Annotated in this window: 148 protein-coding genes, 1 tRNA gene and 3 pseudogenes (2 of these 152 running past the window's edge); 54 read left to right on the top strand and 98 right to left on the bottom strand. The window is 71.6% G+C overall.

Features of this window, described 5'->3' with window-relative positions; translation table 11 throughout:
- The 10 genes from ABZ725_RS04725 to ABZ725_RS04680 form a co-directional block, all read right to left on the bottom strand.
- A protein-coding gene (locus tag ABZ725_RS04725) for a type I polyketide synthase (protein ID WP_358801285.1) crosses the window boundary here: on the bottom strand, positions 1–7,289 show its 5' portion. Its footprint begins 3,514 nt before the window's first position; only the first 7,289 of its 10,803 coding nucleotides appear in the window; its start codon is at positions 7,287–7,289; its stop codon lies beyond the left edge, outside the window.
- A 55-nt stretch (positions 7,290–7,344) separates the two neighbouring features.
- A complete protein-coding gene (locus ABZ725_RS04720; RefSeq protein WP_358801284.1) occupies positions 7,345–21,177 on the bottom strand; it encodes a type I polyketide synthase in 13,833 nt (4,610 codons plus the stop codon).
- A 145-nt stretch (positions 21,178–21,322) separates the two neighbouring features.
- Positions 21,323–33,118 (bottom strand): SDR family NAD(P)-dependent oxidoreductase, encoded by an 11,796-nt coding sequence (locus ABZ725_RS04715; protein WP_358801283.1) that lies wholly within the window; start codon positions 33,116–33,118, stop codon positions 21,323–21,325.
- Positions 33,119–33,123: 5 nt separating this feature from the next.
- Positions 33,124–47,394, bottom strand: a complete 14,271-nt coding sequence (locus ABZ725_RS04710; protein WP_358801282.1) for a type I polyketide synthase — start codon at positions 47,392–47,394, stop codon at positions 33,124–33,126.
- 22 nt (positions 47,395–47,416) lie between these two features.
- Positions 47,417–65,830: a type I polyketide synthase gene (locus tag ABZ725_RS04705; RefSeq protein WP_358801281.1), complete on the bottom strand. Its 18,414-nt coding sequence runs from the start codon at positions 65,828–65,830 to the stop codon at positions 47,417–47,419.
- 220 nt (positions 65,831–66,050) lie between these two features.
- A complete protein-coding gene (locus ABZ725_RS04700; protein ID WP_358801280.1) occupies positions 66,051–67,247 on the bottom strand; it encodes a cytochrome P450 in 1,197 nt (398 codons plus the stop codon).
- 426 nt (positions 67,248–67,673) lie between these two features.
- The gene (locus ABZ725_RS04695) at positions 67,674–68,870 is read right to left on the bottom strand and encodes a cytochrome P450 (protein ID WP_358801279.1); all 1,197 of its coding nucleotides are present in this window, start codon (positions 68,868–68,870) and stop codon (positions 67,674–67,676) included.
- A 244-nt stretch (positions 68,871–69,114) separates the two neighbouring features.
- A complete protein-coding gene (locus ABZ725_RS04690; RefSeq protein WP_358801383.1) occupies positions 69,115–71,862 on the bottom strand; it encodes a LuxR family transcriptional regulator in 2,748 nt (915 codons plus the stop codon).
- 141 nt (positions 71,863–72,003) lie between these two features.
- Positions 72,004–74,787, bottom strand: coding sequence for a LuxR C-terminal-related transcriptional regulator (locus ABZ725_RS04685; protein ID WP_358801278.1), 2,784 nt, complete (start codon positions 74,785–74,787; stop codon positions 72,004–72,006).
- A 280-nt stretch (positions 74,788–75,067) separates the two neighbouring features.
- The gene (locus tag ABZ725_RS04680) at positions 75,068–75,826 is read right to left on the bottom strand and encodes an alpha/beta fold hydrolase (protein ID WP_358801277.1); all 759 of its coding nucleotides are present in this window, start codon (positions 75,824–75,826) and stop codon (positions 75,068–75,070) included.
- 308 nt (positions 75,827–76,134) lie between these two features.
- Between ABZ725_RS04680 and ABZ725_RS04675 the strand changes: the two genes are divergently transcribed.
- From ABZ725_RS04675 to ABZ725_RS04665, 3 genes are read left to right on the top strand one after another with little or no spacing between them, the layout of a single operon-like run.
- Complete coding sequence (locus ABZ725_RS04675) at positions 76,135–77,007, top strand: metallophosphoesterase (RefSeq protein ID WP_358801276.1); 873 nt, start codon at positions 76,135–76,137, stop codon at positions 77,005–77,007.
- Complete coding sequence (locus ABZ725_RS04670) at positions 77,004–77,657, top strand: 4'-phosphopantetheinyl transferase superfamily protein (protein ID WP_358801275.1); 654 nt, start codon at positions 77,004–77,006, stop codon at positions 77,655–77,657. The genes ABZ725_RS04675 and ABZ725_RS04670 overlap by 4 nt, the downstream gene beginning before the upstream one ends.
- Positions 77,654–78,748 (top strand): methylmalonyl-CoA mutase family protein, encoded by a 1,095-nt coding sequence (locus tag ABZ725_RS04665; RefSeq protein WP_358801274.1) that lies wholly within the window; start codon positions 77,654–77,656, stop codon positions 78,746–78,748. Before ABZ725_RS04670 ends, ABZ725_RS04665 begins: the two co-directional genes overlap by 4 nt.
- A 12-nt stretch (positions 78,749–78,760) precedes the next feature.
- Here the strand turns inward: ABZ725_RS04665 and ABZ725_RS04660 are convergent, their stop codons facing one another.
- The 16 genes and pseudogenes from ABZ725_RS04660 to ABZ725_RS04585 all read right to left on the bottom strand — a co-directional run.
- Entirely contained in the window at positions 78,761–80,113 is a 1,353-nt protein-coding gene (locus ABZ725_RS04660; protein WP_358801273.1) for an MraY family glycosyltransferase, read from the bottom strand.
- A 194-nt stretch (positions 80,114–80,307) separates the two neighbouring features.
- On the bottom strand, positions 80,308–81,546 hold the full coding sequence (gene glyA, locus ABZ725_RS04655; RefSeq protein WP_358801272.1) for a serine hydroxymethyltransferase: 1,239 nt from the start codon (positions 81,544–81,546) through the stop codon (positions 80,308–80,310).
- A gap of 209 nt (positions 81,547–81,755) precedes the next feature.
- On the bottom strand, positions 81,756–82,433 hold the full coding sequence (locus tag ABZ725_RS04650) for a protein-tyrosine-phosphatase (RefSeq protein WP_358801271.1): 678 nt from the start codon (positions 82,431–82,433) through the stop codon (positions 81,756–81,758).
- On the bottom strand, positions 82,430–83,077 hold the full coding sequence (locus tag ABZ725_RS04645; protein WP_358801270.1) for an L-threonylcarbamoyladenylate synthase: 648 nt from the start codon (positions 83,075–83,077) through the stop codon (positions 82,430–82,432). The genes ABZ725_RS04650 and ABZ725_RS04645 overlap by 4 nt, the downstream gene beginning before the upstream one ends.
- Before the next feature lie 53 nt (positions 83,078–83,130).
- Positions 83,131–83,976 carry a peptide chain release factor N(5)-glutamine methyltransferase gene (gene prmC, locus ABZ725_RS04640; protein WP_358801269.1) on the bottom strand — a complete coding sequence of 282 codons (846 nt, stop codon included), beginning with the start codon at positions 83,974–83,976 and terminating at the stop codon, positions 83,131–83,133.
- A gap of 36 nt (positions 83,977–84,012) precedes the next feature.
- Positions 84,013–85,089: a peptide chain release factor 1 gene (gene prfA, locus ABZ725_RS04635; RefSeq protein ID WP_351903517.1), complete on the bottom strand. Its 1,077-nt coding sequence runs from the start codon at positions 85,087–85,089 to the stop codon at positions 84,013–84,015.
- A 105-nt stretch (positions 85,090–85,194) separates the two neighbouring features.
- Positions 85,195–85,419, bottom strand: a complete 225-nt coding sequence (gene rpmE / locus ABZ725_RS04630) for a 50S ribosomal protein L31 (protein ID WP_351903514.1) — start codon at positions 85,417–85,419, stop codon at positions 85,195–85,197.
- A gap of 161 nt (positions 85,420–85,580) precedes the next feature.
- Positions 85,581–86,720 (bottom strand): LCP family protein, encoded by a 1,140-nt coding sequence (locus ABZ725_RS04625; RefSeq protein ID WP_358801268.1) that lies wholly within the window; start codon positions 86,718–86,720, stop codon positions 85,581–85,583.
- A 169-nt stretch (positions 86,721–86,889) separates the two neighbouring features.
- The gene (locus ABZ725_RS04620; protein ID WP_358801267.1) at positions 86,890–88,641 is read right to left on the bottom strand and encodes a trypsin-like serine protease; all 1,752 of its coding nucleotides are present in this window, start codon (positions 88,639–88,641) and stop codon (positions 86,890–86,892) included.
- Between the two features lie 183 nt (positions 88,642–88,824).
- Positions 88,825–90,906 (bottom strand): transcription termination factor Rho, encoded by a 2,082-nt coding sequence (rho, locus tag ABZ725_RS04615; RefSeq protein WP_358801266.1) that lies wholly within the window; start codon positions 90,904–90,906, stop codon positions 88,825–88,827.
- A 406-nt stretch (positions 90,907–91,312) separates the two neighbouring features.
- A complete protein-coding gene (thrB, locus tag ABZ725_RS04610) occupies positions 91,313–92,242 on the bottom strand; it encodes a homoserine kinase (RefSeq protein ID WP_351903502.1) in 930 nt (309 codons plus the stop codon).
- A 304-nt stretch (positions 92,243–92,546) separates the two neighbouring features.
- Positions 92,547–93,605, bottom strand: a complete 1,059-nt coding sequence (thrC, locus tag ABZ725_RS04605) for a threonine synthase (RefSeq protein WP_358801265.1) — start codon at positions 93,603–93,605, stop codon at positions 92,547–92,549.
- Between the two features lie 6 nt (positions 93,606–93,611).
- The gene (locus tag ABZ725_RS04600; RefSeq protein WP_358801382.1) at positions 93,612–94,910 is read right to left on the bottom strand and encodes a homoserine dehydrogenase; all 1,299 of its coding nucleotides are present in this window, start codon (positions 94,908–94,910) and stop codon (positions 93,612–93,614) included.
- A 193-nt stretch (positions 94,911–95,103) separates the two neighbouring features.
- Positions 95,104–96,495 carry a diaminopimelate decarboxylase gene (gene lysA, locus ABZ725_RS04595; protein ID WP_358801264.1) on the bottom strand — a complete coding sequence of 464 codons (1,392 nt, stop codon included), beginning with the start codon at positions 96,493–96,495 and terminating at the stop codon, positions 95,104–95,106.
- Between the two features lie 50 nt (positions 96,496–96,545).
- Positions 96,546–97,751, bottom strand: a complete 1,206-nt coding sequence (nrtL, locus tag ABZ725_RS04590; RefSeq protein ID WP_358801263.1) for an ArgS-related anticodon-binding protein NrtL — start codon at positions 97,749–97,751, stop codon at positions 96,546–96,548.
- 488 nt (positions 97,752–98,239) lie between these two features.
- Positions 98,240–98,611 (bottom strand): annotated as a pseudogene (locus ABZ725_RS04585) (response regulator); the annotation flags it as partial.
- 170 nt (positions 98,612–98,781) lie between these two features.
- On the opposite strand from ABZ725_RS04585, the gene ABZ725_RS04580 reads away from it, so the two are divergent.
- A tRNA-Arg gene (locus tag ABZ725_RS04580) sits at positions 98,782–98,853 on the top strand.
- Between the two features lie 233 nt (positions 98,854–99,086).
- On the opposite strand, the gene ABZ725_RS04575 is transcribed toward ABZ725_RS04580, so the two are convergent.
- From ABZ725_RS04575 to ABZ725_RS04530, 10 genes are all read right to left on the bottom strand, one after another.
- Positions 99,087–100,493: a tyrosine-type recombinase/integrase gene (locus ABZ725_RS04575; RefSeq protein WP_358801262.1), complete on the bottom strand. Its 1,407-nt coding sequence runs from the start codon at positions 100,491–100,493 to the stop codon at positions 99,087–99,089.
- Complete coding sequence (locus ABZ725_RS04570) at positions 100,490–100,660, bottom strand: excisionase (protein WP_041669189.1); 171 nt, start codon at positions 100,658–100,660, stop codon at positions 100,490–100,492. Before ABZ725_RS04570 ends, ABZ725_RS04575 begins: the two co-directional genes overlap by 4 nt.
- On the bottom strand, positions 100,660–102,027 hold the full coding sequence (locus ABZ725_RS04565; RefSeq protein ID WP_358801261.1) for a replication initiator: 1,368 nt from the start codon (positions 102,025–102,027) through the stop codon (positions 100,660–100,662). Before ABZ725_RS04565 ends, ABZ725_RS04570 begins: the two co-directional genes overlap by 1 nt.
- A gap of 108 nt (positions 102,028–102,135) precedes the next feature.
- On the bottom strand, positions 102,136–102,435 hold the full coding sequence (locus tag ABZ725_RS04560) for a SpdD protein (RefSeq protein WP_358801260.1): 300 nt from the start codon (positions 102,433–102,435) through the stop codon (positions 102,136–102,138).
- A gap of 20 nt (positions 102,436–102,455) precedes the next feature.
- Positions 102,456–102,611: a hypothetical protein gene (locus ABZ725_RS04555; protein WP_358801259.1), complete on the bottom strand. Its 156-nt coding sequence runs from the start codon at positions 102,609–102,611 to the stop codon at positions 102,456–102,458.
- 16 nt (positions 102,612–102,627) lie between these two features.
- Entirely contained in the window at positions 102,628–102,810 is a 183-nt protein-coding gene (locus ABZ725_RS04550; RefSeq protein WP_358801258.1) for a mobile element transfer protein, read from the bottom strand.
- Positions 102,807–102,992 carry a hypothetical protein gene (locus ABZ725_RS04545; protein WP_358801257.1) on the bottom strand — a complete coding sequence of 62 codons (186 nt, stop codon included), beginning with the start codon at positions 102,990–102,992 and terminating at the stop codon, positions 102,807–102,809. Before ABZ725_RS04545 ends, ABZ725_RS04550 begins: the two co-directional genes overlap by 4 nt.
- A gap of 15 nt (positions 102,993–103,007) precedes the next feature.
- A complete protein-coding gene (locus ABZ725_RS04540; RefSeq protein ID WP_358801256.1) occupies positions 103,008–103,682 on the bottom strand; it encodes a DUF2637 domain-containing protein in 675 nt (224 codons plus the stop codon).
- A gap of 86 nt (positions 103,683–103,768) precedes the next feature.
- Entirely contained in the window at positions 103,769–105,136 is a 1,368-nt protein-coding gene (locus tag ABZ725_RS04535) for an FtsK/SpoIIIE domain-containing protein (RefSeq protein WP_358801255.1), read from the bottom strand.
- A gap of 5 nt (positions 105,137–105,141) precedes the next feature.
- Positions 105,142–105,489: a hypothetical protein gene (locus ABZ725_RS04530; protein ID WP_358801254.1), complete on the bottom strand. Its 348-nt coding sequence runs from the start codon at positions 105,487–105,489 to the stop codon at positions 105,142–105,144.
- Between the two features lie 416 nt (positions 105,490–105,905).
- Between ABZ725_RS04530 and ABZ725_RS04525 the strand changes: the two genes are divergently transcribed.
- Complete coding sequence (locus ABZ725_RS04525) at positions 105,906–106,775, top strand: nuclease (protein WP_358801253.1); 870 nt, start codon at positions 105,906–105,908, stop codon at positions 106,773–106,775.
- A 513-nt stretch (positions 106,776–107,288) separates the two neighbouring features.
- Positions 107,289–109,430: a hypothetical protein gene (locus tag ABZ725_RS04520; RefSeq protein ID WP_358801252.1), complete on the top strand. Its 2,142-nt coding sequence runs from the start codon at positions 107,289–107,291 to the stop codon at positions 109,428–109,430.
- Between the two features lie 64 nt (positions 109,431–109,494).
- Here ABZ725_RS04520 and ABZ725_RS04515 read toward each other — a convergent pair whose 3' ends face one another.
- The 7 genes from ABZ725_RS04515 to ABZ725_RS04485 all read right to left on the bottom strand — a co-directional run bounded on the left by ABZ725_RS04515 (position 109,495) and on the right by ABZ725_RS04485 (position 115,908).
- Positions 109,495–110,316 (bottom strand): integrase, encoded by an 822-nt coding sequence (locus tag ABZ725_RS04515; protein ID WP_358801251.1) that lies wholly within the window; start codon positions 110,314–110,316, stop codon positions 109,495–109,497.
- The gene (locus tag ABZ725_RS04510) at positions 110,313–111,164 is read right to left on the bottom strand and encodes a sigma factor-like helix-turn-helix DNA-binding protein (RefSeq protein WP_358801250.1); all 852 of its coding nucleotides are present in this window, start codon (positions 111,162–111,164) and stop codon (positions 110,313–110,315) included. Before ABZ725_RS04510 ends, ABZ725_RS04515 begins: the two co-directional genes overlap by 4 nt.
- Before the next feature lie 175 nt (positions 111,165–111,339).
- Positions 111,340–111,741, bottom strand: coding sequence for an ATP-binding protein (locus tag ABZ725_RS04505; RefSeq protein WP_358801249.1), 402 nt, complete (start codon positions 111,739–111,741; stop codon positions 111,340–111,342).
- A 96-nt stretch (positions 111,742–111,837) separates the two neighbouring features.
- Entirely contained in the window at positions 111,838–112,689 is an 852-nt protein-coding gene (locus tag ABZ725_RS04500; RefSeq protein WP_358801248.1) for a helix-turn-helix transcriptional regulator, read from the bottom strand.
- A 484-nt stretch (positions 112,690–113,173) separates the two neighbouring features.
- Positions 113,174–114,235: an XRE family transcriptional regulator gene (locus ABZ725_RS04495; protein WP_358801381.1), complete on the bottom strand. Its 1,062-nt coding sequence runs from the start codon at positions 114,233–114,235 to the stop codon at positions 113,174–113,176.
- A gap of 52 nt (positions 114,236–114,287) precedes the next feature.
- The gene (locus tag ABZ725_RS04490) at positions 114,288–114,923 is read right to left on the bottom strand and encodes a hypothetical protein (protein WP_358801247.1); all 636 of its coding nucleotides are present in this window, start codon (positions 114,921–114,923) and stop codon (positions 114,288–114,290) included.
- A gap of 556 nt (positions 114,924–115,479) precedes the next feature.
- A complete protein-coding gene (locus ABZ725_RS04485) occupies positions 115,480–115,908 on the bottom strand; it encodes an endonuclease domain-containing protein (RefSeq protein ID WP_358801380.1) in 429 nt (142 codons plus the stop codon).
- Positions 115,909–116,566: 658 nt separating this feature from the next.
- Here ABZ725_RS04485 and ABZ725_RS04480 point away from each other — a divergent pair.
- From ABZ725_RS04480 to ABZ725_RS04470, 3 genes are all read left to right on the top strand, one after another.
- On the top strand, positions 116,567–117,925 hold the full coding sequence (locus ABZ725_RS04480; RefSeq protein WP_358801246.1) for a hypothetical protein: 1,359 nt from the start codon (positions 116,567–116,569) through the stop codon (positions 117,923–117,925).
- A gap of 103 nt (positions 117,926–118,028) precedes the next feature.
- Positions 118,029–119,033, top strand: coding sequence for a hypothetical protein (locus ABZ725_RS04475; RefSeq protein WP_358801245.1), 1,005 nt, complete (start codon positions 118,029–118,031; stop codon positions 119,031–119,033).
- Positions 119,017–119,517: a hypothetical protein gene (locus tag ABZ725_RS04470; protein ID WP_358801244.1), complete on the top strand. Its 501-nt coding sequence runs from the start codon at positions 119,017–119,019 to the stop codon at positions 119,515–119,517. The genes ABZ725_RS04475 and ABZ725_RS04470 overlap by 17 nt, the downstream gene beginning before the upstream one ends.
- A gap of 314 nt (positions 119,518–119,831) precedes the next feature.
- On the opposite strand, the gene ABZ725_RS04465 is transcribed toward ABZ725_RS04470, so the two are convergent.
- The 3 genes from ABZ725_RS04465 to ABZ725_RS04455 form a co-directional block, all read right to left on the bottom strand.
- A complete protein-coding gene (locus ABZ725_RS04465; RefSeq protein ID WP_358801243.1) occupies positions 119,832–120,314 on the bottom strand; it encodes a lamin tail domain-containing protein in 483 nt (160 codons plus the stop codon).
- 423 nt (positions 120,315–120,737) lie between these two features.
- Positions 120,738–120,929: a hypothetical protein gene (locus tag ABZ725_RS04460; protein ID WP_358801242.1), complete on the bottom strand. Its 192-nt coding sequence runs from the start codon at positions 120,927–120,929 to the stop codon at positions 120,738–120,740.
- A gap of 28 nt (positions 120,930–120,957) precedes the next feature.
- A complete protein-coding gene (locus tag ABZ725_RS04455; RefSeq protein ID WP_358801241.1) occupies positions 120,958–121,656 on the bottom strand; it encodes an HNH endonuclease family protein in 699 nt (232 codons plus the stop codon).
- 257 nt (positions 121,657–121,913) lie between these two features.
- Between ABZ725_RS04455 and ABZ725_RS04450 the strand changes: the two genes are divergently transcribed.
- Entirely contained in the window at positions 121,914–122,489 is a 576-nt protein-coding gene (locus tag ABZ725_RS04450; protein WP_358801240.1) for a DUF6417 family protein, read from the top strand.
- Positions 122,490–122,862: 373 nt separating this feature from the next.
- On the opposite strand, the gene ABZ725_RS04445 is transcribed toward ABZ725_RS04450, so the two are convergent.
- Positions 122,863–123,258 carry a hypothetical protein gene (locus ABZ725_RS04445; protein ID WP_358801239.1) on the bottom strand — a complete coding sequence of 132 codons (396 nt, stop codon included), beginning with the start codon at positions 123,256–123,258 and terminating at the stop codon, positions 122,863–122,865.
- 438 nt (positions 123,259–123,696) lie between these two features.
- Here ABZ725_RS04445 and ABZ725_RS04440 point away from each other — a divergent pair, with 438 nt between their 5' ends.
- The gene (locus ABZ725_RS04440) at positions 123,697–124,203 is read left to right on the top strand and encodes a suppressor of fused domain protein (protein WP_358801238.1); all 507 of its coding nucleotides are present in this window, start codon (positions 123,697–123,699) and stop codon (positions 124,201–124,203) included.
- A gap of 185 nt (positions 124,204–124,388) precedes the next feature.
- Here ABZ725_RS04440 and ABZ725_RS04435 read toward each other — a convergent pair.
- A pseudogene (locus ABZ725_RS04435) lies at positions 124,389–124,622 on the bottom strand (replication initiator); the annotation flags it as partial.
- 157 nt (positions 124,623–124,779) lie between these two features.
- Here ABZ725_RS04435 and ABZ725_RS04430 point away from each other — a divergent pair.
- The 3 genes from ABZ725_RS04430 to ABZ725_RS04420 all read left to right on the top strand — a co-directional run bounded on the left by ABZ725_RS04430 (position 124,780) and on the right by ABZ725_RS04420 (position 132,023).
- Entirely contained in the window at positions 124,780–125,487 is a 708-nt protein-coding gene (locus ABZ725_RS04430; RefSeq protein ID WP_358801237.1) for a hypothetical protein, read from the top strand.
- A 198-nt stretch (positions 125,488–125,685) separates the two neighbouring features.
- Complete coding sequence (locus ABZ725_RS04425; protein WP_358801236.1) at positions 125,686–129,012, top strand: ABC transporter permease; 3,327 nt, start codon at positions 125,686–125,688, stop codon at positions 129,010–129,012.
- Positions 129,013–129,071: 59 nt separating this feature from the next.
- On the top strand, positions 129,072–132,023 hold the full coding sequence (locus tag ABZ725_RS04420) for a hypothetical protein (protein ID WP_358801235.1): 2,952 nt from the start codon (positions 129,072–129,074) through the stop codon (positions 132,021–132,023).
- A gap of 23 nt (positions 132,024–132,046) precedes the next feature.
- On the opposite strand, the gene ABZ725_RS04415 is transcribed toward ABZ725_RS04420, so the two are convergent.
- From ABZ725_RS04415 to ABZ725_RS04390, 6 genes are all read right to left on the bottom strand, one after another.
- The gene (locus ABZ725_RS04415; protein ID WP_358801379.1) at positions 132,047–133,060 is read right to left on the bottom strand and encodes an ABC transporter ATP-binding protein; all 1,014 of its coding nucleotides are present in this window, start codon (positions 133,058–133,060) and stop codon (positions 132,047–132,049) included.
- Between the two features lie 93 nt (positions 133,061–133,153).
- Positions 133,154–133,825, bottom strand: coding sequence for an ABC transporter ATP-binding protein (locus tag ABZ725_RS04410; protein WP_358801378.1), 672 nt, complete (start codon positions 133,823–133,825; stop codon positions 133,154–133,156).
- Between the two features lie 157 nt (positions 133,826–133,982).
- Positions 133,983–135,047, bottom strand: a complete 1,065-nt coding sequence (locus ABZ725_RS04405; RefSeq protein WP_358801234.1) for a LacI family DNA-binding transcriptional regulator — start codon at positions 135,045–135,047, stop codon at positions 133,983–133,985.
- 90 nt (positions 135,048–135,137) lie between these two features.
- The gene (locus ABZ725_RS04400) at positions 135,138–137,618 is read right to left on the bottom strand and encodes a beta-galactosidase (protein ID WP_358801233.1); all 2,481 of its coding nucleotides are present in this window, start codon (positions 137,616–137,618) and stop codon (positions 135,138–135,140) included.
- A gap of 55 nt (positions 137,619–137,673) precedes the next feature.
- Positions 137,674–139,461, bottom strand: a complete 1,788-nt coding sequence (locus ABZ725_RS04395; RefSeq protein ID WP_358801232.1) for a beta-galactosidase family protein — start codon at positions 139,459–139,461, stop codon at positions 137,674–137,676.
- Between the two features lie 258 nt (positions 139,462–139,719).
- A complete protein-coding gene (locus tag ABZ725_RS04390; RefSeq protein ID WP_358801377.1) occupies positions 139,720–140,904 on the bottom strand; it encodes an MFS transporter in 1,185 nt (394 codons plus the stop codon).
- Between the two features lie 384 nt (positions 140,905–141,288).
- On the opposite strand from ABZ725_RS04390, the gene ABZ725_RS04385 reads away from it, so the two are divergent.
- Positions 141,289–142,650 (top strand): acyltransferase, encoded by a 1,362-nt coding sequence (locus tag ABZ725_RS04385; protein ID WP_358801231.1) that lies wholly within the window; start codon positions 141,289–141,291, stop codon positions 142,648–142,650.
- A 134-nt stretch (positions 142,651–142,784) separates the two neighbouring features.
- Here ABZ725_RS04385 and ABZ725_RS04380 read toward each other — a convergent pair whose 3' ends face one another.
- Complete coding sequence (locus ABZ725_RS04380; RefSeq protein WP_358801230.1) at positions 142,785–143,819, bottom strand: Ku protein; 1,035 nt, start codon at positions 143,817–143,819, stop codon at positions 142,785–142,787.
- Positions 143,820–143,883: 64 nt separating this feature from the next.
- Here ABZ725_RS04380 and ligD point away from each other — a divergent pair, with 64 nt between their 5' ends.
- Complete coding sequence (gene ligD, locus ABZ725_RS04375; RefSeq protein WP_358801229.1) at positions 143,884–144,765, top strand: non-homologous end-joining DNA ligase; 882 nt, start codon at positions 143,884–143,886, stop codon at positions 144,763–144,765.
- Between the two features lie 146 nt (positions 144,766–144,911).
- Here the strand turns inward: ligD and ABZ725_RS04370 are convergent, their stop codons facing one another.
- Positions 144,912–145,715, bottom strand: coding sequence for a nuclease-related domain-containing protein (locus ABZ725_RS04370; RefSeq protein ID WP_358801228.1), 804 nt, complete (start codon positions 145,713–145,715; stop codon positions 144,912–144,914).
- A gap of 112 nt (positions 145,716–145,827) precedes the next feature.
- Here ABZ725_RS04370 and ABZ725_RS04365 point away from each other — a divergent pair, with 112 nt between their 5' ends.
- The 7 genes from ABZ725_RS04365 to ABZ725_RS04335 all read left to right on the top strand — a co-directional run bounded on the left by ABZ725_RS04365 (position 145,828) and on the right by ABZ725_RS04335 (position 153,322).
- Positions 145,828–146,337, top strand: coding sequence for a protein phosphatase (locus ABZ725_RS04365; RefSeq protein WP_351903435.1), 510 nt, complete (start codon positions 145,828–145,830; stop codon positions 146,335–146,337).
- Positions 146,338–146,433: 96 nt separating this feature from the next.
- Positions 146,434–147,183, top strand: coding sequence for a hypothetical protein (locus ABZ725_RS04360; RefSeq protein ID WP_358801227.1), 750 nt, complete (start codon positions 146,434–146,436; stop codon positions 147,181–147,183).
- Positions 147,180–148,487, top strand: a complete 1,308-nt coding sequence (locus tag ABZ725_RS04355; protein ID WP_358801226.1) for an ATP-binding protein — start codon at positions 147,180–147,182, stop codon at positions 148,485–148,487. Before ABZ725_RS04360 ends, ABZ725_RS04355 begins: the two co-directional genes overlap by 4 nt.
- A gap of 70 nt (positions 148,488–148,557) precedes the next feature.
- Positions 148,558–149,673, top strand: coding sequence for an SH3 domain-containing protein (locus ABZ725_RS04350; protein WP_358801225.1), 1,116 nt, complete (start codon positions 148,558–148,560; stop codon positions 149,671–149,673).
- Positions 149,674–149,726: 53 nt separating this feature from the next.
- A complete protein-coding gene (locus ABZ725_RS04345) occupies positions 149,727–151,211 on the top strand; it encodes an FtsW/RodA/SpoVE family cell cycle protein (protein ID WP_358801224.1) in 1,485 nt (494 codons plus the stop codon).
- Positions 151,208–152,665, top strand: coding sequence for a penicillin-binding protein 2 (locus ABZ725_RS04340; RefSeq protein WP_358801223.1), 1,458 nt, complete (start codon positions 151,208–151,210; stop codon positions 152,663–152,665). The genes ABZ725_RS04345 and ABZ725_RS04340 overlap by 4 nt, the downstream gene beginning before the upstream one ends.
- Positions 152,666–152,710: 45 nt before the next feature.
- Positions 152,711–153,322 carry a DUF3291 domain-containing protein gene (locus tag ABZ725_RS04335; RefSeq protein WP_358801222.1) on the top strand — a complete coding sequence of 204 codons (612 nt, stop codon included), beginning with the start codon at positions 152,711–152,713 and terminating at the stop codon, positions 153,320–153,322.
- A gap of 36 nt (positions 153,323–153,358) precedes the next feature.
- Here the strand turns inward: ABZ725_RS04335 and ABZ725_RS04330 are convergent, their stop codons facing one another.
- The gene (locus ABZ725_RS04330) at positions 153,359–153,673 is read right to left on the bottom strand and encodes a hypothetical protein (RefSeq protein WP_358801221.1); all 315 of its coding nucleotides are present in this window, start codon (positions 153,671–153,673) and stop codon (positions 153,359–153,361) included.
- On the bottom strand, positions 153,670–154,272 hold the full coding sequence (locus ABZ725_RS04325) for a Uma2 family endonuclease (RefSeq protein ID WP_358801220.1): 603 nt from the start codon (positions 154,270–154,272) through the stop codon (positions 153,670–153,672). Before ABZ725_RS04325 ends, ABZ725_RS04330 begins: the two co-directional genes overlap by 4 nt.
- 146 nt (positions 154,273–154,418) lie before the next feature.
- On the opposite strand from ABZ725_RS04325, the gene ABZ725_RS04320 reads away from it, so the two are divergent.
- From ABZ725_RS04320 to ABZ725_RS04305, 4 genes are all read left to right on the top strand, one after another.
- Positions 154,419–155,360: a diiron oxygenase gene (locus ABZ725_RS04320; RefSeq protein ID WP_358801219.1), complete on the top strand. Its 942-nt coding sequence runs from the start codon at positions 154,419–154,421 to the stop codon at positions 155,358–155,360.
- Positions 155,361–155,460: 100 nt separating this feature from the next.
- Complete coding sequence (locus ABZ725_RS04315; RefSeq protein ID WP_358801218.1) at positions 155,461–156,111, top strand: helix-turn-helix domain-containing protein; 651 nt, start codon at positions 155,461–155,463, stop codon at positions 156,109–156,111.
- A gap of 14 nt (positions 156,112–156,125) precedes the next feature.
- Positions 156,126–156,479, top strand: coding sequence for a hypothetical protein (locus ABZ725_RS04310; protein WP_358801217.1), 354 nt, complete (start codon positions 156,126–156,128; stop codon positions 156,477–156,479).
- 101 nt (positions 156,480–156,580) lie between these two features.
- A complete protein-coding gene (locus ABZ725_RS04305) occupies positions 156,581–157,723 on the top strand; it encodes a C40 family peptidase (RefSeq protein ID WP_358801216.1) in 1,143 nt (380 codons plus the stop codon).
- Here ABZ725_RS04305 and ABZ725_RS04300 read toward each other — a convergent pair.
- Genes ABZ725_RS04300 through ABZ725_RS04280 form a run of 5 tightly spaced genes read right to left on the bottom strand, consistent with a single transcriptional unit; the run spans position 157,672 to position 163,267 of the window.
- Entirely contained in the window at positions 157,672–158,925 is a 1,254-nt protein-coding gene (locus ABZ725_RS04300; RefSeq protein WP_358801215.1) for a styrene monooxygenase/indole monooxygenase family protein, read from the bottom strand. The two genes, ABZ725_RS04305 and ABZ725_RS04300, sit on opposite strands and share 52 nt — an antisense overlap.
- Before the next feature lie 14 nt (positions 158,926–158,939).
- A complete protein-coding gene (locus tag ABZ725_RS04295) occupies positions 158,940–159,584 on the bottom strand; it encodes an ATP/GTP-binding protein (RefSeq protein ID WP_358801214.1) in 645 nt (214 codons plus the stop codon).
- Positions 159,565–159,987 carry a DUF742 domain-containing protein gene (locus ABZ725_RS04290; protein ID WP_358801213.1) on the bottom strand — a complete coding sequence of 141 codons (423 nt, stop codon included), beginning with the start codon at positions 159,985–159,987 and terminating at the stop codon, positions 159,565–159,567. The genes ABZ725_RS04295 and ABZ725_RS04290 overlap by 20 nt, the downstream gene beginning before the upstream one ends.
- Positions 159,984–160,514: a roadblock/LC7 domain-containing protein gene (locus ABZ725_RS04285; protein ID WP_351903387.1), complete on the bottom strand. Its 531-nt coding sequence runs from the start codon at positions 160,512–160,514 to the stop codon at positions 159,984–159,986. The genes ABZ725_RS04290 and ABZ725_RS04285 overlap by 4 nt, the downstream gene beginning before the upstream one ends.
- Positions 160,511–163,267, bottom strand: a complete 2,757-nt coding sequence (locus ABZ725_RS04280; RefSeq protein ID WP_358801212.1) for a nitrate- and nitrite sensing domain-containing protein — start codon at positions 163,265–163,267, stop codon at positions 160,511–160,513. Before ABZ725_RS04280 ends, ABZ725_RS04285 begins: the two co-directional genes overlap by 4 nt.
- Before the next feature lie 369 nt (positions 163,268–163,636).
- Between ABZ725_RS04280 and ABZ725_RS04275 the strand changes: the two genes are divergently transcribed.
- Positions 163,637–164,428 carry a protein phosphatase 2C domain-containing protein gene (locus ABZ725_RS04275; RefSeq protein WP_358801211.1) on the top strand — a complete coding sequence of 264 codons (792 nt, stop codon included), beginning with the start codon at positions 163,637–163,639 and terminating at the stop codon, positions 164,426–164,428.
- 43 nt (positions 164,429–164,471) lie between these two features.
- Here the strand turns inward: ABZ725_RS04275 and ABZ725_RS04270 are convergent, their stop codons facing one another.
- Entirely contained in the window at positions 164,472–164,951 is a 480-nt protein-coding gene (locus ABZ725_RS04270; RefSeq protein WP_358801210.1) for a MarR family transcriptional regulator, read from the bottom strand.
- Positions 164,952–165,120: 169 nt separating this feature from the next.
- The gene (gene lon, locus ABZ725_RS04265; protein WP_358801209.1) at positions 165,121–167,535 is read right to left on the bottom strand and encodes an endopeptidase La; all 2,415 of its coding nucleotides are present in this window, start codon (positions 167,533–167,535) and stop codon (positions 165,121–165,123) included.
- Between the two features lie 402 nt (positions 167,536–167,937).
- Between lon and ABZ725_RS04260 the strand changes: the two genes are divergently transcribed.
- A complete protein-coding gene (locus ABZ725_RS04260) occupies positions 167,938–168,954 on the top strand; it encodes a DUF5954 family protein (RefSeq protein ID WP_358801208.1) in 1,017 nt (338 codons plus the stop codon).
- Here the strand turns inward: ABZ725_RS04260 and ABZ725_RS04255 are convergent.
- On the bottom strand, positions 168,951–169,697 hold the full coding sequence (locus tag ABZ725_RS04255; RefSeq protein WP_358801207.1) for a rhomboid-like protein: 747 nt from the start codon (positions 169,695–169,697) through the stop codon (positions 168,951–168,953). The two genes, ABZ725_RS04260 and ABZ725_RS04255, sit on opposite strands and share 4 nt — an antisense overlap.
- A 217-nt stretch (positions 169,698–169,914) precedes the next feature.
- Here ABZ725_RS04255 and ABZ725_RS04250 point away from each other — a divergent pair, with 217 nt between their 5' ends.
- The 4 genes from ABZ725_RS04250 to ABZ725_RS04235 all read left to right on the top strand — a co-directional run bounded on the left by ABZ725_RS04250 (position 169,915) and on the right by ABZ725_RS04235 (position 176,673).
- Positions 169,915–170,601, top strand: coding sequence for a spermidine synthase (locus tag ABZ725_RS04250; protein WP_358801206.1), 687 nt, complete (start codon positions 169,915–169,917; stop codon positions 170,599–170,601).
- 122 nt (positions 170,602–170,723) lie between these two features.
- On the top strand, positions 170,724–171,464 hold the full coding sequence (locus ABZ725_RS04245) for a response regulator transcription factor (protein WP_358801205.1): 741 nt from the start codon (positions 170,724–170,726) through the stop codon (positions 171,462–171,464).
- Positions 171,461–172,564 (top strand): ATP-binding protein, encoded by a 1,104-nt coding sequence (locus tag ABZ725_RS04240; protein WP_358801204.1) that lies wholly within the window; start codon positions 171,461–171,463, stop codon positions 172,562–172,564. Before ABZ725_RS04245 ends, ABZ725_RS04240 begins: the two co-directional genes overlap by 4 nt.
- 302 nt (positions 172,565–172,866) lie before the next feature.
- Positions 172,867–176,673 (top strand): multifunctional oxoglutarate decarboxylase/oxoglutarate dehydrogenase thiamine pyrophosphate-binding subunit/dihydrolipoyllysine-residue succinyltransferase subunit, encoded by a 3,807-nt coding sequence (locus ABZ725_RS04235; protein WP_358801203.1) that lies wholly within the window; start codon positions 172,867–172,869, stop codon positions 176,671–176,673.
- Positions 176,674–176,766: 93 nt separating this feature from the next.
- Here ABZ725_RS04235 and fxsT read toward each other — a convergent pair whose 3' ends face one another.
- From fxsT to ABZ725_RS04195, 8 genes are all read right to left on the bottom strand, one after another.
- Complete coding sequence (gene fxsT / locus ABZ725_RS04230; RefSeq protein WP_358801202.1) at positions 176,767–179,778, bottom strand: FxSxx-COOH system tetratricopeptide repeat protein; 3,012 nt, start codon at positions 179,776–179,778, stop codon at positions 176,767–176,769.
- Positions 179,779–179,908: 130 nt separating this feature from the next.
- On the bottom strand, positions 179,909–181,390 hold the full coding sequence (locus ABZ725_RS04225; protein WP_358801376.1) for an HEXXH motif-containing putative peptide modification protein: 1,482 nt from the start codon (positions 181,388–181,390) through the stop codon (positions 179,909–179,911).
- Positions 181,390–182,664, bottom strand: a complete 1,275-nt coding sequence (locus ABZ725_RS04220; protein ID WP_358801201.1) for an FxsB family cyclophane-forming radical SAM/SPASM peptide maturase — start codon at positions 182,662–182,664, stop codon at positions 181,390–181,392. Before ABZ725_RS04220 ends, ABZ725_RS04225 begins: the two co-directional genes overlap by 1 nt.
- 58 nt (positions 182,665–182,722) lie before the next feature.
- Positions 182,723–183,016 (bottom strand): FxSxx-COOH cyclophane-containing RiPP peptide, encoded by a 294-nt coding sequence (gene fxsA, locus ABZ725_RS04215; RefSeq protein WP_358801200.1) that lies wholly within the window; start codon positions 183,014–183,016, stop codon positions 182,723–182,725.
- A gap of 37 nt (positions 183,017–183,053) precedes the next feature.
- A complete protein-coding gene (locus tag ABZ725_RS04210) occupies positions 183,054–186,410 on the bottom strand; it encodes an SAV_2336 N-terminal domain-related protein (protein ID WP_358801199.1) in 3,357 nt (1,118 codons plus the stop codon).
- Between the two features lie 7 nt (positions 186,411–186,417).
- Entirely contained in the window at positions 186,418–187,440 is a 1,023-nt protein-coding gene (locus ABZ725_RS04205) for a MoxR family ATPase (protein WP_351903346.1), read from the bottom strand.
- Positions 187,441–187,548: 108 nt separating this feature from the next.
- Positions 187,549–189,819 (bottom strand): trypsin-like peptidase domain-containing protein, encoded by a 2,271-nt coding sequence (locus tag ABZ725_RS04200; protein WP_358801198.1) that lies wholly within the window; start codon positions 189,817–189,819, stop codon positions 187,549–187,551.
- 68 nt (positions 189,820–189,887) lie between these two features.
- Positions 189,888–190,445 (bottom strand): CU044_2847 family protein, encoded by a 558-nt coding sequence (locus ABZ725_RS04195; protein ID WP_351903341.1) that lies wholly within the window; start codon positions 190,443–190,445, stop codon positions 189,888–189,890.
- Positions 190,446–190,611: 166 nt separating this feature from the next.
- Between ABZ725_RS04195 and ABZ725_RS04190 the strand changes: the two genes are divergently transcribed.
- The gene (locus ABZ725_RS04190; RefSeq protein WP_358801197.1) at positions 190,612–190,794 is read left to right on the top strand and encodes a DUF6104 family protein; all 183 of its coding nucleotides are present in this window, start codon (positions 190,612–190,614) and stop codon (positions 190,792–190,794) included.
- Positions 190,795–190,938: 144 nt separating this feature from the next.
- On the opposite strand, the gene ABZ725_RS04185 is transcribed toward ABZ725_RS04190, so the two are convergent.
- Entirely contained in the window at positions 190,939–191,793 is an 855-nt protein-coding gene (locus tag ABZ725_RS04185) for a hypothetical protein (protein ID WP_358801196.1), read from the bottom strand.
- Positions 191,794–191,938: 145 nt separating this feature from the next.
- On the opposite strand from ABZ725_RS04185, the gene ABZ725_RS04180 reads away from it, so the two are divergent.
- Positions 191,939–193,006 (top strand): DUF4097 family beta strand repeat-containing protein, encoded by a 1,068-nt coding sequence (locus ABZ725_RS04180; RefSeq protein WP_358801195.1) that lies wholly within the window; start codon positions 191,939–191,941, stop codon positions 193,004–193,006.
- A gap of 1 nt (position 193,007) precedes the next feature.
- The gene (locus ABZ725_RS04175) at positions 193,008–194,210 is read left to right on the top strand and encodes a helix-turn-helix transcriptional regulator (protein ID WP_358801194.1); all 1,203 of its coding nucleotides are present in this window, start codon (positions 193,008–193,010) and stop codon (positions 194,208–194,210) included.
- Positions 194,211–194,218: 8 nt separating this feature from the next.
- Here the strand turns inward: ABZ725_RS04175 and ABZ725_RS04170 are convergent, their stop codons facing one another.
- The 4 genes from ABZ725_RS04170 to ABZ725_RS04155 form a co-directional block, all read right to left on the bottom strand.
- Positions 194,219–194,809 (bottom strand): Clp protease N-terminal domain-containing protein, encoded by a 591-nt coding sequence (locus ABZ725_RS04170; protein WP_358801193.1) that lies wholly within the window; start codon positions 194,807–194,809, stop codon positions 194,219–194,221.
- Complete coding sequence (locus ABZ725_RS04165) at positions 194,809–195,018, bottom strand: helix-turn-helix domain-containing protein (protein ID WP_358801192.1); 210 nt, start codon at positions 195,016–195,018, stop codon at positions 194,809–194,811. Before ABZ725_RS04165 ends, ABZ725_RS04170 begins: the two co-directional genes overlap by 1 nt.
- Before the next feature lie 68 nt (positions 195,019–195,086).
- Entirely contained in the window at positions 195,087–196,052 is a 966-nt protein-coding gene (locus tag ABZ725_RS04160) for a zinc-binding dehydrogenase (RefSeq protein WP_358801191.1), read from the bottom strand.
- A gap of 173 nt (positions 196,053–196,225) precedes the next feature.
- Positions 196,226–197,455 carry an NADP-dependent malic enzyme gene (locus tag ABZ725_RS04155; protein WP_358801190.1) on the bottom strand — a complete coding sequence of 410 codons (1,230 nt, stop codon included), beginning with the start codon at positions 197,453–197,455 and terminating at the stop codon, positions 196,226–196,228.
- A gap of 618 nt (positions 197,456–198,073) precedes the next feature.
- Here ABZ725_RS04155 and ABZ725_RS04150 point away from each other — a divergent pair.
- Genes ABZ725_RS04150 through ABZ725_RS04140 form a run of 3 tightly spaced genes read left to right on the top strand, consistent with a single transcriptional unit; the run spans position 198,074 to position 200,796 of the window.
- Positions 198,074–199,036: an ABC transporter substrate-binding protein gene (locus tag ABZ725_RS04150; RefSeq protein ID WP_358801189.1), complete on the top strand. Its 963-nt coding sequence runs from the start codon at positions 198,074–198,076 to the stop codon at positions 199,034–199,036.
- Positions 199,037–199,075: 39 nt separating this feature from the next.
- Positions 199,076–200,038 carry an amino acid ABC transporter permease gene (locus tag ABZ725_RS04145; RefSeq protein ID WP_358801188.1) on the top strand — a complete coding sequence of 321 codons (963 nt, stop codon included), beginning with the start codon at positions 199,076–199,078 and terminating at the stop codon, positions 200,036–200,038.
- Positions 200,035–200,796 (top strand): amino acid ABC transporter ATP-binding protein, encoded by a 762-nt coding sequence (locus tag ABZ725_RS04140; protein ID WP_358801187.1) that lies wholly within the window; start codon positions 200,035–200,037, stop codon positions 200,794–200,796. Before ABZ725_RS04145 ends, ABZ725_RS04140 begins: the two co-directional genes overlap by 4 nt.
- 64 nt (positions 200,797–200,860) lie before the next feature.
- Here the strand turns inward: ABZ725_RS04140 and ABZ725_RS04135 are convergent, their stop codons facing one another.
- A complete protein-coding gene (locus ABZ725_RS04135; protein WP_358801186.1) occupies positions 200,861–201,631 on the bottom strand; it encodes a class I SAM-dependent methyltransferase in 771 nt (256 codons plus the stop codon).
- Between the two features lie 100 nt (positions 201,632–201,731).
- Here ABZ725_RS04135 and ABZ725_RS04130 point away from each other — a divergent pair, with 100 nt between their 5' ends.
- Positions 201,732–202,370 carry a CGNR zinc finger domain-containing protein gene (locus tag ABZ725_RS04130; RefSeq protein WP_358801185.1) on the top strand — a complete coding sequence of 213 codons (639 nt, stop codon included), beginning with the start codon at positions 201,732–201,734 and terminating at the stop codon, positions 202,368–202,370.
- On the opposite strand, the gene sodX is transcribed toward ABZ725_RS04130, so the two are convergent.
- A complete protein-coding gene (sodX, locus tag ABZ725_RS04125) occupies positions 202,265–202,708 on the bottom strand; it encodes a nickel-type superoxide dismutase maturation protease (protein WP_358801184.1) in 444 nt (147 codons plus the stop codon). The genes ABZ725_RS04130 and sodX overlap by 106 nt on opposite strands.
- A gap of 144 nt (positions 202,709–202,852) precedes the next feature.
- Between sodX and sodN the strand changes: the two genes are divergently transcribed.
- Entirely contained in the window at positions 202,853–203,248 is a 396-nt protein-coding gene (sodN, locus tag ABZ725_RS04120; protein ID WP_010353595.1) for a superoxide dismutase, Ni, read from the top strand.
- A 198-nt stretch (positions 203,249–203,446) separates the two neighbouring features.
- Here the strand turns inward: sodN and ABZ725_RS04115 are convergent, their stop codons facing one another.
- The 5 genes and pseudogenes from ABZ725_RS04115 to ABZ725_RS04095 form a co-directional block, all read right to left on the bottom strand.
- Positions 203,447–204,148 (bottom strand): hypothetical protein, encoded by a 702-nt coding sequence (locus ABZ725_RS04115; RefSeq protein WP_358801183.1) that lies wholly within the window; start codon positions 204,146–204,148, stop codon positions 203,447–203,449.
- A gap of 115 nt (positions 204,149–204,263) precedes the next feature.
- Positions 204,264–205,067 carry a phosphatidate cytidylyltransferase gene (locus tag ABZ725_RS04110; protein WP_358801182.1) on the bottom strand — a complete coding sequence of 268 codons (804 nt, stop codon included), beginning with the start codon at positions 205,065–205,067 and terminating at the stop codon, positions 204,264–204,266.
- Positions 205,067–206,848, bottom strand: coding sequence for a histidinol-phosphate transaminase (locus ABZ725_RS04105; protein ID WP_358801181.1), 1,782 nt, complete (start codon positions 206,846–206,848; stop codon positions 205,067–205,069). Before ABZ725_RS04105 ends, ABZ725_RS04110 begins: the two co-directional genes overlap by 1 nt.
- Before the next feature lie 149 nt (positions 206,849–206,997).
- Entirely contained in the window at positions 206,998–207,912 is a 915-nt protein-coding gene (ppk2, locus tag ABZ725_RS04100) for a polyphosphate kinase 2 (RefSeq protein WP_351903584.1), read from the bottom strand.
- 32 nt (positions 207,913–207,944) lie between these two features.
- A pseudogene (locus ABZ725_RS04095) lies at positions 207,945–208,121 on the bottom strand (inorganic phosphate transporter); the annotation flags it as partial.
- Positions 208,122–208,247: 126 nt separating this feature from the next.
- Here ABZ725_RS04095 and ABZ725_RS04090 point away from each other — a divergent pair.
- Genes ABZ725_RS04090 through ABZ725_RS04080 form a run of 3 tightly spaced genes read left to right on the top strand, consistent with a single transcriptional unit; the run spans position 208,248 to position 209,901 of the window.
- Positions 208,248–208,649: a helix-turn-helix transcriptional regulator gene (locus tag ABZ725_RS04090; protein ID WP_351903292.1), complete on the top strand. Its 402-nt coding sequence runs from the start codon at positions 208,248–208,250 to the stop codon at positions 208,647–208,649.
- An 11-nt stretch (positions 208,650–208,660) separates the two neighbouring features.
- Complete coding sequence (locus tag ABZ725_RS04085; RefSeq protein WP_358801180.1) at positions 208,661–209,077, top strand: VOC family protein; 417 nt, start codon at positions 208,661–208,663, stop codon at positions 209,075–209,077.
- Positions 209,078–209,103: 26 nt separating this feature from the next.
- The gene (locus ABZ725_RS04080; protein WP_358801179.1) at positions 209,104–209,901 is read left to right on the top strand and encodes a VOC family protein; all 798 of its coding nucleotides are present in this window, start codon (positions 209,104–209,106) and stop codon (positions 209,899–209,901) included.
- A 3-nt stretch (positions 209,902–209,904) separates the two neighbouring features.
- Here ABZ725_RS04080 and ABZ725_RS04075 read toward each other — a convergent pair whose 3' ends face one another.
- The 3 genes from ABZ725_RS04075 to ABZ725_RS04065 are packed head-to-tail and all read right to left on the bottom strand — an operon-like array spanning position 209,905 to position 211,056.
- Positions 209,905–210,174 (bottom strand): hypothetical protein, encoded by a 270-nt coding sequence (locus ABZ725_RS04075; RefSeq protein WP_358801178.1) that lies wholly within the window; start codon positions 210,172–210,174, stop codon positions 209,905–209,907.
- A 43-nt stretch (positions 210,175–210,217) separates the two neighbouring features.
- Positions 210,218–210,415 (bottom strand): hypothetical protein, encoded by a 198-nt coding sequence (locus tag ABZ725_RS04070; protein WP_351903280.1) that lies wholly within the window; start codon positions 210,413–210,415, stop codon positions 210,218–210,220.
- A gap of 56 nt (positions 210,416–210,471) precedes the next feature.
- On the bottom strand, positions 210,472–211,056 hold the full coding sequence (locus tag ABZ725_RS04065) for a dihydrofolate reductase family protein (RefSeq protein WP_358801177.1): 585 nt from the start codon (positions 211,054–211,056) through the stop codon (positions 210,472–210,474).
- 129 nt (positions 211,057–211,185) lie between these two features.
- Between ABZ725_RS04065 and ABZ725_RS04060 the strand changes: the two genes are divergently transcribed.
- Positions 211,186–211,797 (top strand): TetR family transcriptional regulator, encoded by a 612-nt coding sequence (locus ABZ725_RS04060; RefSeq protein ID WP_358801176.1) that lies wholly within the window; start codon positions 211,186–211,188, stop codon positions 211,795–211,797.
- Positions 211,798–211,946: 149 nt separating this feature from the next.
- Here ABZ725_RS04060 and ABZ725_RS04055 read toward each other — a convergent pair whose 3' ends face one another.
- Complete coding sequence (locus ABZ725_RS04055) at positions 211,947–213,005, bottom strand: family 2 encapsulin nanocompartment cargo protein polyprenyl transferase (protein WP_358801375.1); 1,059 nt, start codon at positions 213,003–213,005, stop codon at positions 211,947–211,949.
- 56 nt (positions 213,006–213,061) lie between these two features.
- Entirely contained in the window at positions 213,062–214,468 is a 1,407-nt protein-coding gene (locus tag ABZ725_RS04050; protein WP_358801175.1) for a family 2B encapsulin nanocompartment shell protein, read from the bottom strand.
- A 170-nt stretch (positions 214,469–214,638) separates the two neighbouring features.
- On the opposite strand from ABZ725_RS04050, the gene ABZ725_RS04045 reads away from it, so the two are divergent.
- Positions 214,639–215,526, top strand: coding sequence for a pyridoxal-phosphate dependent enzyme (locus ABZ725_RS04045; RefSeq protein ID WP_358801174.1), 888 nt, complete (start codon positions 214,639–214,641; stop codon positions 215,524–215,526).
- A gap of 31 nt (positions 215,527–215,557) precedes the next feature.
- On the opposite strand, the gene ABZ725_RS04040 is transcribed toward ABZ725_RS04045, so the two are convergent.
- Positions 215,558–217,153, bottom strand: coding sequence for a Na+/H+ antiporter (locus ABZ725_RS04040; RefSeq protein WP_358801173.1), 1,596 nt, complete (start codon positions 217,151–217,153; stop codon positions 215,558–215,560).
- Positions 217,154–217,212: 59 nt separating this feature from the next.
- Here ABZ725_RS04040 and ABZ725_RS04035 point away from each other — a divergent pair, with 59 nt between their 5' ends.
- The 3 genes from ABZ725_RS04035 (at position 217,213) to ABZ725_RS04025 (ending at position 219,330) form a co-directional block, all read left to right on the top strand.
- Complete coding sequence (locus ABZ725_RS04035; protein ID WP_358801172.1) at positions 217,213–217,473, top strand: UBP-type zinc finger domain-containing protein; 261 nt, start codon at positions 217,213–217,215, stop codon at positions 217,471–217,473.
- A 307-nt stretch (positions 217,474–217,780) separates the two neighbouring features.
- Positions 217,781–218,194: an anti-sigma regulatory factor gene (locus ABZ725_RS04030; RefSeq protein ID WP_020130755.1), complete on the top strand. Its 414-nt coding sequence runs from the start codon at positions 217,781–217,783 to the stop codon at positions 218,192–218,194.
- Complete coding sequence (locus ABZ725_RS04025) at positions 218,191–219,330, top strand: RNA polymerase sigma factor SigF (RefSeq protein ID WP_358801171.1); 1,140 nt, start codon at positions 218,191–218,193, stop codon at positions 219,328–219,330. Before ABZ725_RS04030 ends, ABZ725_RS04025 begins: the two co-directional genes overlap by 4 nt.
- A 36-nt stretch (positions 219,331–219,366) precedes the next feature.
- Here ABZ725_RS04025 and ABZ725_RS04020 read toward each other — a convergent pair whose 3' ends face one another.
- On the bottom strand, positions 219,367–219,807 hold the full coding sequence (locus ABZ725_RS04020) for a hypothetical protein (RefSeq protein ID WP_358801170.1): 441 nt from the start codon (positions 219,805–219,807) through the stop codon (positions 219,367–219,369).
- 148 nt (positions 219,808–219,955) lie between these two features.
- On the opposite strand from ABZ725_RS04020, the gene ABZ725_RS04015 reads away from it, so the two are divergent.
- Positions 219,956–220,924, top strand: coding sequence for a diacylglycerol kinase family protein (locus tag ABZ725_RS04015; protein WP_351903578.1), 969 nt, complete (start codon positions 219,956–219,958; stop codon positions 220,922–220,924).
- Positions 220,925–221,245: 321 nt separating this feature from the next.
- Positions 221,246–221,503: a WhiB family transcriptional regulator gene (locus ABZ725_RS04010; RefSeq protein WP_006380970.1), complete on the top strand. Its 258-nt coding sequence runs from the start codon at positions 221,246–221,248 to the stop codon at positions 221,501–221,503.
- A gap of 208 nt (positions 221,504–221,711) precedes the next feature.
- Here the strand turns inward: ABZ725_RS04010 and ABZ725_RS04005 are convergent, their stop codons facing one another.
- Positions 221,712–223,187, bottom strand: coding sequence for a PAS domain-containing sensor histidine kinase (locus ABZ725_RS04005; protein ID WP_351903255.1), 1,476 nt, complete (start codon positions 223,185–223,187; stop codon positions 221,712–221,714).
- Between the two features lie 455 nt (positions 223,188–223,642).
- On the opposite strand from ABZ725_RS04005, the gene nagB reads away from it, so the two are divergent.
- Positions 223,643–224,428 carry a glucosamine-6-phosphate deaminase gene (gene nagB, locus ABZ725_RS04000; protein ID WP_351903252.1) on the top strand — a complete coding sequence of 262 codons (786 nt, stop codon included), beginning with the start codon at positions 223,643–223,645 and terminating at the stop codon, positions 224,426–224,428.
- 74 nt (positions 224,429–224,502) lie between these two features.
- On the opposite strand, the gene ABZ725_RS03995 is transcribed toward nagB, so the two are convergent.
- The 4 genes from ABZ725_RS03995 to ABZ725_RS03980 all read right to left on the bottom strand — a co-directional run bounded on the left by ABZ725_RS03995 (position 224,503) and on the right by ABZ725_RS03980 (position 229,215).
- Entirely contained in the window at positions 224,503–226,032 is a 1,530-nt protein-coding gene (locus ABZ725_RS03995) for a glycoside hydrolase family 3 protein (RefSeq protein WP_358801169.1), read from the bottom strand.
- A gap of 8 nt (positions 226,033–226,040) precedes the next feature.
- Positions 226,041–226,880, bottom strand: coding sequence for a carbohydrate ABC transporter permease (locus tag ABZ725_RS03990; protein ID WP_351903246.1), 840 nt, complete (start codon positions 226,878–226,880; stop codon positions 226,041–226,043).
- Positions 226,877–227,860 carry a sugar ABC transporter permease gene (locus ABZ725_RS03985; protein ID WP_358801168.1) on the bottom strand — a complete coding sequence of 328 codons (984 nt, stop codon included), beginning with the start codon at positions 227,858–227,860 and terminating at the stop codon, positions 226,877–226,879. Before ABZ725_RS03985 ends, ABZ725_RS03990 begins: the two co-directional genes overlap by 4 nt.
- 74 nt (positions 227,861–227,934) lie before the next feature.
- Entirely contained in the window at positions 227,935–229,215 is a 1,281-nt protein-coding gene (locus tag ABZ725_RS03980) for an extracellular solute-binding protein (RefSeq protein WP_358801167.1), read from the bottom strand.
- A gap of 342 nt (positions 229,216–229,557) precedes the next feature.
- Between ABZ725_RS03980 and ABZ725_RS03975 the strand changes: the two genes are divergently transcribed.
- Together ABZ725_RS03975 and ABZ725_RS03970 are read left to right on the top strand one after the other, a co-directional pair.
- Entirely contained in the window at positions 229,558–230,322 is a 765-nt protein-coding gene (locus tag ABZ725_RS03975) for a GntR family transcriptional regulator (protein ID WP_358801166.1), read from the top strand.
- A gap of 111 nt (positions 230,323–230,433) precedes the next feature.
- Positions 230,434–230,686, top strand: partial view of a DUF3311 domain-containing protein gene (locus ABZ725_RS03970; RefSeq protein WP_358801165.1) — the 5' portion only. The gene runs 14 nt beyond the window's last position; only the first 253 of its 267 coding nucleotides appear in the window; its start codon is at positions 230,434–230,436; the stop codon falls past the right edge of the window.

Here is a 230,686-nt window from a genome sequence, read left to right as displayed (position 1 = left end):
GTGAGCCCGAGGCTCGCGGGGTCGCCGCTGCCGGTCGCGAGCGAGTCCAGCCAGTAACGCTTGTGCTGGAAGGCGTACGTCGGCAGCTGGACCCGGCGTGCGCCGGTACCGGCGAACAGCGCGGGCCAGTCGGCCGAGGCGCCGGCCGCGTACATCCGGCCGAGGGCGCGGACGGCGCAGTCGGCCTCGGAACGTTCGCGCTGGAGGACGGGGACGCAGACGGCGTCGGTCCCGGTCCGGTCGAGGCTCTCCTCGGCCATCGCGGTCAACGCACCACCCGGACCCAACTCCAGGAACTTGTCCACACCCCGCCCGAGCACCGCCACGACCCCGTCGGCGAAACGCACCGCCTCACGAACATGCCGCACCCAGTACTCCGGCGTCGTCAGCTCCTCGCCCGCGATCCGCCCGGACAGGTTCGACACCACCGGAAGGCGCGGCGCACGGAACTCCACCGAGGCCAGCACCTCGGCGAACTCCGCCAGCATCGGCTCCATCCGCGCCGAGTGGAACGCATGACTCACCGTCAACCGCTTCGTCCGCCGCCCCTGCTCCGAGAGCGTCCGCGCGAGAGCAAGCACCGGCTCCTCGTCACCGGACAACACCAGCGAACGGGGCCCGTTCACCGCCGCCACCGACACACCCACCGGCAACTCCGGCAGCTCGTCCTCCGCCGCCTGGACGGCCACCATCGCACCGCCCGCCGGAAGCGCCTGCATCAACCGACCCCGCGCCGCCACCACCCGGCACGCATCCTCCAACGACCACACACCCGCCACATACGCCGCCGCCAGCTCACCGATCGAATGCCCCAACAGCACATCCGCCCGCACACCCCACGAACCCACCAACTCGAACAGCGCCACCTCCAACGCGAACAACCCCGCCTGCGTGAACACCGTCCGGTCCAACGCCTCCCCGTCCGAGAAGACGACCTCCTTCACCGGACGCTCCAACACCACATCCAGCCGCCCGCACACCTCATCGAAAGCAGCCGCGAACACCGGAAACGTCTCGTACAACTCCCGGCCCATACCGAGACGTTGGGAACCCTGACCGGAGAACAGGAACGCCGTCCCCCCCTCACCGACCGCCGCGCCCCCGGACAGCGCCTCCAACTGGCCCAGGAAATCGGCCTGTTCGCGCCCGACGAGGACCGCGCGGTGTTCCAGCCCCGCGCGCGAGGTGGCCAGCGAGAAGCCCACGTCCACCGGGCGCAGGTCGTGCGTGCGCAGATGCCCGGCCAGCCGCTCGGCCTGCTCACGCAGCGCCTCCGCCGACCGCGCGGACAGGGGCCAGGGCACCAGCCCCGAACCCGCACCCGGCGCCGACTCCTGCACGACCTCCGGCGCCTGCTCCAGAATCACGTGCGCGTTGGTCCCGCTGATCCCGAACGAGGACACCCCCGCCCGACGCGGACGGTCACCCTGCGGCCACTCCCGCGCCTCCGTCAGCAACTCCACCGCTCCGGCCGACCAGTCGACCTCGGACGTCGGCTCGTCCACGTGCAGCGTCTGCGGCAGCACACCGTGCCGCATCGCCAGCACCGACTTGATCACACCCGCCACACCGGCGGCGTACTGCGTGTGACCGATGTTGGACTTCACCGAGCCGAGCCACAGCGGCCGGTCGGCGGGGCGGTCCTGCCCGTAGGTCGCCAGCAGCGCCTGCGCCTCGATCGGGTCGCCCAGGGCGGTCCCCGTGCCGTGCGCCTCGACCATGTCGACGTCGGCCGCCGACAGACCGGCCGAGGCCAGGGCCTGGCGGATGACGCGTTGCTGCGACGGGCCGTTCGGCGCCGTCAGGCCGTTCGAGGCACCGTCGGAGTTCACCGCCGAGCCGCGCAGGACGGCCAGTACCTGACGTCCGTCGCGCACCGCGTCCGAGAGCCGCGCGACGGTCAGGATCCCGACGCCCTCGCCCCAGCCGGTGCCGTCGGCGCCGGCGGCGAACGCCTTGCAGCGGCCGTCTCCGGCCAGGCCGCCCTGCCGCGAGAACTCCACGAAGGCCCCGGGTGTGGCCATGACCGTCACACCGCCGACGAGGGCCAGGTCGCACTCGCCGCTCCGCAGCGCCTGCGCCGCCAGATGCAGTGTGACCAGCGACGACGAGCACGCCGTGTCCACCGTCAGGGCCGGGCCCTCCAGGCCCAGCGCGTAGGCGACCCGGCCCGACATGACGCTGCCCGAGGCGCCGGTGAGCGCGTAGCCGCCGCCTGCCTCGGCCGAGTTCATGAGCACCGTCGTGTATTCCTGCGGTGTGCCGCCGACGAAGACGCCGGTGCGGCTGCCGCGCAGGGCGACGGGGTCGTAGCCGGCGCGTTCCAGCGCCTCCCAGGAGGTCTCCAGGAGCAGCCGCTGCTGCGGATCCATCGCCAACGCCTCACGGGGCGAGATCCCGAAGAACGCCGCGTCGAACTCGCCCGCCTCCGCCAGGAAGGCGCCCTGCCGGGCTCCGCCGGACTCCTCGATGAAGGCGTTCATCGCCAGTCCGTGCCAGCCGCGGTCGGCGGGGAAGTCCGTCATCTCGTCGCGACCCTCGACGAGCAGCCGCCACAGGTCCTCGGGACCGCGTACCCCGCCGGGGAAGCGGCAGGCCATGCCCACGATCACGATCGGGTCGTCGTCCGTGGCCCGGAGCTCCGGCAGCGCGACTTCGGCGCCGCTGTCGAAGAGCTTCTCGTGCAGGTGTCCGGCGAGCCGGTGCGCGGTGGGGTAGTCGAAGACGATGGTGGCGGGCAGGCGCAGGCCGGTGACGGCGTTGAGCCGGTTGCGCAGCTCCATCGCGGTCAGGGAGTCGAATCCCAGGTCGCGGAACGGCTTGCCGGCCGTGATGTCGTCCGTCGTCGAGTGGGTGAGAACGGTCGCCGCTTCCGTGCGGACCAGTTCGAGGAGCCGGTCGTGCTGCTCGGGCGCGGTGAGTGCGGCCAGGGACTGCCGCAGGACGGAGTCGCCGACCGTCTCGTCGTCCGCGGGGTCGGCGCTGTCCTCGCTGAGCACACGGGCGACTTCGGGGATGTCCTCGATCAGCGGGCGGCGTCGGGCCATCGTGTACCCGGGGGCGAAACGGGCCCAGTCCATGTCGGTCACGGTCAGCGCGGTCTCGTCGTGCTCCAGCGCCTGCCGGAGCGCCTCGACGGCCAGCGCCGGATCCATCTGCCGGACCCCGCGGCGCTCCAGCTGTTCCGCGGTCCCGTCGGTCGCCATGCCGGTGTCCTTCCAGCCACCCCATGACACCGACGTCGCCGCCAGCCCACGCGCCCGGCGCTCCCGGGCGAGACCGTCCAGGTACGCGTTCGCCGCCGCGTACGCGCTGGTTCCGGCGCTCCCCCATACCGCGGCGCCGGAGGAGAAGAGGACGAACGCGTCCAGTTCCAGGCCGAGTTCGGCGGTGAGGTCGTCCAGGTGACGGGCGCCGAGGGTCTTGGCCGACAGCACCTTGTCGTAGTGCTCGGGGGTGGCCGCGCCGAGTTCCGCGTAACCGGACACACCCGCGGTGTGGAAGACGGCGGTGAGGGGGTGTTCGGCGAGCAGCTCCGCGAGCGCGTCCCGGTCGGTCACGTCGCAGGCGGCGACGGTGACTTCCGCGCCCAGTCCGCGGAGTTCTTCGGCCAGTTCGACCGCGCCCTCGGCCTGCTCACCACTGCGGCTGACCAGCAGCAGACGCTCGACGCCCTCCTTGGCCAGCCAGCGCGCCAGATGCCCGCCGACGCCACCGGTACCGCCGGTGATCAACACCGTGCCCGACGGACTCCACTGCCGCTGCGGCGTCGGGTTCGCGCCCAGCGGGGCACGGACCAGCCGACGTCCATAGACACCCGACGACCGAACGGCGACCTGGTCCTCGCCCTCACCGGCCGCCAACACGTTGACCAGCGAGGACGCCACCCGCCCGTCCCACACCTCGGGGACGTCCACCAGACCGCCCCAGCCACCAGGCTGCTCCAGCCCGACCACCTGGCCCAGCGCCCACACCTGCGTCTGCACCGCGGACACCGGATCGTCCGCACCCACCGCACCGGCGCCCCTGGTCAGCACCCACAGCGGCACCGCACTGTCGCCATGCGCCTGCACCAGCCGAACCGTCGACTCCAACGCCGAGTCCTCGTCCCAGGCCAGCAGGGACACCACACCCGACACGTCGGCGAGTGCCGCACCGTCGAGATCCTCCCGCACGGACACCTCCGCACCGGCCGCCTCCAGCGCCCCCCGGACCTCGTCGACCGGCGCGCCACCACCACGGCTCACCACCAGCCACGTCCCCGACAACCGCCCGGCCGAAGGGACCGTCACCGAACGCCACACCGTCCGGTAACGCCACGAGTCCAGCACCGACCGCTCCTGACGCCCCCGACGCCAAGCCGACAACGCCGGCACCACCGGCTCCCACACACCCGGCGCCGAACCGTCCACGAGCGCCGCGACACCCTCGGCGTCCACCCGCTCCACCGCACCCCAGAACGCCGCGTCCACCGGATCGACGGCGCCCTCCGCGCCGGGGGGCACCATCGTGTCCTCGATCCAGTAGTGCTGGTGCTGGAAGGCGTACGTCGGCAGATCCACCCGACGCGCACCGCTCCCCGCGTACAGCAGCGACCAGTCCACGGGCGCACCCGCCACATAGGCTTCCGCCAGCGACGTCAGGAGACGCGTCGCACCACCGTCGTCACGCCGCAACGACCCCACGGCCGCTCCAGCGCCGGACGCGCGCTCCAGCGTCTCCTGGATCGCCATCACCAGGACCGGGTGCGGGCTGGACTCCACGAAGACCTGGTGCTCCTGTTCGGCGAGCATCCGGATCACCGGCTCGAACAGCACCCGCTCCCGCAGATTCCGCACCCAGTACGCCGCGTCCAGACCGGCGGTGTCCATCCGCTCACCGGACACCGTGGAGTAGAAGGCCACGGACGACGACTGCGGCCGGATGTCGGCCAGCTCCGCCATCAGATCGGCGTTGAGGGCGTCCACCTGCGCGGAGTGCGAAGCGTAGTCCACCGCGATACGACGCGCCCGCACCCCGTCCGTCTCACACCCGGCGAGCAGCTCGTCCAGCGCCTCCGGCTCACCGGACACCACCACCGACGACGGCCCGTTGACCGCGGCGATCCCGACCCGGCCCTCGAACCGCGCCAGCCGCTCCTCCGCGTCGGCGACGGGAAGCGCCACCGACACCATCCCGCCCCTGCCGGACAGCTTCTCCAGCACCAGACGGGAGCGCACCGCCACCACCCGGGCACCGTCTTCGAGCGACAGCCCGCCCGCCACGCACGCCGCCGCCACCTCGCCCTGCGAATGACCCACCACCGCCGCCGGCTCCACACCGAACGACCGCCACACCCCCGCCAACGACACCATCACCGCCCACAACACCGGCTGCACCACATCCACCCGAGACCACAACGGATCATCCCCGCCCCGGAACACCACATCCCTCAACGACCAGTCCACAAACGGCGACAGCGCACGCTCACACGCCACCATCGACTCCCCGAACACCGGCGACGCATCCCACAACTCACGCCCCATCCCCACCCACTGCGAACCCTGGCCGGGGAAGACGAACACGGCACCCGTGCCGGCCTCGCCGGTACCGCGGACGAGGCCGGGCACGTCGAGTCCGTCGGCCAGGGCGGTCAGCGCAGCGGGCCGGTCCTGGCCCTCCTCGGTGAACAGCACCGCGCGGTGGGCGAGCGTGGAGCGGCTCGTCAGCAGGGAGTGGCCCACGTCCGCGGCCGCGAGTCCGGGGCGGGCGTCGAGGTGGGCCCGCAGCCGTGCGGCCTGTTCGCGCAGGGCGACCTCGGTGTTGCCGGAGATCAGCCAGGGCAGCGGGACGGGCCTGGTGGTGAGGGGAGGCTCCGTTCCGTCGTCCGGCTGCGCCTCAGCCGAATCCGGCTCGGGCTCGGGCGCCAGCTCCGGGGCCTGTTCGAGGATCACGTGTGCGTTGGTGCCGCTGATGCCGAACGACGACACGCCCGCTCGCCGGGGGCGTCCGGTGTCCGGCCAGTCCCGCGCCTCCGTCAGGAGTTCCACCGCGCCCGTGGACCACTCCACCTGGCTGCTCGGCTTGCCCACGTGCAGCGTCTTGGGCAGTACGCCGTGCTGCAGCGCCAGCACGCTCTTGATGACACCGGCGACACCGGAGACGGCCTGGGTGTGCGCGATGTTCGACTTCAACGAGCCGAGCCACAGCGGCCGGCCGTCGTGCCGGTCCTGGCCGTAGGTGTTGAGCAGGGCCTGCGCCTCGATCGGGTCGCCCAGGGTCGTGCCCGTGCCGTGCGCCTCGACCATGTCGACGTCCGCGAGGCCCAGCCCTGCGTTGGCGACCGCCTGCCGGATCACCCGCTGCTGCGCCGGACCGTTCGGCGCGCTCAGACCGTTCGACGCACCGTCCTGGTTCACCGCCGAGCCGCGGATCACCGCGAGGACCGGGTGGTCGTTGCGGCGCGCGTCGGCGAGGCGTTCCAGCAGGACGACGGCGACGCCCTCGCCCCAGCCGATGCCGTCGGCGTCGTCGGAGAAGGCCTTGCAGCGGCCGTCCGCCGCCAGGCCGCGCTGCCGGGCGAAGGTCACGAAGGCGGACGAGGTGGCCATCACGGCGACGCCGCCGGCCAGCGCCAGCGAGCAGTCGCCCTGCCGGAGCGACTGCGCGGCGGAGTGCAGCGCGACGAGGGAGGAGGAGCAGGCGGTGTCGATGGTGACGGCGGGGCCCTCCAGGCCCAGGACGTAGGAGACGCGGCCGGACATGATGCTCGCCGAGCCGCCGGTGATGGCGTATCCCTGGTCGGTCGGCGAGTTCATCAGCTTGACCGTGTGCTCGATGGCCGTGCCGCCGACGAAGACGCCGGTCCGGCTGCCCTGCAGCGAGTGCGGGTCGATCCCGGCCCGTTCCAGCGCCTCCCACGAGGTCTCCAGCAGCAGCCGTTGCTGGGGGTCCATGGTCAGGGCCTCACGGGGCGAGATCCCGAAGAAGCCGGCGTCGAAGTCGCCCGCCCCGTCCAGGAACGCGCCCTCTCGGGTGTACGTGGTGCCCGGCCGGTCGGGGTCGCTGTCGAAGAGCGAGGAGAGGTCCCAGCCCCGGTCGTCGGGGAAGCCGCTGACTCCGTCGGCGCCGTCCACCACCATCTGCCACAGCTGCTCCGGCGAGTCGACCCCGCCGGGCAGCCGGCAGGCCATGCCCACGATGGCGAGTGGTTCGCGCGCCCGGTCCTGGCTGTCCTTGAGCTGCTGACGGGTCTGCTGCAGTTCGGCCGTGACCCTGCGCAGATAGGTACGGAGTTTGTCCTCGGTCATCGTGAAACCCCACTCTGGAGCAGTTGAAAGCCCGGCAGATACCTGTTCAGCCTGTTCAGGACACGCCTAGGTCACGGTCGATGAAGTCGAAGATCTCGTCGTCCGTGGCGGCTTCGAGATCGGTGGCGCCGTCCTTCTCAGCGGTGCTGAGCTGGGCGATGAGGTCGCGAAGGTGGTCGGCGATGTCCTCGCGGGCCTGCGGATCCGGTGCGACGCTGTCGAGCGCCTCGCTGATCCGAGTCAGCTCCCGCCTGATGTCGAGAACGTCGGCGATCCCCGGCAGGCGGCCCTCCTGCGCGAGCTCCGTGAGCAGGAGATCGGTGATGCGCTGGGGGTTGGGGTGGTCGAAGACGAGGGTCGCGGGCAGTCGCAGACCGGTGGCCTTCGACAGCCGGTTGCGCAGCTCCATCGCCGTCAGCGAGTCGAAGCCCAGCTCCTTGAACGCCCGGCCCGGCGTGATCTCCGCCGTCGACCCGTGCGCCAGCACCTGCGCGGCCTCACCGCGCACCAGACCCAGCAGCAACGCCTGCTGCTCCGACTCCGCCAACCCGGCCAGCCGGCCGCGCAGATCGGCACCGGCCTCGGCCGCGTCCTCCGGAGCGTCCCCGAGGGTGTCGGCCTCGCGCAGGATCCGGGCGACTTCGGGGATGTCCTCGATCAGCGGGCGACGACGGGCCATCGTGTACCCCGGCGTGAACAGCGCCCAGTCCAGGTCGGCCACCGTCACCGACACCTCGTCCTGCTCCAGCGCCTGCCGCAACGCCCGAACGGCCGACTCCGGCTCCAGCAGACCCACACCGCGACGCGCCAACTGCTCGGCGTTCCCCTCGGCCGCCATCGCGGTGCCCTTCCAGCCACCCCACGACACCGACGAACCCGCCAGGCCACGCGCCCGACGCTCCCGGATCAGACCCTCCAGATAGCCGCCCGCAGCCGCGTTCGCGCCGTTGCCCGCACTCCCCCACACCGCGGCGCCCGTGGAGAACACCACGAACGCATCCAGCGACAGACCGGACGTCAGGTCGTCCAGGTGACGCGCACCCGTCACCCGGGCCCCCATCTGGTCCTCGAGACCGGCCGCGTCGAGTTCGGCCAAGGGGCCGTGGACGGCGATCCCGGCAGTGTGGAAGACGGCGCTGAGGGGGTGCTCGGCCGGGATCCCGGCGAGCAGTTCCGCGAGCGCCGTCCGGTCGGTCACGTCACACGCGGCGACGGCGACCTCCGCACCCAACCCGCGTAGTTCTTCCGCGAGTTCGGCATTCCCGCCGCTGCGGCTGACCAGCAGCAGACGCTCGGCGCCCTCCTCGGCCAGCCAGCGCGCGACCTGCCCGCCGACGCCGCCCGTGGCACCCGTGACCAGGACGGTTCCCCGCGGGTTCCACTCCCGTACCGGCGCCGCGTTCGCGCCCAGCGGGGCACGGACCAGCCGACGCCCGTAGACGCCCGACGAGCGCACGGCGACCTGGTCCTCGCCCTCGGCGGCCGCGAGCACGCCGGCCAGCGTGGACGCCACCCGCTCGTCCCACTCGGCCGGAACGTCCACCAGACCGCCCCAGCCGCCAGGCTGCTCCAGCCCCGCGATCTGGCCCAGCGCCCATACCTGCGTCTGCACCGCGGACACCGGATCGCCCTCATGCACCGCGGCGGCGCCCCGGGTCAGCACCCACAGCGGCACCGCACTGTCGCCATGGGCCTGAACCAGCCGCAGCGTCGACTGCACCGCGGACTCTTCGTCCCAGGCGAGCAGCGACACCACTCCCGACACGTCGGCGAGTGCCGCACCGTCGAGATCCTCCCGTACGGACACCTCCGCACCGGCCGCTTCGAGTGCCTGCCGCACCTCGTCGACCGGCGCGCCCGCCCCGGGACCGACGATCAGCCACGTCCCCGACAAGCGGGTGCCCGGGCGCAGGGCGTTCGCGCGCCAAGTGGTGCGGTAGCGCCACGAGTCGAGCGTCATCTGCTTGCGACGGCCCTTGCGCCAGGCCGACAGCGTGGGCAGCCAGGCCTCTGCCGCAGCGCCGGCATCGGAGACGTCGAGCACTCCGGCGAGATCGGACAGGTCCTCGCGCTCCACGGCGTCCCAGAACGCGGCCTCGGTGTCGTCCGCCGTCGCGTCCTGGATCTCACCTCCGACGGAGACACCCTCGAGCCAGTAGCGCTGGTGCTGGAAGGCGTACGTCGGCAGATCCACCCGACGCGCACCGCTCCCCGCATACAGCACCGACCAGTCCACCGGCGCACCCGCGACATAGGCCTCCGCCAACGACGTCAGGAAACGCTCCGCACCGCCGTCCTCCCGCCGCAACGAACCCACCACAGCGCCGGCCACGCTCTCCAGCGACTCCTGGATCGCCATCGCCAACACCGGATGCGGACTCGACTCGACGAAGACCGCACTGCCCCGATCCACCAGCGTCCGGATCACCGGCTCGAACAGCACCCGCTCCCGCAGATTCCGCACCCAGTACGCCGCGTCCAGCCCCGCGGTGTCCAACCGCTCACCCGACACCGTCGAGTAGAACGCCACGGACGACGACACCGGCCGGATGTCCGCCAGCTCGGCGAGGAGATCGCCGTTCAGCGCGTCCACCTGCGCGGAGTGCGAGGCGTAGTCGACGGCGATCCGACGCGCCCGCACCCCGTCCGCCTCGCACCCGGCGAGCAGCTCGTCCAACGCCTCCGGCTCACCCGACACCACCACCGACGACGGCCCGTTCACCGCCGCGATCCCGACCCGGCCCTCGAAGCGTGCGAGCCGCTCCTCAGCCTCCGCGACCGCAAGCGCCACCGACACCATCCCGCCCCTGCCGGACAACTTCTCCAGCACCAGACGCGACCGCACCGCCACCACCCGCGCACCGTCTTCGAGCGACAGCCCGCCCGCCACACACGCCGCAGCCACCTCGCCCTGGGAATGACCCACCACCGCCGCCGGCTCCACACCGAACGACCGCCACACCCCCGCCAACGACACCATCACCGCCCACAACACCGGCTGCACCACATCCACCCGAGACCACAACGGATCATCACCGTCCCGGAACACCACATCCCGCAACGACCACCCCACAAACGGCGACAGCGCACGCTCACACGCCACCATCGACTCCCCGAACACCGGCGACGCGTCCCACAACTCACGCCCCATCCCCACCCACTGCGAACCCTGGCCGGGGAAGACGAAGACAGCGCGGCTGTCGGCGGTGGCGGCGCCGGAGACGACGCCGGGGGCCGAGCCCTGGGCGGTGAGCCCGCGCAGACCGTCGAGCACGTCCGTCGCGTCGCGGCCGAGCACCACGGCTCGGTGTTCCAGGCCGGCCCGCGTGGTCGCCAAGGAGAACGCCACGTCGGTGAGATCGAGGCCGGGGTCGCGCTGCACCAGGCCGGACAGGCGCTCGGCCTGCCCGCGCAGGGCCGCGTTCGAGCGGCCGGAGATCACCCACGGGACCACCGGTGTCATGAGTGCGGGGGCCGTCGGGCGGTCGGTGTCGGGCCGGGCCGGGGGTTCCTCGGGCGCGGGCGCCTCTTCGATGATCACATGGGCGTTGGTGCCGCTGATCCCGAACGAGGACACGCCCGCACGCCGAGGACGTTCCGTCTGCGGCCACTCCCGTGCCTCGGTCAGCAGTTCCACCGCGCCCGCCGACCAGTCGACCTTGGGCGTCGGCTCGTCCACGTTCAGGGTCTTGGGCAGCACGCCGTTGCGCAGCGCGAGTACGGACTTGATGACGCCCGCGACGCCGGCGGCCGCGCCCGTGTGCCCGATGTTGGACTTGACGGAGCCCAGCCACAGCGGCCGGTCGGCCGGACGTTCCTGGCCGTAGGTGTTGAGCAGGGCCTGCGCCTCGATCGGGTCGCCCAGCGTGGTGCCCGTGCCGTGCGCCTCGACCATGTCGACGTCGGCGAGGGTCAGGCCGGCGTTGGCGACCGCCTGCCGGATCACCCGCTGCTGCGAGGGGCCGTTCGGGGCGCTCAGGCCGTTCGACGCGCCGTCCTGGTTGATCGCCGAACCGCGGATCACGGCCAGCACCTCGTGCCCGTTGCGACGCGCGTCCGACAGCCGTTCCAGGACGATCATGCCGACGCCCTCGCCCCAGCCGATGCCGTCCGCGGCGGCCGCGAAGGCCTTGGTGCGGCCGTCGGCCGACAGTCCGCCGAGCGTGTCGAACTCGGCGAACGCGCCGGGCGTGGCCATCAGACCGACGCCGCCGGTCAGCGCGAGACCGCACTCGCCGCCCCGCAGCGCCTGGGCGGCGAGGTGCAGGGCGACCAGCGAGGACGAGCACGCCGTGTCCACGCTGACGGCGGGCCCTTCCAGGCCCAGGGTGTAGGAGACCCGGCCCGACATCACACTGCCGGAGGAACTGGTGACGGCGTAGCCCTGGCTGGCGGGCGAGTTCATCAGCAGTGCGCCGTACTCGACGGCCGTGCCGCCGACGAAGACTCCGGTGTCGCTGCCGCGCAGCGACTTGGGGTCGATGCCGGTCCGCTCGACGGCCTCCCAGGCGATCTCCAGCAGCAGCCGCTGCTGCGGGTCCATGGTCACCGCCTCACGCGGCGAGATCCCGAAGAAGCCGGCGTCGAAGTCGCCCGCCTCGTGCAGGAAGCCGGCGGGGCGGAGGCTGGCGAGGTTCCACCGGTCCCAGCCTCGGTAGGACGGGAAGTCGGACAGCCCCTCCCTGTTCTCGGCCATCACCTGCCACAGGTCTTCCGGGGAAGCCACTCCGCCCGAGTAGCGGCACGCCATGCCGACGACGGCCAGCGGTTCGTCGGACGTCGTGCGTACGACGAGATCGGCCCGCACGGGGTCGGCACCGGCGCCGACGAGTTCGTCGCGCAGGTGGGCGGCGAGCTGTCGCGGGTTGGGGTAGTCGAAGACCAGGGTGGCGGGCAGGCGCAGCCCGGTGGCCGTGTTGAGGAGGTTGCGCAGCTCCATCGCGGTCAGCGAGTCGAAGCCGAGTTCCTTGAAGGGCCGTTCCGGTGTGATGTCGGCCGGCGAGGCGTGGGCCACGACACGGACGGCCTCACCTCGCACCAGGTCCAAGAGCACGTCGAGTTGCTCGGCGCCGCCGAGTCCCGCGAGCTCGGTCCGCAGGGCGGCGCCGGCCGAGTCGTCGGCGGGGCCGACGGCGGAGTCCTCGCGCAGGGCGCGGGCGACCTCGGGGATGTCCTCGATCAGCGGGCGGCGCCGGGCCATCGTGTATCCCGGCGTGAACAGCGCCCAGTCCATGTCGGTCACGGTCAGGGTGGTCTCGTCGTGCTCCAGCGCCTGCCGGAGCGCCTCGACGGCCAGCGCCGGGTCCATCGGCCGGACCCCGCGCCGCGCCAACTGCTGGGCGGTCTCCTCGGTCGCCATGCCGGTGTCCTTCCAGCCACCCCACGACACCGAGGTCGCCGCCAGACCACGCGCCCGGCGCTCCCGGGCGAGACCGTCCAGATAGGCGTTGGCCGCCGCGTACCCGCCGTTTCCGGCGCTTCCCCATATCGCGGCGCCTGAGGAGAAGAGGACGAACGCGTCGAGTTCCAGGCCGAGTTCGGCGGTCAGCTCGTCCAGGTGACGGGCGCCGAGGGTCTTCGCGGCCATCTGGGCTTCCAGGTCCGCGACGTCGAGCTCGCGTACGGGGCCGTAGCTCGCGATTCCGGCCGTGTGGAAGACGGAGGTCACGGGATGCGCGGCGAGCAACTCCGCCAGGGCGTTCCGGTCGGCCACGTCACAGGCGGCGATGGCGACCTCGGCCCCCGACTCGCGCAGTTCTTCGGCCAGTTCGGTCGCGCCCTCGGCCTGCTCACCGCTGCGGCTGACCAGCAGCAGCCGCTCGACGCCCTCCTTCGCGAGCCAGCGCGCCAGGTGCCCGCCGACGCCGCCGGTGCCGCCGGTGATCAGCGCTGTGCCCGAGGGGCTCCACGTCCGGGTCGGGGTCGTGGCGGTTCCCAGCGGGGCGCGGACGAGCCGACGCCCGTAGACGCCCGACGAACGCACCGCGACCTGGTCCTCGCCCTCCCCGGCCGCCAGCACAGCGGCCAGCGAGGACGCCACCCGCTCGTCCCACACCTCGGGGACGTCGACCAGACCGCCCCAGGCGGCGGGCTGCTCCAGGCCCACGATCTGACCCAGCGCCCAGACCTGCATCTGGACCGCGGACACCGGATCGTCCGCACCCACGGCGGCGGCGCCCCGCGTCAGCACCCACAGCGGAGCTTCCAGCTCCGCGTCCGCCAGAGCCTGGACCAACTCCACCGACGCGGCCGGCGCCCGCTCCTCGTCCCAGGCGAGCAGGGACACCACACCCGACACGTCCGCCGACGCGACCGCGTCCAGCTCCTCGCACACGGACACCTCCGCACCCGCCGCGACCAACGCCTCCCGGACCTCCTCGACCGGAGCGTCCGCGCCGCGTGCCACGACCAGCCACGTTCCCGACAGACGGCCCGTCGCAGGAACCGTCACCGAACGCCACACCGTCCGATAACGCCACGAGTCCAGCACCGACCGCTCCTGACGCCCCCGACGCCAAGCCGACAACGCCGGCACCACCGGCTCCCACGCCTCCACGTCGCCATCAGCGACCAACGCGGCCACACCCGCCGCATCCGCCCGCTCCACCGCACCCCAGAACGCCGCATCCACCGGATCGACGGCGCTCCCCGTACCCGGGGCGGAGGCGTCCTCCAGCCAGTAGCGCTGATGCTGGAAGGCGTAGGTGGGCAGCTCGACCGTGCGTGCGCCGGTGCCCGCGAACAGCGTCGACCAGTCGACCGGCGCACCCGCGACGTAGGCCTCGGCCAGCGAGGTCAGGAGACGATCCACGCCACCGTCGTCACGCCGCAGCGAACCCACGACAGCGCCGGACGCGCTCTCCACCGTCTCCTGGATCGCCATCGCCAACACCGGGTGCGGGCTGGACTCCACGAAGACCTGGTGCTCCTGTTCGGCGAGCATCCGGATCACCGGCTCGAACAGCACCCGCTCCCGCAGATTCCGCACCCAGTACGCCGCGTCCAGCCCCGCGGTGTCCAACCGCTCACCCGACACCGTCGAATAGAACGCCACCGACGACGACTGCGGCCGGATCTCGGCCAGCTCCGCCATCAGGTCCTCGTTGAGGGCGTCCACCTGCGCGGAGTGCGAGGCGTAGTCCACCGCGATACGACGCGCCCGCACCCCGTCCGTCTCACACCCGGCGAGCAGCTCGTCCAGCGCGTCCGGCTCACCGGACACCACCACCGACGACGGCCCGTTGACCGCGGCGATCCCGACCCGGCCCTCGAACCGCGCCAGCCGCTCCTCCGCCTCCACGACCGGAAGCGCCACCGACACCATCCCGCCCCTGCCGGACAGCTTCTCCAGCACCAGACGCGAACGCACCGCCACCACCCGCGCACCGTCTTCGAGCGACAGCCCGCCCGCCACGCACGCCGCCGCCACCTCGCCCTGCGAATGACCCACCACCGCCGCCGGCTCCACACCGAACGACCGCCACACCCCCGCCAACGACACCATCACCGCCCACAACACCGGCTGCACCACATCCACCCGAGACCACAACGGATCATCCCCGCCCCGGAACACCACATCCCGCAACGACCACCCCACAAACGGCGACAGCGCACGCTCACACGCCACCATCGACTCCCCGAACACCGGCGACGCATCCCACAACTCACGCCCCATCCCCACCCACTGCGAACCCTGGCCCGGGAACACGAACACGGCTCCGGCGTCGGTGGCCCGGCCCGTCACCACGCCTGCCCCCGAGGTGCCTTCGGCCACCGACCGCAGCCCCGCGAGCAGTTCCTCCCGGTCGCTCCCGAGGACCACGGCCCGCTGCTCGAACGCCGACCGCGTCCCCGCCAACGAGAACGCCACGTCCGCCGGGCTCAGTTCGGGCTGCTCGCCAAGACGTTCCAGCAGCTGCCGGGCCTGTGCCCGCAACGCCGTCTCACCGCGTCCGGAGACCACCCACGGCACCGGCCCGGAGACCTCGCCCCGATGGTCCGCCGACTCCGCCTTCGGGGCTTCCTCGATGATCATGTGCGCGTTGGTGCCACTGATCCCGAACGACGACACGGCCGCACGCCGCGGACGTCCCGTCTCCGGCCAGTCGCGCGCCTCCGTCAGGAGTTCCACCGCGCCCGCCGACCAGTCGACCTTCGGCGTCGGCTCGTCGACGTGCAGGGTCTTCGGCAACACCCCGTGCCGCAGGGCGAGTACGGACTTGATGACGCCCGCCACACCCGCCGCCGCGCCCGTGTGCCCGAAGTTGGACTTCACGGAGCCCAGCCAAATCGGCCGGTCGGCGGGGCGGTCCTGGCCGTAGGTGTTGAGCAGGGCCTGCGCCTCGATCGGGTCGCCCAGCGTGGTGCCCGTACCGTGCGCCTCCAGCATGTCGACGTCCGCGGCGGACAGGCCCGCGTTGGCTAGGGCCTGGCGGATCACCCGCTGCTGCGACGGACCGTTCGGCGCGCTCAGACCGTTCGACGCGCCGTCCTGGTTGATCGCCGAGCCGCGGACCACCGCCAGCACCTCGTGCCCGTTGCGGCGGGCGTCCGACAGGCGTTCCAGCACGACCATGCCGATGCCCTCGCCCCAGCCGGTGCCGTCCGCGGAGGCGGCGAAGGCCTTGCAGCGGCCGTCGCCGGCCATACCGCCCAAGGTGTCGAACCCGAGGAACGCGCCCGGCGTGGCCATGATGGTCACACCGCCCGCGATCGCCAGGTCGCACTCGCCGTTGTTCAGGGACTGCGCGGCCAGGTGCAGGGCGACCAGCGAGGACGAGCACGCCGTGTCCACCGTGACCGCGGGCCCCTCCAGACCCAGGACGTAGGAGACACGGCCGGACATCACACTGCCGAGCGCACCGGTCATGCCGTAGCCGCTGCCGGCCTCGGTCGAGCCCATCAGCACGGCGGGGTAGTCCTGTGGACCACCGCCGACGAAGACTCCGGTGGAGCTGTTCCTCAGCGACCAGGGGTCCATGCCGGCCCGCTCGACGGCCTCCCAGGACACCTCCAGCAGCAGCCGCTGCTGGGGGTCCATGGTCACCGCCTCACGCGGCGAGATCCCGAAGAAGCCGGCGTCGAACTCCCCGGCCTCGTGCAGGAATCCGGCCTGACCGGTCGCGGGCGCGCCCCAGCGGTCCCAGCCACGGTCGGTGGGGAAGTCCGACAGTTCGTCGCGGCCTTCGGCGATCAGCCGCCACAGATCCTCGGCGTTGCGAACGCCACCGGGGTAACGGCATGCCATACCGACGATCGCGAGCGGTTCGTCGTCCGTCGGCCGGGTCGCCGTCGCCACGGTGCCGGATCCCGGCAGACCGTCGACGAGCTCCGTGCGCAGCAGCGAAGCCAGTTGCTGCGGGTTGGGGTAGTCGAAGACGAGGGTCGCGGGCAGCAGGAGACCGGTGGCCTTCGACAGCCGGTTGCGCAGCTCCATCGCCGTCAGCGAGTCGAAGCCCAGCTCCTTGAACGCCCGGCCCGGCGTGATCTCCGCCGTCGACCCGTGCGCCAGCACCTGCGCGGCCTCACCGCGCACCAGACCCAGCAGCAACGCCTGCTGCTCCGACTCCGCCAACCCGGCCAGCCGGCCGCGCAGTCCCCTGCCCGCCGCGTCCTGGGCCGCATCGGTCTCGGTGGCCTCGCTCAGTGCCCGGGCGGCCTCGGGGATGTCCTCGATCAGCGGGCGACGACGGGCCATCGTGTACCCCGGCGTGAACAGCGCCCAGTCCATGTCGGCCACCGTCAGCACGCTCTCGTCGTGCTCCAGCGCCTGCCGCAACGCCCGAACCGCCGACTCCGGCTCCAGCAGACCCACACCGCGACGCGCCAACTGCTCCGCGGTCTCCCCCAACGCCATCGCCGTACCGCGCCAGCCACCCCACGACACTGCCGAACCCGCCAGACCACGCGCCCGACGGCCCCGGATCAGGCCCTCCAGGTAACCGCCCGCAGCCGCGTTCGCGCCGTTGCCGGCGCTCCCCCACACCGCGGCGCCCGTGGAGAACACCACGAACGCATCCAGCACCAAGCCCAGTTCACCGGTCACCTCGTCCAAGTGACGCGCACCCGTCACACGGGCGGAGAGCACCTCCGTGAAGTGCTCGGGGGTGGCGGTGCCGAGCTCCGCGTAGTCGGCCACACCTGCCGCATGGAAGATCGAGGTGACGGGATGCTCGGCGAGCAGCTCCGCGAGCGCCGTCCGGTCGGTCACGTCACAGGCGGCGACGGTGACCTCCGCGCCCAGTCCCCGGAGTTCTTCGGCCAGTTCGACCGCGCCCTCGGCCTGCTCACCACTGCGGCTGACCAGCAGCAGACGCTCGACGCCCTCCTTCGCCAGCCAGCGCGCCAGATGCCCGCCGACGCCGCCCGTGCCACCGGTGATCAACACCGTGCCCGACGGACTCCACTCCCGCACCGGCACCGGGCTCGCACCGAGCGGGGCACGAACCAGCCGACGCCCGTACACACCCGACGAGCGCACGGCGACCTGGTCCTCGCCCTCCCCGGCCGCCAACACGTTGACCAGCGAGGACGCCACCCGCCCGTCCCACGTCTGGGGAACGTCCACCAGACCGCCCCAGCCACCAGGCTGCTCCAGCCCGACCACCTGGCCCAGCGCCCACACCTGCGTCTGCACCGCGGACACCGGATCGTCCGCACCCACCGCACCGGCGCCCCTGGTCAGCACCCACAGCGGCACCGCACTGTCGCCATGCGCCTGCACCAGCCGAACCGTCGACTCCAACGCCGAGTCCTCGTCCCAGGCCAGCAGCGACACCACACCCGACACGTCCGCCGACACGACCGCGTCCAGCTCCTCGCACACGGACACCTCCGCGCCCGCCGCGACCAACGCCTCCCGGACCTCGTCGACCGGAGCGCCTGCACCGCGCGCCACGACCAGCCACGTCCCCGACAGACGGCCCGTCGCAGGGACAGTCACCGAACGCCACACCGTCCGATAACGCCACGAGTCCAGCACCGACCGCTCCTGACGCCCCCGACGCCAAGCCGACAACGCCGGCACCACCGGCTCCCACGCCTCCACGTCGCCATCGGCGACCAACGCGGCCACACCCGCCGCATCCGCCCGCTCCACCGCACCCCAGAACGCCGCATCCACCGGATCGAGGGAATCGCGCTGACCGGGCAGCGTGACATCGTCGAGCCAGTAGCGCTGGTGCTGGAAGGCGTACGTCGGCAGATCCACCCGCCGCGCACCACTGCCCGCGTACAGCAGCGACCAGTCCACGGGCGCACCCGCGACATAGGCCTCCGCCAGCGAGGTCAGGAGACGCGTCGCGCCACCGTTGTCACGCCGCAACGACCCGACCGCCACCACCGGCCGATCCGCAGCCTCACCGGTCTCCTGAACCGCCATCGCCAACACCGGATGCGGACTCGACTCGACGAAGACCGCACTGCCCCGGTCCACCAGCGTCCGGATCACCGGCTCGAACAGCACCCGCTCACGAAGGTTCCGCACCCAGTACGCAGCGTCCAGACCGGCGGTGTCCAACCGCTCACCCGACACCGTCGAATAGAACGCCACCGACGACGACTGCGGCCGGATCTCGGCCAGCTCGGCGAGAAGGTCGTCGTTGAGGGCGTCGACCTGCGCGGAGTGCGAGGCGTAGTCCACCGCGATCCGACGCGCACGGACGCCGTCCGACTCGCACCCGGCGAGCAGCTCGTCCAACGCGTCCGGCTCACCCGACACCACCACCGACGACGGCCCGTTCACCGCCGCCACCCCGACCCGGCCCTCGAAGCGCGCCAGCCGCTCCTCCGCCTCCGCGACCGGAAGCGCCACCGACACCATCCCGCCCCTGCCGGACAACTTCTCCAGCACCAGACGCGACCGCACCGCCACCACCCGCGCGCCGTCCTCCAACGACAGCCCGCCCGCCACACACGCAGCCGCCACCTCACCCTGCGAATGACCCACCACCGCCGCCGGCTCCACACCGAACGACCGCCACACCGCCGCCAACGACACCATCACCGCCCACAACACCGGCTGCACCACATCCACCCGAGACCACAACGGATCATCACCGTCCCGGAACACCACATCCCGCAACGACCAGTCCACATACGGACTCAGCGCCTGCCCGCACTCCTCCATCCGCGCCCCGAACACCGGCGACGCATCCCACAACTCACGCCCCATCCCCACCCACTGCGACCCCTGACCCGGAAACACGAACACCACACCGCCGTCGGCAGACGCCCGCCCGCTCACCACACCCGCCCCCGGCACCCCCTCCGCCACCGACCGCAACCCCGCCAGCAACTCCTCCCGGCCACCACCCAGCACCACCGCCCGCTGCTCGAACGCCGACCGCGTCCCCGCCAACGACACACCCACATCCACCGGGGACAGCTCAGCCGTGCGCGCCATGTGCGCGGTCAGTCGTGCGGCCTGTTCCCGCAGTGCCGCCTCGCCGCGTGCCGAGACCACCCACGGCACCGGGCCGCCCTCCAGCGCGGGACGCCCCTCGGCCCCCTGCCCCTCCATGGGCTCGGCTTCCGGGGCCTGTTCGAGGATGACGTGCGCGTTGGTGCCGCTGATGCCGAACGAGGACACGCCCGCTCGCCGGGGGCGTCCGGTGTCCGGCCACTCCCGCGCCTCCGTCAGGAGTTCCACCGCGCCCGCCGACCAGTCGACCTCGGGGGTCGGCTCGTCCACGTGCAGGGTCTTGGGCAGCACGCCGTGCTGGAGGGCGAGTACGGCCTTGATCACTCCGGAGATGCCGGCGGCGGCCTGGGTGTGGCCGATGTTCGACTTCAGGGTGCCGAGCCAGAGGGGTCGGCCGTCGTGCCGTTCCCGGCCGTAGGTGGCGAGGAGCGCTTCGGCCTCGATGGGGTCGCCGAGGGTGGTGCCGGTGCCGTGCGCCTCGACCATGTCGACGTCCGCGGCGGACAGGCCGGCGTTGGCCAGCGCCTGGCGGATCACCCGCTGCTGCGAGGGGCCGTTCGGGGCGCTCAGGCCGTTCGACGCGCCGTCCTGGTTCACCGCAGAGCCGCGGATCACTGCGAGGACGGGGTTGCCGTCGCGGCGGGCGTCGGACAGGCGCTGGAGGGCGAGGACGCCGGCGCCCTCGCCCCAGCCGGTGCCGTCCGCGGAGGCGGCGAAGGCCTTGCAGCGGCCGTCGCCGGCCGATCCGCCGGTCGCCGAGAACTCGGCGAAGATCGAGGGGGTGATGAGGACGAGCACGCCGCCGGCCAGGGCGAGGTCGCATTCGCCGGTGCGCAGTGACTTGATCGCGAGGTGCAGGGCGACGAGGGAGGAGGAGCACGCCGTGTCCACCGTGACGGCGGGGCCCTCCAGGCCGAGCACATAGGAGATGCGGCCGGACAGGACGCTGCCGGGGGCGCCGGTCAGCGCGTAGCCTCCCGCGCCCTCTGCCGAGTTCATCACCAGCGCGCCGTACTCCTGCGGGGCGCCGCCGACGAACACGCCGGTGCGGCTGCCCTTGAGCGTGCTCGGGGCGATGCCGGCGCGTTCCAGGGCCTCCCAGGAGGTCTCCAGCAACAGCCGCTGCTGCGGGTCCATGGCCATCGCCTCGCGCGGCGAGATCCGGAAGAAGGCGGGGTCGAAGTCGCCCGCGTCGTGGAGGAAGGCGCCGGTCTTGGCGGTGGGGACGTCCCAGTTCTCCCAGCCGCGGTCGACGGGGAAGCCCGACATGGCGTCGCGGCCCTCGGCGATGAGCTGCCACAGTCCCTCGGTGTCGCGGACGCCGCCGGGGTAGCGGCAGCCGATGCCCACGATGGCCAGGGGCTCCGACGAGGCCGCGCTGAGCCGCTGGTTCTGGGTGCGCAGCCGCTCGTTCTCCAGCAGCGAGGCCCGCAGCGCGTCGACGACCTCCGACATGGAACTGCTCATGCTCAACTCCCACTCACGTGATTCGTCAATGCGCAAGGACAGGCCTGTTTGCAGGCTATGGGGCCGGGAGCTGGATCCCGGCCCCAGATCAGGACCGCGAACACCCCTAAGTTCGGGGCCCGTCGGCCCGGGTAGGGGCCGTGTTTCAGGACAGGCCGAACTCGTCGCCGAGCAGGGTGACGAGCTCCTCGGCGCTCACCGAGTCGAGGTCGACGTCGTCGTCCTCGCGATCGGCGTCGGTGGCTTCCGCGGTCTCCTCCAGGGCCGCCAGGAGCACCCGTAGCCGGGTGGTCAGCGCTCCTCGGTCCTCAGCGGCGGGGGCCGTCGAGCGGAGCGCGGTCTCCAGTTCGCGCAGGGCGTCGAGGGCGGGGTCGGTGGCGGTGGCGGTGTCCAGTTCCATGCCGGTGAGCAGACGGGCGGCCAGCGCCCGGGGGTTGGGGTGGTCGAAGACGAGGGTCGCGGAGAGCCGTACGCCGGTGAGGGCGCTGAGCCGGTTGCGGAGGTCGACGGCCATCAGGGAGTCGAAGCCGAGGCTCTTGAACGCCTTGGTGACCGGTACCGCCTCCGCCGACGGCAGGGCGAGGACCGAGGCGACCTCGGTGCGGACGAGGTTCTCCAGGGCGCCGACCCGGTCGTCCGGGGACAGCGGGCGCAGCCGGTCGCGGAGCCCGGTGAGGCCGGCGCCGGGGTCGGTGCGGCGTCGGGGTGCGGGCGCCAGGCCGCGCAGGGCGGCGGGCAGGGCGGCGCGGTCGGTGGCGGACAGGCCGCCGGGTTCGAAGCGGAAGGGCAGCAGCACGGGTGCGCCGCTGGTGTGCGCCGCGTCGAAGAGGGCGAGTCCGTCGTCGGGGGTCAGGGGCAGCATGCCCGCGCGGGAGATGCGGCGCAGGTCGGCGGCGGCGAGCTGGGCGGTCATGCCGGCGCTGCTCTCCCAGGGGCCCCAGGCGAGCGAGAGGGCGGGCAGGCCGTCGGCCCGTCGGCGCAGGCACAGGGCGTCGAGGTAGGCGTTGGCGGCCGCGTAGGCGGACTGTCCGCCGCCGCCGAGGGCGCCGGCGAGGGAGGAGCAGACGACGAAGGCGCGCAGGCCGAGCGGGGCGGTGAGGTCGTGCAGGTTCGCCACGGCGTCGATCTTGGGGCGGAGCACCCGGTCGACCTGTTCGGCGGTGAGGGTGCCGAGCATGCCGTCGTCGACGACGCCGGCGGCGTGCACGACGGCCGTCAGGGGTGCGGTGGCCGGGATCCGGTCGAGTACGGCGGCCAGGGCTTCGCGGTCGGCGGCGTCGCAGGCGGCTGTGTGGACGTCGGCTCCCGACTCGGCGAGTTCGCTGCGGAGTTCGGCCATGCCGGGGGTCTCCTCGCCGCGGCGGCCGAGGAGCAGGAGGTGGCGTACGCCGTGTTCGGTGACCAGGTGGCGGGCGAGGAGTCCGCCGATCATTCCGCCTGCGCCGGTGATGAGGGTGGTGCCCTCGGTCGGCCAGGGGTCGGCCGGGGCGGCGCCGGTCGTGGCGGTCTCCTGGTCGGTGTGGCGGGCGAGGGCCGGGACGAGGGTCAGGTCGCCGCGGATCGCGAACTGGGCGGCCTCGGTGGTCTCGGTGCGGGCCAGGATCTGGGACCGGGTGAGGTCTTCGAGGGCGGTGTCGGGGTCCAGGTCGACCAGGACCAGGCGGTCGGGGTGTTCGAGTTGGGCGCTGCGGGCCAGGCCCCAGGTGGCGCTGTGGGCCAGGTCGCCGATGCCTTCGCCGGGCAGGGCCTCGACCGCGCCGCGGGTGCACAGCACGAGTCGGCTCTTGACGAAGTGCTCGTCCTCGACCCAGGTGCGCAGGGTGTCCAGGGCGGTGTGCACGGCGGTGCGGGCGGCCGTCGGGTCGACGGCGGCGGTGGTCGGGGCGCAGGCCAGGAGGACCTGGTCGGGGGCCGCGCCGCCGTCGGCGAGGTGCCGGCGCAGGGCGGCGAGGTCCGGGTAGTGGTCGATCTCGGGGTCCTGGGGGGCCTCGGGGCCGAGCAGGGCCCAGCGGACGGTCGGGGCGCCCGCGGTCTCCGGGCGGGTGGCGGGCGTCCAGTCCATGCGGAACAGGGAGGACGCGGCCGCGGACGAGCCGAGTTGGGCGCGGGAGACGGCGCGCAGGCTGAGGCCGCCGACGGAGACGAGGGGGCGTCCGTCGCCGTCCCAGAGGGTGGCGATGACCTCGTCGGCGCCGGGGCCCGCGGCGAGGCGGATCCGGCAGGCGGTGGCGCCGGGCGCGGGCACGGCGACGTCGCGCCAGGCGAACGGCAGGAACGGGCCGTTGCCGCGGTCGGCGGTGGGCAGGAAGGCGAGTGTGTGCAGGGCGGCGTCCAGCAGGGCGGGGTGGACGCCGAAAGCCGGGGCGTCGTCGGCCGCCTGCGCGGGCAGCGTGACCTCGGCGTAGACCTCGTCGCCGTGCCGCCAGGCGGCGGTCAGGCCCTGGAACACCGGCCCGTAGGCGGTGCCGGCGGCGGCCAGGTCCGCGTAGAACGCGTCGAGCGGGACGGGTTCGGCGCCCTGCGGCGGCCACAGGACCGGCGGGGCTTCGGGGTGGGCGACCGGACCGGCCGCCAGCCGGCCCTCGGCGTGCCGGGTCCAGTCGGCGGCTCCCGCGGGGCGGGAGTAGACGGCAACCGGCCGGTGGTCGTCGTCCGTGGTCTCGCCGACGACGACCTGGACGGTGACGCCGCCGTGCTCGGGCAGGATCAGCGGGCGGTGGACGACGAGTTCCTCCAGCTCGCCGGTGTCCAGGCGGCTGCCCGCCCAGAGGGCGAGTTCGAGGAAGCCGGTGCCGGGGAACAGGACGGCGTCCAGGATGCGGTGGTCGGCCAGCCAGGGCTGGGCGGCCAGGGAGAGTTCGCCGGTGAACAGGACGTCGCCGCCGGAGGCGGCGCTGACCATCGCGCCGAGCAGCGGGTGCCCGGTGTCGTCGAGGCCGGCGGCGGAGAGGTCGCCGCGGTCGGCGGTGGATTCGGCGGGCCAGTAGGGGGCCCGTTGGAAGGAGTAGGTGGGCAGGTCGGCCCAGCGGGCGTCGGCGTCGGCGAAGACGGCGTCCCAGTCGACGGTGACGCCGTGCACATGGGCGCGGGCCAGGGCGGTCAGCAGGGTGGCCGGTTCGGATCCGTCGCGGCGCAGGAGCGAGGTGCACACGCCGGCGGGGGCGGTGTCGAAGCAGTCCTCGGCCATCGTGGTGAGGGTGGCGTCCGGGCCCAGTTCCAGGAATCCGGTGACGCCCGCGTCCGCGAGGGCGGCGACGCCGTCGGCGAAGCGGACCGTGTGGCGGGCGTGCCGTACCCAGTACCGGGGGTCGGCGATCTCGTCGGCGCCGAGGACGGCTCCGGTGAGGTTGGAGACGACCGGAATGTGGGGCGCGGCGAAGTCCAGTCCGGCGACCAGTTCGCCGAACTCCGCGAGCATGGGTTCCATGAGCGGCGAGTGGAAGGCGTGGCTCACGTCGAGCCGCCGGATGCGGCGGCCCTCGGCGGTGAAGTGCGCGGCGAGCGCCTCCACGGCTTCGGTCGTGCCGGAGAACACCACCGAGCGGGGGCCGTTGACGGCGCCGAGGTCCACGCTGCCTGCGTGGTCGCCGAGCACCTCGGCGAGTGCGGCGAGCGCCTCCGTCTCCCCGGTCTGGACGGCGAGCATGGCGCCGCCGGCCGGGAGGGCCTGCATGAGCCGGCCGCGGGCGACGACGAGCCGGGCGGCGTCGGCGAGGTCCAGGGCGCCCGCCACATGGGCGGCGGCGATCTCGCCGACGGAGTGGCCGAGGACGTAGTCGGGGGTCACGCCCCAGGAGGCGAGCAGCCGGAACAGGGCCGTTTCCAGGGCGAACAGGGCGGGCTGGGTGAGTGCGGTGCGGTCGAGTTCGGCGGCCTCGGCGGTGAACACGGTGTCGCGCAGCGGCCGTCCGAGCAGCGGGTCCAGGTGGGCGCAGGCCTCGTCGAAGGCGCGGGCGAACGCGGGGAACGCCGCGTGCAGTTCGCGTCCCATGCCGGGTCGCTGGGAGCCCTGTCCGGCGAACAGCAGGGCGAGACCGCCCTCGCCCGCGGTGCCGTGCAGCAGCCCTTCGGGGGTGTGTCCGGCGGCGAGCCCGGCGAGCGCGGTGAGTGCCTGCGCCCGGTCGGTGACGGGCAGTGCGGCCCGGTGTTCGAGGGCGGCGCGCCGGGTGGCGAGCGCGTGGCCGATGTCGGTGACGGAGCCCTGCGGCCGGTCCTGCAGCCAGGTCAGGAGGGTCTCGGCCTGGGCGCGCAGGGCGGGTTCGTCGTGCCCGGACAGCAGCCACGGGGTGACGGGCAGGGGGGTCTGGTCGGTGGCGGCTGCGGGCTCGGGTTCGGCGGCCTGTTCGAGGATGACGTGGGCGTTGGTGCCGCTGACGCCGAAGGAGGACACCCCGGCCCGGCGGGGTCGGCCCGTGTCGGGCCAGGGACGGGTCTCGGTGAGCAGGTCGACGGCGCCCTCGCTCCAGTCGACGTGCGGGGTGGGCTCGTCGATGTGCAGGGTGCGGGGCAGCACGCCGTGCCGCAGGGCCTGCACGGTCTTGATGACTCCGCCGATGCCGGCGGCGGCCTGGCTGTGCCCGATGTTGGACTTCAGGGAGCCGAGCAGCAGCGGCCGCTCCGGGTCCCGGTCGCGTCCGTAGGCGGCGAGGATGGCCTGGGCCTCGATGGGGTCGCCGAGGGTGGTGCCGGTGCCGTGCGCCTCGACGGCGTCGACGTCGGCGGGGGTCAGCCCGGCCCGCTCCAGGGCCTGGCGGATGACGCGCTGCTGGGAGGGGCCGTTGGGCGCGGTGAGGCCGTTGGACGCGCCGTCCTGGTTGACGGCGCTGCCGCGGAGCACCGCGAGCACCTGGCGGCCGTGGCGGCGGGCGTCGGAGAGCCGTTCGAGGAGGACCATGCCGGTGCCCTCGGCCCAGCCGGTGCCGTCGGCGCCGGCCGCGAAGGCCTTGCAGCGGCCGTCGGGCGAGAGTCCGCCCTGCTTGGCGAAGTCGTCGAAGAGGAACGGGCTGGTCAGCACGGCGACGCCGCCGACGAGGGCGAGATCGCAGTCGCCGTCGCGCAGCGACTGGGCGGCGGTGTGCAGGGCGACCAGGGAGGAGGAGCAGGCCGTGTCCACCGTGACGGCGGGCCCCTCCAGGCCGAGCACATAGGCCACGCGGCCGGAGACCACGCTGGTGGCGGCGCCGGTCACGCCGTATCCGGCGAGGGCCTGTGAGCCGCGCCGGAACAGGCTGGTGTACCCGGAGGCGGCGGCGCCGACGAAGACGCCGGTACGGCTGCCGCGCAGGCGCGCGGGGGCGATGCCGGCGCGTTCGAGGGCTTCCCAGGAGGTCTCGAGCAGCAGCCGCTGCTGGGGGTCCATGGTGAGGGCCTCGCGGGGGGAGATGCCGAAGAACCCGGGGTCGAAGTCGGCGACCCGGTCGATGAATCCGCCCTGCTGGGGCACGGAGCCGTCGGCGGGCGCGGTGTCGCTCCAGCCGCGGTCGGCCGGGAAGCCGGCGATGGCGTCCCGTTCCTCCAGGCAGAGGTTCCAGAGGTCTTCCGGGGAGCTGACGCCGCCCGGGTAGCGGCAGGCCATGCCGACGATGACGAGGGGGTCGTCGTCGGTGCGGGCGACGGCGGCCGGGGTGGTGCGGGCGGCGGGGGCGGTCGTGGGCTCGTCGAGGCCGTCGAGGAGTTCGGCGGCGAGGAAGTCGGCGAGCTCGCCGGGGGTCGGGTGGTCGAAGACCACGGTGACGGGCAGCCGGAAGCCGACGGCGCCGGTGAGCCGGTTGCGGAACTCCACGGCGGTCAGCGAGTCGAAGCCGAGCTCGCGGAACGGCGCGGTGGAGCCGACGGCGTCCGGGTCGGCGTGCCCGAGGACGGTCGCCGCGTGCGAACGGACCAGCTGGAGCAGGATCCGCATCCGTTCGGTGCCGGTGAGCGGGATCAGCCGCTCGCGCAGCGAGCCGCTGTCGGCGTCCACGGAGCGGCGTCCGGTCCGGCGGGCCGCCGTGGGCACCAGCGCCCGCATGATGGGCGGGATGCGGCCGGTGGTCCCGGCGAGGGCGGCGGGGTTGAGCTTGGCGGGGACGAACTGGGCGCGGTCGGTGCGGCACGCCAGGTCGAACGCGGCGAGCCCTTCTTCGCTGGTCATGGGCACGATGCCGCCGCGGCTCAGGCGCTGCATGTCGCGGTCGTCGAGGTGGCCGGACATCTCGCTGCGCTGGGCCCAGAAGCCCCAGGCGAGGGAGAGTCCGGGCAGCCCCTGGGCGCGCCGGTGGGAGGCGAGGGCGTCGAGCATCACGTTGGCGGCCGCGTAGTTGGCCTGGCCGGGGGCGCCCATGGTGCCCGCCATGGACGAGAACAGCACGAAGGCGCCCAGGTCGCGGTCGCGGGTGAGTTCGTGCAGGTTGAGCGCGCCGGCCACCTTGGGGCGCAGCACCTCCCGGACGCGTTCGGCGGTCAGGGACTCGATGAGGCCGTCGTCCAGGGCGCCGGCGGTGTGCAGGACGGCGGTGAGCGGGCGGTCGGCGGGGATGTCCGCGAGCAGGGCGGCGAGTTGACCGCGGTCGGCGATGTCGCAGGCGGCGAGGGTGACCTGGGCGCCGGCCTCGGTGAGCTCCGCGGCGAGTTCGGCGGCGCCCGGGGCTTCGGGGCCGCGTCGGCTGGTGAGCAGCAGGCTGCGCACGCCGTGTTCGGTGACCAGGTGGCGGGCGAGGAGCGTGCCGATCATGCCGGTGCCGCCGGTGATCAGGACGGTGCCGTGGGCGGGGAACGGGTCGCCGGGGAGGGTGAGGACGGCCTTGCCGACGAGCGCGGCCTGGCTCAGCGCGCGGAAGGCGGCGCGGGCGTCGCGGATGTCCCAGGTGTTGAGGTGCGGGGGCCGCAGGACGCCGCTCTCGAACAGTTCGGTGAGGGTGGTCAGCATCTCGTGGATGCGGTCGAGCCCGGCCTCGGGCAGGTCGTACGCCTGGTAGGCGACGCCCGGGTGGGCGGCGGCGACGGCGGCGGGGTCGCGTTTGTCGGTCTTGCCCATCTCCAGGAAGCGTCCGCCGCGCGGCAGCAGCCTGAGGCCCGCGTCGACGAACTCCCCGGCCAGACAGTCGAGGACGATGTCCATGCCGTGGCCGTCGGTGGACTGCAGGAACCACTGCTCGAAGTCGAGGGTGCGCGAGTTGGCGATGTGCGCGCCGTCCAGGCCGTGGGCGCGCAGGGTGTCCCACTTGCCGGGGCTGGCCGTGGCGTAGACGTCGGCGCCGAGGTGGCGGGCGAGCTGGACGGCGGCGCTGCCGACGCCGCCGGCCCCGGCGTGCACGAGGACGTTCTGCCCGGGGCGCAGCCCGCCGAGGTCGACGAGTCCGTAGTACGCGGTCATATAGGCGACGGAGACCGACGCGGCCTCTTCGAACGTCCAGCCTTCGGGAATGCGGTGGACGGTGCGTTCGTCGGCGACGGTCACCGGGCCGAAGACCTCGGTGGACAGGCCGAACACCCGGTCGCCGACCCGGTGGTGGGTGACGTCCGCGCCGACGCCGGTGACGACGCCGGCGATCTCCCCGCCGATCCCGGTCAGTCCGGGCACCAGGTCGAGGGCGACGACGACGTCCTTGAAGTTGATGCCGGCGGCGCGGACGGCGATCCGTACCTGCCGGGGTTCGAGCGGGCCGAGCAGCTCCGGGCGGGCGACGGCCGTCAGGCCCTCGATGGTGCCGGGCCGGGTGTTCTCCAGCAGCCAGGCGCTCTCCCCGGCCGGCGGCAGGATGGTGCCGGCCGGGTCCCAGCGGGTCAGGCTCGGGCCGCGCGACACGCCTGCGCGCAGGGCGAGTTGCTCCTGCGGGGAGTCCAGCGCCGGGCCGAGCGCGGCGCTCGACTCGTCGGTGGTGTCGAGGTCGAGGAGGGCGAAGCGTCCGGGGTGCTCGTTCTGGGCGGAGCGCAGCAGGCCCCAGACGCCGGCCGCGGCGAGGTCGGTGACGTCCTCGCCGGGCGCGGTGGCGACCGCGCCGCGGGTGACCACGACGAGCCGGGCGTCGTCGAGCCGTTCGTCGGCGATCCAGGCCTGGAGCAGTGCCACGGCGTCGACGACCGGATCGCCGAGCCGTTCGACGGCCGGTGCGCCCGGGTCGCCGGCGACCGACAGCAGCGCGGTGACCGCGCCGGTGTCCGCGGCCACGAGCGCGGCGAGTTCGGCCACGTCGGCGACGCGCTCGGCGCCGGGCAGGGCGGCGGCGAGGCCGAGCGGGTCGGCGCCCAGCAGGACCCGCCGGGTCGCGGTCGTCGTCTCGTCCGTCCGCACGGTCTTCCAGTCGAGCAGGTGCAGGGTGTCGGTGCGGACGGTGTTCAGCGCGGCCTCGGTCATCCGGCGGACCACGAGGGAGTCGACCGAGACGACGGGGTCGCCGGCCTCGTCGGCGACGGTGAGCGTGAACTCGCTGTCGCCGCGCCGGGCGAGCCGTACCCGCAGCCGGGCGCAGCCGGTGGCGTGCAGCCGCACTCCGGCCCAGGAGAACGGCATGCCGACTCCGCCGCCGTCGTCGCCGTCCCAGGTGAACATGGAGTGCAGGGCGGCGTCGAAGAGGGCGGGGTGCAGGCCGAAGCGCTGCGCCGTGGAGTGCTGGTCGGCGGGCAGGGCCACCTCGGCGTAGATCTCGCCGTCGAGGTGCCACACCCGGCTCAGGCCGCGGAACTCGGGCCCGTACCGGTATCCGGCGGCGGCCATCCGGTCGTAGAGGCCGGCGATGTCCACGGCCTCGGCGCCCTCGGGCGGCCAGACACCGCCGAGGCCCTCGGGCGCCTCGGTCGTGTCGGCCGCATCGGGGGCGAGGAGGCCGGAGGCGTGCCGGGTCCAGACGGTGTCGGCGGTGGCGTCGTCGGGCCGGGAGTGGACGGAGATCTGGCGGGCGCCGGACTCGTCGGGCGCCTCGACGAGCGCCTGGACGACGACTCCTCCGGTGGCGGGCACGACGAGCGGGGTGTGCAGGGTGAGTTCCTCGATCCGCCCGCAGCCGACCTGGTCGCCGGCGAGGACGGCCAGCTCCACGAAGCCGGTGCCGGGAAAGATGATCCGGTCGGCGACGCCGTGTCCGGCCAGCCAGCGCTGGGCGGTCAGGGACAGCCGGCCGGTGAGGACCGCGCCGTCGCCGTCGGCCAGCCGGACCAGGGCGCCGAGCAGCGGGTGGTCGACCGAGGACAGGCCGACGGAGCCGACGTCGCCGGTGCGGTCGGCGGCCTCGGCCCAGTACCGGGTGCGCTGGAAGGCATAGGTGGGCAGTTCGACGGTGCGGGCGCCGGTGCCCGCGAACACCGCGGTCCAGTCGACGCGGACACCGCCGAGGTGCGCCTTGGCGAGCGAGGTCAGCATCCGGCCGAGGCCGCCCTCGTCACGGCGCAGGGACTCCACGACGACGCCGGGCGCGCCGGTGGCGTCGACGGTCTGCTCGACGCCCATGGCGAGCACCGGATGGGCGCTGCACTCGACGAACGCGCTGTGGCCGTCGTCGAGCAGGGCGCGGACGACCGGTTCGAAGAGGACGGGTCCGCGGGTGTTGTCGTACCAGTAGTCGGCGTCCATGGTCGCGGTGTCGATGAGACCGCCGGTCATCGTCGAGTACAGCGGCACGGTCCCGGAGCGAGGGCGCACGGGAGCCAGGAGCTCCAGCATCCGCTCGCGCAGCGGGTCGACGAGCGGGCAGTGCGACGGCACGGTGGCGGCGACGATCCTGGCGCGCACCTGTTCGCGGGTGCACTCGGCGACGAACTCCTCCAGCGCCTCGGAGTCCCCGGCGACGGCGACGATCCGGGGGCCGTTGACGCCGGCCACGGACAGCCGGTCCGCCCAGCGGGTCAGGCGCTCGCGGACCTCGTCGGCGGGCAGTGCCACGGAGGCCACGGCGCCCTTGCCGACGAGTGTGTCCGCCAGCAGTCGGCTGCGCAGGCAGATCACCCGGGCCGCGTCCGTCAGGCTGAGGCCGCCGGCCACGTGGGCGGCGGCGACCTCGCCCTGCGAGCCGCCGACGACGGCGTCGGGCTGCACGCCGTAGGACCGCCACAGCTCGGCCAGCGACACCATGACGGTGAACAGGACGGGCTGGATGACCTCGATGCGGTCCATGGAGGCGGCGCCGGGCTCGTCGCGCAGCACGTCGAGGAGGTTCCAGTCCACGAACTCCTCGATCGCCGACGCGCATTCGGCGGCCTTGGCCGCGAACACCGGGGAGGCGTCGAGGAGTTCGCGGGCCATGCCGGTCCACTGGGAGCCCTGACCGGGGAAGACGAAGACGACCTTGCCCTCGGCGGGGCTGCCGCGCAGCACGCCTTCGGCCGGGCGGTCGGCGGCGAGCGCGTCCAGGGCGTCGAGGAAGCCGTCCCGGTCGGCGGCGAGCACCGCGGCCCGGTGCTCCAGGCCGGTGCGGGTGGTGGCGAGGGAGAGCGCCACGTCGGCGTCGCTCGTCTCCGGCCGGGCCAGCAGGTGGGCGTGCAGGGCGCGGGCCTGGGCGCGCAGCGCGGGCTCGCCGCGCGCGGAGAGCACCCAGGGCAGCAGCGGAAGGGCGGCCGTCGCCGGTGCCTCGTCGTGCTCCTGCTCGGGGGCCTCTTCGAGGATGACGTGTGCGTTGGTGCCGCTGATGCCGAAGGCGGAGACGGCGGCCAGGCGGGGTGTGTCGGAGGCGGGCCAGTCGCGGGCCTCGTCGAGGAGTTCGACGGCGCCGGCCGACCAGTCGACGTTCGGGGTGGGCTCCCCGGCGTGCAGGGTCTTCGGCAGGACGCGGCGGCGCAGCGCCTGCACGGCCTTGATCACACCGCCGACGCCGGCCGCGGCCCCGCTGTGCCCGATGTTCGACTTCAGCGAGCCCAGCCACAGCGGCCGGTCGGCGGCCTTGGCCCGGCCGTAGGTGGCCAGCAGCGCGTCGGCCTCGATGGGGTCGCCGAGGCTGGTGCCGGTGCCGTGCGCCTCGAGCAGGTCCACCTCGCCCGGTGACACGCCCGCGTTGGCCAGCGCCTGCCGGATGACCCGCTGCTGGGAGGGGCCGTTGGGCGCGGTGAGGCCGTTGGAGGCGCCGTCCTGGTTGACGGCCGAGCCGCGCAGCACGGCGAGCACGCGGTGCCCGTGGCGGCGGGCGTCGGAGAGCCGCTCGACGGCGAGGACGCCGACGCCCTCGCTCCAGCCGGCGCCGTCGGCCGCCGCCGAGAACGCCTTGGAGCGGCCGTCGGGCGACAGCGCCCGCTGCGCGGACAGGGCGACGTGGACCGCCTCGGTGGACAGTGTGGTCGCGCCGCCGGCCAGGGCCAGGTCGCACTCGCCGCCCCGCAGGGCCTGGGCGGCCAGGTGCAGGGCCACCAGGGAGGAGGAGCAGGCGGTGTCGACGGTGACCGCGGGTCCCTCCAGGCCCAGGACGTAGGAGATCCGGCCGGACAGCACGCTGTTGGAGGTGCCGGTGCCGCCGTGGGCGTCCAGCCCGTCCCGGGAGGCGGCCAGCAGGGTGCCGTAGTCCTGCTGGTTGATTCCGGCGAACACTCCGGTGCGGCTGCCGCGCAGCGCCTGGATGTCGAGGCCGGCCTGTTCCAGCGCCTCCCAGGAGGTCTCCAGGAGCAGCCGCTGCTGGGGGTCCATGGCCTGGGCCTCGCGCGGGGAGATGCCGAAGAAGGCCGCGTCGAACGAGGCGATGTCGTCGACGAACCCGCCCTCGCGGGCGTAGCAGGCGCCCGGGTGGTCGGGGTCGGGGTGGTGCAGGGCGTCCAGGTCCCAGCCGCGGTCGGTGGGGAAGGGGCCGACGGCGTCGGTCCCGTCCGCCACCAGCCGCCACAGGTCCTCGGGCGAGGTCACCCCGCCGGGGTAGCGGCAGGCCATGCCGACGATCGCGATGGGCTCGGCGCTGCGGGACTCCAGTTCGGTGACGCGTCGGCGGGTTTTGTGCAGGTCCGCGCTGACCCGCTTGAGGTAGTCACGCAGCTGCTGCTCGTTGGCCATCGGGCTCAGTCCTCTCCGAGTTCCACGTTGATGAAGTCGAAAAGCTCTTCATCCGTGGCGGAATCGAGCTTGCTGGTGACGTCCGCTCCGTCGGCGTCGTCGGGGGCGCGCCCGTCGGTGCTCCAGGCGGCGGCCAGGGCGCGCAGCCGGGCGGCGATCTGTTCGCGGTCGGCGGCCTTGGCGGGCCCTCCCGCGAGCGCGGCCTCCAGGTGGTCGAGCTGGGCGAGCACCGGCAGCGGCGCCCCGGCGACGGATGCCAGCACCTTGCCTTCCAGGTGTTCGGCGAGCGCGGTCGCCGTGGGGTGGTCGAAGACCAGCGCGGCGGAGAGCCGGACGCCGGTCTCGGCGATCAGCGCGTTGCGCAGCTCGACCGCGGTGAGCGAGTCGAATCCCAGCTCCCGGAAGGGGAGTTTGGGGTCGACGGGCGTGTCGGCGGAGTAGTCGAGCACGGTGGCCACCTGCCGCTGGATCAGCTCGAGGAGCAGCTTGCGGCGTCCGCTCCCGGACTGTCCGGCCAGTTGCTGCGCGAAGGTCTCCCCGGTCCGCGCACCGGCCGCCGCGGCCCGTCGCAACGGCATGCGGACCAGTCCGCGGAACGCGGCGGGCAGGGTCGATCCGGCCGCCTTGCGGCGCAGTACGGCCGGGTCCAGGCCCATCGGGACGAGGGTGACGGCGTCGGACTGCCAGGCCGCGTCGAACAGTGCGAGGCCCTGGCGCGGGGTGAGCGCGAGGACTCCTGCCTGGGCCATCCGCCGTCGGTCGACGTCGGAGAGTCCGGCGGACATGCCGGCCGCGGTCTCCCACAGGCCCCAGGCGAGCGAGGTCGCCGGGAGGCCGACCGCCCGCCTGCGGTGGGCGAGGGCGTCCAGGAAGGCGTTGGCGGCCGCGTAGTTGGCCTGTCCGGCTCCGCCGAACGTGCCGACTCCGGAGGAGAAGAGCACGAAGTGGGTCAGTTCCAGTCCGGCGGTCAGTTCGTGCAGGTGCTGTGCCGCGTCGACCTTGGGCCGCAGCACGGTGTCGACCCGTTCGGGTGTGAGCGTGGTGAGCACGCCGTCGTCGACGACTCCGGCGATGTGCACGACGGCGGTCACCGGGTGCTCGGCCGGGACGTCGGCGAGGACGGCCGCGAGGGCCGCGCGGTCGGCGGTGTCGCAGGCGACGAGGTTCGCCTCGGCGCCGAACCCGGCGAGTTCCCGGAGCAGTTCGGCGGCGCGTGGGTCGTCCGGCCCCTTCCGGCTGAGCAGCAGCAGCCGACGGACGCCGTGGGCGCTCGCCAGATGCCGCACGATCTCGGTGCCGATGCCGCCGCTCGCGCCGGTGACCAGCACCGTGCCGGACGCGTCGGCCGGCGCGGCGCCGGACTCGGGTCGTTCCGTCACCCGGGCGAGCCGGGGGATGAGCAACCGGCCGTCGCGTACGGCGAGTTGGGGCTCGTCCTCGGCCAGGGCGGTGGCGACGGCCGCGGCCAGCAGGTCGGCGTCGGCGTCCCGGGTTCCGAGGTCGACCAGGACGAACCGGTCCGGGTTCTCCACCTGTGCGGACAGCAGCAGCCCACGGGCCGCCGCCTGCGCCGGGTCGACCGGGGTGGCGTCCCCGGTGGCGGTGGCCGCCCTGGTGACGAGGACGAACCTGGCGCCGGCCGATCGGCCGTCCGCGAGCAGTTCCTTGACCTGCTCCAGGGTGCGGTGCGCGGTGTGCCGTACGGACTCGACGGGGTCGCCGGGTTCGGTGTCCACGGACAGGACGACGAGGTCCACCGGGCGGTCGAGGGAGGCGAGGTTCTGGTGGGTCTCCACGTCGGCGCCCCGCTCGGCGAGGGCCTTGGCGAGGGCCTCCGCGGCGGTGCCCACCACGGCCCAGGTCGTGGCCGGTCCGGGGTCCGTGGCCGGCACGGGCGTCCAGGTCAGCCGGTAGAGCCCGGCGGCAGTGGTCGGGGTCGTGCGTTCGGCGGAGCCGACCCGGCGCACCCGGACCCGGTCCATCGTGAGCACCGGTTCGCCCGCCGGGTCCGACAGCAGCACGGTGACGGTGTCGGGGCCGGAGCGGGTCAGGTGGGCGCGCAGTTCGGTGGCGCCGGTGGCGTACCGGGTGACGCCGGCGAAGTGGACGGGTTCCCCGGCCGCCAGTTCGGCGATCAGATCGGTCAGTCCGGTCAGCAACTGCGGGTGCAGTCCGTGGCGGTCGGCGTCGGCCGCCTCCTGCTCGGTCAGTGCGAGCTCGGCGACCAGTTCGTCCTCGCCGCCGGCGGGATCCGGTGCGGACGTCGGCCGGGCGGCCGCCCGGCCGAGCACACCGGAGGCGATCCGGGTCCAGGACTCCTCACCCGTCTCACCGGAGCCGGCCCCCAGGTGGAGGGCGAAGTCGCGGTCGCCGTCGTCGTCCGGCGCCGTCACCACCAGTTGCAGCGGTGTCCGTGGGGCGCCGGAAACGGCGGTGTCGACGTCGAGTGCGGCGATCCGGTCGCAGCCGAGACCGCCGCCCGCCCACAGCACCAGGTCGAGGAGGTCGCCGACGCCGGCGCCGGTGTCGGGCAGGCTGCCGCCGAAGAGGTGGCCGCCCGTGTGGGGCAGCGGAACGGCCGCGGTGAGCAGCGGATGGCCGGTGCCCGCCAGCCCCGCGCCGGCCAGCGCCTCGGCGCCGCCGGTGGGTGCGTCGAGCCAGTACCGCCGGTGCTGGAAGGCGTAGGTGGGCAGGTCGACGCGGCGGGCTCCGGTGCCGTCGAAGCAGGCGGCCCAGTCGACGCGTCCGGTGCGCACGTGCAGCCTGCCGAGCGCGCTGAGCAGGGTCCTCACCTCGTCGCGGTCCCGGCGCTGGGCGGCGATGCCGGTGGCGCGGTCGGCGGCGGACTCCTCGGCCATGGCGGTCAGCACGCCGTGCGGGCCCAGTTCCAGGAAGGTCGTCACGCCGTCGTCGAGGAGGCTTCGCACCCCGTCCGCGAACCGCACCGGCTGCCGTACCTGCCGGACCCAGTACGCCGGGTCGCACAGCTGTCCGGGGGTGGCGGGCTCGCCGGTCAGGTTGGAGATGACGGTGAGCTCGGGCTCGGCGTAGGCGACGCCGGCCAGTTCGCGCTCGTACGCGGCGAGCATCGGCTCCATCAGGGGCGAGTGGAAGGCATGGCTCACGCTGAGCCGCTTGGTGCGCAGCCCGGCCTCGGCGAGCCGCGCCTCGGCGGCCGTGACGGCCTCCTCGGCGCCGGACAGCACGATCGCGGCCGGGCCGTTGACGGCGGCGACGGCGACCTCGGCGAAGGCGTCGCCGAGCAGCGCGGCCACCTCGTCCTCGGCGGCGGCGACGGACAGCATCGCGCCGCCCTCGGGCAGTTCCTGCATCAGCCGGGCCCGGGCGGCGATCACCCGGGCCGCGTCGGCGATCGACCAGACGCCGGCCACGTGCGCGGCGGCCAGTTCGCCGACCGAGTGACCGAGCACGGCGTCGGGCCGTACGCCCCAGTGCTCCAGCAGCCGGAACAGCGCCACCTCGAAGGCGAACAAGCCGGTCTGGGTGTAGAGGGTCCGGTCGATCGACTCGGCGTCGGACGTGCCGGGTTCGGCGAGGACGACCGTGCGCAGCGGGCGCGGCAGATGCCGGTCGAGCGCGTCGCACACCTCGTCGAAGGCGGCGGCGAAGACCGGGAACGCGGCGTACAGCTCCCGGCCCATGCCGGCCCGCTGGGCGCCCTGTCCGGTGAAGAGGAAGGCGAGCCCGCCGTCGGCGCGGTCCTCGGCGACGGCGTGCGCGGTCAGGTCGGCCAGGCTTCGGCGCAGTTCGTCCGGGTCGGCGGCGACGACGACCGCGGCGCGGTCCAGGACACCGCGGGTGGTGGCCAGGGAGTAGGCGAGGTCGGCGACCTCGGCTCCGCCCTCGTCCAGCACGGCGGCGAGCCGGGCGGCCTGCTCGGGCAGCGCCTCCCGGGTGCGGGCGGACAGCACGAGCGGCACGGGGAGGCCGGTCCCGGCCGGTGTCTCCGCCGGGGGCCGAACGGGCTCGGCGGGCTCGGCGGGCGCTTCCTCCAGGATGACGTGCGCGTTGGTGCCGCTGATGCCGAAGGCGGAGACCGCGGAGCGGCGGGGTGTGCCGGCGCTGTCCCAGGGCCGGGCCTCGACGAGGAGTTCCACCGCTCCCGAGGTCCAGTCGACGTGCGGGCTGGGGGCGTCGACGTGCAGGGTGCGCGGCAGCAGTTCGTGCCGCATGGCCTGCACCATCTTGATGACTCCGGCGACCCCGGCGGCGGCCTGGCTGTGCCCGATGTTGGACTTGACCGAGCCGAGCCAGAGCGGACGGCCGTCGGGGCGTTCCTGTCCGTAGGTGGCCAGCAGGGCCTGTGCCTCGATCGGGTCGCCGAGGGTGGTGCCGGTGCCGTGCGCCTCGACGGCGTCCACCTCGGCGGCGGACAGCCCGGCGTTGACCAGCGCCTGCCGGATGACGCGCTCCTGGGCGGGGCCGTTGGGCGCGGTGAGCCCGTTGGACGCGCCGTCCTGGTTCACGGCGCTGCCGCGGACCAGGGCCAGCACGGGGTGGCCGAGGCGGCGGGCGTCGGAGAGCCGCTCCACCAGCAGCACGCCGGCGCCCTCGCCGAGGGCGAACCCGTCCGCGGCGGCGGCGAACGGCTTGCAGCGGCCGTTCTCGGCGAGTCCGCGCTGCCTGCTGAAGGCCACGAAGGAGGTGGGGTCCGGCATGACGGTGGCGCCGCCCGCGACCGCCAGATCGCACTCGCCGTCGCGCAGCGCCTGCGCGGCCAGGTGCAGGGCCACCAGTGAGGAGGAGCAGGCCGTGTCCACGGTGAGCGCGGGGCCCTGGAGGCCGAGCGAGTAGGAGATCCGGCCGGAGGCGATGTTGGAGGAGGCGCTGACCAGGTAGCCCTCCATGCCGTCGGCGGCGCCGCGCAGTCGGGTGCCGTAGGCCTGGTCGGTCATCCCGACGTACACCCCGGTCCGGCTGCCGTGCAGCGACTTCGGGGCGATGCCCGCGCGCTCCAGTGCCTCCCAGGTGGTTTCCAGGAGCAGCCGGTGCTGCGGGTCCATGGCCTGGGCCTCGCGGGGCGAGATGCCGAAGAAGCCGGGGTCGAACAGGGCGGCGTCGTGCAGGAATCCGCCGTGGTCGACGTAGCTGGCGCCCTGCCGGTCGGGGTCGCTGTCGAGGAGCCGGTCGAGGTCCCAGCCCCGGTCGGCGGGGAACGCGGTGATCAGGTCCGTCTCGTCGCGGACGGCCTGCCAGAGGTCCTCGGCGGAGGCGATGTCGCCGGGGTAGCGGCAGGCCATGGCGACGATGGCGATCGGTTCGTCCTGGTCGACCCGTACGACGGTGGCCGGTTCGGCCCGCCGGTCGGTGCCGCCGGTGTCCAGCCCGCGGGCCAGGACCTGGGCCAGTTCGGCGATGGTCGGGTGGTCGAAGACGACGGTGGCCGGCAGTTTGAGGCCGGTGGCGGTGCTGAGCCGGTTGCGCAGTTCGACCGCGGTGAGCGAGTCGAAGCCCAGGTCCTTGAGCGGCCGGGCGGGGTCCACGGACTGCGCGTCGTCATGGCCGAGGACCGACGCCGCCTGCTCGCGCACCAGCTCGCGCAGTGCGGCCGAGCGCTTGGGGCCCGACAGTGCGGCCAGCCGCAGGGCGAGCGGCGGGGCCGCGGCGTCCGGTGCGGCGGCCTCCGTCTCCAGCCGGGCTTCGGGCAGTTCGTCCAGCAGCCGGCTGGGCCGTTCGAAGGTGAACTGCGGGGTGAACAGAGTCCAGTCGACGTCGACCAGCAGCATCGACGACTCGCCCTCCGCCAGCACCGCGGCGAGCGCGGAGACCGCGAGGTCCGGATCGACGAGCGGCAGGCCCTTGCGGGAGAGGGTGTCGAAGATCGGGTCGTCGGCCATGCCGCCGCCGGCCCAGGGCGCCCAGGCGAGGGACACGGTGTGCACGCCGGCCGCGCTGCGGGCCTCGGCCCGGGCGTCGAGCACCCCGTTGGCCGCGGCGTAGACGCCGTGGTTGCCGGCGCCCCAGGAGGCGCTGATGGAGGAGAAGTAGACGACGGCGTCGAGCTGGCCGGGGTCCAGGGCCGCTTCGAGGTTCGCGATGCCGGCCACCTTCGCGGCCATCGCCTCGGCCAGGTCGTCCAGGCCCGCCTCGACGAGCGGTCCGAGTCCGCCGGCGCCGGCCGTGTGCACGACGGCGCCGATCCGGTCCCCGGCGCGCTGGGCCTCGGCGACCATCGCGGCCACCTGCTCCGGGTCGGCGAGGTCGCAGGAGAGCAGGCTCACCCGGACGCCGAGCGCGCCCAGTTCGTCGGCGAGTTCGTCCGCGCCGGGCGCGAGGGCGCCGCGCCGGCTGGTGAGGACGAGGTGCTCGGCGCCCTCGCGGGCCAGCCATCGGGCGACCCGCCCGCCGAGCGCCCCGGTGCCGCCGGTGATCAGCACGGTGCCGTGCGGCCGCCAGCCCGCGGCGGGGCGGGGAGTGGCGTGCACCAGACGACGGCCGAACGCGCCGGAGGGGCGCAGGGCCACCTGGTCCTCGCCGTGCGAGCCGGTGAGGACCGCGGCGAGCCGGCCCGCCGTGGTGTCGTCGAAGGTGTCGGGCAGGTCGACGAGGCCGCCCCAGGTGTGCGGGGACTCGAGCGCGGCGACCCGGCCCAGGGCCCATACGGCCGCCTGCTCGGGGTGGGCGGGCGCGGCGTCGTCGTCGGTGGCGACGGCGCCGTGGGTCAGGCACCACAGCGGTGCGGTGACCGAGGCGTCGGCGAGCGCCCGCAGCAGGGCGAGGCTGAGTGCCGCTCCGGCGGGGACGACGGGCCGCTGCGGGTGCGGTGTTCCGTCGGTGGCGGTCAGGGAGAGCACTCCGGCCGGTTCGGCGTCGCCGAGTGCGGCGCGCACCGCGGTGGCCAGGGCGGTGTGGTCCGCCGCGGAGTCGACGCTCAGCACCACCAGTTCGTCCGCGAGTTCCCGCAGGGTCCGGGTGGCGGCGAGGGCGGCGGGGGCGTCCGCCGTGCCGTCCGGCGCGACCAGCAGCCAGGTGCCGGGCAGGGTGGGCGACGCGGGCTCGGGTTCGGGCAGCCGGTGCCAGGCGACGCGGTAGCGCCAGGAGTCGATGACGGCCTGTTCCCTGCGGCCGCGCCGCCAGGCGGACAGGGCCGGCACGACGGCGCGCAGCGGTTGTTCGTCGGACAGGCCGAGGGTGCCCGCGAGGGCGGGCAGGTCCTGCTGGTCGACGGCCTGCCAGAAACGCTCGTCCTGGGGGTCGGCAGCGGCGGACGGCCGGGGCGCCGGCCAGTAGCGGGTGCGCTGGAAGGGGTAGCGGGGCAGCTCCAGGGGCGGGCCGTCGACGGTGTCGAAGGCGGGTGTGAAGTCGACGGGGACACCGTGCGCCCACAGTTCGGCCAGCGCGGTGTGCAGGCGCCCGAGTCCGCCGTCGTCGCGGCGCAGGGTGCCGGTCACCACCGGGTCGGCGGCGGCGCGCTCCGCGGTCTCGGTGAGCGCGGCGCCGAGCACCGGGTGCGGGCTGACCTCGACGAACACGTCGTAGCCCTGTTCGACGAGGGCGGTGACGGACGGTTCGAGGAGCACCGGCTCGCGCAGGTTGCGGTACCAGTAGGCGGCGTCGAGGCCGGTGGTGTCCTGCCAGTCGGCGGTGACGGTGGAGAAGAAGGGGATGGCTGCGGGGCCGGGGCGGACCGGGCCGAGGGCGGCCAGGATCTCGTCCTCGATCCGTTCGACCTGCGCCGAGTGCGAGGCGTAGTCCACGTCGATCCGCCGGGCGCGGGCGCCCTCGGCGCGGGCGTGCGCCAGCAGTTCCTCCAGTGCGGCGGGCTCGCCGGAGAACACCACCGAGGAGGGGCCGTTCACGGCCGCCACGGAGATCCTGTCCTGCCAGCGGGGGAGCCACTGTTCGGCCTCGGCGAGCGGGACGCCGACGGAGACCATGCCGCCCTCGCCGACGAGCGCGAGCAGCGCCTTCGCGCGCAGGGCGACCACCCGGGCCGCGTCGTCCAGGGACAGCGCCCCGGCGACGCAGGCCGCGGCGATCTCACCCTGGGAGTGTCCGGCGACCGCGGCGGGCACCACCCCGTACGAGCGCCACAGCGCCGCCAGCGACACCATGACCGCGAACAGCACCGGCTGGACGACGTCGACCCGTTCCAGCGGTGTGCCCGAGCGGACGAGTTCGGTCACGGAGAAGCCGGTGTACGGCTCCAGGGCGCGGTCGCACTCGGCCCAGCGGGCGGCGAACTCCGGTGAGGCGTCGAGGAGTTCGGCGGCCATGCCGGGCCACTGCCCGCCTTGCCCGGGGAAGACGAGGACCGGGCCCCGGCCGGCCTGGCGGGCGGTGCCGGTGACGGCGCCGTCGGCGGGCCGCCCCGCCGCGACCGCGCGCAGCGCGTCGAGGAGCGCGCCGTGTTCCGTGCCCAGCACGACGGCCCGCTGCTCGAAGTCGGAACGGGAGGTGAGCAGGGCGTGCCCCACCTCGGCGACGGACGGTTCCCGCTCGGCGACCTGGACGGCGAGCCGCTCGGCCTGGGCGCGCAGCGCCTCCGGCGTCCGGGCGGACAGCAGCCACGGCACGGCGGTCCCGCCCCGCGCGGCGGCGGGGTCGGCGGCGGGCCGCTCCTCGGCCGGGGCGGCGGGGAGCGGTCCCTGTTCCAGCACGACGTGCGCGTTGGTGCCGCTGACGCCGAAGGCGGAGACGCCCGCGCGGCGGGGCCGGCCGGTCTCGGGCCAGGCGCGGTTGGCGGTGAGGAGTTCGACGCTGCCGGCCGTCCAGTCGACCTCGGGGGTCGGCTCGTCGACGTGCAGCGTCTGCGGCAGGACGCCGTTCCGCATGGCCTGCACCATCTTGATCACGCCGCCGACGCCGGCCGCCGCACCGCTGTGCCCGATGTTCGACTTCAGCGAGCCCAGCCACAGCGGCTGTTCCTCGGACCGGTCGCGTCCGTAGGTGGCCAGCAGGGCCTGTGCCTCGATCGGGTCGCCGAGCGTGGTGCCGGTGCCGTGCGCCTCCACGGCGTCGACGTCCGTGGCGGACAGTCCGGCGGTGGCCAGCGCCTGCCTGATCACCCGCTGCTGTGCGCCGCCGTTGGGCGCGGAGAGCCCGTTGGACGCGCCGTCGGAGTTGATGGCGCTGCCCCGGATCGTGGCCAGCACGCGATGCCCGTTGCGCTGGGCGTCGGAGAGCCGCTCCACCACCAGGACGCCCACGCCCTCGGACCAGTTGGTGCCGTCGGCGGTCGCGGCGAAGGCCTTGCAGCGGCCGTCCCGGGCCAGTCCGTTCTGCCGACCGAAGTCGACGAACGCGCCGGGCGTGGAGATGACGGAGACTCCGGTGGCGAGCGCGAGGTCGCACTCGCCCCGGTGCAGGGCGCCCACCGCCATGTGCAGGGCGACCAGCGACGAGGAGCACGCCGTGTCGACGGTGACCGCGGGACCGTGCAGGCCGAGGGCGTACGCGACGCGGCCGGAGATGACGCTGGCGGCGGTGCCGGTGCTCAGGTATCCCTCGGCCTCCGGCGCGCCGGCCAGGACCACGCCGTAGTCGGAGCCCGCGGCGCCGGCGAAGACCCCGGTGCGGCTGCCGCGCAGGGCGGCCGGGGCCAGCCCGGCGCCTTCCAGGGCTTCCCAGGACACTTCGAGCAGCAGCCGCTGCTGGGGGTCCATGGCGGTCGCCTCGCGGGGGGAGATGCCGAAGAAGGCCGCGTCGAAGTCGGCCGCGTCGGGCAGGAATCCGCCCTTCAGGGCGAGGTCCGGCTCGGAGCGGCGCAGGGCGGAGAGGTCCCAGCCCCGGTCGGCGGGGAAGTCGCCGACGCCGTCGCGCCCCGAGTGGACGAGGTCCCACAGGTCCTCGGGGTCGTGCACGCCACCGGGGTAGCGGCAGGCCATGCCGACGATGGCGATCGGGTCGTCGTGGTCGGCCGTGGGCGTGGCGGCGTCCTCGCTGCGCCGGATCCCGGACAGTTCGGCCAGCAGGTGTTCGGCGACCGCGGTCGCGGTGGGGTGGTCGAAGACGAGGGTGGCGGGCAGCCGCAGCCCGGTCTCGGCGGCGATCCGGTCCCGGAACCGTACGGCCGCGAGGGATTCGAAGCCGAGGTCGCGGAAGGTGCTCAGGGGGTCGACGGCGTCGGCGCCGGCGTGGCCGAGCACGGCGGCGGCCTGCGCCCGGACCATCTCCAGCAGCTGATGTGCGCGGTCCGCGGCCGGAGCCGGCATCACCTCGGCCGGCTCGGGCACGGGCAGCGCCCGGACCGCGGGCAGGTCGGCGACGAGCGGACGGGGCCCGCGGCCGGTGAGGACCGGGTGGAACAGCTCCCAGTCGACGTCCGCGACGGCGTGCACGGCCTCGTCGGCGTCGAGCGCGTCGGCGAGCGCGGCCAGCGCGAGCGGGGCGGGCAGCGGAAGCAGACCGGGGATCGGCGAGGTTCCGCGGCCAGAGGTGCTTGCCCAGGGGCCCCAGGCGACGCAGGCGCCGCTCCGGCCGGCGAGCCTGCGGCGGGCGGCGAGGGACTCCAGGGCCGCGTGCGCGAGGGTGTGGACGACGTCCTCGGTGCCGCCCCAGGTCCCGGCGACGGTGGACAGCAGGACGAACGCGTCGAGGTCCGTGTCGAGGAACAGCTCTTCGAGCCGGGCGACGGTGCGCAGCCGGTCCTGGACGGCGCGGGCGAGGTCGGCCGGGGCGAGGTCGTCGACCGTGGACGGGCCGGCCGGGTCGATGCCGCTGAGGTGGGCGACCGCGGTCACCGCGGCGGGGTCCACCGGTGCGCGCCCGGAGTCGGGGTCCCACTCGGTGAGGGTGCACGGGCAGCCCGCGGCGTCCAGCACGGCGGCGTCGGGGACGGACGCGCCGGGGCGGTGCGCGAGGACGAGTTCGCGGGCGCCGTCGGCGGACAGGTACCGCAGCAGCTCCGGGGTCACGCCCTCGATGTCGCCGGTGATCAGGGCGGTGCCCGCGGTGGGCTCCGTGCGGCGGCGGGGTCGCTGCGCGGGCAGCAGCTTGCGGGCGTACACCCCGGTGGGCCGTACGGCGAGTTCGTCGCTGTCGCCGGGCGCCGCGAGCACGGCCGCGAGCATCCGCAGGGTGCGGGCGTCGAGATCGGCGGGCAGGTCCAGGACGCCGGCGGAGTGCAGCAGGCGGCCGAGACCCCACAGGGGGGACTGGGCCGTGCCGGGGGCAGGTTCCGTGTCGACGGAGACCGCGCCCCTGGTCGCGTACCACAGCGGGGCGCGCACTCCGGCGTCGGCGAGGGCCTGCCACAGGGTCAGGGCCGTTTCGAGCGGGTCGCCGGACCGGGCGGGCAGCGCGAGGACGCCCGCGAGGGGCCGGTCGGCGGGCAGCACGACCCGGAGGCGTTCGGCGAGGGCGGTCCTGTCCTCGCCGGGACGGGCGGTGAGCAGGATCGTCCGCTCGCCGAGGGCTTCGGCCGTCTCGGGGCCGTCGGCGCCGTCGGGGGCGACGACCAGCCAGGGGCCGGCCGGGCGGGCGCCGGCGTCGAGGCCGGTGACCGGCGTCCAGCCGACGTGGAGGCGTACGCGTCCGGCCTCGTCGGCCCCTCCGTCGGTGCGCGGGGTCACGGGGGCGGCGGACAGCCAGTACTGCTCGCGCTGGAAGGCGTAGGTGGGCAGTTCGGCGCGGACGCCGCCGCGGGCGCCCACGGTCGCCGCCCAGTCGACGGGCACGCCGTGCACGTGCAGTTCGGCCAGCGCGGTCAGGAAGGTGTCCGCCTCGGGCCGCTCATGCTGAAGCGTGGGCACCAGCGCCACATCCCGGCCCGGGTCGCCGAGGCCTTCGCGGGCCATCGCGACGAGCGCGCCGCCGGGGCCCAGTTCGAGGCAGGCGCTGACCGACCGGGCGGCCAGCCAGCGGACGCCGTCGTGGAACCGCACGGTCTCGCGGACCTGCCGTGCCCAGTACTCGGGCCAGTCGGTCGTCTCGGGGTCGAGGGGGGCTCCGGTCAGGTTGGACACGAAGGGGATGCGCGGCCGATGGTGCTCCAGCCCCTCGGCGACCTGCCGCAGCGGCTCCAGCATCGGTTCCATGTGAACGGAGTGCGCGGCGTGGCTGATGGCGAGCCTGCGGGTCTTGCGCCCGCGTTCCTCGCAGAGCCCCACGACCCGTTCGACGGCGTCGGCGTCGCCGGAGACCACCACGGCACGGGGCCCGTTGATCACGGCGATGGTCGCCCGGTCGCCGACGTCGGCCTGCGCGATGAGCTCGGCCAGCTCGTCCTCGGAGGTCTCCACGGCGACCGTCGCGCCGTCGGTGCGCAGCGTCTGCAGGAGCCGGCCGCGGGCGGCGACGAGGGTGCAGGCGTCGTCCAGGGAGAGCACTCCGGCGCAGTGCGCCGCGGCGAGTTCGCCTGTGGAGTGCCCGAGGACGAAGTCGGGGGTGACGCCGGCCTGTTCGACGAGCCGGAACAGCGCCACCTCCAGCGCGAACACCACGGCGAGCGCGTATCCGCTCTGCCTGATCAGCGGCAGCCCGTCCACGACCCGCCCGTCGAGGATGTCGTCCAGCGGGTGGGCGAGCTGCGGGTCGAGCCGCTCGCGCACCTCGTCGAAGGCCCGGGCGAACACGGGGAACGCCTCGTACAGTTCGCGTCCGACGCCGGCCCGTTGCGCGCCCTGTCCGGTGAAGAGGAAGGCGACGGGCCCGGTCGGCGCGGTCCGGCCCCGTACGACGCGGGGGTGGGCCTGTCCGGCGCCGAGTCCCGCCAGGCCGGCGAGGAGTTCGTCCCGGTCGCCGCCGAGCACGACCGCGCGGTGGGCGAGCCGGGCGCGGCCGGCGGCGAGCGACCAGGCGACGTCCAGCGGCGCGTGTCCCGGCCGGTCGGCGAGGTGCCGGTGCAGCCGACGGGCCTGGGCGCGCAGCGCCTCCTCGCTCGCGGCCGACACCGGCCACGGGACGGGTGCGCTCGGGGACGGGTCGGCGGCCGGTTCGGGGGCGGGGTCGGCGGCGGGGTCGTGCTCGAGGACGACGTGCGCGTTGGTCCCGCTGACGCCGAAGGAGGAGACGGCCGCGCGGCGCGGCCGGCCGGTGCTCGGCCACTCCTGCTCCTCGGTCAGCAGCCGTACGGCGCCGGCCGACCAGTCGACCTGGGGCGTCGGTTCGTCGACGTGCAGGGTGCGCGGCAGCACTCCGTGCCGCATCGCCAGCACCATCTTGATGAGGCCCGCCATACCGGCCGCGGCCTGGGTGTGGCCGATGTTGGACTTGACGGAGCCGAGCCAGAGCGGCTCGGCGCCGACCCGGTCCTGGCCGTAGGTGGCCAGCAGGGCCTGCGCCTCGATGGGGTCGCCGAGCCGGGTTCCGGTGCCGTGTGCCTCGACCGCGTCGACCTGGCCGACGCTGAGCTGGGCGTCGTCGAGCGCCTTGCGGATGACGCGGCGCTGGGCGGGCCCGCTGGGCGCGGTCAGGCCGTTGGAGGCGCCGTCCTGGTTGACGGCGCTGCCGCGGATCGTCGCCAGGACGGGCAGACCCGCCTCGCGGGCGGCGGACAGGCGGTGCAGGAGGACGACGCCGACGCCCTCGCCCCAGCCGGTGCCGTCCGCGGCCGCGGCGAAGGCCTTGCAGCGGCCGTCGCCGGCCATGCCGCCCTGCTCGGCTATCTCGGCGAACAGCTGGGCCTCCGCCATCACCGCGGCGCCGCCGACCAGCGCGAAGGAGCACTCCCCCGAGCGCAGCGCGCGTACGGCGAGGTGCAGGGCGACCAGGGAGGAGGAGCAGGCGGTGTCGATGGTGATCGCGGGCCCCTGGAGGCCCAGCGAGTAGGCGATCCGGCCGGAGGCGACGCTGCTGGTGGTGCCGGTCAGCACCAGGCCCTTGACCTCGTCGAGCTCTTCGGCGCCGCGGGGGCCGTACTTCTGGTCGGCCATGCCGATGAACACGCCGCCGTCGGTGCCGCGCAGCGCGGTGGGGTCGAGGCCGGCCCGCTCCAGGGTCTCCCAGGAGGTCTCCAGCAGCAGCCGCTGCTGGGGGTCCATCGCCAGCGCCTCGCGGGGGGAGATGCCGAACAGCCCGGCGTCGAATCCGGCGGCGTCGCCGAGGAAGCCGCCGGCCCGGCGGAAGGAGCCGGTCAGGTGGTCGGTGCGCCAGCCGCGGTCGGTGGGCCACCCCGCGATGGCGTCGTCGCCGCCCCGGACGACCTCCCAGAGGTCCTCCGGGGAGACGATGCCGCCGGCGAAGCGGCAGCCCATGGAGACGACGGCGATCGGTTCGGCGGCGCCCGCCTCCAGCTCCTGCACCCGCTGCCGGGTCCGCTTCAGGTCCGCGGTGACCCGCTTGAGATATTCGACGAGCTTGTCGTCATCCGCCACTGTGCTCAACTCCGTATCCGTCCTAGGCAAGATCGCCGAATTCGCTGTCGATGAACGCGAGCACTTCCGCCCTGGAGGCCGAGGCGAGGGAGTCCTCCTCGCCGCCGCTCCGGGGGGCGTCGGCCTCGACGCGCCGCAGGATCCGGCGCAGCCGGGCGACGACCTCGCCGTGTGCCTCGGCGTCGGGTCCGAGCGCCTCGACGCCGGCCTCCAGCCGTTCGAGTTCGCCCATGACCTGGAGCACCGGGTCGTGCTCGGCGGGCGCGGCCAGCTCCAGCAGGTGCGCGGTGAGCGCGGCCGGGGTGGGGTGGTCGAAGACCAGGGTCGCGGGGACGGTCAGGGCGGTGGCCGTCCGCAGGTGGTTGCGGAGTTCGACAGCGGTGAGCGAGTCGAAGCCCAGCGACTTGAACGCCTGGTCGGGGTCGATGTCGTCGGCCGAGCCGTGGCCGAGGACGGCCGCGGTGTGCTCGCGCACCAGGTCCAGGACGAGCCGGTGGCGCTCGGCCGGGGACAGTCCGGCCAGCCGGTCGCCCAGGGCGGCCGTGCCGGGTGTGCCAGGTGCCGCCGCGGCGCCCGGCGTGCCGGTGGCCGCCGTCCGCCGGACCCGGACCAGGTCCCGCAGCACGGCCGGGACCGGCTGGTCCGCGTACCGGGCGCGCAGACCGGCCAGGTCGAGCCGGACGGGGGTCAGCGCGGGGAGCCGGCCGAGCCGCCCGGCGTCGAACAGGGCGAGGCCGTCGGCGGTGCTGAGCGGGGCGACGCCGGACCGGCTCATCCGCTGCCGGTCGCGTTCCTGGAGCCGTCCGGTCATGCCGCTGGCCTCGCCCCACAGCCCCCAGGCGAGGCTGGTGGCCGGCAGCCCGCGGGCGTGCCGGTGCTCGGCGAGTGCGTCGAGGAAGGCGTTGGCGGCGGCGTAGTTGCCCTGTCCCGCCGCGCCGAGCGTGGCCGAGGCGGAGGAGAACAGGACGAACATGCGGGGCGCGAGGTGCTCGGTGAGCCGGTGCAGGTTCCAGGCGCCCCGCACCTTCGGATGCAGGACGGCGGTGAGCCGGTCCCGGTCCAGCGCGGACACGACCCCGTCGTCGGTGACCCCGGCGGCGTGCACGACCCCGGCGAGCCGATGCCCGGCGGTGAGGGTCTCCAGCAGCCGCCGCACGGCGTCCTCGTCCCCGACGTCACAGGCCTCGACCCGGACGTCGGCGCCCGACTCGCGGACGTCGGCGCGCAGTTGACGCACCTCGGGCGTCTCCTCGCCGCGCCGCCCGGTGAGCGTGACGTGCCGCAGCCCGTGCTCGGTAACGAGGTGCCGGGCCAGCAGGGTGCCGAGGGTGCCGGTGCCGCCGGTGATCAGAACCGTCTCGCCGGGCTCGAAGGAGACCGTGGGGACGGTCAGCACCGCCTTGCCGGTGAGGGCGGCCTGGCTCAGCGCCCGGAAGGCGGCGGTGGCGTCCCGGACGTCCCAGGCGGTGACGGGCAGCGGGGTGAGCACGCCGGACTCGAAGAGCTCCGTGAGGTGGGCGAGGATCTCGGCGAGCCGGTCCGGGCCCGCCTCGCCCAGGTCGAAGGACCGGTAGCGCACGCCGGGATGGTCCGCGGCGATCCGCTCGGGGTCGCGCGGGTCGGTCTTGCCCATCTCGACGAACCGGCCGCCGCGCGGCAGCGACCGCAACGACGCGTCGACGAACTCCCCCGCGAGCGAGTTCAGCACGACGTCGACACCCGTGCCGCCGGTCGCCGCCCGCACCGACTCCTCGAAGTCCAGGGTCCGTGAGGAGGCGAGGTGCGCGCGGTCCAGGCCGCCGTCGAGCAGGGTGTCCCACTTGGGTTCGGAGGCGGTGCCGAACACCTCGGCCCCGAGGTGCCGGGCCACCTGGACGGCGGCCATGCCGACGCCGCCCGCCGCCGCGTGCACGAGCACCTTCTCGCCCGCGCCCAGCCCCGCCAGGTCCACCAGCCCGTAGTAGGCGGTGAGGAAGGCGACCGGGGTGGCGGCGGCGGTCTCGAACGTCCAGCCGTCGGGGATCCGCGTCAGGACCCGCCGGTCGGCCACCGCCACGGGCCCGAACGCCCCGGCGACCATGCCCATCACCCGGTCCCCGGGAGCCAGTCCGGCAACGCCCGGCCCGGTCTCCAGGACGACGCCGGCGCACTCGGTGCCGAGGTCCGCGTCGCCGGGGTACATGTCCAGGGCGATCAGGACGTCCCGGAAGTTCATTCCGGCGGCGCGTACGGCGATCCGCACCGTGCCGTCGGCGAGCGGCTCGGCGGCCTCGGGGCACGGCACCAGGGCGAGGTTGTCCAGGGCGCCCCGGCCGGTGCTGTCCAGCCGCCAGGGGCCGGGACCGGAGGGCACGGCCAGGGACCGCCCGAAGTCCGGACGCACCAGCCGCCGGACGTACGACACGCCCTGCCGTACGGCCGCTTCGGGCTCGCCGCTCCGTACGGCCGCCGCGATGCGCACCGGGTCCGGGACGGCGTCGTCGAGGTCCACGAGCGTGATCCGGTCGGGGTTCTCGGTCTGCGCCGAGCGCACCAGCCCTGCCACCGTGGACTGGTCGAGCCGCACCGACTCCGCGGTCCCCGCGGCGGCTGCGTACCGGGTGCCGATCACCAGCCGGCAGTCGGCCAGCCGGTCGTCGCGCAGCCACCGCTGGAGCAGATCGAGAGCCCACTCGGCGCTGCGCCGGGCCGCGTCGGCGGGGTCGGCGGGGTCGGCGGGGTCGGCGGGGTCGGCGGGGTCGGCGGGGTCGGCGGCGGGATCGTCCGCGGTGTCCTGCGGGCAGCGGGCGAGCACGATGCTGTCGTGCGCCTCCTCGCCGTCCGCGACGGCAGCAGCGAACGCCGCGAGATCCGGATGCCGCCGCCAGCCGAGACCGCCGTCGACGGGATCGCCGCCGAGCAGCACACAGGAGACGGACTCCAGAGCCGCCTCTCCTGCGTCCTCCAGCGGCGACCAGCGTGTGGTGAACAGGGCGTCGTCGAGCGCCGGGGCGCCGCCGCTGTCGCGCAGCCGCTCCGGCGAGACCGGACGCAGCACCAGCGAACCGATGGAGACCACCGGCCGGCCGGCCGCGTCGGCGGCGTGCAGGGTGACCGTGCCGTCCTCGGCCCCGACCCGGAGCCGGACCCGCAGCAGATCGGCGCCGACCGCGTGCACCCGCACCTCGCCCCAGGAGAACGGCAGCCGGGCCGAGCCCGGTTCGTCCGCGGCCCGGGCGGCGGGCCCCATCGCGTGCAGGGCCGCGTCCAGCAGAGCCGGGTGGACGGCGAACCCGCCCGCCTCCTCCGCGGGCAGCCGCACCTCGGCGAACACCTCCTCGCCGCGCCGCCAGGCCGACCGCAGGCCACGGAAGACCGGGCCATAGGCGAACCCGGCGTCGACGAGCCCCTCGTAGAAGCCGTCCAGGGCGACGGGTTCGGCCCCCTCGGCGGGCCAGACGCCGAAGTCCACGGGCGCGGGACCGACAAAGTCCTCGGTAGGGGCCAACAGCCCCTCCGCGTGCCGGGTCCAGCGCGCCTGCTCGTGCTGGTCGTCCGGCTGCGAGTAGACGGCGATCGCACGGCATCCGGCGCCGTCGGGCGCACCGAGCACCAGCCGCAGCCGCACGGCGGCGTTCTCGGCGAGCGCCAGCGGTGTGGCCAGGGTCAGTTCACGCAGCGTGCCGAACCCGACGCGGTCGCCCGCCCAGCAGGCCAGGTCCACGAACGCGGTCCCCGGCACCAGCACCGTGCCCAGCACCATGTGGTCGCCCAGCCAGGGATGCGTCGCCAGCGACACCCGGCCGGTGCACAGCACCTCGTCGCCCTCGGGCGCCGGCAGCCATGCCGTCAGCAGCGGATGCCCCGCCTCCGCCAGCCCGGCCGCCGCCAGATCCCCGGCGGCCACGACCGGCTGCGGCCAGAACCGCCGCCGCTGGAAGGCGTACGTCGGCAACTCGACCGTCCGCGCTCCCGTACCGGCGAACGTCGCCGCCCAGTCGACCTCGGCGCCCGCCACGGACACCGCCGCCAGCGCCTGCAACAGCGAGGCGTCCTCGGGGTGCCGGGCACGCAGGACGGGGACGCAGACGGCGTCGGCCCCGGTCCGGTCGAGGCTCTCCTCGGCCATCGCGGTCAACGCACCACCCGGACCCAACTCCAGGAACTTGTCCACACCCCGCCCCAGCACAGCCACCACACCATCCGCGAAACGCACCGCCTCACGAACATGCCGCACCCAGTACTCCGGCGTCGTCAGCTCCTCACCCGCGATCCGCCCGGACAGGTTCGACACCACCGGAAGGCGCGGCGCACGGAACTCCACCGAGGCCAGCACCTCGGCGAACTCCCCCAGCATCGGCTCCATCCGCGCCGAGTGGAACGCATGACTCACCGCCAGCCGCTTCGTCCGCCGCCCCTGCTCCGAGAGCGTCCGCGCGAGAGCAAGCACCGGCTCCTCGTCACCGGACAACACCAGCGAACGCGGCCCGTTCACCGCCGCCACCGACACACCCACCGGCAACTCCGGCAGCTCGTCCTCCGCCGCCTGGACGGCCACCATCGCACCGCCCGCCGGAAGCGCCTGCATCAACCGACCCCGCGCCGCCACCACCCGGCACGCATCCTCCAACGACCACACACCCGCCACATACGCCGCCGCCAGCTCACCGATCGAATGCCCCAACAGCACATCCGCCCGCACACCCCACGAACCCACCAACTCGAACAGCGCCACCTCCAACGCGAACAACCCCGCCTGCGTGAACACCGTCCGGTCCAACGCCTCCCCGTCCGAGAAGACGACCTCCTTCACCGGACGCTCCAACACCACATCCAGCCGCCCGCACACCTCATCGAAAGCAGCCGCGAACACCGGAAACGCCTCATACAACTCCCGGCCCATACCGAGACGTTGAGAACCCTGACCCGAGAACAGGAACGCCGTCCCACCCTCGGTGACCGTCGCGCCGCCGCCCACCGCGTCCAACTGGGCCAGGAAGTCGGCCTGTTCAGTCCCGACCAGGACCGCCCGGTACTCCAGCCCCGCACGCGCCGTCGCCAGCGAGAAACCCACGTCCACCGGACGCAGATCACGCTCCCGGACATGCGCGGCCAGCCGCCGCGCCTGCTCCCCCAGCGCCTCCGCCGACCGCGCCGACACCACCCACGGCACCAGCCCCGGCACATCGTCCGAAGGCTGCTCCTCAGGAACCTCCGGTGCCTGCTCCAGAATCACGTGCGCGTTGGTCCCGCTGATCCCGAAGGCCGAGACGCCCACCCGCCGGGGACGGTCGTCGGCCCGCGGCCACTCCCGGGCCTCGGCCAGTACCTCCACCGCGCCCGCCGACCAGTCCACCTCGGGCGTCGGCTCGTCCACGTGCAGCGTCTGCGGCAGCACACCGTGCCGCATCGCCAGCACCGACTTGATCACACCCGCCACACCGGCGGCCGCCTGCGTATGACCGATGTTCGACTTCACCGAGCCGAGCCACAACGGCCGCTCCCCCGAACGCTCCTGGCCGTACGTCGCCAGCAGCGCCTGCGCCTCGATCGGGTCGCCCAGCGCCGTGCCCGTGCCGTGCGCCTCCACCAAGTCGACGTCCGCGAGCGTCAGTCCGGCGCCCGCGACCGCCTGGCGGATGACGCGCTGTTGCGAGGGCCCGTTGGGTGCGGTGAGGCCGTTGGACGCGCCGTCGGAGTTCACGGCCGAGCCGCGCACCACCGCCAGCACCTGATGGCCTCGGCGTCGTGCCTCCGAGAGCCGGGTCAGCACCAGCACGCCGACGCCCTCGCCCCAGCCCGTGCCGTCGGCGCCGGCGGCGAAGGCCTTGCAGCGGCCGTCCGGCGCGAGGCCGCCCTGGCGGGCGAAGGCGCCGAAGGCGTCCGGGGTGGCCATCACGGCGACGCCGCCGACGAGGGCGAGGTCGCACTCGCCGCCGCGCAGCGCCTGCGCCGCCAGATGCAGGGCCACCAGCGAGGACGAACACGCCGTGTCCACCGTCAGCGCCGGGCCCTCCAGGCCCAGCGCGTAGGCGATCCGGCCGGACAGCACGCTGCCGACGGCTCCGGTGAGGGCGTAGTCCTGACCGGAGTCCAGGGTGGTGAGGAGGGTGCCGTAGTCGTGGGAGCCGGCTCCGACGAAGACTCCGGTGCGGCTGCCGCGCAGGGACAGGGCGTCCAGACCCGCCCGCTCCAGCGCCTCCCAGGAGGTCTCCAGCAGGAGCCGCTGCTGCGGGTCCATCGCGAGGGCCTCGCGGGGCGAGATCCCGAAGAACGCCGCGTCGAACTCCGCCGCGTCCGGGAGGAAGCCGCCGGTCCGGGAGAACGGCGCGTCGGGGGCGATGTCCCAGCCGCGGTCGGCGGGGAAGTCGCCGATGCCGTCCTTGCCGGCGGCGATCAGGTCCCAGAGCTTCTCGGGGGTGGTCGCCCCGCCGGGGTAGCGGCAGGCCATCGCGACCAGGACGACCGGGTCGTCGGTGAGCGGTACGAGGGCCGCGGAGGCGGAGGAGGCCGCGGAGTCCTCGGAGTCGCCGAGCAACAGGCTGCGCAGCCGGGCCGCGGCCGCCGCGGGTGTGGGGTGGTCGAAGACGAGGGTGGCGGGCAGCCGCAGGCCGGTCGCGGCGGTGAGCCGGTTGCGCAGTTCGACGGCGGTCAGCGAGTCGAAGCCCAGGTCCTTGAAGGGCTTCGCCGGCGCGACGGCCTCGGCGCCGGTGTGGCCGAGGGCGGCCGCCGCGGCCGTCCTGACCAGGTCCAGCAGTTCCCGGTCGCGTTCGGCGGCGGGCAGCCGGGCCAGCTTCGCGGCCAGGTCGGACCCGTCGGCGTCGGCCCGGTCCGCAACGGCGACGCGGTTGGCCTCGGGGATGTCGTCGAGCAGGGGGCGCGGGCGGGCCGCGGTGTAGGTCGCGGCGAAGCGCTCCCAGTCCATGTCGGTGACCGTGAGGGCGGTCTCGTCCTGGTCGAGGGCCTGCTGCAGAGCGTCGAGGGCCCGGTCCGGGTCCATCGAGCGCACTCCGCCGCGAGCGAGTTCGCGGGCCAGGGCTTCGTCGACCATGCCGCCGCCGGCCCAGCTGCCCCACGCCACCGACGTGGCGACGAGTCCGCGCCGGCGCCGGTCCGCGGCGAGCGCGTCGGCGTAGGCGTTGGCGGCGGCGTAGCCGCCCTGGCCGGCGCTGCCCCAGATCGCCGCGCCGGAGGAGAACAGGACGAAGGCGTCGAGGTCGTGGCCGGTGAGGAGTTCGTCGAGGTTGCGGGCGCCCACGGCCTTGGCGGCGACGACGTCGGCGAGTTCGGCGAGTCCGGTCTCGGCCAGCGGCGCGTTGCGGCTGACGCCCGCGGTGTGCACGACGGCGGTGACCGGGAAGCGGTCGGGCGCCGAGGCGAGCGCGGCGGCCAGTTGGTCGCGGTCGGCGACGTCACAGGCGACGATCGTCACCTCCGTGCCGGACGCGCGCAGTTCCTCGGCCAGTTCGGCGGCGCCGTCGGCGGCCGGACCGCTGCGGCTGGTCAGCAGCAGGTGTCCGGCGCCCGCGTCGGCCAGTCGGCGGGCGATCCGGGCGCCGAGGGCGCCGGTGCCGCCGGTGATCACGACGGTGCCGTCCGGGCGGGGCCGCCAGGGGCGTCGTCGTGCGGCCGACCGGTCCAGGGGTGCGCGGACCAGCCTGCGCACATAGAGGCCGGCGGGACGCAGGGCGTACTCCTGCTCGTCGGTGTCGTCGGTGAGCGCGGCCCGCAGCAGGCCGGCGGCGCGGTCGTCGGGGTCGGCGGGCAGATCGACGAGTCCGCCCCAGCGGGTGGGGTTCTCCAGGCCCGCCACCCGGCCGAGTCCCCAGAGTTGGGCCTGGTCGGGGGCGGTGACCTGGTCGGAACGGCCGATGCCCACAGCGCCCTGGGTGAGGCACCACAGGGGCGCGTCGACGTCGGCCTCGCGCAGTGCGGTCAGCAGCGTCACGGTGTCCGCGACGCCCACCGGTACGGCGGGGTGGTCCGGATGCGGCCGGTCGGCGAGCCCGAGCAGGGACACCACGCCCGTCCAGGCGATGTCCGCGGCGGCCCGGCGGAGGTCCGCCGGGGTCGTCACGGCCGCGTCGAGGGCGGTGGCCGCCCATCGGGCGACGGCCGCGTCGGGTTCGTCGGTCACCAGCAGCCAGTCGCCGGTCGGGGCGGCCGCGGCGGGCTGGGCGGCCGGGACGGCCGGGGTCCAGGAGACGCGGTAGCGCCAGCCGTCGACGAGCGCGGAGTCCTTGCTCCGGCGGCGCCAGTCGGACAGCGCGGGGACGAGTTCGCCCAGCGACCGCCCGTCGGGGAGGGCGAGTTCGGCGGCGACGGCGTCCAGGTCACCGCGGTCCACGGCCCGCCACAGCGGCGCGTCCTCCTCCGCCTGGCCGCCGTTCCCCGCCGGGGCGGGCTCGGGCCAGAACCGGACGCGCTGGAAGGCGTAGGTGGGCAACTCGAACGGGCGGACGCCGGTTGCGTCGGTGCCGCCGAGCACCGTCCGCCAGTCCACCGGAGCGCCCCGGACGAACGCCTCGGCCAGCGAGCGCAGGAACCGCTCGGGGCCGCCGTCGTCCCGGCGAAGGCTGCCGACGGCGGCGGCGGTCGGGCCGGTCTCGTCGACGGCGTCCTGCACGGCGGGGACGAGCACCGGGTGCGGGCTCATCTCCAGGAACACGTCGTGCCCCTGGGCGAGGAGCTGCTCGGTGACCGGCCCGAACAGGACGGGCCGGCGCAGGTTGCGGTACCAGTAGGCGGCGTCCAGGCCCGCGGTGTCGAACCGTTCGCCGGTCGTCGTGGAGTGGAACGGGATCCGGCCCGGGCGCGGCGCGATCCCGGCCGCCAGTTCGGTCAGCCGTGCCTCGATCAGCTCCACCTGGGCGGAGTGGGAGGCGTAGTCGACGGGGATGCGGCGGGCCCGCACGCCTGCCGTCTCACACTCGGCGAGGAGTTCGTCGAGCGCCTCGGGTTCGCCGGCGACGACGGTGGAGCGGCGGCTGTTCTCGGCGGCGACGGAGATCCGGCCGTCCCAGCGGCGGATCCGCTCGGCCGTGTCGGCGGGCGACAGCGCCACCGTCATCATGCCGCCCCGGCCGGAGAGTTCCTCGGCGATGAGCGTGCTGCGCAGGGCCACCAGCGCGGCGCCGTCCTCCAGGGACAGCCCGTCGGCCACGCAGGCGGCGGCGATCTCGCCCTGCGAGTGGCCGACCACGGCGGCCGGTTCGACGCCGCAGGACCGCCAGAGCCCGGCCAGCGACACGCTCACCGCCCAGGAGGCGGGCTGGAGCACGTCGACCCGGTCCAGGCCGGGCGCGCCGTCCGTCTGCCGGATGACCTCGGCGAGGGACCAGTCGGTCAGCGGGGCCAGCGCCTCGGCGCAGCGGTCCATCCACTGCGCGAACACCGGCGAGGACTCCCACAGCCGGGCGGCCATGCCGGCCCACTGCGCGCCCTGGCCGGGGAAGACGAAGACGACACGGCCCCGGGTGTCGGCGGCGCCGCGCACCACCCGCGGGTCCTCCGCCCCGCCGGCGAGCGCGGCGAGCCCCGCCGCGCGCTCCGCGGGTCCGTCGGCGAGCAGCACGGCCCGCTCCTGCCACAGCGCCCTGGTCGTCACCAGGGCCCGGCCGACCTCGTCCGGCGCGGCCTCGGGTGTCAGGGGGCGCAGCCGGTCGGCCTGGGCGGCCAGCGCCGGGCCGGAGCGCGCGGTCAGCACCCAGGGCAGCAGCGGGGAGTCGAGGAGGGGCGGCTGCTGCTGCTCGGCCGGGGGCGCCTCGACGGGGACGGGCCCGGGCGCCTGCTCCAGGATCACGTGGGCGTTGGTGCCGCTGACGCCGAACGCGGACACCCCGGCCCGGCGCGGCCGGTCCACGTCCGGCCAGGGCCGGTCGGCGGTGAGCAGTTCGACCGCGCCCTCGGACCAGTCGACCTCGGGGGTCGGCTGCGGGGCGTGCAGGGTCCGCGGCAACTGCCCGTGCCGCATCGCGAACAGCATCTTCAGCACGCCCGCCATGCCGGCCGCGGCCTGGGTGTGGCCGAGGTTCGACTTCACCGAGCCGAGCCACAGCGGCCGATCGGCGGACCGACCCTGCCCGTAGGTGGCCAGGAGCGCCTGCGCCTCGATCGGGTCGCCCAGCCGGGTCCCCGTGCCGTGCGCCTCGACGGCGTCCACCTCGGTCGGCGCGAAGCCCGCGTCGGCCAGCGCCTGACCGATGACCCGCTGCTGGGCGGGCCCGTTGGGCGCGCTGAGCCCGTTGGACGCGCCGTCCTGGTTGACGGCGGTGCCGCGCACGACGCCGAGGATGTCGTGTCCCAGGCGGCGGGCGTCGGAGAGCCGCTCCAGCAGGACGGTGCCGACGCCCTCGCCCCAGCCGGTGCCGTCGGCGTCGGGGCCGAAGGCCTTGCAGCGGCCGTCCACGGCGAGGCCGCGCTGCCGGGAGAACTCCAGGAAGATCTCCGGGCCGGACATCACGGTCACGCCGGAGGCCAGCGCCAGGTCGCACTCGCCCGCGCCCAGCGCCCGCACGGCCAGGTGCAGGGCGACCAGCGAGGAGGAGCAGGCCGTGTCGACGGTCATCGCGGGCCCTTCGAGCCCCAGGGTGTAGGCGATCCGGCCGGACAGCACGCTGGACGCCGTCCCGGTCAGGACATGGCCCTCGACGTCCGCGGAGCCCAGCAGGTCGGAGTAGCTCTCGCCGTTCGATCCGACGAACACGCCGGTGCGGCTGCCGGCGAGGGAGGACGGCACGATGTCCGCCCGCTCCAGCGCCTCCCAGGAGGTCTCGAGGAGCAGTCGCTGCTGCGGGTCCATCGCCAGCGCCTCACGCGGCGAGATCCCGAAGAAGTCGGCGTCGAACTCCGCCACGCCGTCGAGGAAGCCGCCCTCCCGGACGTAGCTGGTGCCGGGGTTGCCCGGTTCGGGGTGGTAGATGCGGTCGAGGTCCCAGCCCCGGTCCGCCGGGAAGGGGCCGATGGCGTCCCCGCCGTCGAGGACGAACCGCCAGAGCTCCTCGGGGGTCCGCACCCCGCCGGGGAACCGGCAGGCGGCCGACACGATCACGACCGGGTCGTCCTGGAGGCGCACGGCCGCCGCGCCCGTCCGCTGCCCGCCGCCCACGGCCCGGGGGCCTGCCAGCACCGCGGTCAGGTGCTCGACGAGCCTGCCGGGCGTGGGATGGTCGAAGATCAGACCGGTCGGCAGCCGCTTCCCGAGGGCTGCGGCGAGCCGGTTGCGGAACTCGACGCCGATCAGCGAGTCGAACCCGAGCGACCGGAAGGTCCGGTCCTCCGGCACCCGGTCGGCGCCCTGGAGCCCCAGCACGGCGGCCACCTCACCGCTCACCAACTCACCGAGAACCACCCGGAGTTCGTCACCGCTGAGCCCACTGAGCCCGTTGAGCGGGTCGGTCACGGGTACGGCGGCAGCGCGTTCGAGCTCCCGCTGCCGGGCCCGGCGCACCTCGGGGACCCCGGTGAGCAGCGGGCTCGGCCGCCCCGGCCCGAAGCCGGCCGCGAACCGCTCCCAGTCGACGTCGGCGACGGTCGCCGCGGGCTCGCCCTCGGCGACGACCCGCCCGAGGACGGCGAGGGCGGCGGCAGGGTCGAGCGGCGCCAGGCCGGTGCGGGCGAGCCGTTCCCGGGCCGCGTCCGTGTGGGCGGCCATGCCGCCGCCGGCCCAGGAACCCCAGGCGACAGCGGTCGCGGGCAGCCCGAGCCCGGCCCGGTGGACGGCCAGGGCGTCCAAGCAGGCGTTGGCCGCCGCGTAGTTGCCCTGTCCGGCCAGCCCCACCGAGCCCGCGAAGGACGAGAACAGCACGAAGACCGCCAGGTCCAGGTCCCGGGTGAGCTCGTGCAGGTTCCATGCCCCGGTCACCTTCGCCCCGGCGACCGCGGCGAACCGCTCGGGCGTGAGCGCGTCCAGCACCCCGTCGTCCAGCACCCCCGCGGCGTGCACGACACCGGTCAGCGGTCGGTCGGCGGGCAGCCCCGCGATCAGCGCCGCGAGGGCGTCCCGGTCGGCCACGTCACAGGCGGCGACGGTCACCTCCGTACCCGACGCGCGCAGCCGCGTGGTCAGTTCGGCGACGCCCGCCGCCTCGGGGCCGCGCCGGCTGGTCAGCAGCACGTGCCCGGCCCCGGCCTCGGCCAGCCACTGTGCGAGATGCGCGCCCAGGGCCCCCGTGCCGCCGGTCACCAGCACGGTGCCCTCGGCGGGCAGCCGCAGACCGGCGGTGCGGTCGTCGTCGGCGCGCGGCCGGACGGCGGCGGCCCGGCCCAGCCGACGGCCGAACAGCCCGGCGGCCCGCAGCGCCACCTGGTCCTCGTCCGTCCCGCCGGCGAGCACGGCGCACAGTCGGGCCCGCGCGACGTCGTCCAGCACGTCCGGCAGATCGACGAGACCGCCCCACCGCTCCGGATGCTCCAGCGCCGCGACCCGCCCCAGGCCCCACACCTGGGCCTGCGCCGGAGCCGACAGCACATCGGACGGACTCACCGACACCGCCCCGCGCGTCACACACCACAGCCGCGCGACGCCACCCAGATCGGTCAATGCCTGCAACAGGACGGCGGTGGCGGCGGCGCCCGAGGACGGCCCGCCGTCGAGCGCGAGCAGCGACAACACTCCCTGTGCGTCCGCGTCGAGCGCGGCCCGCAGCACGTCCGCGACCTCGCCGCGATCGGGCGCAGCGGGGTCGACCTCGACCGTCACGGGCAGCGCGCCGTGCTCCCGAAGGGCAGCCGTCACCTTCCGAGCGACCTCCTCGTGCTCTCCGCCCACGGGCACGACCACGGCCCAACCGCCGCTCAGGGAAGGCCGGAAACCGTCCGGCACGGACGCCCACTCGACGCGGTAGCGCAGCGGATCCCCGGCGGACGCGGACGCCGGCGCGGCCGGCTCGAGCCAGTAACGGCGACGCTGGAAGGCATAGGTGGGCAGTTCGACCCGGCGGGCCCCGTACGGGGCGAAGAACGCGGCCCAGTCCACGGCCAGTCCGGCGGCGTGGAGAGCGCCGACGGCGTTCACCGCGCTGCGGACTTCCGGCTGATCGCCCCGCAGCCCGGGAACGACGGCCACCCCGTGCTCCCGGCCCTGGTCGGCGAGGGTGTCGTGGGCGAGCGAGGTCAGGGTGCCGGCCGGTCCGAGTTCGAGGAAGCGCCGGACGCCTTCACCGTGGGCGGCGCCGATCCCGTCGGCGAAGCGGACCGCCTCCCGGACGTGCCGCACCCAGTACTCGGGGGTGGTCAGTTCCTCGCCCGCGATCCGCCCGGACAGGTTCGACACCACCCGGATGCGCGGCGCACGGAACTCCACCGAGGCCAGCACCTCGGCGAACTCCCCCAGCATCGGCTCCATCCGCGCCGAGTGGAACGCATGGCTGACGGCCAACCGCTTGGTCCGCCGCCCCTGCTCGGCGAGCGTCCGCGCGAGGGCGGCCACCGGCTCCTCGTCACCGGACAGCACCAGCGCACGCGGGCCGTTGACCGCCGCGAGGCACACCCCTGCGGGCAGCTCCGGCAGCTCCTCCGCCAAGGCTTCGACGGCGACCATCGCGCCGCCCGCCGGAAGCGCCTGCATCAGCCGCCCCCGGGCCGCGACGATCCGGCAGGCGTCCGCAGGCGACCACACACCGGCGACGTACGCGGCCGTCAGCTCGCCGATCGAATGCCCCAGCAGCACATCCGCCCGCACACCCCACGAACCCACCAGCTCGAACAGCGCCGCCTCCAGGGCGAACAACCCCGGCTGGGCCCACTCCGTCCGGTCCAGTTCCGCGCCGCCGCCGAACACCACATCCCGCAACGACCCGGGCAGCAGCCCGTCGAAGCCCGCGCAGATCTCGTCGAAGGCTGCGGCGAAGACGGGGTAGGTCTCGTACAACTCCCGTCCCATACCGGCACGTTGGGAGCCCTGCCCGGAGAACAGGAACGCCGTTCCGCCCTCACCGACCGCCGTACCGCCGGTCAGCTCCTCCAACTGATCCAGGAAGTCGGCCTGTTCAGTCCCGACCAGGACCGCCCGGTACTCCAGCCCCGCACGCGCCGTCGCCAGCGAGAAACCCACGTCCACCGGACTCAGATCACGCTCCCGGACATGCGCGGCCAGCCGCCGCGCCTGCTCCCCCAACGCCTCCGCCGACCGCGCCGACACCACCCAGGGCACCAGCCCCGGCACATCGTCCGAAGGCGCCGTCTCGGCGGCCTCCGGCGCCTGCTCCAGGATCACGTGCGCGTTGGTCCCGCTGATCCCGAACGAGGACACCCCCGCCCGACGCGGACGGTCACCCTGCGGCCACTCCCGCGCCTCCGTCAGCAGCTCCACCGCACCCGCCGACCAGTCCACCTCGGACGTCGGCTCGTCCACGTGCAGCGTCTGCGGCAGCACACCGTGCCGCATCGCCAGCACCGACTTGATCACACCCGCCACACCGGCGGCCGCCTGCGTATGACCGATGTTCGACTTCACCGAACCGAGCCACAACGGCCGCTCCCCCGACCGACCCTGCCCATACGTGGCCAGCAGCGCCTGCGCCTCGATCGGGTCACCCAGCGCCGTGCCCGTGCCGTGCGCCTCCACCGCGTCCACGTCGGCGGCGGACAGCCCGGCCGCAGCCAGTGCCTGCCGGATCACCCGCCGCTGCGCGGAACCGTTGGGCGCGGTGAGGCCGTTGGACGCGCCGTCGGAGTTCACGGCCGAGCCGCGCAGCACCGCCAGCACCGGCCGGCCGTCCCGTACGGCGTCCGAGAGCCGGGCGACGGCCAGCACGCCCACGCCCTCGCTCCAGCCCGTGCCGTCGGCGCCGGCGGCGAACGCCTTGCAGCGGCCGTCCGGGGCCAGACCGCCCTGGCGGGAGAACTCGGCGAACATGCCCGAGGTGGCCATCACGGTCACGCCGCCGACGAGGGCGAGGTCGCACTCGCCGCTCCGCAGCGCCTGCGCCGCCAGATGCAGGGCCACCAGCGAGGACGAACACGCCGTGTCCACCGTCAGCGCCGGGCCCTCCAGGCCCAGGGCGTAGGCGATCCGGCCGGACAGCACGCTGGGTGCCGTACCGGTCAGCACATGTCCGTCGGCGTCCGAGGGCTCGTGCAGGCGGGGGCCGTACTCCGAGGGGCTCGCGCCGACGAAGACTCCGGTGCGGCTGCCGCGCAGGGACAGGGCGTCCAGGCCCGCCCGCTCCAGCGCCTCCCAGGACGTCTCCAGCAGGAGCCGCTGCTGCGGGTCCATCGCCAGCGCCTCACGCGGCGAGATCCCGAAGAACCCGGCGTCGAACTCCGCCGCGTCCGCGAGGAAGCCGCCCTCTCCGGGGAAGTCCGCGGCGAGTTCCCACCCGCGGTCCACGGGCAGCGCGGAGACGGCGTCGCCGCCGCCGGACACGAACCGCCAGAGATCCTCGGGCGACCGGATCCCGCCGGGGAGACGGCACCCCATGCCGACGATCACGACGGGATCGTCATGAACGAGCGCAGGCGCCGCCGTCACGTCGTCGGTGTGCGGCAAGGTCCCGTCCGTCCGGAGCCTGCGGGCCAGGGCGTCCGGGGTCGGGTGGTCGAAGAGGAGGGTGGTGGGGACCCGGCGGCCGGTCGCCTCGGTGAGGCGTTCGCCGAGTTCGGCCAGCATCAGGGAGCTGAAGCCCAGTTCCTTGAACGGTGTGTGCGGGGCGACGTCGTCCGCGGAGGCGTGGCCGAGCACCAGGGCCGTGGCCCGCCGGACCAGTTCCGGCGTCGCCGGCCCGCGGACCGGCGATGCCGTCGGTCCGTCCGTCGCACCAAAGGACGACAGCCAGTGCCGACGCCGCTGGAAGGCGTACGTGGGCAGCGCCACGCGTCGGGCGTCGGCCCCGCCGGCCAGCCGCTCCCAGTCCATCGGAACGCCGCGGACGTACAGGGCGGCCAGCGCGGCGAGGGCCGCCGCCGGCTCGGTGCGGTCGCCGCCGCGCAGCAGGGGCACGGCAACGGTCGTGGCGCCTTGCAGACAGTCCCGTGCCATGGCCGACAGGACTCCGTCGGGGCCCAGTTCGAGGAGCGTGGTGACGCCCTGGTCCTCCAGGAGGCGGACGCCGTCCAGGAAGCGGACGGCGGCGCGGGCGTGCCGTACCCAGTAGGCGGGCGAGCGGGCTTCGTCGTCGGTGAGGAGGGCGCCCGTCTCGTTGGAGACGACCGGGATCCGGGGGGCGTGGAAGGTGAGGGCCTCGGCGACCTCGCGGAACTGCGCGAGCATCCCGTCCATGTGCGGGGAGTGGAAGGCGTGGCTGACCCGCAGCCGCTTGGTCTTGCGTCCCTGCTGCGCCCAGTGGGCGGCGACGGCGAGCACGGCGTCCTCGTCGCCCGCGATCACGGTGGAGAGCGGGCCGTTGAGGGCGGCCAGGGTCACCGACTCGGTGACGAACGGCGTCAGTTCGTCCTCGGTGGCCTGGATCGAGACCATCGCGCCGGTCTCCGGCTGTGCCTGCATCAGCCGGCCGCGGGCCGCGACCAGGGTGCAGGCGTCGGTGAGGGTGAGCACTCCGGCGACGTGTGCGGCGGCGATTTCGCCGACGGAGTGGCCGAGCAGCAGCCGCGGGGTCAGGCCGCAGTGCTCGGCGAGCCGGTAGAGGGCGACCTCGACGGCGAACAGCGCGGGCTGGGTGAACTCGGTGCGGTCCAGCAGGGCGGCCTCGGGCGAGCCTTCGGGCGCGAACAGCACGTCCCGCAGCGGCAGGCGCAGGTGCGGGTCGAGGGCCGCGCACACCTCGTCGAGGGCGGCGGCGTACTGCGTCGAGGTCCGGTACAGCTCGGCGGTCATGCCGGGCCGCTGGCTGCCCTGCCCGGTGAAGACGAAGGCGAGCGAGCCGTCGGTGACGGCGCCCTGCACGACGTCCGGGCCGGGCGTGCCGTCGGCGAGGCGGGCGAGTGCGGCCGACGCGTCGTCGGGCCCGTCCGCGAGCAGCACCGCGCGCCGGTCGAACGCGGTCCGGGCGACGGCGAGGGTGTGGGCGAGGTCGGTGAGCCGGAGGCCGGGGTGGGCGTCGAGGTGGGCCCGCAGCCGGCCGGCCTGCTCCCGCAGGGCCTGCTCGTCGCGGCCGGAGACGAGGAGGGGGACCGGTGTGCCGGCCGGGCGGATCCCGGGCTCGGCGGGATGCCCGGCGGCGGGCTGCTCGGCGGCGGGGCCGGTCCACTCGGTGAGGACCACATGGCAGTTGGTGCCGCCCATACCGAAGGAGCTGACGCCGACGACGAGTGGGGCGGACTCCTCCGACCGGGACTCCTCCGACCGGGGCTGCCCCGGCCAGGGCGCGAGTGCCGTGTTCACCCGCAGCCCGAGTTCGGCCAGCGGGATGTCCGGGTTGGGGGTGGCGAAGTTGAGGCTGGCGGGGATCTCCCGGTGGCGGACGCTCAGGACGCCCTTGAGGAATCCGGCGATGCCGGCGGCGCCCTCCAGGTGACCGATGTTGGTCTTCACCGAGCCGACCAGCAGCGGCCGTCCGGGCGGCCGGCCATGGCCGAGGACGGCGCCGAGCGCGGCGGCCTCGACCGGGTCGCCGACCGGGGTGCCGGTGCCGTGCAGCTCCACGTAGCCGACGGCGTCCGGGGAGATCCCGGCCCGTTCGTAGGCGGCGGTCAGCACCGCCTCCTGGCCGTCGCGGTCGGGCACGGTCAGGCCCTCGCCGCCGCCGTCGTTGTTCACCGCGCTGCCGGCCAGCACGCAGTGGACGTCGTCGCCGTCCGCGAGCGCGTCGGCCAGCGGTTTGAGGACGACGACACCGCCGCCCTCGCCGCGCACATAGCCGTTGGCGCGGGCGTCGAAGGCGTAGCAGCGGCCGTCCGGGGAGAGCGCGCCGAAGCGTTCCACGGTGACGGTGCTGTCCTCGGCGAGGATCAGGTTCACCCCGCCGGCCAGGGCCACGGAGCACTCGCCGCGGCGCAGGCTCTCGGCGGCCAGGTGGACGGCGACCAGCGACGAGGACTGGCCCGAGTCCACGGTGAAGCTCGGGCCGCGCAGGCCCAGCGTGTAGGAGACCCGGTTGGCGATGATGCCCCGGTTCAGGCCGGTCGACGTCTGCGGGGTGGCGGCGTCCGCGCCGGCGGCCCGCGACAGGGTGGCGTAGTCGTCGGCGACGGCGCCCATGAAGACGCCGGTGCTCGTGCCGTCGAGCCGGGCGGGGCGGACGCCGGCGTCCTCCAGCGCTTCCCAGGCCAGTTCCAGGACGAGCCGCTGCTGCGGATCCATCGCCGCGGCCTCGCGGGGCGAAATGCCGAAGAAGGCGGCGTCGAACCGGTCGACCGACTCCAGGAATCCGCCCCGGCGGGGTGCGTAGGGCCGGTCCGGGGCGGGGGCGCCGACGGCTTCCGTGCCCTTTCGCAGAAGTTCCCGGAACTCGTCCGGTCCGGCCGCGCCGGGGAGTCGGCACGCCATTCCCACTACGGCTATCGGCCAGGTGGATCGTGCCCGGAATTCAGCAGTGTCTGACTCGGATCCACCCGCCATGTGTTTCCCTTACCTCACTAGGAATACGCGAAGCGCGCTCAATGCGGCGTACAGCCCGCAGTTCATTCCGAATATCCGACCGCCCCGCCCCTAGCCTCAACCACTACCCGACCCCTTAGGCCGGGTAGGGGCCATGGCCGAAGGGGTCTCGTCCGGGCATGCCGGAGCGGCGGCGCACCGACCCGGCCGCACCGCCGCTCGCCCTTCCGGCACCGCCCGTTCACCAGGCGACCGGCAACTCCTCGACGCCGTAGAAGCCCACCCCGTCACGGAACCGCAGCTCCTCCACGGGGACCGTCAGCCGCAGCTCCGGCAGCCTGCGCAGCAGGGTCTCCAGGGCGATCTGGAGCTCGGCGCGGGCCAGTGACTGGCCGACGCACTGGTGGATGCCGAAGCCGAAGCTCAGATGGCTGCGGGCGTCGCGCGTCAGGTCCAGTTCCCCGCCGCCCGGGAAGACCGCTTCGTCGCGGTTGGCGACGGAGATCATGCACAGCACGCCGTCCCCGGCCTTGATGGTCTGTCCGCCGATCTCCACGTCCTCCAGGGCCACGCGTCCCACGCCGTTCTGCACGATCGTGAGGTAGCGCAGCAGCTCCTCCACGGCCCCCTTGATCAGTGCGGGGTCCTCGCGCAGCAGGGCCAGCTGGTCGGGGTTGCGCAGCAGGGCGAGCGTCGAGAGGGCGAGCATGCTGGACGTCGTCTCGTGACCGGCGAGCAGCAACAGCAGTGCGGTGCCGGCCACTTCGTCGGCGGCCAGTTCACCGCCGGTCAGCAGGTGGCTGATGAGCGCGTCGTCGGGCTCGCGCTCCTTGTCGGCCACGAGGCGGTTCATGTACTCCATGAGTTCGAGGCGGGCCTTCATCATCGCCTCGGGGCCCGCGTTGAAGTCGAGCATGACGTGGCTGCGTTCCATGAAGAACTCGTGATCGCCGTAGGGGACTCCGAGCAGCAGGCAGATGACCGCGGACGGCACGGGGAGCGCGAAGCGGGACACCAGGTCCGCGGAGGAGCCGTCGGCGGTCATCTCGTCCAGGACTTCGTCGACCATGCTCTGGATCCGGGGGCGCAGGGCCTCGACCGTCTTCGCCTTGAACTCCGCGGTCAGCATCCGGCGCCGGCGGATGTGCTCCTGGTCGTCGATCTCCGCGGTGGACTTGCGGGACTCGCTGACCATCTTGCGGAGTTCCTCGGACATGAGCGGGAAGTTCGGCAGCATGGCGTCCGAGCTGAAGCGCCGGTCGCCCAGCACCGCGTGCGCCGCCTCGTGGTGGGTGATCAGCCAGCATTCCGAACCGTTGGGCGTGCCGACCTTCACGGCCGGGCCCTGCTGCGCGGCCTTGCGGTAGTCCTGCGGCAGGTCGAAGGGGCAGCCCGCCTCACGGGGGGCCGGCACCATCAGGGGATGCGCGGATGTCATGGCAGGCTCTCCTCTTGTCGGTCTGCTACTGGTCGCGTACGAAGGGACACCACGGACCGGGGTCGACGGGCGTCGCCGAAGACGGCGGAGCGCCCCCGGGTGAGCGGCCTCGTGACATCCGGCCGCCGTGGACGCGACCGTCCCGACCGGGCGGCGATCGGCGCCGCGTCCCGAACGGACGGCCACGCTCCGCACCGGTCCCGGTGTCCACGGGCGTCCCGAGGCCGCCAGGCCCCCGCCACGCTCCCCGACTGTCCCGCCGCCCCACCCCTGTCCTCAACCACTACCAGACCCCTTAGCCGGGATCCGGCACACGCTCCGTCAGTTCACGCACCTGCCGGCCTTCGCGGGCGCAGGGGCCGAGACGGCCCGAGCGGCGGCTCACCGGTCAGGCGTGCCACCGCTCGGGCCGACGTCTACGCCCGTTCACCAGAGAATCGGCAGCTCCTCCACTGCGAAGGAGCCGAAGCCGTCGCGGAACCTCAACTCCTCCACGGGAACCGCCAGTCGCAGCTCCGGCAGTCTGCGCAGCAGGGTCTCCAGGGCGATCTGGAGCTCGGCGCGGGCCAGGGACTGACCGACGCACTGGCGGATCCCGAAGCCGAAGGTCAGGTGGCCGCGGGCGTCGCGCGTCAGGTCCAGTTCCTCTCCTCGTGGGAAGACCGCTTCATCCCGGTTCGCCAGGGAGATCATGCACAGCACGCCGTCCCCGGCCTTGATCGTCTGACCGCCGATCTCCACGTCCTCCAGGGCCACCCGCCCCACGCCGTTCTGCACGACTGTGACGTAGCGCAGCAGTTCCTCCACGGCGCCCTTGACCAGCCCGGGGTCCTCGCGCAGCAGGGCCAGCTGGTCGGGGTCGCCCAGCAGCGCCAGCGTCGACAGGGCGAGCGTGCCGGACATCGTCTCGTGGCCGGCGATCAGCAACAGCAGCGCGGTGCCCGCCACTTCGTCGGCGGCCAGTTCACCCCCGGTCAGCAGGTGGCTGATGAGCGCGTCGTCCGGCTCCCGCTGTTTGTCGGCCACGAGGCGGTTCATGTACTCCATGAGTTCGAGGCGGGCCTTCATCATCGCCTCGGGACCGGCCTTCAGGTCGAGCATGATGTGACTGCGGCCCATGAAGAACTCGCGGTCGCCGTAGGGGACGCCGAGCAGGAGACAGATGACCGCGGACGGCACCGGGACCGCGAAGCGGGACACCAGGTCGGCCGGACCGCCCTCGGCGATCATCTCCTCCAGGGTCTCGTCGACGATGCTCTGGATCCGGGGGCGCAGCGCCTCGACGTTCTTCGCCTTGAACTCCGCGGCCAGCATCCTCCGGCGCCGGACGGCTTCCTGGTCGTCGACCTCCGCGGTGGACTTGCGGGACTCCCCGATCATCTTGCGGAGTTCGTCGGACATGAGCGGGAAGTTCGCCAGCATGGGGTCCGAGCTGAAGCGCCGGTCCCCCAGCACCACGTGCGCCGCCGAGTGGTCCGTGATCAGCCAGCACTCCGAGCCGTCGGGGCTCCCGATCTTCACGGCCGGGCCCTGCTGCGCGGCCTGCCGGTAAGCCCGCGGCACGTCGAGGGGACAGCCGGCCTCACGGGGGGCCGGCACGGTCAGGGGGTACGGGGATGTCATGGACAGGGTCTCCTCTTGTCGGTCTTCCGCTGGTTGAGTACGAAGGGACCCGGGTGTCGGCGAAGACGGCGGGGCGACCCCCGGGTGAGCGGCCTCGTGACATCCGGCCGCCGTGGACGCGACCGTCCCGACCGGGCGGCGATCGGCGCCGCGTCCCGAACGGACGGCCACGCTCTCCGTCTGTCCGGCCGCCCCGGACCTGGCCGCAGCCGCTGTCCGAGTTCTCACGCCGCCGGCCGGGCGCCTATCCCGTGGCCGCGAGGTTCGTGCCGGCCAGGAGGTCGCCCAGGTCGGTGCGGTTGCGGACGCCGAGTTTGCGGTAGGCGCGGGTGAGGTGCTGTTCGACGGTGCTCTTGGTGATGAACAGCTTGCGGCCGATCTCCCGGTTGGAGTGCCCGAGGGCGGCCAGGGCCGTGACCCGCCGTTCCGCCGCCGTCAGGCTCGCCGAGCCCCGGTCCGCGTCGTCGAGGTCGTCGGACGCGACCGAGTCCTCCGGGATCTCGTCCTTGAAGAGCTTGCGGAACAGCGCGTGCCCGCCGCAGGCGTCGGCGACGTTCCTGGCGTGGCGTGCGGTCGTCCGCGCCTTCGCGGGCGCGCCGACCTCATGCAGGACCTGGCAGCGGTCGGCCAGGGCGCGGATGAGCTCCATGGGGTCCGAGCAGTTCTCCAGCAGGTTGACCGACTCGCGCAGCAGGGCGGGCCGTTGGCCGAGTTCGCTCGTGGCGGCCAGCAGTCGCAGGGAGACGCCCCGGGCCCGTGGGGTGGATCCGCCGGGCCGGGCCAGCTGTTCCCGGATCAGCGTGCGCGCCTGGCCGGTGCTGCCCAGGGCGAGGTGCGCTTCAGCCGCCGAGGTGCGCCAGGGCAGGAACGTGGGCACGTCCATGCCCCATTGCTTCGCGAGGTCGCCGCAGGTCAGGAAGTCGTCGAGGGCGGCGGCGGGTCGGTCGACGGCGAGATGGTAGTGGCCCCGGGCGTGTGTGTAGAGCAGTCCGTGGCGGGTCTGGAACATGCCTTCGGGCACGTCCTGGTTGAGCCAGGCCCCCGCCGCCCCGCTCATGCCGGACTCCGTGGCGGCCTGCACCAGGGTGGCCAGCGGAGAGCCGATCGCCACTCCCCAGCCGGACCGTGAGATGGCCGACAGGGCGCTGCGCGCGTGCTCCTGGGCGCTGTGCGGTGCGCCGTGCCGTAGCGCGATCTCGGCCCGCACGCCGGAGAGGATCGCCATCGAGGTGCCGGTGGAGCGGTCGCCGGCCTGGGTCAGCAGTGCGTCGCACCAGTGCAGCGCCCGGTCGGGGCGGCCCGCGTAGAGCAGCGCCAACAGCGCCGCTTCCAGGGCCTCGACGGCCGTCTCGCCGTACCGGCAGCCCCGCAGGATCTCCTCGGCCATGCCGATGCCGTGCTCGCCGGGCCCCTCGGTGAGGACCTGGCCGAGCACTTCGGAGGCGTACGCGGCGGGGCTCATCCGCCGGGGCTGCGGGGTGCGCGGCATCCCGAGGTCCGGGGCGCCCGGGTCCAGCGGCGGGCAGGTGTGCCGCAACCAGTGCCGGACGACGTGGAGTTCGGCTGCCGCGCCGGGTGCGCCCCGGCCGGCCTGCTCGGTGAGGGCGCGCAGACATTCCGCGGCCTGCGGGAACCGGTCCTGCCAGGCGAGATGCCGGACGATCCAGGCGGCGTCCGCGCTGCGCAGGCTGCCCTGTTCGAGCGCGTCGACGAGTTCGTCGAGCCAGGGGCCGACCAGCCGGGGGTCGATCTCCCAGCCGATCCGGGCCCGGGCCATGACGACGGCCGCGTGGTCGTGTTCGGTGGCGGCGTTCTGTCCGGCCAGCCGCAGACAGTCGAGGCTGAACTCGTTCTCGTCGTCCCGCATGGCCTGCTCCGCGGCGGTGAGCAGGGTGTGGCAGGCCCATGGCTCGACGACGGGGGCGGCGAGCAGATGGCGGGCCACGACGGTCGCGGGCGCGCCGTCGGCGTGCAGCAGTCCGGCGGCACGCCGGTGCAGTTCGGCCCGGGTCTCCACGTCGACGTGTGCCAGCAGGGCGCGGCCGACGACGGTGCCGCGCAGGGTTCCGCCGTCCAGCAGTCCGGCCGTGTCCATTGCGGTCATGACCCGGGCGACGGCGTCGGCGCCCCGGTCGACGAGACAGGCGACGAGGGAGGGGGTCGCCGACCCGCCGAGCACGGCGAACCCGCAGGCGACGTCGAAGAGGACGGGGTCGTCGCGGTAGGCCCAGGCGAGGGCCGCCTTGGCGAAGGCCACTCCGGTGGCGGGCTGGGCGGAGGCGGACTCCGGGTCCAGCCGGTGGGCGTCGCGGCGATCCGCGACGAGCGCCTGGACGAGGAGCGGGTTGCCGCCGCTGACGGCGTGGAAGTCCGCGGCCAGCCCTGCCGCCTCGGCGGCGGGCACCTGGGGCGCGATCACCCGGGCGACGCCGGCCCGGGACAGCGGCAGCAGTCCGAGCCGCCGGCACTGGGGCTGGCGCAGGAGTTCGGCCTGGAAGGACGGGGACAGCGAGTCCGGCCCGGTGGGTTCGGTGAGCACGATCGCCACGGGGGCGGTGCGCAGCCGGCGTACGAGGTGGAGCAGGAACCGCAGGGAGGCCGCGTCGGCGAACTGGGCGTCGTCGACGGCGATCACCACCGGCCCCTGCCGGAACTCCTGGCACAGGGCGTCGAACAGAGTGCTCGGGTCTGGGCCTGACCCGGTGTCGGCCGCGCCCCGGCCGAGCGCCCGCGCGAGCCGCGGTCCGGCGCTCAGACCGCCGTCCGGGGGGAAGAGCTGGTCGACGATGCCGTACTCGACGTCTCTCTCGGCGGACGATCCGGTGGCCGCGCACACCCGGGCGCCGGCTGCGGCGGCCCGGCGCAGGAACTCGTCGAGCAATGCCGTCCGGCCGACTCCGGGCCCCGCGTCGAGGAGAATGACACCGCCCTCGCCGCTCGTGGTCCGGGCCAGCATGTTCGTGAGCAACGCCATTTCCTCGGCCCGCTCCACCAGTTCCACTTTTTACCCCCGACTCGACTGATTGTTCGATCGATTCGAGGCTATCCGGAACCACCCTTCTCCCCAACCCCTATAAAATCCGAACCCCCCTAATGAAAGAACTCCCGAAAGGCTCGATCGGTAAAGGGGAAATCAAACCCGTACACCCGTCCGGACTTCTGACATCAATTCTTCACGTCCATTTATGTTCAGCTTTCGGTAAACACGCGTCAGATGCTGTTCCACCGTGCTCATCGTGATGTGCAGCCGGCCGGAGATCTCCCGGTTCGTGCAGCCGTCGGCGGCCAGGCTCGCCACCCGGCGCTCGGATTCGCTCAGATGCTCCCAGCCGGTGGACGGCCGGGACTCCCGGTCCCGGCTCCCACCGCCGCCCGCACTCTCGCCCTCGCCCTCGCCCTCGGTGAAGAGCCGTTGCACCGGCTCTTCCGTCGGGTCGTGCGAGCCGATCCGGTCCCGGGGCGGCTCCGCCCCGCAGCTCTTGGAGAGCAGTCGCGCCCGGCGCAGCGCCATCGCCGCCTGTCTGGTCTGTCGGGCCTGCCGGTAGGCGTCGGCCAGGTCGAACAGGGTGCGGCACAGTTCCAGCGGGTCGTCGGCCCGGTTCAGCTCCACCACGGCCCGGTTCAGCAGGGGGAGCCGGGCGCCGGGCTTCGCGGCGAGCGCCTGGAGGCGCAGCGAGATGCCCCGCACGCGCGGTGCGCCCTGCTGGACGAGCGCCAGCTGCTCGGTGGCCAGCCGCTGCCCCTGCTCCCGTTCGCCGAGGCGCAGCAGCACCTCGGCGATGTCGGTGCGCCACGGCAGCAGGGCGGGCCAGTCCGTGTCCCACCGCTCGGCGACCCGGCCCACCTCGTGGAAGTCCCGCAGGGCCGAGTCGTACTGACGGGTGGCCAGGTAGTACAGGCCGCGGGCGCGCAGATAGTGCAGCCAGTGGACGGTGTCCGGCAGGGACTCCGCCACCGGGCGGCTGAGCAGCCGGGCCGCCGCCGCGTGGTCGCCCCGGGCGATCTGGACGGTCACCAGGCGGGCGATCGCCGCCGCCTCCAGGGCCGAGGGGTACCGGTCCGGCAGCAGCGCCAGGCAGCGCTTCGCGTCCCGCTCGGCCTCGGCCAGACCGCCGCCGTGCAGGGCCGCCTCGGAGCGGACGGCGGCGAAGGCCGCCTCCCAGCCGGGTGCGTTGCGCGCCGCCGACTCCCGCAGAAAGGTGTCGCACCAGTGCAGGGCCCGCTCCACCGCGCCGAGCGCGAGCAGCGTCCAGATGGCGTCGACGACGAGGTCGAAGGTGGCGTCGGTCAGCTGGGTGATCTCCAGGATGCCCTCGGTGGCGGCGACGCGCTGGGACCGCTGGCCGGAGCGCGAGCCGCCGAGCCGGGCCGACCAGCCCCCCAGGTGCCAGGTCCGACGCCGCAGCCGGCCGTCGGGGACCTCGGCGATCCGGTCCCGGATCCTGGCCTCGTCGGTGGACTGCGGAGGCACGTGCCCCAGCAGGGTGCGCGCCTGCTCCAGCCGGCCGTGGGCCAGCAGCAGTTCGCCGAGCCCGCCCGCGTCCGAGGGGTCGAGCCGGCCGGTGCGCAGCACCCGCAGCGCGTCGTCGACATGGCGTTCGGCGTCGGTGACGCTGATCCGCCGGGCGACCGAGCCGAGCCTGATCTTGATCTCGGCGCGGGACAGCGGGTCCTCGCTGGCGGCGTGGGCCAGTTCGAGATAGGACACGGCACGGCCTGCCCGATCCTCCAGCAGCGCCTGTTCCGCGGCCTGTTCGAGCACCCCGACCGCCCAGGCGCCGTCGGCGTGTCCCGCCTTGCGGAGGTGTTCGGCCGCCACGGCGGGCGCGGCGCCGAAGGCGTGCAGCAGCCCCGCGGAGCGCTGGTGCAGTGCGAGCCGGTGCGAGGGTTCCAGGGAGTCCAGGACGGCGCTCTTGGCGGCCGGGTGCTGGAAGGACGTGCCGGACACGATGCCGGCGCCGCACAGGGCCTGGAGGTTCTCGGTGAGTTCGGCGGCCGACATGTCGAGCAGACGCGAGAGCAGGTCGTGGGTGTACGCCCGGCCGAGCACGGCCAGCCCGGCGGCGACCTCGCGCACCTTCTCGCCGCTGCGGTCCAGACAGGTGACGACGGCCTTGCCGTAGGCCTGCCCGGCCCTCGGCAGCACGACCACGGGGCCGTCGGCGGAGCTCTCGGCGTCCAGCCGGGTGTCCTCCAGCAGCGCGCGCAGCAGCAGCGGGTTGCCCCCGCTGATCGCGAAGCAGCGTTCGGCCAGGTCGGCGCCGGCGCCCGGGTACCCCTGTTCGGCGAGGAAGTCGCCGACGCCGCGCAGGTCGAGCTTGGAGAGTCGGATCCGGTCGAGGTTCGGCTGCCTGAGCAGCTCGGCGCCGAAGCCGGAGCCCGCCGGTCCGCCGACGAGCGGCCTGGTGAACGCCAGCAGCACCGGGACGTTGCAGCAGTGCCGGGCCAGGTGCAGCAGCTGGCGCAGGGAGTCGGCGTCGCCGTGGTGGACGTCGTCGACCGCCACCACAACGGGCTCGCGCCGGGCGAGCGAGCGGACCTCCGTGCAGAACATCCGCATCAGCTCGTACCAGCCGGCGTCCCGGCGGGTCTCGTCGCGGCGCTCGGCCGCGATCCGGCCCGCCGCGGCGTCACCCATCGTGTGGAATCGCCGCACCAGTTCGTCCGGGAAGGGGGCCCCGTTGACGAGGCTGTGGATCACGCTGAGAGGGTTGTCCCTCTCCTCCTCGATGGCCGTGGTGTGCAACACGGTCAGACCGAGTGACTCCACATGCCGTACCAGTTCCCCGAGAAGCTCGGTCTTGCCGCAGCCCGCCGACGCCTCGACGAGCACCGTCCGCGATCTACCGGTGGCCTGAACCGAAGAAAAGGCTGCGAGCAATCGGTATTTTTCCTGGGCTCGCCCATTCAGCACCATGAATTGTAAAACACCCCGTATCGATCAGAACAATTCAGAAGCCGTGGCGCATAGCGGGAGGAATTCCTTTCTTCGGCAGTTCACCTCTCCATAAACGCCAAAAATCCGTTACATTCAATCATCGGATCATCGAAAATGTCAACATGCGAAAATATTCGGACAGGTTTGGTCAAGATTAGGCCAACCGTCACGCATGCCTGGATGATCAGGAAAATGAAGATTGAATAAGAATGAAGTAAGAGGGGAAGTGAGAGATGGAAATACCCGGACCGGGAATTGGCTACGCCACAGCGGTGGAGGTCACGCGAGCGATCGCCTCGATGACCCGGGGCGCCTGCTCATTGAGGTAGAAATGCCCGCCGGGATAGCTCGCCAGCTCGAACCCGCTGCTCGTGTGATCCGCCCAGGCCGCCGCCTCGTCGCGACTGACCCGCGGATCGTCCACCCCGAAATGCGCCTGGATCGGCGCCGCCAGCCGCGCTCCGTCGGTGTGACGGTACGTCTCGGCCGCCTTGTAGTCGCTGCGAATGGCCGGGAGCACCATCCGCAGGATCTCCTCGTCCGCGAGCACCGCGGACTGCGTCCCGCTCAGCGCCTTGAGTTCGGCGATGATCTCGTCGTCGCTGCGCAGGTGAACGGTCTCGACACGGTGCCGGGACGGAGCGCGCCGGCCCGAGGCGAACAGCGCCAGGGGCACGATGCCCTCCTTCTCCAGCCGCACGCCCACCTCGAAGGCGAGACTGGCCCCCATGCTGTGGCCGAAAAGCACCAGCGGCCGGTCGGCCAGCGGCAGCAGTTCGGCCGTCACGGCGTCGGCCAGCTCGGAGATGTCGTCGATGCACGCCTCATGGCGGCGGTCCTGCCGCCCGGGGTACTGGACGGCGAGAACGTCGACCCCCGGGGCGAGGGCCTTGGAGACCGGAAAGAAGTACGAGGCGGATCCACCGGCGTGTGGGAGGCAGACGAGCCTGGTGGCCGCGGTCGGCGCCGGGTGGAACTGGCGGACCCACAGGTTCTCGTCAACGCGGTTGGCACTCACAATAGAACCTTTCGTGCTACAAGTGACCATCGGACTGCGACTCTTGGGCTCCGTCGTCTCGGTACCCATGCTTCGCGACCCCTTACTCCCCCCACAACCCCTAATCGGAGGCGCACCCCCCTACGCGACACGGGGGACCTGGGGCACCGTGGCCGCGACGCGAATTCCCTTTCGAGTCGTACCGGACAATATCGCCGAAGTCCGGTCGGGGTGAAGATTAGGGGTTTCGCCGGCCCGGGGCAGTGGCTCAGGCTGTGCCACGCAGCGCCGCCGCAGCATCGGCGGCCGGGGTCCGGGAAGGGGCAGGATTGAGCCAGGATCGACCACGCGGCCGGCTCCTCGCCATCAGCGACATCCACGTCCGCCACCAGCAGAACCGGGACATCGTCCAGAACCTGCGCCCCGACTCCGCCGACGACTGGCTGCTCGTCGCCGGCGACGTCGGCGAGAGCGTCGCCGACGTCGTCTGGGCCCTGTCCCTCCTCCGGGACCGGTTCGCCCAGGTCGTCTGGGCCCCCGGCAACCACGAGCTGTGGACCGCGCCCGGCGACCCCGACGAACTGCGCGGCGAGCTCAAGTACCGGCACCTGGTGGACCGTTGCCGCGAACTCGGCGTCGTCACCCCGGAGGACCCGTACCCCGTCTGGCACGGCGCGGGCGGCCCGGTGACCGTCGCCCCGCTCTTCCTCCTCTACGACTACAGCTTCCTGCCGCCGGGAGCCCGGTCGAAGAGCCACGCGCTGCGCCTCGCCGACGAGGCCGGGGTGATCTGCACCGACGAGTTCATGCTGCACCCGGACCCCTACCCGAGCCGCGAGGCCTGGTGCCGGGCCCGGCTCACGTCGACCCGCGCCCGGCTCGACGCGCTGCCCGACGACCGGCCCACCGTCCTGGTCAACCACTTCCCGCTCGTCCGCGAACCCACCCGCGTCCTGCGCCACCCCGAGTTCGCCCTGTGGTGCGGCACCGCGTCGACGGCGGACTGGCACCTCAGATACCGGGCCGCCGCGGTCGTCCACGGCCATCTGCACATCCCCCGGGTGATCCACTGCGACGGCGTGCCCCATCACGAGGTGTCCCTCGGCTATCCACGGGAATGGCAACGCCACCCACGGCGACGGGAGTGGCCGGTCGACGTCCTGGCGCCGACGCCGGCCCGGCTGGGCGGTGTGGGCGCGTGATCGAGCGGATCCTGCCGCCGCAGGTCGCGGCCCACGAGATGTTCGCCGACGCCCCCGTCGACGCCCTGCACCCGGAGGAGGCCGCGCTCGTCCGGGACGCCGTGGACGGCCGCCGCCGGGAGTTCGCCACCGGCCGGCACTGCGCGCACCGGGCGCTGGCTGCGCTCGGCGGCATCCGGCCGGCCCCGCTGCTCGCCACGCCCCGCGGCGCACCGCACTGGCCCGCCGGCGTCTGCGGGGCCATCACGCACTGCGCCGGCTATCGCGCCGCCGCCGTCGCCCGTACGCCCGCCGTCACGGCCGTGGGCATCGACGCGGAACCCGACCTGCCGCTCCCGGAGGGCGTCCTGGAGGTCATCGCACTCCCCGCCGAACAGGTGCAGGTCAAGGAGCACACGGCCCGGCACCCCGGCGTCAGCTGGGGAAAGCTGCTGTTCAGCGCCAAGGAGAGCGTCTACAAGGCATGGTTCCCGGCCACTGGGCTGCCCCTCGGATTCGAGGACGCGCTGATCGACGTCGACCCCCTGGGCGGCACCTTCCACGCCCGGGTCCTGCCCACGGCCCTACGCGCGGCGCACCCCGCCCTGCGCAACCTCCACGGCCGCTGGCTCGTGGCACAAGGGATCATCGTCACGACGATCGTGGCATGAGCGTCTCCGGCACCGCGGCCGAGGTCAACGCCGGGTTCCGGCAGCGGGTGGCCGACGGTGCCCGGACCGTGCCGGTCGTCTTCGACCTGCCCACGCGGGCCGGCCTCGACTCCGACGCACCCCAGGCCCACGGACTGGTCGGCCACTGCGGGGTGCCCGTCGACTCGATCGACGACATGCGGGTGCTGTTCGGCGGACTCCGGCTGGAGCGGATCTTCCCCACGCTGGCCGCCGACGTCTCGGCGGCCCCGCTGCTGCTCCTCTACCAGCTGGTCGCCGAGGAGCACGGCACCCCGGCCCGCCGGCTCACCGGGGCGGTCCGCAACGACGTCTTCCGCAGAATCCTCGACCGCGGACCCGACGGCCTCCCCCACCGACCGAAGCTGCGGCTGGCCATGAACGTGGTCGCCTACGGCCTGGCCGAGCTGCCGCGCTGGCAGTGCCTGTCGATCTGCGGCCACCAGCTGGCCGGACCGGACGCCGACCCGGCGCTCGAGGTCGCCCGCACCGTCGCGGGCGGCGTCGAGTACCTGCGCGCGGCGGCCACGGCGGGCCTGGACCCGCGCGCGGTGGCCCGCCGGCTCACCATCTGCCTCACCGCGGGTGCCACAGCCCGCGAGAGCCGGACGAAACTGCGCGCGGCCCGCACCGTCTGGACCCGCACGGCACACGACCACCTCACCCCGGGCCTGCCCACCCCGCGCCTGTACGTCCAACACCCCCGACACCGCTCGCCCGCTCCCGCGCTCCGCCCCCTCCCCAGAGCCCTCGACGCCGCGGCGCTGGCCGTACTGGACCGCATGCACCGACAGCACGGCACGCTCACCCTCCTCGGCCACGCCGTCCCGACCCGCCGCCGTATCCCCCGCCCGCACCCGGCCTCCCAGGCGTTACAGGCCGGCCAGGCCGAACGCCTGGCGAAACTGCGCGCCTGGCGCATCCAGTCCGCCGTGGACGAGGCCCTCCTACGCCTCCACCAGGCCGCCCGGGGCACCGACAACGTCCTCTACCCCATGAAGGACGCCCTGGCCGCGAGAGCCACCGTGGGCGAGGTCTGCACCACCCTGCACCGAGCCTGGTCCCCGCACTGACGGGAGCTGCCGCTATGCGCGCTCGCGCTCCTGGGTGCGCAGGCGGGCGGTGCGCTCCGACAGGGCCGTGCTGCCGTGCAGGGTGCGCGGGACGCCCGGCTCGCGGGCCGGGACCGTCTCCGCGACGCGCTCGGACGGGGCTGCCGACACGGCGACCGCGGCGGGGGCGGACACCAGGATCTCGCCCGGGGCGGCCGTCGGGCGCCGGTAGCGCGGCGGGACGAACGACTCGGCCCAGCGCGGCGCACGCGGCGTGAAGCGCGGCAGCAGGAGCAGCAGCAGCCCGATCGCGCTGAGGAACACCACACCGAGGACGATCCACATCGAGGCCGCGTTGACGGAGTAGGCGAGCGCGCCGAACCCGATCAGCGCCGACCAGAAGTACATGATCAGCACCGCACGGCTGTGCGAGTGGCCGATCTCCAGCAGCCGGTGGTGCAGATGCCCGCGGTCCGCCGCGAACGGCGACTGGCCGCGCCAGGTGCGGCGCACGATCGCCAGAACCAGGTCGGCGGCCGGGATCGCGATGATCGTCAGCGGCATCACCAGCGGGATGTAGACCGGCACCATCTGGTGGACGGCGTTGCGCTCGGACCCGGAGAACAGCTTCATCACATCGGGGTCGACCTGCCCCGTGATGGAGATCGCGCCCGCGGCCAGCACCAGCCCGATCAGCATCGAGCCCGAGTCGCCCATGAAGATCCGGGCGGGATGCATGTTGTGCGGCAGGAAGCCCAGGCACATGCCCATCAGAATCGCCGCGAACAGCGTCGCCGGAGCGGCGGCCTCGATGCCGTACGAATACCAGATGCGGTAGGCGTACATGAAGAACGCGGCCGACGCGATGCACACCATGCCCGCGGCGAGGCCGTCCAGACCGTCCACGAAGTTGACGGCGTTGATGGTGATGACGACCAGCGCCACCGTCAGCAGGGTGCCCTGCCACTGGGTCAGCGCGACCGTGCCGACCAGCGGGATGGGCAGCCACAGGATCGTCAGACCCTGCATGACCATGACGCCGGCGGCGATCATCTGGCCGCCCAGCTTGATCAGGGCGTCGATCTCGAACTTGTCGTCCAGGACGCCGATCAGCCAGATCAGCGCCGCCCCGGAAAGCAGGGCGCGCGGCTCGTTCGACTTCTCGAAGACCTCGTTGAGGTTGGTGAGATGGTCGGCGACCAGCAGACCGGCGCACAGGCCGAAGAACATCGCGATCCCGCCGAGGCGCGGAGTCGGTTCCCGGTGCACGTCACGGGCCCTGATCTCCGGCATCGCTCCGGCCACGATCGCGAACTTACGTACCGGCCCTGTCAGCAGATACGTCACCGCGGCCGTGATGCAGAGCGTCAGCAGGTATTCACGCACAGGCTTCCCCACAGGTCTCGCTGGCCATCTCAGTCCCACACCCTAGCGATCGACTCCTACTCGGCGCATATGTGTCGCATATGTGTGAGGACTTCCGGGTAGTGACGATGGTTTCACGTGAGGCTGTGAGAAGGAGCGCCAGGGGTGTGCACAGGGGTGTCCACGGGGCGCGCACGAGGTCCGTACGCCCCGGTTCAGCCCGGGTAGGGCGGGAACGCCAGGGTCAGCTCACGCACCTCCTCGCGGGCCTTCTTGCCCTCGATCTCGTCCCGCAGCACCCCCGCGAGCAGCGCCGCGACCCGCCTCATCTCCTCCTGCCCCATGCCTTGGGTGGTGACCGCCGCGGTGCCCAGGCGCAGCCCACGGACGTGCGCATGCGGCAGTGCGCAGCAGTCCAGCACCATCCCGGCGGCCGCGAGCAGCCCGCGCGCGGTGCGCCCGTCGACGCCGAGGGGCGCCGGGTCGGCGGTGATGAGATGGGTGTCGGTGCCGCCGGTCGTGACGACCAGCCCCGCCTCCTCCAGAGCGGCCGCCAGAACCCTCGCGTTGGCGACCACCTGATGGGCGTACACGGTGAACGCCGGTGTTGCCGCCTCGCCGAACGCGACCGCCTTCGCGGCGATGGTGTGCATCTGCGCGCCGCCCTGGGTGAACGGGAAGACGGCCCGGTCCACCCGCTCGGCGAGCTCGGCGCCGCACAGGATCATCCCGCCGCGCGGCCCGCGCAGCACCTTGTGCGTGGTGGCGCAGACGATGTCGGCGTACGGCACCGGGCTGGGCGCCGCTCCCCCGGCGACGAGCCCGATGGGGTGGGCGGCGTCGGCGATGAGATAGGCGCCGACCTCGTCGGCCACTTCCCGGAAGAAGGCGTAGTCGAGGTGGCGGGGGTAGGCGATGGACCCGCACACGATCGCCTTGGGCCGGTGGCTCCGGGCCAGCGTGCGGACCTGCTCGTGGTCGACGAGCCCGGTCTCGGCGTCCACCCCGTAGGGGACGAAGTCGAACCAGCGCCCGGAGAAGTTCGCCGGCGAGCCGTGGGTGAGATGGCCCCCGTAGGGCAGCCCCAGCGCGAGCACGGTGTCCCCGGGCCGCAGCAGGGCGGCGTAGGCGGCCAGCACCGCCGAGGAGCCCGAGTGGGCCTGGACGTTGGCGTGCTCGGCGCCGAACAGCGCCTTGGCGCGGTCCACGGCGATGCGCTCGGCGACGTCGACGATCTCGCAGCCGCCGTGGTGTCTGGCCCCCGGATACCCCTCCGCGTACTTGTTGGCGAGCGACGAGCCAAGCGCGGCCAGCACGGCGGGCGAGGTGAAGTTCTCGGCGGCGACCAGCTGCAGCGTCGTCGCCTGCCGCTCCCGTTCCCCGAGCAGGATCTCGGCCAGCTCGGGGTCCTGCCGGCGCAGGACATCGGCCTCGGGGACATGGGTGACCGACATGATGCGCTCCGGGCGTCGACGATGACGTACGTCCAATGTAGGCCCGGGGCGGAGGAGACGCGCGGTTGTCACCTCCGCGCGGGTACGCCCGTCGGCGTGACGACCGGGACCCGATCCCCGACGCGCCCCTCGCACCGCTCGGCCCTGCGGGCCTCACGGGCAGCGGGCCGCTGCGGCGGCCACCGTCCGCCGACTCCGTGCGGCCCTCGTCAAGCGCGCGCGGGTACGCCCGTCAGCGCCGTGACGACCGGGTCCAGGGCCTCGTGTATCTCGTCGCCGATCGAGCGGAAGAACGGGAGGGGCGCGCCGTAGGGGTCGTAGACCTCGTCCGCCTCCAGCGTGGGGGCCAGGAGCCACCCGCGTAGCGCCGCCGCGGCGCGCACCAGGGCGCGGGCGCGCATGACCACGCCCTCGTCCAGCGGCGGGAGCGTGGTGGGGTCGATGGCGTTCACCAGACGGGTGAACTCCTTCAGGGTGAAGGTGCGCAGGCCCGCCGAGTGGCCCATGGAGATGACCTGGGCGCGGTGGTCGCGGGTCGCCGTCAGGACCAGGTCGGCCATGATGACGTGCTCGTCGAGGAGCTCGCGGCCGGTGAAGCCGGTGGCGTCCGCGCCGAAGTCGGCCAGCACGGTCTCCGCGTTGGCCTCCATCGGCGCGCCCTCGTGGCCCCAGGTGCCCGCGCTCTCCACGATCAGCCCGCCGCCCAGCAGGCCGAGCCGCTGGGACACGAAATGCCGGGTCAGCCGCTCGGTGATGGGCGAGCGGCAGACGTTTCCGGTGCTGACGTGGAGGATGCGGAAGGTGTCGCGCGGAAACCCGAACGTCGTCGTCTGTTCCGCGGCGCGTTCCCCGTTGCCTATGCCACGCCCCGCGTCAGGGGCTGTCAATTCGCCACCTCGAGGTCGGGTACGACCTTCCGCAGCTCGTCCACGGTGATCGCGCCCTCACGCAGCAGCAGCGGCACCTCTCGGCTGACGTCGACGATCGAGGAGGGGACGTTGCCGGGGGTCGGGCCGCCGTCGAGGTAGACGGAGACGGAGTCGCCGAGCATCTCCTGCGCGTGGTCGCAGTTCTCCGGCGCGGGGTGACCGGTCAGGTTGGCGGAGGAGACCGCCATCGGGCCGACCTCCGTCAGCAGCTCGATGGCGACCGGGTGCAGTGGCATGCGCACGGCGACCGTGCCCCGGGTGTCCCCCAGGTCCCACTGCAGGGACGGCTGGTGCTTGGCGACGAGCGTCAGCGCGCCCGGCCAGAACGCGTCGACCAGCTCCCAGGCCAGCTCGGAGAAGTCCGTGACCAGGCCGTGCAGGGTGTTCGGGGAGCCGATCAGCACCGGAGTGGGCATGTTGCGGCCCCGCCCCTTGGCCGCGAGGAGGTCGACGACGGCCTCCGAGGAGAACGCGTCGGCGCCGATCCCGTACACCGTGTCGGTCGGCAGGACCACGAGCTCGCCACGACGGACGGCGGACGCGGCCTCGCGCAGACCGGTCACGCGGTCGGTCGCGTCGTTGGTGTCGTATCGCCGAGCCATTTAGCGGGCCTCCTCGTACACGTACTGCTGCGGGTCACAAGTGTGGGGCGCGCTCACGGCATCGCCCTGCGTGCGGTGGCGAAGCGCGGGCGCTTGTTGAGGTCGGGGTGGTCGGCCGCGTCGGCCCACCCCCGTTCCTCGGTGAAGATCCACGGCACCTGGCCGCCCTGGGTGTCGGCGTGCTCGATGACGACGACACCGCCCGGACGGAGCAGCCGGTGTGCGGTGCGTTCGATGCCCCGGATCAGGTCGAGGCCGTCCTCGCCGGAGAACAGGGCGAGTTCGGGGTCGTAGTCCCGCGCCTCGGGAGCGACGTACTCCCATTCGGTGAGCGGGATGTACGGGGGGTTGGAGACGACCAGGTCGACCTGGCCGTCGAGGTCGCGGAAGGCGTCCAGGGCGTCGCCCTGACGCAGGTCGACCCTGGACCCCTCCATGTTCTTGCGCGTCCAGCGCAGGGCGTCCTCGGACAGCTCCACGGCGTGCACAGCGGAGCGCGGGACCTCCTGGGCGAGGGCGAGCGCGATGGCGCCGCTGCCGGTGCACAGGTCGACGATCCGGGGCTCGACGACGTCCATGGCGCGTACGGCGTCTATGGCCCAGCCCACCACCGACTCGGTCTCGGGGCGTGGCACGAAGACTCCGGGGCCGACCTGGAGCTCCAGATACCGGAAGAAGGCCCGCCCGGTGATGTGCTGCAGCGGCTCACGCTGCTCACGCCGGGCGATGGTCTCCCAGTAGCGGGCGTCGAAGTCGGAGTCCTTGACGGAGTGGAGCTCACCGCGCTTCACGGCGTGCACGAACGCGGCGAGCTCCTCCGCGTCGTTGCGCGGCGAGGGCACGCCGGCGTCGGCCAGCCGCTGGGTGGCCTGGGCCACCTCTGCGAGCAGCAGGTTCACGCAAGTCCTCCGTGTCGTACTGGTGCGTGCGGTGCCTTACGCGGCTGCGAGCTTGGCGGCCGAGTCCGCGTCGACGCAGGCCTGGATCACCGCGTCGAGGTCGCCGTCCAGGACCTGGTCCAGGTTGTACGACTTGAAGCCCACGCGGTGGTCCGAGATGCGGTTCTCCGGGAAGTTGTACGTGCGGATCTTCTCGGAGCGGTCGACGGTGCGGACCTGGCTGCGACGGGCGTCCGCGGCCTCCCGCTCCGCTTCCTCCTGTGCCGCTGCGAGCAGCCTGGAGCGCAGGATACGCATCGCCTGCTCCTTGTTCTGCAGCTGGCTCTTCTCGTTCTGGCAGGAGGCGACGACTCCGGTGGGAATGTGCGTGATGCGCACCGCGGAGTCGGTCGTGTTGACGGACTGGCCGCCGGGACCGGAGGACCGGTACACGTCGATGCGGAGATCGTTCGCGTTGATCTCGACGTCGACCTCCTCGGCCTCGGGCGTGACGAGCACACCGGCGGCGGAGGTGTGGATCCGCCCCTGCGACTCGGTCGCCGGCACCCGCTGCACCCGGTGCACGCCGCCCTCGTACTTCAGCCGCGCCCACACGCCCTGTCCGGGCTCGGTGGCGCCCTGGCCGCCCTTGGTCTTCACCGCGACCTGGACGTCCTTGTAGCCGCCCAGCTCGGACTCGGTGGCGTCGATGATCTCGGTCTTCCACCCCACGCGCTCGGCGTACCGCAGATACATCCGCAGCAGATCCCCGGCGAACAGCGCCGACTCGTCACCGCCGGCGCCCGCCTTGACTTCGAGGATGACGTCCTTGTCGTCGTTGGGGTCCCGCGGGACGAGCAGCAGGCGCAGCTTCTCGGTGAGTTCCTCGCGCTGCTTCTCCAGCTCCTTGACCTCGGCCACGAAGTCGGGGTCGTCGGCGGCGAACTCGCGCGCGGTCTCGATGTCGTCGCCGGTCTGCTTCCAGGAGCGGTACGTGCCGACGATGGGGGTCAGCTCGGCGTAACGCTTGTTCAGCTTGCGCGCGTTGGCCTGGTCGGCGAAGACCGACGGATCGGCCAGCTTCTTCTCCAGGTCGGCGTGCTCACCGAGCAACTCCTCGACGGCCTCGAACATGGTGGGCTCCTAGACGTGCGTGGGGGAAGGGCGGGCGACCAAAAACGCCGGTCCCGGCGTGCCCCTGGGCGGGGACACGACCGTGGACCGGCGAAAAGGGGCTCGCTACTTCTTGGAGCCGGCGGAAGCCTTGCCGAAGCGGGCCTCGAAGCGGGCCACACGGCCACCGGTGTCGAGGATCTTCTGCTTGCCCGTGTAGAACGGGTGGCACTCGGAGCAGACGTCGGCGCGGATGGAACCGCTCTCGATCGTGCTGCGGGTGGTGAACGACGCGCCACAGGTGCAGCTGACCTGCGTCTCGACGTACTCGGGGTGGATGTCGCGCTTCAAGGTGTCTCCTAGTTTCGGGAGGGCGCCGGGTCGCTGTCGCGGGACACGACCAGCGTGAACCGGGGCCGACGTACCAGTCTGCCAGGACTGGCCGCATCCCCCAAAACCGGGGGTTGCCCTGATCTATTCCCCGCGGGCCGCCGGGGGCTTTTCGCGCGCCCCTACGACGACGTCACGACCCCCGCCGCCTCGCCGGTCGCGTTGCCCTCGGTCGCCGCCTTCGGGATCGGCAGATCGTTCTTCAGCGCCGCCCAGACCTGCTTCGCCTTCGCCTCGGCGACGATGACCCGGTTGGGGTTGGCCGGGTCGTACACGACCGGCATCGTCACCATGTTCATGTTCGCCGAGCTGATGCCCTTCAGACCGTTCGCGAAGGACATCAGGGAGTTCAGCGAGCCGAGGTCGGAGTCGGTCGTGACGGCCTTGGTCGCGGTGTTGGCGAGGTCGTACAGCTTCGTGCCGCTGGTGAACAGGCCGACGTGCTTGACCTGCTCGACCAGGGCCTTGATGAAGGCCTGCTGGAGCTGGATGCGGCCGAGGTCGGAGCCGTCGCCGACGCCGTGCCGGGTGCGGACCAGGCCGAGCGCCTGCTCGCCGGTGAGCGTGTGCGTGCCGGCCTTGAGGTTCAGATGGCTGTCGGGGTCGTCGATGGCCTTGGTCGTGGTGACCTCGACGCCGCCGAGTTCGTCGATGAGCTTCTCGAAGCCGGAGAAGTCGACTTCCAGGTAGTGGTCCATCCGGACGCCGCTGATCGACTCGACCGTCTTCACGGCGCAGGCGGCGCCGCCCGTGGAGTACGCCGAGTTGAACATGACGTCGGACGCGGCGTCGTGGGTGACGCCCTTGGTGTCCGTGCAGGCGGGGCGGTCGATGAGGGTGTCGCGGGGGATGGAGACCACACTGGCCTTCTTGTGGCCCTCGTACACGTGGATGATCATCGCGGTGTCGGAGCGGGCGCTGCCGTCGTCGGCGCCGCCGCCGAGCTTCTTGTTGGCGCCGGAGCGGGTGTCCGAGCCGAGGACGAGGATGTTCTCGGAGCCGTTGTCGACCTTGGTGGGCCGGTTGGTGCCCAGCGCCTGGTCGATGTCGACGCTCTTGATGTTCCCGTTGAGCTTGAAGTACAGGTAGCCCACACCGGTGCCGCCCAGTACGAGGATGCCCGCGGCGGTCCACGCGGCGATCAGCAGCCCCTTGTGTCTGCCTCGCTGCTTGCGGTGGCGCGGGCCGGTGCCGCCGGCCGCGCCGCTCGTCGTGCCGGCCTCACCCGGTATGCCGGGCTCCGGCGTGCTGTCGGCGGACATGTGCTCCTCTGTTCTCGTGCAACCTCACCATCGTCACTCCGCCAGGTCAGACGGGGAAACTCGGGACAGGGTTGCACAAACGCTCCGTGCCCGATCCGCTGCGGACCGGACACGGAGCGTTTCGCAAGTGGGCGTGGAGCACACCGCTCACCTGCGTCTTCGGCCTGACTCAGCCGAGAATGTCGTACTGCTTGAACGTTGTGCCGAGGGACAGCGCTGCGGAAAAGATCACATTTGTGGCGCCGCCGTTGCCCCGGTACAGGACCAGCTTGCCGGCGGGCGTGCGGGCCAGCAGGTCGGCCTTGCCGTCGCCGTTGACGTCGCCGACCGTGGCGAACGCGTTGTAGGTGGCGTTGCTCCAGGTCGCCACCTTGAGGCCGGGCGCGAAGGCGCCCGTGCCGGTGACGCCCCGACCTCGGAACAGGTAGACCGCGCCGCTGGTCTTGTTGCGGGCCAGCAGGTCGGCCTTGCCGTCGTTGTTGAAGTCGCCGTGGCCGCGCACGAAGTTGAAGCTGTTCCAGCCCGTGCCCGCCTTCGACACGGCGCCGAAGCTGCCGTTGCCCTTGCCCGGGTAGATCCACAGCACGCCGGCGGAGTCCACGGAGACCAGGTCGGGCAGGTAGTCGCCGGTGACGTCACCGGGGGCGACGATCGCCAGACGGGACTTCCAGTTGTCGCCGATGAGCTTGTTCGCCCAGGTTCCGCTGGCGGGCACGTAGTGCTTCCAGAAGACGTCCCCGTCGGACGTGCGGCGCACGATCAGGTCCTGGTAGCCGTCGCGGTCCAGGTCGGCCTGCACGATGAGGTTGTAGCCGCTCCAGGTGCCCCAGGACAGCCGCGCGGCCAGCGAGGTGCCCTTGGAGTCCAGCTCGTAGCCGATCTGGTTGCTGGAGTTGCGCGCGAACAGGTCCGCGTTGTGGTCACCGCTGAGATTGGTGTCGTCGATGCGCGGATAGACCGTGCCGACGTACGAGGTGACCTTGCTGAAGACGCTGTACGCACCGCTCTCGACGCAGTCCGTCACGCCCCAGGAGACGACGCCCACGATCCGGCCGCCGTAGACCAGCGGACCGCCGGAGTCGCCGTTGCAGGCGGAGTTGGTGCCCTCGTCGCTGCCGGTGGCGGGGTCGCCCGCGCACACCATGTGGCCCTTGACGAAGTCGGCGCCGTAGTAGTTCGCGCAGGTGTTGTCCGACTGGATCGGCAGCGTGGCCGTCTTCAGCGTGTCGGAGATGTCCTGGCTGGTGGAGCTGGTGCGGCCCCAGCCGTAGACCGTGGCCTTGGTGCCCGCGACGTACGACCCGGTGTTGGCCGACGTGATCATCGGGATCGGCGTGGCCTTGATCGGGTTCGGCAGGGTCAGCACGGCGATGTCGTTGTCCAGCGACGACGCGCTGTACGACCAGTGGTTCCACTGGAGCCACACGCCGCTGACGGTGCCGCCGTGCACATCGCCCTCGGACGGCAGCTGCGACGTGCCGGTGACGATCGCGCCGTTGGCCTTCCAGTCGTAGCCCTTGACGCAGTGCGCGGCGGTGAGGATCTTCGTCGGCGAGACGACCGCGCCGCCGCAGAAGAAGCCGATGTCGTCGCTGGTGTTGTCGGGGGTGCCGCGATCGTCCCCGTACCAGAGCTGCGCCATCCAGGGCGCCTTGGTGATCGTGGTGGTGGTGCCGCCGATGATCTTCGGGTCGATCGTGGTGGCGGCGCCTTCGCTCGCGCTCAGGGACGCCTTCGACGTCTTGCCCGCGATGTCGTCACCGGCCACGGCGATGTCGAGCCGCTTCTGCAGTTCCTTCGCCGACGGCGCGCTGGCCTTGGGCGTCGGCGGCGCCTCGGCCGCCTGCGCCGACGAGGTCAGCAGCGCACCGGCCACCGCGGCGGCGAGGCCGGCCGCGGCAACCGGCAGAACGATCCGCATCCGACGTCTGTGACGCCGTCCCCCGGACGTGGGTGTACCCACTCAAGTCCCCCCTAGGGATCTGAAAGTTCATGGTCGAAAACATGACCGAAGGCGAGATAGTACCCCGTCGTGGAACAGCGGAAAGGGCCGCCTCCCGAGAACGGGGAGCGACCCTTCCTTTCCAGCCTTTTCGGACCGTCGTCAGTCGTTGTTGCCCGACGTCGGCGTCGTCTTCTGGATCTGCATCAGGAACTCGATGTTCGACTTCGTCTGCTTCATCTTGTCGAGGAGCAGTTCGATCGCCTGCTGCTGGTCGAGCGCGTGCAGCACCCGGCGCAGCTTCCAGGTGACCGCCAGCTCCTCGTTGCCGAGCAGGATCTCTTCCTTACGGGTACCGGACGCGTCGACGTCCACCGCCGGGAAGATGCGCTTGTCGGCGAGCTTCCGGTCGAGCTTGAGCTCCGCGTTGCCGGTGCCCTTGAACTCCTCGAAGATGACCTCGTCCATGCGCGAGCCGGTGTCGACGAGCGCGGTGGCCAGGATGGTCAGCGAGCCGCCGTCCTCGATGTTGCGCGCGGCGCCGAAGAAGCGCTTCGGCGGGTACAGCGCGGTCGAGTCGACACCACCGGACAGGATGCGGCCGGAGGCCGGGGCGGCGAGGTTGTACGCACGGCCCAGACGCGTGATCGAGTCGAGCAGCACGACGACGTCGTGGCCCAGCTCCACCAGACGCTTGGCGCGCTCGATGGCGAGCTCGGCGACCGTGGTGTGGTCCTCGGCCGGGCGGTCGAAGGTCGAGGAGATGACCTCGCCCTTCACCGACCGCTGCATGTCGGTGACCTCTTCCGGACGCTCGTCGACCAGGACGACCATCAGGTGGCACTCGGGGTTGTTGTGCGTGATCGCGTTGGCGATCGCCTGCATGATCATGGTCTTGCCGGTCTTCGGCGGGGCCACGATCAGACCGCGCTGGCCCTTGCCGATGGGCGCGACGAGGTCGATGATGCGGGTCGTCAGCACACCCGGGTCGGTCTCCAGGCGGAGCCGGTCCTGCGGGTACAGCGGCGTCAGCTTGTTGAACTCCGGGCGGCCACGGCCCTGTTCGGGCGCCATGCCGTTGACGGAGTCCAGCCGGACCAGCGCGTTGAACTTCTCGCGGCGCTCGCCCTCCTTGGGCTGACGGACCGCGCCCGTGACGTGGTCGCCCTTGCGCAGACCGCTCTTGCGGACCTGGGCGAGGGAGACGTACACGTCGTTGGGGCCCGGCAGGTAGCCCGACGTACGGATGAAGGCGTAGTTGTCGAGGATGTCCAGGATGCCCGCGACGGGGATCAGGACGTCGTCGTCGGTGAGCTGCGGCTCGGCCGTGCCGATCTCGTCACGCCCACGACGGCCGCGGCGGTCGCGGTAACGGCCACGCCGGCCACGCCGGCCGCCGTCGAAGTCGTCGTCGTCCTGCGGCCCGTTGTCGCGCTGCTGACGGTCCTGGCGGTCCTGGCGGCCACCGCTCTGCTGCGAGCCCTGCTGCTGGCCGCCGCGCTGCGGCTGACCGCCCTGCTGGTCCTCGCTCTTGCGGCGGTCGCCACGCTCACCGCGGTCGGTGCGCTCGGTGCGCTCGGTGCGCTCGGTGCGCTCGCCGCGGTCGCGGCCACGCTCACGGCGGTCGCGGCGGCGGCCGTCGCCACCGTCGACGTCGTTCTTGGCGTCGCCCTGCGGCTGCGCGGGAGCCTCGGTCTGCACCGCGGCGGGCGTCTCGGCCTTCGGGGCGCTCTTCGCCTCGGCGACGACCGTCTCGGGGCTGCCCGCCTCGGCGGTGGCGCGGCGGCGACGGCGCTCGGCGGGGGCTTCGTTCCCGCCGGCCGGCTGGCCGGGAATCTCGATCTGCTGCTGGGCCACGGCCTTCTCGGCGGGGGCCTCGGCCGGAGCGGCTTCCGCCTTCTTCTCGGCGGCATCGCCCGTACGGCTCTTCGAGGTGGCGCGGCGCTTGGGCTTGGTCTCGGCGACCTCCCCGGCGGGGGCGGCAGCCGCCTTGGAGGCCGCGGAGCCCCCTCCCGCCTGCGCCTCCTTGATGACCTCGATCAGCTGGCTCTTGCGCATACGCGCCGTGCCCTTGATGCCGAGGCCCGATGCGACCTGCTGCAGCTCGGCCAGCACCATGCCCTCGAGGCCGGTACCGCGGCGCCGCCGGGAGCCGGCACCGCTGGCAGGCGCGGAGGCGTCCGTGGCGGGCGCGGCAGCGGTCTCCTCGACACGTGCGCCCATCAGATCGGTGGTGTCGCTCACGAAGGGTCCTTCCCTGGAGCGGACGTCGGCCTGTCTGGCTCGGCGACCGGTTGTGCTGTCCGACTTCGGTCCTTGCTGTGGCGAAGCCGGGGCGGTTGTCCGCCGGAGCGGCGGAAGAGTTTTCTGGTGATGGCGCTTCCTCGACGAGCCGTGACACCCAGTGTCACGTGGCGTGGTCGCACCGATTCCGGAGCGTGCCCCGTGGACCGCTCAGCGTCGTTGCACGGCGTACTGCCCAGGTACGACATACGGAACGCAGTGCGGCTTGGGGAGCTCCCGGAAGAATGTCTGTCCCTGACGGGGACACGAAGCACCTCGCCATGGTGGGGTCGGGTGCAGACTTGAGGTTAACACTACCGGATCCAACAAACATTCCCCCTCTCGAAATCCGGCAACCGTGCGCTTGTTAAATGTCGCCGGAGGGTGCAAGAGGCAGCACGCACGCCCCCTGCAAGTCCATGGCCAGGCGGTTCGCGGCCCAGTCCGCACCGGCCGAGGCCTCGACCTTGTCGGCCGTGGCCGCGTCGGTCAGCGCCATCACCGTGGGTCCCGCACCGGAAATCACTGCGGGAATCCCGTCGGCGCGCAGCCGCTCCACGAGCGCCGCGCTCTCCGGCATCGCCGGCGCGCGGTACTCCTGGTGCAGCCGGTCCTCGGTGGCGGGCAACAGCAGTTCGGGGCGCCGGGTGAGGGCCTCGACGAGCAGCGCGGCCCGGCCCGCGTTGGCGGCGGCGTCGACGTGCGGAACGGAGCGCGGGAGCAGTCCGCGCGCGGTCTCGGTGAGAACCGGCTTCCCGGGCACGAAAACCACCGGAACGATGGAATCGGCAGGGTCCATCCTGATCGCCCGCGCGGCGCCCGACTCCATCCAGGACAGGGTGAACCCGCCCAGCAGACAGGCCGCGACGTTGTCCGGGTGCCCCTCGATCTCGGTGGCGAGTTCGAGCAGCGCGGCGTCGTCGAGCCTGCTCTCGCCGCCTATGGTCACCGCGCGCGCGGCGACGATGCCGGCGCAGATCGCGGCGGAGGAGGAGCCGAGGCCCCGGCCGTGCGGGATGCGGTTGGCGCAGACGATCTCCAGGCCGCGCGGCTGGCCGCCCAGGACGTCGAACGCGGTGCGCAGGGAGCGGACGAGGAGATGCTTCTCGTCACGCGGCAGCGTCTCGCTGCCCTCCCCCGCGATGTCGATGTGCAGCCCGGAGTCGGCCACCCGGACGACGACGTCGTCGTAGAGCCCCAGCCCCAGGCCGAAGGCGTCGAAGCCCGGGCCGAGGTTGGCGCTGGTGGCGGGGACGCGCACCCGGACGGGGGCGGCGCGGAAGGCGGGACCGGCCATCTCGCGATGACTCTCCTTGAGCTGCGGGACTGTCGAATGACATTCGATGCGTATGGGAGAACCCTGGGACCGCGACGGCTACGGGCGACGGCCACTGGCTGGCGGCGACGCGGCACTGCGGCATATGCGGCGGGCGGGTTCAGTACAGCCTATCGAAGGAAGGTTCTGCGGCGACATAGGGCGCACAGGAGGCGCACGATGCGTGTCGCAAGCCCCCTGTGCACCCCCGTTGCGGAAAGCCCCCGGCGGGTCGCCTTCGAAAGTCGGAAGGTCGCCCGTCGGGGACTCGTCACGCCCGGGTCGCTCAGGCGAGGCCGAGACGCTGGGCCGCCGTGACCGCGTCGACCGGGACGGTGACCGGCTGCGGGGCGCCGGCGACGGCCCAGTCCGGGTCCTTCAGACCGTTTCCGGTGACCGTGCAGACGATCCGCTGCCCCGGGTCGACCTTGCCCTGCTCGGCGGCCTTCAGCAGACCGGCCACGGACGCGGCGGACGCGGGCTCCACGAAGACGCCCTCCTGAGCGGCCAACAGCCGGTAGGCGCGCAGGATCTCACGGTCCGTCACCTCGTCGATGAAGCCGCCGGACTCCTCCTGCGCCGCCAGCGCGAACTTCCAGGAGGCGGGGTTGCCGATGCGGATCGCGGTGGCGATGGTCGACGGGTCCTTGACGATCTCGCCGCGCACGATCGGGGCGCTGCCGGACGCCTGGAAACCCCACATCCGGGGCGTCTGCGCCGCGATGCCGTCGGCGGCGTACTCCTGGTAGCCCTTCCAGTACGCGGTGATGTTGCCCGCGTTGCCGACCGGCAGCACATGGATGTCGGGGGCGTTCCCGAGCATGTCCACGATCTCGAACGCGGCCGTCTTCTGGCCCTCGATCCGCACCGGGTTGACCGAATTGACCAGCGCCACCGGGTAGTTGTCGCTCAGCTCACGGGCCAGCGTGAGGCAGTCGTCGAAGTTGCCGTCGACCTGGAGGATCTTCGCGCCGTGCACGAGCGCCTGCCCCATCTTGCCGAGCGCGATCTTGCCGCGCGGCACGAGGACGGCCGAGACCATGCCCGCGCGCACCGCGTAGGCGGCGGCGGAGGCAGACGTGTTGCCCGTAGAGGCACAGATGACGGCCTGCGCGCCCTCCTCCTTGGCCCGCGTGATCGCCATGGTCATGCCGCGGTCCTTGAAGGACCCGGTGGGGTTGGCGCCCTCCACCTTGAGGTGGACCTCGCAGCCCGTGCGCTCGGAGAGCACCTGCGCGGGCACGAGGGGCGTGCCGCCCTCACGGAGCGTCACGACCGGCGTGCTGTCGGATACCGGCAGCCGGTCCCGGTACTCCTCGATGATTCCGCGCCACTGGTGGGTCATTGCTGGTTACTCTCCTTCAACCCGCATGATGCTGGCGACACCCCGCACGGTGTCGAGCTTGCGCAGCGCCTCGACGGTCCCGGTCAGGGAGGCGTCGGACGCGCGATGGGTGACGACGACGAGAGAGGCCTCGCCACCGCCGTCTTGGCGTCCCTGCTGCCGCACGGTATCGATCGACACCCCGTGCTCGGCGAAGACGGTGGCCACCTGGGCGAGAACGCCCGGTTTGTCCGCGACGTCAAGGCTGATGTGGTAGCGGGTGACGACATCGCCCATCGGCGACACCGGCAGGGCGGCATACGCCGACTCGCCGGGCCCCGTCGCCCCGCTGAGCCGGTTGCGGCAGACGGCGACGAGGTCGCCGAGCACGGCGGAGGCGGTGGGAGAACCGCCGGCGCCGGGACCGTAGAACATGAGCTGCCCGGCCGCGTCCGACTCGACGAACACGGCGTTGTAGGCACCGCGGACGGAGGCGAGCGGGTGGGTCAGCGGGATCATCGCCGGGTGCACGCGCGCGGTGACGGAGCCCCCGTCGGCCGCCCGCTCGCAGATGGCGAGCAGCTTGATGGTGCAGCCCATCGCCCGCGCCGAGGCGAAGTCGGAGGCGGTGACCTCGGTCATGCCCTCGCGGTAGACGTCGTCGAGGCGCACGCGCGTGTGGAAGGCGATGCCGGCGAGGATGGCGGCCTTGGCGGCGGCGTCGAAGGCCTCCACGTCGGCGGTCGGATCGGCCTCGGCGTACCCCAGGGCGGTGGCCTCGTCGAGGGCCTCCTGATACCCGGCGCCCGTGCTGTCCATCTTGTCGAGGATGAAGTTGGTGGTGCCGTTGACGATCCCGAGCACCCGGTTCACCTTGTCCCCGGCGAGGGACTCGCGCAGCGGCCGGATCAGCGGAATGGCGCCGGCGACGGCGGCCTCGTAATAGAGGTCCTCGCCGTGCTCCTCGGCGGCGGCGTGCAGCGCGGCGCCGTCCTGGGCGAGCAGCGCCTTGTTCGCGGAGACGACGGAGGCGCCGTACTCGAAGGCGGTGGTGATGAGCGTACGAGCGGGCTCGATGCCGCCGATGACCTCGACGACGACGTCGATGTCGCCGCGCTTGACGAGTGCGGTGGCGTCGGTGGTGACGAGGGAGGGGTCGATGCCGTCCCGGACCTTGGAGGGCCGCCGCACGGCGACGCCCGCCAGTTCCACGGGGGCGCCGATCCTCGCGGCGAGGTCGTCGGCGTGCGTCGTCATGATGCGCGCCACCTCTGAGCCGACCACTCCACAGCCCAGCAGCGCCACCTTCAGCGGACGCGTACGCATCATCCGACCTCGTTTCCTCATACCGTCTACGGTTGTTTCCGGTTGACCCAGTCTCACCCACCGGACCGGAGTTTCTATCCCCGGTCCGGATCGTGAGACATCTATTTCATTTTCGCAGGGGCGACAGACAGAAGATTCTCCGCCCGCGCTTTCCGTTTCTTTTTGTTTCCGGTGCGATGGCTCAGCGGCAGACTCAGCCGACGTCGAGCCGCAGCAGATCCTCCTCGGTCTCCCGCCGCACGACGACCCGCGAGGCCCCCTCGTGCACGGCGACGACGGGCGGCCGCAGCACATGGTTGTAGTTGCTGGCCATGGACCGGCAGTAGGCGCCGGTGGCGGGCACGGCGATGAGATCACCGGGCGCCAGGTCGGAGGGCAGGAACGCATCCTTGACCACGATGTCCCCACTCTCACAGTGCTTGCCGACGACCCGGCTGAGCATGGGCGCGGCATCGCTGGTCCGGGAGACGAGCGCGACGCTGTACTCGGCGTCGTACAGCGCGGTGCGGATGTTGTCCGACATACCGCCGTCGACGGAGACGTACGTCCGCAGCCCGTCGAGGGGCTTGATGGTGCCGACCTCGTAGAGGGTGAAGGCGGTCGGCCCGACGATGGCCCGCCCGGGCTCGACGGAGATGCGCGGCGTCCGCAGCCGGGCGGCCTCACACTCCCGGGTGACGATCTCGGTGAGCGCCTTGGCGATCTCGTGCGGCTCCCGCGGATCGTCGTCACTCGTGTAGGCGATCCCGAGCCCACCGCCGAGGTCGATCTCGGGCAGCTCGACCCCGTGCTCGTCGCGGACGTCCTTCAGCAGCCCGACCACCCGGTGCGCGGCGACCTCGAACCCCGACATGTCGAAGATCTGCGATCCGATGTGGGAGTGGATCCCGACCAGCTCGAGCCCGTCGAGCTGAAGAGCGCGCCGCACGGCCTCGGCAGCCTGCCCGCCGGCGAGCGGAATCCCGAACTTCTGATCCTCGTGGGCGGTGGCGATGAACTCGTGCGTGTGCGCCTCGACCCCGACGGTGATCCGAATCTGAACCCGCTGCCGCTTCCCGAGCTCCTGCGCGATGTGCGCGACCCGGACGATCTCCTGGAAAGAGTCGAGGACGATACGCCCGACACCGGCGTCGATGGCCCGCCGGATCTCGTCGCCGGACTTGTTGTTGCCGTGGAAGGCGATGCGATCGGCGGGCATCCCGGCGGAGAGGGCGGTGGTCAGCTCCCCACCGCTGCACACATCGAGGTTGAGCCCCTCTTCGTGCAGCCATCGCACGACGGCCCGGGACAGGAACGCCTTGCCGGCGTAGAAGACGTCGGCGTCGGCCCCGAAGGCGGTACGCCAGGCGCGGGCCCGGTCGCGGAAGTCGGCCTCGTCGAGGATGTAGGCCGGGGTGCCGTGCTGCTCGGCGAGGCTGAGGACGTCGACCCCGCCGACGGTCACGACACCGTCGGCGTTGCGGGCGACGGTCTGCGCCCAGACCTTCGCGTCGAGGGTGTTGAGATCGGCGGGCGGAGCGGAGTAGTGCCCTTCGGGAAGGACATCGGCGTGGCGGGGCCCGGCGGGGTGGGCGGATCGGCTCATCTGGGCGTGCTCTTTCAGAAGTCTCTGAGAGGTCAGAGAGGTCAGAGATGTCAGAGGTGGTCGGGTGCGTCGATGCCGAGCAGGGACAGGCCGCCGGCCAGCACCACCCCGGCAGCTTCGGCAAGCGCAAGCCGGGCACGGTGGGCGGCCGAGGGTTTCTCCTCACCACGGGGAAGCACCTCGGGGAGGAGGGGGAGGGCGGCGTCGGCGACAGCGAGGAGATGACGGGTGAGACGGGAGGGAGCGGAGGGGTCGAGGCCGAGGCCGAGGCCGAGGCCGGGACCGGAGGTCACGGCGGGGACTTCGGGGACGGCGGGAACGTCGGGGACTTCGGGGACGGCGGGAACGTCGGGGACTTCGGGGACGGCGGTCGCGAGGACGCGGGGGTAGTCGGCGAGAAAGGCGACGAGGTCACGTCCGTACGCGGGGGCGAGGCCGGGGTCGGTGTCGGGGCCGCGGGCGAGGTCGGGACCGAGGTCTGGGCCGGGAGCGAGGTCGGGGCCAGGACCAGGTCCGGCGACGAACCCGAGGTCGGCGGCGTTGCGTCGCACGGCCCGGATACGGGCGTGGGCGTAGCGGACCCGGAAGAGAGGGTTGCTCTCTCGCTGGACCAGGTGGTCGGCGGTGATCCGGGGCCGATCATGCGGGGCAGGATGGAGCAGCGCCCACCGAGCGGCATCGAGCCCGAGAAACGCGGGATCCTCAGGAGCGGGGACGGCCAGAAGGGGGGTGCCTCCTTCACGTCCATGCCCGAGCCCCTGCAGGACTCCATGCCGGACTCCGTTCCGGACCTCGTGCCGGACGTCGACACGACCGCCCTGCGCCCCGATGATCCGCGCGAGCACATCGGCGAGAACCTCGGCCCGCACCTCGTAAGGCACCCGCACCTCGAACACCTGCCCGGCGAGACGATCGCTGTGCCCGTACCGCACTCCCTCGCTCCGGACCCGCCGGACGAGGTCGGAGACGGCAGAACCGTCAAGGCTGATGTTGAGGAACCCCGGCCCGGTGATCTCGACCCCGGTGACGCCTTCGGCCCGCGCAAGATACGACCGCAGCACCTCGGCAACCCGCAACGGGGGCTGCCCGGCGGACCGGGCGAGCTGCAGGGCGATGCCGGTCGCGTAGTCCCCACGCCCTCCGGCCCCCGGCGGCCCGACCACGGCCCGCACCGGAACGGCCACGCTGAGCTCCCCGTCGTCAACAGCACAACGCACCGCGCGCAGCACGGTCCGAGACAGCTCGACGGGGGTCACGGCACAAGCGTATGGGAGGAGGGGGGTGGGTACGCGAGCCGGTTTGGGGAGGGTCCGGGATACGGACGGAGAATCGAATCAAATCCACCCGAACAAGACAACCGCGTCATGCGCCACGCAGCACACACGACTCACCGACAGCCACGACCCCTGAGCGGGCCCGGCAGACAGACACCGCCGCCACGACACCTTACGTGGGCCCGGCAGACACCGCCGTCACGACACCTGACGCAGGTCGACGGACGGCGGCGACGCTACTCGGCGGCCGAGGGCCCGCCGCTCACCCCGTTGCCTTTCCCCGCCCCCACACCTTCGCCCACACCTTGGCCCACACCTTCGCCCGCCCCAAGACCGTTCCCAAGCCCCAACCCGCCTCCGCGTCCGAGCCCGAGTCCGAGCCCAACACCCAACCCAAGATCCAACCCGGCCGCACCCCCACTCCCCTCCCCGCCTTCACCCCTCTCCCCTTCACTCCCTCTCGCTCCCGCTCTCTCCATCAACGTCCTGACGACAGAGATGAGTTCGTTGGGCTCGAAGGGCTTGGCAAGGAAAGCGTCGACGCCGACGTCGAGGCCGGCCTCGACCTCGTACTGCGTACAGGCGCTGATGATGACAAGGGGAAGATCACGCGTCCGCGGATCGGCACGCAACCGAGCGGCGGTCCGCAGCCCGTCCAGCCGGGGCATGACGACATCGAGGGTCACAAGATCGGGCCGCACCTGATGAACGACATCCAGACACTCGGCACCATCGGACGCGGTCACGACCTCGAGGCCCTCCAGCTCGAGATTGACCCTGATCAGCTGCCGAATGACCTTGTTGTCGTCCACAACAAGCACCCGGCCCGACGCGCCTGACACAACTCGAGAGTAGGTCGGGACCGGCCACCGCGTCCGGGTTTTCCCCACTTCCACCCCGTGCGGGCGACCCACACACCCTCATCCACCCCACAGAAACCCGTTCATGAACACCCTGAACGAGCTGGTAGTGTTCTACCCGTCGCCGCGAGCAACACCCTCCCGGCCGATACGCCCCCGTAGCTCAGGGGATAGAGCAACGGCCTCCGGAGCCGTGTGCGCAGGTTCGAATCCTGCCGGGGGCACCTTGGATTAGGTGCCCAAAGACCCCGCCACCAGCGCTTTCGCTGAGGACGGGGTCTTGGCGTATGTGCAGCCGTGTGCCGCTCGGAGCGACCGTATGTCGGAGTACGCGGCCTATTCGCGGCCAGGCCGCAGGGCAGAAAACCGCAGGTAGACCCCGGGAAACGACGAGACCCCTGGACCGAAGTCCAGGGGCCATCATGCCGCAGGTGCGCGTGTCGGAGGTGTGTCGGGATCAGGGCCCGTCGCCGTGCTTGTCCTCCTGGCCGCCGTCCTCCCCAAGGAGTTCGGCGATCCGGCGGTTGGCGACGTCCTGCCGACCGTCGAGGCACTTCGCATACCGGCTCAGCAGCACCTCGACGCTGTTGCCCGCCCGCTCCGCAACCTCGGTGGGGTCAACGCCAGCATTGAGCCAGGACGACAGCGCCGCGTGCCGCAGGTCGTACGGTCTAGCCGCCAGCGGCGAGGCCGCCTGTTCGGGCGTGAGCGCCAGGTGCCGTGCCTCGTCCCAGACGCGCCAGTACGTCGTCGAGGCGACCACTCCCCCGCGTTCGTTGGCGAACAGCCGGCCGTCCTTGGCTGTGCCGAACTCTGCAATGTGCGCATGGAGCATCCCCACCAGGCGGGGTGGGACAGGGACGATGCGCGTCTCGTTCGCCGGTCGGTTTTTCAAGCCGCGGTCGTCGTGAACGGCGCCGGTACCGGTCCAGCGCTTACCGACGGTGGGCCGGCTCTTCTCCAGGATCAGCGAGCCCCATCCGCTGTCCGGCAGCGTGCAGTCCTGGCGGCGCAGCGCCACCGCTTCGGCCGGACGCAGACCACCGAAGTACATGCAAGCGAACAGCGCGACGAGACGACGTCCGCGAGCCCGGCTGTAGCCGCCCACGTACGAGACCGCAGCCAGGAGCTCCCCGGCCTGGCGAGGGTTCACGACGACTCGGCGGTCCACTTCCTTGGTCACCTTGGGCGGCTTCCACTTCACGAGCGTGACCGGGTTCTCGGGGAGCTCCCCCAGCTCGACGGCATAGGCGAGCGCGTTGAAGAGGACGGCCCGCTTGCGCCGTACGGTCTCGGCGGCAGCCGTGGCCCCGGACAGCGTGAGCTTGAGGGAGTCGAGGACGCGCCGGATGTCCGCAGGGTTCTTGAGTGTCGCCAGCGGCAGCGACGCTTTGGCCACCCAGTGGAGGGCATTGGCGATGTCGACGGGCGGGGGTTCCTCGATTGCGCCCTGGACGACGAAGGCCCAGCCACGCAGGGCACGTCGAAGCACATCATCAGTCGGCCGGCCCGGCCGGTCGTCGAGCAGTTGCGTCGTGACGAGCGTCATCGTCTCGTTGGCGCTGTCTCGGGAGTTCGGCGCCGCGTGCGGCCACTTCATGGCGATGTACGCCCGGGCGAAGTCGTACCAAGTGAGGGACGGTTTGACCGTTGCCATCGAGTCCGGCAGACCGGTTTCCGAGTCGAATGCCTCCCCGTTCTGAACGGCCCTGAGCAGTTGCGCGCGGAAGTTGTCGGCAAGTGCCTTGGTTCGGAAGGTCTCGGAGAATGGGAGTGTGCTGGCGACCTTCCAGCGCACCTCATACGAAGCCTTCTTTGTCGGCCTCTTGCGAATACTCCAGATCCGCACGTCGTAGGACTTCACGCCGCCTCCCCGAGTCCGTGGAGCCACGAGGTGAAGTCACTGCGCCAGAAACGGAGTTCACCGTTCGGAAGCTTGATCGCTTCCGGAGCCTGCCCCAGTTCGCGCCAGCGATAGAAAGTGCGGCGGGAGACTCCGCCCAGCTCGGCGAGGATCTGCGGGACGGTCATCAGTTCGTCTCGTCGGCGGTCCACGACGTGTCTCCTTCCGTCGTGTCGGAGGCGGGCCGCCGTGAAGTGGCAAGCCAGGATTCGGCGGCGGTCAGCCCGGTACCGGCGAAGCGCCAGTGAGAGAGGACAAGGACGGTGTCCGGGTCCGGGAGGGGGTGGCCGGCCTGGGCCGCGCGTTCGCGGGTGAGCGTTTCGTTGTGGTCGGCCCGTTCCTGGCGGAGGGCTCCGAGGGTGACCGAGTAGGCGCGTGACTTGGTGGAGAAGTGGCCACGGAACCCGAGCATGTGAGCCCACTTGCGCAGGCGCAGGGCTTCGAGTTCGGGGCGTGCGCCCAGGTGCCAGCACGTGAGGATCATCTGCCGGGCGTGGTCGGTGACGTCGGTGCCGATGAGGTCGATGACGGGGTTGCGGATCGGGCGGTCGAGGGTGCCCGTCGCGCTCTCCGCACCTTTGGTGGCGTACTTGGCGATGTATGCGGCGACGGCCCGGCTGGTCAGGTCGGTGGGTCCGGTGAAGTCGGCCGAGCGGATGGGGCGGATATCGAGCTGTTCACCGAAGCAGAAGGCGAACGCGCGACCGTCGAGGACCGGCCCGGATGCCTCAGCGAGCCGGGCCGCCGAGCGGATCGCGTCGCTGAGGAGCTCTGTCGTGGCCCAGGCGGGAGGGGCTTCCTCGGCACCGTCCGGACCGTCCAGCCGGATCACAGCGTGAAAGTGGACGGCCCCACGCCGCTGATACTCGGCGACCTTGGCGTACGACACCTTGAGGCAGTCGCGCAGCGCCGATCGGCCGATGCCTGCTCGGGAGGCGAGCTGTTGACGCAGGTAGGTGGTGAACCGAGCCCAGAGAGCACCGGCGTGCGCGTTCCAGAGAACGGCCGCCCGGTAGTCGTAGCGCTCCGGGTCCAAGGGCGTGCCGAGGGCGGGGTCGTCGTCCGGGTGGCTGCGTCCGCAGCGGCAGCGACCGCCGCCGGGCCTGTTGTGGACGGGACCGAAGGACGGGGCGGTGAAGGTGGCGAAGACGCGGGGGTGTCCAGCGACGTCCGGACCAATGCCCTTGCCGCCGCTCAGGCCGGCCGTGACGAGGTGGAAAGTGTCCTTGCGGTAGACCTCGGCGCATGCGGCGCACCGGGTGGCCCGGCGGTTGTTGCAGCGGATGAGGAGCTGTCCGGCCGGAAGGCCGCGGTCGAGGAGCTCACGGACGATCTCGCCGGTTGCGGCGTGGACGTCGAGGCGGTGCCCCTCCATCCGTACGGGCCGCTCGCAGCCGCCGAGACGCTGGATCTGGTGTGCGTAGGTGCTCAGGTCGCCGTACTGGGCGAGTGCTGCCAGTTGGCGGATGGCTCCGGCGGGAGCCTCGGGGCGCATGTGCGGGTTCCTCCTCGGAGGGGCGGGAGTTTGGGACGGAGGCCCCGGCCTGCCTTGTCGAGGGGGCTAGACAGTGTGGGCAAGCCGAGGCCGGCGGAACGGGAGAGGTCAGCGGCTCTTGAGCATGGAGCGGATGACGACCGCGCAGACGGCCACGGAGGTGGCGGTGATGGCGACCGCGAGGAGCATGGAGACCAGGACCGCGCCGACGACCAGGACGGCGGCGCTGCCACCGGCGACGAGGGCGAGCGTGCTCCCGGGGGTGAGCTGAACGGCCGGCCGGTGGGAGACCGGGGCGGACGGAACCGGGGCGGGGGCCGAGACGTAGTGCACCGGGTTGTAGGCGGTCGGGGTCGTGGTGGTGTGCATCGGAGCGGTGTCCTGCGGCGGGTACTTCGGGGTGAACACGAGGGCGGTCCCTTCTGCGGTCAGTCGAGGAGCGTGGCGACGGCGGGGGCGAGGACGCTGTGAGCGATGAGGTAGCCGCCCAGGAGCAGCAGCGCGACCAGCCACCACGGCGGGCGGGCGAGCTGGATGCCGAGGAAGGCGACGACGAGCACGGCGAACCAGAGCGGGACGGTCATGGCGTTGATCTCCTTCTCAGGCCTTGCAGCGATGGGTGCGGGCGGCGAGTTCGGCGGCGGCGCGGCTGTCGTACTCGGCGGAGAAGTCGCAGCGCGGAGCCGTGCAGGCGGCAAGGTGTCGGTTACGGCCGCGGGCGATGAAGGAGGCGACCTGGACGGGGCCAATGCGTCGGACGTTGCGGAACCTGGGGTTGGTCATCGGGGTGCGTCCTCTCCGGTGAAGTCGTGGGCGTGGTCGGTGAGCCACTGCCTGATCTCGGGGAATTCGTCGTCGGTGGCCTGGTGGAACGCGGCTTGCGCAACGGCGACGGCTTCGACGAGCCGATTGCGGCGGGTCAGTTCTGCGGCGTACTCCAGGGCGGAGCGGATGGCGGGGCGCATCGCGTGCGTCTCCTTTCAGAGGTGGGCGGCGACGGAGGGCGTCATGGACGCGGGCAGGCCGAGCCGGGATCGGACGGTGTCGGGGTCGGCCGGTTGGCCGGTGGCGGTCCGGTGTTCCTCGGCCAGGGCCCGGACACGGTCGACGAGGACGGGCGGCAGGGAGACGGCGGGAACAGTGGGCGCCGGGGCGGGGGCGGTAATCGGTTCGGTAGTGGGTTCCGGGTCGGTGGACGGTTCCGGGAGCGCGTCACGCTGTGGCTCCTCGACGGCGACCGGGGCGGTGGGCGTCTCCGTCTCCGTAGGTGCCTCTGGCGTGCGGGGCGAGTGCGCAAGGAGCGTTCCGCCGAAGAAGGCGACGGCGGGCCAGCCGGCCACCACGACGCGGAGCGACGCGGGAACGTCGTCCAGGTCGAGGAGCCCTGCGGTCGCAACGTTCGCGCCGAGGGAGGCAGCAAGGGCAACCAGGAACCACAACCTCGGTCCCCCAGCGGGTTGTCCGGCGCGCTGCGCTTCCCGCATCCGACGCCATGCGGCGACCAACAGCAGGTCGACGCTGATGGGATAGGCCCACGCCTTCCAGCCGCCCTGTCCAGCCGCCTCAGCAAGGTCGTGCAGGTGCGAGAAGGACAGGGCACCCGCGATGACGGCCTGGACGATCACGGCGTCCACACGGGCCAGTTGGGCACGCATCGGCTCGGCTTCCTTCCGGTTCGAGGCATGGGAGGGGTAGGGACTTGGCGCGAGACGGTCACGCCGACCGTGGGGAAGGGGTGCGGCTACTCGGTCACCGGGCGGGCGGTGGGTGCGGCAGCGGCGGGAGAGGCAGACCCTGCGGACTCGACGGCGACGATGGGCCGGAAGGAGTCGAGGCGGGGCAGTTCCGGCACGAGGGCGGAGGTTGCGCGGCAGATGGCCGCCGCTTCGTCGAGGGTGAGGTGGGGTGAGCGGGCGCGGGACCAGCCGCCGGAGGAGTCGCCGACGATCGCGACGCCGGGCCGTTCGGCCGGGATGGAGGTGGCAGCGAGCGCCGCTTCTGGGGAGATGTCGGCGAGCGCCATGTTCGCCGAGGACTCGTCGTTGACGCGGTGGCAGATGCGGCCGGTGAGCTGGGCGCGGAGCATGGTCGCGCCCTTGCCGAGTTCGGAGCCGAAGCGCTGCCCGCACACTTCGAGGTAGATGCCGGCCGCGCGGCCGAGCTGGGCGATACGGATGAGCTTGGTGACCATCGCGTCGCGTCGCTTCTCGTCGTCCCGGCTTGCGGCGAGGAAGAGTTCCGCGACCTCGTCTACGACGACCACGACCGGCACCGGCCGCACCGCGTCCGGCAGCCCCCACACGTCCGAGGTGAGGACGGCATCCGCACCCGCCCCGGACCGGAGACCGATGAGCCGGAACCGTGCCTCCATCTCTTCCAGCAGGACGTCGAGGAGCTCGTTGGCACGGTCGGAGGTGTCAGCGAGTGCCGACAACCGGGGTGCGAACGGCGCGAGTTCGACGCCCCACTTGCAGTCGATCCCGACGAGGACGACCCGTTGCCGGGCCAGGCCGCACAGCAGGTTCCGCAGGTACACGGACTTGCCGGACTGCGTTGCGCCGAGGATGAGTTCATGAGGCACGGCGCGGAAGTCCCGCACGTGCCACCGCCCGTCATCGCGAAGCGCCATGGGCAGGGTGAGCGGGCCGCTCCTCTGCCGCCGCCTGGCGGGCCTCACGTCGGCAAGCACGTCCCAGCCGATCAGCCGCAGTTCGAGCCAGCCCGGCTTGGTCGGCCGGATGTGCACGGCGTGCGCGGCCCAGGCATGCCGCAGCCGGTCAGCCGACGCGATGAAGTCCTCCGGAGCCTGCCCGGTCGCCATGCGCAGCCGCATCACGAGACCGGACCCGGTCGGCAGCGGAAACGACCGGCGAGGCGGTACGGGTGCCGCCTCCCGCCCGATCACCCGGGCCGTGGCCCGACGGACGGCCGATGCCGGAACCGTCAGGCCACAGGCGTCCATCGTGGCCCGGTATGTGGTGAGCACGCGCAGCGCCACGAACGGATAGCCCACGAGCCACCAGAACGCCACCGGCAGACGACGACGGAGAACCAGCAGCGCGGCCACGGCCAGCAGGCATAGCACCAGCGCCCAGAGGGTGTCGGTCATGGCGATCAGCCCTGCACCGGCGCCGGCGCGTTGACCATGACCGCGTCCGCCCGGTAGGCGATGCCATGACGCATACGCCCACCGAACTCGCTCTCCCAGGGCCGGGCGATGAGGCCGGACATGATGACCGGAGCACCCATCACCAGGCCCTCACCGATGCCCGGCTCGGGGACGGTCACCTTGATCATGTCCGAACCGCCCGCCGCGATGAACACCAGCTCCAGCACCATGAGCCGCTGGTTGGTCACCGGGTCCACGGCGACCTCACCGGTCTGACGGTCCTTCACCTTGATCTCAGGCAGCTTGGTGACGAGCAGCGTCGCGGCCGAGACGTCTACGGGGATGACACGCATTTCTTGAACCTCACTTGGTCGGCGACGCGTTCAGTCCGCGTCACTTAGGTCTGGATACCCCCCTAGACAACGCAGGGAGGGGCCCGCCCTAACTGTCTAGGGGGGTTGACGACTACGTTAGACCGACGCTCCGTCAACTGTCTAGGGGGGTAAACGGAGATGGGCTACGGCACGCCGATGCGCTGTCATCGTGCCCCTCGGGCGCAGCCGTGGCCCTGTGGCGTCGTGGACTACGCACGCTATGCCCCAGAAGGACTGACGCTCCCCCGTATCTACTAACAACGGCTTCTCAGCAACTGGCACTGAACCTGTACACCGATTGCATGGCTTTCGCACCCATCTGGATCTGTGGTCGTGCAGGGCAACGTTAGGCGGGCCACGGTGAGGTCAGCACGGGACCACCGAGGAGAGCCGCCATGCCAATGCTGCTGATCAAGGGCACCTACAAGATCGTCGGGGCAAGTCCCGACGGAGACTCCGTCCGCTTCTACGCCCACACTCCCGATGAGTGGGACCTGCTGGGCGGGCGGCGGGTACGGCGCAACCGCAATGGCGGTGCCCAACTCCGACTTGACGGGATCGACACGCTGGAGACCCACTATCGCCCGCCCGGGGGTCACGAGCTGCACCAGCCCGCCCCTTTCGCCGGGAAGGCCGCCAATGAGTTGCTCTCATGGCTGGGTTTCGACAGGGTGCAGCGCAACGCCAACGGCATCGTTACGAGCAGCAGCCCCGAAGCCATGCCCGGCTACATCCTGACCCGCAGTGCTGACGTCCACGGGCGCTGCGTAGCGCTCGCCGGCCGCGGCGGTGACGCTCCAGGGAACAGCGGCACGCTCATCAACGTCACCACCGACCATCTGCGCCAAACAGCCAACCACCATCAGCTCACCCAGGGTCTGGCATACCCCACCTTCTACCGGAAGCTCTTCGTCGACCTGCGTGATGAGCTAACGGCAGCGGCCCAGAAGGCCCGAGAGGCCGACGAAGGTCTATGGCCGAAGGACCAAACCGGGACTGGGGCAAAAGTTGATGGAATGTCTACGTTGACCGACACAGCGGTACTGCTGCCCAAGCTGTTCCGCCGCCTAGTGGACTACCTCCAGCTCAACGATGGTGACGCCTCTCTCAACGGCTTCCGCAGCTACATCGAGCAGCGGGACGACCGACTGTTCATCCTCTCCACCGGACAGTGGACCGGACTCGACACCATCGTCGAGGTCACCAACGGCAACACGGTACGACTGACCCACCCGCCCGAAGACCTCGTCTTCGACGAGAAGTAGCCGATTCAGCCTGTGCATCTCCACGAGGCTGACCAGCGCAAGCCAGCCGCTTTCGCGCCCCGGCAGAACTCTGGCGGGGCCGTGGGGCGGTCGAGCCCGCCTGCGAGAGGGTGCAGCCACCACAGGCACGGGACTGAAGGGCCGATTTCTGCTGCATCTAATTCCTCCGACGCACAGAGCACCTAGCCCACCGAAACGTCGACATCACCGCTACCCAAAGCTTCAATTGTGTAGGCGCGCGGACCGAATTCACAGCCCCAGACACGGCAATAAATCACCCATTCACTTAACGAAAATATGTCGAATTATCTCCTGGAATCGCTATGCGGACAGGAAATAAACACCCGAGGTGAGCTGATGTCGAGCGGAGATCTACCAGGTGACCCGTACCAGTGGAACGAGCCCGAACTTCAACTTTACAGAGACGCATTGACGGGAAAGCAAACATCGTTCGGGAATGGAGACCCATGTTCCGGTGAAGGATGGGGGCCCGAGCGAACCATTCGGGCGGCCGTGGTACGCCACCTGCTCACGGACCCAAAGCTCGCATCACAAATCGTTCGACTCCGCCTGAAGGGTGCCAAGATCGCAGGAAAACTAGACCTAGAGGCCTGCAATCTCAATGGCACTCTAGAATTGACCAGCTGCCATTCCTCCGAAATCATCAATCTGGAGCAGGCAGTCGCCCCTGCTGTCTATCTGGACTCTTGCTGCCTAGCTGGAATCAACGCAGGTCAGCTCCACACTACGAACAATTTTAACCTTGTCGACACCACCTGCTCCTTCGTTAACTTGACAGGTGCCCGCATCGATGGGCAGTTGGATCTGAAGCGGTCTGTTATTACCGGGTCGAATCAGACGCACGCCAGCTCTCTAGGTTTGAACGCAATCACTGTCGGTTCTTACATGACCCTCAAAGGGATCACTGTCACCGGTACCGTCAACCTCGCGGGGGCGCTGATCGGCGGCCAACTCACCATGCGGCAAGCCACGCTCAAATGCCATGGAGGTTGCGCCCTGCGAGGGCTCGAACTGGAAACTCGGGCGGACGCTTACTTCGATCAAGGCTTCTCAGTTGACGGCTCAGTAGACCTCACTGGCTCGGTGATCGGAGGATCTCTAACATTCAATCGCGCAATGATTCATCATCCTGGCAGAGAACCAGCATTGGACCTGGCCCGGGTCACAGTGAAACAGAATATGTACTGCGAAGATGGGTTCACTGTCGAAGGCCTGGTCATGCTGGCCGGGGCCACCATTAATGGGAATCTGCTGGCCAAGGGAGGTCAGTTCCTCCACCGATCTGACACCGCAATTGACGCTACTGGAATCCAGGTCCGCAACGTTGTTCTGGGCACTGAACCGTCTGACCACGATGCAAACAGAAACGGATTTAGAGCCGAGGGAACCGTCTCCTTGGCGGATGCGGTGATCAACGGAACCCTCAACTGCCAGGGCGGATCGATCACGCACCCCCGCCCCAACAAGGAGGCACTCAATGCCCAAGGCGCAAAGATCACTCGTGACCTCCTACTCAATGATGGCTTCAATGCGTCTGGCCTCGTGGCGCTGACTGCCACAGAGATCGGCGGCCAAGCGATCTGGTCTGGTGGCTCTTTTGAAAATCCTGGCCGAGTGGCGATCTCTGCTCGTCAGCTCACCGCGCGCACCAGCCTACTGCTCCAAGGAAATTTCCTAGCCCACGGCAGAGTTGACTTGTCTGGTGCCACTATTGGCGGACCTCTCACCGTGGGCGGGAAGATTTACGCGCCGGAAGAGGAAGCCTTGATTCTGGACAGCGTGACGGCTGCCCGAGATGTCGAATTTGAAAAGGACATGCTAATCGAAGGGTCGCTCTGCATGCGAGCTGCAACCATCGCCTCCAACCTAAAAATCATCAAACCGAACTTGAGTCGCGGAAATGAAGGCGTAGCTCTCATTCTTGAAGGAACGAATGTTGGCGGCACGCTTACCCTCAAGTCGGGCACCCCCGTTTCCGGTCGCATCGACCTGCGGCAAGCCAAAGTCGCATTCCTGAACGATGACCCGAACTTCTGGCCAAAGAACGCTACTCTGCTAGATGGATTTACCTATGGATCGCTGTCGAATTTCAATTCCCCTAAACTCGAATCGCGGATCGATTGGCTGCATTTGAAAGACGGCTATTCCGCACAGCCATATCAACAACTTGCCTCCGTATATAAGGCGGCCGGACGTGATGATTTTGCTCGTGACGTTCTCTACGCTGGGCAGAAAAGAAGGCCGCGACCGCGCCTTGTCGAGAAAGCCTGGTCATGGCTGCTGCGCCTTACTGTGGGCTACGGATATCATCCGGCGCGAGTACTCTATACTGTACTCCTGCTGGAAATTTTCGGTTGCGTCTACTTCTCAATTTGGCGCGACGGCCTCAAACCGAGCTCATCTCTATTGTCGGCATACAACAACGACGCAAACGACGCTAGAGATCACCTGCAACCAGCTCTTTACACTCTCGACCTGTTGCTCCCCGTAGTTACTCTCGGGCAGCGAGCTCTGTGGATCCCCCAAGGCCACATTAGTTGGGTGGTTACTTTCCTAATGACTGTGGGGTGGGTGCTAGGGGGCATCCTGGTCTATGGAATCAGTTCGGCTTACCAACGACGGTCCGCCGGCTGACTGAGGGGTTGATCCCGGTGAACTGTGATTCAAGTCCATGACAGTGCCGGGCGGTTGCAACGTTCTACGGAAGCAGCCAGTGGAGGACAGTGGCGTCATCCTGGGCCTTGCCACGTGGCCAGCGATAGCCTTCGGGGTCGTCAGCCTCAGCTTCGCGCACGCGGCGGATCAGCTCATCGGGCCCAGACGAGCCAAGGACGGCCAACGTCTCTCGCCAGGTGGTGAGTTCGAAACGATCGACGAGTCGCGTGGCACCGTCGCTCAGCAGTGTTACGGATCCCAGCGACTCCAGCCGTACCGCCCCGGTCAGGGCGTGTTCGGCTGCTCTCGGGTCAGGCCCGGCGATCCAGAAGCCGCCCGTCCGATTGCGGTGGCCCGTGAGGGCGTCGCGGTACTCGGCCAGGGCGGTTGCGTGTTCCGGCGAACCGGTGGGCAAAGCGTCGACCGCCCCGCGAAGCCGCTTACCGATGTCGTCCAAGCGCCGGTCAGTGAAGACGGTCGCCTCTCCCTCGTTCCTCTCCAGGAGAAGGGACGAGTCCCCGAGTACGAGGTACTCCAGAGCTCTCGCACCGGCCCGGACGGCGACGACCGTACTGGTCGGACTGGCCCGATACGTCAGGTCACAACAGTCCTCGTGCAGAGAACGGACGGCCGTGATCGCGTCTGCCAGGCAGTCGGCCATCAGCCGGGCGGGGTGCGCTGTGATGGTGCTCAGCAGCAGCCCGCCCAGCGTGGCGGAAAACCAGGCGACGCCATGCGTGCACCCGGTTTCCGCCCCGGCGACTCCCGCGCCGTCCAAGAGCACGGCAGCTCCAGGCGCGGCGGCGGCGAAGTCCTCGTTCTCCCGGCCCGGTACAGCGGGCAGCGAGGCGAGGGCGACCCTCACGCCGACGTCTCCTCGTCGTGCCGGTAGAGGGGGGTGAGCAGCTCGACGGACTGCGGCTCACTGGTCTCCGGGTCGTACTCGACGCCGACCAGCGTGGAGAAACGATGGTCGCCCACCTGTCCCCAGAGCGCATTGAGGTCGGAGGCGAGCAGCTGCACGACGCCGAGGGAGCCCTGCGTATGGATGCCGGCGATGGCGAGCAGTGAGCCGTTGCCGTCGGGGCGCGGCAGCCTGCCGACGTAGCCGACGTCGTAGGAGCGGGCGGGATCGCTGTCCTGTCCCGATCGGTAGACGGTGCCGGTTCGCCGGTCGACGACCGTCCACGGTCCGTCTTCCGCCTGCTCCCAGTGCAGTACGGGATCCTGCCCGTAGGTGTCCCACATCTGCTGGGACATGCGCGGGCCGCAGACGACGACCAGGCCGTCACGGTTGAGGTCGAGGTCCCCGCTCACCGGCACGTGTTCCGAGGTGACGTCGAGCCCGTAGGACCGCGCGAGGTCTTCCAGCCGCTTGCCGGAACTGACGTCGTCCACGGCAACGACCGTGCGCCCGCGTTCGTCGTCCCGTCGCAGCGGGGTCGCGACGGTGACCGCACCCCGTCCGAGGAAGGCACCTTCGGGCGCCGGTCCGGTGTGGCGGATCTGGTGGATTCGCCCGCGGCTCAGGCCGGCCTTCTCGGCGATCTGCGCGTACGAAAGCCCTTGCGCATGAAGGTCCTGAACGACGCGCCGTCGGAGCCGGGCGAGTTCGGTCACCTCTTGCTGCGCATCGGCCAACCGAGTCGTGACCTCCCGCAGGAGCAGATACGGATCATTGATCGCCGTGATCCGCTGCAACTCGTCCGACATGACCACACCTCCTAGAAGTACCCAGGAGTCTAGGGCCCTAGACGGTATGGGCGGGAGACGCCGCCCGGAACGAACTCCGATCACATAGAACCTGGCTCTGCGCCGAGGCACACCCCGGGGGCTCACCCTCCACTGTCCACAAGGCGACCGCGCGCCACCGCCAGGTGGGACCCCATCACGCACTCACCCGCGCCAGGTCGGCCCAGACGCAGCGCCCACCAGCGGGCCGGTCCTGTACGCCCCAGTCCTTGGCACAGGCCGCGATCATCATCAGCCCGCGTCCGCCTTCTTCCACCGGACTGCGCACACTACGGACCTGAGGTTCGTCGTCGCCGCCCTGGTCGATCACCTGAATGCGCACCAGGTCATCGCCGAAACCGACGACCACGAGAAACCACCCGCGATACCAGCCGCTCCGCGAGTGCCGGATGGCATTGGCCGCCAGCTCGCCGACGACCAGGACGGCGTCGTCGACCAGGTCCGAGCCCTCGTCCTCCAGCAGGGCGCGGACGAAGTGACGGGCCTCCGCCACCTGCCAGGCCAGGCCGGGAAACATGCGGCACCAACTTTTGAGCATGGGAACACTCCTCCTCGTCTAGGGGGCTAGACGGCATAGCGAGCAGAGTATTCCCATGCGTAACTCATGGGCCAGGCATCTTGAGGAATTATTCCTCTAACGAGTGGTGGAGTCCTCCAACTCCTGGAACTCCCGCATCACGCGGAACAGCATCTCCCGCAACTCGATCCCGAAGATCGCAGCTTCTTCGAAGCGGGCGAAGGTCTCCTCGTACGCCGTGACCTCGGCGGAGTCGTCCAGGACCCGCTCGCCCCGGAAGGACTCGACGACGACCGCCCGCCGGTCGCACAAGGTGAACCCGTGCCGAGGCATGACCGGCACCCGCCGCCGCCACGGAATGACCCCGATGCGCACGGTGCTCAGACTGTCGACGGCCAGCAGCCGGTCGAACTGGGCAAGCATCAGCGCAGGGTTCCCCGGCCAGGTCCTCAACACGGCCTCCGTCAGCACGAACACCGACTCCCGCCCCGGCTCGTACAAGAGGCTCTGCCGCTCCACGCGGGCGGCGACAGCACGGCCGACGGCCTCAGGGGTCGTGCTGGGCGCGCTCTCGAAGACGTGCCGGGCGTACTCCGCGCTCTGAAGCATGGCCGGCAAGGCGACGCACTGAAACGAGCGCACCAACCGAGCGGACCGGACCGCTTCGTTGAGAGTCGTCCCCGCCGGCAGCTCGTCGTCGGGTACTTCGACGGTGTCCGGCGCAGCTTCCACGGCGACCAGGAGGTCACGCACCTCGCGGGTGGTCGACTCATCGAGGCCGAGAGCGCGGGACAAGCGGCCCAGTACGTCAGCACTGGGGACCATGCGCCCGTTCTCGACCTTGGACACGGTCGGTTGCCCCACGTCAGCCCGCTGAGCCAACACAGCACCCGTCAGCCCGGCTTCTGCACGAAGTCCCCGAAGGCGTGCCCCGAGCGCCTTCATGCGCTGCTGCCGCTCACTCCCCATACCCAGGGTTGTACACCACGACTCACCCGAGACCGGGCCCGAGAGCCTAGATGATCAACAACAGCCCGACATGATTCAAACTTTCTCTACTGGATCAAGGCCCGCGCACGGCGCGGGCGCGCGCCGCCTCTGCGGCGCGGCCTGCCTCCTGTCTGCGCCCCGGCTGGCCGCGCCCGGCGGCGCGCTCGGCGGCTGCGGGCATGCAGGGGGAGACACCCTCTGTGGCTGGGGCGGTCGGCTCCACGGCTTTAGGCAGCCACTTTGGGGCGAGCCTCTAAGATCATGGCCCCAACGTCGTGCTTTACGGGCAGGTCCACAGACTGCCCGACTCGCCTTGAGCTTACGGGGCCATGATCACTCGCCCCAAAGCAGCTCCAGCCCAAAGCCGCTCCGCAGACCTTCGTTTTTGTCGCGCGCAAGGACGAAACGCACTCTGGATGCACGCCCCGGGGGAATCTAGCAGATGCCGGCCGAGCCTGATCGTCTACTTCAGCAAACGAAGCCCTGGCCGACCGGAGGCCACGAATTCTCGCCCGCCCTCCAGCGCTACGGGAACCAATCCAAAAACGTAGTCATTCAGCTCGTCTGGGAAAACGTCGATTGCTTCAGCGATTTCCTTCACAGTGACGCCTTGAGGTCGAAGCGCCTCAAACGCCTTTGCCAAGAGCTGCGAAGATTCTCGGTTGATCCCTCCAGGCTCCGACCGCCTGTAGCCCATCTGGGAGAGCTGCTTGGCAACCGTCCGATATGCCCAATCTGTCAGTAGGTTCATTTCATGCAGGCGATAAGTCAACGCCATGGCCGCAACGCCCCACTTCCTCTTGGCGCTGAGAATGCGATCCGTAGAGGCGTTTACAAGGACCTGTGCAAGAATGCCCGCTCGTGGCATGAGGAAACTCGATGCGAACCGTTGGGCTTCCTGTTCAGATTCAATCCCGTGAGGAATCCTGTGCTCTGCGTGCAGGATTAGATGGCCAAGCTCATGGGCTGCGTCGAAACGTCCGCGCTCACCACTCTTCTGCGTATTAAGGAAGATGTAGGGAGTTCCCTTGTGTACCGTAGAAAAGGCGTCTACATCCCGGCAGTCTGAGGGTAGAGAAAAGACTCGAACTCCGCGCGATTCCAAGAGATGGATTAGGTTGGGGATGGGGGCCTCCCCTAGTCCCCAGCGGGCGCGAAGTTGTTCAGCGGCTTCTTCCGGGGTTAGGTGAGGAAATGTCGGGACGTCTGGCCTGGGCAGCCTGAAGCGCTCCTCCAGCCAGCCGTTTAGCAGCGTGGCTACGGATCCACAACTCAATGCTGCATCGCGGTCAAGGGCGCTCATCTTTGATGGTGCACGGAAGCTCACAGCGTCAGGTTGCAGATCATCTATGGGCTCTGCATTCAGAAACGACTCAGGCACGCGGAGTGCAGAGGCGAGCGAGAAGAGCGATTCCGGCGAGGGCGTCTTATGTCCGTTCTCGAATGCCGTTAGGCTTCTGACCGAGATTCCGGATGCCCGTGCGAGGCTAGCCAGCGTCATGCGCCTACGCTTGCGCGCCAGCACCAACCTGGACGGCGTGAACACTCTCCTCAGCTCCCATCTGCAACCCAGCCTGCTATCCCGTGAATTCAACCATCACGTCAGGCCCCTCGTCGTCACCGGGGTCGTCAAGCTTCGACAGATCGAAGCCGGGCCCTTCCATCGGCGGCATCTGGAAGAAGATCCGCTCATCCCAGGTGTCCACGTAGCCCCCGTTCATCTTCACGGGGTGTGACAGCTCTGCCGAAAGTCCCGACTGATCATTCTTGTAGAGAAGGTACCAGGTCCATATGTCGTCCAAGTCGCTGCGAGGCTCAAGCGCTTCTGCCCCGAAAAGAGACAACTGCCCATTGCGCTCTACGAGTTTGGCCGTTGCGGGCCCTTTGGGGTTCTTTGTGCTGACGAAAGCGTCAGGCACCCCGACGCCTCCGGATCCGCTCGTGGCCGTGATGGCAAACCGGCCGTCGGGGTGGACGGCGCGAAGGATGTGATTTCGGCTGGCGGGAGTCCAGCCCGCAGGCGCAAGGCGCTCTCGCAGGTAGCGATTGCAGCGCGACCAGAACATGTAGCCCGGCATGCCGGGCGCGTCGAACTCCGTGCACGTACGTACATCTGCGACCGCAGCAGCGAGAGCGAACTGCAGGTCTTCTGCGGTCAGATCCAGATCCGCCAGCCTGCGGCCAGCGTCGGACCCGAAGTAGGACACGCTCAAGGCGCCCTCCACTTCCTTGTGGTTGGTTCCAAGAATCGTACCTCACGTGAGGGAGAATTTTTGGAACGCAGCTAGGGTCGCATGTTTGTTCGAACTTCGCTAGACGTCTGGTGATGGTGTCGGTGTGAACCTCCGGGCTGTCCCTGGGCCGTCCGAAGCCGACCAACGCTGACAGTCAGCACCCACGGGTGACCACCCCCACCCCACTCTGGCCTGGGGCCCCGCGGATGATCTGCCACACTGGACGTTTTATGCCTGCACCCGGAGAACTGAGTTGACGCGCGCTGGTCCCGCCCCGGGGGCCCGCACCAGGTGAGTGTCTAACTGCGTGACAACGCCGACGAACAACGGCGGACGAGCGCGGACGTCTGCGGACCATCAGCGCAGGTAAGGGCCACACCAGCCCAAGGCAAAGCCCTCGCTCAAGTTGCTTCGGGACGAAGACGGCACGGGTTCAAATCTGCGGTTCTGACTCCACCTACCGCGGGGATTCAGGTGACTGCGCCGACCCGCCTCAGCTTCCCTGCCTACTGCTGCAGGAACGATTACACCCGACCTAAGCGCCTCGGGCTCGTAGCATCCGGATCGCCGTTGCCGAGACATCCACTATCTCTTCAAGCACCTCTGTAGGAACCGTGCCACCAGACTGCTGTGCTTCCAATAGGGCTGCTACCGCAGTTCGATGACGAGTAGAAAGGGTCTCAGCCCCGTCGTGCGCGGCGCCACTCCGCATCCACGTCGATCGGTACGGAATTGTCAGGCCGAGAATCTTCGTTGGATGGCGCTGACGGTACCCAACATAGCGAAGACTCCGAATCAAAAGACGTCCCTCAGTTGTGTTGCAACCCTTGCAGAGAAGGCCGCGGACGAGACCAGTGGCGTGATCGTGATCAGTGAGCAATCGGTCAATTCTATTCACCCCACGATTACTCACTAGCCGCCCACAAATCGCGCATCGCCGATTGTGCCATTCCAGAAGAAGCATCTCTGCCATCTCGGCTCTCGCGACAAGGTCAGTCGTGAAGGAGTCTGATGAGTACCAAGTCACCTTCTCTCGCATCAAGGGAGTCACACGCCACCCCCAACACGCTGGAGGCTGCTGCTGTGTTGTAGCGGGACGTCGGCTCGTCATGTCTCGGAGGGTAGAGCACAGCACTGACAGAGCTGCCGGCTGAAGCCTTCAAGACGAGGTCGGCTGGGCTCCACGGTTACGGACTCTCGTGCGCATAGCACCCCGGTTAGTGGCCGCGGGCCAACGTGCCAGACACTTCAGAGGCACTGCCCGCATCACAGTTGCACCGCTGGTGACATCTACCACTGACATCAACGAGGGCGGGTGCCAGCGGCGTCCGGCATACCGTTCACGCACCAGCTACCCAGGGCGGGCATGGCTGTTGGTGCTAGCTGTTGGGACCCCAATGCGGTGCTCACGAACGAGCGCCCTCCCGGGCCGTCCTCAGGCCGTGAAAGGGCGCTCAATGGTGACCAACGTCGCCAGGCGCCGACAGCTCGGCAGCAGGTCAGAGCGTTGATCGAGAAGGCGGCCACAGGTCACGGCCGCAGCTGGTCAGTTGTGGCTGGGCAGTGTCAGACCCCTGCCTTAGAGTGCTCCCACTTGTCTGTTCCGGAGCTCTGGGGGGCCTGTGGCTGCGTGGCTTTTGACCTGTAACCCGAAGGGTGTCTTCGACCTTCCGCGCTTCCGTGATGAAGGAAACGAGCTCACCTCGTGGACGATCTCTCAACACACACGGGACGTTGCAGCCAACGATCAGTTCGTCTTGTGGATGTCAGGCACAAACGCCGGCATCATTGCTCACGGTCACTTCACTGGCGAAGCTGCGCACGGTAGGCCTGACAGTGCTTACTGGCTGACCGACCCGGGAGAGCGAGACTACGTGCCACTGGAGGTCGACCATTGGCTAGACCGGCGCATTCCCAAAAGCCAACTCGCCGCCGACGCCCGGATGTCTGACGCCACCATCCTCACGATGCCAGGAGGTCGGAACCCTCATCGGCTGGACCACTCTCAGTGGGCGGCGATCCGCGAGGCCCTCGAAGCAGCAAAGGGAGAAGATCCGGACTGGGACCTCAACCCAGGTGACGAGATCCGCCGTGTCGAACTGCACGCGTACTACGGAGGAAGCTCTCAGAACGGGATCAGCCCGTCAGGTACATCGAACAACATCCTTATCTTCACCGCAGCTAGCTCGGGCCACCAGCACGGCTACTTCGACACCTGGAACGAGGACGGCACGTTCCACTACACCGGCGAAGGACAGACCGGTGACCAGAGGATGGTTCGAGGTAACAAGGCGATCCTTGAGCACCGCGAGACCGGCAAACGGTTGCGCCTCTTCGATGGCGCCCGCGGAACGGTGCGGTACCTCGGAGAATGGGCGCTGGACGCTGGGCAGCCCTACTCGGAAGACGAGGCGCCAGCCTCTGGAGGTGGCGCCCTCCGCAAGGTCATTCGCTTCCACCTTGTACCTGTGCGAGCCACCATCAACGCACCGGAGGTCGAGATCGGCCAGGCCTACGTAGCTCCGGACGAAGCCGTCATACCCACGCCCGCAGCGCCGAGTGCACCTGATCCAGATCTGGTGGGACGAAACCTGTCGACGCACCGAAGGCTGCAGAACGAGCTCGCGGTGCAAGCGCAGAGTCGGGGCTTCACTGCGCTATCCCCTGACGTATCCGATCCTGACTTCGACCTGGCCTGGCGAGATGCGGAAGGCCGGCTGACTGTCTGTGAGGTCAAGTCGTTGACACTCGCTAACGAAGCCCGCCAGCTTCGTGTGGGGCTTGGTCAGGTCCTCGACTACCAAGATCAGCTCAGCGACCGTGCCCCTACCGTGTCGGCAGTTCTGTGGGTCGAACGGGAACCGTCCGAACGGCGGTGGATCACCTTGTGCCAGCGAGTCGGTGTGACGCTCGCCTGGCCCAGCCAGGAGGACTCGGCCTTCCACGGTGACGGAAGCTGGTCCGCTGCCGGCGCCCACTGACCATCGGGGGGCAACCCCGATCGCTGCGTTGCGTGCCCATCCTCGAGAGAGTCAACTCACCGCAGATGTGGGAAGATCTGATACTCACCAGGGGAGGTGCCGAGTGGCGAAGTACACGCTCGCAAGTTACGCAGTGAGGATTCGCAGGAGTCGAGAAACAGATTACCTGCCACTCGATGACTTTGATCGATGCGGGGGAGATCTCCTCAAGGAATTTTACGGTTTTCTACTAGGCCTCAAAGAACGCCCCTACGAGATCACCAGCAAAGAACGATCTCTGGAGTGCCAGGAGATCCACAAAGAGAAACGCTCACTTAACTTCAAGCTGGGATATGGGAGCTACGGAGCGCAATCTCGAATCCGGGACAGAAATTCAGGCCAGGTCATCTTCCAAAAGGAAGAGGATCACATTGATCTCACCGACCTGCGCAACTTTCTGATCGTTCCGCGCAATTCCTCTTCTGGTCTATTGTTTACCGAGCGCTTCCAAGGAAATGGCGTAATTGCAGCCCTATCCGAAGCATTCAAGAAGGCCTTCGCAGCTAAGCATTCAGGCTACACCCTAGAGATCAACAATATGACCTCCGAAGCCGCTTTCGGAACGTATCTTGCCAGCGGCGAAATCAAGGCCATCCGCCTCGTTCGACAAGCCATCCCACATGACGTTGCAGAAGTGCTCGGGATGGGGAGCACAGAACGTGATCTCGGATCTATCGAGGTAGTGATGCGACCACCACGTCTCGGCGCCTTCGGAAAGCAGAAAATCGAGTCAGCATTCTCCGGCGACACAGACGTATCCAGCATGCTCGAGTGGCGCGGCGTCGAGTATCGCGAGATGAAGGTTGTAGTAAAGATCGCCGGTTCAATGCGCACCCTGTCAGTATCGTCCGGCACAACTCCCGCCATGCTCTACGACCTTGATTCCGAAATCCAGCGGGATGGGCTCCCCGAAATGACGGACTCGTGGGTGTATTCGAAAGCCCGAGATCTAGCGGAAGACATTGCCCAGACCATGGGCATGAGTATTGAAGCAATGCGTCGAGAGTTCGATTGGCCAGAGCTTTGGGATCGCTATCGACTGGAGGTGCCAGTTGATCCGCATGATTGATCTAGTACCGATCATCAAGGATCATTTCCAAACTCTACGAAGCCACGCCACTAACCAAATCATGTGGGGGGAGGTCGTATTTTTCTTCGGCGCACCTGCATTGCTAGGTACGCTCGGCGCCTTCTTGGATTGGAAGGTAAAGGGAGTCGGCAACATCCTGGCCGCATTCGCCATCTTGGCCGGACTTCTCTTCAACCTTCTGGTACTGCTTTTCGATGTGGCAGCGAAGGCGGCTCAGTCTGGCGGGCTAGGCGCCCAGAACACTCGCCTAAAACTGGCAAAACAGCTGCAAGCGAATGTCACGTATGCCCTCCTCATCGCTCTGGCGGCTTCAGGCATTTTGGGGGTGGCGTCAGGTATGGGCATGGAACAGATCAACCGTTGGCTGAGCAGCGTCCTCGTGGTGCTTCTAACCCACTTCCTCTTGACGCTCTTCATGATCATGCGTCGAATCCGCTCAGCTTTTCTTCAATCCCTCACGTGAACCGTATTCCATGCCCAGCCACAACCGGGCTGGAATAACGCAGCGTGGGTGCACGCTAGCGCCATTCCCTGGCCGACGGTGGATTAGCTATTAGAGCACCTCGGGGTCCGACCAACGGCCAGGCACCACGCTGTCTCCTGTGGACAATCCGTTGGCGTGCGTCGCAGGTTCCAAACCCCTGGTCCGGTCGGGGGCAAAGCGTCAGCTCAGTCTGCAAGGGCATGCAAAGCGGCGCACCGCCCCGGAAGAAGGGGTGATGCGCCGGTGAATGCTGTGTCGGTCACGCCGCCGCGTGGCCGATGTCCGTCAGGCGGTCAGTGGTGGTTGCGGCCGCGGTGGTGGCCCCAGGACTCGTCGTCGACGAAGCGGCCGCGGTCGTTGCGCAGGGTCGCGGTGTCGTGGTCGTTGTTCCACACATACCGGCGGCTGTCCTGGTAGAGGTCGGTGCGGGTGTCGCGGCCGTCGCCGGTGTGGATGCGGACGGTGGCGCGGCCGGCCAGGCGGTAGTTGTCGAAGGTGTAGGTGTGGCCGGACTCGTCTTCCAGGGTCCAGCCGTCGAGGTTCACGCTCTGGCGGGTGGTGTTGGTCAGTTCCACCCACTCCTTGTTGAGCGAGCGGTTGGAGCGGTCGTCACGGCCGGGCGAGTCGTACTGAACGTCCGAGATCTTGACCTTCGGGCCCTGCGGGCGGGCGTGGTCGGCCGCGGACGCCGGCAGCGCCACGAGCGAGACCAGGGCGCCGGCCGCGAGCGCGGCGGCGGCCAGACGGCGGGCAGTGACGGAAGTGGATGCGGACAAGAGTCCCCCTCGTGGTGCGAGCACCTTCCCGACAGGCGGTCCAAGCGGCCGCTGCGGGAGTGGGTGCGGTGTGCGGGTAGCGGCTAGTTGGCCGCTCACACACTCTGTCCGTCTCGTGGAGGAGATGGGGCGGAAACATGGGCTGTGTTACTTGTTGCCCATATTCCTGTGCCTCTCAGCTGCAAGCTCCATGTATGCCACTCATGCACCGTGTTGACGGCGGATCAGGCGAAGTGGCCGCGCGGGAGTGGGGTCGTGGGCCTTCTTCGCCACGCTGCGCCACCCTGCCGGGAGGGGATCCGTCACCCGAAAGTGAGTAACAGCCGCCTGCTTCTCGAAGACGGCCAAACATGAAGAACCCCGCCGCCGATCCGTCGGGGCGGGGTGTTGTTCGGCTTGGGCTGGGTCGCAGGCGTGATCGGGTCAGCGCGTCGAGATGCGGTAGTCGTCCACGGACGGCGTCCACGCGGAGATGACCGGCGCGAAAGGCTCTTCCCAGGCAGGAGGAACCGCGTCGCTCCTGCCTGTCTGTGCAGCCGGCCCTTCGCCGGCGGTGCGTGCTTGGTCGATGCGGCGCAGTGCGCGTTGGCGGATCAGGCGCAGGCGGTGGGTCATGGTCGCTTCCTGTCGTGCTGCCTCGGGTTCAGCGGGCGAGGGTGACGGTGATGGGCTGGTCGGGGCATTCGGCGAGGCGCTGGGCGAGGGCGGTCTGCTCGGCCGGGTCGATCGTGAGGCGGTAGCGGGTCTTGTCGGCAACCCAGTCGGTGACGTACTGGCACCAGTAGCCGGCATACGGGGGCATCCAGGTGGAGGGATCCTGGTCGGCCTTGGACCGGTTGGAGGCCGCGGAGACGGCGATGAGGGCGCGGGCGTCGTCGAGGTCGTTGGCGTAGTACTCGCGTTCCTTCGCCGTCCATGCGGAGGCACCGGAGTCCCAGGCTTCCGCGAGCGGCACCAGGTGGTCGACGTCCAGGCCGCGCGCGGCATCGAAGTACCGGTTGTCGTACGCCGAGTACCACAGGCCGCCGGTGAGGGTGCAGCTCGCGCCGACCTCGGGGTCGGTGACCGCCTCGGCCAGGAGGACTTCGGCGCGAGTGTTGCAGCCGTCCCTGTCCGCGTCCGTCCAGTGCTTGAACTTCTCACGGCTGTAGCCGGTCCGGCTTTCGTCCTGCACGACCAGCGCGTCCAGGGCCTCCAGGACAGGCAGGGTGACCGTGTCGCCCGGCGCCCACCGCACCGGCGCGGGTGCCGTAGAGGCAGCGTGCGCATTGGCGGGACTGATCAGCGCGGCAAGCGCGGTCAGCAGGGCGGCGGCCACGCGCCCGGCGCGGATGATGTGCACGATGGAATCCCCTCGGAGATCACGAATGGCTTGTGATCTTCGTAGTGGTCGCCTCGGCGCCCTCGCCACACACCAGCCGGGGGTTCACCCGCACGGCAAGTAAGTCACACGATCGCACGACGTACCGCGGCAAAGCCTGCGACGTCCCACGGCTTGCGGCACCCTCGTGTAGGACCCGCGGACCGTCGACGGCGTATCTGATCGTGAGCCAGTCCGCGGCCGCTCCGCCGATCGGACGACGAAGGGACGGGGCAGCCGTGCGGCCGGACAAGACGCTCGAAGTGATCGAGACCGTACGGGCCGCGGAAGAGGCGGCCGAGCACAGCTGGGGCCTCGACTCCGACCTGGAGCCGCTGCGCCTAGCGGCACGCAAGCTTGCCGACCACGGCCTGTTGCAGACCGCCGACCGCGAAACACGTGCGGAACTCTCGGCATGGGAGGGCCGTCCCGTGCGCTGGGCCGTCCGCGTCTCGACCGCCGGCCACGACCTGCTCCTCTACCACCGCGTCCGGCCCCTTCCCACTCCCGTCGTACCCGGACCTGGGCAGCGGCTGGTGGAACTACTGCCATCACAGATGACAGCGCTGCGCCTGTTCGTCAGCCTGGCCGACCAGTTGAGAACCCCACTGGCAGAGGGACTTGCCGCGCAGACACGCACGGCCGTCCACGACGCGGGCGCGGGCCGGTGGCGGCTGTCTCTCACTACGGAGCAAATGGAATCGATGGCGTACGGGTTCTGGCTGCACAAAATGACCGGATCCTCCGGGGAAGCCAACCGCTTCAGCCGTGCCTATGGCGTCCTGCACCAACCTGATAGACAGCCCGATAGCTAAAGCGGCGCTCAGCCAGCCGTGGCCTATCCGTGGACTCGTCCTGCCCGATCCGCTACGTACACGGCTGTGACCTGCTGCGTTACCTGGGAGCCAAGAGGCCTCCGGAGCCGTGTGCGCAGGTTCGAATCCTGCCGGGGGCACCTTCAATTAGGTGCCCAAAGACCCCGTCACCAGCGGAAACGCTGAGTACGGGGTCTTCGCGTATGTGCAGGCGGATGCCGCTCGGAGCGGCTGTATGTCGGGTGCTGTGGACTATGCGTGGACTGGGCTCAGGGCCAGGATCCGCAGGTCAGGCCCAGAAACGACGAAGCCCCCGGACTGGCAGTCCAGGGGCCATCATGCCGCAGGTGCGTGTGTCGGAGGTGTGTCGGGATCAGGTCCCGTCGCCGGGCTCGTCTTGCTGCTGCCAGGCCCGGGGCCAGTTACCAGAAGGCGGAGGCGGTCCCGCGATGTCCAGGTCCCGTCGTGCGAGGGCATAGAAGGCGTCACGCGCTCGGCTCACCTGCTGCACGGCTCTGATCCATCCCGCGTGATCATCCTTCAGGCCGCGGGCGTACAACTCAACGTTCCAAACCGCTTCATGCCACTTACGAGCCGCCCCGATCGTTTCTGCGTCTCCGATCAGCAGGACAGATTCCCACTCGGCCGCACGCCGCGCTTCGTTCTCCGCGAGCTGCGCCATGCCCGGTTCGGGGTCCAGCGGGTCCAGTGCATGCGCAAACCCTCTTGCAGCACCCATGCGCTGCGCCACGCTCAGCTGCTGCTTCAAGGTATTGGCGTAGGACGCATACGCTTCCAGCCTTTTTGCGTCCCACCGCTCGGCTCTGCCTCGTCGCCACCGGCTCCGCTCCGCGATGTTCGTCGCTACGTAGGAACTCGCTGCTCCAACTACGACACCCAGCAAAGCTGGCACCTGCTCCCACAACGCCAATTCCCCCTATGCCTGGCGCTATCAGTGGGGACACAGTGTCGTACTCCGGGGCTTCCGGCTAGGTCGCCGCCTACGGGCTGCGTTGTTACCGGTGTAACGCTGGTGAGGCCGCATGCTAAGTGTCGGGTGGCGGACGGGGCCGCAGCTCCACGGCGCTGTGTAAGCAGTCAGGGGCCGTCGATCGCGGTCTGGGATGATCGCGCGGTGAGTGATGCAAGGCTGCTGGCCGCAGAGGCCGTTGAGTCACACGTCCGGGCGTTCTTCGTGGGGCATGCCGTGGAGCCCGTCGACTACGACCTCGGGCCGGAACGGCGAGCGGTAGTGCCCCATCTGCGAGTTCTCGTTGTGGAGCCCGGCCCCCGCAGCGACAGCTGGGCCTATGTGACCGCCGGGTGTTGGGCCTCGATGGAGAAGCAAGGTCGCGGCCTTGAGTTCGTCATGACCGCACACGTCCGCGACCAGCGGTTCATCGAGCTCATGGCGATGATTGCCTACTACCACTGCGGAGGGCATCAACTCGACCTGGAGCACAGCATGCCGATCGGTGAACCATGGGTGCCAGGGTCGACCTGCGCCCATCTGCTGATCAGCCTGCCCTACCTCCACGGCCCCGACCTTGAACACTGCCCGCTGCCCCGGGGACACGCCCGCATCCTGTGGACCCTGCCGGTGACCACCGCCGAGATCGAATTCCGCCAGCGACACGGGCACGAGGCATTGGAACGGCTCTTCGACGAGGCAGAGATCATCCCCACAGATCCCTTCAGAGCATCGGTTGCCTGAGCTCCAAATTTCCGGCGGTCACCGCTCGGGATGTCAACCCGTACCTTGAACCGTTCCGGGTTCGGTAGGGACTCCGGAGTGTCCCGAGTTGGGTGGAGTCGAGTTGCTTGGTTTCAGGCTACTGGCGGGGTGCGGAGTTCGTACTCCACCGGGCTGAGCATGCCCAGGGCGGAGTGCCTGCGCTGCCGGTTGTGAACGGGGCCGAAGGACGGGACGGTGAAGGTGGCGAAGACGCGGGGGTGTTCGGCGACGGTCGGGCCGATTCCCTTGTCGCCGCTCAGGCCGGCCGTGACGAGGTGGAAGGTGTCCTTGCGGTAGACCTCGGCGCACGCGGCGCACCGGGTGGCCCGACGGTTGTTGCAGCGGATGAGGAACTGCCCGGCCGCACGGTCGACGACTTCATGGACGATCTCGCCAGTTGTCAACTGTCTAGGGGGTATACGTGCCAGTCTCGGTGTCCGCTGACGCATGGAGGTACGCCTCGGTGGCGAGCCAACCGGGAGTCAAGTCGGCTATTGGGACCAACCGTCTGCGCGGGTGCGCCGGAAGGCGCTTCGCGTTCACCACCATGAGCGGATGAACCTGCCGCGCGGTGACCAGGAAGTTCTCCCGTTCGACGACGTCCAGGCCGAGATCGGGAAGCGCCTCGACGATGTCGCCAAGATCCTTGCTGGCGCCCTGGTCACGGTGGCCGGCGTCATGACCGCACTGGGGTTGACGAGCGATGTCGTGTTCGTCGCGCTCAACAACGAGTCGTGGCCGATTTACGTGGCCGCGCTCAGCGCCATCCTCGCCATCGTCTGCAGCATCGTCGCCCTGCTCATCCATCCGACCCGGCAGGGCAACGTGTGGGAGACCGTCGTCCTGGGGCTCGGCGTCGTCTTCTACATGGTGGCCTTGAGCGTGGCGGTCGTCGGCGCGGCCCAGGCGGCGGGTGGGAGCGGGCGCCCGACGCTTACCGACGTCAAGTTCCAGGGGCAGGGATCCGATCAGAAGCTGAGCTTCGGCGTCCACTCGGACGGCGTTGAGCGGTGGGCGAGCGTCAACGTGTACGTCACCGCCGTCGACGCAGAACAGAAGGATCTACCCGGAACGGGGAACCTCTACGAGGTCAGCCTCAGACCCGACGACAAGGGCGAGATCGACCACCAGATCAGCATGCCGCTCCCGATTCCACGGAATGCCTGGGGAATTCTGATCATCGCCACGAATGCCGTGGGAAACGACCACTGTGGGGGACGGTCCTCTCAGGGCCCCTCATGCGCGGTGATCAAGCTCTCCTGACCGCGCGAAGACAGGTCGAGGGTCACAACAACGGCAGCAACCGGGTCACTTCGTCCTCGCGGGCTCACCGCCCACCGGACCGTCCATGCCTTGACGTGTAGCCGGCCGCGTTCAGGCGGTTTTTTGTGTTGTCGAGGGGCGCCTGGTAGGACTGTGGCGCGCTGTTGCCGTCACATGTTCGATTCTGCGGGGGTTCATGTGGTCGCCACGGCCTTCACCTCTTCGTCGCGGCGGCTTCCCGTCGTTGCCAGGCGGGCCGCCCAGCACGGGCTGGTGCTGGGCGCTGTCGCGGTGACCGTGCTGCTGTGTGCAACGGCGCTGGCCGCGCTCACGGCGCTGGCGGGGAGTTCGGTGCAGGCCGGGGCCGTGCGGCGGTTGGCTGCCGACGTCGACGCGCAGGTGAGCGTCCACGCGTCCTTCCGGGCCGGGGGCATGGCCGCCGCCGATCGGGGTGTACGGGACGCCGGTGAGCGGGTGTTCGCCGGGGTGCCGCAGCGGACCTATGTGGGGCTGCTGGGCACGTCGCCGGTCTCGGTGACGGGGATCGACGGAGTCGTGGGCCCGCCACGCGGCCCCGGGGGCAGCGGGCTGCACCCGGTCGCGGTGCAGGACGGGGGCAGGTTCGGGCAGTTGATCGCCGGGCGGTGGCCCGCCGGCACGGCCGACGCCCCGGCCGACGCGTTCACCTCGCTGCCCGATGTCCGGGTCGCCACCGGTTCCACCGCCCCGGTCGACACGGCGGTGCCCGAAACGCTGGCCAGGCGCCTGGACGTCACGGCCGGTTCCACCCTGCAGGTGCAGGACGCCTTCAGCCGCGCCATGACGCTGCGGATCACCGGTGTCTTCCGGGCGACCGGTGCCGTCGGGTTCTGGCCCGCGATGGCCGGCGACCTGACCCGGGGGGAGGCCGCCGGCCAGGACCTGCTGGTGGTCTCGGCGTCGGCCCTCAACGGCAGCGCCGTCCTGAACGGGCATCTGACGGCCCATTGGAGTGTGCAGCCCGACCTCTCCCGTCTCGACGCGGGGAGCCTCGCCGCGCTGAACGACCGAGTGCGTGCCTTCGCCGGCAGCCAGAGCCGCGTGTCGGTGTTCTTGGGGCGGCCGCCGTCGCTGGACGACCTGAGGGTGGTCTCCGGTCTGCCGGGCGCGATCGACGATCTGACGGTGCCGATGGTCGCGGCCCGGTCCTCCCTGTACCTGCCGAGCGTGCTGCTGGCGGTCCTCGCCCTGGCCACCCTGGTGCTGGCCGCTCGTCAGTTGACCGTGCGGCGCAGCGGTGAGCTGGCCCTCCAACAGGCCAGAGGCGCCGGCACCCCGCGGTTGCTGCGCGGAGCGGCGGCCGAGTGGGCGCTCACCGGCGTCCCGGCCGCCGTCGCCGCGCCCTTCCTGGCCGGGCTGCTGCACCCCGGCAGCCGGGGCGCCGGCGCGTGGGCCGCGGTGGGTCTGACCCTGCTGGTGCATGCCGCAGCGGTGCTGCTGCCCGTGCTGCCGTCGACGCCGGCGCGGCCGGCCCGCGGCGCACGGGCCGCCGCCGCGCAGCGCCTGGGCGCCGACCTGGCGCTGCTGGCCGTCGCGGCCCTGGGATATCTGGAGCTGCGGCGGCACCGCTCGCTGATCGCCGACGTGGGCACCGGCAGCGCGTCCGCGGACCCGGTGCTGGTCCTGGTGCCGGCCCTGGTGGCCGGTGCCGCCGCGCTCCTGCTGCTGCGGCTGCTGCCGCTGACCTCCCTGCTGCTGGACGCGTTCGGCCGGCGCAGCCGGGGCCTGGTCCTCTCGCTGGCGGGCTGGCAGTTGAGCCGGCGGGCCGCCCGCAACGCGGGGCCGGTGGTGCTGATGTGCCTGGCCATGGCGGTGAGCGCCTTCGCCACCACCGCGCTGGCCTGTCTGGGCGGCCTGGCGTCCGAGGAGGCCGCGTTCACCGTCGGCGCGGACGTACGGATCTCCCCGTCCGCGGACGCCGGCTACCCCTCCTCGGTACTGGGCGCCGCCTATCGCGCGCTGCCGGCGGTGACCGCCGTGACACCGGTGACGCAGTCGACGGTGAACCTGCCCGGCGGCGCCACCGAAGGCCTGGTCGGCACGGTCGGCGGGCCCGCTCCCCGCACCCCGTCACCCGTCGTCCCCGGGATACCGCTTCCCGGGCGTCCGACCGCGCTGCTGCTGGACGAGCGGCTGCGCAGCGACGGCAGCCGGGCAGCGCCGAGCCTGGAACTGACCGTGCAGGACGCGTCCGGCCTCGTCAGTGTCGTGGCGGCCCGGTTACCCCCCGCCGATGGAGCAAGGCACACCGTCGTGATCCCGCTCGACGTGCCGCAGAGCGGCGGCCACCCGCGGACGTATCCGCTGACGGTGACCGCCGTCGACGTGCTGCCGCAGCCGGACGTGCGTCCCGCGCGGCTGGATCTGGAACTGCTCCGGGTCGGCGCGCGCGGCACCACAGGCACGGACACGGACACCTGGATCACCCGGCTGCCCGGCGGGCAGGTCTGGGCCGACGGCACAGCCCACGCCGCCGACTCCACCGCGGGGGCCTGCAACGGAAAACCGGCCGGCGGCTACGGTCTCGGCGCCCCCGGGGTGTGCTCGATCGCTCCCGGCGGCTCCGAGGTGCTCCGGACCACCGTCAGTACCGGTATCAGGGCCTCCCAGGCCGTCGAAGACGTCTTCGGCGACCTGGCCGACAGCGACTACGACACCCGGCCCGGCAGCCAGGTGCGACTCGTGGCGGGCCCGGCCGGCAAGCCGGCACCGCTTCCGGTGCGCGCCGACGCCTCGACGCTGCGCGACGCGCGCCTGAGCGTGGGCAGCACCACCACACTCGGTCTGGGCGGCGGCCGGGTCACCGCCCGGATCGTGGGCCGGGTCGACTCGCTGCCCGGACTGGGCCGCGGGCAGGGACATCTGATCGCCGATCAGCGCCAACTCGCCGCCGCCCTGACGCTGGCCGGTGTCGACCAGCAGGATCCCGCGTTCTGGTGGATCGGCAGCACCGACAGCGCGCGCACGGCCGCCGCCGTCGAGGCGCAGCCCGCGCTGGGCCGCGTCGCCACCACGGCGCGCACCGCCGCGGCCCTGCAGGCCGACCCGTTCCGCAGCGGGCTGCGCCGGGTGCTGGAACTGGTCCGGTACCTGGCCCCCTGTTTCGCGGTCATCGCCTTCACCGTGCACGCGGTGGTCTCCACCCGGCAGCGCCGCAAGGAGTTCGCCCTGCTGCGGGCGATCGGCGTCCGCTCCCGGAGCCTGTCCGCGCTGCTGGGCGCCGAGCAACTGAGTCTGGCGCTGTTCGCGGTGGTCCCGGGGGCGCTGATGGGCATGGCCCTGGCATCGGCGGTGCTGCCGCTGGTCACCGTGGACGACAGCGGACAGGCCCCCTATCCGCCGCTGCCGCTGGTCATACCCTGGGGCACCGTGGCGCTGACCGCGGTGGCGACCGCCGTGGCCATCAGCGCGGTCGTGCTGGCGCTGGCCCGACTGCTGGCCCGGGTGGACCTGGTACGCGTGTTGCGAGCGGGGGAAGACCGTTGAGCCGGGCGAACGGGCAGGACCACGGACAGGACCACGGACAGGACCGGGGAGCGCGGACGGTGGCCCGATCCGTGGGCACGGGCACGGGCGCGGGCACGGGCACGGTGGTGACGCGGCGGTTGATCCGCAAGGAGGCCCGCGGCGACCTGGCGCTGCTGGCCTGCCTGGCGGTGCTGGTTCTGGTGGTGACGGCGCTGTGCGCCTGGGCTCCCGTCCTCGCGGGCCGCCAGGAGGACCGGGCCCTGCGTCAGCGCGTCGACGCAGCTCAGGCCCAGGCGCCCCTGATCAGCCTGAGCACCACACCGTCGGTCTTCAACACCTCGCCGCCCGCCGTGGACATGGCCGCCCTGCTGGGCGCCGGCCGCACCCTCACCGAGCAGCTCAGCGGCCCCGCCGCGCGGCAACTGTCCTTCGCCGGCGGCGGCAGCTACGACTACAACCCGGCGTCCCTGATCTCACCGCAGCCACCGCAACCACCACAGTCACCGTGGCCGGCGATCGCCGGCACCCAGCTGACAGTGAGCCATCTGCCGTCCGCGCGGGCCCATCTGCAGTACGTCAGCGGCCGCGCGCCGGCCGACCACACGCCGCCGGGCACCGCGCCCCAGCTCGGGTTGTCGCAGGCCACCGCGCAGGCGCTGGGCGTCCGGGCCGGCAGCCGGCTGACCCTCGAGTTCGCCAAGACGCCCGGAGTGCAGAACGCACCGCCGCGCGCGGAGCTGCTGGTGAGCGGGGTCTACCGCGCCACGGCCGCGGCCGACGACTTCTGGACCGGCCGGGAGACGCTCGACCAGCCGTCGCGCTACCCGGCGGAGCGCTCCGCCGGCACGGTGCTCGCCGTCCGCGGCCTCGTCGGCCTCGACGCCGCCGACCGGCTGGCCGGCGCCGGGGTGGGCGGCCCGCGGGTGACCTGGCAGCTGCGCGCCGACCTGTCCGGGGCGGCGCTCGACCGGGCCCGCGCACTGACCGGGCCGCTGTCCCACTACAGCGCGGACCTGAGCGCCGCCCTGTGCCAGGGCAGCGACTGGGTCACCGGCGACACCAGCTGCCGGGTCGGCGGCCAGGCCACCCAGTCCCTGCTGGTGACCGACTCCCTGACGCCGCTGCTCGCCGCGTTCACCGCTCAGGACCAGCAGGCCCGGGCGCTGGCGACGTACGCCGTCGACGCGCTCGCCGCGGTCGCGCTGGCCACCGTCGCCGTCGCCGTACGACTGCTGCTGCGCCGACGGCAGGCGCATCTGCGGCTGCAGCGTGCGCGGGGCGCGTCCACCGTGCGGCTGGTGCTGCTGCGCTGCGCCGTGGTCTGGCCGGTGGTCCTGATCGCCGCCCTGCTCGGCTGGGCGGCCGGACTGATCGGCGCTCCCACCGGCACGTCCGGATCGCCGCAACCGGTGCCCGCCGCCCTCGCTGCCGCGGTGGTGATGCTGACGGTGCCGCTGATGACCTGGCTCGCGGTCCGCGAGCCGCGCAGGCCCGGCCGACTGCGGCGCTCGCGCCGGAACACCGCCGCCGGCCGGCGCGTGGTCCTGGAGCTGACGGTGCTGCTCGCGGCGGCGGCGGGCGTGGTCGCGCTGCGCTCACAGGGCCCCGACGGGATTCTGGGCGCGGTGCCGGTGCTGGTGGCGTTGGCCGTCGTGCTGATCCTGCTACGGATCTACCCGCTCGTGTTGCGCCTGGTGCTGCGGCAGACCCGGCGCGGGCGGGGAGCGGTGGGCTTCATCGGGGCAGCCCGGGCCGCCCATGACGCCCCGGCGACCGGGCTGGCCCTGTTCGTCCTGGTCCTGACCCTGGGCACGGCCGTGTTCGGCGGCCTCGTGCAACGTACGATCGGCGACGGTCTGGCCACGGGTGCGGCCTGGACCACCGGCGCCGACGCAAGCGCGACCGTGGCCGGGACCGTAGCCCCCACGGGGGCCGTGACCTCCGCCGGGACCGGAGCCGCCCCGGGGGCCGCAGCCTCCGCGGGGACCGCGGCCGCCGCGCCGGGGGACGGCGCCGCCACCACCGGAATTCGGACCGCCGTCCAGCATCTGCGCACCCTCGACCTGGTGGGACAGGCCGACGGCGCGGTGATCTCCCGGGTCGCCGTGATCACCGTCGACCCCCGGCAACTGGCCGCCATCGCCCCGAAGTCGCCGCTGGCCGACACCCTGCTGTCCGGGCCGGCCACCGAGACGGGGACCACGGCCGACGCCGGCGCCCCGCTGCCGTCCTTCCTCTCGCCCGACCTGCGGGCGACAGAGCGCACCGGCGGTTTCACCGCCACCGTGGTGACCCAGGGACAGCCGCCGCTGAACCTGGACTTCGAGCCGGTCGGCACCCTCACCGCCGCGGAACTGCGCGACCCCCTCCTAGGGCCGGTCACGGCGCAGATCGCCGCCGGGACGCCGATGCTGATCACCACCACCGCCGCCGAGCACCTGATGCCCCAGCAGCCCTCGGGAAGCACCGTCCTGCTCCTCGAAGCCGACGGTCCCGCCACCGCCGAGCCCGCAGTACTGCGGGCTGCGGCGGCCAAGGCGCTCGGGCCGCCGGCCCGGATCCGCGTCCGCTCCGAGACGCTGAGCACCCTGCGCACGGACGGCCTGACACAGGGCCTCGGCACGATCTACACCGCCGGCTCGATCCTGGCCGCGCTGTCCGGCCTGCTCGCGCTCGCCCTGGAACTGACCCTCACCTCCCACGAGCGCAGGCGCACCACCTCGTTCCTGCGCACGCTCGGACTCGGCGGCAGGGAGGCCGGGGCGGTGCACTTCCTGCAACTGCTGCCGCTGGCGGTGGCATCGGCGGTGGGCGGCACGCTGCTCGGGCTGCTCGAACCGCGGCTCATGGCGGGGACGCTGGATCTGCGGCAGTTCACCGGCGGCCCGACCCAACCGGCGCTGCGGACCGACTACTCGCTCACCCTCGCCCTCGTCGTCGGCGTGACCGCGCTGATCCTGGCCGCCGCGGCCACCGAGACCGTCCTCGCCCGCCGACGCCGCCTGGGGGGCGAACTACGCCGTATGTGAACGGCCGTGCCCGCGAGGCCTGTTCAGCGCGTCCGGCCGCCCCGCGCCGTGCCCTCCGCCTCCTGTGCGTCCTCCGCGTCCTGCACGTCCTGCGCGTCCTCCGCATCGGACTTCGCCCGCCGCGCGGCCTCGTCGGGCCATACGCCGATGTGATCGCTCTCCAGGGCCAGCCGCACCCGCTTGCGCAGGTGCAGGCGCTCGGTGAACTCGCCCGGCAACTGGAGCCGACCGCTGGCGTCCAGGACCGCGTACTCCTCGGCGGTGAGCACCTCGACGCCGTCCTCGCCGGTGGCGACCCGGCGCAGCACCTCGGTCGAGGTACGGCCGTTGCGGATCCGTACGGTGCGCTGGACCTGCTCGGACACCAGCGCGTCGTGGGTGACCACGACCACGGTGACGCCCAGGTCCTCGTTGGCCCGGCGCAGTGCGGCGAAGACCTCGTCGCTGGTGGCGGTGTCGAGTTCGCCGGTGGGCTCGTCGGCGAACAGCACCCGGGGCTCGTTGGCGTTGGCTACGGCGACGGCGACCCGCTGCTGCTCGCCGCCGGAGAGGGTGTCGGGGGTGCGGTCCCGGCAGTGGCCGACGGACAGCAGGTCGAGCAGTTCCTCGGCCCGGGCCCGGCGCTGAGAGCGCTTGATCCCGGTGTACGTCATCGGAAGCATCACGTTCTCGGCCGCCGAGAGGTAGGGCAGCAGGTTGCGGGAGGTCTGCTGCCAGACGAAGCCCACGGTGCCGCGCCGGTAGTCGAGCCGCTCGCGGCGCTTCATCGTCAGCAGGTCGTGTCCGGCGACCTGGGCGGCTCCCGCGGTGGGCACGTCCTGGCCGGAGAGTATGCCCAGCAGCGTGGACTTGCCGGAGCCGGAGGCACCGACCACGGCGATCATCTCGCCCTCGGCCACCGTCAGGTCGAGGCCCTGGAGGGCCTGCACTTCGACGCCCTCGCTCTGGTAGATCCGCACCAGGTTCTCGCAGACGACGAGCCCCTCCTCGCGTTGCGGGGCTGCGGCCGCGGCGGCCCGCCGCCGCAGCTCGTCCAAGTCCGGTGCCCCGGTGGGCTGTTCGTGAACTGCCACGCGGTCCCCTGAGGAAGTGAGGAGGTAAGGAGGGTGAGGAGGTGAGGTCTGCACCGATCAGATGTCCTCGACGATGCGGCCGTCGCGGAGTTCGAGCACGCGGTCGGCCAACGCGAGGAGTTGCGTGTCGTGGGTGGCGACGAGGGCGGTGACGGATTCGCTGCGGACGACGGCGCGCAGCAGGTCCATCACGGTGAGACCGGTGTCGGCGTCGAGCTGGCCGGTGGGCTCGTCGGCGATGATCAGGGCCGGGTTGTTGGCGAGCGCACGGGCGATCGCGACCCGCTGCTGCTGGCCGCCGGACAGCTCGCCGGGACGCTGGTCGGCGTGGCCGGAGAGACCGACCAGGGAGAGGAGAAGGTCGACGCGGGCTTCGCGGTCGCGGGCGGGGACCTTCCGCAGGCGCAGCGGGACCCCCACGTTCTCGGCAGCGGTCAGAATCGGGATGAGGCCGAAGGACTGGAAGACGAAGCCGATGCGGTCGCGGCGCAGCGCCAGCAGGTCGTCGTCGCCGAGGCCGGCCAGCTCGATGCCGTCCAGGACGATCCGGCCGCCGTCCGGGGTGTCGAGGCCGCCGACCAGGTTGAGCACGGTGGTCTTGCCGGAGCCGGAACGACCTCTGAGGGCGACGAGTTCGCCGCGCGGCACGTTGAAGGAGACACCGCGCAGGGCGTGGACGGCGGTGTCGCCGCTGCCGTAGGTGCGGCGCAGGTCCTCGACCACCACCATGTCGCCGACCGGCGTCCCGACGTCCGGCGTCCCGACGTCCGCCACAGCGCCGTGACCGCCGGCCCGCTCGCTCATGCTTCCTCCCCCGCGCCCCGCCCCGGATCGGCCGAGGCGGTCCCGCATCCGCACCGTACGGTACGCCGGACCTCCGCCGTGGTCAGCGGGGGGCTGTGGTGCTGTCTCGGAGGCGTAGTTCCACCGGGACGACCGTGAGGTGGGGGGCGGTGGGCTGTGGGGCGGCGTCTATGTGGTTCAGGAGGATGCGGAGGGCGATGGTGCCGATGTCGGTGAAGTCCGTGCGGATCGTGGTCAGTGGCGGGAGGAAGTGGGCGGCTTCCGGGATGTCGTCGTAGCCGACCACGCTGACGTCGTCGGGGACATGACGGCCCGCCTCGTGCAGGGCGCGGAGGACGCCCAGCGCCATCTGGTCGTTGGAGACGAAGATCGCGGTGATGGTCGGGTCCTTCGCCAGCTCGCGGCCCAGGTCGTAGCCGGAGTCGGCGCTCCAGTCGCCGATCAGGGGGGTGTGCACCTCGGCTCCGGCTGCCCGGAGAGTGGCCTGCCAGCTGTCGGATCTGCGGTCCGCGGAGGTCCAGCCCTTCGGGCCCGCTACGTGTCGGACCGTGGGGTGGCCGAGGGAGAGGAGGTGCTCCGTCGCCATGCGGGCGCCGGTGACGGCGTCCGAGGTGACCATGGGGGTGCCGTCGCCCAGGTCGTTGTCCATGACGACCAGGGGGGTGTCCAGGTGGGCCTCGGCGAGGGCTCGGGCCACTCTGACCTGGGGGGCGATCGCGATCACGCCGTCCGCGCCCTCCGCCGAGAGTCGGTCCGCCGCGCGTACGACGGTGTCCCGGTCCGCGGTGTCCAGGGCGATCGAGCTGACCAGGTAACCCGCCTCCTGCGCCGCCGTGTTGATCGCCGTCAGCGTCGAGGCGGGGCCGTAGCGGGCCGCGTCGAACGAGATCACGCCGAGCATCCGGGTACGGCCGCTGGCCAGCGAGCGCGCGCTGCTGCTGGGGCGGTAGCCGAGTGTGCGCATCGCCGCCCGGACCGCTTCCCGGGTCTCCGCGCGGACGGCCGGGTGGTCGTTGAGCACCCGGGAGACCGTCTGCTTGGAGACGCCGGCCAGCTTCGCGACGTCGTCCATCACCGGGCGCGCGCCCGCGAAGTTGCGACGGCTGCGTCCCTTGGTCGCCGGGCCGTCAGCGGCGCCTGGGGTCATGGTGGGGGCTCTTCTTCCTTCGGCCTGGTCTGTGGAACCACAGGTACTACGGGAAATACAGGAACCACAGGATAGGCCGGAGGGGTGGGGTCAGCGCGTGGTCAGGCTCCAGGTGTGAGGGGTGATCCATTCGGCTCGGTGTATCTCGGCGGCGGTGGGTGGTGGTGGGGTTACGGGGAGATGGATCCGTGCGTCTGCGGCCAGGGGGAGGATCTTGATCGTCAGGGGGCCGCCGGGTGGTAGTCGGTTGAGCGCTATGTCCCAGGGGGCGCCTGTGAAGAACTGGTCTGCCACCAGCTCTTCTCCCACGTAGGCGCGGGCCACGTCTCCGGTCCAGTGCAGACGCAGGAGGGTGGTGGCGGTGTCTGTTGTGGCTGTGGTGGCGGTGGCGGCGGTGGCGGCGGTGGCTTGGGACTGCGGTATGTCCACTCGGTAGACCGCCGCCGTCTTGTCGTAGTGCTCGTTGTCGGGGGCGCTTGCCCTGCCCAGTACGCCTGTCCTGGGGGTGGGGGGTGGGCCTGCCTTGCGGAGCTGCGTGAGGGTGGGGGTAGGGGCAGGGGTGGAGAGAGCAGGGGGGTTCTTGTCCGGGGTGAGCGTGTAGCGGGTCAGGGCTCCGTCCTGGCTTTCCCTGAGCGTGGCTCCCAGTGCCTTCGGGGGGTGCTGCGGGGATGGGAGTACGGAGAGGGAGGCTGTGGGGGGTGTGCGGTGCCTGGGGTGTGTGGTTCGGGCTTGGATTCTGGTTTCTTCCTTGTCGAAGACCACGCCTTCGGGGCAGAGCACGAGGCGTTCCGCGCCCCAGGCCTCGCCTCGGTAGGCGGTTCGGGCCGTGGTCGCGTCCAGGACGAGCAGAGCGACCCTGACGCCTTCGCCGGTCTCCACTTCGACCAAGGCGTCCGTGCCCGGGACCAGGCCCGTGATCAGGATTCGGTCGCCGTCGGTGACCGGGGCCGGTCGGCCGGACGGGGTGGTCACCCTCGTCACCGTCCTTGCGTCCAGGGCCAGTTCGGGGTCGATGCCGTCCGTCGCCGCCAGGACGAGGACCGTGCGGCCGTCGTTGTCCTTGACCTTGCAGACCGGCTGCGCCGTGGCCCAGTCGAGGCGGAGGTCCGCCACGTCCAGGCGCAGGGGCCAGCAGAAGTAGGCGCCTGCGGGGACGGTGACGGGGGTGCTGGGGAGGGTGAGCGACGGGGCGTCGGGGAACGCGACCGTGAAGCTCGTGTCCGGGTGGTCCGGGAGGGGTTCGTGCGGCTGGTGGTTGGTGACGAAGAGGAAGCCTGAGGCGCTGCCGTCGGTGCGGACCGCCCAGCGCAGGGTCTCGCGGTCGTGCTGGTCTCGTGGGCCGTCGGCGGGGAGCACCGACTGCATGGGGGCGATCGTCTCGCCGAAATCTGCCAACAAGAGGTGCTGTAGGCGGAGTTCGTCGTACGACGGGCGGTACTGGCCGTGTTCGCCGAGCGGGGCCTGGAAGTCGTACGTCAGGACGGGGAGGTCGTTGGGGTAGCCGGTGGCGTGGGACTCCTGGAGGGTCGTCCGCTCCCCCGTCGGGTTGGTGCCGCCGTGGAACATGTAGTAGCCCTGCCAGACCGAGCCGCAGCCGATCTTCGTGAGGGCGAGTGCGCCGATGTCGGCGGCGTCCACGCGCGGGCGGCGGTGGTAGGCGACCGCCATTCCGCCGCCCAACTCGCATGTCGCCCAGGGGAACTTGGCCGCGTAGGCGTTCTGGGCCCCGGGGTCGGCGCCGCGTACGGTCGTCGGGCGCAGGTCGGCGCCGATGCCCTCGTCGTCGCGCTGGTGGGTGTAGAAGAAGTGCTTGCGGCAGGTGTCGGGCCAGCCGCCGTCGGCCTCGGTCCAGAAGGCCTCGGAGTAGCCGCCGTAGAGCGGGAGCAGTTCGTCGTCCGGGAGTTGGACTCCTCCCCAGGCCGTCGAGGTCCACAGGGGTGCGGTCAAGCCGGCCTCCTGGGCCATGCGCTTCAGGGTGCGGAGGTGGCCGGGGCGGTCGTAGAGCTCGTTCTCGATCTGGATCGCGACGATCGGGCCGCCGTTCGCTCGGTCCAGGTGGTGGAGTTGCGCCGCGATCGCCTGAAACCAAGGGCGGACGGCGGCCAGGTACGCCGGGTCGTCGGTGCGGGTGGCGGTCGTGCGGGCCAGGACCCAGTCGGGGAGGCCGCCGTTTCGGACCTCGGCGTGTGACCACGGGCCTATGCGGGGGATGAAGTCGAGGCCGTGGCGGGCGCAGAGCTGGGCGAAGCGGCGGAGGTCTCGGTCGCCGTCGAAGCGGATCCGGCTCTCTGTCTCCTCGTGGTGGATCCAGATGATGTACGAGGCGACGGCCGTGATCCCGCCCGCCTTCATCTTCAGCAGTTCCTCCTCCCAGTTCTGGGCCGGGTAGCGGGAGTAGTGGAATTCGCCCGAGACCGGGAACCAGGGGCGTCCGCCTTGGGTCAGGCAATCGCTGGTCACCTCTATGGGGGCGGGGGCGGTGGGGGCGTCGGGGAAGGGGAGGTGGCCTCGGAGTGGGGGTGGGGGTGCGGTGGGCGCAGGAGTGGGGATGCGGAGGTGGTGGTGCGGCATCGGGGCCTCTCCGGGGCGGGGGCGATGGGCGTTGCGGGGGTGCTTGTGCTTGGTGTCAGGGGCCCATCGGGCCCAGGTCAGGGGTGTCGGTCAGGTGGGCCTGGGGTGTGGTGGTGCCGTGGAGTTCCAGGAGGACCAGGTCGTTGGCGCCGGGGCGGAGGACCGGGGCCGGGACGTAGAGGGTGCGCTGGGGGCCTCGGTTCCAGTAGCGGCCCAGGTGGAAGCCGTTGATCCAGGCCTGGCCCTTCGTCCAGCCCGGGAGGGAGAGGAAGGTGTCGGCGGGGGTCTGCACTTCGAACGTGCCGTGGTGGAAGGCGGGTTCTGAGCAGATCGGCTCGGACTTGGTGAACGAGGCCGGGTCCGGGGTGGTCTCCAGGGGCAGCGCGTGGCAGTCCCAGCCCTGCACGGGCCTTCCGTTGAGGGTCACCGGGCCCAGCAGGCCCTTCGGGACGCCTATGCGGGGGCCGTAGTTGACCCGGCCCATGTTCTCCACGAGTACCTCGAGGACGGCGTCGGCGCGGGGGACGTGGACGGGCAGGGTCTCGTCGTAGCGCTCGCGCTCCAGGACGCCGACGGGGGCGCCGTCCAGGAAGACCTGGGCTCGGTCCCCTACTCCGCCGGCGAAGTGGAGGAGGCCGGGTCCGGGGGTGGGGGCCGTTGTCCGGTACAGGGTGTAGCCGGCGCGTTGGCTCATCTCGTCGGCGGTGACGGGGTCCTTGGCGTGGACCGGGGTCCGAGCCAGGGGGAGGAGAGGGGTGTACGTCGTCAACTCGACTGTTGTCAGGGGGAGTTTGGGGGACGGGAGCGGGGTCGGCTCTTCCGGGAGCTGGGTGTGGCGGGCCAGCACCTCGCGGAAGGCGTGGTACTTCGGGCCCGGGTCGCCGCTCTCCGTCAGCGGGGCGTCGTAGTCGTAGGACGTGATGGTGGGGACGTAGGCGTGGTGGTGGTTGGCGCCGTTGGTGTAACCGAAGTTGGTGCCGCCGTGGAACATGTAGATGTTGACCGACGCGCCCGCGGAGAGGAGTCGGTCCAGGTCGGCGGCTGCGTTTTCGGCGTCCCTGCCGTGGTGCGGTCCGCCCCAGTGGTCGAACCAGCCGATCCAGAACTCCGAGCACATGAGCGGGCCTTCGGGCTGTGCCTCGCGAAGGCGCTTGAGGGACTCGTCCACGCGGCTGCCGAACGTGCCGGTGGCGAGGACGCCGGGCAGGGTGCCGTTCTTCAGGTGGTCGCCGGCGGTCTGGTCGCAGGTGAAGAGGAGTTCCTCGATGCCTCGTTCGCGGAAGGCGCGCTCCAGGTGCTTGAGGTAGTCGGTGTCGTCGCCGTAGGCGCCGTACTCGTTCTCCACCTGTACGGCGATGACCGGGCCGCCGGCTGCCGCCATGTAGGGGAGGAGCGGGGGGAGGAGGAGGTCCAGGTAGCGGTCGATGATGTCCGTGAAGCGGGGGTCGCTGGAGCGCAGTCGGATGTCGGGGTCGGTGGTGAGCCAGTGGGGCAGGCCGCCGCCGTCCCACTCGGCGCAGATGAAGGGGCCGGGGCGCAGGAGGACGTGCAGGCCCTCTGCGGCGGCCAGGCGGAGGAAGCGGGGAAGGTCGAGGAGGCCTTCCAGGTCCAGGGTGCCGGGTTCGGGCTGGTGGAGGTTCCAGGGGATGTACGTCTCCACCGTGTTCAGGCCCATGAGGCGGGCCTTGCGGAGGCGGTCGGTCCACTGGTCGGGGTGGACTCGGAAGTAGTGCAGGGCGCCGGAGAGGATGCGGAAGGGGGTGCCGTGGAGGAGGAAGCCGTCGGGGGTTGTGGTGAGGGCGGGGTCGGGGGCTTGGGTGGGGTTGGGGGCCTGGGTGGGCATGTGGGTTCCTTCGGTGTCGTGTGCGGGTGGGTTGGGGGTGCCGTGCGCCGGCCCTGCGGTGGGTGGGTCGGGGTCGTGGCGGTGCGGCGAGCCCGTCGCGTGTTGGGCGTACTGCTGCCTGCTGCCTGCTGCCACAGTGGGACTTGGCTGTGACGCGCTGAGCGACGGGCTGCGCCGCACCGCCACGACCCACTCCCGTGGACGGGCGACCGCGGCTGCGTCGGGGTCCCGATGCTCCGGCGGGTGGTGGCGCCGGGCTTACGGGGTCTTCGTGCGGGTTGCTCTTGTCAGCCAGACGGTGGCTGCCAGGCAGGTTGCCGAGGCTGCGGCCAGGAGCAGGGGGACGGCTCTGACGCCCGACCACTCGATGACCTTGCCGAGTGCTGGGCCCGCCGCCACTCCGCCCAGCATGGACGCGGCGATGACCAGCGCACCGGCGCGGCGGGCTCGGGGGGCCGCCCGGGTGAGCCACGGGAGTCCGGTGGGGAAGATCGGTGCGATGAAGAGGCCCACCCCGGCGTAGGCGTAGGGGGCCAGGCTCGGTACGGCCGCCAGCAGGAGGCAGACGGTCATGCCGGCGCAGGAGACCGTGATGATGGCCTGAGCCGAGAAGCGCAGGGCGATCGGGGCCACCAGGAAGCGGCCCACGGTCATCATCAGCCAGTAGACGGAGGTCGCGGTGGCCGCTACGCCCGCGCCGTAGCCGACGGTCTCCAGGTGTGTGGGCTCCCAGCCGCCCACGCCGGCCTCGATGGCGACATGGAGGACGTAGAGCGTGACGAAGACGGTGAGGACGGAGCGCAGGGCGCCGTTGGCGGGTGTGGCCTTCTCGGTGGGGGTGCCCTTCTCGGTGGGGGTGGTGGTGTGCGGGGGGTGGTCGCGTACTCCTCGCAGACAGAGGAGCAGGGGCAGGTTGGCCAGTGCGAAGGCGGTGAAAATGGCGGGGTAGTGCTCCGCGCCCACGGTTCCGATCAGGGCCGGGCCCAGGATCGCGCCGATGCCGAAGTGGGCGTTGAGGATGTTGAGCATCGCGGTGGAACGGTGTCCGAAGCCGACCGCGAAGAGCTGGTTGAGGCCGTAGTCGATGCCGCCGAAACCGAGGCCTGCGAGGAAGGCCGCGGTGAGGGCGAGGGGCCAGTTCGGGGCCAGCGCGAAGCCTGCGGCTCCGCCCGCCATGAGGAGGTAGGAGGTCCCGAGGATGCGTCGGTTGCCGGTTCGGCCGTAGCGGCGGTCGAAGAGAAGGACTCCGGCCACACCGCCCACGAAGTGGGCGCTCAGGCCTAGTCCGGCAGTTGAGGGTGAGAGCCCGAACTCCTCACGGAGGGCGGGGATCGACGGGCCGTAGAGGGCCTGGAGTGCGCCGATCAGTACGAAGCCGACGCAGGAGGCGGCTACCGCGAGCGGGGAGAAGACCCGGTCGGCGCCGACGGTTGTGTGGGGCAGGGGTGCGGTGACCGGAGCGCGCTGTGCCGTGGGGTGGTCGGTCACGCGGACTCCAGGACAGACGGCCCACTGCGGTGTGGGGTGCGGTGTGGTGCTTCCGACGAGAATTGATGTTACCGGTAACATTCAGGGCGACGTCAAGATGTTTTGCAGGGGTTGGGGCAGGGACTGAGAAGGGGCGGCCGGCGAGTCGTCCTCTCCGGGGTGGGCGGCCTTGAGGTGCTCAGCGGCTGTGGAGCCAGGCGCCGGGCTCTGCGTCGCTGACCAGTGCCAGGAGGGTGAACGCCGCCGGGGAGCGCGTCGACTGTGTCGGGGCGGGCACGGGTTGGTTGCGACAAAGGGTTTTCCGTGTACGGGAGTTGGGAGGGGCGGAACCATTCGGGCATGAACCGTGACCGGTACGTCGACTTTCTGCGGGCGTGGGCGATCCTGCTCGTCGTGCTGGGCCACTGGCTGATCACCGGGCTGGTCAGGCGGCAGAGCGGGGAGATCGACGCGCCCGAGCTGCTGGCGACCGTGCCCTGGACGCAGTGGCTGACCCTGGGGTTTCAGATCATGCCGCTGTTCTTCCTGGCCGGGGGGTATGCCGCCGGGGGGTCCTGGGCGCGGGCCCGGGCGGTCGGTGGGACCGCTGCGGGGTGGGTGGGGCAGCGGGCGGTGCGGTTGTTGTTGCCCACGGCGGCGTACAGCGGGCTCGTGCTGCTTGCCGTCGGGGTGTCCTCCGGGCTCGGCGTGGATCCCGCCACCCTTGCGCTGGTCGGGTGGGCGATGGCCATGCAGTTCTGGTTCCTGCCGGTGTATCTGCTGCTCAGCGCCCTTACTCCGGCGATGTACGCCCTGCACGAGCGGTGGGGGGTGCGCGTACCCGTGGGGATGGGCGTCCTCGGGTTCGGCATCGGCGTGCTCGTTGCGGCTGCGGACTCGCCGCGTTCCGGAGGCGTCGAAGTCGTCGGGGCGCTCAACTACCTGCTCGTGTGGGGTGTCGTCTATCAGCTCGGGTTCTGCTGGCGGGACGGGCTGTCGGGCACTCGTGGGCGGACGGCGCCGGCTGCCATGGCGGTGGCGGGTGCCGGCGTGTTCGTCGCGCTGGTCGGGCCCGGACCGTTTCCCGTCAGTCTGATCCTGGTGACCGGGCAGGAGCTGAGCAACACCAACCCGCCGTCGGCGGCCATGCTGGCGTGGGCCGTGGCGCAGGTCGGGGTCGCCCTGCTGGTCGCGCCGGTCGTGCGGCGGGTGTTGGAGCGGACCCGGGTGGCACGGGCGGTGCGGGTGCTGGGGGCGGGCAGCATGGCGCTCTATCTGTGGCACATGCTGCCGGTGCTGATCGTCGCCGCCGCGTTCTATCTGACGGGACTCGCTCCCGAACCCGACTACGGCTCCGTGGCCTGGTGGGCTCTGCGGGTGCCGTGGCTGGTGGTGCTGGCGGGCGTGCTGGTGGGGGTTCTGCGTGCGCTGCGGCCGGTGGAGCGGGGGGTGGTCGCGCTGGAGATGCGTGTGCGGCCCTGCTCGAAGGCTCGCGGGGCCGACTCCTGGCGGATCTGGGCCGGGCTCGGTGTGAGTGTCTGGGCGCTGACGTATTTCGCTGGGCACGGGTTCGCGTACGGGGGCGCGTTTCCGGTCTGGCCTGCGGTGGGGCTGGGCGTGGGCACGGCGCTGCTGGCCTTCCCGGGACGGGGTGATGCCCGTGGGCAGGGCGGCGGGGAGGGGGATCTGGAAGGGCGTGGGGAGTTTGAGGAGGCTGCCTGATCTGGGGGCTGTCGGTCGGGAGAGGGGCGCCGCACCGCCAGGGCGCGCCACACCGCCGGGGCACGCCACACCGCCGGGGCACGCGTCACGCCCGGGGCACGCGTCACGCCCAGGGTGCGCGCCTGGTGAAGTGGTCAGGCCGTGCGTTTGCGGGCTGTTGTCTTTTTTGACGCCGTCCGCTTCTCCGACGCCGACGTTGTCGTTGCCTTCTTCGCTGTCGTCTTCTTTGTGGCTGTCTTCTTGGCGGCCGTGGTCTTCGTTCCGGTCGTGCTCTTCGTCGCTGTCGTCTTCTTCGCCGTCGACGTCGACTTCTTGCCGTCCGTCCGTTTGGGTGCCGTGCGGGCCGACTTGCGTGGGGGTAGGCGGGTGACCTCTGCCTGCTCCGGTTTCTCGCCCCTCGACTCCTTCGCCGCCCGGACGCTCTTCTCCAGGGCCGCCATCAGGTCCAGCACCTTGCCGCTGGACGGCGGGGTCGGGGCCTCGCGGGGTGTCTCGCCGGCCGCCTTCGCCGCGACCACTTCCTCGACGGCCTCGCGGTACTCGTCGTGCAGGTCCTCCAGGTCGACCTCGCCGAGGGTGTCCATCAGGGCGTCCGCCAGGTCGAGTTCCTTGTCGCGGACGGTGACCGAGGTGTCCGGGGCGACGCCTTCCGGTGCGCGGACCTCGTCCGGCCAGAGCAGTCCGTGCATGGCGATCGCGTCGCCGACCACGCGGAGCATGCCCAGGCGTTCACGGCCGCGCAGCGCGTACTTCGTGATCGCCACCTTGTTGCTGCGCTTGAGGGCCTCCCGGAGCAGCGTGTACGGCTTCGCCGCCGGGGCGCCGCCCGCCTGGAGGTAGTAGGAGGCGTCCATCTGGAGCGGGTCGATGCGGTCGGCCGGGACGAACGCCACGATCTCGATCGTCTTCGCGGTCGGGATCGGCAGCTGGGCCAGGTCCTCGTCGGTGATCGGGATGATCGTGCCGTCCGCGTCCTCGTACCCCTTGCCGATCTCCGCGGAGCTCACCTCGCGCTCCTCCAGCTCGCAGACCTTGCGGTAGCGGATGCGGCCGCCGTCCTCCGTGTGGATCTGGCGGAAGGAGATGGAGTGGCTCTCGGTGGCGTTCACCAGCTTGATCGGGATGCTGACCAAACCGAAGGAGATGGCGCCGTTCCAGATGGATCTCACGTGCAGCGCCCTCCCGGGTTTCCGTTTTCGGATGATTCCCACCGTTTTGTGTGATTCTCATCTTATGACGCCGATCACCGAGGTGGAGGGCAGGCGGCTCGCGCTCAGCAACCTGGAGAAGGTGCTGTATCCGGCGACCGGCTTCACCAAGGGCGAGGTGCTGCACTACTACGCGACCGTCGCCGACGTCCTGCTCCCCCATCTGCGCGACCGGCCGCTGTCCTGGCTGCGCTATCCGGACGGGCCCGACGGGCAGGTCTTCTTCGCCAAGAACGTGCCGCCGGGGACGCCCGAGTGGGTCACCACCGCCGAGGTGCCGCGGTCGGAGGGGCCGGCCCGGATGGTGCTCGTGCAGGATCTGGCGAGCCTGGTGTGGGCGGCGAACCTCGTCACCGAGTTCCATACGCCCCAGTGGGTGATTCAGGATCCGGACGTCGCCGACCGGCTCGTCTTCGACCTCGACCCCGGGGCGCCCGCCACCGTCGTCGAGTGCTGCGAGGTCGCGATGTGGCTTCGGGATCGGCTGGCGGAGGACGGCATCGAGGCCTACCCGAAGACCTCGGGGGCGAAGGGGTTGCATCTGTTGGCGGCGGTGCGCGGGGCGTCGTCCGAACGGGTCACGGAGTACGCCAAGCGGCTGGCCGTGGAGGCGGAGCGGGCTGTTCCGCGGCTGGTCGTGCACCGGATGACGCGGAGTCTGCGGCCGGGGAAGGTGTTCGTGGACTGGAGTCAGAACGCGGCGCGCAAGACGACGGCCACGCCGTACACGTTGCGGGCGCGGGCGGAGCCGAGTGTGTCGGCGCCGGTGGGGTGGGAGGAGGTCGAGGGGTGCGGGGATGTGGCGGCGTTGACTTTTCTGGCATCGGATGTCGCTGCGCGGGTTCGGGAGCGGGGGGATCTGCTTGCGCCGTTGTTGGAGGTGGGGCGGGCGGGGGGTGTGCCGTGAGGGGGGTGCGCAGGCGCAGGTTTTTCTCGCCCCCGCCGCCCCTTCCCGTCCCGTCCCTGGGGGCTGCGCCCCCAGACCCCCCTTTCGGCCTGGACGGCCTCGTCCTCAAGCGCCGGACGGGCGGAAAGAGCTGAAAGACAGGTGCCTCATACCCTTGCCCATGTCTCCCTGTCCCTCGCCATCGCGTGCAGTGCCTCCACGTCCGCCGGCTTGAGGACGGCGCCCGGGTGGGTCAGGTCGGTGAGGGTGGTGTCGGTGACGATGCGGACGGTTCGGGGTGGGGTCTTGAAGGAGACGTCCGTCGGGGCGACCAGGGCCAGGACCGGGTGGACCTCGGCTGTCAGGGCGTAGGAGGCGCGGTCGGCGTCCGCGCGGACCCGGCGCAGGACGGGTTCCGGGTCTCGGCGGCCCACGGCGACCACGGGGTCGGCGATGCGGACCCGCTGCTTGCGGGCGTACAGCGCGTGGATCGCGAACAGTCCGGCCGGGCCGATCGCCAGATGGTGGACGCGGTCTCCGCCCGGGAGGGGGAGCGAGTGGAGTGTGCGCCAGCCGGCGCCCTCCAGGCGGTCCAGGGCCTCGCCGATCGCCTGTTCCGCCGTGAGGGCTCGTCGGCGCGGGTCGGTCCTGAGGCGGTGGGCGGGGCCCGGGTCGCGGTCCAGGTCGACGATGAGGGCCTCGCCGGGGCGGTTGGGGGCCAGGTCGTCGTCCGGGTGGAGGGAGAGACGGGCCAGCTCCGCGGGGGTGGGGACCGGGGGCGGGCCGACCGTGACCGGGCCGGTGATGAAGGGGCCGAGGGCTTCGAGGACGTCCTCTCTGCGGTCGTCCCCGATGAGGTTGATCCTGGCCGCCTCACGGTCGTACCAGGCGATGTTCCTGCCGTCGGTGAGGCAGACGTAGAGCCGCTCCTGGCCATGTCGCCAGGTCGGTATGACGCGCAGTCCGTTCATGCGGCAATCACCCCTTGACCAAGGGAACAGGAGGGGTGCTCCCGGGGCAAGAAGGCGGTTACCTTCGGGAGGAGTTGGGCAGGCCCTAGGCAGCGCGTTTGGGGAGGCGCCGTTGCGGACCCGCAGGAAGCAACCCGACGTACCGGCTCCGGAGCGTCCGTGGAGCGAGATCGTGCCCGGTCTGTGGATGGGCGGGCACGAGTTCCGGGGGCCGTCCGGGGAACTGGAGCTCGCCGTGGTCCGAGGTGAGTTCGACGTCGTCCAGACGCTGACCCGGGCCAGGCAGGGGCACGGGCCCGATACCGGCGTGGAACATCATGTGTGGCCGATTCCGGACGGGCCGCTGGACGGGACCCAGCTCGCCGGGGTGATCCGGCTGGCGCAGGCCGCGGCCGACGCGATGGACGAGGGGCGGGTGGTCCTCGTGCGGTGCTACAGCGGATACAACCGGTCGGGGCTGGTCGTCGCCCATGCGCTGGTGCGCCAGGGGCATTCGGCCGAGGCGGCGATCCGGCTGATACGGTCACGGCGCTCGCCGTGGGCCCTGCACAACGAGTTGTTCGTGGAGTACCTGCGGGCGGGACTGCCGACGGCCAGACTGCTGGAGGAACTGGCCGAGTAATCGTTTCATCGCGGTCGGTACGTAAAACGGACTTCCCTACGAATATGGTGTACGGGCCCGGCATCGTCGTCGCCGCAGAGGAGTCACAGGAGTCCCGTGTTCCGCAGTCGTCCCACCCGTTCCGCGTTCGCCGCCGTCGGCTTCGTTCTGCTGGCCTCGGTCCTGGCGGGCTGCGGGGACGCCGGGGAGCTGAAAGGCGCGGGCTCGACGCCGACCGCGATCAGCCCGGACCGGCTCTGGCCGGATCTGACCCCCGCCGCCAGTCCGGCCTTCGACATCGGCGAGGTGGAGACCCAGGTCGTGAAGGGCGTCACCGTGCCGGACGGCGACATCCGCAAGGTGGACCCGGTCGCGGTCGTGCGCGCGGAGATCGCCGCCGCCCCGGGCGACTACAGCGAGGGCGCGTACGACGAGACGGCCCGCCGGATGGCCGACTGCGGCAAGAGCGGCACGGAAGGGGCCAGGTGTCCCGTCCTCAAGGCGTACTACCGCGACCTCACCGGTGACGGCCGGGAGGACATGACGCTGGGCTTCCGGCAGTTGCCCGGCAATCTGACCGCCGTCCGCGTGTACACCGCCCGCGGCGACAGACTCTTGCAGGTCATGTCCTACGAGGACGCCGTGAGCGGGGTCGAGCTGGCCGGGCGATCCGTGATCATCCGCGCCCCGTCGGAAGTCGCCGGCTACGAGTACCGGCTCCAGTGGACCTGGGATCAGCAACAGCAGGCCATGCTGCTCACCCATGACGAGATGCTGCGCACCGGCGGCGGTCGGAAGCACTCCCCGCAGCCGTCCACGTCACCCTCGTCACTCTCATCCCCGTCTGCCTCCGCGAGCGGCCGATGAGGCTCGCGCTTCCCTCGTGGGCCGGCACGCTCGCCGCGAAGGCCGCCGCCTTCATCACCGTGATGTGCTGCGCGCTGGCCGCCCTGCTCGGCGTCCTGGTGCATGTGTCGGTGACCAACCAGACCGTCGGCCAGGCCCGCGACCTCGCACTCTCCCGGCTGACGGACGCGACGACGGCGTTCGAGGCGGGCGACACGCTCGACCGGGGCGCGAGCCTCGATCCGGCGGGACTGCCCAGCTCGCTGCGCTCGCTGGCGGTGGCCGGGGAGCGCGGCACGATGGTCGCCGACAACCAGGGGCGCCCCACCATGTGGGCGGCGGGCCCCGCCGACGGCGAGCGCGCCCTCGCGGTCGCCGTCGACTACTCGCAGAGCGCCCGCACCATCGAGGCCCTCGACACCGCGATCCTGTGGTCGTCGGCGCTGGCGATCGGGGCGACGCTGCTGGTCGGCGCCCTCGCGGTGACCCGGGTGACCCGTCGGCTGCACACCACCGCGCAGGTGGCCAGGCGGATCACCGCCGGCGACCTGGACGCGCGCGTGGACGACCCCCGCGCCAAGGATCCGGGCCGGCCTCAGGACGAGGTGGGCGCCGTCGCCGTCGCGCTGGACTCCATGGCGTCCTCGCTGCAGGGCAAGCTGCTGAGCGAGCAGCGGTTCACCGCCGATGTGGCGCACGAGCTGCGCACGCCGCTGACCGGGCTGCACGCGGCGGCCGAACTGCTGCCGCCGGGACGGCCGACGGAGCTGGTGCGCGACCGGGTGGCGGCGCTGCGCACGCTCACCGAGGACCTGCTGGAGATCTCCCGGCTGGACACCGGGCGCGAGCGGCTGGAGCTGGACGCCGAGGAACTGGGCGCGCTGGCGGTGCGGGTGGTACGGGTGGTGGAGGCATCCGGCGTATCGGGGGCCGCCGTGACGACCGGCGCCGAGGTCAGGGTCGTCCGGGACGCGCGCGTGGAGACCGATCGGCGGCGCCTCGAACGGGTGCTGGGGAACCTGCTCGCCAACGCGCACCGGCACGGGCGGTCGCCCGTCGTGCTGACGGTGGACGGTCCCGTGGTCACCGTGCGGGACCACGGGGACGGCTATCCGGAGTACCTCGTGACGCACGGGCCGCAGCGGTTCCGCACCGAGGGCGGGGCGAAGGGGCACGGGCTCGGGCTGACGATCGCGGTCGGCCAGGCGGAGGTGCTGGGCGCTCGGCTGACGTTCACGAACGCGCCGGACGGCGGTGCGGTGGCCACGCTGACGCTCCCTCAGACGCCTCCTGCCGCGAGCGTCCTCCCCGATGGCGCAGCGTGACGGGCGACACGCGCGAACCGCTCCTAATCTGGCGATTAGTCAGCTTCGCCCTCTTCATGGAGGTATCGCCATGTCCGCCACATCCCTGCGCTCCCCCCTCACCCGCCTCGCCATAGTCACCGCAGCCGGCGCCCTCGCGGCCACCGCGGCCGTCTCCCCGGCCCTCGCCGACGACGGGGACGGCACCACCGGCAGCGGCAGCGGCACCGCCGCCCAGCAGAGCGGCTCATACAACTGGCAGAGCCAGGGAGGCGGCGGCCAGACCGGCCAGACCGGCCAGAGCAATCAAACCGGGCAGGGCAACCAGAGCGGCCAAGGTAACCAGGCAGGCCAAGGTAACCAGGCAGGCCAAGGCACCCAGACCGGCCAGACGGGCCAGGGCAACCAGACGGGCCAGAGCACTCAGACCGGCCAGGGAACACAGACCGGCCAAGGCAACCAGGCAGGCCAGGGCAACCAGACGGGTCAGGGCACTCAGACCGGCCAAGGCAACCAGACGGGCCAGACCGGCCAGAGCAACCAGAACGGCCAAGGCACCCAAGCCGGGCAGGCCAACCAGAACGGCCAGGGCGCACAGACCGGCCAGACCGGCCAAGGCAATCAGACAGGCCAGGGAACGCAAACCGGCCAGGGCAACCAGAGTGGCCAGGGAACACAGACCGGACAGGGCAACCAGACGGGCCAGAGCAACCAGGCAGGCCAGGGCAACCAGACCGGCCAAGCCAACCAGAGTGGGCAGACCGGGCAGGCCGGGAACTGGCAGGCCGGGGGTGGCAATGACTCGCAGTCCAGTGGCGGGAACAACTGGCAGTCCAGCAGTGGCGGCGACTGGCAGTCCAGCGGTGGCGGCGACTGGGAGTCCGGCGACGGCGGCGACTGGGGGTCAGGGGGCGACGGTGACTGGCAGTCCGGCGATGGTGGCGATTGGGGGTCCGACGGCCAGAACGACTCCCGTAGCTACCGCGGGCGCGTGAGCGCGAACGAGTTGCTGCTGCGCAGCAGGCCGACCCGCGCCAGCCAGGTGATCCGCGTCGCGTATCGCGGCGAGATCGTCTCGATCTTCTGCAAGACCTCCGGTCAGAACGTCCAGGGCAACTCCCTCTGGTACCTCCTCACGGACGGCACCTGGGCCTGGGGCGCGGCGCGCTACATCGACAACATCGGGGCGGCGCCGCGCTGGTGCTGACACGCAAACACTTCCAAGGCTCACAAGGAGCCACATTTGGGTAAGTTCCGGACATGACGAAAGTGGGAGCCGGAACAGGCCCCGGAGTCGGACCCGAGACCGGGACCGGAACCGGGACCACTGTTGCGGCGGCAGACGCGCCCGCACCCGCGGTGCGCCTCCTCCGGCGCCGTGGCGTCGAACTCGCCCTCATCGTCCTGGCCGTCCTGCTCTCCGTGTACGGGTACTGCGCGGTCGGCCTCGCGAAGAACGGCACCGTCCCGCCCGGCGCCGCCGGTTACGGCGCCGGGCTCGGCGTGCTCGCGCTGCTGGCGCATCTCACGGTGCGGCTGCGCGCCCCCTGCGCCGATCCGCTCCTCCTCCCCATCGCCGTGCTGCTCAACGGGATCGGTCTGGTGCTGATCTACCGGCTCGACCTGGAGACGCCGGGCGACCGGGCGGCGCCCACGCAACTGGTGTGGTCGACGGTCGGGGTGGCCCTGTTCATCGTGGTCGTCGCCGCGCTGCGCGACCACCGCGTGCTGCAGCGGTACGCGTACGTGTGTGTGGTCGCCGCGCTCGCTCTCCTCACCCTCCCGATCCTCTTCCCGGCCGTGAACGGGGCCCGTATCTGGATCCGGATCGCCGGCTTCTCCATCCAGCCGGGTGAGTTCGCGAAGGTGCTGCTCGCGGTGTTCTTCGCCGCGTACCTCGCCGCCAACCGCACGGCGCTGGCGTACTCGGGCCGCCGGATCTGGCGCTTCTCGCGCATGCAACTGCCCACCGGACGCGTCCTCGGTCCGATCGTCGCGATCTGGCTGCTGAGCGTCGGCGTGCTGGTCCTGGAGCGGGACCTCGGCACGTCCCTGCTCTTCTTCGGGCTGTTCGTCGTGATGCTCTACGTCGCCACCGGCCGCACCGGCTGGATCGCCGTCGGTCTGCTGCTCGCCTCGCTGGGCGCGGTCGCCGTCGGCCGGCTGGAGCCGCATGTGCACAGCAGGGTCGAGGACTGGCTGCACCCGTTCGCGTCGATCGAGGCCGGTGAGGGACCCAACCAGCTCGCGCAGTCGCTGTTCTCCTTCGCGGCGGGCGGGGTGTTCGGCACCGGGTTGGGGCTCGGCCACTCCATCCTCATCGGCTTCGCCGCGAAGTCGGACTTCATCCTGGCGACGGCGGGCGAGGAACTGGGCCTGGCGGGGCTGTCGGCGCTCTTCCTCCTCTACGGGCTGCTGGTGGAGCGCGGCTACCGGGTGGGCCTGTCCCTGCGGGATCCCTTCGGACGGCTGCTGGCGACGGGCCTCGCCTCGATCGTGGCGCTCCAGGTGTTCGTGATCGCGGGCGGGGTGACCGGTCTGATCCCGCTGACCGGCATGGCGATGCCGTTCCTGGCGCAGGGCGGCTCGTCGGTCGTCACCAACTGGGCGATCGTCGCGCTGCTGATCCGGGTGAGCGATTCGGCGAGACGGCCGCACATGGAGGGATCCATGGAGTCGTCCACGGAATCGTCCGACGATCCTCATCATGAACCCTTCGACAAGAACCTCCGGAGGCCCGCGTGACCCGGCACATCCGGCACGCCGCCGTCTTCTGCGCCCTGCTGCTGGTGGCGCTCCTGGTCAACGCCGCGCGCGTCCAGGTCGTCCGGTCCGCGAGCTACGACGACAATCCGGCCAACCGGCGTGACTCCATCGCCCGTTACGCCCAGCCGCGCGGCGACATCCTGGTCGACGACGACCCGGTCACCGGGTCCCGGGACACCGGGGAGCAGCTGCGCTACGAGCGCACGTACCTCGACGGGCCGCTGTACGCGCCGGTGACCGGTTTCGCCTCGCAGGTATACGGGACGACGTTCCTGGAGCACGCCGGGGACGATGTGCTCTCCGGGTCGGATCCGGCGCTCTCGCCGTTCCCGCTGTGGAACGACGTCACGCACGGCCGGCCCCCCGGCGGCAACGTGGTGACGACGCTGAACCGGCATGCCCAGTGGGCCGCCTACGAGGGGCTGGGCGGGCGCAAGGGCGCGGTGGCGGCGGTGGAACCGGCGACGGGGCGGGTGCTGGCGCTGGTGTCCAGTCCGTCGTACGACCCGGCCGTGCTGTCCGGGAACGACGCGGGGGCGGAGCGGGCCTGGGCGCGGCTCAACGGCGATCCGGACAAGCCGATGCTGAACCGGGCGGTGCGGCAGACGTATCCGCCCGGGTCGACGTTCAAGGTGGTCACCGCGGCGGCGGCGCTGGACGCGGGGGTGATCACGGACCTCGACGCGGCGACCCGCTCCCCCGCCCCCTACCGGCTGCCCGGCACGACGACGAGCTTGACCAACGAGGGCGACGGCTGCGAGGACGCTCCGCTGCGGGAGGCCTTCCAGTGGTCGTGCAACACGGTGTTCGCGAAGCTCGGCGTGGACACGGGGCTGGCCCGGATGACCCGGACGGCGCAGGCGTTCGGCTTCAACGACGTGGACGTGCGGATCCCGTTCTCCGTCGCGCCGAGCACCTTCGACACCTCGCTCGACAAGGCGCAGTTGGCGCTGTCCTCCATCGGCCAGTACAACACCCGGGCGACCCCGCTGCAGATGGCGATGGTGTCGGCGGCGGTGGCGGACGGGGGGCTGGTGCGCACGCCGTATCTGGTGGAGCGGACGACGCGGAAGGGCGGGGCGACGGTGGCCACGGCCGGTTCCCGTCCCGTCCGCCAGGCGATGTACCCCTCGACGGCGCGGCGGCTGCGCGAGCTGATGGAGGACGTGGTGCGGGAGGGCACCGGCACCAACGCGGCGATCCCCGGCGCGATCGTCGGCGGCAAGACCGGGACCGCCCAGCACGGCGTCGGCAACGCCGGGACGCCGTACGCCTGGTTCGTCTCCTGGGCGCAGGGCGAGCGGGACATGGAGCCGAGGGTCGCGGTCGCGGTGGTGGTGGAGGACGGGTCGGCGCGCCGCGGGGACATCACCGGGGGCGGGATGGCGGCGCCGATCGCCCGGGCGGTGATGGAGGCGGTGCTCAATTCGTGAGACGGGGGCTTCCGGGACCGTACAGGAGCGTTCTACGGTTCGCCCATGACTGATGCCAGCGCCGAATTCGTCCCGGAAGCCGCCTCTGAGACCGCCTCTGCATCTGCTCCCGACCCTGTTTCCCACTCTGCTCCCGACCCTGTTTCCCACTCCGTTCCCGAGGCCGCTTTCGAGCTCGCGCAGGTCAATATCTCGCGCCTCAAGTTCCCTTTGGACTCCCCCGAGTTGAAGCCCTTCGTGGACGCCCTCGATGCGGTCAACGCCGATGCCGACACGGCGGACGGATTCGCGTGGCGGCTGCAGTCCGAGGAGGGCAACGCGACGGACATCAGCTTCTTCGGCGACGAGTGGCTGATCGTCAACATGTCGGTGTGGAGGGACGCGAACGCCCTGACCACATACATGTACCAGGGCGGGCACCGCCAGATCATGTCCCGCCGACGGGAGTTCTTCGAGCGGGTGTCGGAGTCGATGACGACCCTGTGGTGGGTACCGGCCGGTCACCGTCCGACGGTCGCGGAGGCCGAGTCCCGCCTGCTCCATCTGCGCACCAACGGCCCGACCCCGTACGCCTTCACCCTGCGCACCTCGTTCCCGCCGCAGGGCGCGGAGCCGGTCGCCCTGACGATCCCGGAGGACCTGGGCTGCTCGGTCTGAGGATCCGAGGAGCTGAGGAGCTGAGGAGCTGAGGGGCTAGGGGAGCCTCAGCCGGAAGAGGGCGGCCGGGCCGGTCGACTCGGCGGGTCGCGGCCTGTTGTGGCCGCACTCGATCTCGTTGCCGTCCGTGTCCCCGACGTAGGCGGACACCTCGGAGTGCACCGTCACCGTGCCCGGCGCGTGCTCGACCTCGAGGATCTCGTCGCCGGCCGGTTCGAGCGTCCAGACCACGAAGGTCTCCCCGGGCAGCAGCCAGTGGTCACTGCCGTACGGCTCGAGGACGAGCTCCAGCAACTCCGCGCCGGAGTTACAGACGCGGAGGGCGGCTATCGGGGGCTGGTCGGCGGTCACCGGTGACGGCGGTTGATGTCGGTGAGATCGATCTCGATCAGGAAGGGAACGGCCACGTTGAGCTGATCATGGTAGATCCCGGTCGGAACGTACGTGTTGGTGGCCGGGTCGCGTTCGTAGACGTAGACGACCGGCAGGCCGTCGTTCTCCTCGACTCGCCAGTAGTGGGGGACGCCGGCCGTGGCATACTTCCGCGGCTTGACTTCCCGGTCACGGTCCACCGAGTCGTCCGAGACAACCTCGATTGCAAGGACGACGTCCTTGGGCTCGAGCCAGGTCTGCCGGGGTCCGGTGTCAGCCTCCGAGCGGAACACCAGAACATCCGGTTCCGGCCGGTTGCGCTTGTCCAGCTTGATGGTCACCTCGCGGATGACGTCCAAGTCGCCGGGGACCTGGACCAGCAAGGCGTGCTCCAACAGACGCATGGTTCGCGTGTGAAAGAACGTCTGCGGACTCACAAGAACCAGACTCCCGTCGATCAGCTCCGTGTGCGGAGGCAGGTTCGGGAGCCGGTCAAGGTCATCCGCCGTCCAGCCGTCAGCCGGCGGGCGGGGCCACTCGTAGTCCTCATCCAGCCCGTACTCGCGTGCGGCGCTCATGATTACTCCCATGCGGTGGAGCCTGGCAGACACTGTCAGCGTACCCAGCCGGAACGCCCGTTCGCCGCTCCGCCGAGTGATCACGGGACGCAGAGTTGACGCGCAAGGGATTGACGCCCTTGCTGACAAGCAGTCTCATAAGAGCCATGACGACGACCCTCACCGATGCCGACGCGCTGGAAGGGCTGCGGGACGCGCTGGGCCTGCTCAAGGACCGGGAGCAGGTGGCCGAACGGCTGCTCGCGTCCTCCGCCAAGCACTCCTTCGACCCGGACGAGGAGCTGGACTGGGACGCCCCCTTCGAGGACGGCAAGTGGTTCTGGCCGCCGGAGCTGGTGTCGCTGTACGACACGCCGATATGGCGGCGGATGAGCGAGGAGCAGCGGATCCTGCTGTCCCGGCACGAGGCCGCCGCGCTCGCCTCGCTGGGGATCTGGTTCGAGATCATCCTCATGCAGCTGCTCGTGCGGCACATCTACGACAAGGCGGCGACGAGCGCGCATGTGCGCTACGCGCTGACCGAGATCGAGGACGAGTGCCGGCACTCGAAGATGTTCGCCCGGCTGATCACCCGCGGCGAGACGCCCTGGTATCCGGTGAGCCGCGCCCACCAGAACCTGGGCCGCCTGTTCAAGACGATCTCCACCACCCCCGGCTCCTTCACCGCGACCCTGCTCGGCGAGGAGGTCCTCGACTGGATGCAGCGGCTGACCTTCCCCGACGAGCGGGTCCAGCCGCTGGTCCGGGGCGTCACCCGGATCCATGTCGTGGAGGAGGCCCGGCACGTGCGCTACGCCCGTGAGGAGCTGCGCCGCCAGATGGTGACCGCGCCCCGGTGGTCCCAGGAGTTCACGAGGGTCACGTCGGGTGAGTTCGCGCGGGTGTTCTCGGTGGCGTTCGTGAATCCGGAGGTCTACACGAACGTCGGACTGGACCGGCGCGAGGCGATCGCGCAGGTGCAGGCGAGCGGGCACCGGCGGGAGGTCATGCAGTCGGGAGCGAAGCGGCTGACGGACTTCCTGGACGACATCGGCGTGCTGCGCGGAGCGGGACGGCGGCTGTGGCGGTCGTCGGGGCTGCTTGCCTAGGACCTGGGGCTGCTTGCCCAGGACTCGGGGCTCATCGCATAGGACTCGGGGCTGCTTGCACAGGACAACGAACCCGGGGCCACCGGACTACGCTGCAACCATGTCCCCCGCCGCCCCCGCCTACCGTCGGCTCAGCGTCGAGGAGCGCCGCAGTCAGCTGCTCGACGCCGCGCTCTCGCTGTTCGCCCACCGCGTCCCCGAGGACGTCTCGCTGGACGACGTGGCGGAGGCCGCCGGGGTGTCCCGGCCGCTGGTCTACCGGTACTTCCCCGGCGGCAAGCAGCAGCTCTACGAGGCCGCGCTGCGCTCCGCCGCCGAGGAGCTGCGGCACTGTTTCGGCGAGCCCGGGGAAGGCCCGCTGCTCCCCCGGCTGGCCCGCGCCCTCGACCGCTACCTCACGTTCGTCGGCCGTCACGACGCCGGCTTCAGCGCCCTGCTCCAGGGCGGCAGCGTCGTCGAGACGTCCCGGACGACCGCCATCGTGGACGGTGTCCGACGGGCCGCCGCCGAGCACATCTACAGCCATCTGGGGGTCGCCGATCCCGGGCCGCGGCTGCGGATGACCGTGCGGATGTGGATCACCGCGGTCGAGGCGGCCTCCCTGATCTGGCTCGACGAGGACAAGCAGCCGCCCGCCGACGAGCTGCGGGACTGGCTGGTCGACCAGTTCGTCGCCGCCCTGACGGTGACCGCGGCCCGGGACGCGCAGACCGCTGAGCTCGTCCGGGGTGCGCCGGCCGCGCAGACCTGATCGACACTGGTGGCGTGAAGAGCGAAGACACCCCCTTCGAGGGCGGGCCCATGGACGGCCGGGTGCTGTCCGTGCTGCTGGGCCCCACCGGCCATCCGCCGAAGACGTACCGCATCCCCGTCCCCGACGCGGCCGGCGGACCGCCCACCGTCCTGGTCTACCGGCGCGCGCCCCGCGGCCACAGCAAGAAGCTCGGACTGCCGCAGGGCTGGAAGTACGAGTTCGACCCCGAGGGGAAGCGGAACACCGGCCGCCTGCGCTGGCCCTGGTCCAAACCGGACGCCACCCCCGGCGCCACACCCGACACGGCCCCCGGCGCCGCGCCCGACGCCACGCCGGGGCGACGGCGGGACGACGCCGACGAGTGACCTGGTTGCGCCGAACCGCGCACTCGGCGCGCGGGCCGCGCACCCGCGCCTGATGCTCGCCCTGCGGGATGGAGGGGCCACCCCGCAGCGGAGGTGATGACGTGTCAGAAAGACTGCTGCGTCTGGTCTGTACGGTCGGGGCGGCGGCGCTCGCCGCACAGGCCGTCCTGGCTCCCGGGCTCGCCCTGGCCGTGCCGGAGCCGCCGGGGCCCGGCGAGCGGACCGTGGCCGAGCTGCTGACGGATCTTCAGCAGCTGTACCGGGAGGCGGAACGTTCCACCGAGGCCTACAACGCCACCGAGGAGCGGCTGAAGCGGCGGCGGGCCGAGACGCGGCGGCTGGACGCCGAGCTGGCGAAGGCCCGGCTCTCCCTGCAGGACAGCCGGGGAGCGGTCGGCCGGCTGGCCCGCCAGCAGTACCAGGGCAGCACCGGCACCGACGTCTCCTCCTATGTACGGCTGCTGCTCGCCCGCGATCCGCAGCACGCCCTCGACCAGGGGCATGTGATCGGCCGGTTGGCGCGCTCCCGGGCCGAGACGGTCGGACGGCTGGAGAGCGGCGAGCGCAGGGCCGACGGGCTGGCGCGCGCGGCCCGCGCCGCCCTCGACGACCAGCTCACCCTCGCGGAACGCAGGAAGAAGGAGCGCGACGCCGTCGGCCGGCGTCTGGACGACGTCGAGGAACTCCTGGCCTCGCTCACCGCCGACCAGCTCGCCGCCCTCGCCGCATTGGAGAAGAAGGGGGTCGCCCAGGCGCAGGAGGCGCTGCTGGCGTCCGGCGCGATCGGCGAGGACGGCAAGCCGCGCAAGCCGTCGAAGGAGGGCGGGCGGGCCGTGCGGTACGCCCTGCGGCAGATCGGCAAGCCGTACGAGTGGGGCGCGGAGGGCCCGCGGACGTACGACTGCTCGGGCCTGACGTCCGAGGCGTGGGGGCACGCCGGGACGGCGATCCCCCGGACCAGCGAGGAGCAGTGGGCCCGGCTGCCGCGGATCCCGCTGACGGAGCTGCGCCCCGGCGACCTGGTGATCTACTTCCCCGAGGCCACGCATGTGGCGATGTACCTGGGCGAGGGCAAGGTGGTCCAGGCGCCGAGAACCGGGGAGAAGGTCAAGATCTCCCCGATCGCGTCCTTCCCGGTGCTGGGAGCCGTACGCCCGGACAGCCCGGACAGCCGGGAGAGGCCGGCGAGGCCCTACGCCCCCGCGACCTCCGCCAGGAAGGCGCCCGTCCTGTCCGGCTCGTAGAAGAAGTTCTCGAGGTCGGCCGGGTCGTCGAAGGCATTGACGAATCGGTTCGCCACCGGCGGCAGCTGCCCGGCCGCGCCCAGCAGGTTCACCACGTGCTCCGGCGGCGGCGCCAGCATGGCGTTGGTCCACTTGGTGACGTGCTGGGCGGTGTCCCAGTAGCGGTCGAAGGTCGCCCGCATCCACTCCTCGTCGAACTCCTTCTCACCGCGCTCCAGGATCGAGGCGAGATAGGCGGCCGCGCACTTGGAGGCGGAGTTCGAGCCCTGACCGGTGATCGGGTCGTTGGCCACGACGACGTCCGCGACGCCCAGCACCAGGCCGCCGCCCGGCAGCCGGCCGATGGGGTTGCGGACCGTGGGCGCGTAGCGGCCGGCCAACGTGCCGCCCGCGTCGGTCAGTTCGACGTTCGTCGCGCGCGCGTACTCCCACGGCGTGAACTTCTCCATGAGTTCCAGGGTCAGGGAGAGGTGCTTCGCCGGGTCCTTGACGCCGTTGAAGACGTCCAGCGGGCCGCCGGGTATGCCCTCCCAGAAGAGGATGTCGGCGCGGCCCGAGGTGGTGAGCGTCGGCATGATGAAGAGCTCGCCGACGCCCGGGACGAGGTTGCAGCGGACGGCCTCCATGTCCGGGTGCTCGGGGCGCGGGCCCAGACCGTGGACGTAGGAGACGGCGAGGGCGCGCTGCGGCTCGGCGTACGGGGAGCGCTCGGGGTCGCGGGCGAACATCGACACCAGTTCGCCCTTGCCGGCCGAGACCAGGACGAGGTCGTAGGCGCGGGAGAAGTAGTCGAGGTCGGAGACGGCCGCGCCGTGGATGACGAGCTGGCCGCCGCGCTGGGCGAAGGTCTCCATCCAGCCGGCCATCTTCACCCGCTGGTCGACGGACTGCGCGTAGCCGTCGAGGGCGCCGACCCAGTCGATCACGCGCTGGGTCGGGCCCGGGTCGTGCGAGCCGGGCGCCGCGAGCGAGATGCCGACTCCGGCGATCTTCGGGGCCTGGGACTCCCAGAAGTTCAGCTGGAGATCGCGCTCGTGCTGCAGCGCCGTGTGGAACATGCACTGCGTCGACATGACCCGTCCGGCGCGGATCTCGTCCGCCGTCCGGTTGGACATCAGGGTGACCTCGTACCCGTGCGACTGGAGGCCGAGGGCGAGCTGGAGACCGGACTGGCCGGCTCCGACGACGAGTATCTTCCGCATGCGGGGAACGTCTCCTACTCGGGGGTTTCGTCGAGCGCGTGGCCCACCAGGGCCAAGAGGGTCTCGATCACCGAGATCCGGCGCCGCGCATCCATGATCATGACAGGTATGTGCGCGGGGATGGTGAGCGCCTCCCGCACGTCGTGCGGCTCGAACCGCTCGCTGTCGTCGAAGTGGTTGACGCCGACGACGTACGGCAGCCCGCAGCTCTCGAAGTAGTCCAGCGCGGGGAAGCAGTCCTTCAGCCGGCGGGTGTCGGCGAGGACGACCGCGCCGATCGCGCCGCGCACCAGGTCGTCCCACATGAACCAGAACCGCTGCTGGCCCGGCGTGCCGAACAGGTAGAGCACGAGGTCGTCGTCGAGCGTGAGGCGGCCGTAGTCCATGGCGACCGTGGTGGTGATCTTCTCGGGCGTGCCGGTGAGGTCGTCGGTCTCCTCGCTGGCCTCGGTCATCAGCGCCTCCGTCTGGAGGGGCTCGATCTCCGAGACGGTGCCGACGAGGGTGGTCTTGCCGACGCCGAAGCCGCCCGCCACCACGATCTTCGTCGCGATGGGGGCACGGGTCCGGTCCAGCTGCCAGGGCTGCAGGGGCTCGTCGGGTTCGACGGGTGGGGTGACGCCAAAGGAGGAGGCGGCGTCAGAGACGACGGAGTCCACTCAGCACCCTTTCCAGCAGAGCGCGGTCGGGACGGCCCGTACCGTGAGCGGTACCGGTGCCGTACACACGGATCTTTCCCTGGTCCGCGAGGTCGCTGAGGAGCACCCGGACCACGCCGAGCGGCATCTTCAGCAGCGCGGCGATCTCGGCCACCGTGCGCATCCGGCGGCACAGTTCGACGATGGCCCGAAGCTCCGGCATGACCGCCGACCTCAGCGAGCCGTTGGTCAGTTCCCTGCGCTCCTCGGGGGCTTCGAGCGCCGCCACGAAGGTCTCCACGAGCAGGACGTGCCCGAACCGGGTACGGCCCCCGGTGAGCGAGTAGGGGCGCACCCGGGCGGGCTTGCGGTCGCCGCCGCGGACGGGGAGCTGCTGCCTGGCGTTCTCGGGGCGCGTACTCATCGGACGCTCCCGGCCGACTCCGACTCGGGTTCGGACCCCGACTCGGCGGCCTCCAGGGATTTCCTCAGCTCGCTGCGGAGCTCCGGGGTCAGGACGTGTCCGGCGCGGCCCACGAAGAGGGCCATGTGGTACGCCACCACGCTCATGTCGCAGTCGGCGGAGCCGTGCACACCGAGGAGCGAGCCGTCGCTGATCGACATGACGAAGAGGCTGCCCTCCGCCATCGCGATCATGGTGTGCTTCACCCCGCCGAACGCCATGAGCTTGGCGGCGCCGATGGTGAGGCTGCCGATGCCGGAGACGATGGTCGCGAGGTCGGCGGAGGAGCCGCGCGGGCCGGAAGGTTTCGTCTCACGGGCCTGACGTGCCTCGTCGTTGCGGCCTGGGTCCGAGGACAGCAGGAGCAGACCGTCGGAGGAGACGACCGCGACGGACTGGATGCCGGGCACTTCCTCCACGAGGTTCGTCAACAGCCAGTGCAGGTTTCGGGCTTCACTGCTCAGTCCGAAGGTACTGGGCGCGGTCAACTGCTTGCCTCCTCGACTGTGCCCCCCGTGTCATCTTCGGCGTGTGCGTGTGCTTCTTGAGCTCTGTGGGATGCCTGATGCGCCTGAGCTGAGGGGACCTTGTTCTGGCCCGTCCGTTCGGCGATTTCCGCTTCCACATCGCGGTAGCCGGCCTGCGCCCCCTGACGGAATCCGCCCAGACGGCGGCGGAGGGCGTCCGCGTCGACGGAACCGGTCCGCTGGCGCGGGGCTTGGGCGGGTGCGGTGATCTTGGGGGTGCGCTTGGGGAGGCCCTTGTCGGTGACGGGTTCCACGGTTGCGTCCGGTGCGTCCGTGACGTCCAGGACGTCCGGGACACGGCTGTGCTCGGCGCTGCTGTGGTCACCGCTTTCTTCGGGTTCGCGTTCGGGCGCCGGTTGCGGGGTCGGCGCCGACTCCGGTTGCGGGGTCGGCAGCAGGAGTTCCATCGTCGTCTCGGCTGCCGTCTCCGGGGCCCGTACCGGGGTCGGTTCCGGGGTCGGTTCCGCAGTCTCCGCCTGTCGTGCCGCCTTCTCCGCCAGGGCGATCAGCGGGTCCGTGGACTTGGCACGGCCCGGCAGGACGTTGGAGTTGGCCTCCGCGTCGGCGCCGGGCAGGGTGAAGGTCTGGTGGGCGGCCGAGGCCGGGGTCGCCGAGGGGATCGCGGCGGTCGGGGCCGCTGCCAGGAGCGGGGTCGGCAGGACGACGACCGCGGCCACCCCGCCCTGCTTCTGCTCGCGAAGACGCACCCGCACCCCGTGCCGGTGGGCGAGCCGGGCCACCACGTACAGGCCGAGGCCGAGACCCTCCTCGCCCTCCTGGTCGTAGGGCGTCTCGGGGTCGAACTCGGCGAGACGGGCGTTGAGCCGGCCCATCCGCTCCTCGGTCATGCCGATGCCCTCGTCCTGGACGGAGAGCATGACCTCGCCGCTCTCCAGGAGCCAGCCGGAGACCTCGACGGGCAGGTCCGGCGGGGAGAACGAGGTGGCGTTCTCCATGAGTTCGGCCAGCAGATGACTCAGGTCGTCCGCGGCGAAGCCGGCCACGTGCGCGTGCGGGGGCAGCGCGGAGATCCGTACGCGCTCATAGCGCTCGATCTCGCTGACCGCCGCGCGGACCACGTCCACCAGCGGGATCGGGCCCGCGTGCTGCTGGACGTGTTCGGTGCCGGCCAGGACCAGCAGGTTCTCGCTGTGGCGGCGCATGACCGTGGCGAAGTGGTCGAGCTTGAAGAGCGTGGCCAGCCGGTCGGGGTCCTGCTCGCGCTCCTCCAGGCCCTCGATGACGGCGAGTTGGCGCTCGACCAGGCCGAGGGTGCGCAGGGCGAGGTTGACGAAGGTGCTGCTGATGCTGTCGCGCAGGCCGTCCAGCTGGGTGGCCGAGTCGGTGAGTTCGGCGCGCAGCTCCTCGCGGGCGTCGGCCATCCGCTGGCGCTGCCCGACCAGGTGCTTGCGGTCGGACTCCAGGGTGGTGACGCGTTCGTGGAGGGCGACGGCGTGCTGGTGCAGGGCGTTGACGGAGCGGACGACCTGGGCGAACTCGTCGTTGCGGCCGGTGAACCTGACCGGTTCCTCGGCCGCCGGGTTCTCGGCCTCCGCGAGCCGCGCCGAGCCCCGGCGCAGCACGGACAGCGGGCGGGTGAGGCTGCGCGCCATGCCGGTGGCGACGACGACGGCCAGCAGCATCAGCGCGCCGAGGAGGGTGACGCGCAGCTCCAGGTCGGTGACGTCGTCGTCCCGCAACTGGGCGAGGTCTTCGGTGCGCTTGCCGTAGAGGGAGGACTCGACGCCGCGCATCAGGTCGACCCGCGCGGAGAGCGCGGCGTCCAGTTTCTTGACGCTGGTGTCGAGGTCGGCGCCGCTGAGTTCCGGCTGGTCGGTGAGGGACGCGAGGTACGCCTCGGCGGCGTCGACGTCGCCGCCGGTGACCGTGGAGTCGTAGGAGGCCACCGCTTCCTGCGGTGCGCCCTCCCGGAAGTCCGCGAGGGCCGCGTCGGAGCGCAGCCGGGCCTGCTGCGCGGCGGCGGTGAGGGCGTCGCGCAGCTTGGTGTCGGCGCTGGAGGAGACCTTCTCGGTGGTCGAGCGGCCGGTGAGGGGGTCGTACTCGGTCTCGACCCGGGTCGGCACGTTCAGCGCGGAGAGGAGCAGGCCCCGGGCCGCGGAGGCCTGTTGGACGGCGGTGTCGAGCTCGGCGAGGGCGTATGCGCCGGAGCCCGCGCGGGGCGGCATCTGCTCGGCGAGCCGGTCGACGAGGACGTGGAGGGCGGTGATGGCCCGGGAGTAGGCCTCGTGCGCCTGGAGTGCCGAGCTCTTGCCGGTGAGGGCCGCCTGCCGCACGGTCGGGACGGAGCCGAGGGCCTCGCGCAGCGCGGCGGAGACCTCCGTCTCGGTGGTCAGCTCGCGCACCTGCCGGTCCACCCGGGCGCTGCCCTCGGCGGTGGGCGCCTTGGACTTCGCCCGGCCGGCCGCCACATAGGTGGTGACCTCGTCGCGCTCGTCCGCGAGGGACTGGGCGAGGGCGAGGGCGTCCTGGGTCTGTTCGGCCAGGGTGACCAGGTCCTGGGCGTCCTTCAACTGGCCGGAGGCGGCCAGGATCGAGGGGGCGCCGGCCCCGGCGATCGCGGCGGCCACGACGGCCACCCCGACGATCAGCCGGTTGCGTACGTGGGTCGGACGGCCCTTGCCGACAGGGGTGCGCTCCGCGCCCCCCTCGGAGGCCGTCTGCCTGCCTGTACGCCGAGGCCGCGTCTTCTGCACCGGTGCTCGCATTCCTGACTCGTGTACCCATGGGCCGGATGTGACGCTCCGTCAACTGGCGCGTACGTCCGGTACGGCTCCCGACCCTCCCAGTGCCGGTGGGCAGGGGCCGCGCATCGCTTGCCCCGCCACCCGAAGGAGTGAACATCGGAGGGGAGTTGGCGGGCAAGTTCCTCTGGCGTGCGCAGCGGCCTTGTGCGGCAGGCCGGTTGGACGTGGGCGGCGGGCTTTGACAGTATTCGCCGCCACGTCTTCCCGGAGTGCTGCATTCCCGCCCAAAACACCCGTCTGACCTGCGGCGGTGCAACCGTTCGGCGAGCGATGCCAGCCTTTTGCGAAGACTGTGAGGGGGTCGTGCAGACTGGCCGAATGCGTACGGAACTTGTGTCGGAGGCCGGTGATCGGGCGCGCCCCAACGAGGACTTCGCGGGTGTCGGGCTTTCCGCCTCCGGACAGGGCGGTTCGCTCGTCGTCCTGGACGGAGTGACGCCGCCGAAGGGCGACACGGGCTGTCTGCATTCGGTCCCCTGGTTCACCGCGCGACTGGGCGGCGCTCTGACCGAACTGACCGTTTCACTCATGGATGTTCCGCTGGCCGAGGCGCTTGCCCTCGCCATCGCGCGTACTGCTGAGGCCCATGCCGCAACCTGTGACCTTTCTCACCCACGCACCCCTCAGGCCACTGTGGTTCTCGCGCGCTGGTCGCCGGAGCTCGTCGAGTACCTGGTGCTGTGCGACGCGACGCTGCTGCTGGTGTCCCCGGACGGCACGGTCGTCCCCGTCCACGACGACCGACTGGCCCGGCTGCCGCGCGAGCTGCTGAGGAGCGCCGAGGTCGTCGACGGCACGCTCCGCAACAAGGAGGGCGGGTTCTTCACGGCCGCGGCCGACCCCTCGGTGGCCGCCCGGGCGGTGACCGGAACCCTGCCGCGCGCGGCGGTCCGCTCCCTGGCCGCCCTGTCGGACGGGGCCACCCGCTGGACGGAGCTCTTCCGGGAGGGCGACTGGGCGGACCTGCTCGCCGTGGTCCGCGCGGAGGGGGCCCGGTCGCTGGTGGAACGGGTCCGGGCGCTGGAACGGGCCGACGACGCCGCCGGGCGGGCCTTCCTGGGCCGGGCGAAGACCCACGACGACGCGACGGTGGTGTGCGTGGAGCCGTAGGCCACGGGCCGCCGCCGGTCACTTCTCCCTTTTACTTCTCCATCTACTTCTCCATGCCCCGGTTCAGCTGGTTCAGCAGGCGGGCCAGCTCGGAGACCTCGGCGCGGTCCCAGTCGGAGAAGTGGCTGACGTACCGCTCACGGCGGGCCTCGCGGACCCGGCGCACCCGGGTGCGGCCCTCCTCGGTGAGGTCGACCAGCCAGGCACGGCCGTCCGCCGGGTCCGGTTCGCGGGCGACCAGGCCGAGCTCTTCCAGGGCGCGCAGCTGGCGGGACATGGTGGCCTTGCCGACGCCGATGTAGGCGGCGAGCTCCGTGGCGCGCTGGCGGCCGCACTCCTCCAGCCGGACGAGGAGCCCGTAGGCGGCGGACTCCAGGTCAGGATGGACCTCGCGGGCCATCTCGCCCTGGTTGGCGCGGGCACGGCGCAGCAGCACCGTGAGCTCCCGTTCCAGGGAGAGGAACTCCCGGTCGCCCTGCTCCACACCACGCGACGACGTCTCGCCGTCTGTGTCCTCGTGCACGTCAGCACCCCTGATCTCGCCGCCTCGCCGCCATCGGCGCAGCTCCTCAAGTATTTCGCAGGCACGGACCGGCGGCGCTTCCCAGGGCGCGCGGCGGGTGCGGTTCGGGTACGGCGAGGGCCCGGGTCTCCCTCAGGGAACCCGGGCCCCGCCCCTCCCACGGCGTCCGTCACGCCGCCACGGGAACCTCCGGCCTCGCGCCGTTGGCGGCGGGCGCGAGCGCCAGCTCGAGGACCTGGCGGACGTCGGTGACGGCGTGGACGTCGAGCTTGTCCAGCACCTCCGCCGGGACGTCGTCCAGATCGGGCTCGTTGCGCTTGGGGATGACGACGGTGGTGACGCCGGCCCGGTGCGCGGCGAGCAGCTTCTGCTTCACGCCGCCGATGGGCAGCACCCGGCCGGTCAGCGAGACCTCGCCGGTCATCGCCACGTCGGTGCGGACGAGCCGGCCGGACAGCAGGGACGCGAGGGCGGTCGTCATGGTGACGCCGGCGCTCGGGCCGTCCTTGGGGACCGCGCCCGCCGGGAAGTGGATGTGCACGCCCCGGTCCTTGAGGTCGCCCACCGGCAGTTCCAGTTCGGCGCCGTGGCTGCGCAGGAAGCTGAGCGCGATCTGCGCCGACTCCTTCATCACGTCGCCGAGCTGACCGGTCAGGGTCAGACCCGCCCCGCCCGTCTCCGGGTCGGCCAGCGACGCCTCGACGAAGAGGACGTCACCGCCCGCGCCGGTCACCGCGAGACCGGTCGCGACTCCGGGCACGGCGGTGCGGCGCTCGGCCGGGTCCTGGGCGGACTCGGGCACGTGGTGCGGCCGGCCGATCAGGGCGCGCAGGTCCTCGTCCCGGACGGTGAACGGCAGCTTCCGCTCGCCCAGTTCGTGCTGGGCCGCGACCTTGCGCAGCAGCCGGGCGATGGACCGCTCCAGGGTGCGCACGCCCGCCTCGCGGGTGTACTCGCCGGCGAGCTTGCGCAGCGCGCTCTCGTCGAGCGCCACCTCGTCCTTGTCCAGGCCCGCCCGCTCCAGCTGGCGCGGGAGCAGGTGGTCGCGGGCGATGACGACCTTCTCGTCCTCGGTGTAGCCGTCGAGGCGGACCAGCTCCATGCGGTCGAGCAGGGCCTCCGGGATGGCTTCGAGCACGTTGGCGGTGGCCAGGAAGACCACGTCCGACAGGTCGAGCTCGACCTCCAGGTAGTGGTCCCGGAAGGTGTGGTTCTGGGCCGGGTCGAGGACCTCCAGCAGGGCGGCCGCCGGGTCGCCCCGGAAGTCGGAGCCCACCTTGTCGATCTCGTCGAGCAGGACCACCGGGTTCAGCGACCCGGCCTCCTTGATCGCCCGCACGATCCGGCCGGGCAGCGCGCCGACGTAGGTGCGGCGGTGGCCGCGGATCTCGGCCTCGTCCCGGACGCCGCCGAGGGCGACGCGGACGAACTTGCGGCCCATGGCGTGGGCGACGGACTCGCCGAGGCTGGTCTTGCCGACGCCGGGCGGGCCGACGAGTGCGAGCACTGCGCCGCCGCGCCGGCCGCCCACGACACCGAGGCCGCGTTCGCCGCGTCGCTTGCGCACGGCCAGGTACTCGGTGATGCGCTCCTTCACGTCGTCCAGACCGGCGTGCTCGGCGTCGAGGACGGCGCGGGCGCCCTGGATGTCGTAGCGGTCCTCGGTCCGTTCGTTCCACGGCAGTTCGAGGACGGTGTCCAGCCAGGTGCGGATCCAGGAGCCCTCGGGCGACTGGTCGCTGGACCGCTCCAGCTTGTCGACCTCCTTGAGGGCGGCCTCGCGGACCTTCTCGGGCAGGTCGGCGGCCTCGACGCGGGCACGGTAGTCGTCCGACTCCTCGCCCTCCTGCTCGCCGTTGAGCTCGCGCAGCTCCTTGCGGACGGCATCGAGCTGACGGCGCAGCAGGAACTCGCGCTGCTGCTTGTCGACGCCCTCCTGGACGTCCTTGGCGATGGTCTCGGCGACGTCCTGCTCGGCGAGGTGCTCGCGCAGTTGCTGGGTGGCGAGCTTCAGCCGGGCCACCGCGTCGGCGGTCTCCAGCAGCTCGACCTTCTGTTCGGTGGTCAGGAACGGCGAGTAGCCGGAGTTGTCGGCGAGCGCGGAGACGTCGTCGATGGCCTGGACGCGGTCGACGACCTGCCAGGCGCCGCGCTTGCGCAGCCATGCGGTGGCGAGTGCCTTGTACTCCTTGACGAGTTCGGCGACCTGGCCGGGCAGCGGCTCGGGCACGCTTTCGTCGATCCTCGTCCCCTCGACCCACAGCGCGGCGCCGGGGCCGGTGGTGCCGGCGCCGATCTGCACCCGGCCGCGGCCGCGGATCAGCGCGCCCGGGTCGCCGTCGGCGAGGCGGCCGACCTGTTCGACGGTGCCGAGCACACCCGTGCTCGCGTACGTGCCGTCGATGCGCGGCACCAGCAGCACGCGGGGCTTCCCGCCCGCGGAACGGGCGGCGGCCTGGGCGGCCTCGACGGCGGCGCGTACGTCGGTGTCGTTGAGGTCCAGTGGAACCACCATGCCGGGGAGCACGACCTCGTCATCGAGAGGCAGCACGGGCAGGGTGAGCTGTACGGACGTCGATGCCATGATCTCCCCTTAGGCAGTCAAGTTGAGCTATGCCGACTCAATGCAGCTGAGCCCCTGAATGTTCCCCGCGGGGCCGACCGTTCGCTGTGGGCGATCACAAGGGGTCCGGCGCCTCGTCGCGCGCACGCTCCGGCGCACGGCGGGTCGCACAGGGCGCGAGCACCGGCGTACCGGGGGCCACACCGGAGGGGCCGACGGCGTACGGGTCGCCGGGCCGGCCCGTCGAGGCGCCGCTGACCAGCGCGGAGCCCGGCGGAAGCACACGCGGGTGACGTCCGGCGGCCGAGAGGGCGCACCCTGCGGTGCCGCACGACGGGGCACGCCCCTCACGCCCCCTCCCCGTACCCCGCTCACTTCCGGCATTCGCCCCGAAGCGTCCCCTCCCCCGACCACAATGCGCATATGACCGATGACTGGAAGCGACGTCTCGACGCCCTCCACGCCGAGTTGGTCCGCCGCGACGACCCCGTCGCCTGGGTGACGGAGGCGGACGCCGTCGAGGCCTCCCGGCGTTATCCGCACATCGCGCTGCGCGGGCCCGTCTTCGGCATCGCCGCGCGCGACCCGGCCGCCGGGCAGCGCTGGCGGCTGCTGAAACCGATGGTGGACGGCATGCCCCAGCAGGCCCGGGACGGGCTCAACTCGCATCTGTGGTTCAAGGCGAAGGACGGCGCCGGCGATCCGGCGGCCCGGCGTGAGCTGCTGGCGGCCGTGGCCGTGCTGGAGCGGGCGCCGGCCGACGAGGTGGAGGCGCTGGGCGTGCGCTACCGGGTGGTGCGCGGCGACGAGTTCGCCCGCACCGGCGACGACGGCCTGGAGCCGCCCCGGCCCACCGATCCGGAGACCACGGCCCCGTCCTGGGAGGACCAGAGCGCCGCCCCGTCACCCGATGTGGGCTTCGTCCTCGACCCCGGCCGGGACGAGGGCCCGATGGCGGGCGCCCTGCGGCTGGGTCTGCGCGACTTCACCTACACGGGGTCCCGGTTCCCGGCCGACGTGCGCGCGGACTCGGCGCGGGCGACCAGGACGCACCCGGACGTGGTCCGGCTGCCCGTCGGCTTCTCGGTGGCCGAACGCGACGACTCGGGCTGGACCCCGTGCGGGTCGCTCGCGGCGACCCCGCACGAGGCGCGCCGCACGCTGTACGAGGGGATGTCCCGCGTGTGGGCGATGCTGTACCGCTTCGACGAGCGGAAGAAGGCCCTGTACGCGCGGGCCGCGGAGGCGTTCAGGAACGCGGGCCGGGCCGACGAGGCGCGCGTGGAGGACCGGCTGTTCCGGATCTGCCGTGTCGAGCGGATGGTCCGCCTCGGCCCGGACGGCCCCGAGCCGCCCCGCCCGTCGGACGTCGACGAGTACGGCCCCATGAAGCTCCACCCGACCCTGCACGAGGACGGCACGGTCCAGTTCGAGGATTAGGCGGCCTGCCGGAGGCCCGGTGCGGGCTCGGCCCAGCGGCGGACCCAGGGCCAGGTGGCGATGCCTATCGTCAGGGCGATCAGATGGCCCCAGTTCGTCAGCGGGTCGGTGAAGGCGATCAGGTCCTGGAGCAGCATCCCGCCGAAGGCGGCGAGCAGGGGCCAGCGCAGCCATGGTGCGAGCAGCCCGGCGAGGGCGCCGACGCTCGCGGCGACGCCGAAGCTGATGCCGTAGTCGAGGCGGTGCAGCGAACTGTCGGGCAGTCGGCCCACCAGCACGGCCAGACCGACCGGGACCTCGGTCGCGAGGGTGGCCAGGACGTGCCCGAGCAGGAAGACGAGCGCCGTGCGGGCCCCGCCGATGCGCCGTTCCAGCAGGGTGAGGACGACCAGGAAGCTGAGCGTGAAGAGCGAGGCGAAGCCGCCCGCCACCCACAGCGCGCTGCCCACCAGCACCAGCACCGGGGTCTGCACCAGGTGCGCCACGTCGGTGCTGAAGCCTTGGTGCAGGGTGTAGACGAGGGTGGGGTCCAGCCGCTCGGTGACGTACGAGGTGAGGGCGAGGACGGCCGCGTAGGCCAGGGTGAAGGGCACCGGGAGCCGAAAGCGCGGTGGAGAGTCCGCCGCGGCGGGCGGCTCGGCGGGCGGCTCGGCGGGGTGCGGAGCGCGCTGGCCCGGGATGCCGTCCAGCAGTGCGGAGACTTCTGGCAGGGGCGGGCCCGTGGGGGCGACCGTGCGTTCCACCGTGAGGCGCTCCTTCCGTTTCACCCCACCTTTCGGGTCGCGGCTGACCGCTGTCTGTGACGGGGGCCACGTCGAAGCCGATTCACAGGAAGCTCTGAGGCTTCTCCCTGCTGATTCCTGGCCGCTCAGAGCCCGTTCCGAACAGGTGTGCGTCAACCTCACTCGCCACACACGGAATTCCCTCAACAAACCGTCAGAGTGCTGCCAGGATGGACCGATGCCCATCCCGTACGACATCCCCGACGCGCCGCAGGTACTGGACCGTCGCGAGGGCCCCTACGGTGAGGTAGTGCTGCGCCGGCACGGGGAGTTGCTCCAGATCATCGCCAACGGCTGCTTCCTGATGGACACCTCGGACGGCCGCTCGGAACGCCTGCTGGTCGACGCGGCACGGGACGCGCTGGACGACCGTCCGGCCCCGGACCTGCTGATCGGCGGCCTCGGCGTCGGCTTCTCGCTCGCGCACGCCGCCGCCGACCCCCGTTGGGGCGAGGTCACGGTCGTGGAGCGCGAGCGCGCCGTCATCGACTGGCACCTCGACGGCCCGTTGGCCGCGCTCTCCGGACCGGCGCTCGCCGACCCCCGTACGAAGATCGTCGAAACGGACCTCCTCGACTACGTCAATGAGACATGCGACACGTTCGACGCGGTGTGCCTGGACATCGACAACGGGCCCGGCTGGACCGTCACCGAGGGCAACGACAGCCTCTACTCGGCGGCCGGACTCGCAAGCTGCGCACGGGTGTTGAGACCCGGTGGAGTACTGGCCGTGTGGTCGGCCCAGCCCTCTCCGGAATTCGAGGGAACCATGGGGAATGCCGGGTTCCAACAGGTGCGTACCGAAGAGATCCAGGTTGCCCGAGGAGTGCCGGACGTGGTGCACCTCGCCGTCCGACCTGGATAGCAAACCCGCGGTGACTCCCCGTACGCTGCACCCCTGACGCCGATCATTCATGCGTCAACCGCAGTCATGCGCAGACAAGGGATCACCCCACTGGTTCCGGAAAGCACACTCAGGGGCGGGCGATGGAGCAGACACACACCGCACACAACACCACGGCGACGGCGACGCCGGGAGCGCAGCGGCGCGTCCTGGTGGTGGAGGACGACCCGACGATCGTCGACGCCATCGCGGCCCGCCTGCGCGCCGAGGGATTCCTCGTGCAAACGGCGGGGGACGGCCCGGCGGCCGTCGACACCGCCGAGGCCTGGCAGCCCGATCTGCTGATCCTCGACATCATGCTGCCCGGCTTCGACGGTCTGGAGGTCTGCCGTCGTGTGCAGGCCGCCCGTCCGGTGCCGGTGCTGATGCTCACCGCGCGCGACGACGAGACCGACATGCTGGTCGGGCTCGGCGTGGGCGCCGACGACTACATGACCAAGCCGTTCTCGATGCGGGAGCTGGCGGCACGCGTGCACGTACTGCTGCGCCGGGTGGAGCGGGCCGCGATCGCTGCGACGACCCCGCGCAGCGGGATCCTGCGGCTCGGCGAGCTGGAGATCGACCACGCGCAGCGCCGGGTGCGGGTGCGCTCGGAGGACGTGCACCTCACGCCCACCGAGTTCGACCTGCTGGTCTGCCTGGCGAACACCCCGCGCGCGGTGCTCTCCCGTGAGCAGCTCCTCGCCGAGGTCTGGGACTGGGCGGACGCCTCCGGCACCCGCACCGTCGACAGCCACATCAAGGCGCTGCGGCGGAAGATCGGCGCCGAGCGGATCCGCACGGTGCACGGTGTGGGCTACGCGTTGGAGACCCCGACGCCATGAGTTCCGGGCCGGACGGACCGAGAAGCCCCGGGGAGCCCTGGGGCCGCGTACGCCCGTTCTCGATCAAGACCAAGCTGGGCGCGCTGGTCGTGATCTCGGTGCTGATCACCACCGGTCTGTCGATGATCGCGGTGCACACCAAGACGGAGCTGCGCTTCATCACGGTCTTCTCGATGATCGCCACACTGTTGATCACGCAGTTCGTGGCGCATTCGCTCACCTCGCCGCTGGACGAGATGAACACGGTGGCCCGGTCCATCTCGCACGGCGACTACACCCGCCGGGTGCGCGAGAACCGCCGTGACGAGCTGGGCGACCTGGCCCAGACGATCAACGTCATGGCGGACGAGCTGGAGGCGCAGGACCGGCAGCGCAAGGAGCTGGTGGCCAACGTCTCGCACGAGCTGCGCACGCCCATCGCGGGCCTGCGCGCCGTCCTGGAGAACGTGGTCGACGGCATCGCCGAGGCCGACACCGAGACGATGCGCACGGCGCTGAAGCAGACGGAGCGGCTCGGGCGGCTGGTGGAGACCCTGCTGGACCTGTCCCGCCTCGACAACGGCGTCGTCCCGCTGCGCAGGCGGCGCTTCGAGGTGTGGCCGTATCTGTCCGGCGTGCTGAAGGAGGCCAACATGGTCGCCTCGGCGCGGGCCACCATGGGCTCGGGCGGCAACCACACGCGCACGGACGTCCATCTGCACCTGGACGTCTCCCCGCCGGAGCTGACCGCGCTCGCGGACCCGGAGCGCATCCACCAGGTCGTCGCCAACCTGATCGACAACGCCGTCAAGCACAGCCCACCGCACGGACGGGTGACGGTGAAGGCGCGGCGCGGGCCGCAGCCGGAGTCGCTGGCGCTGGAGGTCCTGGACGAGGGGCCCGGCATTCCGCGCTCGGAGTGGCACCGCGTGTTCGAGCGGTTCAACCGGGGAGCCGTCCGCCGGCCGCACGGCCCGGGCAGCGACGGCGGCACGGGCCTCGGGCTCGCGATCGCCCGCTGGGCGGTCGATCTTCACGGCGGCCGGATCGGAGTGGCCGAATCCGAGCGGGGTTGCCGGATTCTTATCACCCTTCCGGGAGAGTCTTCCGTCCCAAGTTGACGTAAAGTTCGAACCGGAGCCACAAGATCCACGGGCGTTCGCGCAGTCGGACACGTGTGATCAGGCAGAGGACCGGCCCAGGTCGGCACGGGTTCGCACGTCTGGCGTGCGCGACCTGCATCAACCCTTCCCTTTTACAGCGCAACCGCGCTTGTTTCCCGCCATTTCCGGCCGCGAAACGCGCTTTCCGATGTGACTTACGCGACGATGGCCCGGCTCGACCTGACCTTCACCCTCCCGGGGGCGTAGCCTTTATTCCCGCTGTCCATAACCTTGTGAAGCGGAAGAGGGCGGTTGCCGCCGTGTCGCCACAGTCCCCCAGTAACGCATCGAGCATCTCGACCGACGCAGACCAAGCGGGCAAGAATCCCGCGGCCGCGTTCGGACCGAACGAGTGGCTCGTCGACGAGATCTATCAGCAGTACCTCCAGGACCCGAACTCGGTAGACCGTGCCTGGTGGGACTTCTTCGCCGACTACAAGCCGGGGGCTGCTGCTCCCTCGGCTCCGGCGGGTACTGCGGCCGCGGGGGCCGCAGCGACCACCAGCACGCCCCCGGCGCCCGCCGCCCCGGCTGCTGCGGCCCCGGCCGCGCCCGCCGCTCCGGCTCCGGCTCCCGCGCCGGCCGCCGTGCCGAAGCCCGCGGCCGCCCCGGCGGCTGCTGCGGCTCCGGCTCCGGTGAAGGCGGCCCCGGCCGCCGCGAAGCCCGCGCCCGCCGCTGCGGCTCCCGCAGCGCCCGAGGGCCCGGAGTTCGTGACGCTGCGCGGCCCGTCCGCCGCGGTCGCCAAGAACATGAACGCCTCGCTGGAGCTGCCCACGGCCACGTCCGTGCGCGCGGTCCCGGTGAAGCTGCTGTTCGACAACCGCATCGTCATCAACAACCACCTCAAGCGGGCCCGGGGCGGGAAGATCTCCTTCACGCACCTGATCGGCTTCGCGATGGTGCAGGCCATCAAGGCCATGCCGTCGATGAACTGGCACTACGCGGAGAAGGACGGGAAGCCCACCCTCGTCAAGCCGCCGCACGTCAACTTCGGCCTGGCCATCGACCTGGTGAAGGCCAACGGCGACCGCCAGCTCGTCGTCGCCGGCATCAAGAAGGCCGAGACGCTGAACTTCTTCGAGTTCTGGCAGGCCTACGAGGACATCGTCCGCCGCGCCCGCGACGGCAAGCTGACGATGGACGACTTCACCGGCGTCACCGTCTCGCTGACGAACCCCGGCGGCCTCGGCACCGTCCACTCCGTGCCGCGTCTGATGCCCGGCCAGTCGGTCATCATGGGCGTCGGCTCGATGGACTACCCCGCGGAGTTCCAGGGCACCAGCCAGGACACCCTGAACAAGCTCGGCATCGCGAAGGTCATGACGCTCACGTCGACCTACGACCACCGGGTCATCCAGGGCGCCGCCTCCGGCGAGTTCCTGCGGATCGTCGCGAACTACCTGCTCGGCGAGAGCGGCTTCTACGACGAGATCTTCGAGGCGCTGCGCATCCCCTACGAGCCGGTCCGCTGGCTCAAGGACATCGACGCCAGCCACGACGACGACGTCACCAAGGCCGCGCGCGTCTTCGAGCTGATCCACTCCTACCGGGTCCGCGGCCATGTCATGGCCGACACCGACCCGCTGGAGTACCGCCAGCGCAAGCACCCCGACCTCGACATCACCGAGCACGGCCTCACCCTGTGGGACCTGGAGCGCGAGTTCGCGGTCGGCGGCTTCTCGGGCAAGTCCCTGATGAAGCTGCGCGACATCCTCGGCGTGCTGCGCGACTCGTACTGCCGCACCACCGGCGTCGAGTTCATGCACATCCAGGACCCGAAGCAGCGCCGCTGGATCCAGGACCGCATCGAGCGCCCGCACAGCAAGCCGGAGCGCGAGGAGCAGCTGCGCATCCTGCGCCGGCTGAACGCGGCGGAGGCCTTCGAGACCTTCCTGCAGACGAAGTACGTCGGCCAGAAGCGGTTCTCCCTGGAGGGCGGCGAGTCCGTCATCCCGCTGCTGGACGCCGTCCTCGACAGCGCCGCCGAGTCCCGCCTGGACGAGGTCGTCATCGGCATGGCCCACCGCGGCCGGCTGAACGTGCTGGCGAACATCGTCGGCAAGTCGTACGCGCAGATCTTCCGCGAGTTCGAGGGCAACCTCGACCCGAAGTCGATGCACGGCTCCGGCGACGTGAAGTACCACCTGGGCGCCGAGGGCACCTTCACCGGCCTCGACGGCGAGCAGATCAAGGTCTCGCTGGCCGCGAACCCGTCCCACCTGGAGACGGTCGACCCGATCATCGAGGGCATCAGCCGCGCCAAGCAGGACATCATCAACAAGGGCGGCACGGACTTCACCGTCCTGCCGGTCGCCCTGCACGGCGACGCGGCCTTCGCGGGCCAGGGCGTGGTGGCCGAGACCCTGAACATGTCGCAGCTGCGCGGCTACCGCACCGGCGGCACGGTCCACATCGTCATCAACAACCAGGTCGGCTTCACGGCGGCTCCCGAGTCGTCGCGTTCCTCGATGTACGCCACGGACGTGGCCCGCATGATCGAGGCCCCGATCTTCCACGTGAACGGCGACGACCCGGAGGCCGTCGTGCGCGTCGCGCGCCTGGCCTTCGAGTTCCGTCAGGCGTTCAACAAGGACGTGGTGATCGACCTCATCTGCTACCGCCGCCGCGGTCACAACGAGTCGGACAACCCGGCCTTCACCCAGCCGCTGATGTACGACCTGATCGACAAGAAGCGCTCGGTGCGCAAGCTCTACACCGAGTCCCTCATCGGTCGCGGCGACATCACCCTGGAAGAGGCCGAGCAGGCCCTGCAGGACTACCAGGGCCAGTTGGAGAAGGTCTTCACCGAGGTCCGCGAGGCCATCACCTCGCAGCCGGCCACGGGCGCGGTCTCCGACCCGCACGCGGAGTTCCCGGTCGCCGTGAACACCGCGATCTCCACGGAGACCGTGAAGCGGATCGCCGAGTCCCAGGTCAACATCCCCGACTACTTCCACGTCCACCCGCGTCTGCTGCCGCAGCTGCAGCGCCGGGCGTCGATGGTCGAGGACGGCACGATCGACTGGGGCATGGGCGAGACCCTCGCCGTCGGCTCGCTGCTGCTCGAGGGCACCCCGGTCCGGCTGTCCGGCCAGGACTCCCAGCGCGGCACGTTCGGCCAGCGTCACGCGGTCCTCATCGACCGTGAGACGGGCGAGGAGCACACCCCGCTCCAGTACCTCGCCGAGGACCAGGCGCGCTACAACGTCTACAACTCCCTGCTCTCCGAGTACGCGGTCATGGGCTTCGAGTACGGCTACTCGCTGGCCCGTCCCGACGCGCTCGTGATGTGGGAGGCGCAGTTCGGCGACTTCGTCAACGGCGCGCAGACGGTCGTCGACGAGTACATCTCGGCCGCCGAGCAGAAGTGGGGCCAGACGAGCGGTGTGACGCTGCTCCTCCCCCACGGCTACGAGGGCCAGGGCCCGGACCACTCCTCGGCCCGCGTCGAGCGGTTCCTGCAGCTCTGCGCCCAGAACAACATGACGGTCGCGATGCCGACGCTCCCGTCGAACTACTTCCACCTCCTGCGGTGGCAGGTGCACAACCCGCACCACAAGCCGCTGGTCGTCTTCACCCCGAAGTCGATGCTGCGCCTCAAGGCCGCCGCGTCGAAGGCGGAGGAGTTCACCACGGGCCAGTTCCGCCCGGTCATCGGCGACGCCTCGGTCGACCCGAACGCGGTCAAGAAGGTCGTCTTCTGCACCGGCAAGGTCTACTACGACCTGGAAGGCGAGCGGCAGAAGCGCGGGGTCACGGACACGGCGATCATCCGCCTCGAGCGGCTGTACCCGCTGCCCGGCGCGGAGGTCCAGGCCGAGGTCAACAAGTTCCCGAACGCCGAGAAGTACATCTGGGCGCAGGAGGAGCCGGCCAACCAGGGCGCGTGGCCGTTCATCGCGCTGAACCTGATCGACCACCTGGACCTCGCGGTCGGCGCGGACGTCCCGCACGGCGAGCGGCTGCGGCGCATCTCGCGCCCGCACGGTTCGTCCCCGGCGGTCGGTTCCGCGAAGCGGCACCAGGCGGAGCAGGAGCAGCTGGTGACCGAGGTGTTCGAGGCCTGAGCCTCGCCGCCCGCTGAACGCGCTTGACGTTGAAGGGCCCGCCCCCGGAGGTTTCCGGGGGCGGGCCCTTCAGCGTGGGAGCCGGGTCGTCGCTCAGGTCGTCTGCGGTTCGAAGTCCCAGTACGGCCGGTTGCGGGAGCGGGCCGAGATGGTGTGGACGTGCTGCTTGCCCAGGGTCGCCTCCAGGTCGGAGAGGGCCTCCTGCTCGACCTTCTCCGCCTGCCGGCGGTCCCGCAGTCCGCGCAGGTCGGCCGCGTGCGCGATGCGGGCGGAGAGGGTGAGCGGGTGGGTGCGTCCCAGCAGCTCGGTGGCCAGGGCCACGGTGTCCCGGCTGAGGGCGGCCGCGCTCTCGGTGTCTCCGACGAGGTTGCGCAGGGCCGAGGCGTTGAGGGCGCACCCCAGGGTCCAGGGGTGGCTCTCCCCGACCGCCTCCGTCATGGCGGCCAGCGCCTGCTCGATGAGGACGTGGGCGTGTTCCCGCTCCCCCACGTTGCGCAGGATGAGCGCCTGGTTGGCGCGGGCTCCGGCGACGAAGGGATGGGCGTCGGCGAGCATCACCTCGTAGCGGGCGACGACGGCCTCGCTGAGCTCCCGGGCCTGGTCGATGTCGCCGTGCTCCCGGGCGAAGCAGCTCTGGGCGCAGGCGAACATGAGGGTCCACGGATGGGTCTCGCCCATGACCCGCTCGCCGCTCTCCAGGACGGTGGTGAAGAGTTCGCCCGCCTTCGCGCGGTCACCGTTGCGGTAGTGGCACAGCGCGAGGTTGTACTCGGCCTTCAGGGTCTGCGGGTTGCTGTCGCCCATGACGATGCGGTTGTCGCGGACGCTCTGCGTCTGGATCGACTCGGCCTCGGTGTACCGGCCCAGCAGGCGCAGGTCGATGGAGTAGGAGATCTGGGAGTCGAGGGTCCACGGGTGACGCCCCTTCAGCACCAGCCGCCGTGACTCCATGACCTGCCGGTCGATGGCCAGGGCCTCCTGGTAGGTGCCGAGCAGGCGCAGCGAGACGGCGACGTTGTTGCGCGCGTTCAGGGTGCGTGAGTCCTGCTCGCCGAGGAGTTCGTGGTAGGCCAGCTGGATCCAGCGGGACAGTTCGAGCGCCTCGTCGTAGCGGCCGAGACCGCGCAGGTCGGCGGCCAGGCCGCTGGCGGCGCGCAAGTGCTCCAGGTCCTGCGGTCCGCGTTCCTCCCGCAGCTGCTCGACGGTCGCGCGGTTGATGGCCTCGGTGCGCGTGTACTCGCCGCCGGCCCGTAGCACGTTGACGTAGTGGAAGGTCAGTTCCCAGAGCCTCGGGTGGCTCTCGCCGAGCACCGAGGGCCATGCCTCTATGGCCCGCTCGCCGAGCTTGATGCCGGCCGTGTACTCGCCGGAGAAGTACATGTAGCGCAGACAGTTGAGCACCATGCCCTGGACGCCGGGGTCCGTGCTCTTGAGGACGTCCGCGTACTTCAGGTGCGGCACGATCTCGGCGTACCGCTGCCACAGGCTGGTGTCGGTGGGCCGGCGTGGATCGGCCGCGGCCAGGGCCCGCCGTACGACGTCGACGAACTCGGCCCGGTCGGCGTCCGGCATGTCCTTCTGGACGATCTGGTGGACCATGCGGTGCAGATAGAGGGACTCGCCGGTGGAGGCCCCCTCGTCGCCGAGGGTCTCATGGGACTCCAGGCGCACCACGGAGTACTGGCGCAGCTGGCTGATCGCCTTGTTCCACAGCAGGGGATCGTTGAGCAGTCCGGCGATCTGTTCGGGCAGATCGCCGCTCGGCATCTCCTTGAGGAGGCGTACCGGGATGAAGCCGGGCGCGAAGAAGGTGCACAGCCTGAGGAGGTCCACGGACTCGGGGACGGTCTCGCGGAGCTTGTTCAGCAGTATCGACCAGGCGGTCTGGAAGGCGAGCGGGAAGTCCGCCGAGACCTTCACGACGTCCTGGTCGATGCCGCCTTCGAGCAGCCCGATGTACTCCTGGACCGACAGGTCGGAGTCGTTGAGCCAGCCCGCCGTCTGGTCCAGCAGCAGCGGGAGGTCCTCCAGCGCGTCCGCGAGCTGGTCGGCCTCCGCCTCGGTGAGCCGCGGGGCGCGGCGGCGGATGAACGCCACCGACTCGAAACGGTCGTACACCGGCACCTCCAGGAGCATGCTGTTGTGCTCGCTCCACTCGGGGTTGCGCGAAGTGATGATCACGTGCCCGGGGCCGGTGGGGACGAGGTCCCAGATCTGGTCGGGCTCGTCCGCGCCGTCCAGGATCAGCAGCCAGCGTGCGAAGGGGTCGCCCCGGCGCAGGGAGTCGCGTACGGCGCGCAGCCGCTCGCCGTACTCCTGTCCGGTGCGCAGGCCGAGTTTGGGGGCGAGTTCGGCCAGCAGCCGTCGGTAGGTGACCCGTTTCTCGGCGTTGACCCACCACACGACGTCGTACTCGGAGCCGAAGCGGTAGACGTATTCGGCGGCGAGCTGTGTCTTGCCCACACCGGACATGCCGTGGAAGGTCACCACGCCCGCGCCCGGCGCCGCGCCCTGCAGCTGGTGGTAGGCGTCGTTGAGGATCGACTCGCGGCCGGTGAAGCGGGTGTTGCGGCGCGGTACCCCGCCCCACACCTCGGGCATGGACGCGGGGAAGCGCGGGGAGCGCCGCTCGACCTCCATGGGCTCCGGGAGCGGTCCGGCGGCCAGGCCGAGCCGCTCCACCAGGCGGCGCTCGGCCTCGTCGGCCCCGACGTTGATCAGTTCGACCGGGGCCAGCACGGCGGCGGCGGTCGGCACGGACGCCGTGGTGACGGAGACGCCCGCGAACCGGGACGGATCGGGGGCGACGACCTCGCCGAGGGCGGCGTTCCACTCCTCGCGGGTGCGCGGCCCCAGTTGGAAGTACCACTCACTGACCACGACGAGGATCCGGCCCTCGGCCAGTTTGAGATGGCGCAGCAGGTCCGCGAGCGGGACCTCCGCCGGGGAGTCCCACCGCTGGAACACCACACGCAGACCCCGGCGCTCCAGCCGGTCCCCGATCCAGGCCGCCCAGGCGCGGTTGAACCCGGCGAAGCTGATCGTGACGGTCTGTTTCGCCGCCTCCCCCACGGTCGTCCCGACCGGCGTACGAGCTCCAGACATGCAGCGGCCTCCAGCGCGTAGTCCACAAAAATCCTAGAACCTCGGCGCATCGCTGGTAAGTGTGACGGGCCCGCGAACGACACCTCGGCGCGACGATCTTTCCGCAGTGGGGGGCTCGACGCGGGTATCTTCACTCATTCAGCCGTGGCGGGGACGGAGTCCGACGCTGCGTCCACAACGTTCGCGCGGCCTTCAGATACGCCTGGGCACGGGCCGTGTGGCCGCGGGGGGCGGGATGCGCGTCCATGCCCTCGTAGGCGGCGGCCATCGCGTCGACGAAACGCCGTCCCCGGACGGTGAGATGCGGTGCTCCGACGAGCGCGGGCAGCGCGGCCCCGACCTGGGCGCGGTAGCGGGCGTGCTGGGCCCAGGCCGACTCCCGGTGCGCGGGGTCCGCGGTGAGGGCGCGGCGTTGGAAGAAGTCAGCGAGCCCGAGGTGCGCGTAGGCGCCCTGCAGCAGTCCGTCGAACGGGCGGGGGTCCGGGCGCCAGGGCGCGAAGTACCGGGCGTCCGGACCTGCCTGATGGAGCGTCGTCATATCGCTGAGGGCCGCCAGTTTGGCGTGTTGCAGCTCATGGACGAGCGTCGCGGCGAAGGCCACCGGGGAGGGCGGGGTGCTGCACAGCAGGGCGCCGAACGCGTCGCGCCGTGTCGCGCTGCAGCCGCCGCTTCCGTCCGCGTCCGGCGGCATCTCCAGGGGGACGAGGCAGCGCAGCAGCGCCCGTGCCTCCGTCACTCGGCGCTCGCCGCCCGTGCGCAGGGCGGCGGCCGTGCCGGACCAGGCCTGCAGCCACCGTTTGCGTTCCGGGTCGTCCAGGGTCGTCGGCGCGCTCAGCGCCCGGTGGCGGGGGTCGCCCCGCGCGGTGCGGAACGGGTCGAGGTCGTCCAGGGGCATGGGGGCGGCCTCGGGCACCAGGCCGGGCAGCGCGTAGGCGGGCGTCCAGGCGAGCGCGCCGGACCACGCGCCGAACCCGCGCTCCAGGAACACGATCACGTCCGGGGCGTCGGGCTGCCGGAGCGTGACCCGGCCTCGGGCGTAGGCCGCCCGGACCGGGACGTCGCCGGACGTGGCCGTGTGCAGGGTGCCGAGGGAGGGCAGGTTGAGCTGTCCGTCGTGGGCGGTCAGTTCGGCGGTGAAGGGGATCTTGGCGCGTGCGGCGGCCACGGCGGCGAGGGCGCTGAAGTGGGCGAGGGCGCGCCGGAGTTCCCGCTCGCCGTCCCGGGCGGGCGCTCGCCCCGCCGGGTCCAGGCCACGCAGGGCGCTCAGCGCCCACGGTCCGGTGAGCGGGTGCAGCAGCCGGGCGCGCGCGAAGCGGTCGGCGAGGCCGCCGGTGGCGCCGGTGGCCCCGGTTGTGCCGGCTGCGCCGGGGGCGGGGCGGCCGACCGGCGTGGTCCGGTCCGCCTCGGCCAGCAGCGCCCAGTCGTCCCGCAGCCGCGACTTCTCGCCGGTGGAGCAGACGGCCCGGTCGGCCGCCTGAGCCGCGTCGAGCACGGCACGCAGCAGAAGCAGCCGCCGGGTGTCCTGGTCGCGGACCAGAAGCGCGAGGGTGTCCGCGCCGCCCTCGGACCTGCCGAGTTCGGCGAGGGCCCGGTCCCAGATCGCCGGGAGAATCACGGGGCGCCCCCTTCGCGGGTGGATCCGGGCAAGGCCATGGCCGCGGTGGTGGCCGCGGCGGTCGCGGTGGCCGTGGCCGTGGCCGTGGCGGTGGCCGTGGCCGTGGCCGTGGCGGTGACGGTGGCCGTGGCCGTGGCCGTGGCGGTGGCGGTGGCGTCGGCGAGCCGGGCGGACACATGGCGGATGAAGCGCTGGAGGTCCGCGCAGTACACGGAGGGATTGCGGAAGCCGTGCCCCGCCCGGTAGCGGTGGGCGTAGTGACCGCCTCCGCACACCGAGAGCAGCGGACAGGCCCGGCACTGCCCGGCGAGGGCCGCCGCGCCCGCCTGCCGGGCGACCACCCCCGGGTGCCGCAGGGCCTCGTCGAAACCGTGCCGGAAGACGTCCAGGCCGGTGTGGGCCGCTCCGTCGTAGGCCGATTTCAGGGCGTCCACCTGTTCGATCGAACCGTCCGTCTCGACCACCACGGCGTCGAAGGCCTCGAGCCCCAGCGTCTCCGTGATCGCCGGGAGCCCCAGGAGCAGCGCGATGCACTCCTCGAAGAGCCGCACGCGCGTCTCCCGCCGCCCGGCCTCCCACCAGCGGTCGAAGACGGCGCACAGCCAGTCGCCGTACACCGTCCCCGGGCCGCCGCGGTGGGGCGGCGGAGCGGACCAGTTCCCGTGCGGGAGCAGCAGGTCGAGAGCGGGCGGGCGCAGGGCGAGCAGCGACTCGTACGTCTCGTGCGGGTCCTGTGTGACGTCGATGACGGCCAGGATTCCGGCGTACGACTCCGGGAAGCGCTCGGCGACCAGGCGCGCTCCGCGTGCGGCGGCGGACCAGGAGGGGCGTCCGGCGTGGTCGACGCGCCGGGCGTTGTGGGCGGGGAGGCCTCCGTCGAGGCTGATGCCGACGCCGATCCGGTGCCGGGCCAGGGTCGCGAGGCGCTTCTCGGTCAGCAGGGTGGCGTTGGTCTGGACGACGGCGCGGACCGTGCAGCCGGCCGGGACCCGCTCGCGGACCAGGGCGGTGAACCGGCCGAGCGTCTCGGCGCCCGCCAGCAGCGGCTCGCCGCCGTGCAGGATCAGCGAGAGGGCGGTCAGGCCGTGGCTGCGGGCGTGTTCGGCGATGCGGTCGGCGGTGCGGTCCAGCACCTCGGGCGACGTGGCGGCGGGGCGGTCTCGCCAGGTGTCGTCGGGGCCTTCGTAGAGGTAGCAGTACCGGCAGGCGAGGTTGCAGCGGCCGTGGACCTTGACGATGAACTGCCGGAACGGCACACGCTGTCCGGACACATCAGCACCCCCGTGTGTCGATGTCGAGTCAGGCTTGTGGAGGGTCGGCCCGACGGGATCAGAACGAGCTGTTCCAGCCCCAGAGCATCTCGCTCGGCCGCCTGGCCCGCTCGCGCAGATCGGCCAACACCTCCTGGAGCAAGGGGTTTTGGATCGTCCCCAGCTCGGCGAGGCTCAGCTCCGTCAGATCCGGCAGGTCCGTCAGATCCGGAGAGTCCGTGAGTTCCGGCCGGTCTGTGAGACCCGGCAGGTCTGTGAGATCCGGCCGGTCCGTGAGATCCGGCCGGTCTGTGAGATCCGGCAGGGCCTCCACGCGCTCCGTGGCGTCCGTCGGCCCGACATGTGCGTCCATTGCGTTCCCCTCTCGCCCTCTCGCCGCGCCGGCGCGTTCAGCCCAGCTCGGCCAGCCGCCGCGCCGTCTGCTCCGCCGTCGGCTCGCCCGTGCCCAGATGGTCGTCCGGCAGCCTCGACCACTCCGCGCGGGCGAGGCGGTAGGCCTCGCGTGCGGCACGCGGTCGGGCGGCCGCTTCATAGGACCTACCCCGCCAGTGGTGCGCCTGAGCGCACAGTTCGACGGCCTCATGGCGGCGACGGTCGGTTTCGGCCACCCCCTCCGCCTCCCGGGCCGCCTCGGCCGCGTCGCGGAAGGCGTCGACCGCGAGGTCGAGGCGGGCCGGGCGGCGCAGGCTGCGGTAGGCCTCGAACTGGACCTGGCCGAGGTCGAGTCGGCAGCGTGCGGCCAGCAGCGGGTCCTCCGCGTCCGCCGCCGCGAGGCCGAAAAGGTGCTCGGCCTCCCGCAGGTCGACGCGGTCCCCGCGGGCCCGGTAGCGCAGCATCAGCGCGCGGCCGAGCAGCAGCAGCCGGTGGGCGACCTGGGCGCTGCCCGCCGGGGTCTCCATCCGGCAGTCCCGCAGGACGCGGATCGCCCGGGAGAGGGTGCCCTGCGCCCGTGCCCCGGACTGCAGTCCGGCCAGCCGCAGCAGCGCCTCGCCCCACTCGGCGAGGACGTCGGCGTGCGCGGGCGCGTCGCGTGACATGCGCTGGGCGGCCTGCGCGAAGTGGTCCGCGGCCGTCTCCAGCTCCGCCGGCTCGCCCGACTCGGCGTAGCGGGCCAGGGCGATCCGCCCGGCGCGCGCCAGCACAGCCGCCCGCCGGCCCTGTTCGCGCACCAGGGCGAGGGCCTCGTCGACCCGGGTCTGGGCGTCGTCCAGGGGGCCGCCGGCCTGTAGCAGCGCGTCGACCAGGTCGAGCAGGATCCGTACACGCGCGCGTACCGACTCGGCGGTGGACGGCTGCTCGGCCGTGTCCAGGGCGTTGCGCAGCGACTGCGCGCCCTGCTCGGCGTAGAGCCGGGCCTGGACGGCGTCGGCGGTGGCGCCGGACAGCCGCAGCAGGATCCGCCCGTGCTCCAGGGGGAGTTCGGGTGGGCGCAGCCGGCGGTCGGGCCAGACGTCGGCGAAGGCCTCCAGCATGCCGACGGCGCCCTGGAGCAGCGCGCTGTCCCCGCCGAGCCGCCACTGCGCCTCCAGGGCGCGCACCCGCTCCAGGGTGAGTTTCAGCGCCTGGTTCTCGTCCAGGCCGGGCGCCGCGCAGGCCACGGCGTACTCGCGGTCGGCGCGGCGCAGCAGGTCGAGGGCGCCGGTCCGGTCGCCGCGGCGCCTGCGGTCGGTCGCCGCCGCGTGCAACACCCGGGCGAGGACGGCCCGTTCGTGCAGTCGGCGTGGATGCGCGGTGGCCCGCTCCGCGGCCGCCTCCGCCTCCTGGAGCAGGTCGTCGCCGCCCTGCACCTCCCACAGGCGCAGCGTGCAGTGCGCGTACTCCGCCCACAGCTCGGGGTCCGCGCCGGTGGGCCGCTCGCGTTCGGTGGCGCCGCGCAGCAGCTGCACCGCGTCGATGACGTCCTGGATCATGCCCTCGTTGTCGAAGCGTTCGATCAGGATGCGGGCCCTGCGCACCGCCTGGTGCGTCGGCCGGTCCGCGGGCTGCCCCGGGCCGCCGCGCCCGCCGTGGGTCTCGAACTGCTCGGGCAGCGGCATGAACCGGCGCAGGACCCGGGCCGCGACCTCGGCGAAGGGCTGCGGCACGGGCGCTTCGTCGCCGTTGCCGCCGTTGTCCCCGTGGTCGCCGTTGCCCGGGGGGCGGGCGGTGGGTGTGTAGGGGCGGCCGGCGCCGCCGTCGCCGAGCTGGGCCAGGGCGAGGGCCGGGAAGTTGGGGCCGCCCTTGCCGAAGCGCTGCTCGATGTACTCCGAACAGTGCTTGAGCACCAGCATGGCCTCGTCGCGGCCGAGCCGGGACAGCAGGGCGTCGCGGACGTCCGGCTCGATGCGGTACCACTGGGCGCCGTCGTCGGCGTACTCCGCCGATTCCGTGGCGCGGGTGAGGAGGCCGCCGACCAGTACCTCGGCGAGTTCGGACGGGCCCGAGTCGGGCAGCATCGTGCGCTGGACGAGCTGCATCACCGGCAGGCACAGGGGCGCGGCGGCCAGGTAGACGGCGAGCCGGGCGGCGGCCGCGGAGGCGGTGGAGCTGAACCTGCTGACCCGTTCGAACGGGGTGCGTCGCCGGTCCGCGCGCGCGGTCGGGGCGGGCGGCTGGTCGGCGCGCACCCAGCCCACGGTGCCCGGCACGGGCCCGGCGCCGGCCCCGGACAGCAGCCTGGCCCAGGCGCCCAGGGCGACCGGCTCGGGCGGCAGCACCGGCACGGGCAGAGCGCCGCGACGGGCCTCCACGGGGACGCCGGCGGGGGTGCGGACGCGCAGTGCGGAGGCTCCGCCGAGCGTCTCGCCGCGGCTCAACTCGCAGTTGACCACGGGCAGTCGGGTGCGGTTCCACAGGCGCTGCGGCAGCGGCTGGAGCACGGCGACCGGGCCCTGCCGGGAGAGGTGGTGCAGCAGCCGGTGCGCCTGGCCGCTGCGCCACAGCGGGCCCGCGCAGTCGCTGACGAAGAGCACGATCCGGCGGCCGGTGGGGTCGCTGAGCCGGTCCGTGGAGTGCAGCGGCGCCGCGAACGTGTCGGGGCTGCGGCTGACGGCGGGCTCGCCGTCCGGGCCCTGGTGCAGATGGCTGACCTGGATGTCGGAGAAGGCCCCCAACTGACCGAAAACCTGCTGCAGTTCGACGAACAGCCGATCCCACACGCGCATCGACGACGAGGCGTCCAGGACCAGTTGCAGCCGGGCGTCCCGCCGGGTGACGGCGCGGTGGACGGGCAGGATCAGACCGCCCGCCTGCGCGCTGCGCTCCGCCGTCGCGGTCTCGTCGAGCACGGTGCGCAGCGGCGGCGCCGGGCTCCGGTAGCGCTGCAACCGGCGTAATGCGCGCTGGAGTTCGAGTGGGGCGGGCAGCGCGGGGGCGGCTGGTACGCCGACCGGCAGCGCGGCGGCCCGGCCCGCGCCGCGGGCCCGCGGGAGCCCGTCCTGGGGCATCGGGTAGAGGTTCACGCGCCCGTCGGCCGCCACGTCCTGCGGGGGCCGCTCCGGCCGCCCGGTCCGCTCCCCCGCCTCCCGGCCGCCCGTGTCCCGGTCGTGCCTCCCGGTGTGCCGGAGTCCGGCGGGCCCGCCGGTCGCGGTGTGCGGCTCCTCCGGCTCCGCCGCCTCCACCGGCCGGGTCCACCGCGCCAGCCAGAGCGCGTCGCACAGCTGCGGGACGTCGGGATCGAGCCCGACCTCCCGCAACCGCACGACGAGTTCGGCGAGCGGATCGCCGTCGGACGGTACGGGGCCGTGGCGGGCCGCTGCGTCGGGCATCAGGCCCTCACCTCGGGCGGTCGAGTCGCTGGATGAGCAGGTCTGCCAGGCGGTCACGACTGGGCGGCGCGGCCGCGTCGGTGAGGTAGATCGCGTTCAACAGCTGGTCCGCCGCGAGGAGTTCACTGCGCGACCGCTCCAGGAACCGGGTGATCAGATCGTCCCCCGCACGCGCCGCCTCGTCCCCCAGATGGGCGCGGACGAACGTGGCCAGCCGGTTGTGGTCGGGGCGCCCCAGCTCCAGGTGGATGCAGCGGCGCATCAGCGGGGCCGGGAAGTCCCGCTCCCCGTTGCTGGTGAGCACCACGAAGGGGAAGGCGCGGCAGCGGACCCGGCCGTCGCGCACCCGGACCTTCACGCCGTCGGCGGTCAGCACCTCCGCCTCGCCGTCCGGCAGCCGGTCGGCGATCCGCTCCAGCTCGGGGATCGCGAACTCGCCCTCCTCCAGGACGTTCAGCAGGTCGTTGGGCAGGTCGATGTCGCTCTTGTCCAGCTCGTCGATGAGCAGCACGCGCGGGGTGTCGGAGGGCAGCAGCGCGGTGCCGAGCGGCCCCAGCCGGATGTAGCTGCCGATGCCCTCGACCGCGCCCGGCGTGCCCGCCGCCGACCCGAACCCGCCCTGTGCGGCGATCTGCACGTCCTGCAGCCTGGCGATCGCGTCGTAGTGGTAGAGCCCGTCCTGGAGCGCGGACCTGCTGACTATGGACCAGCGCAGCACATTGCCGAGGCCGAGTTCGTACGCCACCGAGTGGGCGAGCGTGCTCTTGCCCGCGCCGGGACTGCCCGTGACGAGCAGCGGACGGCGCAGATAGAGCGCCGCGTTGATCATCTCCAGCTCCTCGGCGCCCGGCCGGTGCAGTTCGGCCAGATGCCGGTGCGCGCCGAGCCTGCGGTCCTCGGATCCGTCGCCGGAGCCCGCCGCGTCACGGCTGGTGAAGTCCCGCCACGGGGGCGGATCGGGCAGCCGCTCGATCCCGTCGTGCGGTTCGCCGGCGCCTCGGTAGATGAGCCACTCACTGGATTCGGTCATGATCCGGTCCTCGTCACTCGTCCACCGCCGCGGCCGTCCGAACGTGCATCACGTTATCCATCCTGCGGGTGCCTGGTAAGGGGCCGACCGGCCCGCGCGCGGGTGGGCTCAAGGGGCCTCCAGCAGGTCGCCGGTTCCGGGGAGGGGCTGGTGGGGATCGTCGTACAACAGGGCGACCCCGTCCGCCCAGAAGGACTCGGTGCGGCCCGCGCGCAGTCGCATCCGAAGATCGTGCACGGCCTCGGGAAGGGCCTGCGCGCTGGGCGGTTCGGCGATCTCGTCGATCGTGCCGCGGTGGAACTCCCCGCACACGTCGTCGGGCTGTCCGCGCCGGCGCCGCCACAGGGCCACGCCGTAGCCCCCGAGCACGATCCGCGCGAGCGCCGCCGCGTCGTCCTCGAAGCGGAGGTCGCCGTACCGGCAGAGCACCGGGACGGTGCCGTGCGACAGGGCGCGCAACTGCTCCACGGTCGGCACGGGTTTGCGCAACCCCTCGTCGCAGTCGAGGACTTCGGCCCGCGCGCGGTGTGCGTGCAGCCAGCGCCAGCGGGCCCGGCGCTCCTCGTCCACGTCGCCGGAGTCGTCGGTGCCGTACGGGTCGTCGTAGCGACCGGTGTCGAACGCGCCGAACGCCTCGTCGGGCAGCCGGTCACGGTCCGCGCAGCGCACGACGACCGGCCGCAGGGTGCCCAACGACTCCGTCTCGGGCGGCAGTCGCCAGATGTCCACCTCCAGGCCGAGCAGCGCGTGGGGCAGCGCCACCTGCAGCAGCGCGGGCCTGCCGGGCTCGTCGCAGTGCCGGAAGGCCTCCGCGAGCGGACCGGCCAGATGGGCGGGCAGCTCGGCCAGGGGCGTGCGCTCGGCCTCGTGCAGCCGGACCGCGTCCCCACCGGGCGTGGACACGGAGACCGACCAGTCGCAGCGGTCCGGTTCCCAGCCGCGCTGCACGAGTTCGAGCAGCGCGGAGGGCCGGGCCACGCTGCCGACGGCACGGGCGCCGGCACGCGCGTGTGCGTCGGATCCGCCGCGCCGGTGCGGCTTGCGCCCGTCGAGGCCGGGCGTCCGGTCGGCGTCGACGGCCGTCCGGTCGACGCGGCCGGTGCGGCCGGTCGGCGCGTGGGCGCCGCCGGGGGCCGGGCGGTGGGAGCCGGGGGCCGGACGGGTCCCGGAGAAGGTGTCGGGGGTCTCGGGGGTGTCGTGGTGCGGGCGTCGGTGCGCTTCGCGCTCGACCTCGTCCCGTCGGCGGAGGCGCTCGATGCGCTGCTCGGCGAGACCGGACCGGTAGCGGGCGCTCAGCCGCTGCGCGGCCTGCCACACCCAGACCCACAGCGCCTTCTCGGCATCCGGGGTGCTGGGCACGAGGAACGGGCGCGGAGCGGACATCGCCCGCATCGCGTAGTCGAGCACCAGCTCCAGCGCCCCGTCGTCACTCGCGCTCTCGTACAGCGCCCCGAGGCCGTCGCGCCAGCCGCGCGGAGCGGGCAGCGGGGTGGGCGCCTCGAAGTCCGGCAGGGAGTCGAGGATGTCCAGCAGACCGCGGGTGCTCTCGGGCGGCGGGAGTTCGGCGAGCCGGCCTAGCAGCTGGATCCGCTCGTCCGGGCTGAGGGTGCGGCCCGGACGGGCGCCGAGCCGGCCCTGCACATCGGTCCATGTCTGGCGGCGGGAGGCCGGGTGGCGCTGCCGGTCGCGGTGGTAGCGGTCGTGGGCGTGGAAGACGGCCTGGTAGAGGTCGCTGTGCTCGGCGGACACCTCCTCCACGGGGACCCGCAGGGTGCGCAGCTGCTCGATCCCGGTGGACGTGCCGCCGGGCCGGTGGTCCGAGCGCGCCTTCAGCACGCCGATCACCTCACCGCGCGCGGGGTCGATCACCGGGCCGCCCGAGACGCCGTACGGCAGATCGTTGTCGCCCAGCCGCATCTGCACGTCCGAGGACCAGCCGCCGATCGTTCCCTGCACGGTGAGGGTGCCGTCCAGGACCTGTAGGCGCCCCTCGTTCTCGGTCCAGCCGGCGTACAGCACCCGGCCCTCGCCGTAGTAGGCGGCCGGACGTTCGGAGACGTAGACGCACTCGTGGTCGTCCACGGGTTCGGTCAGCTGGACGAGGGCCAGGTCCGGGGCCGGCCAGTTGCCGGCCGCGGGCACGGCCTGTTCGGCGCGGTCGGGGAGGGTCGCCACCACCCTGCCGGGTGCGGTCGAGACTCCCCGCCCGGGAGCCGTCTCATACACCACCGCGACCTCGCCCCCCTCCCCGCCGCAGGCCACATGTGCGCAGGTCAGAACCCAGTTCGGGGCGACAAAGAAGCCGCTTCCGAGGAACGTGCCGGGCTCCTCCAGGGCATACCCGACGACCGGGCGATGAATGCGCACGGTGGCCGCCACGACGAGTCCACGCAGTGCACGGCGGGCCGCATCGAACGCGTTCGATGCGCCCGGGGCGTGCCCGCCCGTCACGCTCCGCCCCCGCCGAGGGTGCCGTCGCCGCCCCCGTGCATCGGCGCGCCGGGGGACGCGCCCGCGCGCCGCGCCGCGCCCGCGTCGGACGATGAGCCGTCACGCGCGCGTGGCGCCGTGGAGGACGATCCGTCGCGCGCGCGTGGCGCGGTGGCCGCGTGCGGGTCGGCGGCCGGGGACGGTGCGTCGAGGTCCGGTGGTCCGCTGTTCCAGGTGAGGGTGACCGTGATGCCGGCCTTGGCCTCGCCGTCGGCGAGCAGGCCCACGACCTTCCCGGCCTTGGCGGTCAGCTCGATGCCGAACTCGACGCTCACCTCGTCGGGCCGCACCGCGCGCAGTGGTTCCGCCAGCGACCGCGCGACCCCCGTGACGAGCGCGTGCAGACTCTCCACGCTCGCCTCCACCCGCTCGGTGAACCCGGTGTCGCTGTACGACAGCCGCCCGGCCGGCGCGGCCGGCGCGGACAACTCCTCGGCCCCCGAGATCCGGGCCCACACCGGCGTTCCGTCCGGCAGCGCGATACGCGCTACCCGCGTCACGTCCTCAGCGCTCATTGCACTCCCCCGCTTCACCAGTCCCCCTGGTCCCGCCCGTGCGTACGCCTATCCTTTTCCTGTCCCCTCCCCACCGGAGAGCGGAACCTTTCCCCTTCACAGGAACAAAGGTCCTTCCCCCGAGGGAGGATCCCTATCCCTGCGACCCACCCACGGAGCACGATCCATGTACTTCACCGATCGCGGAATCGAGGAACTCGAGAAGCGCCGCGGCGAGCAGGAGGTCACCTTCGAGTGGCTCGCCGAGCAGCTGCGGACGTTCGTCGACCTGAACCCGGACTTCGAGGTGCCGGTGGAGCGCCTGGCGACCTGGCTGGCACGCCTGGACGACGACGAGGACGACGAGTAGGCCCACGAGGGCGCCGAGGACGACGAAGACGCCGAACGGATCGCTCCGGGCGGCGAGCAGGCTGTTCCGGAGCGCGTGCAGGTCGTTTCCGGGCGGCGAGCAGGCCGTTCCGGAGCGCGAAGAGGCCGTCGTTCCGGGCGGCGATCAGTCGCGGGGGCGGACCAGTTCGTACGACAGTCCGAGCGCACCGTGGGCCAGGAGCAGCGCGCCCGCCGCGATCCAGCCCGCGCTGCGCCGGTGCGCGCCCCAGGCCGTGAGGGGAAGTCCGGCCGCCACCTGGGCGAGGGCGAGTGCACGCGCGCGTGGGCTGCCCGACCAGGGCAGCCAGGGGCCCAGGGGACTGTGCTCGACCCTGTCCTCCACGGCGTCGAGTTCGACGCGGAGCGTCTCCCGCCAGCCCAGCCAGGCGATCTGCCGGACGTCCGGCCGGGCGCGGGCGACTTCGTGCAGCCGGTCGGCGGACGCGCCGGGAACGAGGCCGACGGGCAGCGCGAGGCCCGTGCGGGCGAGGACCGCGACCAGAGCGCGTACGCGCGCGTGGGCGTCGGCTCCGCCGTCCGGCCGCGTCAGCCGTTCCAGGGACTCCATGTCGTGTACGGGGTCCAGGCCGAGACGGGCGGCGAAGGTACGCATGGCCTCGTCCTCGCCGGCCGGGGTGCCGTCGGCCAGCCAGACGTAGCCGACGGGACGGCGGAAGCCGGCGGCGAGGGTGAATCCGGCGCGGTCGGCGTCCCACCACAGCGCGAGCACCGGCCAGGGGGCGCCGACGGCGAGGGCGGTGGCCCAGCCGGTGAGGACGCGGTCCACGGGTTCGTCGCCGCGCTGCCACAACCCTCCCTCGGGCACCAGGACGCTCCACTCACCCCCGGCCTCACCGGCCCCGGTGAGCAGCATGCGGGCGCGCAGAAGATGGGCGGCGGGGGCGACGGACTCGGGTCCCGCCCGGCAGAGCAGCAGGGCGCCACCGCGTTCCCCGGCTTCCTCGTCATCGCTCGACATGATCACACGCTAGGTCAGTTCGTCACCTTTGGGCGGGAGTGATCACCAGAACGGGTGTCTTGACTTTCGACGGCCGCGATATATCGTGTTTTACGTGAGACGCGATATGGCGTGTCGTGTCGCAGTCGAGGAGGAGGTCCGCACCATGTCCGAGTGGTCCGTCGCCGAGCCGAGGAAGCTCTCTTTCGACGAGCCCGTGCACGAACTGCACGTGCGCATCGTCGACGGCACTGTGAACGTGGTGGGTACGGACGAAGGTTCCGCCCGCCTGGAAGTCTCCCGGATCGAGGGACCGCCCCTGGTGGTGAGCCACCGCGACGGGAACCTGACGGTGGCGTACGAGGACCTGCCCTGGAAGGGCTTCCTCAAGTGGCTCGACCGCAAGGGCTGGCGGCGCAGCGCCGTCGTCTCGCTCGCCGTGCCGGCCGGCACCCGGGTGGAGGTGGGCGTGGTGAGCGCCGGGGCGGTGGTCTCGGGCATCGACGGCCGCGCCGAGGTGAAGGGGGTCAACGGCGACACGACCCTGGTCGGGCTCGCGGGCCCGGTGCGCGCGGACACCGTCTCCGGGAACGTGGAGGCCCAGGCCCTCACCGGTGACCTGCGCTTCAACTCCGTCTCCGGGGATCTGACCGTCGTCGAGGCCGGCTCCTCCGTGAAGGCGGACTCCGTGAGCGGGTCGATGATCGTCGACCTCGACCCCACGAGCCGCCCCACGAACATCGACCTGACCAGCGTCTCGGGCGAGATCGCCATCCGGCTGCCCCACCCGGCGGACGCACGGGTGGAGGCGAACACCGCGAGCGGCTCGGTCTCCAACGCCTTCGAGGATCTCCGGGTCAGCGGCCAGTGGGGCGCCAAGCGGATCACCGGCCGCCTGGGAGCGGGCACCGGCCGCCTGAAGGCGACGACGGTCTCCGGCTCGATCGCCCTGCTACGGCGACCTCCGGCGGACGAGGCGGGAAGCGAGGCGCGCAACGAGACCTGGGAAGCGACACCGGCCACGACACCGGCCCCGGAACCGACTTCGGCCCCGACGTCAGCCCCGGCATCGACATCTGCTTCGGCATCGGCCTCGGTCCCCGCAGCCGGACCGGAGGGTGAAGCGCGATCCGGCCCGCACTCCGACTCGGGGGACAATGCCGTTTCCGGCCCGGGCGGCGACCGCTCCTGCGACGACCCGGCCGACAGCACGACCGACAAGAAGGTGCTCTGACATGCCTCCCGTCTTCGCCCACGGCCGTCTCCGCCTCTACCTGCTGAAACTGTTGGACGAAGCACCGCGCCACGGCTACGAGGTGATCCGCCTCCTCGAAGAACGCTTCCAGGGGCTGTACGCACCCTCGGCAGGCACGGTGTACCCCCGGCTGGCCAAGCTGGAGGCCGAGGGTCTGGTCACCCACACCACCGAGGGCGGCCGCAAGGTGTACGCCATCACCGACGCGGGCCGGGCCGAACTGGCGGACCGCAGCGGCGAACTGGTCGACCTGGAGCTGGAGATCGGCGAGTCGGTGGCCGAGCTGGCCGCGGAGATACGGGCCGACGTGCGCGGCGCGGCGGGCGATCTGCGCCGCGAGATGCGAGCGGCGGCCTCGGAGGCCCGCAGGGGCGTCGGGGCGAGCTCCGCAGAACACGGCGGGCACAAGGAACACGACGAGCACGGCGACTCCGCGGAGTACGGAGAGTACGGCGACAAGGAGGCCTGGCGCGCCGCCAAGGAGGAGATGCGCCGCGCCAAGCAGGAGTGGAAGGAACAGGCCCGCCGGGCGAAGGACGAGAGCCGCCGCGCGCGGGACGAAGCGCAGCGGGCCCGCCGCCAGGCCAAGGAGGCACAGGAGCGGGCCCGGACACAGGCCCAGGAAGAGGTGCAGCGCATCGCGCGCCGGGTCCAGGAACAGGTCCAGGACCACTTCACCCGTGGCGACTGGCCGACCGGCGTCCGGGAGGGCCTGACCGAACTCGCCAAGGAGTTCGGGGAGTTCGGCAAGGACTTCGGAAGGGAGTACGGCAAGGACTTCGGCTTCGGCCGCCCCGGCACGACAGGACCGACGACGCCGACGGACTCCTCGACGGCCTCCGGCTCCTCGACGGCCTCCGGCTCCTCGACGACCTCCGGCTCGGCGACGCCCACGGACTCCGCGACGACCGCGGGCTCCGCCACGCCCTCGGCGACCGAGCGTCCGGAGTACTCCCGCACCCCGGAGGACTTCCCGGCCGAGTACGAGCCGACCTGGGCGCACGAGGACTCCGGCGGCGACCCGGCCCGTGACCTGGACCGCCTGCTCGACCGCTTCCGGGACGACATCCGGGACGCGGCGCGCGACCACGGCGTCACCGGCGACCAGCTCCGTGAGGCCCGCCGCCATCTGTCGACGGCGGCGGCGCACATCGGAGTGATACTCCGCGCCCCGAGGCCCTGACGGCTCCCTCAGCCGGCCTTGGCCTCGCCTTCCCGACCATGGCCGTACAGCACCCGGGTGAGGGCCGTGTAGGTGACGCCGTGGTCGGCGAGGATCTCGGCGGGGGCGCCGCGGCGGCTGGCGAGGGCGAGCAGCATGTGCTCGTCGCCGATGGACCGTTCGCGGCGGCTGAGGGCGATGCGCAGGGTGTCGGTGAGCAGCTCCTTGGCCCCGCGGCCGAAGGGCCGCCCGCCGAAGAGACGCCCGCCGGAACCGCCCCGCCCGCCGTTGCCCTCCGCCGCCAACGCGCCTTCCCCGTGGGCTTCTTCGACCCGCGAGACGATCTCCGAGACATCGATGCCCAGCCCCGAGAGGGCGTCCGTGTCGGCGCGGGAGAGGCCGCCCCGGCGGCGGACCTCGCCGAGATCCCGCACGAGTCCCTCGCGCCGGCCCGGCGGCAGCCCGAGCGAGGCCAGCGCGAACGAGCCTCGGCTGCCCTCGCGGTCGAGGAGGGCGAGCAGCACATGGGTCTCCTCGACCCGCTCGGCCCCCGCCCGTTCGGCATGCACCACCGCCGCCTGGACCACGGCTCGGGCGTCCTTCGTGAACCGCTCGAACATCACTGCCTCCCGTACTTCTTGTGCACGGCCTGCCTGCTGACCCCGAGTTCCGCGGCGATCTCCTGCCACGACCAGCCCTGATGGCGCGCACTGCGCACCTGCACCGACTCCAGCTGCTCCAGCAACCGGCGCAGTGCGGCGACGGCGCGCAGTCCGACCCGTGGATCGCGGTCGCCGGCGCGCTCGGCGAGATCCGTTGCTTCGGTCATGGCGTCAACTTACATTGACACGAGCGGCAGTGTCAATCAAAGTTGACAACCTTGGCGTCCTGTCCTCGTCAGGAGCAGGTGAGCACGATCTTGCCGAACTGGTCGCCGGACGCGAGCCGTTCGAAGCCCTCACGGGCCCGGTCGAGCGGGAGCACCTCGTCGATGACGGGGCGAACGCCCGTGGCGGCGCAGAAGGAGAGCAGGTCCTCCAGCTCGTCCTTGGTGCCCATGGTGGAGCCGACGACCTTCAGCTCCAGGAAGAAGATCCGGGTGAGCTCGGCGTGCGAGGGCCGGTCGCCGCTCGTGGCGCCGGAGATGACGAGCGTGCCGCCGGGGCGCAGCGACTTCACCGAGTGGGACCAGGTGGCCGCGCCGACGGTCTCGATCACCGCGTCCACCCGCTGCGGCAGCCGGGCGCCCGGCTCCACCGCCTCGACGGCGCCGAGCTCCAGCGCCCGCTTGCGCTTGGCCTCGTCGCGGCTGGTGGCGAAGACCCGCAGGCCGGCCGCCTTGCCCAGCACGATGGCCGCCGTGGCGACACCGCCTCCCGCGCCCTGGACGAGGACGGAGTCACCGGGCCGCACACCCGCGTTGGTGAAGAGCATCCGGTACGCCGTCAGCCAGGCCGTGGGCAGACAGGCGGCCTCCTCGAAGGAGAGCTCCTTGGGCTTGGGCAGGATGTTCCAGGTCGGCACGGCGACCTGCTCGGCGAAGGTGCCCTGGTAGCGCTCGGTGAGGATGGAGCGGGGCTCGTCGGGTCCGACCCCGTGCCCGGTCTGCCCGATCACGGAGTGCAGGACGACCTCGTTGCCGTCCGCGTCGACCCCGGCGGCGTCGCAGCCGAGGATCATCGGCAGCCGGCCCTCCGGGAGGCCGACGCCTCGCAGCGACCAGAGATCGTGATGGTTGAGGGAGGCGGCCCGGACATCGACGGTGCTCCAGCCGGGCCGGATCTCGGGGGCCGGACGCTCCCCCAACTCCAGGCCGGAAAGCGGCTGGTCGCGGTCGATTCGGGCGGCGTAGACGGCGAACATGACGTCGACGATAGGGGCGGGGAGGGACGGGCGAAACCGGGGGCGACTGTGAGACATGCCCTCTTGCGGAAACAGCCCGTCCGGGGGCGCCCCCGACGCAGCTCACCCGAACAGGCGGGCATGCGGGCAAAGGAATGGCCCCGCCCTGACGGGCGGGGCCATTCAGCCGAACGTCACCGGCGGGCGACGCCCTCCGCACGAGCGGCCGCGGCGACCGCCGCGGTCACCGCGGGAGCGACCCGCTCGTCGAACGGCGACGGAATGACGTAGTCCGCCGCGAGGTCGTCGCCGACGACCCCGGCCAGCGCCTCCGCGGCCGCAAGCTTCATGCCGTCGGTGATCCGGGACGCCCGCACCTGCAGCGCACCGGCGAAGATGCCCGGGAACGCCAGCACGTTGTTGATCTGGTTCGGGAAGTCCGACCGCCCGGTGGCGACGACCGCCGCGTACTTGTGGGCGACGTCCGGATGCACCTCGGGGGTCGGGTTGGCCATGGCGAAGACGAACGCGCCCTTCGCCATCGAGGCCACCGCCTCCTCCGGGACCGTGCCGCCGGAGACGCCGATGAACACGTCGGCACCGGCCAGCGCGTCCTCCAGCGAACCGCTCAGCCCGGCCTTGTTGGTGATCTCGGCCAGCTCGCGCTTGACGTCGGTGAGGTCCTCGCGGTCCGCCGAGACGATGCCCTTGCGGTCGGTGACCGCGACGTCCCCGATACCGGCCCCGACCAGCATCTTGGCGATGGCGACACCGGCCGCGCCGGCGCCCGAGATGACCGCCCGCAGCTCGCCGAGGTCCCGCCCGCTCAGCTTCGCCGCGTTGCGCAGCGCCGCCAGCGACACGATCGCGGTGCCGTGCTGGTCGTCATGGAAGACCGGGATGTCGAGCGCGTCCTGGAGCCGGCGCTCGATCTCGAAGCACCGCGGCGCCGAAATGTCCTCGAGGTTCACTCCGCCGAACGAGGGTGCGAGGCGCACCACCGTCTCCACGATCTCGTCCACGTCCGTGCAGGCGAGCGCGATCGGAACCGCGTCCACACCGCCGAACTGCTTGAACAGAATCGCCTTGCCTTCCATCACCGGAAGGGAGGCCTCCGGGCCGATGTCCCCGAGCCCGAGCACGGCCGTGCCGTCGGTCACGACGGCGACGACGGACGACTTCCACGTGTAGTCGTTGACCAGATCCGGCTGCTCCGCGATCGCGGTGCACACCCGCGCCACACCGGGCGTGTAGGCGAGGGACAGGTCGTCCTTGTCACGGACGGGAACGGTGGCCTGCACGGCCATCTTGCCGCCACGGTGCAGCGCGAACACCGGGTCGAACGAGTCGAGGGGCTCCGCACCGCCCTCCTGGCCCGATCCGTCGGCGCTCTTGCTGCGAGGATTGACGATCTCCGCTGCCACTGTGTCTTACCCCTTAGGTCTTCATTGGCTTGAGGGTGGCCACTCCTGATTGAGAAGTGGGCGGGCATCGCGCGGGCCCCAGAGGTGATGCGACGGGCGCCTGCGCGTCGGGCGCGCCGCACACGCGCCCTGAGCCCCGGATGAGGGGTGTAAAAAACCTTCTTACCGGACGGAGACCACAGCCGACGAGTCGATTCGTGCAAGGTCACATCCCGCGACCTGTGGACCTTCGACAGTGGTCACCGGGAGTGACATGCGTCATGCGCGAAGACTCGCCAAGGTCCTGAAATCGCTTGACACGGACTCAGATGGAGTCAAGTCAAGGAACGGAGCGCACGGCAAGTGATCACATCACAAGATGAACCGAAGATCTTCCGGCCGGAACGGGGGATTCCCGCAGATGGTCCGGCTCCGTCCGGTCGTGATGTACCGGACTGATGGGGTTCGGGGGTCGCCCGTTATCCGATTTTGACATGGGTGGGCCCCTGATTGGCGTAGTCCGAATGGCAAGATGCCGTAATCACACGAGGTCGCGACACCCAAAGGTGTGTGTTCTCGTCGACCCATCGGCATTGTCGACCCATCGGCATCTCCATCCATCCGCCGGAGGAACCCACCATGACCGCAAGCATCACCCGACGCACGACCGCCGCGCGCACCCGCCTGGCAGCGGTCGGATCCCTCGCGGTCGCGGGCGCCTTGCTGCTCACCGCCTGCGGCGACCAGACCGAGGGCGGCGGCAGCTCCTCCGAGTCCTCGGGCAGCGCCAACGCGGCGCCGCTCTTCTCCAAGCTGCCGGCCGACATCCAGAAGGCGGGCGTCATCAAGGTCGGCACCAACGCCGAGTACGCCCCCATGGAGTCGGTCGAGGGCGGCAAGATCGTGGGCGTCGACCCCGACATCGCCGCCGCGCTCGGCAAGCAGCTCGGCGTCGACTTCCAGTTCACCTCGGGCGGCTTCGACACCCTGATCACCGCGGTCAACACCGGCCGCTACGACGTCGCCATGTCGTCGATCACGGACAACAAGCAGCGCCAGGAAGGCCTGGACGACAGCGGCAAGAAGCTCGGCGAGGGCGTCGACTTCGTCGACTACTTCACCGCGGGCACCGCCATCTACGTCCAGAAGGGCAACCCCAAGGGCATCAAGACGATGGACGACCTCTGCGGTCAGACCGTCGCCGTGCAGCGGGGCACCACCTACGAAGAGGCCCTGCAGGCGCAGTCCAAGACATGCACCGAGGGCGGCAAGAAGGCGCTCAAGATCGAGTCCTTCGAGAACGACACCGAGGCCCAGACCCGCGTGAAGTCCGGCGGCGCCGTGGCCGGCGTCAACGACTACCCGGTCGCCGTGGACATGGCCCGCAAGGCCGGCGGCGGCAACACCTTCGAGGTCCTCGACGAGCAGTACGAGGCCGCTCCGTTCGGCATCGTCGTGGACAAGAAGAACACCCAGCTGCGCGACGCCCTGAAGGAGGCCGTCGACGCGATCATCAAGGACGGCTCGTACCAGAAGGTGCTGGAGAAGTGGGGCGCCGAGAGCGGCGCGATCAAGGCCGCCGCGGTCAACGGCGGCAAGTGATCCACCCGCACCTCTCCTCGCCTTCGAAGGGCACTCCCCATGACTGACAAGCTCGAGAAGTCCTCCGCGGGCGCACCACCGGAGGACACCCCTCCGGTCGCGAAGGACTCGGCGTTCTCCGGCCCGCCGGAGGCCATCAAGGCCATCCCGGTGCGCCACTGGGGCCGCTGGGTCAGCGCCGTGGTCGTCATCGCGCTGCTGGCGCTGCTGGTCAACGCCTTCGCCAACGGTGACATCCAGTGGGACACGGTCGGCGACCAGCTGTTCAACTCGACGGTCGTCGCGGGCGCCGGACGCACCCTGCTGATCAGCGTCCTGTCCATGGTGCTCGGCGTCGTCCTGGGCGTCGTCCTGGCCGTGATGCGGCTGTCGAAGAACCCGGTGACCAGCACCGTCGCGTGGCTGTACATCTGGTTCTTCCGCGGCACCCCGGTGTATGTGCAGCTGCTGATGTGGTTCAACCTGGCGCTGATCTTCCCCGTCCTGAACCTCGGTCCGATCTACAAGGACGAGATGACGGACGTCATGACGCCGTTCATGTGCGCCCTGCTCGGCCTCGGTCTGAACGAGGCGGCCTACATGGCGGAGATCTGCCGGGCCGGTCTGCTGGCCGTCGACGAGGGCCAGACGGAGGCCGCGCACGCGCTCGGCATGAGCCACGGCAGGACGCTGCGCCGGATCGTCATCCCGCAGGCGATGCGGGTGATCGTGCCGCCGACCGGCAACGAGTTCATCAACATGCTGAAGACGTCGTCGCTGGTGTACGTGGTGACGTACAACGAGCTGCTGCGTTCGACCTCGGTGATCGGCTCGTCGTCGTTCGCCGTGATGGAGCTGCTCTTCGTCGCCTCCATCTGGTACCTGGTGATGACCAGCGTCTTCAGCGTCTTCCAGTACTACCTGGAGCGCTACTACGCCCGCGGCAGCAGCCACAGCCTGCCGCCCACGGTCTTCCAGAAGATCAGGGCGAACCTGTTCGGATCCTCGAGGAGCAAGGCATGACCGCGATGGTGAAGGCCGAGGGCGTCCACAAGTCCTTCGGCGCGGTCGAGGTCCTCAAGGGCATCGACCTGGAGGTCAAGAACGGTGAGGTGTTCTGCCTCATCGGCCCGTCCGGCTCCGGCAAGTCGACCTTCCTGAGGTGCATCAACCACCTGGAGAAGATCAACGCCGGCCGCCTGTACGTCGACGGGGAGCTGGTCGGCTATCGCCAGAAGGGCGACAAGCTGTACGAGCTCAAGGACAGCGAGGTCGCGCGCAAGCGCCGGGACATCGGCATGGTGTTCCAGCGGTTCAACCTGTTCCCGCACATGACGGCGCTGGACAACGTCATCGAGGCCCCGGTCCAGGTCAAGGGCGCGAGCAAGGCCCAGGCGCGGGAGCGCGCGAAGGAGCTCCTGGACCGCGTCGGCCTCGCCGACAAGGCCGGGAACTACCCCTCGCAGCTCTCCGGCGGCCAGCAGCAGCGCGTGGCCATCGCCCGGGCGCTGGCCATGGACCCGAAGCTGATGCTGTTCGACGAGCCGACCTCGGCCCTCGACCCGGAGCTGGTCGGCGACGTCCTCGACGTCATGCGCGACCTCGCCGAGTCCGGCATGACGATGGTCGTCGTCACCCACGAGATGGGCTTCGCCCGCGAGGTCGGCGACAGCCTGGTCTTCATGGACGGCGGCGTGGTCGTCGAATCCGGCAACCCGCGCGAGGTCCTGACCAACCCGCAGCACGAGCGGACGCAGGCGTTCCTGTCCAAGGTGCTGTAACCCGGCAACGGGAAGGGGCGGTACGGAGTTCCCGTACCGCCCCTTCCGCGTCCTGGCGATCAGGTCACTTCACGGCCAGCACCAGCGTGTCCGACGGCGAGCACCACACCGCCCGGGCCTCGCCGAAGCCCTTCTCCCTCAGCACGCGCGCGTGCCAGGCGGCGGAGGGCGTGTCCCCGTCCGCATGCTCGCCGTAGATCTCGAAACGGCGGGCGGTGGGCGCGGCGAGGACGGGATCCCGACCGGCCAGCTGCCACCACTGGGCCCAGTCGAGCGCTCCGTCCGCCTTGGCCTGATCCATGCGGGCGAGCCGCAGCGCCCGCTCCGCCGCGTTGATCCTGGGCGTCGTGTCGTCGATCATGTGGTCCGCGTTCATGAAGACACCGCCGTCGCGGACGAGTTCCGCGACCGATCCGTAGAGGGCGGCGAGGGGTTCGCTGTGCAGCCAGTGCAGGGCCGTGGCGGTCAGGACGGCGTCGTACGAGTCGTACGGCAGCGCCGTCGCCCAGTCCGGGTCCTTGAGGTCGGCGGTGACGAAGGCGACCCGGTCGTCGCCCTCGAAGGTCCCCTCGGCGATGGCGAGGAGCGCCGGATCGAGGTCGACGCCGGTGCTGGTGGCGCCGGGGAGGCGGGCGAGCAGCCGGGCGGTGACGGTCCCGGTCCCACAGGCGAGGTCGAGCACCCGCGGCTCCGGGCCGACGACGGCCTCCACCATGTCGATCATGACCCGGAGGCGTTCCTCGCGGTCGGGCATGTACCACTCCTGCTGGCGGTCCCAGCTTCGCTGCCAGGCAGCCCAGTCGGTACTGGTCGTGGCCGTCTGCGCGTCCGTCATCGCAACCCTCCACCGCGTATGTCCCGTAATACCCTGGAAGTACGAACGGCCGTTACTCCGCCCGCACCCCGACACTAGAGCGCCCCCGTAAGGACTACAAGTGGAACTGGCCTATTACTCGGACTATGCCGTGCGTCTCGTGAACAGCGAGGAGCCGGCCCGGACCAAGGACGCGCTGACCTCGGTCGAGGCCGTGCGCGCCCTGTTCGGCGTCAACCAGTCGGCGGGCCGTCGGGCCACCGACGCGGACGTCACCCGGTTCCGCTCGGTCCGGGCCCGCCTGCGCGCGGTGTTCGAGGCGGCCGACGCCGGCGACGAGACCCTCGCCGTCGACCTGCTGAACTCCCTCCTCCTGGAGTTCCCGGTGAGCCCGCAGATCTCCGGCCACGACTTCCGCGACGACGACGGCCGCCCGCTGTGGCACATGCACCTGGCCGACCACCCGTCGAACGCGACGGCGGGCTACGCGGCGATCGCGGCCATGGGCCTGGCGTTCCACCTCACCGAGTACGGCGTGGACCGCCTGGGCCTGTGCGAGGCGCCCCCCTGCCGCAACGCCTACCTGGACACGTCCACGAACCGCTCCCGGCGCTACTGCTCCGACCGCTGCGCGACCCGCGCCAACGTGGCCGCCTACCGCGCCCGCAAACGCCTGGAGGCGGACCGGACGGACCGGACCCTCGGCACCGGCCTGGCCGCCGACAGCGCCCAGCGCACCAACGCCAGCGGCGAACGCTGAGCCGGCCTGCGCGGACGGTAGCGCAGCCGCACCTTGCCCAGGACCAGCTCGTCGGGCACGGTCCCGTAGTCGGTGCTGTCGCCGCCGGCGTAGGCGTTGTCCCCGCGGACCCACCACCCGCCGTCACGGCGCTCCGCGATCCGTTTGACGACCAGCAGGTCCTGCTGGAACGGATGCCGCAGCACGATCACATCCCCCGGCCGCACCCGCGCGCCGTACTGCACCACCAGCTGATCGCCGTGGTACAGCGTCGGCACCATGGACGGACCGGTCACCTCGGCCAGTCCGAAGAGCGCGGACGCCCTCGCGCGCTCGGTCTCCTGCGACAGCTCCGGCATCGCCGGCACCTCCCCGGTCGTTCCTCCACCAGTCTCAGTCTGACCCCGGACTTTTGTCCTAAGCCCATGGGGGCACTCGCGAAAACCCGTCTCCCAGGGAGTAATGTCCCACCTGAGAAGACGATCACGAGGAAGGAATGCTCCATGCTTTCCCGCCTGTTTGCCCCCAAGGTCAAGGTCAGCGCACACTGCGACCTGCCCTGCGGTGTGTACGACCCGGCCCAGGCCCGCATCGAGGCGGAGTCGGTGAAGGCCGTGCAGGAGAAGATGGCCGCCAACGACGACCCGCACTTCCAGGCTCGCGCCGTTGTCATCAAGGAGCAGCGCGCCGAGCTCGCCAAGCACCACGTGTCGGTCCTGTGGAGCGACTACTTCAAGCCCCCGCACTTCGAGAAGTACCCGGAGCTCCACGTCCTGGTCAACGACACCCTGAAGGCCCTGTCGGCCGCCAAGGCGTCGACGGACCCGAAGACCGGCGAGAAGGCCCTGGAGCTCATCGCCGAGATCGACCGGATCTTCTGGGAGACCAAGAAGGCCTGATCCTTCGAGCACCTGCTCCACCAGCTCCACAGCCCGCACCCGGGCCCGCAGGCCGCCGAACTCGGCGTCCAGAGGGTCCGGGTGCGGTCTTGTCCGTCCGGTCCGGGTGCGGTCTTGTCCGCCCGGTCCGGGTGCGGTCTTGTCCGCCCGACGGCGCCACTTCACCGCCCTCCCCCGGCCGCCGGTCCGGCGTCTCGCTCAGGCCGCCGTACGCGCTTCCCGCACCCGCAGTCGGCGGGCGAGGTGGCCGAGCAGCACGGCGTTGAACAGCCCGCACAGGGCCACGCCCGCGGAGAAGGTCAGCGGGTTCAGCCAGGCGAGCGCGGAGTCCTCCGTGGGGACCGCCACCAGGGCGAGGAAGCTGAACGGCGCCGTGGACATCAGCGGCCAGATGCCGGCGAATCCCGGGTCCGGCAGCGCGTAGACGGCGACCAGGAAGAAGCCCAGTGCCGCCGCGACCACGGCGAGGTAGCCGCGCGCGAGCCAGTTGTCCACCGCCGGCGCCAGGAGGTCCCGAGTCCTTCGCCGGCCGGTGCTCGTCGAGCGCGCCGGGGTACGCGTGCCGGGCGATGCGGCGTTCCTGGAGCCCGCGGCGAGGGCGCCGAGCACGGCGGCGTTCACGAGGGCGCACAGGCCGAGCCAGACCGCCCAGAGAACGACGGCCGACGCCTCGACCGCCCCGCCGCCCTCGGTGCCGGGGCCGAAGGGCAGGACCACGCCCAGGAAGGAGAGGGGCGCCGTGAGCATCATGGAGCTCTGGGCGAGGTCGCTGTCCGGGAAGAGGAACACGACCAGGACGGAGGCAGCGAAGGCCGCCAGATAGCCCCGGGCGAGCCGGTTGTCCGTGGCAAGCGCGAAGAGCCGACGCGGCAGGCGGTGCGGGCGGGAGGCGTTCGGCATCTGGGTTCCTTCGGGTTCGGGTCGGTCCGGTTCGTGATCTCCACGGTGAACCAGGGGCCTCGAACGGGGATGAGTACGCCTACTCATCCCCGCATGGGAGGTTCAGGAAGCGGGCTCAGTTCAGGACGAGCACGACGGCCAGTGCCACGAGCAGCGAGTCGATCCTGTCCAGCAGACCGCCCGAGCCGGGCAGCCAGCGCCCGGCGTCCTTGGCCTGCGCACCTCTCTTGACCATGGATTCGAGCAGGTCCCCGGCCGGGCCGCCGACCGCCACCGCGACGGCCGTCGGCCAGCTCAGCGCGGACAGCACGGCGAGCGTGGCCAGACCCGCCGCGGCCCCGGCCAGCGTCCCGCTCCACCGCTTGGCCGGCGACAGCGGCGACAGACGCGGCCCGCCGAGCCTTCGACCGGCGAAGTACGCCGCGATGTCGGCGATCGAGACCGCCGCGAACAGCGCCAGGGCGCTCGCCCCGAGCGGCACCAGCGCGGCCGACACGCTGAGCCAGGCCAGCCCGAGCAGCCCTGCGCCGAGTCGGCGCAGGCCGTGGTCGGCGTCGCCGGCCAGCAACGGCACCGCGGCCACCGCGAGCGCCCCGATCCCGACCGCCCGGAACACCTCTCCGGGCGCCGCCCAGGCCGTCAGCACCACGCCGACCACCGCCGCGGCCAGCACCAGCCGGTCCGCCCGGCCCAGCCGCATCAGCCCGCCGAACTCCATCACCGCGATCACCCCGACGGCGCCGGCGACAGCCGCCGCACCGGGCCGACCCCACCAGAACGCACCGGTGACCAACGGCACTCCGACCGCCCACGCGCACCACCGGACCATCAGCTCACGACGCCGGGACACCGCCACCGCGATGCCGCCGAGCACCAACGCCCCACCGAGGTAGGGCGCCAGCGATGCGACAGTGACCATCAAACGGATCCGACGGCGGCAGGCGTCTCGACGCGCGACGCCTGCCCCGAGCGCAACCCCGACCGCAGCGCCTCCAGCGCCGCCCCCCACGCGGCCACGATGCGCGCGTTCTCGGCGGTGTCCCTGACCGCGATCCGCACGGTGCGCCCCTGGTACCGGGGCGACAACGGCGACAGGTCGCGCAGGTACACGTCGTGGCGGCGGCACTCGGCCACCAGTTCGGCCGCGCTCGGCCCGTCCGGGGGCAGGGTCACGGTGAGGAAGTTCGCCACGGACTCCTCGACCGCCAGGTTCTCGTCCGACCCGGCCAGGGCCGTGGCCAGTTGACGACGCAGCTCATGCGTGCGACGCCAGCGGTCGCGGTAGTGCTCCGGGTCGCGCAGGGCCGCCACGGCGGCCAGCTGCGCCGGGAGGCTGACCGGCCAGGGCGGGGTCCGTCGACGTAGCTCTGCCGCGGTGCTCGGCTCGGCCACCAGGTAGGCGGCCCGCAGGCCGGACAGCGCGTACATCTTGGACAGCGACGTGCAGACGATCACCCGCGGGTCCGTCGCGGCCAGCTCGGCGAGCGACTCGGCCAGGTCGACGTATCCCAGGTACGCCTCGTCGATCCACCAGCGGGTGCCGGCCGGCGCGGCGGCGATCGCCGAGCGCAGCTCCGCGGCCGGCGCGTGGCGTCCGGTCGGGTTGTTCGGGTTGACCACCACCACGAGGTCGTAGCGGCCGGACCCGACCGCGGCGGACAGCCGGTCGGGGTCGATCCGCCAGCCGTCCTCGCGGCGCAGCCGGAACCGGTCCACCCGGCAGCCGATCACCCGCTCCGTGACATGGGCGTACTCGCCGTAGCACGGGTCGGTCAGCAGTACCCGGCTCCCCGGGGTCAGCCACTGGCCGAACGCCCTGAAGATCAGGTCGGACGAGCCCGCGCCGACGGCGAGGGTCTCCATGGGCAGCGCCCGGGCCGTGGCGATCTCCGCCAGCAGGCCCTCGGCGCCGGACGGCGGCGAGGTCCGGGCGGCCCAGGCCGGGTCTTCCGCGAGCGCCGCCCGCACCCCGGGGGCCGGCGGGAACCAGGCGTCCAGCACATCGGCCGCGACGACCTGCTCGCGCCGGTGCAGGGTGCGGAAGTCCGTGCCGATGGCGGTGAACGAGGCGCCGCCGTGTTCGCAGCCGTCCGGCCGGGGTGCGAACGCCATGTCCAGCCGCCAGTCCACGGCGGACCGCAGCCGCTCCAGCGCGGCCCCGTACCGTTCCCTCGCGCGCCTCGTCAGCTCGATCACCTCGCCGGTCAGCACCTCGAACGTCACCGCACCGCTGTGGACCGTGCGGCCGACCGGGCACAGGCCGACGGCCAGGTACATGTCGAGCAGCTCGGCGCGCCCCATCGCCACCACCCGGCGACCGCCCCGGGCGGCGATCCAGCGCAGCGCCGCGTACATCAGCAGGGGCGCCGCCGCGGTGGCCCGCCAGCGCGGCTCGACGGTGAGGATGCGTACCTCGAACGGGTCGTCGTCGGTCAGCAGCGGCAGTTCGTCACGGGTCAGGTACTTGTCCAGCGCGTACCGCCCCGACCAGGGCGGGGTCAGGCTGACGAAGCCGATACGGGCCGGCCCTCGCGCCGCGACCAGGTAGACGTTGCCGCCGTCGTCCAGTCCGTCGCGAAGCCGCCCGGCCGGATTCGGCGGATGCTGGCCCAGCTCCGCCGCGTACACCCGGTGACGTAGTTCGTGGATCCACTCGAAATCCTCCGGAGTGGCAACGCGCAACTGCAGATCACGGCCCATGGGCACCTCTCGAGCAACCGACTCGGCACGGAAAGCACTCCATCGTGCGGAGCACGGACCGACCGGGCCAGGGCCGAGCGACGCAGCCCGCCTGAGTACGCGTACTCAGGCGGGCCGACAGGCGCCCGGGCACTCGGGCACCCGCGTTCTCAGGCAGTCGTGGCGTCGCCTCCGTCGGCCGGGTCGTCCTCGCCGACCTCCAGCAGGCCGGCCGCCGCGCCCACCACGCGCGGGTCGGGGGTGCCGACGACCTCGTCGTCCTTGTCCGTGTAGTCGAAACGGGCGAGCACGCTGCGCATGGCCTCGACGCGGGCCCGCTTCTTGTCGTTGCTCTTGACCACGGTCCAGGGCGCGTGCTCGGTGTCCGTCTCCCGGAACATGGCGACCTTCGCGGCGGTGTAGTCGTCCCAGCGGTCGAGGGAGGCCAGGTCCATGGGGCTGAGCTTCCACTGCCGTACGGGGTCGACCTGACGGATGGTGAAGCGGGTGCGCTGTTCGCCCTGCGAGACGGAGAACCAGAACTTCAGCAGGTCGACGCCGTCGTCCACGAGCATCCGCTCGAACATCTGCGCCTGGCGCATGAAGCGCCGGTACTCGTCGTCCGAGCAGAAGCCCATGACCCGCTCCACACCCGCCCGGTTGTACCAGGAGCGGTCGAACAGCACGATCTCGCCCGCCGTCGGCAGATGCTGGACATAGCGCTGGAAGTACCACTGCCCGCGCTCGCGCTCGGTCGGCTTCTCCAGCGCCACGACCCGTGCGCCGCGCGGGTTGAGGTGCTCCGTGAAGCGCTTGATGGTGCCGCCCTTGCCGGCCGCGTCCCGCCCCTCGAAGACGATGACGAGCCGGCGCCCGGTCTCCTTGATCCAGCGCTGCAGCTTCAGCAGCTCGATCTGCTGGAGCCTCTTGTGCCAGTCGTATTCTTTGCGCTCCATGCGGTGCGCGTACGGATAGTTCTCCCGCCAGGTGTCGATCGGGCTTCCGTCCGGCCGCACGAGTACGGGGTCGTCGGCGTCGGTGTAGTCGACCGTCAGGTCGGTCGACTCGGACAGCAGAGGCGGCATGGTCATCCTTGCTCCCGGTCTCGGATCTCAGTGCCGACCAGCGCGGCGGCGGGCAGCGTGACCGGCCATGCGATCACCATGCGTCCCGCGACGCCCCACCGCACCTCCGCCGGCCGCCTGCCCAGGCCCGCGCCGAGGCTGCTGCCGGAGGCCACCTGTGTGGTGGACAGGGCGAAGCCGAGGTGGGCGGAGGTGAGGATGACGACCGCCACGAGGAACGTGATGTGGTCCATTGCCTCATGGGAACAAGCGCTTCCGTACGGGAGGCGAACTGCAGGCAAAGGCTGTTCCAGGTCCCCGCGCCCGTGGGGTGAGGATCGTGCAATCCTGGCCTGATGGAACGGGAGGACCTGGTGAGGCTGCGGCAGGCGCGTGACCGCATGGATCGTGAGTACGCCGAACCGCTCGACGTCGCCGCGCTCGCGCGCACGGCGCTGATGTCCTCGGGACACTTCCAGCGCAGCTTCCGCGAGGCCTACGGCGAGACGCCCTACGGCTATCTGATGACCCGCCGGGTCGAGCGCGCCAAGGCCCTGCTGCGCCGCGGGGACCTGAGCGTGACGGAGGTCTGCCTCGCGGTCGGCTGCACCTCGCTCGGCTCGTTCAGCTCCCGCTTCACCCAACTCGTCGGCGAGACTCCGAGCGCGTACCGGGCGCGGTCGCACGAGCCGAGCGCGGTGATCCCGCCGTGCGTCGCTCGTAAGTTCACCCGCCCGAAGCTCCCCCGACGCTCCTAAGGCTGGACACCATGGACCTGAGACTGCACCAGTGCTTCATCGCCGTCGACGACCACGACAAGGCTCTGTACTTCTATCGCGACGTCCTCGGGCTCGAGGTCCGGGGCGACGTCGGCTTCGAGGGGATGCGCTGGGTGACCCTCGGCTCGCCGCTCCAGCCGGACGTCAGCATCGTGCTGGAACCCCCGGGCGCCGACCCCGACGCCTCCCCCGCCGACAAGGACGCGCTGGCCCGGCTGCTCGCCAAGGGCATGCTGCGCGGGGTCATCTTCTCCACCGCCGACTGCGACGCGCTGCACGCGCGTGTGCAGGAGGCCGGCGTCGAGGTGCTCCAGGAGCCGACCGACCAGCCGTACGGAGTGCGCGACTGCGCCTTCCGGGACCCGGCCGGAAACCTGCTGCGGTTCATGGAACGCAAGGACGTGTGACGACCGGCGCCGCCTACGATCGCGCCATGACCGCCCACACCCCCGCCCGCGCTCCCGCCCACACCCCCGTCCGCTGGACGTACGCCTTCGTCGACCGGCCCGCCGCGCTCTTCGAGCGGGCCTGCGCGTTCTGGACCGCCGTCACGGACACCTCGCTCTCCGACCTCCGGGGCGAGGACGGGGAGTTCGTCACCCTGTTGGCGGAGGGCGCCGACGCCTGTGTGAAGGTCCAGGGGGTCGCGGGCGGCGACGGCGGCGCGCATCTCGACTTCGCCGTCGCGGATGTCCCCGCGTTCGTCGAGGCGTCGCGCAAGCTGGGGGCGGAGACGGCCGCCGCCCACGAGGGATGGGCCGTGCTGCGCTCCCCCGCCGGACTGGCGTTCTGCGTGGTGCCGTGGCACGGGGAGTCGGTGCGGCCGCCCGTGGTGGCCGACAGCCGCCTGGACCAGGTGTGCGTCGACCTCCCGCCGTCGGCGTACGACGCCGAAGTCGCCTTCTGGAGCGGCCTGCTGCCCGACTGGTCGGCCCGGCCGGGGTCCCGGCCCGAGTTCCACGTGGTCGAACCGCCGTCCGGCCTTCCGGTCCGCATCCTGCTCCAGCGGCTCGACGAGGAACGGCCCGAGGACGGAGGTGCGGCCGCCGCCCATCTCGACCTGGCCTGCGGACCGGACGTCGACGCCGTGCGGGTCCGGCACGAGCGGCTCGGCGCGGAACTCGTCGCCCGCCATCCCCACTGGACGGTGATGCGCGACCCGGCCGGCGGCCTGTACTGCCTGACCGGGCGCGACGCGGAGACCGGCGGGCTGCCGCGGCAGGCTTCGTGACGGCTACGGGCCCGTCACGTACACGCAGATGACCCCGTCGTCGGTCGACGACCCCTCACCGCCCGGGCTCGGGCACGGGTTGACGTCCAGATCGTCGGCGTCCATGTGCAGCAGCGGCGCCGCGGACTCGCCGGGCGCGGACCCGCCCTGCGGCTGCCGCGCCGGGGGTTCGGCGGAGTCCTGCAGCCACAGCGTCAGACCGCCCGCGACGACCACGGCCGCCAGCCACGCTCCGACGGCCCACCGCCACATCCGACGCCGACTGCTCCCCATGGCGTCACGGTAGCCGCGCGGGCGGCCGTGCGGGGGCCGAATGTCAGGAGGCCGGGGCGGTGTGCGGGTCGGGATCCTGCTCCAGCGGCTCGGCGTCCGGCCCCACATGCGCGTCGCACTTCGGGTTGTGACACGGCCCCGGCACCCAGCGCGGGACCCACGCCCCCAGCGTCTTGTACCGCTGGATGACGGACTGCACGGGCTGTCCACAGGTGGGACAGACGCGTTGTTCCCTGTCCATCTCCTCAGGGTAGGCCGGGCCGGGCACGAGCGCCCCCTGTCGTGCGCCGCTACCCCTCAGCGCTCCCTGGAGTACGTCCGCACCACCGCGCCGTTGCCGAAGGTGCGCAGGCCGCCGAAAGCGAAGCGGGCGATGTCGAAGCGGGCGCCGAACATGGGCATGCCGGTGCCGTAGACGATCGGGTACGACTTGATGACGAGCTCGTCGATCTCGTCGAACAGCTCGCCCGCGATGCGGGAGCCGCCGCACAGGTAGATGTCGAGGCCGCTGTCCTCGGCCTTCAGCTCGCGGACCTTGCCGAGCAGATCGTCCGCGACGATCTCGACGTCCGGGTCGGGCGACTCGGCGAGGGTGCGCGAGGCGACGTACTGGCGCAGATGGGCGTACGGGCTGGTGACGCCCTCCTTCAGCGCGATGTCGTAGCTGGCCCGGCCCTGGATGATCGTGTCGAACCGCCGGTTGGCCAGGTCGTCGATGCCGAGCGGGCGGCGGCCGTGGGTGGGCAGGGTCTCCGGATACTCCGTCTTGAGGAAGTCGAGGAACTCCTCGTCGACGAAGGAGATCATCGCGGAGCCGTCCCCGGTCTCGTCCCCGATGAAGCCGTCGAGGGAGCAGGCGACGAAGTACGTGAGCTTTCGCAAGTAGGGCTCTTTCCGTAGGCTGCGCTTGAACCACTCCAGTTGTAGTACTTCGGTTGTAGTGGTTGCAAGGGGGTTTCCAGGTTTCCCGGCGTTTCGGGAAACCGAGCCAAGTGAGGGAGTGGGTTCCGCATGGCCGGAAATCCGGAGCGCCGGGCGTCCCTGGTGGACGCCGGGGTCGAGGTGCTCGCACACGAAGGGGCGCGGGGGCTGACCTTCCGCGCGGTGGACGCGGCGGCGGGGGTGCCGGTGGGCACCGCCTCCAACTACTTCACCGGACGTGACGACCTGCTGCGGCAGATCGACGCCCGACTGCATGTACGGCTGGCGCCCGACCCCGAGGTGTTCGGCGGGCTGCTGACCGGGCCGCGGGACCGCTCGCTGGTCACGGCGTTCATGCACGACCTGATGACCCGCGCCGCCCGCGACCGGACGGGCTATCTGGCCCTGCTGGAGATGCGCCTCGAAGCGACCCGGCGCCCCGAACTGCGCGCCTCCTTCACCACGTCGGTGCGCGGCGACCTCCAGCAGGGCATGGACTTCCACCGCGAGGCGGGTCTGCCGGGCGGCGACGAGACCGTCGTCGTGCTGTACCTGGCGATGCTCGGCCTGATCCTGGAGCACCTGACGCTGCCCGACGTCCTGGACGGCGCCCTGCCGGGAGTCTCCGTCCCGGAGGGCCTGGTCGAGCGGATCGTGGCGACGGTGGTGCCGGAAGCCTCGGAACTGCCGCAGGCCCCCTGAACGGGCCGGTCCGTGGGCAGCGGCGGCCAGAGGCGGGCCCCGCCCACCGTGGGGATGCGCGGGACCCACCGGACCCGCCCCCGAGGGACCGCCCCGACGACCGCGCGGAGCCGGCGACCGCCGATCACCGAGACGGGCCAGTTGACGGGCTAGTTGCTGCGTCGGGTCACGAACTCTGCCAAGGAGAGCAGGCCGCCCGCGGATTCCGGGTCCGGGATCGCCCGGGCCAGTTCGTGCATGGCGCGGGACATGCGGTCGGCCGCCTGCTCCTGGGCCCACTCGCGGCCGCCGGCCCGCTCCACGGCCAGCGTGGTGCGGTCCAGGTCGGCCGGTTCGTAGGGCGCCGCGTACAGTTCGGCCAGTTCCCCGGCCGCCGGGGTGCCCGAGGTCAGCGCGGCGACCACCGGCAGGGACTTCTTACGGGCGGCGAGGTCCGCACCGGCCGGCTTGCCGGTGTGCCGCGGGTCGCCCCATATCCCGATGACGTCGTCGATGAGCTGGAAGGCGAGCCCGGCCTCCCGGCCGAACGCGTCCAACGCGTCGACGTCCTCCTCGGCCGCCCCGGCGTACAGCGCGCCCACCGCGCAGGCGCAGCCGAGCAGCGCGCCGGTCTTGGCCTCGGCCATGGCGAGCACCTCGTCGAGGGTGATCTCGGCGGGGCCGCGTCTCTCCATGGCCGTGTCCGCCTGCTGGCCGGCGCAGAGTTCGACCACACAGGCGGCGACCCGGCCGACGGCCTGCGAGGACGCGGGGTGCGGATCCCCGGCGAGCAGACCCAGCGCGAGGGCCTGCAGGGCGTCCCCGGCGAGGATCGCGTCGGCGTCGCCGAACACCGTCCAGGCGGTGGGGCGGTGCCGGCGGGTGGCGTCCCGGTCCATCACGTCGTCGTGCAACAGCGTGAAGTTGTGGACCAGTTCGACCGCCGCGGCAGCCCGGACGGCCGCCGCACGGGCCGCCGGGCCGCCGAGCGCGGTGGCCGCGGCGAGCACGAGGGCCGGCCGGATCGCCTTGCCCGCGTTGCCCGCCGCCGGAGTGCCGTCGGCGTGCTCCCAGCCGAAGTGGTAGAGCGCGATGCGGCGCATCGAACCGGGCAACGAGTCGATCGCCGCCCGCAGTTCGGGGTCGACCGACGCCCGGGACCCCTCCAGGATCGCCGCCGCCTCGTGCCCGTCGACCGGCCCCGGACCGCTGCCGCCCTGACTCCCGATGGACCTCCGCCTTTCGCGCGCCCCGCCCCTGACCTGCGTCCGCCTGGTGGCGAAGGTCACCGCCAGCGGCCGATCTCGACGTTCTCCAGGACGCCCAGCGCGTCCGGCACGAGGACCGCGGCCGAGTAGTAGGCCGTGACCAGGTAGTTGATGACGGCCTGTTCGTTGATGCCCATGAACCGCACGGACAGGCTGGGCTCGATCTCGTCCGGGATGTTGGACTGGCGCAGGCCGATGACGCCCTGGTCCTGCTCGCCCAGACGCATCGCGATGATCGAGCTGGTGCGGGCCTCGGTGACGGGGATCTTGTTGCACGGGTAGATCGGCACCCCGCGCCAGGTGGGGATCCGGTTCCCGCCGACGTCGATCGTCTCGGGGACGAGCCCGCGCTTGTTCAGCTCACGGCCGATCGCGGAGATCGCGCGCGGGTGGGCGAGCAGCATCTTGGTGCCGCGCCGCCGGCACAGCAGTTCGTCCAGGTCGTCCGGGCTGGGCACGCCGTCGTGCGGCTGGATCCGCTGGTCGTACTCGCAGTTGTGCAGCAGCCCGAACTCCCGGTTGTTGACGAGCTCGTGCTCCTGGCGCTCCTTGAGCGCCTCGACCGTCAGCCGCAACTGCTGCTCGGTCTGGTTCATCGGCTTGTTGTAGAGGTCGGCCACGCGCGAGTGGATGCGCAGGACGGTCTGGGCGATGCTCAGTTCGTACTCGCGCGGCCGGGCGTCGTAGTCCACGAAGGTGTGCGGGATGTCCGGCTCGCCCGCGTGGCCCGCGGCGAGGTCCACTTCCTTCTCGCCGTACTTGTTGGTGCGCTGCTCGGGGATCGCACGCAGCTGCCGGAGGTGCTCACGCAGGGAGTCGGCGCGCTCCGCGACCTGCTCGACGTCCTGCCTGGCCAGCATCAGCACCGTGCAGGCGGTGTCCGCGCGGGCGGTGTACTCCCAGATGGCGTCCGGGTCGAGCAGCGCCTGGTCGCCGAAGTAGGCGCCGTCGGCGAGGACTCCGAGCACCTGGTCGTCGCCGTAGGGGCCGCTGCCGACCTTCTCCACGCGGCCGTGCGCCAGCAGGTAGACCTCGTCGCTCTGACTGCCGAAGGAGGCGATGATCTCGCCGGGGCCGAACTCCCGCTGCCGGCAGCGCTGGGCGAGCTCGGCGAGCACCTCCTCGTCCTCGTAGGAGCGCAGCGCGGGCAGTTCGCCCAGCTCGGCCGGGATGACCTCGACCCGGTCGCCGGTCTTGACGAACGTGATGCGGCCGTCGCCCACCGCGTACGTCAGACGCCTGTTGACCCGGTAAGTACCGCCCTGCACATCCACCCAGGGCAGAGTCCGCAGCAGCCAGCGGGAGCTGATCTCCTGCATCTGCGGTGCGGACTTGGTGGTGGTGGCCAGGTTCCGCGCGGCTGCGGTGCCGAGACTCTGCTGCGGCTTGCCCGAATCCGTGCGGACCTCTTCGCCTACCGACATGAAGGTTGCCTCCCAAATCATGCACGGGCGCCGAACTGCGCCAGTGCACTTCACCCGGGCAACCCTTCCATCACGGAGTGTGCTCGTGCTATTACCCGAAAGAGCGGGAATGGATCACCGCGGGGCAGGGAAGAGACACGTTTCCCCGAACGGTGTTCGACAATGAGCGGGTGACCGACCTGCGCCCCCGCCTCCCCTCCCCCCTCCAGGAAGTGGCCGACGACCGGTTCGGGCGGCACGGCGTGCGGTTGCTGCTGAAGCGGGACGACCTGATCCATCCGGAGCTGATCGGCAACAAGTGGCGCAAGCTCGCGCCCAACCTGGAACGGGCGGCGGGGCGGACGCTCCTCACCTTCGGCGGCGCCTACTCCAACCATCTGCGGGCCACGGCCGCCGCCGGCCGGCTCCTGGGGCTGCCCACGGTGGGCGTGGTGCGCGGCGACGAGCTGGCCGACCGGCCGCTGAACCCGTCGCTGGCCCGCTGCGCGGCCGACGGTATGCGACTGCGTTTCGTGGACCGTTCGACGTACCGCCGCAAGGCCGAGCCGGACGTGCTGGCGAGACTGTCGGCCGCGGCCGACGCGGCGGACGCGTACGTCGTCCCCGAGGGCGGCAGCAACGCGGCGGCGGTCCGCGGCTGCCGGGCGCTCGGCGCGGAGCTGCGCGGCCACGCGGACGTGGTCGCCCTCGCCTGCGGCACCGGCGGCACGCTCGCGGGCCTGGCCGCCGGCCTCGCCCCCGACCAGCGGGCGCTGGGCATCCCGGTCCTCAGGGGCGGTTTCCTGGGCGCGGAGATACAGGCGCTCCAGGAGGAGGCGTTCGGGGGCCGGCGGGGCGAGTGGCGGCTCGACGAGCGCTTCCACTTCGGCGGATACGCCCGCGTCACCCCCGAGCTGGAGGCCTTCGCGGCGGACTTCGAGCGACGGCACGGCATCCCCGTCGAACGTCTCTATGTCGCCAAGTCGCTCTACGCCCTTGTCTCCCTGGCCGAGGAGGGCGCCTTCCCGCCCGGCACCCGCCTCGCGGCCGTCGTGACGGGCTCGCCGTTCACCGCGTGAGCCTCGGTGGGCCGCACCGCGTGAGCGCCGCTCACGTCGTCTCCCGGTAGGCCGCCGCCTCCTCCAGGTCCAGTCGGCGCAGCAGGGTGCGGAGCATCTCGTCGTCGATGTAGCGGCCGTCGCGCAGCCGGACGAACATCTCGCGCTCGGCGCTGATCATCTCGCGCGAGAGGCGACGGTAGGTGTCGTCGACGGTCTCGCCGGTGATCGGGTTGACCTGGCCGAGCCGCTCCCAGACGGCGTTGCGGCGGCGTTCCAGGACGCTGTGCAGCCGGTCGGCGAGGGGTGGTGGCAGGGTGTTGCGCTCGTCGGCGAGGAGGGCGTCCAGGCGCTCCTCGGCGACCCGGGAGGCCTGCGCCTGGGCGTTGGCCTCGGCGAGGGTCGCGGCCTGCGGGTCGGGCTCGGGGAACTTCAGCAGACGGATCAGCGGGGGCAGGGTCAGGCCCTGCACCACCAGGGTGCCGATGACCGTCGTGAAGGTGAGGAAGAGGATGAGGTTGCGGTACGGGAAGGGCGCTTCGCCGTCGTCCACGGTGAGCGGGATGGAGAAGGCGATGGCGAGCGAGACCACGCCCCGCATGCCGGCCCAGCCGATCACGATCGGCCCCCGCCAGGTCGGGTTCGCCTCCCGTGCACGCACGCGTGCGGACAGTCGGGGCAGGAAGGTCGCCGGGTACACCCACAGGAAGCGCACCACGACGGCCACGAGGAAGAGGGCGACGGCGTACCAGGCGGCGTCCGCTCCCTCGTAGTCGCCGAGGCCCTTCAGGACGACCGGGAGCTGCAGGCCGATCAGCGCGAAGACCGCCGACTCCAGGACGAAGGCGACCATCTTCCACACCGCCTCCTCCTGGAGGCGGGTCGCGAAGTCGACCTCCCACGCGCGGTGGCCGAGGTAGAGCGCGACGACGACCACCGCGATGACGCCGGAGGCGTGGAACTGCTCGGCCGCCGCGTACGCGACGAAGGGGATCAGCAGGGAGAGCGTGTTCTGGAGCAGGGGCTCCTTGAGGTGGGTGCGCAGCCAGTGCAGCGGAGCCATCAGGATCAGGCCGACGGCGGTCCCGCCGACCGACGCCACCAGGAACTCCTCGATGCCGCCGGCCCAGGAAGCGCCCTCGCCGACCACCACCGCGAGGGCCACCTTGTAGGCGGTGATCGCGGTGGCGTCGTTCAGCAGGGACTCGCCCTGAAGGATCGTGGTGATCCGGGAGGGCAGGCCGACCCGGCGCGCGACCGCCGTGGCCGCGACGGCGTCCGGCGGCGCCACCACCGCGCCGAGCACCAGCGCCGCCGTCAGCGGCAGCCCCGGAACGAGCAGGTAGGCGGCCCAGCCGACGGCGAAGGTCGCGAAGAGCACGTAGCCGACCGACAGCAGGGCCACCGGTCGCATCTGGGCACGCAGGTCCAGGTAGGAGCTGTCGGTGGCCGACGTGTAGAGCAGCGGCGGCAGCAGCAGCGGCAGGACGACGTCCGGGTCCAGGGTGTAGTCCGGGACCCCGGGCACGTACGACACCACCAGGCCGACCGCCACCAGCAGCAGCGGCGCGGGCACCGGCGTGCGCCGGGCGGCCGCCGCGATCGCGGCGCTGCCGGCCACCAGCAGCAGCAGTGGCATCACGTCCATGTCTCCCCCGCCCTCGTTTTTCGCGCGGTCGTCCGCACGCGCGTCGTAATCTGGCAATCATGAAACAGTGCACGCACTCCGACGCGCTGCCCCACCCCGAACCCGTCCCGCTGAGCGAGACGTGTCTGGAGTGTCTGCGAGACGGCACCCACCCGGTGCAACTGCGGCTGTGCCTGACGTGCGGCCACGTCGGCTGCTGCGACTCCTCGCCGAGCCGGCACGCCACGGAGCACCACAAGGAGTCCGACCATCCTGTGATGCGCACCTTCGAGCCCGGCGAGAACTGGCGCTGGTGCTTCGTCGACCACGTCCTGGTTTGACCGTGCTCGCGTGAACTTCTGAGGTGGTGCGACCGTTGAACTCATGAGACGCCTTGGCCGTCCGGCGGGTACGGTTCGACCATCTGACGCCTGGGTACGTCAACCCGGCGCGCCCTCTTCCCATTTGGGCCCGCAGACCTCTAGACACGGAGCGTGTTCACAGCTTTACTGTGAGTGACGACCAGGGGGTTGGGGTCCCGGGAACAGGAAACTTGAGAGCGCGATAGCGTCACCGCTGCACCACACACGCGTTACCCCGGGGGGCGACCCTCGGCCCCGAAAAGCTTGTACCACCTTGGAGGTGAGGGTGTCCCAGATCGCAGGCGAGCCCGCGACCCAGGACTTCGTGGAAGTCCGGCTGCCGGCTGCGGGTGCCTACCTGTCGGTGCTGCGGACGGCCACGGCCGGCCTCGCAGCCCGTTTGGACTTCACCCTGGACGAGATCGAGGACCTGCGCATCGCGGTGGACGAGGCCTGCGCGATCCTGCTCCAGCAGGCCGTGCCCGGCTCGGTTCTCAGTTGCGTGTTCCGACTCGTCGACGACTCGCTCGAGGTCACCGTCTCGGCGCCGACCACGGACGGACACGCCCCCTCGCGCGACACCTTCGCCTGGACCGTCCTGTCCGCCCTCGCGGGCAAGGTGTCCTCCGCCGTCGACGAGGACAAGACCGTGACGATCAGCCTCTACAAACAACGCGGCGCGGGACCCGGGCCGGCGTGAGGAACGGGGACGGGCCGGTGCGGGACGAAGAGCGCGGCACACGGGAGCTGCCGGCCGGGAACGCCGAGATTCCAGCCTCTCCGGACGGTTCCCGACGTATGGCGGACGGTGTCGACGGCATCCCCGAGCAGGCCCGGCCGCATCCGGAGGACGACTCGGCCTCCGTACGGACGGAGCTGCCGGAAGGCGCCGTGCAGGGCTCGCTTCCGGAGAGGCGTAACGGGGGCTCGCCCCCAGGCCGAGCAGAGGCGAGGGCTCGACAGAGGGCGACGGGCGGGACGATGAGCGAGCACGAGCGAGACGGCGAACAGAGCGTGCCGGGCACGCAGCACGAACCACCACCCCCACCGGCACCACCGGCAACCCCGGCGCCCCCCGCACCGGGGGACCGCAGCGGGGCACGGGCGATGTTCGTCGAGCTGCGCGGACTGAAGGACGGCAGTCCCGAGTACGCGGAGATGCGCAACCAGCTGGTCCGGATGCATCTGCCGCTGGTCGAGCACCTCGCGCGCCGCTTCCGCAACCGCGGCGAGCCGCTGGACGACCTGACCCAGGTCGCCACCATCGGCCTGATCAAGTCGGTCGACCGCTTCGACCCGGAGCGGGGCGTGGAGTTCTCCACGTACGCGACCCCGACGGTCGTCGGCGAGATCAAGCGGCACTTCCGCGACAAGGGCTGGGCGGTGCGGGTGCCGCGCAGGCTCCAGGAGCTACGCCTGGCGCTGACCACGGCGACGGCCGAGCTGTCTCAGCAGCACGGCCGCTCCCCCACGGTCCACGAGCTCGCCGAGAAACTGGCGATCTCGGAGGAGGAGGTCCTGGAGGGCCTGGAGTCCGCCAACGCGTACTCCACCCTGTCCCTGGACGTCCCCGACACCGACGACGAGTCGCCCGCGGTCGCCGACACCCTCGGCGCGGAGGACGAAGCGCTGGAGGGCGTCGAGTACCGGGAGTCGCTCAAGCCGCTCCTGGAGGATCTCCCGCCGCGCGAGAAGCGGATCCTGCTGCTGCGCTTCTTCGGCAACATGACCCAGTCGCAGATCGCGCAGGAGGTCGGCATCTCGCAGATGCACGTCTCCCGGCTGCTGGCGCGCACGCTGGCCCAGCTGCGGGAGAAGCTCCTCGTCGAGGAGTAGCCGAGGAGTGGTCGAGAAGCAGCCGAAGCGCAGCGCTCACTCCGATGTGCGGCCGGGCCCCCGGATCCCGAGGGCCCGCGTCGTCTCACCGTTGACGAGCAGCACGAGCGAGGCGACGGCCGCGGCCGCGAGCGCGATGCCCGCCGGGATCGCCATGCTGTCGGCCTGCAGCAGGTTGTAGGCCACCGGCAGCGCCATGATCTGTGTGATGACGGCCGGCCCCCGGCTCCAGCCGCGCAGCCCCAGCAGCCCACGGGCGGCCAGCAGCGGCAGCAGCGCGAGCACGAACAGCGTGATCCCGCCGGTGACGGCCTGCTGACGGTCGTCCGGTTCACCGGTGATCCCCAGGGCGAGCATCCACACCCCGCCGACGACCAGCGCCAGCCCCTCCAGGGCGACGAGCGCGGCGGCGTACGTCAGCCGGCGCGGGCGGGGTTCTGCGGATTCGGGGGCGGCGGGGGTCTGCTCACTGCTCACCCCTGAAGGGTAGCCCGCACCCGCCGCCGGACCTCGGGCCGCCCACGCGCGGGTGCACGGCGCTCGTGTCGAGGCTCACTCCGTGATGTCTTACCCGATCCCCACCTCGGCCTGTGCCCGGTACCACCCAGTAGGTACGCTGCAACTCATGCGTGCACTTCTCGTGGTCAATCCGGCGGCAACCACTACGAGTGCACGGACGCGCGACGTCCTCATCCACGCGCTCGCGAGCGAGATGAAGCTCGAGGCGGTCACCACCGAGTACCGCGGTCATGCACGTGACCTGGGCCGGCAGGCCGCGGACAGCGGAAACGTCGACCTGGTGGTCGCCCTCGGCGGCGACGGCACGGTGAACGAGGTCGTCAACGGCCTTCTGCACGCCGGCCCGGATCCGGACAATCTGCCCGGCCTCGCGGTGGTCCCCGGCGGTTCCACCAATGTCTTCGCACGCGCCCTGGGTCTGCCCAACGATCCGGTGGAGGCCACCGGCGCCCTACTGGACGCCCTGCGTGAGAACAGCGAGCGCACGGTCGGGCTCGGTCTGGCCTCGGGCACGCCCGGCACGGAGGACGAGGCGGTGCCCTCGCGCTGGTTCACCTTCAACGCCGGGCTCGGCTTCGACGCCGGAGTGGTGGGCCGGGTGGAGCAGCAGCGGGAGCGCGGCAGAAAATCCACACACGCTCTTTACCTCCGCCAGGCCGTCCGCCAATTGTTGGGCGAATCACAGCGCCGGCACGGGTCGATCACCCTGGAGCGGGCGGGTGAGGAGCCGGTGACCGATTTGGTGCTGTCCATAGTCTGCAACACGGCTCCGTGGACCTATCTGGGCAATCGCCCGGTGTACGCGTCACCTAAGGCCTCGTTCGATACAGGGCTCGACGTACTCGGTCTCAGCCGTCTGTCCACCGTCGCGGTTGCCCGATATGGCACCCAGATGCTCACTTCGTCCCCCGAACGGGGACCGCACGGCAGGCATGCCGTCTCGCTGCACGACCTGGACCAGTTCACCTTGCATTCGAAGGTCCCGTTGCCCCTCCAGATGGACGGCGACCACCTGGGGCTGCGAACCAGCGTGACGTTCACAGGCGTACGCCGTGCACTGCGTGTGATTGTGTGAGCAGAAAGGGCTGAAGTCCTTTCACTCGAACGTTTAGGCCAGGATCCACCCCATGGAAGTACGGCTGTGACCTAGTCGACACCGAGGAATCAAAAAAAACTTTCCGGTAGGGGTTGTATCCGCCGCTGAGGTTTGCGAGTCTCTACGTGGCGATCGGGACAGCCCGCAACACCGGCATCCACTGATCACCGGAACCCCTCTTCAAACACACAGGACCACGCCAGTCATGCTGGCGGGTTGGCCCTTCACTTGTTGAGGGATTCGTGAAAGCGTTCACATTCACAAGCAACCTGCACGTAATACCAAGGAGAGGTAGCAGCCATGGACTGGCGTCACAACGCCGTTTGCCGCGAGGAAGACCCCGAGCTCTTCTTCCCCATCGGCAACACCGGTCCTGCGCTGCTGCAGATCGAGGAAGCCAAGGCCGTCTGCCGTCGCTGCCCGGTTATGGAGCAGTGTCTGCAGTGGGCGCTCGAGTCCGGCCAGGACTCCGGCGTCTGGGGTGGTCTCAGCGAGGACGAGCGCCGTGCCATGAAGCGTCGCGCCGCCCGCAACCGGGCCCGTCAGGCCACCGCCTGACAACACCCGCCCCACAAGCCTGAGCTTGGCGGCGCGTACAGCGAGTACGCATCTCCCGCCCCCGAGCCGCAGCGCGCAGTACCCCCGATGCGCAGCACAAGCTGGCAACGAGCATTCGAGCCCCGGACCCCTGAACGGTCCGGGGCTTCTTGCTGTGCACCGGCCCCCTCACCAACCTCTTACTTCTGCGCCCGCATTACTGCCCGCATTACTTCTGCGCCCGCACCGGGATGTCCAGGATCACCTGCGTGCCGCGGTCCGGCGCCGGGACCATGTCGAACGTGCCGCCCAACTCGCCCTCCACCAGCGTCCGGACGATCTGCAGGCCGAGGTTGCCGGAGGTGTGCGGGTCGAAGCCCTCGGGGAGGCCGACGCCGTCGTCCTGGACGGTGACGAGGAGGCGGGCCTCCTTCGTGCCGCCGCCGCGGACCGCGGAGACCTCGACCGTGCCGGTCTCGCCCTCGCGGAAGCCGTGCTCCAGGGCGTTCTGGAGGATCTCGGTGAGGACCATGGACAGCGGGGTGGCGACCTCGGCGTCCAGGATGCCGAAGCGTCCGGTGCGCCGGCCGGCGACCTTGCCCGGTGAGATCTCGGCGACCATCGCCAGCACCCGGTCGGCGATCTCGTCGAACTCCACCCGCTCGTCCAGGTTCTGGGACAGCGTCTCATGCACGATGGCGATCGAGCCGACCCGGCGCACGGCCTCTTCGAGGGCCTCACGGCCACGCTCGGACTCGATACGGCGGGCCTGCAGACGGAGCAGGGCCGCCACCGTCTGGAGGTTGTTCTTCACCCGGTGGTGGATCTCCCGGATGGTCGCGTCCTTGGTGATCAACTCGCGCTCGCGGCGGCGCAGTTCGGTGACGTCACGGAGCAGGACGAGTGCGCCGATGCGGGTGCCCTTGGGCTTGAGCGGGATCGCCCGGAACTGGATGACCCCGTCCTTGGCCTCGATCTCGAACTCGCGGGGCGCCCAGCCGCTGGCGACCTTGGCGAGCGCCTCGTCCACCGGACCCCGGGTCGGGGCGAGTTCGGCGGTGGTCAGGCCGAGGTGCTGGCCGACCAGGTCGGAGGCGAGGCCCATCCGGTGGTAGGCGGACAGCGCGTTCGGGGAGGCGTACTGGACGATGCCCTCGCCGTCGACCCGGATCAGGCCGTCGCCGACGCGCGGGGCCGCGTCCATGTCCATCTGCTGGTTGGGGAACGGAAAGGAGCCGGCCGCGATCATCTGCGCGAGGTCGGAGGCGCTCTGGAGGTAGGTGAGTTCCAGGCGGCTCGGGGTGCGCACGGTGAGCAGGTTGGTGTTGCGGGCGATGACGCCGAGGACCCGGCCCTCACGCCGTACGGGGATCGACTCGACCCGTACGGGGACCTCCTCGCGCCACTCCGGGTCGCCCTCGCGGACGATCCGGCCCTCGTCCAGGGCGGCGTCCAGCAGGGGGCGGCGGCCGCGCGGGACGAGGTGGCCGACCATGTCGTCCTGGTAGGAGGTGGGGCCCGTGTTGGGGCGCATCTGGGCGACGGAGACATAGCGGGTGCCGTCGCGGGTGGGGACCCACAGGACCAGGTCGGCGAAGGACAGGTCGGAGAGCAGCTGCCACTCCGAGACCAGCAGGTGGAGCCACTCGAGGTCGGAGTCGTCGAGTGCGGTGTGCTGGCGTACGAGTTCGTTCATGGAGGGCACGTCTGCGAGCGTACCTGTGGGTTTGTCGGGGGCCTAAATGCGCCGAACGGCGTGGATCCGCCCAGGGGCCCGGGAAGAGGCCCGGAAACACCCGCGGGCCGCGGCGCCTGAGAGGGACCCTCAGCCCTCCCGGCACCGCAGCCCGGAGCAATATCGGCCAAGCGGGGTGTGCGGTCCCACAGGCCGAAGGTGAGGAGCCGGGGCAGTCAGGGCAGAGAGCTCCGGGTCCTCGATCCGCCTTCCTGTGCGGGGAAGACGGAGGTTCTTGTGCTGTTTCCGCACCATCCATTGTGGACTAGACCACTAGAGGTGTCCATGCCCTACCGTCCACAACGCAGCCTAGCCTGTAGGGGTTCCTCCACGGAGTGAGATACGAGGGGCAATTTCGGGGAGCCCTGCTAGATTGGTCTAAACCACATATCGGATACGCAGCGATACGAGAACGGCAGGCCAGCGTGGAAGTTGTCATCGTTTCGGACGCCCGGTCGGGCGGCGAGCTCATCGCCGAGGCCATGGCACAGCTCCTGCGGCGCAAGCCGGACGCGCTGCTCGGCGTGGCCACCGGCTCCACCCCGCTGCCCATCTACGAGGCGCTCGCGGCCAAGGCGCGCGCCGGCGCGGTGGACACCGCGCGGGCGCGGATCGCCCAGCTCGACGAATATGTGGGGCTGCCCGCCGAGCACCCCGAGTCCTACCGCTCGGTGCTGCTGCGCGAGGTGCTGCAGCCGCTGGGCATCGGCCTGGAGGCGTTCCTCGGCCCGGACGGCACGGCCGAGGACGTGCAGGGCGCCTGCGAGCGCTACGACCGTGAGCTGGCCGAGGCCGGCGGGGTGGACCTCCAACTGCTCGGGATCGGCACCGACGGGCACATCGGGTTCAACGAGCCCTGCTCCTCGCTGGCCTCGCGCACCCGGATCAAGACACTGACCGAGCAGACCCGCGTCGACAACGCGCGCTTCTTCGACGGCGACATCGAGCAGGTCCCGCACCACGTCATCACCCAGGGCATCGGCACGATCCTGGAGGCGCGGCACCTGGTGCTGCTCGCGACGGGCGAGGGGAAGGCGGACGCGGTCGCGGCGACCGTCGAAGGGCCCGTCGCCGCGGTGTGCCCGGCCTCGGCGCTGCAGCTGCACCCGCATGCGACGGTTGTCGTCGACGAGGGCGCGGCGTCGAAGCTGAAGTTTGCGGACTACTTCCGCCACACCTTCGCCAACAAGCCTGACTGGCAGGGGATCTAGACGAGGCGAGACGAGACGAGACAAGGCGCCGGTTCCCTTCGGGGGAACCGGCGCCTTGTCTTGACGTAGCCGCCTTACGCGCCCGCGATGACCTCTGCCGCCGCGCGGCCGCAGACCCTGGCCGCGCCGTGGGTGGCGATGTACAGGGCGCCTCGGGGCGGGGCCTGGGGGACGCCCATCTCGACGACGATCGTGTCCGGGCGGGCCGTCAGGACGGTGTCCAGGGCGGTCGTCATCCAGGGGTGACGGTGCTCGTCGCGGACCACCACGACGATGCGTCGCTCCCCCGCCGCGACCAGCGCCGCGTGCCCGGCGTCCGCGCCCGCGAAGCCGGCCGTCTCCGTCCCCGGCAGCAGTCGCAGCAGTTCCGCGGCCACGCCCCACGGGGTCTCGTCCCCGACGGCGAAGTTCGCGACCGGGGTGAACGCGGCGACGAACGGGGGCTCGACGAGCGGTGTGAAGACATCGCCGCCGGTGAGCCGGAGGGCCCGACGGGCGGCGACCAGGCCGACATCGGCGCGCCCGGCGTGCGCCGCGCCGTCGGGCGTGTGGCCGGTGCCGCCGCCGGCCTTGGCCTCCGTCGCCGTCCAGCGGGCCAGCGCGCGGACCCGCTCCGCCGCCTCTGCCAGGCGTTGTTCGGGGAGTTCGCCGGTGCGGACGGCCGTGACCAGGGCGTCGCGCAGGCGGCGTACGGTCTCGTCGTCCGCGAGGCCGCCGCCCACGCAGATGGCGTCGGCGCCGGCGGCGATCGCGAGGACGCTGCCGCGCTCGATGCCGTAGGTCGCGGCCACGGCCTGCATCTCCATGCCGTCGGTGACGATCAGGCCGTCGTAGCCGAGTTCCTCGCGCAGGAGGGTGGTGAGGATGCGGGGGGACAACGTCGCCGGTCGGGCGGGGTCCAGGGCGGGGACCAGGATGTGCGCGGTCATGACGGCGCGGCTGCCTGCGGCGATGGCCGCGCGGAACGGGGTCAGTTCGCGTTCCGCGAGGACCGCCGGGTCGGCGTCGATGCGCGGGAGCGCGTGGTGGGAGTCGACCGCCGTGTCGCCGTGGCCCGGGAAGTGCTTCGTGCAGGCCGCGACGCCCGCCGACTGCAGGCCGGTGACATAGGCGGCGGTGTGCCGGGCGACCAGGTCGGGGTCGGCGCCGAAGGAGCGGACGCCGATGACCGGGTTCGCGGCGTTGGAGTTGACGTCCGCGGACGGGGCCCAGTTGAGGTTCACCCCGCACTCGGCGAGCCGGCGGCCCAGTTCGGCGGCGACCTCCAGCGTGAGGGAGACGTCGTCCACCGCGCCCAGCGCATGGTTGCCGGGGAAGCTGGAGCCGGTGCGCACCTCCAGGCGCGTGACGTCTCCGCCCTCCTCGTCGATCGCGACCAGGACGTCGCCGCGTTCGGCGCGCAACTGGGCGGTCAGGGCGGCGAGTTGTTCGGGTGAGGTGATGTTCCTGCCGAACAGTCCCACGGACGCCAGGCCCTCGCCGAGCCGGCGCAGCAGCCAGTCGGGGGCGGTGGTGCCGGGGAAGCCGGGCTGCAGGACCGTCAGGGCGTCGCGCGTGAGCCTGTCCTTGTTGGACGCAGTGGTGCCGCTGGCGAATGTGGTCATCGGGGGCGTTATCCCTTCACGGCGCCCGCGGTCAGCCCCGCGGCCATCTTGCGCTGGACGAGGAGGAAGAGGGCGACGATCGGTAGGGCCATCATCGTGGCGCCGGCCATCATCGGGGCGTACTCGGTGCCGTGCTTGGTGGTGAAGTTGCCGAGCCACACGGTCGCGGTCTGGTTCTTCTGGCTGAGCAGCATCAGGGCGTAGAGGTACTCGTTCCAGGCCTGGATGAAGCCGTAGACCGAGGTGGCGACCATGCCGGGGGCGAGGAGGGGGAAGACGACGCGGACGAAGGCGCCGGTGCGGGAGCAGCCGTCGACCATCGCGGCCTCCTCCAGCTCCTTGGGGATGTTGACGATGAAGCCGCGCAGCGTCCACACCGTGAAGGGGAGGATGAAGGTCAGGTACGTGATGATCAGGCCGGTGAGCTTGTCGTACTGGCCCAGGTCGTTCAGCAGCAGGAAGACCGGGATGATCATGGCGACGAGCGGGACCATCTGGACGGCCAGGATGCCGACGATCACGATCTTGCGGCCGCGGAAGGCGAACCGGGAGATGGCGAGGGCGGCCAGCATCCCGACGACGACGCCGATCACGACGACCGCCAGGGAGACGATCAGGCTGCGGCCCACCGGGCCCCAGAAGTCGGCGATGTCGAGCGCGCGGCTGAAGTTGGAGAGCGTGAAACCCGTCGGCAGCAGGCTCGGGTCCGGGTCGATGGCGTCCTTCGCCGGCTTGAACGCCGTGTTGAGCATCCAGTAGACGGGGAAGCCGACGACGGCGAAGACCAGCAGACCGACGAGGTTCCAGCCGAGTTTCGACCGCCGCGGAGCGGAAACCGTGCTGCTCATTCGACCTCTCCGATCTTCAGCATCTGACGCATGTAGACGGCGACCACCCCGAGCAGCAGCAACACGGTGATCAGGGCGATCGCCGAGCCCTGTCCGTAGTCGTTGACCACGAACGCGCGGTCGTAGGAGTACGTCGTCAGGAGCTGGAACTCGGCCTCGGGATGCCCGTTGCGCATCACGAAGACCTGCGGGAACACGCCCATGTCCCAGATGACCGACAGGGTCGTGAGCATCACGATGATCGGCTTGAGGATGGGCAGGGTGACGTACCGGAAGACGCCCCAGGAGCCCGCGCCGTCGAGGCGGGCGGCCTCCTCCAGTTCGGCCGGGACCTGGGTGAGGCCGGCGCTGAGGGTGATGACCACGAAGGGGACCGCACCCCAGATCACCAGCAGCATGATGACGGCCAGGCCCTGCGGTCCGCTCGCGAACCAGTTGTGGCCGATCAGCTCGACGCCGGGCAGCTTGCTCAGGACCGCGTTGAGGATGCCGTAGTCGGAGTCGAACAGCCATTTGAAGACGGTGGTGGCGACGATGACGGGCATGCCCCAGCTGGCCACCAGCGCGATGTTGATCAGGGTCTTCACCCAGCCGGAGACCCGCTGGAGCAGCAGGGCGATCAGCATGCCGAGGACCATCGTGAGGATCACGCAGCCGGCCGCGAAGACGATCGTGCGGACGACGACCTGCCAGAACTCGCCGTCGCCCAGCACGCCCGCGAAGTTGTCGAACCCGACCGACTCGGCCGGCTGGAAGCCCCAGAGCTGGGACTGCCCGAACTTCTGGAAGGAGAGGGTGACCAGCCGGACCAGCGGATAGCCCATGACCAGGGCGAGGATCAGCAGGCAGGGCGCGAGCAGCAGCCAGGGGGTTCCGGCGGGCGAACGTCTCGCGCGTGGCCGGCCGGGCGCGGCGGGCGGTGGGGGTGCCGGCCGCGTGGGCGGCACCTTGGCAGGGGTGGTCGTGTCTGCGGCACTCATCCGCGCGCTCCTCAGCGGTCCCTCGGGTCGTACGAGAGGCGGGGCCCCGCTCGTCACGGGGCCCCACCGTCAGGTCACTTGGTGTTGATGACCTTGTCGATCGCGGCGTCCGCTTCCTTCGCGGCGGCCTCGACCGTCTTCTTGCCGGTGCCGATGCTCTGCAGCATGGTCTGCAGGACCTGCGCCTTCTCGACCTGTCCCCAGCCGGGGGCCATCGGGACGAACCAGTTGGACTCGGCGGCGGTGGCCGGGACGGCGGTCGCCGGGTCGTTCTTGAGGGTGGCGAGGTCGGTCTTGTTGTTGGGCAGGTTGCCCTTGGCGATCAGGCCCTTCTGGCCGGAGGGGCCGGTGAAGGCGTTGATCCACTCGGCGGCGAGGTCCTGCGCCTTGGACTTCACCGGGACGGCGAGGTCGGAGCCGCCCAGGAAGACCGGGAGGTTCTTGCCGGACGGGCCGGGCATCACGAAGTTCTCGACGTTGCCGGCGAGCTTGCCGGTCTTGTCGTTCTCCTTGGCCGCGGCAGTCGCGCCCTCCCAGGCGGGGGCGAAGATCATGCCGGACTTGCCCTGGCCGTAGACGATGTAACGGTCGGACTCGTCCTTGGTCTTGTCGCCGTGCATGTACTTGTCGACGATGCTCTTGAAGTCGGTGAGGCCCTTGATGGACTCGGGCGAGGACAGGTCGGCCTTCCACTGGCCGCCGTCCTCCTTGGCGATGGAGCCGCCGGCGTCGTAGACGAAGGACATGGCCGCGTACCAGTCGCGGGTGGGCTGGTACCAGGCGGAGAACTTGTCGCCCTCCTTCTTCTGGACCTTGTCCAGGGCCGCGGTCAGCTCCGCGTAGGTCTTCGGCGTGGACTTGACGCCCGCCGCGGCGAAGACGTCCTTGCGCCAGTTGGCGACGCGGCCGCCGGCGTAGTACGGCACGCCGTAGGTCTTGCCGTCGTAGGTCACCGACTCCTTGAGGCCGTCCAGCCAGGCGGAGGAGTTGTCGAACTTCGAGGCGTCGAGGGGGGCGAACGCGCCCTTGACCATGTAGCCGAGCATCTCGGTGTTGCCCATCTCGACCACGTCGGGGGCCTTGTCGGTGGCGAGAACCGCGTCGAGCTTGGCGTTCTTGTCCGGCCAGCCGTAGTACTCGTGGTTGATCTTGACGCCGGGGTGCGCCTTCACGACCGCCGCGTCGGCTGCCTTCACCAGCTCGGGCCAGTTGTTCTGCGCGTCGACGGTGAGCCAGACGGTCAGCTCCTTCGCGTCGGAGCCCTTCGAGTCACCGCTGCCGCCGTCGTCCCCGCACGCCGCGATGGACACCATCATGCCCGCGATACCGATCGCGGCTATCAGCTTGCGCTTCACGCCATCCTCCTCAGGGATGCCCACACCCCCCCGCCCACCAGCCGGGACCTGGACCAATGGTGTAGACCAGTGCGCAGAGCTTGGCTGAGACCAATACGGCTGTCAAGGGTGGTCGAAACGGCTTTGACCAGCCGTTATGGGACCTACATATGCAGGAACCTTTAAGTAAGAAGCCGTCGAAAACATCGCCCCCGGAAGACATGGGTCCGCTAGACCACTTGCCCTGGTGGACTAGACCAGAAGAGGCGGCGACGGTATACAGAAGGGATCACAGAGTGCGCGGACCGCCCGATAGGCTGCCGTGCCACGATGTGACCGCATCCGCAGCCGGGAAGGCAGGCCATGAGCACCGACGTCAGCAGTGCGGAGAACGAGGGTGGGGCGACCGTCCGTACCGCGCGCGTGCCCAAGTACTACCGCCTCAAGAAGCACCTGCTGGACATCACGGAGACACAGTCCCCGGGCACCCCGGTGCCGCCCGAGCGCACACTCGCGGCCGAGTTCGACACCTCGCGCACGACCGTCCGGCAGGCGCTGCAGGAACTGGTCGTCGAGGGACGGCTGGAGCGCATCCAGGGCAAGGGCACGTTCGTCGCCAAGCCGAAGGTCTCCCAGGCGCTCCAGCTCACCTCGTACACCGAGGACATGCGCGCCCAGGGTCTGGAACCGACCTCGCAGCTGCTGGACATCGGCTACATCACCGCCGACGACCGGCTCGCCGAGCTGCTCGACATAACGGCAGGCGGGCGTGTGCTGCGCATCGAGCGGCTGCGCATGGCCAACGGCGAGCCGATGGCGATCGAGACGACCCATCTGTCGGCGAAGCGTTTCCCCGCCCTGCGCAGGTCGCTGGCCAGGTACACGTCCCTGTACACCGCGCTCGCCGAGGTCTACGACGTCCATCTCGCCGAGGCCGAGGAGACCATCGAGACCTCCCTGGCCACCCCGCGCGAGGCCGGCCTGCTCGGCACCGACGTGGGCCTGCCGATGCTGATGCTCTCCCGCCACTCGCTGGACAAGGAGGGCCAGCCGGTGGAGTGGGTCCGGTCGGTGTACCGGGGCGACCGGTACAAGTTCGTCGCACGCCTGAAGCGGCCCACCGAGTGAGGATCTTGTAGTCGTATACGGAGGCGGTCTTCCGCTGCGCTTATTCGTCCCTTACATTGCCTGCGCATTACAACGGTGATCAAGGCGATCAGCGAGGGGATGGAGCCGCCGATGTCAGATGCCCCGGAAGTGCCGAAGGAGCCGGTGGTGACGCCTGTGCGCGTCATCATCGCCCTGTGTCTGCTCGCGCCGTTCGTGGCGATGCTGTGGGTGGGTTCGTACGCGAAGGTGGATCCCGCGTTCATCGGGATCCCCTTCTTCTACTGGTACCAGATGCTGTGGGTGCTGCTGTCCACCGTGCTCACGGTGATCGCGTACAAGCTGTGGCAGCTCGACCAGCGCGGCCGCAAGACCCGGAGCGGCG

Source organism: Streptomyces sp. NPDC006872, from assembly GCF_040635845.1.
In the GTDB taxonomy this organism is placed as follows: domain Bacteria; phylum Actinomycetota; class Actinomycetes; order Streptomycetales; family Streptomycetaceae; genus Streptomyces.
Note: the sequence above shows the minus strand (reverse complement) of the source record. Positions and strands in the feature narration are given on the sequence as shown.

Bases quoted from the DNA above. Each gene is read 5' to 3' on its own strand.
- ligD (WP_358801229.1), top strand. From the start codon at position 143,884: ATGACGCCGATCACCGAGGTGGAGGGCAGGCGGCTCGCGCTCAGCAAC.
- ABZ725_RS04060 (WP_358801176.1), top strand. From the start codon at position 211,186: ATGGCCGGAAATCCGGAGCGCCGGGCGTCCCTGGTGGACGCCGGGGTC.
- ABZ725_RS04410 (WP_358801378.1), bottom strand. From the start codon at position 133,825: ATGGTGGTGGTCGAGGACCTGCGCCGCACCTACGGCAGCGGCGACACC.
- ABZ725_RS04140 (WP_358801187.1), top strand. From the start codon at position 200,035: ATGACCGCGATGGTGAAGGCCGAGGGCGTCCACAAGTCCTTCGGCGCG.
- ABZ725_RS04315 (WP_358801218.1), top strand. From the start codon at position 155,461: ATGTCCCCCGCCGCCCCCGCCTACCGTCGGCTCAGCGTCGAGGAGCGC.
- ABZ725_RS04335 (WP_358801222.1), top strand. From the start codon at position 152,711: ATGACTGATGCCAGCGCCGAATTCGTCCCGGAAGCCGCCTCTGAGACC.
- ABZ725_RS04195 (WP_351903341.1), bottom strand. From the start codon at position 190,445: ATGAGCGCTGAGGACGTGACGCGGGTAGCGCGTATCGCGCTGCCGGAC.
- ABZ725_RS04505 (WP_358801249.1), bottom strand. From the start codon at position 111,741: ATGCTCAAAAGTTGGTGCCGCATGTTTCCCGGCCTGGCCTGGCAGGTG.
- ABZ725_RS04395 (WP_358801232.1), bottom strand. From the start codon at position 139,461: ATGCCCACCCAGGCCCCCAACCCCACCCAAGCCCCCGACCCCGCCCTC.
- ABZ725_RS03985 (WP_358801168.1), bottom strand. From the start codon at position 227,860: ATGAGTGCCGCAGACACGACCACCCCTGCCAAGGTGCCGCCCACGCGG.
- ABZ725_RS04350 (WP_358801225.1), top strand. From the start codon at position 148,558: ATGTCCGCCACATCCCTGCGCTCCCCCCTCACCCGCCTCGCCATAGTC.
- ABZ725_RS04620 (WP_358801267.1), bottom strand. From the start codon at position 88,641: ATGCGGATCGTTCTGCCGGTTGCCGCGGCCGGCCTCGCCGCCGCGGTG.
- prfA (WP_351903517.1), bottom strand. From the start codon at position 85,089: ATGTTCGAGGCCGTCGAGGAGTTGCTCGGTGAGCACGCCGACCTGGAG.
- ABZ725_RS04530 (WP_358801254.1), bottom strand. From the start codon at position 105,489: ATGCGTGTCATCCCCGTAGACGTCTCGGCCGCGACGCTGCTCGTCACC.
- ABZ725_RS04105 (WP_358801181.1), bottom strand. From the start codon at position 206,848: ATGGGCCGTGATCTGCAGTTGCGCGTTGCCACTCCGGAGGATTTCGAG.
- ABZ725_RS04550 (WP_358801258.1), bottom strand. From the start codon at position 102,810: ATGACCAACCCCAGGTTCCGCAACGTCCGACGCATTGGCCCCGTCCAG.
- fxsA (WP_358801200.1), bottom strand. From the start codon at position 183,016: ATGGACGCACATGTCGGGCCGACGGACGCCACGGAGCGCGTGGAGGCC.
- ABZ725_RS04600 (WP_358801382.1), bottom strand. From the start codon at position 94,910: ATGCGTACGCGTCCGCTGAAGGTGGCGCTGCTGGGCTGTGGAGTGGTC.
- ABZ725_RS04715 (WP_358801283.1), bottom strand. From the start codon at position 33,118: ATGGCCAACGAGCAGCAGCTGCGTGACTACCTCAAGCGGGTCAGCGCG.
- ABZ725_RS04240 (WP_358801204.1), top strand. From the start codon at position 171,461: ATGAGTTCCGGGCCGGACGGACCGAGAAGCCCCGGGGAGCCCTGGGGC.
- ABZ725_RS04190 (WP_358801197.1), top strand. From the start codon at position 190,612: ATGTACTTCACCGATCGCGGAATCGAGGAACTCGAGAAGCGCCGCGGC.
- ABZ725_RS04400 (WP_358801233.1), bottom strand. From the start codon at position 137,618: ATGCCGCACCACCACCTCCGCATCCCCACTCCTGCGCCCACCGCACCC.
- ABZ725_RS04250 (WP_358801206.1), top strand. From the start codon at position 169,915: ATGCCCATCCCGTACGACATCCCCGACGCGCCGCAGGTACTGGACCGT.
- ABZ725_RS04145 (WP_358801188.1), top strand. From the start codon at position 199,076: ATGACTGACAAGCTCGAGAAGTCCTCCGCGGGCGCACCACCGGAGGAC.
- ABZ725_RS04545 (WP_358801257.1), bottom strand. From the start codon at position 102,992: ATGCGCCCCGCCATCCGCTCCGCCCTGGAGTACGCCGCAGAACTGACC.
- ABZ725_RS04625 (WP_358801268.1), bottom strand. From the start codon at position 86,720: ATGTCCGCCGACAGCACGCCGGAGCCCGGCATACCGGGTGAGGCCGGC.
- sodX (WP_358801184.1), bottom strand. From the start codon at position 202,708: ATGCCGGAGCTGTCGCAGGAGACCGAGCGCGCGAGGGCGTCCGCGCTC.
- ABZ725_RS04485 (WP_358801380.1), bottom strand. From the start codon at position 115,908: ATGCTTCTTCTGGAATGGCACAATCGGCGATGCGCGATTTGTGGGCGG.
- ABZ725_RS04405 (WP_358801234.1), bottom strand. From the start codon at position 135,047: ATGACCCCAGGCGCCGCTGACGGCCCGGCGACCAAGGGACGCAGCCGT.
- ABZ725_RS04540 (WP_358801256.1), bottom strand. From the start codon at position 103,682: ATGCGTGCCCAACTGGCCCGTGTGGACGCCGTGATCGTCCAGGCCGTC.
- ABZ725_RS04700 (WP_358801280.1), bottom strand. From the start codon at position 67,247: ATGACATCCGCGCATCCCCTGATGGTGCCGGCCCCCCGTGAGGCGGGC.
- ABZ725_RS04345 (WP_358801224.1), top strand. From the start codon at position 149,727: ATGACGAAAGTGGGAGCCGGAACAGGCCCCGGAGTCGGACCCGAGACC.
- ABZ725_RS04075 (WP_358801178.1), bottom strand. From the start codon at position 210,174: ATGGGGAGCAGTCGGCGTCGGATGTGGCGGTGGGCCGTCGGAGCGTGG.
- ABZ725_RS04510 (WP_358801250.1), bottom strand. From the start codon at position 111,164: ATGTCGGACGAGTTGCAGCGGATCACGGCGATCAATGATCCGTATCTG.
- thrB (WP_351903502.1), bottom strand. From the start codon at position 92,242: ATGGCCGGTCCCGCCTTCCGCGCCGCCCCCGTCCGGGTGCGCGTCCCC.
- ABZ725_RS04555 (WP_358801259.1), bottom strand. From the start codon at position 102,611: ATGACCGTCCCGCTCTGGTTCGCCGTGCTCGTCGTCGCCTTCCTCGGC.
- ABZ725_RS04525 (WP_358801253.1), top strand. From the start codon at position 105,906: ATGCCAATGCTGCTGATCAAGGGCACCTACAAGATCGTCGGGGCAAGT.
- ABZ725_RS04080 (WP_358801179.1), top strand. From the start codon at position 209,104: ATGACCGCCCACACCCCCGCCCGCGCTCCCGCCCACACCCCCGTCCGC.
- ABZ725_RS04015 (WP_351903578.1), top strand. From the start codon at position 219,956: ATGCGTGCACTTCTCGTGGTCAATCCGGCGGCAACCACTACGAGTGCA.
- ABZ725_RS04185 (WP_358801196.1), bottom strand. From the start codon at position 191,793: ATGTCGAGCGATGACGAGGAAGCCGGGGAACGCGGTGGCGCCCTGCTG.
- fxsT (WP_358801202.1), bottom strand. From the start codon at position 179,778: ATGTCTGGAGCTCGTACGCCGGTCGGGACGACCGTGGGGGAGGCGGCG.
- ABZ725_RS03990 (WP_351903246.1), bottom strand. From the start codon at position 226,880: ATGAGCAGCACGGTTTCCGCTCCGCGGCGGTCGAAACTCGGCTGGAAC.
- ABZ725_RS04035 (WP_358801172.1), top strand. From the start codon at position 217,213: ATGAAACAGTGCACGCACTCCGACGCGCTGCCCCACCCCGAACCCGTC.
- thrC (WP_358801265.1), bottom strand. From the start codon at position 93,605: ATGACCCACCAGTGGCGCGGAATCATCGAGGAGTACCGGGACCGGCTG.
- glyA (WP_358801272.1), bottom strand. From the start codon at position 81,546: ATGTCGGTCACCCATGTCCCCGAGGCCGATGTCCTGCGCCGGCAGGAC.
- ABZ725_RS04170 (WP_358801193.1), bottom strand. From the start codon at position 194,809: ATGTTCGAGCGGTTCACGAAGGACGCCCGAGCCGTGGTCCAGGCGGCG.
- ABZ725_RS04500 (WP_358801248.1), bottom strand. From the start codon at position 112,689: ATGGGGAGTGAGCGGCAGCAGCGCATGAAGGCGCTCGGGGCACGCCTT.
- ppk2 (WP_351903584.1), bottom strand. From the start codon at position 207,912: ATGCCGCCTCTGCTGTCCGAGTCGACCGACCTGACGGTCGACTACACC.
- ABZ725_RS04645 (WP_358801270.1), bottom strand. From the start codon at position 83,077: ATGGCTCGGCGATACGACACCAACGACGCGACCGACCGCGTGACCGGT.
- ABZ725_RS04355 (WP_358801226.1), top strand. From the start codon at position 147,180: ATGAGGCTCGCGCTTCCCTCGTGGGCCGGCACGCTCGCCGCGAAGGCC.
- ABZ725_RS04160 (WP_358801191.1), bottom strand. From the start codon at position 196,052: ATGTTCGCCGTCTACGCCGCCCGAATCGACCGCGACCAGCCGCTTTCC.
- ABZ725_RS04430 (WP_358801237.1), top strand. From the start codon at position 124,780: ATGAACCTGCCGCGCGGTGACCAGGAAGTTCTCCCGTTCGACGACGTC.
- sodN (WP_010353595.1), top strand. From the start codon at position 202,853: ATGCTTTCCCGCCTGTTTGCCCCCAAGGTCAAGGTCAGCGCACACTGC.
- ABZ725_RS04705 (WP_358801281.1), bottom strand. From the start codon at position 65,830: ATGGCGGGTGGATCCGAGTCAGACACTGCTGAATTCCGGGCACGATCC.
- ABZ725_RS03975 (WP_358801166.1), top strand. From the start codon at position 229,558: ATGAGCACCGACGTCAGCAGTGCGGAGAACGAGGGTGGGGCGACCGTC.
- ABZ725_RS04180 (WP_358801195.1), top strand. From the start codon at position 191,939: ATGTCCGAGTGGTCCGTCGCCGAGCCGAGGAAGCTCTCTTTCGACGAG.
- ABZ725_RS04010 (WP_006380970.1), top strand. From the start codon at position 221,246: ATGGACTGGCGTCACAACGCCGTTTGCCGCGAGGAAGACCCCGAGCTC.
- ABZ725_RS04040 (WP_358801173.1), bottom strand. From the start codon at position 217,153: ATGGACGTGATGCCACTGCTGCTGCTGGTGGCCGGCAGCGCCGCGATC.
- ABZ725_RS04150 (WP_358801189.1), top strand. From the start codon at position 198,074: ATGACCGCAAGCATCACCCGACGCACGACCGCCGCGCGCACCCGCCTG.
- ABZ725_RS04695 (WP_358801279.1), bottom strand. From the start codon at position 68,870: ATGACATCCCCGTACCCCCTGACCGTGCCGGCCCCCCGTGAGGCCGGC.
- ABZ725_RS04210 (WP_358801199.1), bottom strand. From the start codon at position 186,410: ATGCCCGACGCAGCGGCCCGCCACGGCCCCGTACCGTCCGACGGCGAT.
- ABZ725_RS04090 (WP_351903292.1), top strand. From the start codon at position 208,248: ATGGAACGGGAGGACCTGGTGAGGCTGCGGCAGGCGCGTGACCGCATG.
- lon (WP_358801209.1), bottom strand. From the start codon at position 167,535: ATGGCATCGACGTCCGTACAGCTCACCCTGCCCGTGCTGCCTCTCGAT.
- ABZ725_RS04565 (WP_358801261.1), bottom strand. From the start codon at position 102,027: ATGCGCCCCGAGGCTCCCGCCGGAGCCATCCGCCAACTGGCAGCACTC.
- ABZ725_RS04570 (WP_041669189.1), bottom strand. From the start codon at position 100,660: ATGACCGTCCCGCAGATCCTCGCCGAGCTGGGCGGAGTCTCCCGCCGC.
- ABZ725_RS04300 (WP_358801215.1), bottom strand. From the start codon at position 158,925: ATGCGGAAGATACTCGTCGTCGGAGCCGGCCAGTCCGGTCTCCAGCTC.
- ABZ725_RS04050 (WP_358801175.1), bottom strand. From the start codon at position 214,468: ATGTCGGTAGGCGAAGAGGTCCGCACGGATTCGGGCAAGCCGCAGCAG.
- lysA (WP_358801264.1), bottom strand. From the start codon at position 96,495: ATGAGCCGATCCGCCCACCCCGCCGGGCCCCGCCACGCCGATGTCCTT.
- ABZ725_RS04325 (WP_358801220.1), bottom strand. From the start codon at position 154,272: ATGAGCGCCGCACGCGAGTACGGGCTGGATGAGGACTACGAGTGGCCC.
- ABZ725_RS04175 (WP_358801194.1), top strand. From the start codon at position 193,008: ATGCCTCCCGTCTTCGCCCACGGCCGTCTCCGCCTCTACCTGCTGAAA.
- ABZ725_RS03995 (WP_358801169.1), bottom strand. From the start codon at position 226,032: ATGACCACATTCGCCAGCGGCACCACTGCGTCCAACAAGGACAGGCTC.
- ABZ725_RS04460 (WP_358801242.1), bottom strand. From the start codon at position 120,929: ATGACCCACCGCCTGCGCCTGATCCGCCAACGCGCACTGCGCCGCATC.
- ABZ725_RS04320 (WP_358801219.1), top strand. From the start codon at position 154,419: ATGACGACGACCCTCACCGATGCCGACGCGCTGGAAGGGCTGCGGGAC.
- ABZ725_RS04290 (WP_358801213.1), bottom strand. From the start codon at position 159,987: ATGAGTACGCGCCCCGAGAACGCCAGGCAGCAGCTCCCCGTCCGCGGC.
- ABZ725_RS04245 (WP_358801205.1), top strand. From the start codon at position 170,724: ATGGAGCAGACACACACCGCACACAACACCACGGCGACGGCGACGCCG.
- ABZ725_RS04085 (WP_358801180.1), top strand. From the start codon at position 208,661: ATGGACCTGAGACTGCACCAGTGCTTCATCGCCGTCGACGACCACGAC.
- ABZ725_RS04115 (WP_358801183.1), bottom strand. From the start codon at position 204,148: ATGCCGAACGCCTCCCGCCCGCACCGCCTGCCGCGTCGGCTCTTCGCG.
- ABZ725_RS04535 (WP_358801255.1), bottom strand. From the start codon at position 105,136: ATGACCGACACCCTCTGGGCGCTGGTGCTATGCCTGCTGGCCGTGGCC.
- ABZ725_RS04205 (WP_351903346.1), bottom strand. From the start codon at position 187,440: ATGACCGAATCCAGTGAGTGGCTCATCTACCGAGGCGCCGGCGAACCG.
- ABZ725_RS04665 (WP_358801274.1), top strand. From the start codon at position 77,654: ATGAGCGTCTCCGGCACCGCGGCCGAGGTCAACGCCGGGTTCCGGCAG.
- ABZ725_RS04720 (WP_358801284.1), bottom strand. From the start codon at position 21,177: ATGAGCAGTTCCATGTCGGAGGTCGTCGACGCGCTGCGGGCCTCGCTG.
- ABZ725_RS04260 (WP_358801208.1), top strand. From the start codon at position 167,938: ATGACCGATGACTGGAAGCGACGTCTCGACGCCCTCCACGCCGAGTTG.
- ABZ725_RS04070 (WP_351903280.1), bottom strand. From the start codon at position 210,415: ATGGACAGGGAACAACGCGTCTGTCCCACCTGTGGACAGCCCGTGCAG.
- ABZ725_RS04370 (WP_358801228.1), bottom strand. From the start codon at position 145,715: ATGAACGGACTGCGCGTCATACCGACCTGGCGACATGGCCAGGAGCGG.
- ABZ725_RS04685 (WP_358801278.1), bottom strand. From the start codon at position 74,787: ATGGTGCTGAATGGGCGAGCCCAGGAAAAATACCGATTGCTCGCAGCC.
- ABZ725_RS04110 (WP_358801182.1), bottom strand. From the start codon at position 205,067: ATGGTCACTGTCGCATCGCTGGCGCCCTACCTCGGTGGGGCGTTGGTG.
- ABZ725_RS04275 (WP_358801211.1), top strand. From the start codon at position 163,637: ATGCGTACGGAACTTGTGTCGGAGGCCGGTGATCGGGCGCGCCCCAAC.
- ABZ725_RS04135 (WP_358801186.1), bottom strand. From the start codon at position 201,631: ATGACGGACGCGCAGACGGCCACGACCAGTACCGACTGGGCTGCCTGG.
- ABZ725_RS04385 (WP_358801231.1), top strand. From the start codon at position 141,289: ATGAACCGTGACCGGTACGTCGACTTTCTGCGGGCGTGGGCGATCCTG.
- ABZ725_RS04165 (WP_358801192.1), bottom strand. From the start codon at position 195,018: ATGACCGAAGCAACGGATCTCGCCGAGCGCGCCGGCGACCGCGATCCA.